A 176775-nucleotide genomic window follows, 5' to 3' on the forward strand; every position below is an offset into this window, starting at 1 on the left:
GTCTCCGGCCGAAGCCGTGAGCGCGCTGTCATGCCTAGCCGGTCAACTCAGAAGCGGCGGCAGGGGGGGTGGGCGCGCCCGGCGGAACTCCGACCGGCTGAAGCCGCTGAGGCGATGAATCTGCGGGAACTGCTCAACATCCCTGTGGTACGGGCCAAGACAGGGCTTCGTCAAAGTTCTACCTTGCCCTTTGTGTCCGCAGGTCGCTATCGCGACACCTCGCTCGTGCTGTTCAGCCCCGGGGTGTCCAATCGTTCGAGAGGAGCCCAAGGACGGCTTCGTCTGCGTATGTGCCGTACACCCATGCGGAGCGCCGCAGTGTTCCCTCCCGCGTGAACCCGACCCTGGTTGCCGCCGCGAGCATAGGGCTGTTGTCCGTGAGGGTCTCGATCTGCAGCCGCTGTAGTCCGCGTACGGCGAATCCGTACTCGCACAGTGTGTGCAGGACATCCACGCTGAGCCCGCGGCCGCGGAATGTGGGGCGCAGGGCGATGCCGATGTGAGCCGTCCGGTTGTGCGTGTCGATGCCCCAGAGGAGGGCCTCGCCGGCCAGCTCATGCGACTCCAGCTCGACGACGGAGAAGCACGCTGCCTCGTCCGATGGCTCGGTCACGGCGAAGGGCGAGTGGCCCAAACCTGGTGAGATGGGTCGCCACGGGCGAGAGTCGGCGCGTGACCGTGTGGGCACATCGTCGTACAGCTCGGAGTGGAGAACTGGGACGTCGCTCTCGTGCCGGGCACGCAGCCCGATCTTTTCGCCACGTATCACAGGGCATTCCTATACGAGTGGCCCCAGCCGATCAACCAAGCTTCCCCGCCTGATCCACAGGTGGCAGTCAGGAGAGCCCGAGGAGTGCGAACGGTCGCCGGGGGTCGCGAGCGTTGCGGCGGAGGCCAGCAGCGATGTTGGTGACGCCGGCGAGCTTCAGGACGCCGATGGCCAAGTTTCGCCAGGTGGCCATGGCGCGTGGTGCGTTGCCGCTTCGCAGCTGGGAGGCGTCCTCGGCGAAGGTTGTGTCGCGGACGTGGTGCGGGGCTTCGATCTTCCAGTGGTCGCGGATGCGCTTCGAGCTGGGCGGACGTGGTTTCCTCGGCGGTCAGGCTGGTGACGGCGTAGACGGTCTTGACGGTGGTCCTGCTGGTTTTGCGGTCGGTGCGGCGTCGCTTGATCTGGATCGCCTGGCGGGCTCCGGGGAAGAGCAAGTTCTTGACGGTGGCGGCCTTAATGCTGCGGATTTCAGCGCGTCCGATGCCCCGGGTGCGGCACTGGAGCGGGATGTCCCTCCAGGGCATGGACTTGAGCTGCTTGCGCAGGTTCTTCTGGTTACCCTTAACGATCACGATGCAGTGGGCTTGGCGCCGCAGGAGATACTCGGCGTGCTCGCGCTGGGTGCGCAGTGCGTCGCTGGTGACGACTGCTCCGGTCAGTTCAGCGATGCTGTCCAGCAGCGGCTGGAAGCAGGTGATTTCGTTGGTCTTCTCGCCAACGTCCAGCTGGGCCAGGACCAGGCCGGAGGTGTGCTCGACCGCGGCGAGCAAGTGAATCTTTCGGCCCTGTGCCTTGCCTGCGCCGCGCAGGCTCTTGCCGTCGACCGCCAGGCCGCGCGGTGCGGCGGTGTCGGCTGGGCGGCGGTCCGCCAGCCAACGGCCGACAGCCCGGTCCAACGCGTCGCCGTCGATGCGGGCCAGCAGCCGACGGACTGTCGACTCTGTGGGCAGGCACCTGCCTGGAAGGACAGGATCGCAACGTGTGCCGAGCTGTTCCAGCAGGTGGGGCGGTACACCGGAGATCCACTCTCCGACCGCCAGGAGTGATGTTGCCCCGGACAGCACGGCGCACGCGGTCAGTGCCAGTACGACGGTCAGAGCGTGCCGCACTCCGCGGCGATCACGCGGATCGGGCACCTGGGTCAACCGCTCCAACAGGCTCGGGACCTCGTCAGGAGCGACGTCGGGTTGCGCGCGCGGTTGGTCAAAGGCAGGCGGTATCGGGGATGATGCGTCGGCAGGCACGGTCTTCCAGTCGGATCATGGGGCGTCGAGAACTCCATGATCTTGGAAACCCGTGCCTGTTGCGTCCCGGGCCAGTCGAGCAGGCAGATCGTCCCGAACCGGACGCCTCCCGACTATGCCGATGCCCTGCGGGCCAAGAGGCCCGCATCCGTCGGTGATGTCGCCTCCGCGTGTGGCCTGGCGCGAACGTATGCGGCGACGATCGGTGAGGCCGACGGTAAAGGCACCGCTTCTCAAGCCGGATACAGCGGCCGTAGTTCTCGCAACCGCAAGGAATCGGCTACGACTTGGTGACGCGGAAGCGCAACGCGACTTCGGGCTTGCCGCCGCAGTAGGGAAAGCCGGACGTCGCCCCTCGGCTTGCCCGCGGGAAATCCAGCGCTACGGGACGACCTTGGCAGCGTGTGGTGTGTAAAGCGGTAATCCCTGATCTGGCCAGTCAGGGGACAACCGATATAGCGCTCCACCGTAGGGCAGGGCGGGAAGAAGGATGTTGTGCGATCCCGGCCCTGCTCCGGAGGATTTCGCCCCTGCTGCGCTGCCGCAGGGAAAGCTGGGGCGAAGTCCGGTGCAGGGCCGGGAACGACGACCGTCGACCGGTCAGCCGACGCCGCTGTCTGCGCTAGCGGGGCTTCTTGAAGCCCAGGGTCGTGGCGTCCTTCTGCGTGTAGATGGTTCCATCCGTGTCCTTGGTGAAGTGGCCGACCTTGGCGACGGTGGGAGGCGTGTAGCGCGCGGGCAACTGCTTGTTCCTGGTCATGGCCTTCTCCCTTGTGTCTCGGTTGAACCTGGAATGACGTCAAATCATGTAACCGCCCTCGAACCAGAGGTGTCCACTTGGGCATTACAACTTCCGCCATCCTGAGCTGACTTCACTGCCACGTGCGTGGATCGGCTATGCGCACGCGCCGACCGCTTCACGTGGCTGTCGAGCATGGCTGGAGAAGGTCCAAGCCAGGTCCCACGAGGCGCATGGTGCACTGCGAACGCTGTCCGCAACAACCAGGAGCCTCGTGCGTCACTCCGCCCTCTCAATTGCTACTTCACCTGGCGGGGGAGGGGTGGAGGAGATTCGGTGGCCGCCATGGAACTTGACTTATTGTATGTATGCCGTGATTCGCGGACTCGGTCTGATCGGTTATCGGAACGGATCCTTTTGCTCTTTTGTCGTCACGGTAATTGGCGCGATGTCAACTTCGGCCAGTTGCCAGACCTTCCCCCGGTGGGGCACGGTTTTGCGGCGGCGCGGGACAGTGCGGGACCCGCCCCTTGCCCGCGTGCGGCGTGGGTGTCGCCCCCTACGGTCCGGCGCTGACAGGGCAGCCGTATGGCCGAGTGGGATCGGTGGCCGGGCGGGTGGACGCGATGCCGACGGGCGGATGTCGCCATTGATACCGGGTGGGTGAGGCATGTGCAATCGCTGAACGACAACCTTGTGGTCTTCCCGGACTCCCCAGGCGGCGTTTGGGCTCACCGTCAGGTCGATGCGGAGGCACCGCAGATGGTGCCCCATGCTTCCGGGCGGCCGTGGCTGGTCGGTTCGTGGGCACCGGAGGATCTGGTGGTGGCCGACGCGGGCCCGGTGCGGGTGGCCGTGTACGGTCCGGAATCGATCACGCCGAATCGGCTCTCCGAGCTGGTCTCCCCGATGCGCGGCCTGCCGGACCTGGACCGGCTGGCCCGCCGGCTTCCCGGCAGTGCACATGTGATGGCGTCCGCCCATGGTCAGGTGCGGGTCCAGGGCACCGTCACCGGGACCCGCTGCGTGTTCACCGCCTGTCTGGGTGATGTTCCGGTCGCCAGTGACCGAGCCGACGTGCTGGCCGGGATGGTCGGCGCGGAGCCGGACGAGGACCTGCTCGCGGCGGGTGTGACGTACGGGATGCTCTTCACGCCACTGAGCGAGCGCAGTTGGTGGCGCGGCGTACGCCAAGTGGCCGCGGACTCCTGTCTGTTGCTCCCCGGCAACGGCCCCGCGCGCACGGCGCGTTGGTGGCATCCGCCGGAGCCGAACGTTCCGTTGGCGCGGGGAGCGGCCCGGGTGCGCGAGAGTCTGCGGGAGGCCGTGGCCCTGCGACAACCCCGCCGGGGCAGGCTGTCGGCGGACCTGTCGGGCGGCATGGATTCCACCTCGCTGTGCTTCCTCGCGGCTGAGCACCGCCCCGACCTGCTGACCTTTCGTTGGATCGGCGGCAGTGCGATCAACGACGACCCGCTCTACGCCGCCCAGGCCGCGCGCTCGCTGGAGCACGCCGAGCACCTGACCATGCTGGAAACCGACGCTCCGCCGGTGTTCTCCCCGCCGTACTGGCTGCCGGACACGGAAGCCCCGCGGGCTGCCACCCGCGGGATGAACGCGATCCGCACGGGGATCCGACTGCTGGTCGAGAACGGCTCCACCCGACACCTGGCCGGGCACGGGGCCGATGAGCTGTTCACCGGCAGCGCCGCCTACCTGCACACGCTCTTTCGCCGCCGACCGGTGACCGCCCTGCGGCAGCTGCGCGCCCATCGGGCGCTGAGCCGCGGGCCGTTGGCGTCCAGCCTGGCCGGTCTGCTGCGGGGAGAAGACCTCGGCGCGTGGTGGCGGCGGTGCGCCGACGACCTCCGCCGCCCCACGCCGCTACGCCCGGCTCCTGCGCTCGGCTGGGGAGAGCGGCTCCCGGCGACGCCGTGGGCCACCGGGGACGCAGTGAGGACCACGCGGACGCTCTTCTACGACGTGGCGGATCAGGTCGCCCCGCTGGCACCGGACCGAGGGCAACACGAGGCCCTGACAGCCCTGCGTAGCGCAGGGCCTGTGCTCCGGCTGGTCTGCCGTGAGTACGCGGCCGAGGGGCTGCGCTTGGAACTGCCCTACCTGGATGACCGGGTGGTCGAGGCTGTGCTGTCCATCCGTCCCCATGAGCGCTACACCCCCTGGCAGTACAAGCCGGTGCTGGCCGCGGCGATGCGCGGCCTCGTGCCCGACGTGATCCTGGACCGCACCACCAAGGGTGACTGTGAGGAATCCGTCGACCGAGCGTTGCAGCAGCATGTTCCCGACCTGCTGGAACTGTTCGCGGACTCGCTCCTGGCGCGCCGCGGCCTTATCGACGTGGCCGGTATGCGCACCACCTTGCTCACACCGCCCCGGACCGGAGACGTCTGGTCCGCCCAACTGGAGGCGACGCTCGGCGCCGAACTGTGGCTGCGGGAGATCGCGGTCCGCCCCACGGCGGCACTCGCCGGCTCCACACGCGGCGGCGCCCGCCACCTCCACCGAGTGACCGAACCCGAGGAGACGCCGTGACCAGTCCCCCCTGCGCGCTGCCGCCCCGTATCCGCCTGCCCCTGCACCGGCGTGTGCTGCCGCTGACCGCCGTGTCCATCGCCTGGCCCCTGGCCAAACTGCCCCCCAAGTACCTGCGCGTCACACTCGAAACGCTGCGCGTCGGCGCACGTCCGGGCACCGCCGCACAGGCGTCGGCGGCCCGCACCGCGGTCGTCGCGGTCAGCCTGCACTGCGCCGTCCACAACTGCCTGCAGCGGTCGATCGCGGCGGCCGTGCTGTGCCGCTTCAAGGGAGTGTGGCCCACCTGGCAGGCCGGCGTGCGCACCACGCCCTTCGCCGCCCACGCCTGGATCGAAGCCGACGGCCAGATGATCGACGAACCGTACCCCGACGGCTACTACCGGCCGCTGCTCACCGTCGCCCCCAACGCGCCCAGGCGAGCGGCCCGTTGGCCGCTGCCGCGCCGAGACCGTGCTCGGAGGACCCCATGACGCTACGCCTGACCGCCCATACGGTCACCACCGAAACCGATGACGGCGCGGTGCTGTTGAGCCAGCGCACCGGAGACTACTGGCAGGTCAACCACACCGGCGCCTACGCGCTCCAGCGCCTGCTGGCCGGCCGCACCGTGGAACAAGTGGCCGAGGAGTTCGCGGCACGCTACGACATCGCACCGGCCCAGGCGCGCGAAGACCTCACCGCGCTGACCGACCAACTCCGGTCGTCCGGGCTGGTGGAGGCCGACTGACAACCGGCCCCGGCCTGCGGTGCCCTGCGCGGTGCCGGCCGTCCCGCCTCGAACTCGCTCGTCGTGACGGCCCGGGCGCCGGGCTGGAGAAGGAGCCGCGCACGCGATGCTTCGACACCTTTGGGCCCTGACCCAGGGGCAGCGGCGGCCCCTGGCCACCGCCCTCCTCCTCACCCTGGCCGCGGCAGCCGTGGGCGTCGCGCAGCCCCTGGCCGCCAAGGCAGTGGTCGACGCGCTCACCGCACACCGGCCGCTCCTCCTCCCTGTCACCGTCCTCGTCCTGCTGCTGCTGGCCCAGGCGCTGGTCGGCGCCTTCGCCGCCTTCCTGCTGGAGCGCACGGGTGAGCGGTTCGTCCTCGGCATGCGCACCAGGGTGTTCTCGCACCTGCTGCGGGTCCGGATGCATGCCTTCGACCGCTTGCGTGTGGGCGACCTCATGGCGCGCGCCTCGACGGACGTGGCCGTCCTGCGCGACGCGCTCACGCACCTCTCCGTCCAGCTCGCCACGAACCTGTGCGTCGCCCTCGGCAGCGTCGGCGCCATGTTCGTGATGGATCCCGTCCTGATGCTGCTCATCCTGTGCGTGATGCTGGTCGGCAGCCTTGTGATCAATGGGCTTTCGGCGAGGATCGGCCGCGCGTCCACGACGCTGCAGAACGCCGTCGGAGAGATCTCCGCCGGACTGGAACGTGCGCTGTCCGCCCTCCGCACCGTCCGCGCCAACCGCGCCGAACAGCGCGAGATCGACCGTCTCACCACCCTCGCCCACCGGGCCTACGACGCCGCGGTGCACAGCGCCCGGCTCACGGCGACGATCGCCCCCACGGCCCAGATGGCCATCAACGCCGCCTTCGTCCTGGTCCTGCTGATCGGCGCGGTCCGTGTGGACGAAGGGGCGCTCTCGCTCGGCGCCCTCGTGGCGATGCTGCTGTACGCCACCCAACTCGGCGGCCCCATCACCGAGTTGATGGAAGGGGTCGCCTCGGTGCACCGGGCGAAAGGCGCCACCGACCGCATCCAGGAGGTGTACGCGCTCCCCACCGAGGACAGCGGCAACGCGGCGACCAGCCGCGGCCCACTGTGGCGGCACCCACCCCAGCGCCCGACTTCGAGTGCGTCGCTGGAGATTCGCGATCTGCGATTCGGCTACAGTCCCGACGCTCCGGTGCTCCGGGGACTGTCGCTCTCCGTCCCGCACCACGCGCTCGTCGCCCTGGTCGGACCGTCCGGAGCCGGCAAGTCCACCACCTTCGCACTGATCAACCGGTTCTACGAGCCGTGGAGCGGCAGCATCCGCATCGACGGGCAGCCCGCCACGGATGTCGATCTCCAGGAGTGGCGCTCGCACATCGGCTGGGTCGAACAGGACTGCCCCCTCCTGCACGGCACCTTGCGGGACAACCTGTGCTACGCCGCTCCCGACGCCACCGACGACAGGCTGTGGCGGGCGCTCGACCTCGTCAATCTGACCCAGAAGATCCACCGGCTACCGGCAGGGCTGGACACCGACGTCGGCGAGCGCGGGGCGCGTCTGTCCAGTGGCGAACGCCAGAGAATCGCCATCGCCCGAGCGGTACTGGGCCGCCCCCGGCTGCTGTTGATGGACGAACCCACCGCGCACCTCGACCCTGCCAACGAGGCCGCGTTGACGGTCAACATGCACAACCTGCGGCAGGAGTGCGCCCTTCTCGTCATCGCCCACCGAATGTCCACCATCGAAGCTGCTGACACTGTCGTCATGCTCTCGAACGGCGCGGCTCAGGCCACAGGCACGTACGCCGAGCTCCTGCGCACCCACCGCGGATTCCAGCGGCTCGTCGATCGCTCTGCCGACGTCGACGGCTCATGTCGCCCTTGGCAGCCAGGCGTACGCTGAAGGGCTCGGCGAGTACGCGATCAGTCATCGGGCACGCCCGGCAAGGCGGTGCTGCCGTCGGTGCGGATGCCGTCCAGTCTCTGATCGGCGCCGGACGATCCTGTGGGCGACCAAGCCTCCTGTGCTGCCCCACTCCCGTGGTGTCCGGCAGGGAGCCGTCGTCGGAGGTGGCGACGTTGTCGTGGCGAGCGGGAACATCGTTCGGGTGCCGGGGGCGACGCGCGGCGGTCCCGGCGCCGAAACGGGCCTCAGAGCTTGGTCAGCTTGCCGTACGGACTCGCTATCCGTACCTGTGGTGAACCGAAGTCGACAAGTACCGCGACCTCGTCCTCGACACCGATCACCCGGCCGAGGCCGAACTGGTCGTGTGTGACCCGGTCTCCTACCGCGAAATGCTTGGGAGGCGACGTGACCGGGGGCTTGAAGGGGCTTGACGGCAGGTGGCGCCGGGCTACGGCTGGCTTTGTCATTGGTCTCAGTATGCGCCCGATGAGCGAGCTGCCGCTCCGCGCGGGCGAACGAAACCAAGTCGAGACCTCCTCCGGGCAACCACTGCTCGTCCGGTTTCGCCTTCCCGAGCCGGCGAAGCCGCGGACCCGCCCCCAGCTCGACGGGCTCGTACCGCTCGGCCCGCTGCCACCCCGGCATCGCCGCCTCCTGAGGGCGGCAGGCCGGGTACTGGTTCTCGCCGGGGTCCCTGCCTTCGACAGAATCGGGGTCATGACTGAGATCCTCACCCCCCGCCTGCTCCTTCGCCGCTGGCATGACGACGACATTGCCTTCATGGCGGAGATCAACGCGGACCCGCAGGTCATGCGCTGGATCGGCGACGGTTCGGTCCGTGATTTCGACAGCACTGCGGAGGCCGTCGAGCGGTGGGAGGAGGAGTGGGACGAGGAGGGCTTCGGCCTCTTCGCCGTCGAGCTACTGGCCTCAGGCGAGCTGGCCGGATTCGTGGGCCTGTCCGTACCGGAGTTCCTGCCGGAGGTACTGCCCGCCGTGGAGATCGGCTGGCGGTTGGGCCGCCAGTTCTGGGGTCAGGGGTACGCCTCCGAAGCCGCCTGCGCCGTGCTGGAGTTCGCGCTCCGAGACCGTGGCCTCGACCGTGTCATCAGCATCGCCCGCGTGGGCAACGACGCCTCCGAGAACGTGATGCGCAAGCTCGGCATGCTGCCGGAGCGTGAAACGACGCACCCGGTGTACGGCTTTCCGCTGCGCGTCCACGCCATCGACCTCACGGAGTTCTCGTAACCCGGCCAGACAACGGCAGCCATCGTCCCCTCATCTCGCGCCGACCCGCACACGGCTCCTGGGCCACCCGCGCTGGGCCCCCCGCGCGGCCCGTGCTCGCGGACGCGAATACCTATTGCCGAGGGTGCAGAAAACAGTGCGATGGCCGGTGAGGTTTTATGGCCCAGAGAGTGAGGCGTGGAAACCTGCCGTGCTCAGCGGCTCGCTCCGTGCTACTGTCGATCGCAGTTGCAGTTGTGGTTCCCAAAGTCTTCAAGTGCTCCTGTCGGCTCTCCATGCCGGTGGGTGCGCTTTTGTACCTCCGGTGTTCATTCCGGACGGGGCAATCATCGCGGCGACGCGGAGCTCGCAAGGTGCGGGCTCCGGGCACTGCCCCCGAAGGAGATTCAATATGGCATCTGGCACCGTGAAGTGGTTCAACGCGGAAAAGGGCTTCGGCTTTATCGAGCAGGACGGCGGCGGCGCTGACGTCTTCGCCCACTACTCGAACATCGCCACCCAGGGCTTCCGTGAGCTTCAGGAAGGCCAGAAGGTGACCTTCGACGTCACCCAGGGCCAGAAGGGCCCGCAGGCGGAGAACATCGTTCCCGCCTGACGCTGACGCGTACAACGTGGCTGGGGCCCGCACCTTTGGGTGCGGGCCCCAGCCACGTTGCTTTTGTTGACGTCGAAGTCCCAGAAGGAAGTTCTTGAAGCCGCCGGTGCTGATCAGCAGTTCGTAGCCGGACTCGCTGTCCGCCCGTTCTCCGCCAGCAGGTTGACTGGTCGTCAGTTCGCCGCGCCGTGCCTCGCGCAGACCTTCAAGGTCGACGACCGTCGCGCGGGTGATCCCGGCGTCGGTGAAGTCGGCTGTCGGCCTTCGCCGACGTGCACGCGGCACTTCTGAACTGCTTTCGGGGCCGAGGGCGGTGAGACACGCCACCCGCCAACTCCCGGTCACATCACGGGAACTGGAGAAGCTTTACCGGTCACCGCCTTGACTGGTCCAGACCAGCGCGAGTTGAGTGGTGCGCGCTTGTCGAGCCAGCATCCCCCCACGCCGCAAAGGAGTGATCACGTGCTGAAACGGCGCGTCACAGGTTTACTCGCCGCCCTCGCCGTGGCCGCCACCATGGCAGTCGCCCTCCCCGCGTCCGCGACCACCGCTTCGGCGGCCCCGCGCCAGGCGCTGAGCTGCGGCAACTACCCCGACTGGGTCGCCGGCAGGCCATACGTCACCGGGGACATCGTCAGATACACCAATGGCCAGTACTACCGGGCCAGCCACGACAACCCGGGCTACGACCCCACGATCAGCACCTGGTACTGGGACCCCTACAGTTGCGATTCCGGGCCAGGTTCTTCGGGATTCGTGGTGAGCGAGGCCCAGTTCAACCAGATGTTCCCCAACCGGAACCCCTTCTATACCTACAGTGGACTGACCGCCGCCCTCAGCGCGTACCCCGGCTTCGCCACCACTGGCGGCGACACCGTCCGGAAGCAGGAGGCGGCGGCCTTCCTCGCCAACGTCGCCCACGAGACCGGTGGTCTGCAGTACGTGGTGGAGCAGAACACATCGAACTACTCCCACTACTGCGACTACAGTCAGCCCTACGGCTGTCCGGCCGGGCAGTCCGCCTACTACGGTCGCGGTCCGCTCCAACTGAGCTGGAACTTCAACTACAAGGCGGCCGGGGACGCCCTCGGCATCGACCTGCTCGACAACCCGTACCTGGTACAGAACGACTCCGCGGTGGCGTGGAAGACCGCCCTGTGGTTCTGGGACACCCAGAACGGCGCGGGCAGCATGACCGCCCACAACGCCATGGTCAACGGTGCCGGCTTCGGGGAGACCATCCGTAGCATCAACGGCAGCGTGGAGTGCAACGGCGGCAACCCCGCCGAGGTCCAGGACCGCATCAACTACTACCAGAGCTTCACCCAGATCCTCGGCACCCCCACCGGCGGCAACCTGGGTTGCTGACCTGGTCTCAGGCGCCCCAAGCCGAGCGTGGCCGCTGCCGCACCCCGGGTGCGGCAGCGGCCATGCCCGCACCAAAGGCCGACGGACAGAGGCAAGACCCAGCGCCGGTTCCGGTGATCAACCACGAAGGCCGGAAGGGATCCCGGACGTCGTGTCCGCGTGGCGCGAGGCGGGGCTGGTTCCAGTGCGCCGTCTCGCGCGACTGCCCGTCAGAGCCTGCGGCCGAAGAGGTCGAGCAGCGCCGTCCAATGGCGTTCGGCGGCATCAGGGTTGTAGGCGGCGGTGTCGGCTTGTGTGAAGCCGTGCTGGGCGCCGGTGTAAACCTCGCAAACGTGGCGCACGCCCGCCTCGGTGAGCGCCTTCTCGAAACGGTCGATCTGCTCGGGCGGCAACGCGTGGTCCTGGTCGGCATGGCCGAAGTACAACTCGGCTTTGACGCGGTCGGCGAGAAGATGCGGGCTGTCAGGTCCGGTGGTGGCCAGATTCCCGCCATGGAAACCAGCTGCCGCGGCGACCTGGTCCGGGTAGCTGGCGGCGGTGCGCAGGGCCAGGGCCGCGCCCATGCAGTAGCCGGTGATGCCGACCGGCCCACTCGTGGTCGTGGGGGAGTCGGCCAGCCAGCGCAAGTAGGCCTGGGCATCGCGCATCGCCAGTTCCGGAGTCAGCGACTGCACGACCGGCATGATCTGTTGGAAGATCTCCGGGCGCTGGGTCACGTCGATGAAATCGGGCAGGTCGAACAGTGGAGCCCGCCCGTGGCGGTAGAAGACATTGGGAACCAGGACGGTGTAGCCGGCGGCGGCAAGTCGGTCGGCCATCTGCTTGAGGTTCGGGCGCAGCCCGAAGGCGTCCATGTAGAGCAGGACTGCGGGGTGCGGGCCGGTGCCGTCGGGATGTGCCAGGTAGGCGTCGGCAGTGCCGTCCGGGGTGGGAACGTCCACGGATGTTCCACGCACAGCGGTCATCTGTGAAATCCTCTGCTTTCTTCGGAGTGAGTTGGCCGAGATGTCAGAGAAAAGGCTTGGCGATTGTTGTCAGGGCCGAGTTGTGTCCGGTGGTCGATATTAGCGCACCACGTAAGCCGGGTGGTGCGGGGTGAGTGGTAACTCTTCGCCCTGGAAACGGTATTGACGAAACATTGGGGATCTGATCAGCGCGATGGCCGCCTTGACGAACGGAAAGGAATCTGCTCCGCGCGGTAATTGTGGTCACCGGCGGTTGGCGGCGGTATGGCCACGGCCTCCGGCGAACGAGTTGCCCAGTGGGTTTCGGCCGCGCGCCGACGGGCGTAGTAGCGGGCCGTTCGTATGCTGTCCGGCCGCAGCGGTAGCCGCGTCACCGGCCTCTGGTATGGCCGCGAAGCGGTGGTCGGACGCAAGTCCATCAACCTGGGGCAGCTTGGAGCGCAATTCCGCGGGTGTGTGCTGAAACGCCGTCGGCTATCCGTTGTGGCACAAGGTGGCGCTGTTCAGGGCTCCGGATCCTCCCGGGCAATTCACCGAGGGGTGCTGACGCGGGCGAGGAGGATGGCGATGTCGTCCTGCGCGGGGCTTGGGGCGAGGCGGTCGATGAGGGTGTCGGCGAGTTGGTCGAGGGACGGATGGGTACCGCTGAGGAGGTCGAGGAGCTCCTCCAGGCGCTCGTCGAGGTCGTATCCGCGGGCTTCGATGAGCCCGTCGGTGTACAGGACGAGCACGCTCCCGGGAGTGAGGGGGACCTCGGTGGTCGTGTAGGAGATGCCGCCGATGCCGAGCGGTGCGCCAGGTGGCAGGTCGATGAGGCGGGCGGTGCCGTCGGGGGTGATCAGGGCAGGCGGGGGATGTCCGGCCCGCGCGAGCCAGCAGCGGTTGGCCACGGCGTCACATACGCCGTACAGGCATGTGGCCAGAATGGGGCTGTCGAGGTCCTGCATGGTCTCATCGAGGTGCTGCAGGAGCTGGTCGGGCGGCAGGTCCAGGCGGACGAGGGCACGCAGGGTGGTGCGCATCCGCCCCATGACGGCGGCGGCCGGGATGCCGTGCCCCATGACGTCACCGATGGCGAGCGCGGCCTTGCCGGGGGTCATGGCGGCCACGTCGTACCAGTCGCCGCCGACCTCGGCGGCCTCGGAAGCGGGCGTGTAGCGGTGGGCGATCTCGATGCCGCTTGGCGGCTTGAAGCTGCGGGGCAGCATGCTTCGCTGCAGGGTCAGGGCGATGTCGTGTTCGCGGGCGTAGCGCAGGGCGTTGTCGATCGCGATGGCGGCCTTGGCCGCGATCTCCTCGGCATCGGACAGCTCGTCCTCCTCGAACGGGCTGGGGTTCTCCGATCGCCAGAAGCCGACCGCACCCACAAGCGTGCGCCGTGAGTACAGCGGGGCGGTGATCTGCGAGTGCATGCCGTAGTCCAGCAGCGTGCGGGCCTGGTGGCCGTGACGGACCTGCCACGCGGAGGCGGTACGAAGGTCCGGCACGAAGGTGGCGCTCGCGCCGGCTATGTCACGGATTTGCGGCGTGAAGGAGGCGAGAGCGATCTGTGAGCCCACGGGGTCGAGCGGGGGGTCGTCGTGGACCCCGCCCAGGGCGACGCGGCGAGCATAGGCGCCGTGGTCCTCCGGCGGTTCGTCGGCGAGCAGGACGGGCAAGGTCAGGTCGACGGTGACGAAGTCGGCGAAGCGGGGGACCGCCACCCGCACGATTTCCTGTGCGGTCTGCTCGGCATCGAGTGTCGTGCCGATGGCGATGCTGGCTTCGTACAGCAGTCTGAGGCGCTCGTGAGCGTGGCGTGCCTGCTCACGGCTCTCCTCAAGTGAGCTGGCCATGGTGTTGAACGCCGTCCCGAGCTGCTCGATCTCGCCCCTGCCGGTTTCACGCATTCGTACGGCCAGGTCGCCGCCGGCGAGCCGGGACGCCGCGTCGGCTGCCTTGCGGACCGGCCAGACAACGGCCCGGATCACGTACCCGGCGAACGCCGCGATGAGGAGTATTGAGCCGGTGAAGCCGATCGACGCCGCGACGACCGCGCCCCGGGCGTCATCGTTGGCCGCGCGTTCACGCGCCGCGATCAGCGCTTCCTGCACCGAGTCGTACTGGCCGAACTGCTTCCTGAGCGCGTCGACGCGCCGCTTCCCTTCCAGCGTCGCCGCCACGCCGCGCGCACGGGGATCTCCCCGGCGTGCCGCCGCGACCAGCGGAATCGAGTAGTCACGGATCAGGGACTGGCCAGCCTGGCTGATCTGCTGGGCCAGTCTCTTCTGGCCGGGGGTGGTGCTGAGGCGTACGAGTTGCTGTGCCTGGTCGGTGAACGTCGTCCGGGCGGTCTGCCACGGCTCAAGAAACTGGTTCTGCCCGGTGATGACGAAGCCGCGCTGGCCTGTCTCCAGGTCGACGATGAGCCCCTCGACCGTCCTCGCCTGAGTGAGTGCGGTATGGGTATGGCGTTCGCTGGCCGTCGACTCGCCGAGGTCGATGATCGACAACAGGAGCAGCATGAAGGCAAGCCCGATCAGCGCGGCGAGCAACCCACCAGAGACGGCGGTGAGGGGCACCAGCCCCACACGTGCGCGCCTTTTTGGTGGACCTGCCATGTGTGTCCCCTACCGCGCACCAACCGGCGGTCGCGTCATCAGCAGGGCGGTCCCTCGGTGAGGTCCGTCTCCTTGAGTCTATGGTGGGTTCGCCGTACCTGCCTGGGAACGCGGCCCCACTGTCGCCGCCAGCCGCGAGCGTCCCTGATCAGGTAGGACGTCGCCGCCCGGGGTGCGGTGGGCCAGCGGCGGCAGGTGTCGTCCGGGCTCGGGCACGTCCCGGCCGCGCCTGCTCGGTCCAAGTGGTCCTGCCACCGGTCACGGCCGCCAACGGCCCGGCGGATCACACCGCCTCTCGCTGCGGCCCGGAGCTGGCCGCCCTGCTCGTCGTAGCGCTGCGCAGCGTGCATCGGCCCTGGTGACGGAGATCTGGAACCCGGTGATCGGGTCCTGACTGGGACCCCTTACGCGGATCCAACCTACGTTGCCGTAACCTACGGCGCCGTAAGTACTGCTGTCGCCCGTCTGGAGCCGTTGTGACCACTGCCGCCGCCCGTCCTCGTACTTCGCAGAGGTGGAGTGACGTCCAACTGCTGCACGCCCTGGAGGAAGTGGTGGAGACAGAACTCAACCGCCATCTCAGGGTCGCCAAGGAGTGGATGCCCCACGAGTACGTGCCCTGGAGTGACGGCCGGAACTTCGACGGTGTCTTCGGCGGCGAGGCATGGTCCCCCGAGCAGTCCAGGGTCTCCGACATCAGCCGCATCTCTCTGGTGGTCAATCTACTGACCGAGGACAACCTCCCCAGTTACCACCACGAGATCGCCACCCTCTTCGGTCGGGACGGCGCCTGGGGGACGTGGGTGCACCGGTGGACCGCCGAGGAGGGGCGGCACGCCATCGTGATGCGCGACTACCTGCTCACTTCGCGGGCTGTCGACCCTGTCGAGCTTGAACGTCTGCGCATGAAGCACATGTCGGCGGGCTTCGAGTCGGACAACAGCCACAGCGTGCTTCACTCGGTGACGTACGTGGCCTTCCAGGAGTTGGCCACCCGCATCTCGCACCGCAACACCGGGCTCCACGCCGGTGACCCGGCGTGCGACAGGATGCTCGCCCGGATCGCCGCCGACGAGAACCTGCACATGGTCTTCTATCGCAATCTGCTGGCGGCGGCCCTGCTGCTCGCTCCCGACCAGGCGATGCGGGCCATCGCGGACGTGGTCACCGGTTTCAGGATGCCTGGTCACGGGATGCCGGGCTTCGAGCGGGCAGCGGCCCGGATCGCCATCGGCGGGATATACAACCTGCGCATCCACCACGACGACGTACTGCTGCCGGTGCTGCGCCATCTGAAGGTGCTGGAGGTCTCCGGGCTCGGCGCGGAGGGATTGCAGGCACAGGACGAGATCGGTCGGTTCATGGGCGGCCTCGATGACCAGGCCAAGCGGTTCGACGAGCGGCGGGCCGCTCTGCTGGCCCGCCGCCGTAACGCCTGAGCCGCTCGACGGGTGCGGGAGCACCACGGGTTCCCACGGCCTTGAGGCCGTGGGAGCTTGAGAACGCGTGATCGGACCACGCGGCCGGGTTTCCGCCCGCCACCACCGGGCGCAGGTCCGCAATGCCCGTACTACGCTTCGCCCGCGACAACAGTCGCTGGAGGCACCGACGAACCCGGGCCGCACCGGCGCGACTTGGGCACCCGATCGCCGCCTCCACCGTCTGGGAGATTCCGCACGCGGGTGGATCCGAACCTGCCCCTCGGCAGTTCGGCCCGACTTGGCGCGAGTTCGTGCCCGCGCACGCCATCGGCACGTTCGCCTGCGGCTTGCCGGACATCGACACCATCGGCCTGCAACGCCTGTGCGCCCTGGCCCTCCTCGAACACGGCATCCGCCGCCCGCACCCAGTCGGCAGTACGGGTGCGCCCAACCCGCGATCTGCTCCGACTCCGTTCGCCGCCGACGAGGTGGACGTGGCGCGCTGCGGCGGTCGTGATGCGGGCGGTGGCTCGGCGTCGGCTTGGCCTGATCGGGCGTTCGGCGATCGCGTTCGTCCGAGGAACGCCTTGGGTGTCCCCGCTGGGCTGTCAGGCTCGGGCGGCACCGTCCGCCTGGGGCGCCGGGGTTGCGAGGGCGGTCGGGGCGGCCTTGGTCGCCGGGCGGCTGGTGGCCAGGAGGAGCACTGTGACGGTCGCCTGGATTCCGATGATCATGGCTTGTGTCACAGGGGCGTTGACACCCAGCAGGACCATCGTCGTGTTGACCGCGAAGTGCACCGCCATCGACGCGACGACTCCCGCGTTCGTAGGCGTAGGCGGTCAGCATGGCCATCGGGACGGTGCCGACGGCAAAGAGCACGCCGCTCGGGTTAGGCGGTGTCCCACTGGAGACGCCAAGCAGCTCGGCGATCGAGGCGATCGAGCGAGCGGCACGGCGGCCTCGGCGCCGTTCCGCGAGCACGGCATGATCGGCGGACCCGATCCGACGGCTTCCGGCGGCCTCGGGAGCGGGAGTGTCAGACCCTGGCTCTACCGTTCCTTCATGACTCCTGAGATGCGGGACAGGCTAAGTCCCTTCCGTGCCAAGGCGATTGCACAGGGCATCCCCGCAGACGACGTGGAGCGGTGGTTGGACACCGCTCGCCCCTGCGCGACACTGGCGCAGGAAGGGGACGGACCGGTCGTCGGCCGGTTCGGCGGCCCCCTGATGCTTCCCGCCGACACCCCCGCTCCCTTCTACCCCTTCGTCGCCTCCATCGATCTCGCGGCCCTGCCCGACGACGCGACGGACCTCCCCCTGCCTCCGGACGGCCACCTGCTGCTGTTCGCCTTTCCCCAGGACGACGGCGACTTCGCCACCATGGGCGAAGCGGTGTACGTCCCTGCCGGTGTTGCCGTGGAGGAGCGGGACAAGGATTCCTGGGCCTGGTTCGAGATCGAGGAGTACCGGGAGATAGTCGAGGCGTTTCCGCGGGGGCAACTGCGGGCGACGCCCAACGTCTCCCTGCCCTACCACTACGCCGTCGAGATCCCCGAGCACCCCTACAGCGAGCCGCTCCCCGGGCACCCCCGCTCCGAGGAACTGGCCCAGGTGTGGGAGGACACACGGGATGACATCGCCACCTGGGGGCCTCTCCAGATCGGCGGATACGCTTCGGAAGAGGCCGTCCATCTTGACCCGGTCGAAGGCGTCGTGTGGTGCGCGGTGAAGGCGGCGGAGGCAGGCCATTGGGGTGGGGGCGCAGTGGTGTCAGGTGCCGTCGAGGACTGGGTGCTGCTCGCCGACTGGGACCCCTGCATCGAGGGCAGGGAGGGCGCCACCGTCCACTGGGTGATCCAACGCGAGGACCTGGCCGCGCGACGCTTCGACCGTACGTTCGCCACCGTCTTCTGGAACCCCTGACAGCGGCTCCGCCTGAGCCCGAACACAACGGTTCTCGGCTTGTGGCGGCCCGTGGTAGGCGGTGGTCATCGGCCTCACCCCAATGGCCCTGCCGGTGCGCGGCTTGCACACACGGTCGCGTAAGCCCGTTGGCCTGCGTTTCCGTCCGTTTCGTCAGGAATCCGTTGAGGTGACTGGTCGGGATGGCGCCCCGCTTGTCCTGTAGCCGGATGGCTGCGGTGCGTGTAGCGTCGAGGTCAGTAGTCGTGGTTCCGAAGTCCCGTTCGCCCGTGACACGCTCGCGGGCGTTCTTGCTGTTCAGCGCATCTCCGGGCCAAGGCGATCACCTCCGGAACCCGCACAGTGCGGGTTCCGATACGAGTCCCTTGAGGAGACAAGCATGGCCAGCGGCACCGTGAAGTGGTTCAACGCGGAAAAGGGCTTCGGTTTCATCGAGCAGGACGGTGGCGGCGCCGACGTGTTCGCGCACTACTCGAACATCGACGCTCAAGGATTCCGTTCGCTTGAGGAGGGCCAGAAGGTGACGTTCGACGTCGCCCAGGGCCAGAAGGGCCCCCAGGCGGAGCGCATCCGCCTGGCGTAACAACGCGAATGGCCCCGGTCGGACGGTCTCCGGCCGGGGCCTCGCACTGTCTGGTGCCCTGCTCCGCAGCGCCTGGACGGTACTGGCCCAGTAGGCGCGGCAACGCAGGGGTGCTGGTTGCCGCGAGACAGGCCCGGGGCAGCGGCGTGACCGCTCACCATGCCGCTTCACCGCCGCCCGGTTCGTCGCCCTGCCATGAGGTGGAATTTCCGTGTCGGGCGGTCGGGTGAGGCGAACACCGTGGTGGGCTGGGGCGGTGCGCCGTCACGGTAACGCGTGACAGGAGTCGGAACAGCCTCGGTGTGACGGGTCACCCGGGTGCGGCGCAAGTCGGCTGGGGCAGGCGAGCGGCTACAGCTGAGGACGGCGATGAGTGGGAAGGAGGCGCGCACGGTGGATGACACGTCGCGGCTCGCGCCGGGTGCCGACCGGTCCAAGCGGGGCTGGTGGTACGAGTTGCTGGGCTGCGCTGGCCACGGGCACGAATTGGTGGCCAGGGACGCCTCTCGGATCCGGCCGCAGGACGCCTGGCTGGTCCGCGAGCACCAAGGTCTGCGCTGGCACCGCTGCCTGCGCTGTGACGCCTGGCTGGCCCTGCCTCCCCCCAGCACGCCAGGCCGGGAGTACGCCCCGGGGCGTGAGGAGATCCAACTCCCCTTGCGGGGCCGGGCACTTCGCGATCGGTACGTGCTGCGCCTGATCGCGCTCGACCGTCTGCTGCACTTCCTGGTCCTGGCCGTGCTGGCTGCGGCAGTGCTGGGTTTCGCCGGTGAGCGCAGTCGTCTGCGTGCTCCGTTCTACCGCGTCGTAGATGCCTTGCAGAACGGTGTCGGCGGCGTGGGGGGCCGCTCGGCGCATGGACTGCTGGGCGAGTTGGACCGGGCTTTCGGGGCGCGCTCGGCGACCTTGTGGGCCATCGGCGCGGTCCTGGCGGCTTACGCCGTGCTGGAGGGCGTCGAGGCGGTCGGATTGTGGACAGGGCGGCGGTGGGCCGAGTACCTGACGTTCGTGGCGACTTCCGTGCTGCTTGTTCCCGAGGTCTACGAGCTGACGGGAACGGTGACCGCAGGCAAGGTCATCACGCTTGTCATCAACTGCGCCGTGGTGGCCTATCTGCTGTTCGCCAAGCGGCTGTTCGGCGTGCGGGGCGGGGGGCGAGCGCAGCGGGCCGAGGTGGCACGGGACAGCGGCTGGGCGGCGGTCGACCGGGTGTACCCGGGCGCCGGGCTTTCCGGCGAGTCGGGCTGATGGCCGTGCGGTCGGCCGGCGCAGGCGCGTTGACGGCAGGTGACTTCGGGGCACGTCCGTAGCCCGGTGGGGGAGAGGTCCTGCCGCTGTCGACGGCGACGCCCATCATGGTTGCGGCGACGGTGCCGTGGGAGGTGATGACGCCCTGGAAGCCGGGCTGGCTTCATGGGCGACCTGTTGACGGTCCGGGCTTGGCTGGCGCTGTCACCTGTGGCGCGGCGTTGCCGGGGCTGTCACGCCTCCCACCAGGACGTCGTGCACCGTGAACCGCTCGAGTTCGGTTGCGACAGCGTCGGCGACCGCACGATCGAGAGCGGTCAGCGACTTCTGGACGCCGCGCCCGATGGCACACGCCGGATCGGGGCCGTGTAGGCCGAGTACCGGGTCGTCGCCTTGGAGGAGCCGCCAGATCCGGGCGAGCGTGACGTCCCGGGCGTCGGTCGCAAGCTCCCAGCCACCATGCACGCCCGGACGTGACCGCACCAAGCCGCCGTCACGCAGTGGGCCGAGCACCCGGCGCACGTAGACGGGGTTGACGTTGGTGCTCTCGGACAGTTCCTCCGAGCTCGCGGGGCGGCCTTCGGTCACGCCGGCGAGGTAGGTCAACACGTGCACGGCGACCGCGAACTGGGTGTTGGTCGACCGGGCCATGCGCCCATCTTGCCATATCGCAACCGTTGTGGCTACGGTTAGTAAATCCGCAATCATGATGACTACGAATTGGGGAGAGATGACGATCGCCATCACCGGGGCTTCCGGTCCTCTGGGGCGCGCCAGCACCGGCTTTCTGCTGCAGGCCGTCGACCCGCGAGAGGTCGTGCTCACCACTCGGCATCCGGACTCACTGGCCGAACTCGCCGCGCGCGGTGCCGACGTGCGACGGGCCGACTTCGCCGATCCGCGCACGCTTGCCACCGCGTTCAAGGGCGTTGACCGGCTGCTGCTCATCTCCACCGACGCGATCGGTTCGCGTCTCGACCAGCAGCGCGCAGCCATCTCTGCCGCTGCCGACGCGGGTGTCCGGCACGTCGTGTACACCTCCGTTCCCGAACCGGTACCGGCCAACCCGGCACTGGTGGTCGCCGACCACGCGGGCACCGAGCAGGCGCTGCGCGACAGCGGTCTGCGGTGGACGGTCCTGCGCAACAACCTGTATGCGCACATGCAGGTGCCGGTCATCGAGCAGGCTGTCGCCTCGGGCCGGCTCGTGACCAACGGCGGCACCGGCGCCACCGCCTACGTGACCCGCGAAGACTGCGCGGCGGCGGCCGCCGCGGTCCTGACCCAGGAAGGGCACGAGGGCCAGGCGTACGACATCACCGGCCCAGAGGCGTTGAGCGCCGTCGACCTCGTGGCCCTCGCACGCGAGATCGGCGGTCGCGACGTCGAACTCGTAAGCGTCGACGACGCCGCGTCCACAGCCGGCCTGCGGGCGGCCGGGCTTCCGGACGAGACCGCGGAGCTGGTGACGTCGTTCGGCGCGGCGACTCGCGGCGGCTTCCTCGCGAACGTCAGCTCAGCGGTCGCCGACCTGACCGGCCACACGCCCAAGGCGCTGGCGGATGTCGTCCGGGAAGCGCTGAAGTCCTGACCGCGCAGCGCCGGGCGACGGCTCGGCGAAGCGGTCACCCGGGAGCGCGCCGAGCCGTCGTGCGCAGCGCGCGAACCGAATCGCCGCCCCCTCTGGAACTCGACATCCCTCCACACAGCGACTCCCCTGCAATGCCCACGGACGGTTTCCGGCCAGTCCGATCCGTCGGTGACGTCTTCGTCATCGGAGATGCCGCCTGACGCTCTTCCAGCCCGAATGCCGGATGCCCGGCTGTCACTCGCATTTCGCCCGCGGTGCCGGAGCATTCACCCTCACGGCAACGCGAATCATCGTCCGACCAGCGGCGACCGGCCGCACCAGGAGGTTCAACGTGACCGGCGAAGACCAAACCGACACTCTCCACCTGCGTCGCCTGGCGTGGGCGGGCGTCGAGGTCCGCCTCGGCGACACCCGTCTGCTGATCGACCCCCTTGAGCACGCCGAGCCGCTCGCCCCCGCCCTCGGGGCGCCGCGGCGGCCCCTGCCACCCGTCGACACGGCGCCTGGGACACACGCCTTGATCACGCATCTGCACCCGGACCACTACGACCATGAACTGCTCGCGCGGCTCACGGTCTCCGGAACCGTCGGCTGCCACGCGCCCATCGCACCAACGCTGACGGAAGCCGGCATCGACGCGATCCCGCAGGAACTTGAACAGCCGCGCGCCATCGGCCCGTTGACCGTAACGCCTGTCACCGCGCTGGACTGGCGAGGCGGCGACGCCGACCAGGTCGCCTGGGTCGTGGCCGGCGCCGGACGGCGGATCATCCACTGCGGCGACACCATGTGGCACGGCAACTGGTGGCAGATCGCCCGCGACCACGGCCCGTTCGACGTCGCCTTCCTGCCGGTCAACGGCGTCATAGCCCGCTTCGAAGGCTACGAGGCCAACGTGCCCGTCACCATGACACCCGAGCAGGCGATAGAGGCCGCCGCCGTACTCGGTGCCACTTCCGCCTGCGCGATCCACTACGGGCTCTTCCACAACCCGCCTACCTACGTCGAACAACCGGACATCGAGCAGCGCTTCCGTCAAGCCGCCGAGGCACGCGGCATCACGGCAGTACTCGTGGACGACGGGGAAGTCGTTCCCGTTCCGTCCACCCGCGCATGACCGCTGTGCGGCACTGCGCTTGCCCGAGACCCCATCCGCGCCTCCTGTGAGGACTACCGCGCCGCGGCGAGCACTGATCTGGTCCACGACGACGAGACGCCCTCGCAGGCCGCCTTGCCCTCGCGGGCCTTCCCGGGGTCGGGCGACGCCGGAAGGCCGTCCGAGGCCGTGACTCCGTATCACCTGTACAACACAGGAGCGAAAGTGTGATTGTTGTGTAATCGTCTGCGGCTAAAGTGTGGGCTGCTCAAACATTCGGGCGCTAGGCGCCAGTCGTGAGAGGAAGGCCCGCCCTGCCTACGGTCTCCCGGGCGCCCCGTCGGCACCGTACGCGCCGCCGCGCCGACATGCCGCTGCTCGGCGGAGTCCGCCCACCCATCGCCTCGTTCATCGTGCTGCTGCTGGTGGTCGCCGCCCTCACCGTCGCCGGTCTCGGCAGCGTCCACGGCGAGCAGGTGCCGCAAGCCGTGCTGGGCGGCGAGCAGCAGACCGCCGCCGACATCGCCGTCTCCGTGCGGACGGCGATCGACGCCGAGGCGACCACCGTACGCCGCACCGGGGACTCGTACACGGTGACGGGCAGGACCACTCCGGCGCAGGTGCTCAAGTCACTGGCCGCCGCGCGGAAAGCGGTGCTCGGCGGCGCGCTGCTGGACACGCAGTCCGGCCGCGTACTGGCGACCGGCGGCGAGCGGGTGCCGCTGACCGGGGTGGACGCCAAGGCGCTGACCGGCGACCACGGCACGGCCCCGCCGCGGCTGGTGACCGCGGGTACCGGGCAGCGGATGCTGTACTTCGCCAACGTCACCCTGCCCGCGCAGAGCGTGGACGCTAACCAGGACCAGAACCCGGACGCCGCCCTGCCCCAGCGCAAGCAGTGGCTGCTGGTGGTCTCCGAGGCGCTGCCCGCGCTCACCTCGTACGGCGACGGGCGCACCGCCCAAGTGCTGGACGCCAAGGGGAACATGCTCGCCACCGCCGCCAGCGGTATGGCGCAGCCGCTGGACGCGGCCGACCTCGGGATCCCCTCGGCGGCGGTCGACGCGGCGGTGTCAGCCCACGGCGCCGGAGCCTCTGGAAGCCTGCTGGGAGCCACTTCGGGTGGCCGGCAGACGGTGGCCGGATGGGCGTCGGTCGCCTCGTCGTCCGGCACCGGCGACGCCGACCGTCTCGGGCTGGTCGTGCTGACCTTCCGCCCGGTTCCCGTCATGGGGCCCTCGGTCGACTATTCGCGGTTCGCGCTGGTCGCCGCCGGGGTGCTGGCAGGGATCGCGCTGCTGGTCGGCCTGCTCCTCCAACTCACCGTGCAGCGGCCCCTGCTGCGGCTGTACCTGTCGGCCGACCGGCTGGCCAGAGGTGCGGGGGAGAGCGGTCCGCGGACCGCCGAGGATCTGGCCCGGCCGGTTCCGGTGCACGGGCTCGGCGAACCGGCCCGGATCGGACGGGCGTTGGAGTCGCTGCGCCGCCAACTGCTGGGCGAGAGCGGTCCGGAGGAGATACCGGTACGGCGCGGCCCGGGCTGCAGGGCGCTCGCCGTCATCGCGATGCTGCTGGTGGCCGCTTGGGCGGCGCCGCTCATCTTCCTGCTGAACCGGGCGGATACCGCGACCGCGGTGCCGGCGCCCGTCGTCGCCGACCAGCAGGCGCGCACCGAGATCGCGGCGAACCGGATCAGGCAGTCCCTCGGCGAGTCGTACACCGACCTGTCGGACGTGGCGAAAAGCCTGTCCGGCACGACGAAGGCCGCCCAGACCACGGTCCTGGGACGCACCCTCGCCGACCACCACCACTTCCGCTCGCTGTACCTGATCGGCCGCACCGGCGCCATCGTGCTACGGGTCGGCAAGACGCCGCTGCGCACCATCGTCCACGTGCCCGGCGGCAGCGGGATCACCACCGTGAACACCTCGGGCCGGATCCCGGCGATCGCGGCCTACGCCCAGATACCGGTCGGCAAGGGCGGGGCCCTCGCGGGTGGTGGGGTGGTGCTCTTCGGTGAGATAGATGTGAACGCGCTCAACTCCGAGCTGCCCAGACCGAAGCTGGGCGGTGTCTGGGTGACCGACGCGAACTACAAGGTGCTGGCGGCGAGCATCGGCTACCGGGCCTTCGAGGCGCTGCCCGGCTCGGGCCTGACCCGGCTCGCCACCTCGACCCAGAGCGCCCCGGGTACCGCGGGCACCGCCACCTCGGCGGTCCTCCACTCCTCCTCCGGCCCGTCCGTCGCCGCCGCCGCGCCGCTCGCCCAGAGCGGCCCCACCGTCGGGCTCGGCTGGCGGGTGGTGACCGCCGAACCGGCGGCGGCGCTCCAACTACCCGCGTTCCAGGCCGAGCAGCGCACCATGCTCGCCGGCGTGCTCGGCCTCACGGTCGGCGTGGCCTGCCTGGGCTGGCTGCACATCGTGGTGATCCGGCCGCTGCGCACCATGGCCGTGCTCGCCGAGCGGCTCGCCGGTGGAGACCGGCGCACTGTGCTGTACCCGGTCAACCACGACGAGGCGGGCTCGGTCACCCGCAGCCTGGAGCTGATCCGGCAGGCGCTGGCGGAACGGGGCCGGGGGAGCAGATCCGGTCACGCCTCCGCCGCCCAACCCGGCCCACCCGCCCAGTCCCGGCACACGAGCGCACCCCAGCGGTAGAAGGACGGAATCGACGTGCTCTTTCTCTATCTCGTCCTGCTGCTGTGCTGCACCGCGCTGCTGGTCGCCGGAGTCCTGGAGCAGAAGCGGCACTTCGCCTCGCTGGAGCAGATCCCGACACGGGTGCTGGTCAACGGCATCCGCGGCAAGAGCTCGATCACTCGGCTGTGCGCGGGCGCGCTGCGCGGCGGCGGTCTGGCCACCGTCGCCAAGACCACCGGTACGGCCGCCCGGTTCATCCACCCGGACGCCACCGAGGAGCCGGTCTACCGCAAGTTCGGGCTGTCCAACATCGTCGAGCAGATCGGCATCGTGCGGCGTGCGGCGGCGTACCGGCCGGACGCGCTGGTGATCGAGTGCATGGCGGTGATGCCCGCGTTGCAGGAGATCAACCAGGAGAAGCTGATCCGTTCCACCATCGGCGTGCTGTGCAACGTCCGAGAGGACCACCTTGAGGAGATGGGGCCGACCCTCGACGACGTCGCCCGCTCGCTCTCCCGCTCGATGCCGGTCGGCGGGGTCTGCGTCACCGCGGAGAAGGAGCGGCTGCACATCCTCAAGGAGGAGGCCGACAAGCGGAACTGCCGACTGGTCGCGGTCGATCCGGAGACGGTGACCGACGCCGAACTGCGCGGCTTCAGCTGGTTCACCTTCAAGGAGAACGTGGCGATCGCGCTCGCGGTGGCCGAACTCCTCGGTGTGGAACGGCAGACCGCCCTTCAGGGCATGTGGGACGCCCCGCCGGACCCGGGCGTGCTGTCGGTGGAGCGCTACGCCACGCCGGAGGGCAAGCGGCTGCGGTTCGCCAATGTCTTCGCCGCCAACGACCCCGAGTCCACGCTGATGAACGTCAAGCAGCTGGAGGATCTCGGCGCCATCCGGCGGCCGCTGAACGTGGTCATCAACTGCCGCCCGGACCGGGTGGAGCGCAACGGCCAGATGGGCGCGATCGTCTCCGACCTCGGCGCCGAGGTGGTCTTCCTGATCGGGCACCCGACCAAGAGCGCCCGCGACGCGATTCCCGCGGGCTTCACCGGCCGGGTGGTCGACCTCGGCGGCGACAGGCGCGACCCGGAGGAGCTGACCGCCGCGATCCTCGCCGAACTCGCCCCGAACTCCTCGCTGGTGGCGATCGGCAACATCCACGGCCAGGGCGAGCTGTTCCTGGAGTGCCTCGCCGAGCTGCCGCTCGACGACTCCGATGAGCCGCTCGCCGTCGCCCCCGACGGCCTGGACCAGGACACCGTGCAGATCGCGGTCTCCCGGCCGCCCGAGCCGGAGCCGTACAGCTGGGTGGCACCCCTGGAGACCCCGGCGTACGGCCTGCACGTCCCCGGACAGCGCGAGCTGGCCCGCCGGTTCGCCGCCCGCCACGGCCGCCCGGCCGAGGGGGGCGGCGAGACCGACCCGCACCAGTCCTACGATCCGTACCAGCCGACGAGGAACCCGTAAGTGATCCCCGCCAACCTCACCGCACAGACCGCCGCGCTCGGGATCGCCCTCGGGCTGGTCTTCTCGCTGGTCTGCTACCTGACCACCAACCTCTCGCCCGGCGGGATGATCACCCCGGGCTGGGTGGCCCTCACACTCGTCACCGACGTGCAGATGGCCGCGATGATGGTGGGCGTCGCGGCGCTGACCTTCTTCGCGACGAAGCTGCTGCAACGCAACGTGATCCTGTACGGCAAGCGGCTGTTCGCCGCCGTGGTGCTGTGCGCGGTGCTGATGCAGACCACGGTGATGCTCGCGCTCAACCACGAGTTCCCGCTGCTGTACACATCGCAGACGCTCGGCTTCATCGTGCCGGGTCTCATCTCCTACCAACTGGTCCGTCAGCCGCTGGCGCCCACTCTCATCTCCACGACGGCGGTGACGCTGGCCACCTACGTGGTGCTGGTCGCCGGACTGCTGCTCGGCGCCTTGCCGACCGGCTGACCCGCCCCCGCCCGCTCGCCCCCGTACCACCAGGAGGACGTGCCATGCACCACGACCCCGGACACCCCCCACGGCGCGTCAGCCGCCGTACGGTTCTCGGGGCCATCGCAGGCGTGGCGGCCGCTGGGGCGGCGGGCGGTTACGCCTGGGACCGCTTCGGCGGCGGCCACAGTGAGGCGAGCAGGGGCGCGCCGACCGCGGGCGGGGGCCCCGGCGCGCACTCCACCGGCGGCTACGGCTTCGAGCGGCTGTCCTCCCCGAACCGCACCGTGGTGCGGGCCGCCGACGGCGCCACGCTCGCCACCTTCACCGACGGCGCCCGTACCGCCGTGCTCACCGGCCCCTCCCGCCGGTTCACCGAGCCGCGGACCACCGCGGCCGCGGTGACCACCGACGCCTGGGTACGGGTGCTGCCCCACGAGTGGCGGCAGGACATGGAGAAGTCCTCCTGGTTCAAGGGCTGGTTCACCAAGGCGCTCGGCGACACCAGCCCCGACGTCTTCGCCGTGGCGTTCCAGTACAGCAGCGCCGGGGCCCCCGACAAGTACAACGCCTCCGGCGTGCGCTACGCGGGAACCGCGCACTTCGGCCCGCGCAACAACGCCGTCAGCAACCCGCTGGACTTCGCCTACCACGACGAGAAGTCAGACTTCTACGACTACCTGGGCATTCCCTGGACCTTTCCCGACGGCACACGGGTCGACCCGCGGAAGGCCCGCTACGGCGACATCGACTGCTCCGGCTTCCAACGCCTGGTGTGGGGCTACCGCATGGGCATTCCGCTGCACAACACCAACACCGCGGGCGCGGGCCTGCCTCGGCGCGCCTTCGCCATCGCCGCCTACGGCCCCGGCCGCCTGCTGATCCCCGACACCGGGCAGCAGCCCACCGACATCAGCGTCCTGCAACCCGGGGACCTGGTCTTCTTCGCCATCATCAAGTCCGATCCGAAGCTGATCGACCACTGCGGCATGTATCTGGGACTCGACGACCAGGGCCGCCACCGCTTCTACTCCAGCCGCTCCGCCGCCAACGGCCCGACCATGGGCGACATGTCCGGCCACGCGCTCCTGGACGGCACCGACTTCTACGCCCGCGGCTTCCGGACGGCCCGCCGACTGTGACGTCCCTTCATATCCGCAACCGCTGACCCGATACGTACCCCCGAGGGACCCGCCATGGCCACCATCCCCGCAGATCAGCCCACCGGCGCGCGCCGCCGCCACCGGGCGGCGCCCCGCCGCCACTGGTCGGCGGGGCGCCGCTCCGGTCGGCCGGAAGCCACCCTGCGCTGGGAGCGCCCGGCCCTCGCGGCGGTGCTCGCCCTCGCCACGGTGCTGTACGCGTGGGGCATCGGGCATGCCGCGATCCACCCCTTCTACAGCGCGGCGGTACGGTCGATGGCCACCAGCTGGCGCGCCTTCCTCTTCGGCGGGCTCGACCCCAGCGGTTCGATCACCATCGACAAGCTTCCCGGCGCCTTCTGGCCCGACGCCGTCGCCGTCTGGGTCTTCGGCCCGCACAGCTGGGCCGCCGCGCTCCCGCAGGTCATCGAGGGCGTGCTCACCGTCTACCTGCTCCACCGCATCGTGCGCGCCTGGGCGGGGCCGCTCGCCGCGCTGATCGCCGCACTGGCGCTCACCCTCACCCCGGTCACCGTGGTCCTCAACCGGGCCACGATCCCGGACACCGCGCTCACTCTGCTGCTGGTGGCGGCGGCCGGCGCGCTGCAGAAGGCCGTGCGCACCGGGCGGCTGCTGCCGTTGATCACCTGCGGGGTCTGGGTGGGACTCGCCTTCCAGACGAAGATGCTGCAGGCCTGGCTGGTGTTGCCGGTCTTCGCCGCGGTCTACCAACTCGCCGCGCCCGGCTCACCGTTGAAGCGGGCCGTGCGTGTCCTGCTGGGCGGCACGACGGCCCTGGCCGTCTCCTGCTTCTGGGTGCTGATCGCCTGGGCGACGCCCGCCGCCGCCCGCCCCTACCTCGACGGAACGTCCAACAACAATCCGTTCAGTCTCGTCTTCGGCTACAACGGCCTGAGCCGCTTCGGCAGCAATCCCACCGCGTTCGGAGCCGTCCCTGGCACCGCCGCCAGCCGCACCACCGGCAACACCGGCTGGGACATGCTCGTCAACCACACCATCGGCCCGCAGATCGCCTGGTTCCTGCCGCTCGCCGTGCTTTCCCTGGTGCTGGGCCTGATGTGGCGGGCGCGCCTGCCGCGCACCGACCTGCCCCGCGCGGGATTCGTGCTGTGGGGTGGCTGGCTGACAGTCCACGCCGTGGTGTTCAGCGCCTCCAACGGCAACCACGCCTACTACACCGCTGTCATCGCGCCGGCGCTCGCCGCGCTCGCCGGCGGCGGACTCGCCGTCTTCTGGACCGAGTTCGACAGCGGCGGCCCCCGGCGGGCGGCGCTGCCCGGCGCGATCGTGCTGACGGTGGTGTGGGCCCTGGTGGTCGACTGGCCGACCCGGTTCGTCTCCTGGCTGCTGCCGGTCGCCGTGATGCTCGCGCTCTGTAGCGCGTTGGGCCTGTGGACCAGGGGCCCGCGCACCACCCGGCGGCTGGTGCACGGTGCGCTGGCGTCCGGGGTGGCGGCCACGCTGGTCGTACCGGCCGGGTGGGCCGCCTCCAGCCTCGACCCGCGCTACGCGGGTGCCTCGACCTCGCCGGTGGCCGGTCCGGTCGGCACCGCCTACGCCGACCTTGTCCACCACCGCGCCAAGGTCAGCAGCATCGGTCTCGACCAGCCGTCCGCCCGCGACAGCGCGGTGCTCAGCTACCTCACAGCGCACCGCCACGGCGAGAAGTACCTGCTCGCCACACAGGCGGCGTACACCGCTGAGCCGCTGCTGCGCGCCACGGCCCAACCCATGCTCGTCATGGGCGGCTTCACCGGGCGCACCCCGTTCCCCACCGCCCAGCAGCTCGGCGATCTGGTCGCCGCGCACCAGCTCCGCTACGCGATGCTCACCACCCAGCGCCCCACCACCCCGGCCACCACCTGGGTCAAGAACCACTGCAGCCGGGTTCCTCCCTCCGCCTACGGCCGTACCACCAACGGCAGCTTCACCCTCTACGACTGCCAGCCCTGGGGGTGACCGGCGCCCCGGCTGCCACCGCACCGCGCAGACGGCGCCGCCCTCGGCGCTGGTGCCGCGTCACGAGGACGCGAGCGGGGTGAACCGCCGGAACGCCTTTTCCGTACAAGGTGGTTGGACCCGCGACATCGCAGTGGGTGGCGCAGGCGCCGCGTTACAGGGCTGACGAACATGTGTGGGCGGTGTGGCGGTACGGTGTGCGGCAGTCGATCGCCGGTCGCGCGATCGCGGACCACCAAGGGGGTTTCTCCATGCCACACCGCCGACCGCCCCGCCGCAGCAGGCTGCTCTCCAGAGCTGTCGGCACGGCGGGTGCGCTGGCCGTCGTCCTGGGCGCGGGGATAGCGCCCGCGTCGGCCGCCGCTAAAGCACCCGGCGCGCCCGCCACCGGATTCTCACCCGACGAGGACGTCCCCTGGGCGCCCACCAAGGATGAGGCACCGTTGCAGCACAAGTCCGTCCACCCGGCGACCACCCGCGGCCGCACGGACGGCGATGCGCTCCAGCTCAACCTCCCGGCGCCGACCGGGCGTTACTCGGTCGGGACGGTCAGCCTCCACCTCGTCGACACGTCCCGTACGGATCCGTACGTGCCCGGCAACGCGCGCGAACTGATGGTCTCCGTCTGGTACCCGGCCGCCTCCACCTCGGGGCACGCGCAGGCGCCGTGGATGCCGTCGGTCTCCGGAGCCAGCTTCCTCGCCTCGCGCGGCCTGTCTCCCGATGAGGTCTCCCTGCCCGAGACGGCTGGCCACGTACTCGCCCCGGTCGACACCAAGCTCGGCAAGCTGCCCGTCCTGCTCTACTCCACAGGGCTGCACTCCGACCGTGCGATGGGTACCGCCCTCGTCGAGGACCTCGCCAGTCGCGGGTACATCGTCGTCACCGTCGACCACACCCACGACGCGAACGAAGTCGAGTTCCCCGGCGGGCGACTTGAGACCGACGCCATGCCGTCCAACGCGCACTCCTCCCACACGGTCGCCGTGCGCGCGGCGGACATCCACTTCGTCATCAACCAGCTCGCCAAGATCGCCAAGGGTGGTAACCCCGACGTCGACCACGCCAAGCTCCCCTCGGGCCTGGCCAGCGCCGTCGACATGTCGCGCATCGGGATGTTCGGTTGGTCGCTGGGCGGCGCCGCGGTGCCGACCTCCATGCAACTCGACTCGCGCATCGCCGCAGGGGCCGACCTCGACGGCCAGTTCTTCGGCCCCGCGACCAGCGAGAACCTCAACCGGCCCTTCATGCTTTTCAGTTCGGGCACCCACAACCGCAACAACGACTCCTCGTGGCGCACGTTCTGGTCCCATCTGACCGGCTACCGGCTCGACATCCAACTCAAGGGCTCGGCCCACCTGTCGTTCAGCGACAACGAGGCGATGGTCCCCCAGGAGGCGGATCTCCTGGGGCTCTCCCAGTCCGACCTCCAGCAGCAGTTCGGCACCATCGACCCCAACCGCGCCATCGACGTCGAGCGCGTCTACCTCGCCGCGTTCTTCGACCAGCAGCTTCGCAACAAGCACAGCACTCTCCTCAACGGCCCCAACAAGCAGTACCCAGAAATCAACTTCGTCCGCTGACCGCCACACCGACTCCGGCCTCGTGATCCGGCCCGAGCACACGAAGGCCCAGGCCAGCCGGTTGATCACCGGCTGGCCTGGGCCTTCGTGTGCTCGGACCGGCCAGCGGCCGGCACCCAGCCACGACCGACTGGGGCGACTGGCGAAGGACGACTCACCGCGGATCACTCAGGAGGCCCGCCAGGGCCTTGAGCGCGCTTTGGACCTCGCCTTGTGGATGGATCTGTACTCCCCGACTGTCAGCCGCTCGTGACCTGGCCGAGGGCGGATGACGCGCAGGCGGCGACGGCAGTCAGCGAGACCCCGCGGTGGCGTCCCCGGCGATCCGGGGAGGGCGTTCAAGCCCGTTGCGGCGGCGGCGCACCTTTGTCTTCGGGCCGATGTGCACGGCATCGACGCCGAGCAGCCCCTCGAACGGCACATACGCCTCGCGCTGCCCGGGGGCCACCATCAGGTCGGTCTCGCGGATGTGGCTGAGCAGCAGTTCGGCGAGTGGCATGACCATGTGGCGGCCCCAGCAGCGTTCGGAGGCGTGGCCGAAGGGCATGTAGCCGGGGGTGTCGTCGGGGTCGAGCGCATCCCAGCGTTCCGGGCGGAACTCGTGCGGGTGGTCCCACAGGGCGGGGTCGCGGTGGGTGAGCAGCGGCAGCATCAGCACATCGTCCGCGGCGCCGATGCGCGGGTCGATGGCCGGGTACTCGGGGGAAGCGTCGCGGAGCATGTTCCACGACGGCGGCAAGAGCCGCATCGCCTCCCAGATGATGTTCCGCGTGGGAACGCCGTCGTCGAACGGGGCGCCGAGCCACAGGGCGTTGGCGACGAGAGTGGAGACGGTGAAGCAGACCGGGGCGGCCAGACGCCGGTAGATGCCCATCGCCCAGCGGCGGTCCTGATACCCCTCGGCTTCGGCGAAGAGGTTCCCGGTGTGCGTCAGTTGCGGCCCCGGTGTCGGCCGCCCGGGCAGGGCGGCGCCGGCGACGATGGTGATCCAGGTCAGCTTGGGCGTCAGCTCCAGCGTGCGGGACATGAGGATCTTCAGGCGGTAGGGGTCGTCCCGCAGGACGAGGTCCCGCAGGAACATGTGCCCGGTGATCGGCCATGGCCCCGACAGATCCGTTGTCTTCGGCAGCGGGTCGGGCTGCTCCAGTGCGGTGCGCACATCCTTGCCGATGGTGCGAATGCCCGCCGACGCCTCTGCCTTCGAGATCGACCGGCCGTGCAGCGGCTTGAAAGTGGGCCGCTCCGTCTCGGTCGCCTTCCTCCCCGCGAGGATCTTGTCGGACAGTTCGGCCCCGGCGATGCCGATGGTGTCCGGTTCCAGGCGGATGAGGTCCTTGCCCAGGTGGTCATCGAGCAGAGCTCGAAGACGCGGATGGAAGACCGTGGTCCGGCGCACGGCAGGGTGGGGTGTGGAAGCAGGCAACAGGACGCTCCGTGGCGTGGATGCGGACCAGGGCCCGCAACCGGCGGAACCCAGCAGCTCGGGGAACGAGGAGCCGGTGCCGGTGTGCGGGCCCGGTGCTGGAATCGCTGGCGGTTTAGTACCAGTGGTACCAGGCGACGCGCTTGAAGCTGCGCGCGCCGAAGATCGCCTCGCGGATCTTCTTGGCCATGGTGTCCCCCCTCCCTCGACGTCGCACATCACATGGGCGGTGGGACACGCCAGTTTCACGTCCCCCGAGGTGGGAGACCTGTCGGTCCAACCGATGAGACGCAGTGAACTGGCGTGCGTCAGGAGATGTCAACGGGTCTGACGAGGGCAAGTAGGCAGTTTGATGCTCAAGTTGACTGTGAGTTGTGCATCAGGCACTCATGTGTGACGCAAGGTTAGGCACTGTGCGACACCAGATGAGCAGCAGGTGAACAAAGCGCCACCCGTCACGACCGGCGGCGGCTGAGAACTGCCAACAAGGCCTTGCCGAACCGGCGTTGGCCGTTGAGGGTTTCGGCCAGTAGGCCGCACCGGCTCCGGCGCGCTACGGCGCGCTAGGCGCAGGACGGGCACAACCCCCGGTAGGTGACCACGACTTCCGACACCGTGAAGCCGAACCGTTCCCCGGCGGGGAGGTCGGCCAGCGGATCGCCGGTCGGGTGGACGTCGCGGATGGTGCCGCAGTTGGAGCACACGAGGTGCTGGTGCGGGCGGTGCGCGTTGGGGTCGTAACGCTTCGCGCGGCCGTCGGTGGAGACCTCCACGACCTCCCCGAGGGACACCAGCTCGCCCAAGGTGTTGTAGACGGTCGCCCGGGAGATCTCGGGCAGCCGCTCGGCCGCGCGGGTGTGCACCTCGTCGGCCGTGAGGTGCACGTGCTCGCCGTCGAGGACCTCCGCAACGGCACGCCGCTGGGAGGTCATCCGCCAGCCGCGTCCTCGCAGTCGCTCCAGCAGGTCACTCATATCGGTTCACCTATCAGGTTCGGTGGGTGCCCGAAGTTCACCGGGATCCGATTGGGTACGGGTTTCGCATGCTTCTTGACTTGGACTCTGTCCATCGTAGGATCGCTTCCGGTGATAACCAAGGGACAGGAAGACTCCAGTACGGCAGGAGACAGAGACTTGACGGGACCCCCGCCGAGGAACTGCGCGGTGCCAGCCTGCGGGTGACGGCCGCCCGCGTCGCGCTGCCCGACGACCGCCCGGGACGGAGACCACCTCCGTGTCGAGGCGATCGTCTCCAGGGCGCGCGATCGCATGGGCCATGTCTGCCTGTACCCCGACTGTTCCACCGCCCGCAGTTCCGGAACACCGTGATCCGCCTAGTCCGGAAGGATTCCCATGTCTGAGAACCATGAGGCAATCGTCGTAGACGCGAAGACGGAGGGCGGAGGTGGCTGCCCGGTCGCGCACGGGCGTGCCCCGCACCCGACTCAGGGCGGCGGAAACCGCCAGTGGTGGCCGGACCGGCTCAACCTGAAGATCCTCGCCAAGAACCCCGCGGTGGCCAACCCGTTCGGCGAGGAGTTCGACTACGCCGAGGCGTTCAAGACCCTCGACCTCCCGACCGTGAAGCGGGACATCGCCGAGGCGCTGACCACCTCACAGGACTGGTGGCCCGCCGACTTCGGCCACTACGGCCCGTTCATCATCCGGATGGCGTGGCACAGCGCGGGCACCTACCGGATCAGCGACGGCCGTGGCGGTGCCGGGGCCGGACAGCAGCGGTTCGCCCCCCTCAACAGCTGGCCCGACAACGCGAACCTCGACAAGGCCCGCCGCCTGCTGTGGCCGGTCAAGAAGAAGTACGGCCGGAACCTCTCGTGGGCCGACCTCATGGTCCTCGCCGGCAACGTCGCCCTGGAGTCGATGGGTTTCAAGACCTTCGGCTTCGGCGGCGGCCGTGAGGACGTGTGGGAGCCCGAGGAGGACGTCTACTGGGGGCCGGAGTCCACCTGGCTCGGCGACGAGCGGTACACCGGCGACCGCGAGTTGGAGAACCCCCTCGGCGCGGTCCAGATGGGACTGATCTACGTCAACCCGGAGGGCCCGAACGGCAATCCGGACCCGCTCGCCGCGGCCCGCGACATCCGTGAGACGTTCCGCCGGATGGCGATGAACGACGAGGAGACGGTCGCCCTCGTCGCGGGCGGTCACACCTTCGGCAAGACCCACGGTGCGGGCCCGGCGGACAACGTCGGCCCCGACCCCGAGGCCGCCCCGCTCGAGCAGCAGGGCTTCGGCTGGCGGAACTCCTTCGGCACCGGCAAGGGCGGTGACGCGATCACCAGCGGCCTCGAGGGTACGTGGACGAACACCCCGACGGCGTGGGACAACAGCTTCTTCGAGATCCTCTTCGGCTACGAGTGGGAGCTGTTCAAGAGCCCCGCCGGTGCGCACCAGTGGCGGCCGAAGGACGGCGCCGGGGCGGGCACCGTGCCCGACGCCCACGACCCGTCGAAGAGCCACGCCCCGACGATGCTGACCACCGACCTCGCGCTGCGAGTGGACCCGGTCTACGAGCCGATCTCGCGGCGCTTCCTGGAGAACCCCCAGGAGTTCGCGGACGCCTTCGCCCGTGCCTGGTTCAAGCTGACCCACCGTGACATGGGCCCGGTCGTGCGCTACCTCGGGCCGGAGGTTCCGACCGAGATGCTGCTGTGGCAGGACCCGATCCCCGCGGTGACGCACGAGCTCGTCGACGCCGGGGACGTCGCCATCCTGAAGGAGCAGATCCTCGCCTCGGGCCTGTCGGTGTCCCAACTCGTCTCCACCGCCTGGGCGTCGGCCTCGTCCTTCCGGGGCAGCGACAAGCGCGGCGGCGCCAACGGTGCGCGCATCCGCCTTGAACCGCAGCGCGGTTGGGAGGTCAACGACCCCGACCAGCTGGCGTCGGTGCTGCGCACCCTTGAGGGGATCCAGCAGTCCTTCAACGCCGCCCAGAGCGGCGGCAAGCAGATCTCGCTCGCCGACCTGATCGTGCTCGCGGGCGGCGCGGCCGTCGAGAAGGCCGCCAGGGACGCCGGCTTCGCCGTCGAGGTGCCCTTCACGCCCGGCCGCGCGGACGCGTCGCAGGAGCAGACCGACGTCGAGTCGTTCGCCGCGCTTGAGCCGACCGCCGACGGGTTCCGCAACTACCTCGGCAAGGGCAACCGCCTGCCGGCCGAGTACCTGCTGCTGGACCGGGCGAACCTGCTGACCCTGAGCGCCCCCGAGTTGACGGTCCTCGTCGGTGGCCTTCGTGTCCTGGGCGCCAACCACCAGCAGTCGCCGCTCGGCGTCTTCACCACGACCCCCGGTGCTTTGACCAACGACTTCTTCGTCAACCTGCTCGACATGGGGACGACGTGGAAGGCGACGTCCGAGGACGCGAACACCTTCGAGGGTCGCGACACCGCCACCGGCGAGGTCAAGTGGACCGGCAGCCGCGCCGACCTGGTGTTCGGGTCCAACTCCGAGCTGCGCGCGCTGGCGGAGGTCTACGCGAGTGATGACGCGAAGGAGAAGTTCGTGCACGACTTCGTCGCTGCGTGGGACAAGGTGATGAACCTCGACCGGTTCGACCTCGTCTGATGACGACGTCCAGGTCGGCCCGCACGGGCCGACCTGGACGTCCGGCAAGCCCGCCGTCCGCCATCAGGCGCCCCTGACCTGGTTCCCTTGGCTCAGCCGAGGGTCGTGAGCAGGGTGTCGAGGCGCTCGTACCCCTCGGTGACACCCTGGCCCATGCCGCTGGCCAGGATCGCGTCACGGGCGGCGAGGGAGTCGACCACCGACAGGATGGTGACGCGAGTGCGGTCGTCGCCGAGATCCTCGAATGCGGCGGTGTCCAGGCTGACACCGTCGGGCACACCCTCGAAGGTGAAGGTCTGCACGAGCCTTTCGTGGGGGCGCACCTCGTGGAAGGAGCCGTAGAAGGCGGCGACTTCCTGGCCCTCCCGGATCGCGCGGTAGCGATAACTGCCGCCGGTCCGCATGTCCCAGCTGTCGATCTTCGTGGTGACGCTCTTGGGGCCGAGCCACTGCGCCACGAGGTCCGGATCCGTCCATGCGCGGAAGACCTTGGCGGGGGGCGCGGCGAACTCGCGGGTGATGCGGATGGTGGGGAGCTGGGGGTCGGCCTCGACGCGGGTCTCGTGAGCGGGTCGGCTCGTCATGATGCTTCCTCCTCTTCCTCGTCAAGTGACGCCAGGACGGCGTCCAGGCGCTGGAAGCGCTCCTCGGCGCGGCGCCGATAGCGATCAATCCAGGCGGTCATGAGGTCGAGCACCTCGGCTTCGAGGTGGCACGGGCGGCGCTGGGCATCGCGGCTGCGGCTGATCAGCCCGGCGTCCTCCAGCACCTTCAGGTGCTTGGACACCGCCTGGAGCGAGACGTCGAACGGTTCGGCCAGCTGTCCCGGAGTGGCGTCACCGAGCGAGAGCCGGGCGATGATGTCCCGCCTGGTCGGATCCGCGAGCGCGGTGAACGCTCGGGAGAGCCGTTCGTCCGTCACTGGGTGCCTCCGGATGCCTCGTTCTCAACCGACTGGTTGAGAACAAAGCTACACCTCCGGTCCGCGTAAGTACGAGCCCTCTTGCCTGTTCCGCCGTGGCGGATGTCACCCGGTGGTGGCCAGTCGCTCGCGCCACCAGGCGACCGTCGCCCTGATCTGCTCGTCGACGGGGGTGGCCCGTACCGCGAATGCGGCTTCGTAAGCGCTGGAGTCGGCTATGAACGGGCGGTCGAACTGGTAACGGATCTCCTTCAGTTCACGGATCAGCGGGGAGAAGACCGACACGACGCCCAGCGCGGCTGGCGACAGCCTGCGCACCGCGACCGGCCCCGTTCCCGCCTCGGCGGCAAGGCGGTCGACCATCTCCCGGGTGGACAGCGCGGGCTGCGTCGGCACGTGCCAGGCCCGTCCCCAGGCCCGTTCCTCACAAGCCACCTCGGCCAGGGCCCTGGCCACGTCGGGGAGATAGCTCCAGCTGTGCGGGGCCTGCGGATCGCCGAGCGCGGAGACCGGCTTGCCGCGCAGCAGTCGTGGCATGACCCGTGCGGCCAGATGCCCGCCGTCGGTCACGCCGGGCCCGAAGAAGTCCGAGGCCCGCACCTCGACCGCCCTGATACGGCCCTGCTCGTGCAGTTCGCGCGTCTGCTCCCAAACGGTGGCGCGCGCCCGCCCCTTGGGGCCGGTCGCCGCCAGCGGCAGTTCCTCGGTCATGGGGCCGTCCACCGGACCGTAGCCGTAGAGATTGCCCAGCATGACCAGGACGGCACCCGTCGCCTCGGCCGCCGCGCGGACCGACGAGGCCAGTGGCGGCCATGCGCTCGCCCAGCGATGGTAGGGCGGTGCGGCACAGCAGTAGATGGCGTCCGCGCCCCGCGCCGCCTCGATCAGTCGGGTGCTGTCCGTCGCGTCCGACGCGATGTGCTCGATGCCGGGCTCCGCGCTTCGGCCCGACTTGGTGACGACCCTTACCGAATGGCCCTTCTCGGCAAGAAGTCGAGCAGTGGCCGCCCCGGCGGGCCCGAACCCCAAAACCACATGAAGACTCACGCCCGCACACTAGCGCGACCGTGGGTGGTGTCGCCCTCGCGCCGGTGAGCCAGGGGATTGCCACGCTGAGGCCGCCGCGGTGCCACCCCCGGCCGAGTCCGGTCGTGGGAGGGCCCGGCCCCGGCGCGGGTCCCGTCGCCGGACGGGTAGTAGCCTCGAAGGCGCCCGCCACGCCGTCGTGAAGAGGACCCACGTTGTCGAAGCACCGGATTCCCGTTGTCATCCTCGCGGGGTTCCTGGGGTCGGGTAAGACCACGTTGCTCAACCACCTCCTGCGGAACCGGGCCGGGGTGCGCATCGGAGTGGTCGTCAATGACTTCGGCAGCATCAACGTGGACGCCCTCAGCGTGGCCGGTCAGGTCGATTCGATGATCTCGCTGGGGAACGGCTGTCTGTGCTGCGCGGTCGACACCAGCGACATGGACGAGATGCTCCACCGGCTCACCCGGCCGAGCGCCGGCATCGACGTCATCGTCATCGAGGCGAGCGGACTCGCCGAACCCCAGGAGGTGATCCGCATGGTCCTGGCCAGCGACAACCAGCGGATCGCCTACGGGGGCCTGGTGGAGGTGGTCGACGGTGTGGAGTTCGAAGAGACCCGCACCCGGCATCCACATATCGAACTCCACCTGAAGTGCGCTGACTTGATCGTGCTCAACAAGAGCGACCGCCTCAGCGAGTCGCGGCGCGAAGAACTGCTGGCTGCCGTGTCCCGGATCACCCCGCGGACTCCGGTCGTAGCGACGGCACACGGACGAATCGACCCGGAGCTGCTGTTCGACCGGAGAGGGAAGGCATCACGGGAGCCGGCGGTGAGGCAGTTGTCCTTCGACGACCTGCGCACCGACGATCACGACCACACCCATGACCACGCCGACGGTTGCGATCACCTGCATTCCGCCTATGAGACGGTCAGCTTCGTCTCCGAGCGGCCGATGAACCCGCGCAAGATGATGGACTTCCTGGACGGCGGTCCCACGGGGATCTACCGCATCAAGGGCTTCGTCGACTTCGGTGAAACCGGAGCCAGGCAGAAGTACGCCCTGCACACCGTCGGCAAGTACCTGCGTTTCCGCCTGGGGCGCTGGGGCGAGGGCGAGCCGCGCAGCACCCGGCTCGTCTTCATCGGCGCCGGTCTGAACGCGCGCTCCCTCACCGAGGAACTCAACCGCTGTGTCGAGACCGGTGAGCCGTCCACCACGGACGAGCTGCGGATGATGCCGGTGCTGCGGTACGTCGAGACCTGACGACCTGTCGAGATGGGCGGCTCGCTCTCACCGCGCACAGCTCGACGACGACGGACCCGCCGTCCCGCCAGCTTGCTATGCGCTCAGAGCCCCGACCCGGGTCGCGAATTCCACCAGACCGTCCGCCGACGCGCCCGCCCAGCCCACATAGCCGTCCGGGCGGATGAGGAAGACGCCGGTGCCGTACGCCTCGTACGGCGGGATGCGGACCGCCGGGAACGGGACCGTTGGCAGCTCCACGTCGGTGCCGACCGTCAGCAGCGTCCAGTGTGTGCCCCGGAACGCGTCGAAGAGGCGTACGCCGCCCCGGCGGCCGTCCGGGGCACGGTCACCCGCGTGCAGCGTGTCCTCGGGAAGGCACGGACGGGTCTCCACGGCCAACGACGACTTACGGTAGCCGAGGCCCAACTGCTGGGTCGCTCGGCCCCGGCGGACCTCACCGTGGTGCACACGGGTCGACAGGATCAGCATGTCGGCGGCGTTCGGCAGCCGCTCCTCCTCGTACGTGTCGAGCAAGGCCTCCGGCGCCCCGCAGGACAGCATCGCGCCGAGCTTCCAGCCCAGGTTGTACGCGTCCTGGACGCTGGTGTTCAGGCCCTGACCGCCCGCGGGCGAGTGCACGTGCGCGGCGTCGCCCGCGAGGAACACCCGGCCCACCCGGAACCGGTCCGCCAGCGCCGCCCGCAGCCGGAACTCGGACGCCCAACGCACCTCGGGCACTTGACGTTTAGTCAGGTGGGAGCGCGCGGCGACCACCCTGCGAATGCCGTCCAGGGACGTGTCGATGGCCGAACCGTGGGGAAACTGCGCGATGAGCTGGAAGTCGTCCGTGCCGACCAGCGGACACAGGCCCAGCAGGCCCTCGCCGGTCTCCTGGGCGGGCGGGAAGATGTGCCAGTTGTCGCGGTCCAGTCCGCTGACCCGGACGTCCGCCACCAGCATCGGGTTCGGGTCCACGGTCTCGCCCGTCATCCCGACGCCGAGCAGTCGGCGCACCGCCGAGCGTCCCCCGTCGGCGGCGACCGCGTACCGCGCCCGCACCGTGGTGCCGGTCGCCAACTCGGCGGTCACCCCGTCCGCGTCCTGGGCCAGGCCCACCACCTCCTGCCCGAAGGCGACCCGACCGCCCAACTCGCGCAGCCGCTCGTACAGCACCTCCTGGGTGCGCCACTGCGGCAGCATCCATGATCCGGCGTACGGCTCGGCCTCCGACGGCTCGGTGGCGTCGAACAGGGTTTGCTCGCCCTGCCGTTCGCCGTCCTTCCAGATCATGTTCGCCGGGTAGGGGCCGCCCGCCGCGCGGACCTGGGCCACGACGCCGAGGTCGTCGAGGACTTCCAGCGTGCGCGGCTGGAGCCCCTTGCCGCGCGAGCCGGGGAACAGGGCCGGGCCGCGTTCGACGACCAGCGCGTCCACGCCGCGCCGGGCGAGGTCGACGGCGAGCGTGAGGCCGGTGGGGCCGGCGCCGACGATCAGCACGTCGACGTGCGTGCTTGTCTCCAGGAGAGCCATGAGATCTCCTTAACTTTGTTAAGTTGACGATTCGAAGTCTGCCCTTAACGGCGTTAAGCTGTCAACCGTGACCCCTCAGAGAACTCCGAAGCTCGACCGGAAGCTGGTCGCCGAGACGGCGCTGACACTCCTCAACGAGGTGGGCCTCGAAGGCCTCACTCTTCGTGCGATCGCCAGGGAACTGGACGTCAAGGCCCCTGCTTTGTACTGGCACTTCAAGGACAAGCAGGCGCTGCTCGACGAGATGGCGACAGAGATGATGCGGCGGATGCGGCTAGGCACGGTGCGGCCGGAGGGGGACTGGCGGGAAGCGTTCCGCGCGACGATGCGCGCCCTGCGCGAGCACCTGCTGCGGTACCGCGACGGCGCCAAGGTCTACAGCGGCACGCGGTTCACCGACACCTCGTACGCGGAGGGACTGGAAGCCAGTCTTCGCATGCTGACGGAGGCGGGCTTCACACAGGCGGCGGCGGCCCGCGCCTGGTTCACGGCATGCAGCTACACGATCGGCTTTGTCATCGAGGAACAGGCCGTGGGACCCAACCCGTTCGAGGGCACCGAAGGCTACGACGTCGACGCCCGCGCGGAGCGCCTGGCGGCCTATCCGCTCGCCGCGCAGGCCGGCCGTGAGATGTTCCAGGACTTCGACCGTGGCTTCGAGAAGGGCCTGGACGCGGTCCTGGCAGGCATCGAAGCGACACTGTCCAGTTAGCCCGCCGCGGCGGATACGAGTTCACCCGCCCGACTGCATGCGCCACGCCCCAGCGTCAGCGCGCCGTCGGGCCCGTTGCGCACCCTGCCCCAGCTTCGCCCGTGCCACCCCGAGGACACCTCACTCCCAGCCGCGAGCCACCGCCGCCAAGGCGTCGGCGACCCGTTGGCGGGACGCCGGATCGGCTCGTACGGTGAAGCTGTTCTCGACGTGCAGGAACGGGACCCCGTTGTCCGCCGCCTTGTTGCCCTGCGCGTTCGTGGTGCCTTCGAGGCCGCTGCAGCGTTCCCGCCAGACGCGGCAGACCCGGAACCCCTTGTCCGACAGGAGGCGGGCCGCCTCGCGCACCGGGCGGCTGGGCTCGGCGGGGCCGGGGGAGACGATGACGTCGTGGTCGGGGGAACTGGCGTCGGCGAAGCCGTGCACCTGGATCGCGGGCAGGCCGCGTGCCACCAGCATGTCGCACACCGCGCCGAAGACGGAGTCCTCCCGATGCGCCACATCGGCGGCGTTCCCCTCGCCCGCGTTGCGCGGTGCGCCCGCCAGGACCAGAACTCCGCCCGGCGCCCTGGTGAACAGGTCGCCGGCGAGCAGTTCCGTGTACAGGTCGGAGCGCGGATGCGGGGCCTGCACGTTCCAGCGCACCGGGTGCGCCAGGTCGACGTACACCCAGCCCCAGCCCCGGTGCGTCGCGGGTGATTCGGCGACCTCGGCGACCTCGCGGTCCGTGCCGGACACGCGAAGGGTGCGCACCGTGTAGCCGACGGTGGCGAGTCGTTGGCGCGCGGCGTCGAGGCGTCTGTCCAGGACCAGCGCGACACCGGTCGCGATCGCCCTCCGCTCCCCGCGGTCAGGTATCCGGTAGCCCCCTTCCTTGGGAAGGCCGGAGATGTGCTCGCCTATGCGCCGGGTCAGATCGATGGTTTGGGACGGGGGCACGGACTTCCCTTCCTGAGCGCTGCGCGACTGCCAGATGACGACGGTGCCCACCGCCGCCACGGCAAGGGCGGTGATGAGTGTGACGGCGCGCCAGCGCGGGCGCCAGAGGGAAGGAGAACGCACGGAGAAAGACCCTACACACCAATAGCGACGGCGTGATGTGTGCCACAAACCGACCGTGTTCACACGGGCTTTATGCCCGTCAACTGTGCGGCGGAAATAGGAGGGTTGGGGAATCCGCCGTGCTGTGCATTGTGCGTTGGGAGGCCGCGGCGCGTGACTGCCAACTGATCGCGGTCGAGTTCCCGATGCTGTTCGGCCACCAGGCCCTCGGCTACATCGTCCTCGGGCTGATCGCCTACCAACTGGTGCGCCAACCGCCCCGCGCGACCCTGCTGTCCACCACCGCGGTCACCCTCGGCGCATATGTCGTCCTCGCGGCTGGGCTGCTGATGGGCGCCCTGCCGGCGGTGTGACCACAGCTACCGAGAGAGAGCCCGACAGACATGGCCACATCCCCGCGCAAGGGCGGCAACCGGCTGTCCATCGCCCTGGTCTCGACGCTCGCCGTCACGGGAGCGGTCCTCGGCTACGAACTGCATCGGCATCTATCTCGGCCTGGACACCGACGGCCATCCGCGGTTCATCTCCAGCCGGGAGGAGAACAACGGCCCCACCTTCGGCGACATCGGCCGCACGGCCCGGCTCGACGGCAACGGCTTCTACGCCTCGGGCCTGCGCAACGCCAAGCGCCTGTAGGCGGGTTCGGCGGTCAGCGGTGCGCTGACCGCCTGGCGCACCGCTACGGGTTGATGCCGTCGTACTGCACGACCCGGTACGGCGACTGCCCCTGCTGTCCGTTCCACTGCGACACGATCAGGGTCAGTGACGTCGCGCCGGCGCTGCCCGGATGGATGTATCCGCCGTAGAGGTAAGGGAGTTGGGGCTTGCCCCAGTGGCTCACCGGCCAGGTGTTGTTGCCCACGATCTGCACCTTGGGAGCGGTCCACACGGCGTCCGGGCGGGGTGCGGTGCGGGTGCAGATCGAGTAGTCGGTCACGTCGAAGTAGCTCATGCAGTAGGTGTTGCCGACGCGTTTGACGGAGAACTCACCGATGTTGTTTCCCGTCAGGATCGGCGACGGCGCGGCCGAGGTGGTCCACTGCCACGACGCGCCCACGTAGGCCCAGTTCTGCTGGGCGCCGAAGTTGCCGTTCCGGAAGTCGCCCGGCTGGATGCGGAACAGCTGGATCGCTCCGCCGTCGGCGGTGTTCCTGTGGGTTCCGTTCCACCGCTTCGAGAAGATGTACAGCCAGCCGTCGGGATCGATGCCGGCGAACGACCACATGCCGTACATGGACTGGTTCACCCCCTGGGTGTCACCGGCCCAGTGGTAGGGGTAGTCGTTCCACGTCACGCCGTAGTCGTCGGAGTAGGCCACGCCGGACATCAGCGAGCCGTCGTAACCCGCGGGCGGACCCCAGACGGCAACGGACGTGTACTGGATGTACGTACGGCCGCCGAACTCGATGCAGTCGTTCGGAATCCGGCTGACCTCGAAGCCGTACCCGTTGTCGGCGTTGTGCTGGTAGTCGAACAACTGGCGGGCACCGCCCCCGGTGGGCATGGCCCAGGTGAACGAGATCGGTGCCGCGCCGGAGGAGTCGAACCTGTCCTGGCACAGCATCACCGGCGACCCGAGATAGCCGCCGCTCTGCCCGGCTCCGGACCAGGAGTCACCGAAGACGTAGCCCCAGCTGTTGTCGTGCTCCCGGTGGTACGGGATGGCGAGATCCCCGGATCCCAGCCCCTGACCGCTCGCGGAGTCACCGGGCTGGTCGCACAACGGCGCGCCGCTTTGGGCCATCGGCCGCATCCGGGCGCGGGAGTCCGCGGCGGCGGGCACGGCGCCCAGCGCGCTGGTGCCCAGGGCAAGGCCCACGCCGGCCCTGAGTACGGATCGGCGGCTGGCCGGGCGCTGGTCCGGCCGCGAGGTGTTGGACATCGGTCAATCCTCCAGGTGTGCGGTGCCCGACGCGGCGGGCCGTCTGCCGTCGGGGGTCAGCTGGTCGTGGTGAACGCGCCGCGCAGGTGGCTCATGTAGTCGGCGACGGCGGGGGCCCAGCATCCGTAGTTGTGCCCGCCGTCGCAGGTGGAGGCCAGGGCCGAACCGTTGCCGTAGTCGACGAGGCGGCTGGGGTAGCCGAGCTTGTCCAGACCTGACTTGACGTTCTGGGCGGCGATCTCGGTGAAGTTGTCGATGGGACCCTGGTTGCCGGTGTAGAGCGTCACGTCGACTCCGGCGAGCTTGGCCAGGTTGGCCGGGGCGGCGGGGTTGACCTCGTTCCAGATGTGATCGGCGTTCAGGACCGGGTACGGGGAGCCGAAGATCGCGTCGCTGTCGACGTAGGGGCCGTAACCGGTGCACTGGCCGGTGCCCGAGGAGCTGGATGTGCTGACGGCACACCACGCGCCGGTGAGGTTGAGCTCGGTGGCCAGGACGGCCCCGCGCACCGCCGGCATGCCGAAGTCGATGCCGCCTGACAGGGAGGCGACATGGCCGAACACGTCGGAGTGGGACTCGGCGTAGTGCAGTGCGCCGTAACCGCCCATCGACACGCCGGTGACAGCCCGGTGGCCCTTGTCGGCGATGGTGCGCAGATTGGCGTCGATGAAGGGGACGACCTGGTCGATGTGGAAGGTCTCCCAGTTCGCCGCGCCCGCGGCGGTGTTCTGCATGAGCCAGTCGGCGTACCAGCCCTTCAGGCCGCCGTCCGGGACCACGGTGATCGCCGAGTCGGAACGCAGCGCCGGGGCGGCCGCGGCGTCGTCCACCGTTCCGCCGCCACCGTGCAGGAAGTAGACCACCGGCCACCGCTTGCTGGGATCGGCCGCGTAGTCACGGGGAAGGAAGACGCGGATCTTGTGCTGGCCGGACAGCTGTTGGCTGGTCACGGTGATGGTGAAGTCGGTGGCGGAGCGCACCTCGGTGGCGCCGGAGACCTGGGTCAGGCCGTAGCCGTTGGTGAAGCTCGGGATCGAGGGGGCGTCGGCGTGTGCGACCGGCCCGGCGAACACGGTCAGCGCCGCCAGCGCGGTCGCGGCGGCGGCCGTTTTGGCGCGCAACGGGAAACGGCTCCGTGCGCCGGTCAGCAGCGGTCTCATGAGACGTTCTCCTTCCAACAGGGGTGGTCAGTGGGTGCGATGCGGGCGTCGTGGGAGGGGCGGGGCGGTCTACGGGTTGTCGGTGACGTGGAAGCCCGCACCGTAGACGCCGGGGTGGGCGGCGTCCCGGGCGCGCAGGTCGGCGAGGATGTTCGCCGAACTGGTGTAGACGAACGGCGGGACGCCCGCGACGACGGCTTTGGTGATGCCGGCCCAGGGTCCTGCCGCCTGGAAGTTGTTCTGGGCCGAGGGGTAGGCGCTGCCGGGCACGTGCCAGATCGCCGGGCCTCCCGAGTCGCCGTCCTTGTGCGCGGCCCAGGACTGGTAGACGCCCTTGGAGTTGTCGGTGATGCGCCCGTAGTAGACGCCGAGTTGACCGGAGACCACCAGCTCGTTGTCGTCCAACAAGCCGGCGCCGAGCAGGCGTTCGTCGTCCAGCGGCGGGGTGAGGGCATTGGGGCTGGGCTGCCCGCCGGCGGCCTCCACCTCGCCCGTCTCCTTCAGGTACGGCCCCTGCGAGGAGGGCGTAACGGCGGGCACCAGCTCGATGATCATGTAGTCCTTGGTGGGATGCCCCACCGTCGAGCCCTCGGGGTCCTTGAAGTACCGCACGTACCCGATGGGGCCGAACGCGACGTCGCCGCGGTCGTAGACGGGCTGGATGTTCTCGGGGATGTCACGGTCGGAGTACCTCTTGTCGGGACGCAGGCAGTGACCCGCCGAGATGGCGATCTCGCGCCCGTACTTGTCGGTGCCGACCGCCCCGATCGTGCAGAAGGCATTGGGCATGTCCGGGCTGAAGATGATCTGCATGGCGTTGAAGACACGCTTCCCGGATCCGGCCTGGGCGGCTGACGCGCCCGTGACGCCGGTCATGGCCAGCAGCACCCCGAGGGCTCCGGCCAGGACGCCGGCAACTCGTCTTTTGCGCACGCGCTTTCCTTTCAACGGCTTTGAGCGGTGGGCGGGCAGGCGGTGTCTGCCTCCTCGCGCGGAGGGGCTTCCCGCCTGTGGGCCGGGCCCATTCAAACCGGCCTCGCGTACTCCGTCCCGGCCGGGCGACCTCGTCGGATAAATTCCTGACAATCGCTGGACATCGCACTCCCCCCGCGACCAGACCGTTGCAGGGGGGAATGAAAAAGGAATGAAAGTTGGGACGTCAGGAAAGGCCACTTGATCCCCTGCGCGGGCCGCTGGCCAGATTCGCCCACGACCTGCGGGAGTTACGCCGCCAAGCCGGCAGCCCGCCCTACCGCCTGCTCGCCGCGCGTACCCACTACTCGGCTTCCACCCTGGCCGCTGCCGCCGCCGGACACCGCCTGCCGAGTGCCGCCGTGCTGGCCGCCTTCGTGAACGCCTGTGGCGGCGACCCGGAGTACTGGGAACAGCGCCGCCTCGACACCCACAACCTCATAACCCGCCCACCCGCATCGCTCCCCGAGGGGGATGCGCACGCGGCTCCACCGGACGTCGCGGCCGCGAGCGACCACCGACCTGCCGGGCCGTCCGCCGAGGCGGAGCCGCGCCGCGTCCTCGGCTGGCGGCACCGGCTGCCGCCGCGGCGATGTGCCGGTCTCATCGCCGTGGTGACGTTCGGCGCGCTTGTGCTCGGTGACACGGCCCCACCAGGGGACACCCGGCCGAACACGGCAACGGCCGCCACCCGGCTGCGGGACGACGCGCGGTGGTTGCGCACCGACGCCGGCATCCCACCGCGCTACCGGCAACTGATCGTCCAGGCCGGCACCATGTGCGACGACCCGCAGGTCACTCCCGCACTGGTGGCGGCCATCCTCAAGGTGGAAAGCGGATTCGACCCCGACCTCAGCGACCCGGCCAGGGACGAGTACGGCATCGCCCGTTGGACACCGCGCGTCCTGCGGTACTACCTGCCGCCGAACAGGCAGGGAGCCGTCCCGAGACCACCGCTCACCCCTGAGGAGTCCATCCCCGCGCTGGGCAGGATGCTGTGCGCCATCGCCCCCGAACTCGAAGGTGTCCCGGGCGATCCCGCGCTCAACCTCGCCGCCGCCTACCGCACCGCCACCTGGGTCGTGCAACAGCAGGGCCCCGCGCTGAAGCGCATTCAGCCGTACGTCGACAGCGTCCACACCAACCTGCTCCGCTACCGGCCCGCGGCGAATCCCGCGTGATGCGGTCCGCCGTCCGTGTCGCTCCGCGCATCCCCTATCACGTCGGGGCCGTTACACCACAGCCCGCTTGACGGCGATGATCACTGATCGTGAGACTCGTCACACCGACGATCTTGGGGAGTGATCACCATGCGGACGATCCGTGATGTCGCCTTGACCGCCTCCGTCGCCGCCCTCGTGCTGGCGGGCATGTCCGCCACGAGCGCGAACGCGCGGCCCGCGCAGGGCGGCGGCAGTCAAGGCGCCTGTGCGGCGGGCCAGTTGTGCCTGTGGCCCAAAACGGGATACCGGGGGCAGCGGCAGACCGTCGAACTGGCCCAGATCGGCATCGAGCACTGTACGTCCCTGCCTGAAGGGGTGACGGAGGCCTCCCTGGCCAACCGGTTGGGACGGCCCGTCACGACGTACCAGAGCGAAACATGCGCGGAGACTGGGGAGTTCACCACGTACCCGTCGGGGACGTGGGTGCCCGAATCGCCGTTCGTCGTGCGGGCGTACAAGGTGTGGGAGAACTGACGGCCGTCGGCCTCGCGCCCACCACGCGGGTTTCGTTCGGGTCCCCGGCCGGTCCGTCGGCCGGGGACCCGGACAGGTGAGGACCACATGAGCGGCGGTGTGGCCCTGGCCTGTTCGCTGCGGTCCGTCCGCGGTTGAACCGCCAGGCGGCTCGGGAACCGCGAGGGACTCCTGCCCGGTCAGCCGGTGGTGCCCGTGCCGTCGGCGGTGCCCGCGGTGCTGCGACCGAAGAACTCCAGCTCCGCGATGGCGACTTCGGTCTTCGCCGAGGCGCCATAGGCGGATTCCAGGGTCAGCCGCAGCATCTGCACGTCCGAGCCCCGGACGGAGAACACCTGGAAGCCGGGGCGGTCGTCGAGGGTGATGCGCTGGACCGTGGTGGTGTTGTCGGCGTGGTAGAGGGTGACCTCCATCTCCAGGGGGCGGGCCTGCTGGAAGTAGACGTCCTGCTGGGTACTGGTTCCCGGAGTGATACCGAGGTCCAGCAGGTGCACCGGGCGGCCGAAGTCGGCGGTGATGTACTGACCGCCGCCGTTGCCGGCCACCCCGTCACCCCACCAGGTGTTGTTGTACCCGTCGTCCAGGTTGGACGCCTTGTGGCCGGGGTCGGAGTGGGAGGCCGTGATGGTCTGGGCGTGGATCGGGACCGGGTGGGTGAAGTGGTCCTCGATCGCGTTGACCGCCTGCCCGGTGTAGAGCACCAGACAGACGACCACGGCCACCGCGATCGCCGCGCGGACCGCCCAGACCGGCCAGCGGGCCCGCAGGCCGCGCAGGCGCGGCCGTTCACCGGCCATCGGGATGCGCTCGGGCCCCTTGGCACCGCGCCGGAAGATGCGGCGCCACCACGGCGGCGTCTCGGTGTGGCCGGTGACCGTGAGCAGAGCCGCGCAGCGGCGGCAGTAGTGCCGTGACTCGGGGTTCACGGTGCCGCAGACGGGGCAGGCCACCCCGTCGTACGGCTCCTCCTCCGGGGCGAGCCGGCGCACCCGGCGCGGTCGCTGCTGGTCGGCGCGACCGGGCAGCACCGGGCCCGCCGGGGTCTCCGGCTCGGACTGCCCGGCAGTGGGCTCCTGGACGGGGACGATGAGGGCGCGGGCGCGCTCGGTGCGGTCGATGATCTCGCCGTAGGGGGGCACCTCCTCGGTGGGTGGCTCCTCCTGCCGTTCCAGATGGTGGAGGTCGGGCCCGGTCGCGCCCGCTACGGGGGCCGGGGACGTGGTCCGGTACGGGTTGTCCGCCACCGGTTCGCCGACGGGAGGGATCGTCGGGAGCCCGTGGGCGAGCCGCGGGTCCACGGCGGGGGGCGCACTGGATGCGGGCGTGGTGGACGGCGTGCCCTTGGACTTGGGCGGTTGGTCGCCGCGTTGCCAGCGCAGGAACTCTCCGCACTCGGTGCAGAACGACTCGGTCTGTCCGGTCGCCCCGCACTCCGGACAGGTCATCGCCGTGTTTCCAGTCGCGTCGGTCATCACTGTTCTTTCGGTTGTCCGTTGTCCACGAGGGCCTGCGTACGGGGGTCTGCGGTGGGCGGCGGATCGGCCTCCCGCGGGGGCGCGGGCTCGGCGGGCGGCGGACCGAAGCCGGGTGGGGGAGGCGGACCGAAGCCGCCGGAGGGCGGCGACGGCAGGATCTCCACGCGGTACGGCACGTGCACCGGGCGGGCGGCGGCGACCAGTTCCTCCAGCAGGCGGCGGTCTATCGCCGAAGGATCGGGCACCCGCAGCCGCACCACGACACCGGGTACCGGCCCGCCGGGAAAGGCCCCCAGCGGGCGCGCCGACCAACTCGCGCCGCCGCTCTCCTCGATCTCCGGCCGCACCCCGAACGCCAGTCTGACCGCCTCCGCGAGCCCCGCCGCCGTACCGCGCACCCGGTGCAGCGCGGCCGCCGCGGCGACCGCCGCCCGCAGGCGCGCGCCGTTCGCTTCGGGACCGCTCTCCGCGCCGAGCCAACTGCCCAGCCAGAGCACGAAGTCCTCCGGGGCGAGGTCGGTGCGCAGGTAGGCGTCGAAGCAGTCGAGGGTGACCAGCAGTGGCGCCAGCAGATCGTCAAGTCCGGCCACCCAGCGCTGCATCAGATCGTCCTGGGCGAAGACCGCCGGGAGGCGTTCGCCCAGAGGATGGGGGCTGGGCAGGCCGTCGACGCCGCCGCGCGACGCACCCTCGGCAGAAGCGTTCACACAATCACCCGGACCCGGTGGTCGAAGGGGAAGACGAGCGCGCCCGCGGCGATCGTGATCCGGTCGGCCGCCTCGCCGCGCAACCCGGTCAGCGGATCGGCCGGGTGCAGCAGCACCTCGTCAACGAGTTCCACACCCGGCACCCGCTGTAGGACCGCGTACACCTCACCGGCGTGCACCGGGCGGCCGAACGGCCAGCCGGTCCCGTTCGGCCCGCCGGTGAGCGGGTCGAGGTAGCGGTACAGCGCCTCGTTCGCCGCCGCCCGGACCCTGTCGCCCGCGCTTCCGGCGAAGGCGTGCATCGTGGCGACCACGGTCACGCCCTGGTAGTACGGTGGACCGACGGCGAGCCGGGTGCCGATCGGGCGGCGATCGTCCAGGTACTCGGTGATCGTCGCCAACAGCTCGTCGTCCGGCACGAGTTGCTCGAAGCGCAGCCTGCCGCCGGGATCGGGCACCGCTCGCGGGACGACGAGGACCCGCACCGCGCCCGGCTCCTCGGGATCGGAGAGACAGCGCAGCCGGGCCACGCCGGGGGCGGCACGGCGGGCCAGCTCCTCGTAGTCGCGCTGGGTGACGGCGCGTTCCTGGGTGCGCAGGGTGATGGGGGCACGAAGCTTCGCCTCGTCGACGGTCTCGCCGTCCACCCCGCCGGTGGCGGACTCGCGGTTGATCACGCCCGCGATGTACGGGATGGAGCTGCGCAGCACGCAGATGGCGCCGCGTGCGACGTTGCCCCGGCGTCCGCCGCCGACCCGGTAGCTGGCCGCGCGGACCACGGCACCGCGCTGGGGTACGGCGCCGTACTGCCGCATGGTGCCGTCCGGTTGACGCACCGCCGGACCGAAGACCACCTCGCCCGTGGCCAGGTCGAGCCGGATGTGCCGATCGGTGGGGCTGGAGGCCGAGAAGTCGTCCACGACCTGCCAGGACCGCCAGCCCCCGTCCTCGTCGGAGGCACCAGTGCCTGGCGCGGCGGTCTGGATGAGCACCGGCGGATCGTCGGCGACGACCGGTGCGTGGGCGAGGACGTAGCGCTGCCCGGGCACGCCGGTGGACTCGCCCAGGATCTCCCCGCGCACCGTCTCGGCGTGTGTCACCGCGGTGGTGCCGCCGATGGTGAAGGCGCTCGCCGCGCGCACGGTCGGGCTCACCGAGTAGAACGGCTGGCCGGGTTCGGCGGCCACCACCCGACAGCGCAGCCAACCCGCCTCGCGGCGGCCGATACGGGTGCGCTCGTGTCCGCCGGGCACGTGCAACAGCACCTCGCCGGGGCGGTTGAGGCCACCGGTGCTGTCCTCCTCGACCTCGCAGAGCGCCCAGCCGTCCGCCGTCCACGCCTCCCAGCGCAACGGCGGCTGACGCGGGTCGACGCCGACGCCGTCCACCCGGCTGTCCAGGCGCAGCGCAACCAGGCAGTGCGGCACCGGGCCGGACAGGCCGAACAGGGCGGCGTCGCCGACCTGCGGCTCCTCCTGGAAGACGGCGAGGTCCCGCCCGGCGTCCAGCAGCTCGTTGGTGCGGTCCGCGGGCGCGCCGCCCGAGCCGTGCTGGACCAGCAGGGCGTCCAACGAGCAGGGCTCGACGCGCAGTTCGCCGGTGGTCGCGAAGACCACCGCCTCCTCGACCTCGGTGCGCCGGGTGGCCACCTCGGTGCCGGGCGGCAGCACGATCGGCTGCTCCTGCGGGGCGGACAGCCGGAACGTGACATCGGCGCGGGCGGCGGCGGGCGGAAAGAGGGTGAAGCCCAGCAGGTCCAGGAAGGCCAGGTAGTTCCGGTCGGGCACCCGGTTCAGCCGGTAGCTGACCTGGTCCACCATGTGCGCCACGGCCTCGATGAGGGTGACACCGGGGTCGGAGACGTTGTGGTCCGTCCACTCCGGACAGCGCCGCTGCACATAGCGCTTGGCGTCGTCCACGAACTGCTGGAAGCGACGGTCGTCGAGGTTGGGAGAGGGCAGCGCCATGCGCGGTTCACTACTTTCCGGCGGTTGCGGCCGGGAGCGCGGCAGCGGCGTCGGACGGATCGGTGCCGTCGGCCGCGCCAGGCTCCTCGTGCGAGGGGATGACGTAGAAGGGGAAGACCAGGCTGCGCGGGTTGTTGGTGCCGCGGATGGTGTAGCGGACGTCGATGTACAGCACGACCGCGCGTTCCGGGTCGGCGGAGACCTCCACGTCCAGCACCTCGATCCGCGGCTCCCAGCGGTCCAGGCAGGCGCGCACGTCGTGCGCGATCCGGCCCGCGGTGGAGCCGTTGACCGGAGCGAACACCAACTCGTGGATGGCGCAGCCGAACTCGGGCCGGGTGGGGCGCTCGCCCGGGGCGGTGGACAGGACGAGGCGGATCGCCTCCTCGACCTCCTGCTCGCCGGAGACCAGCGCGATGGCCCCGGAGGCGTCGGTACGCATCGGGAAGGCCCAGCCCGAGCCGACGAACTGGCCGCTCATGGGTGCGCTCCTCGCATAGTGCTGTGTTCCATCAGACGACTGGTGCTCCGTTCGCGGTGACCACGCCCTCCATGGAGACGGTCGTCGCCTCCGTGGAGACGGACGCCGCGGTGGTGTTGACCTCGGTGGCCTCCGTGGTGACCGCGGTCGCCGCGGTGTTCACCTCCACGGCGCTGAAGGAGAGTTCGGACTCCGAGCTGATGCTGACCACGGCCCCGCGCAGGGTGAGTGGGCCCTGGCTGGTGACCGAGACCGCCCTGGTGCCGGTGATGCTCACTTCGCCGTCGCTGCGGATGGTGATGGCGGTACCGGTCTGGTCCAGGTGCACCGTCATCGACTCGTCCCCGGTGCGCAGTCGTACGCCGCGCGGGGAGACCGGAGCGTCCAGCAACTCCAGCCGGTTGCCGCTGCGCGAGACCAGGCTGCGCCGGTTGACCCGGCCACTGGTGCCGTCGGTCAGCGGGACATCGTGCGGCGAGGGCTTGTCCCGCCCGTTGTAGAGCCCGCCCAGCACATAGGGGTGGTCGAGAGCGCCCCGGTCGAAGGCGACCAGCACCTCGTCGCCCACTTCGGGGCTGATCACGCCCCCGCCGCGGACGCCGCCGAACTGCACGGTGCGCGCCCAGTCGGAGACGTAGTCATCCGAGAGCCAGGGGAAGTTGAGCTTCACCCGGCCCTGCTCCAGCGGGTCCTTGACGTCGGTGACGGTGCCGATCACCACCCCGGACAGCCGCTGCTCCAGCGCCGCCCCGGACCCGGAACCGGAGGCCAGCCCGTACAGGGTGCGGTGCTGGCGGCCGCTGACGGTAAGCCAGGTGCGGTAGCCGGTTCCGGCGCTGAAGTGATGGCGTACGGCGGTCGCGGTGTAGCGGCCCTCGAACGGCACGCCCATGCCGTTGAGCGCGACGGGGACGCCCGGGCGCAGCCACGGGTCACCGCGCAACTCCGCCTCCAACTCGGCGAAGGCGGCGGCGGTGTCGGCGGCCAGCGCGTCGGCGGCGTGCTCCACCTCGGACTGGGTGTCGTAGGGAACGTCCGTGCCGAGGAGTTCGGCGGTGCCGAAGGGAGCCGCGGCGCTGCCGGGGGTGAGCCCGATCTTCAGCTCGTCGCTGTCCGCGGCGCTGACCCGGGCGGTGAGCGGACGCTTGGCGTGCACGTCCCAACCCCGTACCTGGACGTTCGTCACCTGGTCCGACGCGGTGACGCCGACCCGGCAGCGGATCAGGTTGCGGCCCTTCTCGACCACGTACGGGCTGGACTTGGCGGGCGTGCTGGGCGCGGGCGCGCCCGAGGCGGGCTTGGGCTGCACGAACTGGAACTCGCCCTGGTCGGTGAAGACCACCTCGGCGTCGTTCTCGTCGGCCAGCCGGTTGAGGAACTCCCAGTCCGACACGCCAGGTTGGGTGACCAACTGGTAGACGGTCGCCGTGGAATCGACACGGCCGACGGTGAGGCCGTGTTGCGCCGCGATCCGGCGGGCGATGTCGGAGGCGGTCATCTCCCGGTATCCGGCCACCCGGCGGCCGCGCAGCAGACGGTGGCCGAAGTCCAGCCCACGGACCACGGTGAACGCCCCGGCCCCGTCGAAGTCCGTTTCCAGCGCGGTGACTTCGCCGGTGAGGAGCGGCTTTCCGGAGTCCTTGCCGTCGGCCAGCCCGCGCAGTACGGCGCGTGAACCGATCCTGACGCCCAGCGCGGCCAGCACCTGGTGGTGCGGGTCCTGGAAGGTCAGCTGGAAGGCCGCCGGGACATTGACGCTGGCGTCCACCCAGCCCTCTACCAGCAGGGATGCCAGGGCCGAGGTCAGCGGGCGGCCGTCCAGGGTGACCTGGAGAACCTCGGTGTACGGAGTCTCACTCATGGCTCGGCGCCAACTCCTCGGCCGCGGGCAGCAGTAGTTCGCTGCCGGGGGAGAGGACCATGGGGTCGTCGATGCCGTTGGCCTCGGCGATGGCCCGCCAGGCACCGGGATCGCCGTACTCGCGCCACGCGAGGGACTGCAGCGAGTCCCCGGCGACGGTGCGGTGCACACGGCGGGCGGTGAGCGCGCCCGAGGTCGGGTTCTGGCCGGGGGTCTGGCCGGGCACCTCCTGCAACGTCAACGAGCATGTGGCACGCAGCGGTTCGCCGCCCGGCGAGAAGACCGTGTAGCTGACGTCGACCGAGGTGACACAGGCGTCGAAGCCGATGGAGGAGAAGGTTCCCCACTCCATGCGCACCCACGGTGGTGAAGGCGCCTTGCGGGACAGGCTGGCCTCGGTCGGCTCGCAGCAGGCGAGCAGGGTCTCCACCCGGCTGCGGACACCGCTGCTCCCTGGCTGGTCCGAGGCGTCCAGCAGGACCTGGACGGAGAGCACCCGCGGGTCCGCGTTGAGGAACTGCGGCGGTGAGGTGCGCTGGAACCCGATCGCCCGGCCCGGCTCCCAGCTCGCGCTCTTGCGCAGGTCGATGGTGGACGGGTTGTACTGCAGGGGCAGTTCGGCGAGGAGCCCGCCGGGCCCCGCGGTCACATCGGTGGGCGGCTCGTACACCCGGAGCGAGGCGCGCCGCATGCCGCCGCCGGTGGTGCTGGATGAACTGGGGGACATCAGGCCGCTCCGGCGTCGGTGAAGCCGTGGTGGGTGATCTCAAGGGTCTCGGTGGCCACCGCGGGGGAGGCCGGGTCCAGTGACGGTCCCTGCCAGCGCACCGGCAGCACCTCCAGCAGTCCCCACTGGGCGACCTGGCTGCCGTCCGCGCGCAGGGCGACGATCTGCGCGGTGGGACGGCGGATTCCGGTGGCGATGGAGGAGATCCAGCTGGTCACCTTGGCGGTCTCGTGGGTCAGCGGCCGGGAGAGGCGGATGGTGGAGTGACGTACCCGCGTGGGGAGTTGCCAGACGTGGCCGTTGTTCCCGCCTTCCTCCCACTGCTGCACCTCGACCTCCGCGGCGAGGCCCTCGCAGCTGTTGAAGAGACCGAGGTCCAGCCCGTCGATGGTGAGCCGGAAGAAGATGGAGGACCCGGGGTCCTGCTGGGCGGTGGTCACGTCGTGCTCCTGGTGGGGATGGTGGGGTTGCTGGTTCGCCTACTTACCGGCGTGGATCGCGGAGCCGCCCCAACCGCTCCCTGTCCAGCCGCAGCTCGGCCCGCAGCAGTCGGGCCAACGGTCCGACGAGGCGGCGTGCCAGCACGTCCAACTCGGGGTCGCTCAGGGCCCGCGGGCCCGTCGGGGTCGGCCCCGCGTCGGGCTTCGGCGCGGACTGCCGAGGCGCTTGCGGCTTCGGGGCCGCTTGTGGCGGCGCGGGTTGCGCGGCGGGGCGTGGCCTGGTGGAGGCCTGCGGGGCGATCGGCGGTGGAGCGGTGGCCGTACGCGTGGGGCGTGTTGGGGCGGCGGTCTCCGCCGCGGCGTACCGGGACGGTGCGGGTACGGCGCGCGCCACGGGGAGGTGGGCGGCGGTGCGGCCGGACATGCTGGCCGTCTGCGCAGGGGCCGGGGGAGCCGCCTGGCCCGGCCAAGCGGCGGGCGGCCGTACGGCTGCGGGGTGCGGGGCCGGTGTGGGCGCGGCCGCTGCGGGGGCGGCTGCCAGGCGTGCGACCGGAATCGGGGCGTTGCGCCCGGCAGTCGCACTGCGCGCGGGGGCGGCAGGGTACGGCGCTACGGGCGAGGGGTGCGGGTTGTTGACGGGTGCGGGCACGGTCGTCCGGGGGGTGGCGGCAAGTCGCGCGATCGGGACCGGGGTACTGGCCGCACCGGGGTTGCTTGCCCCAGCGGGCGGCCGTACGGCCGAGGGGTGCGCGTTGAGGGCGGGGGTGGCGGCCAGGCGTGCGACCGGAGCCGGAGCGCTGGGTGCGGCGAGGGCACCGGCGGGGGACTGCAGTACGGCTGAGGGGTGCGCGTTGAGGGCGGGAGCGGGTGTGGTCGTCCCCGGGACGGTGGCGGCCAGACGCGCGATCGGGATCGCGGCGCCGGGTGCGGAAGGGGCGCTTGCCGAGGAAGCGGGTGTGGCCGGGGAGTGCGCGTTGAGGGCAGGCGTGGTCTCGGTCGTCCCGGGGGCGGCGGCAAGTCGCGCGACGGGAATCGCGCGATGGCCCGCGCCGGTGTTGCCTGCCGCGGGGGTTCGTGCGGCCGAGGGGTGCGGGGTGAGGGCGGGCGCGGGTGCGGTCGTTCCGGGGCCGCTGGCCCGACGTGCGACCGGAACCGGAGCGTTGGGCACGGCGGGGGCGGGCCCGCCGTTGGGTCCGGGCAGCGCGGACGGCGAGGCGGCTGAGGGGTGCGCGGCCGGTGTCCGGGCGGTCAGCCCGGGCGCAGTCACCCCGCTCACGTCTACGGGACCCGCGGCGGGCGGCAGGGTGCCTGCGGCCGATGGTGCGGTGGGCATGCCGGAGTGCTGGGGGACCGCCACGGGTGCGGCCGGGCTTCCACCAGCAGGGGGCAGCCCCCGTGGGGGAGCGCCGGACGTCGGCGCGCTGCGGATCTCCGTACGCGTGGGTGCGGCTGGGGCGGCGGCGTCGGGGGAGCGTCGCGGCGAAGCCGGTACCGGGACGGTCTGCACCGGGATGACCGGGCGGGCGGCGGCACCCGGAACCGCATTGGACCGTCCGGGAGTTGTCGGAGTCGCGGTCTGCAGCCACCTGCGAACAGGGGCGGTTGAGGCCGACCTCGGGGCCTCGACCGACCGCTGGACCTCCGGAGCCGGACGCTGCGAGCCGGCGCGCCGTGGCCGATCCGCGCGCACCGCGGGTGTGATGCCCACTGCCGGACTGGCACTTCCCCGCTTCGCCACCGAACCGCTCGGCGGATTCGGCACGTTGGAGAGGCCTGACTGTACGGTCCGCTCCGCCGCCGAGGACAACGGCACAGATTGGGACATCGGCGCCCTTCGCGCGTCCGCTGACGACGCGCCACCGTGCTGCGCGTCGCGTGTGCGCAGAACCGTGGTCGCCGTCGGAGACGCGGACACGGCTCCGACTTCCGCTTCCGCTTCGGGCGTGGCGGCGGCGCTCACGTGCGGTGCGGACGGCACAGGCCGACTGCTCGTTGCCGCAGGGGCCTCTTGGACACGCGCCGGAGCAGTCCCCGACTGCCCACCACGGTGGTCACGTTGAGCAGACGCGCCCACAGGAGCGGCACTCCCGGAGAATGGCTCAGGCTCATCAGGTGGGGTGGGCCCGGAGGCCGCCGCATCCGCCCTTTTCGCGACCGAGGGCCGTCCGCCCTCCGGTGCGGTCGTGGGCGGCAGTGTGTCAACTCGGCGCTGCACGGGCGCGCCCAGCCCGACCTTCTGGTTCGGACGCGGTCGCGCAGGGCGGGAAGGCGAAGCGGGCGCGGGCGCCGCCGAAGCGCCCCCCGAAAGCCGACGCGCCCCCGGAGGGACCGCACCCAGCGGCGCACCCAGAGCGGCACGCGTCGCAACCCCCGGCGCCTGAGCCGAAGCAGGACCGGTCGGGACCTCCGCTCCCGCCTTGGACGCGGGCGTCTTGATGCGCACCGGGGCCGACCGCTCGGAAACCGCCTCAGCGACGGGGGCCGCCTCGGCGACGGGAGCCGCCGGAGCGGAAGCCCTCCCGCCGGGCGGGGTTGGCATGGCGGGCGTCGGGGGAGTGGGCACCGTCCTTTCAGAGGCGGGCGGCGCGGCGGGCGCCACCGGAGTGGGCACCGCCCCTTCAGGAGTGGGCACCGCCGGAGTGGGCACCGCCGCTTCAGCAGCGGACGCCGCCTTACCGGACGTCGACCCGGCGGGCGCGGGCGCCGCCTGCACGGGCGCCGTCCCTTCGGGCGTGGGCCGCGCACCGGGCGCCGCCGGACCGGGAACCGTCTCTTCCGGCGCGGTTGGCGCGGCGGGTGCCCCCAGGCCGGAGGCGGCCGTGCCGGGGACCGGGAGAACGGTGGACGCCCGAGGGCGGGACACCGCCCGCACCCGTACCGCGGGCGTCGACCGCGTGGCGGTTGCCGCGGACTCCGCCCACCCGTCCGCCCCCGGCGGCTCCCGCCGGGCTACCGGTAGCAGTGGGACCGCCGGGCTGTGGCCCGGGAGCCGTTCACCGGACTGCGGAACAGCACGCAGCAGCCCGTGCACCACCCCGGCTGGCGCCACGGGTGAGACGAGGTGCGTCAACCCGCTTGAGAACGACGGGTTTTGCCAGGCGGTCAACGAGTCGCCGAAATCGGCGCGCGCGCCGACCGCCGTCAGTCCGGCACGCGGCGCGGGCGGTGGCACCTGCCGCCACTCCGCACGGGCAGACGCGGCGGGCGGCGCCGGTTCGGGGGTCACCGCCCCGCGCGCCACCGCCCCGCGCGCACGCCGAAGTCCGGGGAACCGCATCTCATGCCCCCCGTTCAGCACGGTCCACGAGCGCGGCGATCTCGCTCACCCAGCGCTGCCGGTCGCGGTGCTCCATGTCCAGGATGGTGTCCAGACCCCAGTGGAAGTGGTAGGCGATGTACGCGGCCTCCTCGTGCAGTTGGTCGGCCGCGTACGTCACGATTCCCCCAGGCGGCTCCCGCCGATCTCCACTTCGAAGGTGTCCTTGCAGTTCGGGCAGCTGACCGCCGCCCTGGTGTGGCCCTCGGAGTTGATCTGCCGGTAGAAGTCCTGCAGGAAGGCCAGGTCCGAGGCGAACATCTCCTCCACCACGCCGTCGTGCACCACGGGGAGCGTGCCCAGCCGGGTGATCACCCGGCCGAGCAGGACCACCGACAGATACGCCGAGTTCTCCTGCACGCGCACGTCGCGCAGGGGGACGAGTTCGTCCCGCGCGGTCGCGAGCCGCATGGTGCCGTGCCTGTGTACGGTGCCGGACTCGTCGACGTAGCCGCGCGGGAGCTCGAAGTCGAACTCGGTGCGCAGCGCTCGCGGTTCCGACTCCCGTGCAGGCACCGAGGCCTCGGGTTCCGGCGCGGGCGCCGGAACCTTGGCCTCAGCGCGCCCGGCGATCTGACGGCGCATTACTCAATGACCAGTTCTTCGAAGGTGATGGTCACGGTCTCGGTCAGCGCCGACGCCTCGCCCGCCTTCGCCGAGCTGGCGTCCACCTTCGAACACCAGGCGTTCCGCAGGTGGTACCGCTTGACCGGGTTGTTCATGTAGTCCATGAAGATGATGCTGGCGTTCTTGCGGGCGGCGCCCATGTTCCCCGCGATGGACTGGTTGATCCACTGCGAGAAGGACGCGCTCTGCGTGGCGCCGCGCACGACCGTGCACTGCCCGGCCTTCTTCACGCCCGGCAGCTTCTTGACGACCGGCTTTCCGGCCGCCGAGACCTGCTGGTACTCGATGACGTCCTGCTCGATCGACAGGCCTTCGACCGACTGCAGGTACTCGACCATCACGCCGTCGATCTGCAGTCCGAAATTGTGCGAGGTGAGGGCATCACCAGGCTGGAGAGACATGCTCCGTGGTCCTCGTTTCTAGTTTCCGGAAGGGATGGCCCGACGCGCCGGGCTACTCGTCCAACTCGCCCGCGCCGCTGGAGTGCTGGGCCATCCGGAAGACGACGAACTCGGCGGGCTTGACCGGTGCGATTCCGATCTCGCACACCACCCGTCCCAGGTCCACCGACTCCGGCGGGTTGGTCTCCGCGTCGCACTTGACGTAGAAGGCGTCCTCGGCGGTGGAGCCGAACAGGGCGCCGTTCCGCCACTCGTTGACCAGGAACGCCGAGATGTTACGCCGGATGCGCGACCACAGCGCCTCGTCGTTCGGTTCGAAGACCACCCACTGGGTGCCCAGGAGGATCGACTCCTCCAGGTAGTTGAAGTACCGCCGGACGTTGAGGTACCGCCAGGCCGGATCGGACGCGAGGGTGCGCGCGCCCCACACCCGGACGCCCCGCCCGGGGAAGGCGCGGATGCAGTTGACGCCGATCGGGTTCAGCAGGTCCTGCTCGCCGCGGGTGATCTGCAGCTCCAGGTCGACGGCGCCGCGCACCACCTCGTTGGCGGGTGCCTTGTGCACCCCGCGCTCGGAGTCGTTGCGGGACCAGATGCCCGCCATGTGCCCGCTCGGCGGGACCATTACGGCGCGGCCCACGGACGGGTCGAAGACCTTGACCCACGGGTAGTAGAGGGCGGCGAACTTGGAGTCGTAACCAGCGGTGTCCTGCCGCCACACCCGCACCTGACGGGCGTTGAGCCCGGGCAGCGGGTCGAGGATCGCCATCCGGTCGCCCATCTGCTCGCAGTGCGCGATCAGACCCAACTGAACGGCCTTGACGGCCTCGTGGTCCAGCGCGCCCGCCTGGTGGGCGGCCATCAGGTCGGGGACCGCGACCATGGTGATCTCGTCCACGGCCTCCAACCCGCCGAAGCCGGTGCGGTCCGCGGAGTCGCCCAGGTACTGCTGGGGGGTGAGCCGACCGTCGGCCGGTGCTTTGCCCCGGGACGGTGCCGGCGCGGCGGGGGCGGGCAGCGGCAGGGCCACGGCCTGGTTCTCCGGGCGGGCCAACTGCCCGGCCGGTACGGCCTCTTCGACGGTGATGAGCCGGGACTTCTCCTTGACCTGGGTGACCACGTAGGCGCGCGAGCCGCGCTTGGCGGTGACGTCCAGCGTCTCCTTGACCTGGTCCCCGGTCTTCACCAGCAGCCGGAACCGGTCGGCGGGGCCGTCGCCCTCGGCGTCGGTGACCTCGACGGTGACCGGACCGTCGGCCTCCGCCGCGGCGGGCAGCGCCGCCACCCGGAATCCGCCGAGCGCCTGCGGCTCACCGGCGGTCAGCGCGGCCGGGGCGCCGGTCGCACCGTCCGAGGCGGCCCCGGTGTCCGGCGAGGCGCCGAAGGTGCCCTCGACGTTGCCTCCGACGCGCACCACGTAGCAGGCCGTGCCGCCGTTGTTGAAGAAGCCGTACACGGCATGCGCGAGGTAGTAGCCGGCGGTGAAGTCGCCGAACGCGGCTGTGTACTGGCTCCAGTTGGTGACCAGGGTCGGCTCGTTGAGCGGCCCTTCCGGGGCCAGCCCGACGAAGGCGCCGACTGCGGTGCCCACTCCCTCTATCGGGCGCGAGCCGCTGGCCACCTCCTCCACATAGACCCCGGGCGACAGGTACGACGGCATTGGCTGGGTACTCCTCGCAGTACAGGAACGACTGGCAGCGTCCGCCATGTTGCCGCCGCGCGCGCGGCCGCGGCATGTCCGCCCGGCCCGTCCTGTGGGCACCCCGCAGGGCCTCCCCGGGCAGCGCGCGACGAACCCGAACGCTCATCGCGGCCCGAGGCGGGGGGAGAACCCAGGCCACCTGTCCACCATGCCGTTGCCACGCGCCCGCCAGCAGCCGCGCTAGGGCAGCCGCGAGGGCAGCGGATGCTGCCCGAACGGCCGCCATGGAGCCAACCGGGCAGCTCACACTGCCCGTAAGGCTTCCCCCGCGCCCGCTGTGCACCTTCCGGGACCGCCCTAGGCTGTGCCGGTGAGCACCTGGGCGAGCCTTGAACCCGCGGCGACCACCGTCGATCCCGGCAGCAGCACCACCGTGCGGCTGCGCATCCGCAACACCAGCGACGTGGTCGAGGAGTACCGCGTCAACCCCGTCGGCGACCTCGCCCCCCACATCCGGGTCGAACCCTCTGTGCTGCGGCTGTATCCGGGCACCACCGGAACCGCCGAGGTGACCCTCAGCCCGCCGCGCACCCCCGACGTGCCCGCCGGGCCCAATCCGTTCGCCCTGGAGATCACCCCGGCCGAGCACCCGGACCAAGTCGCCGTCCCCGAGGGCAACCTGACGGTCACCCCCTTCCACGAGGTGCGCGCCGAACTGGTGCCCGGCAGTGTCCGAGGGCGGTGGCGCGGGCGTCCCCAGCTGGCCGTCGACAACCTGGGCAACACCGAGGTCACGGCCTCGCTGCGCGGCCACGACCAGGCTTCGGACCTGCGCTACGACATGCGCCCCAACACCGTGCAGATCCCGCCGGGCCGGGCCCGGTTCGTGCGGCTGGGGCTGCGCCCCTCCCGCTTCCTGTGGGCCGGGCGCGAGCAGAAGCACGACTACACGGTGGACGTCCAGCGCGCCGGTGCCAAGCCCGTCGCCGCGCAGGGCCAGTACGTCCAGCCCGCACTGTTCGCCGGGTGGTTGTCGCGGCTGCTGATGCTCCTGGTGATGCTGCTGGTCGCCTTCATCGTGCTCTGGTTCACCTTCCGGCCCTCGATCAGCACGGCGGCCTCCCCGCAGCCGAACAACTCCCCGGCGGGCGCGGTGGTCGCCCCGAGCAATTCCGTACCGCCCCCGCCCTCCCCGACCCCGCAGAAGTCGCCGGACGGCAACCAGAACGGTGCCGCGCCCTCGCCCCGCGTGCCGAGCAACCCCAACGCCGCCAGGGGGCAGCACGCGGACGAGCGTCAGGTGACCCTGGAGAGCGGCCAGAACCTGTATCTGGTGACCGGCCGGGAGCCGATGGGCGACGGTTCGGCCTTCCTGACCGCGCCCTGGGACTCCCAGTCCTGGAGCAACACCTACTACAGCGTCTTCCGCTATCCCGACAACTCCGTCGGCATCGAGGTGCTGCGCCGCCCCGGCAGCGTCATGGAGGAGCAGCCCAACCCGAACATGCAGCCACTCCACGACATCCAGCTCTCCAACGGGGTGCAGGACCTCAAGAACGGAAACATCAACAGCGCACAGCGCTGGAACCTGGTTCCGGTGGGCGGCGGCTACTTCCAGATCGTCAACCAGAAGACCGGCGACTGCCTCACCGACGACACCTCGCTGCCGGTCAACCCCGACGCCGCCGGTTTCGCCGCCGGGCGTCCCTGCGCGAACGGCGTCACCGACCAGCAGAGGTGGAAGTTCACCCCGGCGGGCAACTGAGCCACGCGCTCACCAGAACCTGGTGAGCGTGCCGGTCCCGATCCCGGCCGCCTCCGCCTCGTTCGAGGGCACCAGCCGTCCCGACTTGGCGTACTCCCGGCGGGCGCCCTCCAGCAGGTCGGCTGCCCCGACCGGACGGCCCGCCGCCGCGGCCAGATACGCGGCGGTCACCGCCGCCGACCGGATGGCGCCGCCCGCCAGCTCGAACTCCCGGGCCAGGAATCCGACTTGAACGTCTTCGGCGACCGGCAGCGGCGGGCGCAGACAGTGCTCCCACAGGGCGCGCCGCTGTTCCTCGTCCGGGAACGGGAAGTCCACCACGACGTCGAACCGCCGGGTGAACGCCTCGTCGATGTTGCCGCGCAGGTTGGTGGTCAGCACCGCGACCCCGTCGAAGGCCTCCAACCGCTGGAGCAGGTAGGCGCTCTCCAGGTTTGCGTACCGGTCGTGGCTGTCCTTGACCTCCGAGCGTTTGCCGAACACCGCGTCCGCCTCGTCGAAGAGGAGGACCGCGTTGACCGCGTCCGCCTGCGCGAAGATCCGTTCCAGGTTCTTCTCCGTCTCACCGACGTACTTGTCCACCACCGCGGACAGCTCCACCACGTACAGATCGAGGCCGAGCGCCCCGGCGACCACCTCGGCGGCGAGGGTCTTGCCGGTGCCGGACTCTCCGGCGAAGACCGCGATCACCCCGCTGCCCCGGCCCCCGCCGCGCCGCATGCCCCAGCCGCGCAGCACCTGTTCCCGGTGGCGGGCGCGGTGCACCAACTCCTCGATGCGGCGCAGCGGTTCGGCGGGCAGCACCAGGTCCGGCAGGCCGACCGCGGGCCGCACCCGCCGGGCGTGCCGCTCCAGACCGACGGCGTTCTGCGAGCGGGCGGCCTGGTGCAGGTGCTCCGGTCTCAGCGGCTCGGCGCGAACGGCGGCGAGGTCGAGCGCGGTGCGCGCGGCCCGGTCGATCTGGTCGGGCGACAGCCGGTAGGCGCCCGCCTCCTCGGCGGGGTCGAAACCGGCGGCGGGCAGCGCCTTCTGCCACAACTCGGCAGACGGCACAGCCGAGTTCTCCGCTTCCTCCGCCGCGTCGAGCGCAAGCAGGTGGGCGCGGGTCCACACGGGGTCGAGCGGCGCCGCCGCGAACAGCACCTGCGGTACGGCCACCGCCCCTGACACGGGCGGCAGTTCGGCCACCGCCCGTACCCAGTCGGCCTCCGCGCCGGTGGGCAGCGGTCCGACGAGCAGTACGGCGTCCCACAGCCGCGCCTCCCGCACCGCGTCCGCCACCGCCTCGCCGTGGGCGTGCGGTGCGGGGTCCACCCTTGCCGGATCGAGGTGCAGCAGCGGTTGGCCGAGACCGGCGCAGGCTCGGGCGGCGCTCGCGGGATGGTCCTGGCCGCGCGGGCAGCGCAGATACACCGGCCGGGCCGGTTCGCGGCGCAGCGCGGCGCCGACCACGGTCGGCGCCGCGCCCTCCGTTGACTGCATCGTGGAGACCGCCCCACCCGCAACGGTTCGAAGGGCACCGTCCCCGTCGAGCAGGTACGCGGTCACTCGGTCCGGAACTCGCAACTCCCGTTCGAGGAAAGGCCGTTCCGGCTGCTCCAGCAACAGGAGCCGGCCGTCGGCAAGTGGCGCTCCGGGCAGCAGCCGGGCCCGGGCGGTTCCGCAGAGCGTGGAGCGTCCACACAGGTCGAGGGCGAGCCCCACGGTCGCCCGGCGCTTGCCGACGTCGTCGTTGAGGTACCCGTACAGCGGGGCGAAGCGGCGGTCCAGGTCGGGGGCCAGGGCCACGAGCAGCAGCGCGCGGTCCAGGGCGTCCAGCCCGAAGCGCGTGCACAGCAGGTCCCATCGCGGATGGCTGTTGGTCTCGGCGATCGACGCCGCGTGGTCCCGGGGTGCCGCTTCGGCCGGCCCAGGTCGGGCCAGGAGCTGATCGGCGGCCTCGGGGGAGAGGTAGAGACCGCGCAACGGGTCGTGCGCGGTCGGGTCGTCCGCGGAGAGTTCGGCCACCCGGGAGGCGACCGCCTGCCGCAGCTCCTCCAGCAGCCCGGCCAGCACCTGCGTATCGCTCACCTGCCCTCCACCGGCAGCTCGTGCGCGGCCCGCGGCGCCCGACGCGGCGCGTCGACCACGGCGCCGTCCGTCGAACGCGCCCGGACCTCAAGCTCTGTGACGGCGGGCGGGACGTCGTACTCCGGCCCGACCGCGAAGGGTGCGGTCACCACCACGTCGAGCGAGGGTTTGAGCTGGCCGCCGAGCGCGGTCCACAACTCGGAGAGCGGCCGGTCCCGATCACCGCGCATGGCCACCGCCAGCGGCACGGCCAACCCCGTTCCCCGCAGGTGCTGCCCGAGGAGGTCCTCGGGCAGCACCTCGGTCCGGATGAGGCAGGCCAACACCGCGGACAGCAGCCGGTGTTCGTCCTCGGCCCGTGCGGTCCACGCGGTCACCAGGTAGCAGAGCCGGTACCAGCGCGGCGGCTGCCGACGCCGTGTCACCGCGCCGCGCTCGTCACGCAACGCCACGGCCCCGCGCTCCCGCCGGGCCAGGTCCTCGTGCACGTCGTAGAGGTAGGCGTTGACGGTGGGGGCGGTGTGCCTGGCCGCCCATTCCCTGGTCGGCGCCTCCAGGGCCACCTCGACGCCGCTGTCCCGTAGCGCGCCTTCGGAGATGACTGCGCGCAAAGCGGCGTCCACCTCGTGGATCACTCGTACTCCTCCCGATGCCTTCCCTGGTGGCCCGTCAGCCGTCAGATGAATCCCTCGCGCAGCGCGTACGCCACGGCGTGCGCCCGGTTGCGCAGCTGCAGACGGCCCATCAGGCCCTGCAGGATGTTCTTGATGGTGCGTTCCGAGTAGGAGAGCTTCGCCGCGATCTCCCCGGTGTCCAGACCGTCGGCGATCAGGCGCAGCACGTCCAACTCGCGCTCAGACACCCCGCCGTAGCCGAGCCCCTGCGGCTGGAGCAGGCCACGCTGCATCCGGCCGACCTGCACCAGCAGCCTCCCCAGCAGGTCCGAAGGTATGGCACCGTCGCCACGGTGCGCGCCCTGGACCGCGGCCAGCAGCGCGGAGGAGGTCGCCTCCCGGCGCCACAGCACGGTGCTGACTCCGCATTCGATGACGCGCAGCAGTTCCGCCTCGCGCATCCGGGAGACCACCAGTACCAGTCGCGCGTCGTGTCCGCGCATCAGCTTCCTGCACCGCCCGGTCAGCGCCTCGTCGACTTCCTCGGTGACAAGGATCACGACGGTCCCCGGAGCCACTAACTCGACGAGTTCGAGTTCGGGCTGCTCGCGGACCTTGGCGGCCGTACCTGCCGCCGATATGGGATCGTCCGCTTCCACCACTACGGGCACACGCTGCACCCGGCACCTCCAACCCGTGGCTTCAAGTGCAGCAATGGTAGGTAACTTTGTTTTTCGATCAATTGCGGTGGGTGTCTTTCGTTCCTAACCTGTGAAAGTACGGTCTCACTTCAGCCGCTCCGTCAATTCGGACATTCCCAAGCTGTCGGACAGCTTCTCCCACCCTCGGTGATCGGCGGCCACTCTGTGTATACGGCAACTGGTCCAAAGGGGAAGCGTTCGTTGCCCGTTAGTGCCCGTCGCGCCCGTACCCGCGGGGGCGAGCGGCCCGAACGGTCGTGCCCCGCGGTCACCCGCAACCAGGGCGAGGACGGGATGCCCCGGCCAACGACCGGCCCGAGCTTGACGTTTCGGGTTTGGTTGTCAACCTCCGCGTATCCGCTCTGGGCGTCGACGCAGGGGCAGGCGGCGTCCTGTGAACGAGATCGGCCAGATCCCTACCTTGCGGTGCGACCGGGTCAGCCGTGCTCGTACTCCTGGTTCTCGCTCTCCTCGGTGAGCCAGGAGATGCCCCGGTGGAGGCTGGACGCTCCATCGGGCTGGAGGTGGGCGAGATCCTCCTGCTTGAGGTCGGCCAGGCCGGTCCTGGTCCGCGCGTACTCCTGAAGCACGTTCCACAGGGCGTAGGGCCCGGTGAGCATGGCGGCCCCGTCCTTCAGGGCGTCCTCGTCGGCGTCCGCGGTACGGCGGGCTGTGTGGTCGAGCATGCGGTCCATGACGGCCGAGCCCCGCTGCGCGGCGAAGAACTGGTTGCCGTACGCGCCGATGCCGTAGAGGTGCTCGGCCGCAGCGGCGGTGCGGTCGCCCTCCGTACGGTCCGGCCCGTCCACGAAGCCCGCGTCCCCCAGGGCGGCGGACCGGTTCTTCCGGTCCCGCAGATGCGGGCCGAGAACGGGCACGTCCGCCGCGCTCAGCCGCGGAACGTCATGGCCCAGGCGGACTCTGCCGACGCCGAGGTCGACGTCCGCGTAGACGCCGCCGTACCGGTGCAGGATGCTGTAGCGGGCCAGATCGGACGCCGTCGGGTACGCCCCCGCCTGTACTGCCCGCCGGTAGGCGCCCGCGACGCGCTGGTCCAGGGCGGTGGTGACGTCCTTCTTCTCGATCTCCCCGCGGTCCCACGGCTTCTTGCCGAACCAACCGCCCCAGTCGGTGGCGCCGTCGGTCCAAATCCAGATCTTCCAGCCGGAGTTGGCCGCGCAGTCGGCCCATTGGTGAATGTTGGCCAGGGCGGTCCGCCCCATCTTCCTGCCGATCCAGAAGAAGTGCACCAGCGGCGGGATGGGCTGCTTCTCCTGCGGGCCCAGGGAGGTGCTGGCCGCCTCCTCGATGGTCCGCCGAAAGCGCAGGGCGCGTTCGCGCCCGTGTTCCGGGTCGAGTTCGGGCAGCCGCCCGACGATCACCTTGGCCTGGTCGACCCGGCCCCTGGCGACCGCGTCGAGGAGGTAGGAGGTGATCACGCCGTCTTCCGCGAGGGCGCCGATGGGCTCGTTCGTGAAGGGGTGCGCGACGCCGAGTGCGGGCCCCTGCTCCTGACCGGCCGACCGGTCCCGCACGGCCGTGGCGCTCTCAGTGCGCTGGAGGGGGAGGGCGAGGGCGGCGGAGCCGCGGCGCAGCGAGCGGGTCACCGCCGCGTTGCCCGCGGCGCGTTGCAACAGGGCGAGGTGGGATGAGGCGGAGGCCACGGCGCCGCCTCGCCCGGACGCCTGGCGAGGCGGTACCGGGGAACGCCCGGCCCGCTCGTCGTGTCGTGCGTGCACGCCGGGCCGCCTCCCACAGAAGTCATCGCTGTGGGCAGCGTCCCGCACGCCCACGAGCGGTGGAATGCCGGCGCGGACACACACCGGGTCCGCCCTCAGTGCCCTTTCGTCCCACCGGGACGCGACCCGATTTGCCCGGCGCGCCGCTAACCGCCGTGAAGAGGGGCGAAGACAGGATCCGCAAGGTGCATGCCGGGTACACCTGGTACTGATTCCGCGGACCTGCCGCCCCAACGACCCGCATGGAAAACGCCGTTATCGCTTTTCATCTCCGGAGTGACACGGTCCCTGCGTCAAATCCTCGCCTGATCTTCACGGAATTCACAATCAAGCCGGAAGGTGGGCCGCGCCGCCGACACGTACGGCGTCCACCACGGCTCGGTGGACCGCGGCAAGCCCGCCCGCGGTGATGCGGGCCGGGCTGCCTTCCAGCTCGTACCACTCGTCGGCCCCGGTGTACTGGATGCGGACGCGGGCCGTGCCGTCTCCCTGGTCCGCGGTGGCGACGGTGAGATCGCCTGTGATGACGCCGACCTCATCGGTCATCGCTCCGCCCGGCCCTGCGGTGACCTCGCTGCGAAGTTCCGGTGGCATGGACGGCTCAGTCACAGGTGTTCAGCATCGCGATCAGCTTGTCCTTCTCGGGCTGGGTGACATCCAGCCCGTACAGGCTTTTGACGTGTGCCCAGGCCCGGGAGTAGGTGCACCAGTAGTCCTGGTTCGGCGGCGCCCACTGATCGGGGGACTGGTCGCCCTTGGACCGGTTCGAGCCCGCGGAGACGGCGATCAACTGCGGGTCGTCCAGGTCGTTGGCGAACGCCTTGCGCCGCTCGGTGGACCATGTGTCCGCACCGGAGCGCCATGCGTTGGCCAGCGGAACCATGTGGTCGATGTCGACCGTCGACGCCGAGTCCAGGGTCTTGTCGTCGTACGGGCTGTACCAGGTCCCGCTGACCGCCCGGCACTTCGCATCCTGGGTGACGCCCTGGCCGTCCCTCGACAGGACCACCTCGCGGGTGTCGCACTCCCCGTACTGCTTGATCCAGTGGGGGAACTTCGCCCGCGAGTACCCGGCCATCGAGCGCGGCGCCTTCACCTTGAGTGCGTCCAGCTCAGTACGGACGGTGTCCGCCGGCGGAGGCTCGGGCAGCACCAGGCGATGTGCGGCGGGCGGTGCGTAGGCCGCCGCCGGCGTTGCGGCGGCGGGGAGGAGAACGGCGGTCAGCCCCAAAGCGGCGGCCCATCGCCGCCATGTGCGAGATGTCAACATGCACCAAGGCATAACGGCGTACAAGCAGGCAAACTGCTTATTGGCCCATACGAGGGCGAGCCCGCGACCGCACGCCACCGACGATGACCGCCTCAGCACCGCCCACCGACCGCCGGCACGCCCAGGCCCGCGAGGGCGTCAGCGTCGGCGGCGTTCGAAGACGGCCAGTCGCAGCACGGTGAAGCGCACCACGGTCACCAGCGCGAACGCGGGAACCAGCACCAGGGCCTCCTGCGCGGGCGAGGCGCTGGGGCGGTAGTGACGGAAGAGCAGTACCGCACCAGAGGTGAACAGATAGGCCAGGACGAACAGGCCACCCGCCGCCAGATGCGCCCGGAGGGCACGGACCGCGGACCCGCGGAACGTCAGTCGGCGGTTGGCCTCCGTGTTGAGGGCGGTGATGACAAGAAGGGAGGCGAGATTGGCCAGCACCGGCGGCGACCAGTGCCGCAGCGCCCAGTACAGCAGCGCCTGCGCCACGGTGGAGGCGGCGCCGATCACGGCGAACCAGCCGACCTCCCTGGTCAGCCCGGCGCGCCGGAGCCGACCGGAGGTCGTGTGCCGTGTACCGGGGCGTCCCACCTGCCCATCATGAGCCCACCGCGTGAGGGTTCGCCGAGTCACACCGACCACCGGGTCGACCGTTCGGCGGCCGATATGCACCCGCACGCACGGCGGATGCGAACGGTCGACCGGCATCATGACCCCGCGAGTGACGGACCGGGGTGGAAGTCGGCCGCAACGCGCTCACCTGGACGGTGAATCAATGAGCGCCGTGCCGCCCGTTCACCTACGGCGCGATGCGGACCCTGGCGCCCAAGTGATGTGGGATACCCCGGGTGGCCCTACCGGCGGTGGTTTTGACACACTCTCGGTAGCAGTGTCAACACACATCAATCACGCCGCTTGGGAGGTCGCTGCCGTGGATGGCTTCGGCGAACGTCCGAACAGGCCGTCTGAGGTGACGCACACACACGCCCCGGGGCGTGGCCCGATCGGCGAGAGCCGAGGCGAACCGTCGTGAAGCGCTGGGACACCACGCGGCGCGACAGCCGCCGCTTCGTACGGGAGCTGGACCTGCCGCCGGCCGACAACATCCGGGAGCTGCTGCCCGCGGTGCAGGAACGGACGGGCTACTCGATCCGCATCGCGCCCGCCCCCGAGCTGGGCACCAGGTTCGGCCTGTGCGGCATGTGGATACGCACGACGGACGGCATTGACTACGTGTTCGTGCACGAGAAGACAAGCCGGGCCCACCAAGACCACATCATCGCGCACGAGTTGGCGCACATCCTGCGCGACCACCAGGACACCTCGGCGTTCCCGGCGGGGAAGCCCGTGGGCAGCCGACTGATCTCCAGCCTCGAACCAGCGGCCATCAAGATGATGCTGGGCCGCAGCGACTACGAGTACCAGGACGAGCGGGAGGCCGAGCTGATCGGCTCCTACCTCCAGCGCCACGTTCACCGCCCTCACCGTCCCGTCAGGGAGGGCGATCGCGTGGCCGAGACGTTGCTGAGGACCCGGAGGTAGGCGGTTCGTGCAGCAGTTCCTTCATCCTCTGTGCCTGACGCTGGCCATCGCGGGATTCCTCCTGCTGCTCTGGCCGCCGCGGTACCTGCGCCAGGACCTCGCACTGGCCGCGCTCGTCGGCGTCTACGGATTCTCCGCGCTCTCGTTCCTGGTGTCCCTGGAGCCGGTGTGGAGAGTTCTCGACGAAGTCACGGGTCGCCCCTCCACCGGCATTCTGGTGGCGTTCAGCTCCGTGGTCGCCCTGCTGGCCCTGCAACCGGTCGTCCTCGCGTACTGGGCACTGCCGCCGGACAAGGCCCGCAACCGGGCTCGCCTGTGCACCGGCGCGGGGGCAGTGGTCATCCTCGCCCTGACGGTGCTGTTCTTCCAGCTCACTCCTGCCGGCCGGACCACGCCACAGGGCTTCACCGCCAACTACATCCACACGGCCGTCTACCGGACGTACCTCACGCTCTATGTCGTCGTCTACGCCATCGGTGAGACCGTGCTCGCGGTGGGTTGCTGGCAGGCCGCCCGGCGTACGGGCCAGGTGTGGATCGCTCGTGGGCTGCGCATAGTCGGGGTCGGGGCGCTGCTGACCCTGGGCTACAGCGCTGTCCGACTCGCCGACGTCGGCGCCGCCCTGGCCCATGTGAGCCCGCCGCCCGCGGCGATCGAGAACTTCGCGTGGCTGTGTGCCGACGGTGGCACCACACTCACGTTGGTGGGATTCTTCGTACCGATCATGGCCGTGCACGTCGTCCCGCACGTTCGGACCTGGGCCCGTGCGAACAGCGACTACCAGTGCCTCGCGCCACTGTGGGAGGCACTGCACCACGCCGTGCCGACCGTCGCCCTCCAGCCCGCCCGCACTGCCGTCACGGCCCGCGTCCGCCTCTGGAACACCAGTTGGCATCTGTACCGTCGCGCCGTGGAGATCCGCGACGCGCAGTGCGCCCTGGAAAACCACCTTGAGGAGTCGGTACGCGACGAGGCCGAGCGGCGCCACCGCGCCGCCGGTCTCACCGGCACCGAACTGACCTCGGCCGTCACCGCCGACCAACTCCGTGCGGCGTTGGTGGCCTACCGCAGCGAGAAGTCCCCAAAGGCCCCGACCGAGTACGCCGACGCCGGTACCCGCGAGGACGTGTGCACCCCGCAGGACGACGTCCGCGCGCTTCTCCGTATCGCCGCACACTTCGAAACCCCCTTTACGGAACAGGAATCCGCAACGCATGGATCTGACGCGTCTGTCCGCCCGTGAGCAACTGCGCGCCCTGGAACGAGGAGAAGTCTCCAGTCGTGAACTGACCACCGCGCACCTGGAACGCATCGCCCGTCATCCGGAACACAACGCGGTCGTCACCGTCGACGCCGACGGCGCGCTGGCCGCGGCGGAGGCCTCGGACCAGCGACGCGCCAGCGGCGAGGCCGACGCGGCACTGCTCGGACTGCCCGTCACCGTCAAGGACTCCCTGGAGACCGAAGGGCTGCGCACCACCTGCGGAGCGGCGGAGCTGGCCGAGCACGTACCAGGCCGGGACGCTGACGCCGTGGCGCGGTTGCGCGCCGCGGGCGCGGTCATCCTCGGCAAGACCAACACACCACCGATGTGCCAGGACCTGCAGACCAGTAACCCGCTGTTCGGCACCACACCCAACCCACACGATCCGCGGCGCACGGCCGGGGGCTCCTCAGGCGGCCCGGCCGCGGCGGTGGCAACCCACCTCAGCCCCCTGGACGTCGGCAGCGACCTCGCGGGATCCCTGCGGTTGCCCGCACACTACTGCGGCGTGCACAGCCTGCGGCCCAGCTACGGAATCGTTCCCACCCGCGGCCACATCCCCCGCCCGCCCGGCTGGCTTTCCACGTCGGACATGCTCACCCTCGGCCCGCTCGCCCGCAGCGCGGCCGACCTCGACCTCGCCCTCGGCGTCCTGGCCGGCCCCTCACCCGACGACAGCCCCGCGTGGCGGCTGGAGTTGCCTGCCCCGCGCCACGAGCGGCTGCACCAATACCGCGTCGGCATCTGGGCCGACGACCCGTACTGCGCCGTGGACAGCGAGACCGGCGCCCTTCTTGAGCAGGTGGCCAAGGACCTGCACGACGCGGGCGCCCACGTCGACAACACCACGCGGCCCGTCACCATGGCCGACTCCGACCGCCTCTTCCAGACACTGATGTTCGCCAACTCGTCCGCCAGCGCTTCCCCGGAGGCGTTCGCGGCCGAAGTCGAGCTGGCCGACAAACTGGATCCAGAGGACCGGTCCCCCCAGACGATCTACCCACGAGCCCGCACCATGCGGTACCGGGACTGGCTGCACGCCAACGAGGAACGCCAGCGGCTGCGAAGGCGGTGGGCGGCCTACTTCGGCGACATCGACGTCCTGGTCACACCCGCGGCTCCGACGGCGGCGGTGCCCGACCAGACCGGCGTACCCGTACCCGAGCGCCACATCACCGTGGACGGCGAGCGCCGGAGCTACTGGCAGCAGACCACCTGGCTCAACATCGTCAGCCTGGTACACCTGCCCGCCGCCACCGTCCCGGTGGGGCGTACGGCTGAAGGCCTGCCGCTCTGCGTGCAACTCATCGGCCCCTACCTGGCAGACCGCACCGTCCTGCACCTCGCCGACCTGCTGACGGCGGAGCGTTCCTGACTTCCACCGCGGGACAGTGACCGACCCGACCTCCTGTGAGGTTGATCACCGGCATGCCACGTAGATGTGGGCAACCGCCCGGGTTTGCTGACGTCCGCCCGGGCGGCCGTGTGTGGTGCGCGAAAAAAACACGTCACACAACCTTCACTTGGCCCTACGATCTTGGCTTGCCGCACCGCGAGCCTCCCCCCACCACCGCGACGGCCTCTCATTCTGCATTTCTGACCCAGAAAGAGGTCTCCATGAAGTTCCGCCGCGCCTTGGTCACGGTCGCAACGACCGCGGCCATCGCCCCTGCCGCGCTGATGACGGCGCCGTCGGCCTTCGCCGCCAGCGCCGTGCCCTCGGCCAACGCCGACGTCGTGCCGTCGGCCGCGTCCGCCGGGCACCCGGCCACCACGTCGTCCGCGTCCGGTCTGTGCATGACCGGGAACCCGAAGTACCGGCCTGTTCTGCGCACCGCGCTCACGGGCCTTCCCAACAAGATCGCCGCAGGCAGCGGTTGGCACAATTTCACGCTGACCATCGACAACCCGTCGCAGTCCAGGTTCACCAACATCCACCTGTTCGCGGGCGTCAGCTCGACCTACGTCGGGTTCAAGGCGTTCCCGACCAGCCAGGTGTCGTTGCAGGCGTACTTCCCGAAGATCAAGCGGTGGGAGGACGTCACGGACACCGCGGGCCACACCGACGGCTACTTCGGTTGGGGCTGGCTCAGCGGGCACACCCACATCAACGTGCCGATGCGCATCAACGTCAAGAAGAACGCCCCGATCGGCAAGGCGTTGGCCCTCGGCGCCGGCCTCTACCAGGACGCGGCGCACAAGTGCACGGCGATCACCGCCGTCAACCACAAGATGCAGATAGTGGCCCCGGCACGGCACACCCGCTGACCGGGCACATCGGAGTAGGGTCCGCTCCCCGCCGGGGCGCGGACCCTACCGTGTCCCGGACGCCTATGGGCAACTGGCCTGGCCTGCCCGGGAATTGACGCCGCTTCGTGGCGCTTTCTGATCGATCGGCTTTTCCCAGATCGAGATGTGTGCGGTGCTCTCGCTGGTGAAGGGCGCGCGGACCCAGTTCTCCCAGCGGTGGCGTAGGCGTAGACCGGCCAGCTGGGCCATCAGGTCCAGTTCTGACGGCCACACGTAGCGGAACGGGATGGAGCGGTGTTCGGCCGGGCCGTTGGCGATGGTGAAGTAGTGCGAACTCATCGCCTGGGTGACGACGTCATAGGTGTCGAACGCCCACCGGGTCGGGCTGACGTGGAACGGTACGGCCTGCTGACCCGGCGGCAGCCGACGCAGGTCCGGGACCCCCACCTCGACGACGAAGCAGCCACCGGGGCGCATATGGGCGGCGGCGTTGCGGAAGCAGGCGACCTGGGCTTCCTGGGTCGTCAGGTTGTTGATGGTGTTGAACACCAGGTAGACGACCGCGAACGTGCCCGCCACCCGTGTCGTCGCGAAGTCGCCGATCGTCACGCCGATGGTGTCGCCGCCCGGCTTGTCGCGCAGTCGGGCCACCATGGCCCGGGACATGTCGATGCCGTGCACCTGGATGCCGCGGCGGGCCAGCGGCAGCGCGATCCGGCCGGTGCCGACGCCGAGTTCGAGGGCCCGGCCGTCGCCGGCCAGCTCGGCCAGCACCTCGACCGCCGGGTCCACCGCGTCCGGGTGGAACATGTCCGCGGCCGACGCGTCGTAGGTGGCCGCGACGCGCTCACCGAAGTAGCCGTCCTCATCATGCATCCCGGGACCGTACCGCTCGTGGCACGGGCGGCGCGCGTGGTTTTCCAGCAGGACGAAACTCGCCGACTTCCGTGAGTTCAGGCCGGGTTCGTGAGCAGCGCGCGCTCCCAGTTCTGCGTGTCGGAGTACTCCCGCATGCTGACGAGCTTTCCGTCCCGGACGGTGAAGACACCGCTGTTCTTCTGGTTGTACGGCCTGCCGGTCCGGCCGGTGGCCCAGGAGTCCCACTCCACGAACACCTGCTCGCCTTCGCCGAAGAGGTTGGTGATGCGCAACCCGACCTCCTTCTCGGGGTCGAGATGGGCGAAGGCGGTTGCCAGGAATCCGTTGATGACCTGGTCCCGGCCCTGCCAGGTGCCCGAGATCGGCAGGTCGCCGCCGTACCAGCAACTGCCGTCCTGGGCCCAGGAGTTCCAGATCGCCTCCTGGTCGCCCGCGGCCAGCGCGTCGAAGTAGCGCCGCACGGCGGTCTTGGGCTCGATGCCGGTCATGGTGTGTTCCTGCCTTCCGCTGGCTTCGAGCGGCCGTTCCGCTCGACCTCAAGTCAAGCTGCGGGCGAAGCACCGGCCAAGAAGCGATCGGGGAAGGCAGCCATCACGAGATGTGATCGCTCGCGGTTGTCGGGCGACCGTCGCCTGGCAGGCGGGGAGGGAAAGGGGCCGCTCCGGCATCGAGCCTGCTGGTGTTGACTGCGGAGCGTGTGCGCGTCACCGCACTCTGTCGTTGGAGGGTCAGCCCTCCATGGCGTCCTCGTTGACCCCCTCGGCGAACTCCCACCACGCGAGTGGCAGCCAGTCGCCGTGTACGAAGGCGTCGACCGACGCTCCACGGCCGCGGATGGCGACCTTGGTGCCGGGCGGGTAGGTGGTGCCGGACAGGCCGGGGACCGGGACGATCAGGGTCCCGAAGCGTTGTGGCACTGCCAGAGCCTCCTTTGTGGCGCTACGCGGGAATCGGACATTTCACCTCAGAGTAGTTGAGTTGTCCGGTGCTGCGGCCCGGTGGAGCATGAGATGTAGGTCACGTGAGGCGAAGCGGCGCCGCCGCTGGGTGCCGCCCGGCAGCGCAGGGCGACGTCGACCGACGGCGTCGTTCGCCTCCGGGCAGTGCGCGGTACCTCGCTGATCGGAGGTGGGCAATGAGGGCTGTCGTCTACAAGGGGCCGTTCGAAGTGGCGGTGGAGCAGGCCCCGGATCCCCGGATCCAGCATCCGAACGATGTGATCGTGAAGGTGACGTCCACCGCGATCTGCGGCTCGGACCTGCACATGTACGAGGGCCGCACGGCCGCGGAGCCCGGCATCGTCTTCGGCCACGAGAACCTCGGCATCGTCGAAGAGGTCGGCGAGGGCGTCACGTCGCTGAAGCAGGGCGACCGGGTGGTCATGCCGTTCAACGTTGCCTGCGGCTTCTGCAAGAACTGCGTGTCCGGCTACACGGCCTTCTGCCTGACCGTGAACCCCGGCTTCGCCGGTGGTGCGTACGGCTATGTCGCGATGGGACCGTGGCCGGGCGGACAGGCCGAGTACCTGCGGGTTCCGTATGCCGACTTCAACTGCCTGAAGCTCCCGGCGGGAACCGAGCACGAAACAGACTTCATCCTGCTCGCGGACATCTTCCCGACCGGATACCACGGCAACGAGCTGGCCCAGGTCTCCCCGGGCGACAGCGTCGCGGTGTACGGCGGTGGCCCGGTCGGCCTGATGGCCGCCTACTCCGCCATCCTTCGCGGCGCGAAGAAGGTCTTCGTGGTGGACCGGGTGCGGGAGCGCCTGCAGAAGGCAGAGGAGATCGGCGCGATTCCCGTCAACTTCGCCGAAGGCAACCCCGTGGAGCAGATCAAGAACCAGACCGACGGCGAAGGCACGGACAAGGGCATCGACGCGGTCGGCTACCAGGCCCACGCGCGCACCGAGGACCGGGAGGAGCCGGCGACCGTACTGAACTCGCTGGTCGAGACGGTACGGGCGACCGGCGCGCTCGGCGTGCCGGGCCTGTATGTGCCGTCCGACCCCGGTGGTCCGGATGAGCAGGCGAAGCGCGGAATGCTGCTGGTGTCGATCGGCAGACTGTTTGAGAAGGGCCTTCGCATGGGCACCGGGCAGTGCAATGTGAAGCGCTACAACAGGCAGCTGCGCGACCTGATCATCGAGGGCCGCGCCAAGCCGGGCTTCGTCGTCTCGCACGAGCTGCCCCTGGACCAGGCGCCATCGGCGTACGAGAAGTTCGACAAGCGCGTGGAGGGCTACACCAAGGTCGTCCTGCATCCGCAACGGTGACTTCCCAGGACCATCGCCGGGCGGCCGTGCGCATGGCGCGCGTGACGGCCGGCGATGTCCGCCGTGATGTCGACGGCGTGGGCGTCGTCCTTGAGGTCCCGCTTGTCGTGGATGCCTACGCGTGGGCCGTCCCGGCTTCCAACTCCCCGATGGTGCGTTCCAGCCAGGCCCGGTCTGCCTTGCTGGTGGCGCTGGCGAGTTGGAGCATGCCGCGGCGGAAGCGGTCGGTCATGTCGCGGGCGCGCAGCGGTCGGCCCTCGTCGTAGAAGAAGCTGCCGGGCTCGTCCATGAAGGCGAGTCGGCGGCGCAGTACCCGCACCTGGTCGGCCGGGTCCGGGAGTTGGCCGAGGAAGGCGAGCAGGACGAAGAAGGAGTTGCGGTCGGTGATCTCGACGTCGGACGGCTCGCGCAGGCGGCGCAGCAGCTCGGCGCGGCCGGACTCGGTGAGGGTGAGCACCTGGCGCGGCGCGGCGCGTTCGCCGGGCTCGGTGTGGCGGGTGAGGTGGCCCGCGGCTTCCAGTCGCTTGATGGCGGGGTAGAGGGCGCCGTCGCTGACCGGGCGGACATGGCCGCTCAGACCGGAGATACGGGCACGCAGGTCATACGCATGCAGGGGCTCCTCGTAGAGGAATCCGAGGATGCAGAGCGTCAGCACCGGGCCTCCGGGGTCTGGTTCTTCGTGGCGGTCGGGGTGTCCAGGGTAGCCAGGTGAAATTGTGCCTCGAATCGAGTTACCTCTGTTAGAGTCATTGTCCATGACGACGGCAACCACGCGGTACTTCCGCACCCCTGATGGCATCCGGCTCGGCTACCTCGACCTCGGTGGCGCCGGGCACCCCGTCCTCGCGCTGCACGGCGCTTACGGGCGTGGGCGCTCGTTGCTCGGACTGGCCGAACACCTCGGTCCCGGATACCGGCTGATCGCGCTCGACCAGCGGGGCCACGGCCACTCCGACCATCCGGACGACTACGGGCGGGACGGCTACGTCGCCGACGCGGCAGCGCTCGTCGAACACCTCGGGCTCGGCCCCACCGCCGTCGTCGGGCACTCGCTGGGCGGCATCACCGGATACCAACTGGCCGCGCGGCGGCCCGAGTTGGTGTCGGCCGTGGTGGTCGTCGACTTCGCCGCGGAGTACCACAGCCAGATCGCCGACGACCGGCTGCGCGCGCTACCGACGCACTTCCCCAGCATGCGGGCGCTGCTGGACGCGCTTGCGTTCGTTGACGAGCCCCGGCACTTCACCGAGAGCGCGGTGGAGGAACCGGAAGGCTGGCGGTTCCTGTGGCGGGCGGACGAGGTGCACGCGGCCAAGGCCGCCATCCGCGGCGACTGGTGGGATGACTTCACCGCCGTCAAGCAGCCAATGATGGTGGTGAGGGGCGACCGCAGTCCCGCCGTCCCGGCCGAGCACGCGGCGCAGATGGTGCGCCGCCGACCGGGCACAGAGGTGGTGACGATCGACGGCCACCATGACTTCTACATCACTCACACCGCGGAACTGGGCGCGGTGGTACGGGAGTTCCTGGACCGTGCGGTGCGGTTCCTCCCGGACGCCGTTCGGGGCGCGTGACCGGGTGCGGCCCCCGCTACGAGCGGCGGCGGGGCTTGCCGCCCTTGACGCCGCCCGAACCCCTGCGCGGGTTCTTGCCGGCCGCGGGCTTGTGCCGCGTGCCGGTGCCGGTTTCGGGGCGCTTCTTCTTCTGCGGTTCCGGGGCCGCCGGGCGGCGCCCCCGCGTGCTGTTGACCGTGCGGCCGCGGACGATCCCGATGAAGTCCTCCACCATGTCGGTGGTCGCGTCCTCGCGCCACGACAGCGCGACCCGTGACTGCGGAGCGTCCGTCACCGGGCGGTAGGTCAGGTCCTTGCGGTGGTGCAGCCGGGCGAGGGACTGCGGGACGACGAGCAGTCCCACCCCCGCCGCCACCAGCTCGACGGCGTCCGCAGTCGTCGCCGGGCGCTCGATCGCGGGCCGTCCCGGCCGGACATCCCACTCCAGGATCTCGTCCAGCGGATGGAACACGACGTCGTCGGCCAGGTCCGCGGGGGACACCTCGTCCGCCGCGGACACGATGTGGTCCTTCGGGATCACGACCACCGTCGTCTCGGTGTAGAGCGGGATGGCACTCAGGTCCGTCCGGTCGAACGGCAACCGTACGAAGCCCGCGTCGGCGTCACGGCGGCGCAGCATGTCGGGTGCCTCGGCGGCGGTCGCCTGGATGAGGTCAAGTGGGATGTCGGGCAGCCGCTCGTGCCAGATCCGGACCCACTTGCCGGGGATCACGCCCGGTACGTACGCCAGCCGGAACGAGGGGGGTACTTCCGAGCCTGTCACATGGCCAGGTTACCGGGCGTGGTCGGAGCCGGTGCACGCGCTCGATATCCTTGGGGGCATGACGTCGCGCAACAGCACCCAGACCATGAAGCCCGCCACGGCGGCGAAGAAGCTGGGTGTGTACCTCGAAGCCACCCCCGCGGAGTTCCGGGAGGGTGCCGTCTCGCGCGACGAACTCAACGCCCTGCAGGCCGACCCGCCCGAGTGGCTGCGGGAGCTGCGCCGCAACGGCCCGCACCCCCGGCCGGAGGTCGCGGCCAGGCTCGGCGTCTCCATCTCGGGCCTGGCCCGCGGTGGCATCACCGAGCCGCTCACCACGGAGCAGATCGACGCGCTGAAACGGGACCTGCCCGAGTGGCTGCGCAAGGAGCGCGCCACCCAGGCCGAGGTCCGCAAGGAAGCGGCGCGGATCAAGGACAAGCAGCAGGCGAAGGACGCGGAGCGGGGCGAACAGCCCCGGCGGCCGGGTTCCTGACCGCGACGGGGCGTGGTTCGTCCCGGGGCCCACGGCGCCGAAGCAGTCGTCCGCCGAGGCTCATGGCGTCCGCAGCCTGTCGGCCCGTCAACTTCCTTGCCGGGCCGCTGACTTCGGGGTTGCCCGTCGACGGTCATGGGACGTCGTACACGGCAACCGCGCACCTCGGTCCCACCGAACACGTCGAGGAGGAAGCCCAGCCACGTGGCCGCCGTATCCCACCGCCGTCCCACCGCCCCCGAGTGGCTTCGCCACCCGCTGAACGTCCCACGCGGGCCCGTTCCGTACGGTGCCGTCGTACGTGGTGCGCTCACCACCGGACCCCTGCTGGCGGTCGGAGTCGCCACCCAGCATGTCGCATGGGGTGTGCTGGCCGCGCTGGGTGCGCTGTTCGCCACGGTCAACGACCGTCCTGGTACCCGCCGTACCAGGATGGTGCGCATCGGCGTCCCTGCCTGCGCGGGCGCGCTGGGGACCCTGCTCGGTGTACTGATCGCCGTCCTGGTTCCGGCCGGGGGAGTCGCGGATGCCGTGTGGCTGGTGCCGGTGCTGGCGGTCGCGGGGTATCTGTCCGGGGCGGCCAGTGCCGTCGGCCCGATCACATCCGCCGCCAGCCTGCAGTTCCTGGTCACGCTGCTGATCGGTGTCGGCCTGCCGCACCACGGTCCCGTGTGGCTCGGTCCCGTACTCGTCGCCGTCGGCGCGTTGTGGCAACTGCTGGTGGTCTGCGTCACCCTGCCCGAGCCGCACGCCGAGGAGCGGGAGGCCGTCGCCTCGGTGTACGACGCGCTCGGCGCCGTACTGACCGCGGCCGGTACCGGCCGCGGTCAGGTCGCACGCCGTAGGCTCACCGCCGCCTTCGACACCGCCCACGCGGCGCTGGACCACCACCGCGGCATCCGGCGCATCGGCCAGGTCTCCGCCGCCGAGCGGCGCCTGCGGGCGCAGCTGTCCGTGGCGACCACCCTGGGCGAGGCGGCCGTCACCCTGCTGTGGGAGGGCAGGCCGCTGCCCGCCGCGACCCTCGACGCCCCCGCGCGGCTGGCCCGTGCCGTACGCGAGGCGGCTCCCTGCGGGCCGATCGCCACGCCGCACGCCGACACTCCGGGCCGCCGCGCACTCCACCGGGCGCTGCTGAGCGCCGCCGAGGCGTTCGACGCACCCGCCTGGCCGGTACCGGGGCCGCGCGACCGCTCCGCGCTGCGGCGGGCGTTCGGCCCGCTCGGCCGTGAGTACGGGCTCAGGGTGGCGTTGTGCGTGGGTGCCTGCGCCGCCGTCGCCGAAGTCCTGCGGCCCGCCCAGTGGTACTGGCTGCCGGTCACCGCTGCCTTTCTGGCCAAGCCGGACCTGGGGCCGCTGTTCTCCCGCGCGGTCAGCCGGGTGCTGGGAACCGTCCTCGGTGTCGTGGTCTTCACCGTGCTGGAGGCGGTCCTGCCGGGAAGCGCCGGTGCGGTGGCCGCCGCGGCGCTGGGTGGGGCGCTGATCCCCGTCGCCGCCCGGCACTTCGCCTTCCAGACCGCCGCGCTGACCAGCATCGTGCTGGCGCTCGCCGTGGTCAGCGGCACACACGGGGCGTCGGGCACCCGGCTGGTGGACACCGTGCTCGCCTGCGCGATCGCGCTGATCGTGGGACACCTGCCGCGGATCGGCGGTCGCCGTGAGACGGTCCACGAACACTGGGCGGCGGCACTGCGCGCCGCCGAGGCGTACTTCGCACACGTCGTCGGCGCTCCGGGCGAGGAGCACGACGAACGGGCACGGTTGCGTCGAGCCGCGTACCGGGCGCTGGCCGAAGCCCGTAGGACCGTCGTGCAGGCAGCGGCCGAGCTGCCACCCGCTGGCGTGGCGAGCGCCCAGTGGGCTCCCGCGCTGGCGGCCGTCGAGCGGCTGGTCGACGCCACCACCGCCTGCGCGGTACGGCTGGAGCACGGGCGGCGTCCACTGCCCGCCGACGACACCCGCCGCCTCGCGGACGCCCTGGCCCGGCTGGCCGCGGACGCGTCGGCCCGCCGCCCCACCCGCCGGGTCGCCCTGCCCACCGCGGCCGAACTGGGCACGCGCTGCGCCAGCCTCGCGGACGTCGCGGAACAGCTGCACGTGCTGCGGAACGTGTCCGTCGCGGCGTGAGGCCGGGCGCGTGAGCGCACGGAGAGTGTGCGCACGGACACGCGAAGCCGCTGGCGATTTGACAGCAGAAGGTACCTTTGTCCACGGACCGGCGCGCCTGCCAGGAACTGCCCTGTACCGCGCTCCCGGGGATCACCGCAACACCGTTCAGCTGAGCATAGGGACTTTTCCTTGCCCAAGAAGATCACCCTCGACCGCGCCGACGGACCCGACCGCCACATAGCCCGGGGCGCTGACGCGACCGGCAACCGGACCGTTCGCGTGGGCGTCCTCGTCACCGCGCTGCTCACGGCGTGCGTCGCCTTCCAGCTCAACGCGAGCATGCTCAGCCCCGCGCTCAGGAGCATCCAGAGCAGTCTGCACGCCACCGCCGCCGAGGTCGGGCTCACCCAGACCGCGTTCTTCACCTCGGCCGCGCTGTTCTCGCTGTTCCTGCCGCGGCTCGGTGATGTGATCGGCCGCCGCAAGGTGCTGGTCGGGATGCTGGCGCTGATGGCGGTCGGATGTGTTGTGGCGGCGCTGGCGACGAGCGTCCCGATGCTGTTCGCCGGCCGGATCCTGCAAGGCGCGTCCGGGCCCGCGGTGCCGCTGTGCCTGATCATGCTGCGGGTCGAGGTCACCGAGCCGAAGCGGTACGGCACCCTGCTCGGTGTGCTCACCGCGGTCAACGGAGGTGTCGCCGGTGTCGACTCCCTCGCTGGTGGGTTCCTCGCGGACAAGCACGGCTTCCAGGCGGTCTTCTGGGCGATGGCCGCGGTGGCGGCGATCGCCACCGTCATGGCGGCCACCATGACGCCGGAGAGCAAGGTCGCCAACGCGAAGCGGATGGACTGGCCGGGCGTCGGCCTGCTGGTGGTGTCCGTCGGCTCGCTGCTCATCGCGCTGAACGAGGCCGGAAAGCTGGCGGCGGCCAACTGGTCCCTCGTCGCCGGGCTCACGGTCATCGCCGCGATCTCCTTCGGCCTGTTCTGGCGGACCGAGGCGCGCGGTTCGCACCCGCTGGTCGCCACCCGGCACCTGAAGGTGCGTTCCACCTGGGCGATCCTGCTGACCACCGTGCTCACCATGACCGGTGTGTTCGCCGTCATGAACGGGCTGATCCCCGCCTTCGCGCAGGACGCGAAGGCAGGTCTCGGTATGACCGCCGAGCAGTCGGCGTGGTGGACGCTCACCCCGTACGCGCTGGCCGGTCTGGCCATGGGACCGCTCGCCGGTCGGCTCGCCGCGACCTTCGGCTACGGGCGGGTACTGCGGCTGGGCCTGGTCGGCGCCGTGGCGTCGATCGTCCTGATGATCGTCACGCTCCCCGCCCACTCGCACGTGATGCTGCTGGCGGGCTCGCTGCTGGTGGGCATCACCTACGCCGGTGTGGCCAACATCGTGCTCAACGGACTCGGCATCGTGCTCTCCCCGAGCGAGAACCCCGGCTTCCTGCCCGGCCTCAACGCGGGCGCGTTCAACCTCGGCGCGGGCCTCAGCTTCGCGGTGCTGTACGCGGTGAACACGGCCGTCATGCCCAGTGACCCGACATCGTCCGCCGGTTACACCGCCAGCATGATCGCCGGCGTCGTCATCCTCGCCGCGGCCATCGCCACGTCGTTCCTGATCCCGAAGCCGACCGCCGCGGAGGCGGACAGCTGAGGGACGTAGCACCCGAGCGAGCAGGGCCCCGGTCTGATGACCGGGGCCCTGCCGCGTGTTCCAGGGGGAGTTGGAGGCCCGAAGGCAACCAGAGCCTCAAGGCGGTCAGTTGACGGCGTGGTCCGCGTGATGGAACGCGAGGCCGACGGCTGACGGGATGCGGTGTCACGGCGTGACTTCCTGGCCGAACTCGCCGAGTTCTTCGCTCGTCGGCTTCCCCCGCAGAAGCGGCGCTGGTACCGCCCCTTCTCCTGACCGGCGAAGAGGCGAAGGCGCGGCGCCGCCGCTTCCCCAACGTGTCGTCCCGACAGGCGACGCCGGACTGATCGTCGGGCACGCGACAGCCGCGCTGGCCGGAGGGGTTTCGTGGTGGCCAGCGCCGCTGTCGTCGGGTCACTGGTTCTTCAACGTCTCCGCCATGTACGGTGCGCAGGCAGGCGTCTGAAGGCCGTCGGCCGACACCCACCAACCGTTCGGGACGGGGGAGTTGGCACAGGTGGTGATGCCGTTGTAGGGCAGGTTCAGCCGCCCACCGAGGTACATGCCGCAGCTGTTGACCTGGCTGTTGGCGGTGATGACATAGCCGGGTGGTACCGGCGAGTTGCCGCAGAAGGCGATGCCGTCGTAGACGGTGTTGATCCGTTCGCCCTGGTAGATTCCGCAACCGCTGTTCTGGAAGTTCGCGGTGATCACATAGCCCGAGGGAATGGGGCTGTTGCCGCACATCTGGATCCCGTTGTAGGCGGCGTTGATCGTCTCGCCGTACCACTGGGCGCAGGTGCCGTCCGGGCCTTCGTTGGTGATCACATAACCGTTGGGGATGGACCCGTTGTAGTTGCCGCACATGCGGATGCCGTTGCGGACCGTGTTGAGCCGCCCGGTCTGGTAGGGCCCGCAACTGTTGGTGGTGTACAGCGAGGTGAAGACATAGCCGGTCGGGACCGGCGAGTTGCCGCAGACCTGGATCCCGTCGTACGGCGGTTGGACCGTCTCGGTGAGGTAGCCGCCGGTACAACTGGCCGTCAGCGTCTCGGAAGTGATGACCTGCCCCGGCGGCACCGGTCTGTCACCGCAGACCGTGGCCGCCTGTGCGCCGCCCGCGCAGAACACCACGCCACCGGCGACCAGTGCCAGCGCCGACAGCAGGCGGGCCAGCCACATGCCCATTGACTTCATGTGCTCCCCCTTTCTCGGACGTACGAGTGCCGCCGAACGACGCTAGCGGGGGCAGGCCGCCTGGCGGCGCCACCAGTTCGGGGGGCTTGCGCGGTCAGCAACCGTCCAGTCCGTCCTCGCGCACCCGCCGCGCCAGGTCGGTCTTGGTGTACGTGGGCCGACCCGCCTGCTGGTACTTGGCCTTGACCCGGTCCAGGTAGTCCTTCGCCGTGTTCACGGTGATACCGGCGCGCCGCGCCGCCGACTTGAGCGTCATGCCCGAGGCGTAGTCGAGCAGGACCTGGAGTTCCCTGGGCGAAAGCCGGGGCCGGGCCGGGTCGTCGTCGTGCGCGCAGGCGAAGGCCATTTCGGGGGAGTGCGCGGTACCGCCCGCCGCGATCTCCTCGATCGCCGCGACCAGCGTCGGCAGGTCGTTGTCCTTGGTCAGATAGCCGTCGGCGCCCGCCGCGACGGCGGACACGATCCGGGAGCGGTCCGGCACCGTACTGATCACCAACACCCGGCTTCCGGCCGCCCGCAGTCGGCGGATGTTCTGCGCCGGTACCGAGCCGTCCCGTAGCACCAGGTCGAGCAGCACAACGTCCACGGCCCCGCATGTGGTCGCCAGGAACTCGGCCACCGTGGCGGTCGAAGCCACCAGCCGCAGCCCCGGCACGTCGCGCAGCCAGGACCGCATGCCGTCGAGCAGCATGCGGTCGTCGTCCACCACACCGACCGTGATCACTCGGGCCACCGCAGTTCCACGACGGCGCCCTCGCCGGGACGGCTGTCCACCACCGCCCGGCCGCCGACCTCGGCCAGCCGGGCGTGCACCGAGCGGCGCAGGCCGAGCCCCCGGGTCACCCGGTCGGGCACGAACCCGCGGCCCCGGTCCACGACCGTGACCACCAGCCGGTCGCCGACCCCGGTGGCGGTCAGATAGGCGCGTCCGGTGCCCGCGTGTATTCGGACGTTGTTGAGCGCCTCGGTGACGGCGTCGGCGACGGCCGCGGCGACCTCGGCGGGCGCCTCGGGCAGGTTGTGGTACTGCGTGATGACGCGCAGGCCGAGGCTCTCGGCGGAGCGGACGGCGCGCTCAAGGGCCGCGCCGAGCTCCGGGCGGTACTCCTCGTCGGCTGTGCGCTGGATCAGGCGGCGCAGATACGCGGCTTCGCGCCCACAACGCTCCCTGACCTGCGGGGAGTTGGCGTCCACACCACCGGCGATAGCGGTCAGCGTGGCCAGCACGGTGTCGTGCAGCGCCCGGTAGTGGTCGATGCGCTCGGCGTACCGGGCCTTCTGCGCCTCGGCGGCGAGCGCCCGGGCGCTGGCGGCGTCCAGCAGTCGGCCCTGGCGGTTGAGATACCACCAGAACACCCAGGCCATGATCGCCGACGAGGCGAGCGAGATGAGATGGCCGTCGAGGGCCACGGCGCTCGCACCGACCGTCCGGCACACCGCGACATGAGTCGCCGTCAGGACCACCACGGCTCCGGCCAACGCGATCCGCCCGAAGGCGACCGCCGCCGCCGATGCCGCCGACGTACCCAGCAACATCACCCACCCGTCCGCCGCGGGCACCAGCGGTCCACCCCACTCCAAGGCCACGAAGGGCAGCACGCACCCGCTGACCACGACATCCGCCCACACCGCCCAACCGGAGAACACCCCCCGAGCCAGCGCCCCACCCCACACCCACACACTGCACCCCACCGCCGCCAACAACACCAACCACGCCACCGGTAGCCCAGGTCGATGCTGGACGACGGCGAACAGGCCGATCACCAGATGGCTCGCCCGATAGAGCATCGTGGCCAGGATCATGAACGATCTCGCCCGTTGCAGGCCCGAGCCCACGTTCACTGCGCTTCCCCCTTGTACGGCTCGTAAGGAGCGGCTTCCCCCAATCCGTAGCGTCGGCCTCGACGTTGCGGAACTCCCCGCGGACTGCCGCTTCAGGCCCGTCGGCGTCGGGCCCGCCGGTCCTGATGTTGACCATGAAGCCGATCCGACGGTTGTACGGCTGCGGGGACGGAGCCGTGGAGCAGGGCTCCGTCCCGCCATCCTTACGAGCCCATTCGTAACGAACTTGTTCGTAGCGAACATGTTCGTTACGGTGGGCTCAGACCTTCACATCCTGATCGACGTCGCACCGCGGCCCCCGAGACCCGCCACCCCCGAAACCCGCAGAGGTGACCCATGCCCACTCACCACCCGATAGCCATCGTCGGCGCCGGACTCGGCGGCCTGACGCTCGCCCGTGTACTGCACGTCAACGGGATCGAGGCCGTCGTCTACGACCTGGACGCCTCACCCACCGCCCGTACCCAGGGCGGGATGCTCGACATCCACGAGGACTCCGGCCAGATCGCACTGCGCGCCGCCGGACTGTACGAGCAGTTCCGCGCGCTCATCCACCCCGGCGGGGAGGCCGTCCGCGTCCTCGACCGGCATGCCACCGTCCACATGGCACAGGACGAGGAGCACGGGCGGCCCGAGGTCGACCGCGGTCAGTTGCGGGACCTGCTGCTCGGTGCGCTGCCCGACGGCACCGTGCGCTGGGGCGCGAAGGTCACCGGCGCGCGCCCGCTCGGCGCCGGGCGGCACGAGGTGACGCTCGCCGACGGCGCCACCTTCACCACCGGTCTGCTGGTCGGCGCGGACGGCGCCTGGTCGCGGATCCGCCCGCTGGTCTCCGACGCCACTCCCGCCTACACCGGTGTGACCATGGTCGAGGTGGACCTGCTGGACGCCGACGCCCGCCATCCGCAGAGCGCGGCGGTGGTCGGCGGTGGCATGCTGTTCGCGCTCGGCACGGGCAGGGGCTTCCTCGGGCACCGCGAGGCTGACGGCAGCCTGCACATCTACGCCGTGATCAAGGTCGCGGAGGACTGGGCGTCCGGCGTCGACTTCACCGACACCGCCGCCGCCAAGGCCGCCGTGCTGGAGCACTTCGCCGACTGGCACGACAGCCTGCGGGCGCTCGTCGTCGACGCGGACGGCTCGCTGGTGCCACGGCCCATCCACGCCCTGCCGGTCGGCCACCGCTGGAACCGGGTGCCCGGTGTGACCCTGCTCGGCGACGCCGCCCATGTGATGTCGCCGTTCGCCGGGGAGGGCGCCAACCTGGCCATGCTCGACGGAGCCGAACTCGGGCGGGCCCTCGCCGCCCATCCCGCCGACGTCGAAGCCGCGCTCGCCGTCTACGAGTCGGCCCTCTTCCCGCGCGCCGAGGTCTCCGCTAAGGCCTCCGCCGACAATCTCGTCACCTGCTTCAGGGACGACGCGCCCCAGGGCCTGTTGGACCAGTTCGCGGAGCACGCCAACTGAACGGCCCGCGAGTACTCCGGTGATCGTCTCACCCCGGCCCGTCGGTCGGGGTGACCGCGTCCAGGAAGCGGGCGCGGGCCTGCCGCCAGGGGGTCGGGGTGACGATCAGGGAGCGCAGGTCACGTAGCTGCCGGGGCGGGAGATTGACGGCCAGCACTCCCGTGGCCAGGCCCGCGCGGCCGTGCAGGGCGGCCAGTCGGGGAAACTCGTCGCCCTGCACGGCCAGTTCGACGCTGTCGGTGTCGGCGAGCAGCCCGTAGCCCTGGATCCTCAGGTCGTACTGGTCGGACCAGAAGTAGGGGACGGGGGAGAAGGGCTGACGCGGCTGGCCGCGCAGTTCGGCCAGCAGGTTGCGGGCGGCGGCCAGCGCCTGCTCCGTGGCGTTCGTGCGGTGCTCGACGCGTATCGCGCGCCCGTACACCGGATGGTGCCAGCGCGCCACATCGCCCGCGGCGTAGATCCCCGGAGCCGCCGCGCAGTACTCGTCGCAGAGCAGCCCTTCCGAGGTGTCCCAGGAGCCCGGCAGCCACTCGGTGTTGGGCCTCGCCCCCACCGCGAGCAGCACGCAGTCGGCGGCCAACCGGTTGCCGTCGTCCAGCCGGAGCCCGGTGAGCCGGCCACGTGCCGAATCGAACTCGACGGACTTCGAGGCGAGTTGGCGGACACCGTGCGTACGGTGGTAACGGGCGAGCAGGGCGGCGGCCTCGTCGCCGAGCAGCCGTGACATCGGTAGCGGTGTACGGCCGATCAACGTCACCTCTACGCCCAGTTCACGGGCGACGGCCGCGGCCTCGGTACCCAGTACGCCGTTCCCGACGATCCCCAGGTGCTCCGCCGCGCGCAGCAGGGTGCGCAGGGCGTGGGCGTCGTCCAGGGTGCGCAGGGTGTGTACGCCGGTAAGGCCCTCGGCGCCGGGCAGGGTTCTGGCGCGGCCACCGGTGGCCACGATCACTCCCGCGCAGCGCAGCCGTTCACCGGTGTGCAGCGTGAGGGTGCGGTCCGTCGGGTCCAGTGCGGTGGCCAGGGTGGCCAGGCGCAGATCGAGGCCGAGCCGGTCCAACTGCTCGGCGTCGCGCAGCCGTAGCCGCTCCTGCGTCCAGGCGCCGCTGAGGAACCGCTTGGACAACGGCGGCCGGTCGTACGGCACATGGGATTCCGCGCCGATCAGGGTCAGTTCGCCGTCCCACCCGAACCGGCGCAGGGCCTCGGCGGCGGCCACTCCCGCCGCCGACGCCCCCACAACGGCGATCCTCATGCGTGCTCCTCTCGCAGTGGTCACCATGTGACCGGGAGTTCGTTGACGCCCTGGATCGTCGTGCCCGGGCGCAACGTCAGCCGGTCCACCGGAACCGCGAGGCGCAGCGTCGGAACACGCTTGATCAACGCGCCCAGGACGACCTCCAGTTCCAGGCGGGCCAGGTTCTGCCCGAGGCACTGGTGGAGGCCGTAGCCGAAAGCGAGATGATGACGGGCCGAGCGGTGTACGTCGAAGGCGTCCGGGTCCTCGAAGGCGGCGGCGTCGCGGTTGGCGATGGAGGTGCCGATGATGGCGCCCTCGCCCGCTTGGATCAGCTGTCCGTCGACGTCGATGTCGGCGGTGGCGACACGGCTGGTGGCGATGTCGACGTTGGTCAGGTAGCGCAGCAACTCCTCGACGGCGCCGGGCAGCAGGCCCGGGTCGGCGCGCAGCGCCGCGAGCTGCTCGGGGTGTTCCAGCAGGGTGATCACGCTGAGCGTGGTCATCGAGGCGGTCGTCTCATGCCCCGCGACGAGCAGCAGACGCGCGGTGTTGACCAGTCCCGCCCGGTCGATCCGACCGTTGGCCAGCGGCCCGGCAACCAGCTTGCCGAGCAGACCTGGCGCCGGTTCGCGCTCCAGCTCGGTGATCAGCCCGTCCAGGTACCGTGTCAGTTCCTCGCGGGCGGCGTTGGCCACCTCGGGGTCGGTGGACTGCACCTGCCGCCTGCTGGCGTCCTCGAAGAAGTCATGGTCGGCGTACGGCACACCGAGCAGCCGGCAGATCACCAGCGACGGAACCGGCAGGGACAACCGGCTGACCAGGTCGGCGGGCGGGCCTGCCGCCAGCATGGCGTCGATGCGGTCGTGCACGATCCGTTCGATGTCCTCGCGCATGCCCTTGGTCCGCCGCACGGTGAACTCGCTGAGCAGCATCCGCCGCTTGGTGTCGTGCTCGGGCGGGTCGGTGACGATGAACGACCGCTGGGACTCATGGAGTTCACGGCTGCGCTCGCGTACCACCGTGGCGCGTGGGGAGAGGGCGGGGAAGTTCGGGCGGGTGCGGTCGGAGGACATCCGCGGATCGGCCAGCAGCCTGCGCGCGGTCTCGTGCCTGGTGACCAGCCACGCCTGACGGCCGTCGTAGAGCGTCACCCTGTGCAGGGGCTCCTTCTCGGTACGTAACCGGAGGTATTCGGCGGGCGGTTGGTAGGGGCAGGTGCGGTCGCGCGGGTAGTCGGGGGCGTGCTCCGGCATGGTGGTCATCGCTCTCCTCGAACTCGGACGGTGCTCGTGAAGGATCGGGTCCGTTCTGTGACGCGCGGGCTGCCGGCTCCGGTGGGGGCCGGCAGTCGACGGGCGGTGGTGGGTCAGGGACGGGTCTTGGCCAGCAGTTCGACGATCTCCGCCGTGCTGCCGGTCTCGCCGAGCCTGGGGAAGATGTGCTCGACGCTGTTGCGGTGTGCTTCTTCGCTGCGGTCCGCCATGGCGTCGATGGCCAACGTGACGTGGTAGCCGTGCTCATGGGCGGCGCGGGCGGTGGACTCCACACCGATGCTGGTGGCGATACCGGCCAGCACGATCTGGGTGACGCCGCGGCGGCGCAGCTGCAGGTCGAGGTCGGTGCCGTGGAAGGCGCCCCAGTTGCGCTTGGTCACCGTGATGTCCTCGGGGTGGCCGGCCAGTTCGTCGACGATCACGTCCCAGCCCTCGGGCCAGCGGCCGGAGTGGCGCGGGGTCTCGGTGCGGCCGGGGACGGCGTCGGAGCCGTCGGCCGCGAAGGTGACCCGTACCAGCACGACCGGCAGGCCGTGCGAGTGGAAGGCGTCGGCCAACTCGACGCCGCGGGCCACTACTTCGGGGCCGGTGTGGGGGGCGGTGGCCGAGGCGGCGATGCCCTTCTGGAGGTCGATCAGTACGAGCGCGGTGCGCTCGTCGAGGGTACTCAGTGCCATGGGTGGGTCTTTCCCTTGCGTTGTTTCGGGGGTCAGCGGCGGCCGGTGCCCGGCGCCGTCTTCGGTAGTGCGTGAGCCAGCGGGGTCGCGGTCGCGAGCGGGACCGTGCCGCCCGCCATGGACAGCGCCGGGTGGTGCGGTCCGTCGGTGTGGGCGCCGTGTTCGAAGAAGGCGGCGCAGGCCGAGGAGGTGGCCATCGCGCTCAGGTAGGCGCAGGTGCGCAGCGGCCCGGCGGCGGAGCCCAAACGCTCGGCGTCGCCTGGTGGTAGAGCGCGTTCCGGTTGGCCAGGCCGTTGCCGCCGATCGGCGGCAACGCCACAGCGATCATCTGGCCGGGTTGAGGATCGGCCCCGGGGTCGTCCGGGTGATCAGCTCGGGGTCGAAGCCATCCTCCGGGCGTGAGTCGGGCGGCGACGCGCGCAGCCGCGTGAGTATCGCGCTCACAGCTCGGTGAGCCGTTCCAGCAGGGCCATCGCCTCGACGACGGTCTGCCGTTCCTGCTCGGTGTAGTGGTTCTGGAGGGCTCGGGTCAGCCACTCCTCGCGGGCCTGCCGGTCGCCGGCGGCGCGTTCCCGTCCGGCGCCGGTCAGCGTGACCAGTTGTCGGCGGCCGTCGTCGGGGTCGGGCTCGCGTTGGATCAGCCCCTGCTTGTCGAGTGCCGCCAGCGTGGTGGCCATCGACTGCGGGCGAACCCCCTCGGCGGCGGCGAGGCCGCTGGCCGACGCCGGTCCCCGCTTGTAGAGCAGGGTGAGCGCGGACACCTGGGAAGGCGTGAGGTCCTGGGTACTGGCGATCTCGCGCAGTCGGCGCCGCAGGCGGCTGAACACCACCCACACATCGCGCGCGGCGCGGGAGGCCGTCCCGGAGACACCGTCGGTGGTCTCGTCCATGCCCCCACGGTAAATCCTTCAGTTCAGGCTGTCCAGTTCTATCTGGTCAGCCTGAACTGATGAATCGTGGGTGGTTCCTTCGATGGGTGGTTCCGTTATGAGACGGTCTGCGCCCACTTCTCGGCGACGGTCTTCTTGGCGGTCGCCAGCTGGTCCTCGGTGGGGAAGGCGGGGGAGCCGGAGACCGCGGGGAGCTTGCCCGCGGCCACGGCGTCCAGGCTGCCGTTGACCTCCATGGCGTCCATCAGTACCGGGCGTGCGTACCCCTTGAGGAAGAGGTTCTGGCCGTCGTTGCTGTAGAGGTACTCCTCCCACAGCCGGGCGGCGGCCGGGTGCGGGGCGTTGGCGTTGATCGCCTGCGAGTAGTACTGGGCGTAGAGGCCGTCGGTGGGGACGTTCACCTGCCAGTCGACGCCCTTGTTCTTGAAGGCGTCCGAGTAGCCGACGTTGAGGTAGTCCCAGTCGATGGTGATCGGCGTCTGGCCCTTCTCGATCGACGTCGGAGTGGCGAACGCCGGGTTGAAGTTGCCGATCCGCTTGAGCTTGGCGAAGAAGTCAAGGCCCGGCTGGATCTCCACGTACGATCCGCCGTTCGCCATCGACGCCGCGTACACCGCGCCGAACGCGGCACCGGACTTGGTCGGGTCGCCGTTGAGCGAGACCTGGCCGCGGTACTCGGGCTTGGTCAGGTCGGCGAAGGTCTTCGGGCACTCCCGCACCCGCCTGGCGTCGCAGCCGATCGAGATGTAGCCGCCGTAGTCGTTGTACCAGTCGGCGTTGCTGTCCTTCTGGGCAGCGGGTATCTGGTCGTAGGAGGCCACCTTGTACGGGGCGAACAGGCCCTGCTGGGCGCCGCTGAGCGCGAACTGCGAGCCGAGGTCCAGCACGTCGGGCGCGTTCGACTGGCCCTTGCGGGACGTGACGGCGGTGATCTCGTCCTGGCTGGCACCGGTCGGGTTCTCGTCCTGCACCTTGATGCCGTACTTCTTGGTGAACCCGTCGATGACCGCGCCGTAGTTGGCCCAGTCGCGGGGCAGCGCGATCGCGTTGAGCGTGCCCTCCTTCTTGGCGGCGGCGACCAGGGCGTCCATACCGCCGAGGTCGGCCGCCGAGGTGGCGGTGGCAGCGCTCTTGTCGTTCGCCGTGGTGCTCGCGGCGGGCGTGGAGCCGCAGGCGCTCAAGGTGAGCGCCGCCGCGGCCAGGACGCCGGTAGCGCCGATCGCCCGGTTACGGGGCACGTTCACGGGTTCTCCTTGCGGGGGTCTGAAAAGGCCACGCTGCGGTGCAACATGACGGGCTCAGTACGTAGCAGTTCGGTGGCCGAAAAGTGAACAAGTGGCCGAGAAGCGATGACGGTAACCGGAACGAAGCGGGTCGTCCAGGGGGTGCAGGCCCTGTGTGGAGGATCTTTGCCGGATTGCGGTGTGTTTGATACCCGGTCGCGTGTTCGGAGCGTCGCGGCGGTGGCCACGGAGGGTGTGCCCAGCGGGCGAACACCCCCGATAGAAGCAAAAGCGACTTCTCGCGGCGAGTTGGGGTGAAGGGGCGGATCCGGGTGGATCGGTGGCGCGAGCTGGGGTGGTGCTCGCGGTGATGCGGAGCGGCCGCGCGGGCTGGGGGTGGGTGCGCGGCCGATCGGTGGTGCGGCTTGGCGCGCGCTCGTGGCGCGCGGTCGGTCGGCTACTCGGCCGCCTGCTCGTGAACGACGGCGAACAGGCCGCGGGCCTGGGATCCGTCCGATAGCCGCCAGTTCGCCGCGACATGTCCCAATGCGGCCTGGGTCTCGCCTCGTTCGGCGCTGAGAGCCCGATTCACCCGGATGCGGAGTTCCCGGGCGCCGGTCCGTACCAGGAGGTCGGTGCCGTGCGGCCCGTCGGCCACGGCCGAGGACTCGACCTCCGCCGTGTGGCCGCTCTCCGCGAAGTGGCCGACGACGGTCGGGTCCGGGGTGTCGTTCACGCTCTGCGACTGCGGCTCGGCCCGGCCCATGACGAGGGCGAGGAGTTGGGCGACGAGCACCGGGTCGTGGACGCCGTCGTAGACCCACCGCCGCCCCAGCACCCCGTGCTCCATGGTGCCGATCAGGGCGTGCTCGGCGCCGTCGAGCGGCGCCCCACGGTAGGTGAGCGGCGCGTGGTAGGTGACCGGCGCGTCCCCGGACCCGTCGGTGGCCGCCATGAACTCGATCCCGACCTCGCCCTTCGGGTCATCGAGCCGGAAACCGCCCGCCCTGCCCAGCTGCGGAGTACGACCAGCGGCGCCGAGGTACCAGGGCCGCGCGGGAAGCCATCCGGTGAGCAGTTCCAGCTTGGTCGGCGACAACGTGGTGCGGTAGATGACGGCCATACCTCGGACAACCCCTCCCGTTGGTTACGCCCATCCTGCCACTCCCCTTGGCGGGTAGGGGAGTTGCTGCCGCCGTGGCGTCGGTGACACGACACAGCGGTGGGGGCGATACGGCGTGGCCACCTCGGAGCCTGCTTCCATAGGGGGCGCCGTTGCCGTCAGCTGCGAGGAGCCGACCCTGAACACGTCGTTCGCGGAAGTACTGTCCGTGGGACTGCTGGTCGTGGTGCTGGTCTGCGCGGTGGTACGGCCATGGGGCTGGCCCGAAGCGGTGGTCGCGGTTCCGGCGGCGGGCGCGGTGATCGGCACCGGAGCGATCTCGCTGGACCACGCCAGGGTGGAGGCCGCCCGGCTCGGCCCGGTGATCGGGTTCCTCGCGGCGGTGCTGGTGCTGGCCCAACTCTGCGATGACGACGGGATGTTCCAGGCCTGCGGGGCATGGATGGCCCGTACGGCGGTGGGGCGACCGCGCCGACTGCTGGTCCAGGTGTTCGTGATCGCGTCGCTCACCACCGCGGTGCTGAGCCTGGACGCGACGGTGGTGCTGCTCACCCCGGTGGTGTTCGCCACCGCGGCCCGGCTGGGGGCACGGCCCAAACCGCATGTCTACGCCTGCACCCACCTGTCCAACACCGCCTCCCTGCTGCTGCCGGTCTCCAACCTCACCAACCTGCTGGCATTCGCCGCCAGCGGCCTGAGCTTCACCCGCTTCGCCGCCCTGATGGCGCTGCCGTGGCTGGTCGCCATCGCCGTCGAGTACGTGGTGCTGCGCCGGTTCTTCGCCACGGACCTGGCCGCCGGCGCGCAGGCACCGCCTCCCGCCGAAGCGCCGGAACCGCCGCTGTTCGCCCTGGTCACCGTCGCCTGCACACTGGGCGGCTTCGTGCTCACCTCCGCCCTCGGGGTGAATCCGGCCTGGGCCGCGCTGGGTGGCGCGCTCGTGCTCGCGGTACGGGCGCTGGCCCGGCGGCGCACCACGCCCGCCGCGATCGTCCGCTCCGCCGCGCTGCCGTTCCTCGCGTTCGTTCTGGCCCTCGGCATCGTGGTGCGCGCCGTGGTCGACAACGGGCTCGCCTCCGGGCTCGCCCATCTGGTGCCGGGCGGCACCTCACTGCCCGCGCTGCTCGGCATCGCCGCGCTGGCGGCCCTGTTGGCAAACGTCATCAACAACCTGCCCGCCGTCCTGGTGCTGCTGCCGCTGACCGCCCCAACCGGCCCCGGCGCCGTCCTCGCGGTGCTGCTGGGTGTCAACATCGGCCCCAACCTCACCTACGCCGGGTCCCTGGCCACCCTGCTGTGGCGGCGCATCGTGCACGAACACGACGCCGAGGTGGACCTCGGCGAGTTCACCCGCCTCGGCCTGCTCGTCGTACCCGCGGCACTGGTGCTCGCCGTGGTAGCACTGTGGACGTCCCTGCGCGTCGTCGGAGGCTGAGCACGTGACCGTCATCGTCTGGATCGTCGAGGGCACCTGGTACGCGTGCGTCGACGCCGCCCGCACCCACGCACCGCCGGACGCGCGGATCGTGCTGCTGCACGTCACCGGGCACGACGTCCCGGGCGCGGCGCACGGCGTCTACGCGGGGCTGCTGGGCCGCGGCCACCCCAAGGGGCACCACCCGGCCGAAGGCTGGGGGAGGGATCCCGGGGCGCGGATGGAGGACCTGGCCGCGGCCAGCGCGCAGGAGCTACTGGACGCCGCCGCCGAGCGGCTGGCCCGACCGTGCACCCGGCTCGCCCGGGTCGGTCGCGTCGAACGGGAGGTGGTCGCCGCCGCCGAGGGCGCCGACCTGCTCATCGTCGCCCGCGACGGTGACCGCAGCCGCCTCGGGCCGCGCAGCCTGGGGCCCGCCAGCCGCTTCGTCGTCGACCACGCCCCGTGCCCCGTCCTGCTCGTCTGGCCGGAACCGGCGCCGGGCATCGCCACGATCCCGCCGCCACCGCGTCACGGGTAGTGGGGCTCGGCCCGGCTGGAGCTGCCGACTCGCGGCAGGTCCAGCTCCGCCCGGGCGAAGGCGTCGGCCTCCGCGTCGGTGGTGAACAGCCGCCCGGTCGTGCGTAGTTCGTCCAGGACACCGAGTGCGTCCATGGGTGGCAGATGCTGGTCGCGGATGCCGCACACCAGGACCAGGGTTCCGCGTTTGGCCAACGCGGCGACGGTGTCCCGTAGCGCCAGGATCCCGGTGGCGTCGACGGCGGTGACCCGCGCCATACGCAGTACGACCACGCCCGTCTGGCACCGCATGAGCGGGCGCAGCAGCCGCGCGGCCGAGGCGAACAGCAGCGGCCCCTCGACGCGGTAGACGGCGAACGACCGTCCGTCGGGCTCTCGTCGTACACAAGCGGAACGCACCACCGCACGCAGCGCCAAGCCAGCGGCCAGCACCAGCCCGGCGGTAACTGCGGCGACCAGGCCAAAGGCCAGCGTGACCACGGCGGTTACCGCGACGACCGCGGCCTGCCCCCGATCCGCACGAGCCAGCGCCCGCAACGACCGGACGTCCACCATCCGCGTCGCGGTGGCGATCAGCACCCCGGCCAACGCGCACACCGGCACCGTCGCCACCAGCGGCGCGGCCGTGAAGGCGAGCACCCCCAGGGCCACGGCATGCACGAGCGCGGCCAGCCGAGAACACGCCCCCTGGCGCACGTTGCTGGCGGTACGAACCACGGTTCCGGTCGCCGCCAGCCCGCCGAACAGCGGCGCGGCCAGGTTTGCCACCCCCTGCCCGAACAACTCCCGGTCGCCGTCATGTGGTTCCCCATCGCTCATCGCGTCCGCCGCCGCTGCCGTGATCAGCGCCTCCAGCGCCACCACGGCGGCGACGGTCACCGCCGACGGCAGCAGCACCGGCATCGAGCGGAAGTCCAGGAAGCCCAGCGACGGATGCGGAAGGCTGGAGGGCACATGCCCGATGCGCGGCAAGGAAAGCCCCAGCACCCGTACCAGCACGGTGCCTCCGACCACCGCCACCAGGGCGGACGGCACGTTCGGCAGCAGTCGGCCACCGACCAGCCGGGCCACCACCACTGCCGAACAGAGCGCGATGGCCACCCAGTTGGGGTGCGCCATGGATCTGACCGCGGCCTCGATGACCGTGCCGCGCGGACGCACGGCGATACCCAGCCCGGGAGGGATCTGCTGAAGGATGATCACCGCCGCGCTGCCGATGGTGAATCCCTTGACGATCGGCGCGGGCAGATAGCGTAGACATCCGCTCACCCGGGACAGCGCCAGTGCGATGACCAGCAGCCCGGCCATCAGCCCCACGGTCAGCGCACCGCGGGCACCGAAGCGGTGTACGACGGGTGCGATCACCACCGTCAACACCCCTGTGGGGCCGGAGACCTGGAGGTTGGAACCGCCCAACAGGGCGGCCAACCCACCGGCCACCACCGCACTGGCCAGCCCGGCCTGGGGGCCGAGGCCCGAGGCGGCACCCAGACCGAGGGCGAGCGGAAGCGCGGTGATCGCCACCATGAGCCCGGCCAGCACGTCCTTGCGCGGGCAGCGCCCCATGTCAACGAGGTCGAGACGACTGGGCAGTACACCCCGTAACCGAGCCCATGCGCTCCCTGGACCGCCATAGGTGATCACTGGAACCCATTCCCTCCTTACTGGCTTTACGTTGCGTCAAGAAGGCATTGAGGAAAGGGGGAGAAGGGAATTCGTGCGACGGTGTCGGGGGCAACCGCCGGTCCACAAAGCCGTGTTCGAAGTTGAACGGCTTGATGCCATCGACAATGGCACGGACTACATGGCTGCTGCAATAAAGTCCGGATTACTCGGATTTTCCGGTGATTCGGCAGGGCTGGTCAGCGACATGGGATCAGGTGTCCAGCCCGGCGGCCGATGGCCGAGCGGCGGTTGCCGGTGTACTCGGCCAACGGCCCTGCGGAACCTATCCGTTGGTCAGCCGGTCGAAGGCGACCGGTAGGTGTTCCGGGCCGCGGAGCGTGGCGTTCTCGCGGTAGGGGGGTGGGTCGGCGACCAGTCGTGGGGCTTCCAGGCGCCGGGCCAGGGCGGTGAGGGCCAGCTGGGCTTCCGCGCGGGCCAGGGTGGCGCCCACGCAGTAGTGGATACCGCCGCCGAAACCCAGGTGGGTGTTGTCCCGGCGGTCGGGGACGAAGCGGTCGGGATCGGGGAAGCGGCGGTGGTCGCGGTTGCCCGCGGCGAGCATGATGCGGATCCTCGACCCCTTGGGGATGGTGGTGCCCGCGATGTCGATGTCGGCGAGTGCGCTGCGGCCCGACATCTGCACCGGAGGGTCGTACCGCAGTACCTCCTCCACCAGCGGGGTGGCCAGGCCGGGGTCGGTGCGCAGCCGGGCGAGGACGTCCGGGGCGCGCAGCAGGGCGAGTGTGCCGTTCGCGATCAGGTTGACGGTGGTCTCATGACCGGCGATGAGCAGCAGTACGAGGGTGACGCGCAGGTCCACCGGGCCCATCGGGCCCTCGTCGTCCCCACTGGACATCAGGGCGGACAGCAGGTCGTCGCCCGGCTCGGCCCGGCGCCGCTGGATGAGGGCCTCCAGGTACTCCAGCAGTTGGTCGCGGGCCTGCTGGGCGTCGCGGATCTGCTCCTCCGTCGGCGAGTCGACGGGATCCAGGGCGAGGGTGAGCCGACGGGAGAGGGAGCCGAAGACCGGCTCGTCCTCGCGTGGCACGCCGAGCAGTTCGCAGATCACGGTGACCGGCAGCGGGTAGGCCAGGTCGGCGACCACGTCGAGCTGCCCCGGCCCCGAGCTGGTGTGGGCGTCGAGGAGTTGGTCGACCAGTTCGGCTATGTGGTCGCGCATGCCGGTGATCCGCGGGACGAACTCCTGGGTGACCAGACGGCGTAGCCGGTCGTGCCGCGGCGGGTCCTGGACCAGCAGGCTGCGTTGGGGTGGTTTGGGGGCCTGCGGGTTGAGCCGGTCGGCACTGATCCGCGGATCGTGGAGCAGCTGCGCGATCTCGTGGTAACCGCTGACCAGCCAGGTCCCGTTGTCCATCCGGACCACCGGCCGCTCGCGCATCAGCGCGTAGTACGGGTAGGGGTCGGGCCGGTTCTCGTACCGCATGACCTGGGCGAACAGGTCGGTCGGCGAAAGCCGCGCGGTCGTGGTCATCAGCGTGCTCCCTTACGTGTGTGCGGTCGGAACGAGTTGGCCGGTGGTGCGGCCTTCGGCGTGCGCCCGGTGGGGGAACCCGGCGTCCACTGGGGTGGGTTGGGCCGGGCCGTCGGGGGCGTTGAGTACGGGCGGGAACGGTGCCCCGGCCTCGATGAGGGCGGCGTAACCGTCCAGCACGCGGGGGGAGTTGACGGCGACGGCGGCCACCAATCGTCCGGCGTGGCCGTAGGCGGCCACGAAACGGCGCCGGTCGAGTGAGCCCTGGGTGACCACGACCTGGTCGGCGATGGCGGGCAGGCCCACGGACTTGCAGTTGACCCCGAACTGGTTTGACCAGAAGGCTGGCAGCGGCTGGTGGAGCCGGTGGTCCAGGGGGTCATGGGTCATGTTGTGCGCGGCGGTGCGCGCCTGGGAGACGGCGTTGTCCCAGTGGTCCAGCCGCAGCAGTTGCCCGGGGTAGCGCGGATGCGGCCAGCGGGCGACGTCGCCCGCGGCGAAGACGTCCGGCACGACGGTGCCGTCAGCGGCCCGTACCCGGCAGGTGGCGTCGCAGGTCACGCCGCGGTCGTCGGTGGCCAGCCCGGAGTGGGCCAGCCACTCGGTGTTGGCGACGGCGCCCGTGGCGACGACGGCCACCTCCGCGTCCACCGTGCTGCCGTCGGACAGCACCGCGCGGCGCAACCGGCGGCGGGAGTCGCCCTCCAGCACCTGGACCGTGGTGTTCAGCCGTAGGTCCACCCCGGCGTCCCGGTACCAGCCGGCGGCGGCGTGGCCGACCACCCCGCCCAGCGCGCTCGCCAGGGGGGCCGCGCCGCGCTGGGTCACGGTCACCGCCAGCCCCAGGTCCCGGCAGGACGAGGCGACCTCGCCGCCGGTGAAGCCCGCGCCGACGACCAGCACCCGGTGGGGACCGGCGAGCAGTTCCGTCCGCAGCCGGTCGGCGTCGTCCCGCCCGCGCAGTAGGTGCACGCCGTGCAGGCCGCCCCCGGACGACTCGGGCCACGGGCGGGCGCGGGTCCCGGTGGCGATCAGCAGCCGGTCGTACGGCACCCGGCGCCCGTCGGCCAGCGTCACCTCGCGGCCGGGCACGTCCAGCCCGGTCGCGGCGGTGCCCAGCAGCCAGCGCGCGTCGATGTCGCGGAGCCGGGGCAGCACGGTGTGGTCGCCGGGCAGCCAGCCGGTCAGCACCGCCTTCGACAGCGGCGGCCGGTCGTAGGGCTCATGGGGTTCGTCGCCGATCAGGGTCAGCTCGCCGGTGAATCCCTCGTCCCGCAGCGCCTCCGCGGCGCGCAGCCCGGCCAGCGAGGCGCCGACGATCACGATCCGCCCGGCGCTCACCGGTCACGCTCCTCGGCCAGCGGCGACGGCTCGGTGGCCGCGCCCAGCGTGATCGCCTGTACCGGGCACGCGGCAGCGGCCCGCTCGACATCGCGTCGTGTGTCCTCGCCGGGGGCGTAGTCGTACTCCAGTGACTCCTCACCGTGGAACCGGAAGACCGTCGGGGCGGCGTAGACGCACTGTCCGTAGCTCTGGCAACGGTTCAGGTCCACCACAAGCCGCAGCGTGTCCGGTGGGGGCTGCGTGGTCATCGTTCTCCCTTTCCGCAGGGCGGCGTCTGCCCGCTGAACAGGGCCTGCGGCCCGGGCACGGCCGGGCTCGGCATCGCGGGCGCAACTCAGATAGTGACCGCTATTCGAACTGTACACGCTATTCGAGCTTTGACGTAGTGGTCACTATCTGAATAGCCTCCATGACATGGATGCACAGCCTGAGGAACCGGTGCGGCGGCGGCTGACCAGGGCCGAGACCAAGGCCCGAACCCGCGCCCTGCTGCTGGACGCGGCGGCGCGCACCTTCGCCCGCAAGGGCTTCACCGGTGCCTCGGTGGAGGAGATCGCCGAGGCGGCGGGCTTCTCCACGGGCGCGCTGTACTCGAACTTCAGCAGCAAGGAGGCGCTCTTCCTCGAACTGCTGTCGGACCGCAGGAGGGACCGCCTGGCGGCGGCCGCCCAGGCGCTGGACTCCCATGGGGCGGGCACCGCGGAGGCGGTCACCGAACTGGGGCGGCTGCTGGTCAACGTCGCCGACAAGGACATCGAATTCGCCGCGCTGCAGGCCGAGTTCTGGCTGTACGCCATCCGCAACCCCCAGGTGATGGGCGCGCTGGCGGACTCGGCACGCGAATCGCACCAGGCTCTGGAAGGCCTGGTCGCCGCGGCAATGGCCCGGCGCGGCGCGCCCGAAGGGGTCTCCGCGCAGGCCGTGGCGACGGTGGTGGCGGCTCTGTTCATCGGTCTGGTCCGCCAGCGACGCGTCGACCCCGACTGCGTTTCGGAGGAACTCTTCGGCCAGGCCCTCAACTGGCTGTTCACCGGCATCAACGCGGAGGACGCGGCATCCGACGGCGACTGAGCGCCGGTGGAACCCTTGTGGGCCGCCCGGCCGCGGCGAGTGCCTGACGAGCCGCGAACAGCGTGCGCGGCAACCCCTGTGACAGGTAAGGATGTTGGCGGCGGGACTGGCCGAACCGCGCCGCTCGGCAGCGGATCGGGCCAGCCCACCTGACGCAACCGCCCGCAGAAGGAGCCCCGACCGGTGACCGCCATTCCCAACTGTCTGATGATCCCGTGCCCCAGGCCCACTGCCACGCGTCGACTGGTGGTCTTCCCGCATGCGGGCGGGGGAGCGAACTTCTACCGTGCGTGGGGCGAGCGGTTCGGGCCGGACGTCGAGGTGTGGATCGTCCAGTACCCGGGGCGGGAGTCGCGGATGGCCGAGCCGTTCGTCAGTGACCTGGACGAGTTGGTGGGGGAGATATCCGCCGGTCTGCGGGCCACCGGCAACGAGCCGGGGAACACCGCCCTGTTCGGGCACAGCATGGGGGCGACCATCGCGTACGAGACCGCTCTGGCGCTGGCGGGCGGTCTCCCTCTCGACGCGCTGTTCGTCTCCGCGCGACGGGCACCCGGGAGCGGCCCGGTGTCCGAGGCGCGGGCGCGCCCCCGTACGGACGAGGAGATCCTGGCGGTGCTGCGGCAGCACGGTGGCACGCCGATGGAGATCTTCGATCAGCCGCTGGCACGGGAGCTGTTCCTGCCGGTGCTGCGCAACGACTACCTGCTGCTCGACTCCTACCGCCCGGAAGCGGGGCGGCCACTGCTGGACATACCGATCACCGCGCTAAGCGGACGCCAAGATTCCTCGGTCGAGGCGGAATCGGTCATGGGGTGGGGGCGGTTCACCACGGCCGAGTTCCACAGCCATGCCCTGGACGGCGGTCACTTCTACCTGGTGCCGCAGGTGGACCGCGTTGTGGAACTGGTTCGGGCACATCTGCGCGATTACCCCCTTGTCGGGAAGTCATCGATGCGCTGGAATGCGTGAGCTTGTCGGGACGGGTGTTCCAGCAGCATGCACGCGTCCGACAGCGGAACGCGTGGCCCTGGCATGCCCCCTGACGTCTTACCAGACGAAAGGATGTCGATGTTCGGCTGGCGGAAACCGCAGCTGGCAGGCGTCACACTGGCCGCCGCGTCCATGGTCCTGACCTTCGGGACCACCGCGAACGGCGCTGAGTTGACTTCTGCACCGAACGCGCAGGCGCTCTCGGACAACAGAGCGCCAACACCTGTGATCGTTGTCCTGAAGGACCAGCTATCCAACGCCCCGGCCGACGCCGGGCACTTGAAGGACCGGGCGCGTGAGGCCGCCGCCGCGCAGGCACCGCTGCTGGCGAAGGTCAGGGCGAACGGCGGCAGCCGTATCAAGAGCTTCGTCGTCGGCAACGCCTTCTCCGCGACGGTCAGTCCGGCGCTGCGCGACGCACTGGCGGCCGACCCCGCCGTCGCCTCGGTCGTCCCGGACGAGACGGTGAGGGTGACTCCGCCGAGCGCCACCGCCCCGGGCACCCAGGGCGGCGGCGCCAAGGGACCCCAGGCCGTCACGCCCAACGCCCGGGGCAACGGCAACGGGAAGAACCCGTACGCCATCTGCCCCAGCGACCCGTCCAAGCCGCTGCTGGAGCCCGAGGCGCTCTACTCGACGCACGTCGAGGGCACCCCCGGCTCGCCCGGCGCCCATCAGATCGCCACCGGCAAGGGGGTCAAGGTCGCCTACATCGCGGACGGCCTGGACCCCAACGACCCGGACTTCATACGCCCTGACGGCACGCACGCGGTCGTCGACCACCAGGACTTCTCGGGCGACGGCTGGGACGCGCCGAGCGGCGCCGCGGAGGCGTTCGGCGACGCCTCGGCGATGATCGCGCAGGGGAGGGAGAGCTACGACCTGTCGAAGTTCGTCAACCCCACCCACCCGCTGCCCGCCGGGTGCAACATCCGCATCGAGGGCTTCGCGCCCGACGCCTCGCTGGTGGCCCTCAAGGCCGGTGGCACCACGTTCCCCAACTCGGCGATCCTGCAGTCCATCGACTACGCCGTGTCGGTCGCCCATGTCGACGTGCTCAACGAGTCGTTCGGCAGCAACGTCACCCCGGACAGCGGTGCGCACGACACCATCTCGCTGTTCAACGACGAGGCGGTGGCCGCCGGTGTGACGGTGACGGTGTCCAGCGGTGACGCCGGTATCAACAGCACCATCGGCACCCCGTCCACCGACCCGCACGTGATCTCCACGGGCGCCTCGACGGACAACCAGACCTATCTGCAAACCGGTTACGCCGCCGCCCAGTTCTCCAACGGCACCTGGGCCAACGACCGCATCTCGGCGCTGTCGTCGGGCGGTTTCACCCAGGCCGGACGCACCGTCGACCTGGTCGCGCCCGGTGAGGCGGACTGGGCACTGTGCTCGCCCAAGATCAGCGAGTACACCGAGTGCACGAACTTCAACGGGACGGGCAGCGCGATCCAGCCGTTCGGCGGGACCAGTCAGTCCGCGCCGCTGACCGCCGGCGCGGCGGCCCTGGTGATCCAGGCCTACCGGGACAGCCACCACGGCCAGTCGCCAACTCCCGCGCTGGTCAAGCAGTTCCTCACCGGTACCGCCCAGGACCTCGGCCTGCCCGCGCAGGAGCAGGGCGCCGGTCTGCTGAACGTGCGCGGTGCGGTGGAGGCCGCCCGCGGCTACCACAGCCCCGCGGGCGCCAAGCAGAGCGGCACCGTTGCCGTGACCACCGGCCAGCAGGACATCTCCGGCACGCCGGGCTCCGGCCACACCGCTGACGTCACCGTGGTCAACACCGGCCACACCACCCAGACGGTCACCGGTGCCACCCGTACCTTCGCGCCGCTGGCGAACTCCCGGCAGACCGTGCCGCTGAACTCCTCCACCGACCCCAAGTTCGCGTACGCGACCAACGGTGCCACCTGGGTGCACCACGAGGTGAAGTTCACCGTGCCGCCGGGGGCCGACCGGCTCGCCGCGTCGATCGCCTGGCAGGGCAAGGCGCAGAAGTCGGGCGCCAACACCGTGACCCCGGTGGTCCGGCTCACCCTGCTGGATCCGTCCGGCCGGCTGGAGACCAACACCCGTCCGCAGGGCGGCCCGGTCTCGGCCAACTTCGGCATCGCCGACGTACCGCACCCGGTCGCGGGCAAGTGGACCGCGATTCTGTACACCCCCGCCGGTAGCGACGGGTTCACCGGTCCGGTGCTGCTGGACACCGCCACCCAGCGTGCGGTGCAGGCCGGTTCGGTCAGCCCGCAGGTGACCAGGCTGGCGCCGGGGCAGAGCACCACCCTGCACGTCCACCTCACCACTTCGAAGACCAGCGGTGACAGCGCCGAGTCGATCACCGTGGCCAGCTCCAACGGCCACACCACCAGCGTTCCGGTGATCCTGCGCAGCCTGGTCCGGCTCTCCGGCAAGGGCGGTGACTTCACCGGCACGGTCACCGGCGGCAACGCCCGTGACGCCTCGCCCGCGCAGTCCTTCACCTACGCCTTCGACGTCCCGTCCGGCCACCGCGACATCCGCGCCGGTGTGACGCTCAGCGACCCGAACGTACTCGTGCAGGGCGCGCTGATCACCCCCAACGGCACGCCGGTGGACATCGAGAGCAACGCGCTGCTGAACACCTCCGGTGCGTTGACCGGCACCACGCGGGGCGTGTCGGCCACCGCCGTCAACCCGGCGGCCGGTCGCTGGCGGTTCGTCCTGAACGTCCTCAACCCGGTCAGCGGCGCTGAGCTGAACGAGCCGTTCCACGGCACCGTCGGCCTGGACCAGGACCAGGCGACCGCCACCGGTCTGCCGAACAGCACCAGCGCCAAGTTGGTGGCGGACAAGCCCACCACCGTGCGTGTGACCTACACCAACAACACCGCGGCCACCCAACTCGTGCAGGCCGACGGCCGGCTCACCAAGATGGTGGACGTCCCGCTGGTGCCGCAGGGCACCTCGGCCACCGTCGCGCTGCCGCTGCACCCGACCTCGACCACCCCGGGTTTCCTGGTGCCCCCGGGCACCGACAGGTTGACCTCGGTCGCGGCCTCCTCGACGCCAGCGCAGCTGGAGTTGAGCGCCACCGCCGGTTCGCCGGACTCGTTCGGTGACCTCAAGCAGGCGCAGGACGGTTCCACCGTCTCGGTCGTCAAGGGCCAGGGCAGCGCCGCGCAGCCGGTGGTTCCGGGCTTCTGGAGCAGCTACGTGCAGCAGATCGGCCCGTTCCCGGCGGCCGGTGCTCCGGCCGGTACGTCGACCATCACCGCCAGTGCCCACACCCAGGCGTTCGACCCGGCGCTGACCTCCAGCACCAACGACCCGTTCGCGGTCGCGGTGAACGCCTCGGCCCCGACCCTCAGCCCGGTCACCGTCAAGCCGGGTGCCACCGGCTCGCTCCAGGTCACCATCACTCCGCGCGGCCCCAAGGGCAGCACCGTGCACGGCGTGCTGTACCTGGTGACCGCCCCGGGCGGTGTGGCCACCGCCAACAACCAGATCGGCACCACCGGTTCGGTCCTGGCGGCGATCCCGTACACCTACACCGTCAGCTGACGCGGATCAGCCAAATCCCGGCCGGGGCCGCTCCATTGCCGGAGCGGCCTCGGCTGCTTTCGTCAGCGCCTCGCGGCGGCGCGCTCCACGGCCGCCGCCGAAGCGGCGTGCCATCCCGGCGGATCACTGGATCTGGCGGCGCACCAACTCGTGGAACAACCCGCCGGTGTCGGCCAGCAACCGCGCGGGTGGGCCCTGCTGGACGATCCGGCCGTCCGACATCACGATCACCCGGTCCGCGTCCAGCACGGTGGACAGCCGGTGCGCGATCACGATACGTGTGGCGTTCAGCTCGCGGGTGCTCTCGATGACCACCCGCTGTGTCTCGTTGTCCAGCGCGCTGGTCGCCTCGTCGAGGAACAGCACACGCGGGTGGCGGATCAACGCCTGGGCGATCATCAGGCGTTGCCGCTGACCACCGGAGACGCTGCCGCCGCCGTCGGAGAGCATGGTGTGCAGGCCCATCGGCATCCGCCTGATGTCCTCGGCCACCCCCGCCATCTCGGCGGCCTGCCAGACCTCTTCGAGGGAGTACGACTCGGCGCCGCGCACGCAGTCCAGGATCGTTCCGGTGAACGGCTGGGCGTTCTGCAGCACCACCCCGCACTGGCGGCGCACCGCCGCCTGGTCGAGCGCCGCCAGGTCCTGGCCGTCGTACAGCACGCTGCCGGTCAGCGGCCGGTCGAAGCCGATCAGCAGGCGCAGCAGAGTCGACTTGCCGCAGCCGCTCGCCCCCACGACGGCCACGAACTCGCCCGGCGCCACCCGGAACGAGACGTCGTCCAGCACCAGCGGTCCGTCCTCGGTGTACCGGAACGACAGACTCCTGGCCTCGATGGCACCGGACAGCGTGCCGGGCGCGGTGCTGCCTCCGCGTACCTCGGGCCGCTCGTCCAGTACCGGCTTGATCTGCTCGTACAACGGCAGTACGGATGCCGCCGAGATCAGCGCGCCCGTCAGCTGGGTGACCGAGGTCAGCAGCATCGTCACGGCGGTGTTGAAGGTGAGGAAGCCGCTCGCCGACAGCGAGCCGCGGGCCGGACCGGCGAGCAGAGCGAACATGATGAGCGTGCACAGCGGCAGGTAGACCGCGTTGCACACGGTGATCAGGTTCTTGATCCGGCCCACCCGCCGCTGGAGTTCCCGGCTGCGGGCGAACTCGCCGGCCCAGGCCGCGTAGGCGAAGCCCTCGGCGGCGGCGACGCGTAGTTTGGGCAGTCCGCGCAGCGTCTGGAACGCCTGGTTGTTGAGCTTGTTGTTGAGCACCGTCAACCGCCGCTGCCAGCGCACCTGCCACAGCCCGAGGGCCAGGAACACCGCGCCGATGACCACCAGCATCGCCAGCGCCGTCAACGCCAGCGGAAGGCTGTACCACAGCAGCAGCACGAGGTTCACCGCACCGACCGTGCCGGCCTGCACGGCCACCGAGCTGATGCCGGACAGCACCCTGCGTATCGCGCTGACCCCCAGCGCCGCGGTGGCCAGTTCGCCGGTGGAGCGACCGGCGAAGAACCTGGTGGGCAGCCGCAACAGCCGGTCCCACACGGCCGGTTGCAAGCTGGCCTCGATCCGGCCCTCCAGTCGCAGGAGCGCGATGTTCTCCAGCAGGGAGAAGGCGGCCGACACGATGGTGGTGGCCACGATGGCCAGCGATGTCTGGACGATCAGGCTGGTCTCGGCATTGGGCACGTAGGAGCCCAGCACCTGTCCGGTGGCGATCGGCACCATCGCCCCGAGGACGACCGCGACCAGCCCGCCAAGCGCCAGGTTGCGCAGGTCGGGCAGGGTCCCGCGCAGCCCGAAGCGCAGCAACCGCCAGGCGGGCAGGGGCCGTTCCGGCAGCGGCCGGTAGAACATCACCGCCTCGGACGCGAGCCGCCCGGCGTTCGCCGCGCCGATCCTGGTCCGGGTGCCGGCGACCGGATCCACCGCCTCGTACCGGCCGCGCCGCCACAGCAGTGCGACCGGAGCGTCGGTGGCGGCCCAACGGCCCACCAGCGGACCGGAGTTCTCCCGCCACCAGCGTCCGGCGAGCCGGACCGTACGGGTACGGAACCGGGAGTTCAGCGCGATCCGCTCGACGGGATCCAGCCGGTCGTTCACCGCGCCGCCCGGTGTGGGCGCGGTGACCGCGATCCCCGCCGCGGCGGCGACCGCGCGGCAGACGGCGAGCGCGGCGTCGTCGGACGCCGCGGCCGGGCCGGTCGCGGCGCGGCGCGGCTTGTCGATGGACGCCAGCAGTGCCTGGTCGGCCTGGGCACGCACCGCCTCACCGGCCTTGATCCCGGCCGTCGCCCGGTCCTCGTGGGTTCTCTCCAGCCCTTCGATCCAGCGGTCGAGGGCGAACAGCAGCCGGGCCTGCTGGTTGACCAGGCGCTGCCACATCGCGCCGTCGATCAGCAGGTCCTGGGCCGCCTGCGCGCTGTACTCGGCGCCGTACCGCAGGCTGCCGGGGTCCACGGACATCCACAGGATGCCGTCGTCATCAGGCGCCAACCGGCCGTGCTCGTCCGGCGTTTCGAACAGCATCCGCAGCCCGCGGCCGATGCCGAGCGCGAACGCGTCCTCCAGCGGGCTCAGCGGTGTGTCGGGGCTCTGGTAGTACGTGTTGTCGTACAGCTCCCTGAGCTGGATGCGGCGCAGTACGCAGCCGGTCAACGGCCGCCCGAGAAGGGTGTGCCGCGGGCCCTCGACCGGGCCGAGCAGCAGGGTTCCGGCCTCCAACCGACCCAGGAAGTGCCAGCGGCCCTGGCCAGTCGCGTCCACCGCGAACAGGTCCATCGCGCCGTCCACGAGCAGCCACAGCACATGCGGGCCGTCGAGCGGCAGATTGCGTACGCCCGTTGTGCCGACCGGTTCGCCCAGCCCTCCGAGGGCGCCCACGACCACATCGCCGCTCGCTGCGACAGACGTCATCTCAATGCTCCCTGACCAGTTGGGCGTACGGCCCTCCGGCGGCGAGCAGTTGCTCGTGCCGTCCGCGTTCCACCACCGCCCCGTGCTCCAGCACCACGATCTCGTCGCTGTCCCGCACCGTGCTCAGCCGGTGCGCGATCACCACACAGGCGCAGCCGCGCCGCCGCAGGTTGTCGATGATCACCTGCTCGGTCTCCGCGTCCAGCGCGCTGGTCACCTCGTCCAGCACCAGCACACTGGGCTGCCGCACCAACGCCCGTGCGATCTCCAGTCGTTGCCGCTGCCCGCCGGAGAAGTTACGGCCGTCCTGGTCCACCCGGCTGTGGACGCCGCCCGGCCGCCTGGCCACCACGTCGTACACGGCGGCGTCCTTGAGGGCGGCGACCACCGCCTCGTCGGGGATCGACGGGTCCCACAGCGCCACGTTGTCGCGTACGGTGCCCTCGAAGAGGAAGACGTCCTGGTCGACGAAGGAGACCGAGGCGGACAGCGCACCGCGCGGGATGTCCGCCAGCCGCCGCCCGTCGACGAGGATCTCGCCCTCCCACGGCTGGTACAGCCCGGAGATCAGCCGGGAGACGGTGGACTTGCCGCTGCCCGAACCGCCGACCAGGGCGACCTGCTGGCCCGGTCCCACCGTCAGCGAGAAGCCGGTGAGCAGCGGCTTGTCGAGCGGGCTGTAGCCGAAGGTGATGTTCTCCAGCGCCACATGGCCGCTCAACCTGCGGACGCTGTCCTCCGGTTCGCGCCGTGCGTACCGCGGGTCCGCCGGGAAGCGCTCCACGTCGCCGAGCCGGGCCACGTCGGCCGCGAAGTCCTGCACCCGGCCCGCCACCCCGTTCAACCGGGTGACCGGCGCGGTGAAGCTGGTGACCAGCGCCTGGAAGGCCACCAGCAGACCGATGGAGATGTGGCCCTGCACCGCGCGCGTCCCGCCGATCAGCAGGATCAGCGCGCTGTTGAACGCCGCTAGGGCGGGCGCCACCACGGCCAGCGCCGCGCTCGGCACGCCGAGCCGCTGCTGGCCGTCCAGCGTGCTGGCGTGCTGCCCGGCCCAGCGGCGGAAGTACGCGTTCTCACCGCCGGTGGCCTTCATCGTCTCGATCAGCCGCAGCCCGCTGTACGAGGTGTTGATCAGCCGGGCGCTGTCCGCGCGGGACTTCTGCACACCGTTCGCCCGGATCCGTACCACCAGCCGTAGCGCCACCACGTTGAGCAGCGCGATCAGCACCCCGATGACGGTCAGTTGCGGGTCGTACGTCCACAGCAGGACCGCGTAGAGGACCACGACCACCGCGTCCACCCCGGCCGCCGCCAGGTCCCTGGCCAGGGTCTCGGCGACCGCGTCGTTGGACTGCAGGCGCTGGACGAGGTCGGCGGGGTCGCGCTGGGCGAAGAAGGTGACCGGCAGGGTGAGCAGATGCCGCAGGAAGCGGGCGCTGCTCAGGGTGGAGGAGATGATCCGCCCGCGCAGCAGGTTGGCCTGCTGCAACGCTGTGAGCACGGCGGTCAGCACGACGGTGGCGGCCAACGAGGCGAACAGCACCGGCAGCAGCGAACTCTGGTCGCCGAGCAGGAACATGTCGATGTACGTACGGCTCAGTGCCGGTACCGCGGCGCCCACCAGCACCAGCAGGAAGCTGGCGAGCACCGCCGCCAGCATCGTGCCCGACGTGCCGCGCAGCCGGGCCGGCAGCGCGTCGGTGATGCCCGGCCTGCGACCGCCGCGACGGAAGCCCTCGCCGGGCTCGAAGGTCAGCACCACACCGGTGAAGCTGGTGTCGAAGTCCTCCAGCGACACGAAACGGCGGCCCCGGCCCGGGTCGTTGATGCGCACTCCGTACCGGCCGAGGCGCCGTGCCATGCCGTCGTAGACGACGAAGTGGTTGAACTCCCAGAACAGGATGGCCGGTGCCCGCACTTCGGCCAGGGCGGCCGGTTCCATCTGCATGCCCTTGGCCGTCAGCCCGTAACCGCGGGCCGCCTTGAGCACGTTGCTGGCCTTGGAGCCGTCCCGGGAGACACCGCAGGCGATGCGCAGTTCCTCCAGCGGTACGTGGCGTCCGTAGTGGGCGAGGACCATGGCGAGGGACGCGGCGCCGCACTCCACCGCTTCCATCTGGAGCACGGTGGGGGTGCGCACCGCTTTGCGCCGCTTGCCGCGCGGCGGGGGCTTGAGCTCGGCGCGCTGCGGGCGGTGCCGGCCGCTCATGGCAGCAGCCAGTCGATCGGGCGCTGGGCGGGCAGCCGGACGGCGGCGCTCACCAGCGTCATGGAGTCGATCGGGTACGGCGGGCCGCTCGCGGACGACCACGCGTATCCGGACTTCGTGGCGTCCGACCGGTCCAACTGGACCAGCACGGCCACCGGTTGACCCTGTGCGGAGAACTGCTCGGCCAACTGGCTGTCGCCGAGGAAGCCGGTGATCTGCTGCCGGGACTGCGGCACCCGGCCGACCGCCTGGACGTGCCCGCGCAGCACACCGAACCGCTGCGTCGGGACGGACTGGACGGTCAGGTCCACGGGGGAGCCCACCGGGACCGTGGCCGCGCCGCTGGCGGACGCGTAGACCACCGCCACCAGGGGGTCGTTGGCGCTGTTGACGCGCTCCATCGTCGCCAGGTCCGCACCGGTGCTGACCACGGCGCCGATCCTGGCGTCCAGGGTGGTCACCCGGCCCGCGGCCACCGTGCGTACGGTCTGCGCCCGTTGGCCGGTGCGGACGCTCAACAGCCGTGCGCCGCTGGGCAGTGTGTCGCCTTCGTTCGCGAACACGGCGGTGACCTGACCGGCGACCGGGCTCTGCAGTACGTAACTGCCTTCCGCGTGGGTCAGAATGCCCGGCGCGTTCAGTTTGGCGGAAACCGAGCCGGTGACCGCCCAGAAACATGCGGCGGCCATCACGACCACTGTCACGGTGAGCACGAGCCAGCCCTGCGGCCGGGCGAAGCGCACCGGTACGTCCAGTTCCTCGGGGGATTGCAGCTTCGCAAGCGCCTTTTGTCGGAACTGCACGTACTATTCCTTCAACTGCTTTCAGAATCGGCCTGCCGAAGGCCACGGGGATTCGGTTGGCCGACGGCATGAACGGACCCCGGAACGCTGGTTCCGGGGTCCGGCGCCGTCAGATGCCGGCGAGACCGGTGACGCCCGGGGCGACGCCGGTGACCGACGCGACGGTCGGCGCGGCGATCGGCGCCACGGTGTCGACGGTGCCGACCACGGAGCCGACCACGCCCGAGACGTTCAGGCCGAGGACGCCGAGGCCGCCGGACACGTTGTCCAGGTCGGCGTCGTCGATCTCACGGGTCTCGACCTGGGGCGTGAAGTCGTTACGCATGACGTGCGTTTCCCTTCGTAGCTCTGGTGTTTCCTAGCCGGCTTTTCTGAACGGGGACGGTAAGCCGGGGACCGGTTTTCACAACGCCCGTATGTCGATGAATGCAATCACGTCGGCGGGGCGCCGGGCCACCGGAGTTTCGGGTCTTTCCGTGAACGTTTCGGCACGTCAGCGGGGTGATGTGCGGCATCGGGCACCGAACGGTGACGACTTCTTCACAAGATCGTTTGTCCAGTTCTCCCGCATTGGCGAGGTAGTTGCATTCGGCTGTGCCCGGATTTGACGGAATCTGTCGCTCCGGTTCGGTGCTCGGGATGTGAGCCTTGTGTGTGCGTGGCGTGGGGTGCCGGGCACGCTGCGGAGTGAGCCGTGTCTCACCGCGGCCGACCGCCCTTGTCTATGCAACGAGTTGCATAGCAGGATGCCGCGCATGGCACTTGAGCACGCCATCCTCGTCTCCCTGCTGGAGCAGCCGGGGTCCGGCTATGAGCTGGCCCGGCGGTTCGACCGTTCCATCGGGTACTTCTGGACCGCCACCCACCAGCAGATCTACCGCGTGCTGCGGTGCATGGAGCGGGACGGATGGGTCGAGGTCCGCGACGTACCGCAGGACGGGCGGCCGGACAAGAAGGTGTACTCCGTGGCCCCGCCCGGCCGCACCGCGCTGTCCGACTGGCTGGCCGAGCCGGTGGAACCGGAAAGCGTCCGGCACAGCCTCGCGGTGAAGATCCGCGGCGCCGCCTTCGGCGACCCCGCAGGGCTGATCGCCGAGACCGAACGCCACCGCGAGGTGCACGCCGAGCGGCTGGCCCGCTATCTCGCCGGAGAGCAAAGGGACTTCCCGGAGTCCGCCGAACTGGACGCCGGACAGCGGCTCCAGCACGTGGTGCTGCGCGGCGGCATCGCCTACGAGCGGATGACCCTCGACTGGCTGGACGACGTGCTCGCCACCCTGCGCCGCCTCGGCGGCGCCCCCGAACCGCACTGAGGACCGCCCCCGGCACAGAAAGGCGCCCCGCACATGGCCGACGCCCTGCTGTTCAACCCGCACACCTACGACCCCGCCCACTTCGACCCCGAGACGCGCAGACTGCTGCGCGCCACCGTCGACTGGTTCGAGGAGCGCGGCAAGCGCAGGCTCATCGAGGACTACCGCAGCCGCGCCTGGCTGGAGGACTTCCTGCGGTTCTCCGCCAAGGAAGGGCTGTTCGCCGCCTTCCTCACCCCGGCCGCCGAGGCGGCGGGCCACCAGGACAAGCGCTGGGACACCGCGCGCATCGCCGCCCTCAACGAGATCTTCGGCTTCTACGGCCTCGACTACTGGTACGCGTGGCAGGTCACCATCCTGGGCCTCGGCCCGGTCTGGCAGAGCGACAACGCCGCCGCCCGCGCCCGCGCCGCCGAACTCCTCGACCAGGGCGAGGTGTTCGCGTTCGGCCTCTCCGAGAAGGCGCACGGCGCGGACATCTACTCCACCGACATGGTGCTCACTCCTGACGCCGACGGCGGCTTCCACGCCACGGGATCCAAGTACTACATCGGCAACGGCAACGCCGCCGGGCTGGTCTCCGTGTTCGGCCGCCGCAGCGACATCGAGGGCCCGGACGGCTACGTCTTCTTCGCCGCGGACCCGCGCAACCCGGCGTACCACCTGGTCAAGAACGTGGTGGACTCCTCCAAGTACGTCAGCGAGTTCCGGCTGGAGCGCTACCCGGTACGCCCCGAGGACGTGCTGCACACCGGCAGTGCCGCCTTCGACGCGGCGCTGAACACCGTAAACGTCGGCAAGTTCAACCTGTGCACCGCCTCCATAGGCATCTGCGAGCACGCGATGTACGAGGCCGTCACCCACGCCCACAACCGGATCCTCTACGGCCGCCGGGTCACCGAGTTCCCGCACGTCCGCCGGGAGTTGACCGACGCGTACGTCCGGCTCGTCGGCATGAAGCTGTTCAGCGACCGCGCCGTCGACTACTTCCGCACCGCGGGACCCGACGACCGCAGGTACCTGCTGTTCAACCCCATGACCAAGATGAAGGTCACCACCGAGGGCGAGAAGGTCATCGACCTCATGTGGGACGTGATCGCCGCCAAGGGCTTCGAGAAGGACACCTACTTCGCCCAGGCCGCCACCGAGATCCGCGGCCTGCCGAAGCTGGAGGGCACGGTCCACGTCAACCTCGCCCTGATCCTGAAGTTCATGGGCAACTACCTGCTCGCACCCGCCGGGTACGCCCCCGTGCCCAGCCGTCTGGACGCGGCCGACGACGCCTTCCTGTTCCGCCAGGGACCGGCCCGCGGCCTCGGCGCCATCCGCTTCCACGACTGGCGCGCCGCCTACGACGCGTACGCGGACCTGCCCAACGTGGCGCGCCTGCGTGAACAGGCCGACGCCCTGTGCGAGTTCGTCACCACCGCCGCGCCCGACGAGGCACAGCGCAAGGACCTCGACCTGCTGCTCGCCGTCGGCCAGCTGTTCGCCCTGGTGGTGCACGGCCAGTTGATCCTGGAGCAGGCCCGGCTGACCGACCTGGACCGGGACGTGCTGGACGAGTTGTTCGGCGTGCTGGTGCGCGACTTCTCCGGGTACGCGGTCGAGCTGCACGGCAAGGAGTCCGCCACCGAGGCCCAGCAGCGGTGGGCGCTGGGCGCGGTCCGCCGCCCGGTCACCGACCAGGAGCGCACCGCCCGCGTCTGGTCGCGGGTCGAGGCGCTGTCCGGCACGTACGAGATGCGGCCGTAGCGCGCCGCCTCGGGGTCCGGTGCCCTCCGGTGAACCGGGCGGCACCGGATCCCGTACCACTGTTCGCAAGGTCGCACCTCTGACGCAGCACGCCCCGTACCGGCCGGACACCGCGGAGGACCACCGATGAGCGAGCAGCACAGCCTTCCGATCTCGACCCACCCTGATGGCGGCGCCGAACTCCATGTCGTCCTGCACCTGCGCTGGGAGGACGTCGCCGCCCTCGGCCGCGAAGCGGCCCGGCTGGCCGCCCAGCTCCAGCGGCCGGTCAGCCTGGACGAGGCGGCCAGCCAGCGGCTGAGCGCCCGGCGCACCGCCACCACGACGGCGACGAAGGACCGCACCGACACCACCACGGCGTCCTCCCGGATGTCCCTGGCGTCCAGCGCGTCCACGGAACCCGCAGGCCAGTGGTCCTCCGGTTCCGCCACCTCGGCGGTGGGTACGACCGCCAGCACCACCCGTGGGCCGTTCGACCCGCCCGCCAAGATCGCCTCGCTGCCCGGTGCGACCGTCGACCCGGGTCGCGCCACCGGTTGAGCCCGCGGGTGGACACCGTCGGTTGTCGCGGGCGATGCGAACTGACACCATGATGCCCGGCCGCCACCGGGCAACCGGTGGTGGTGACAGGCAGTGATCCCGATGCGTAACGCTAGGTAACGACATGCGCTTGTTGGCCCCCGTAAGGCCACGCGCCCTGGCGAGCTGTGCCTGGAGCCGCTACTCGCGGTGTTGGCGTTACCACAAGTCGTTCTCCGGTGGTCGCGGTCGCGAACTCCCCCCACGCAGAAGATCGATTGGTTTCGCCATGTTTCTCGCTCGCTCGGATCGGCAGGTGCGGCAGTGATCGCGGTGATGACGCGGCCCAGCCCCGCCGACCAGTCCGCACAGCGCGTTCCAGAGCCCCGGAAGTCCACCCTGCCGTCCCTCACCGGCATGCGGTGGATGGCCGCGCTGCTCGTCTTCGGCCTGCACGTACACAATTTCGGATACTTCGGCGGCGAGGGCCAGGGCTTCGTGTCCTGGGGATTCGACGCGGGCGACACGGGGGTCTCCTTCTTCTTCGTGCTCTCCGGCTTCGTACTGATGTGGTCGTCCCGTCCCCGGGACAAGGCCGTCGGCTTCTGGCGGCGGCGTTTCGCCCGCATCTACCCGGTGCACCTGGTGACCGTGCTGATCGCGCTGCTGATGGCGTACACCATGGCGCCGAAGATGCGGCCGACCGGCGAGGAGGCCGCCGCCAACCTGCTGCTGGTGCACTCCTGGACGTACGCGTGGTGGCAGACCCTCGACCCGGTCAGCTGGTCGCTGGCCTGCGAGGCCTTCTTCTACCTGCTGTTCCCCGCGCTGGCGTGGCTGCTGCGGCGGTTGCCGGTGCGCGCCCTGACGGTGCTCGCGGTCGCCAGCGTGATCACGGTGATGGCGCTGCCCTGGGCGAACACCCAATTCCAACTCGGCTGGCACATCTACTCGTTCCCGCTCGCCCGGGTGCCGGAGTTCATCCTGGGCGCGGCCAGCGCCCGGCTGGTGCTGCTCGGCCGGTGGCGCGGACCCGGGCTTGAGGCGTCGCTGGCTGTCACGCTGATCGGGTACTTCCTGGCGCCCCGGCTCGGCGGTGCCACCGAGCACATGGCCGGGACCATCATCGGCTTCGCGCTGCTGATGCCCGCCGCGGCGCGCGCCGACATGAACGGCGAGCCCTCGATGTGGCGGCACCGCGTCCTGGTGCGGCTGGGTGAGCTCTCGTTCGCCTTCTACATGATCCATCTGCTGGTGCTGTACGCCGGCGCACGACTGTTCGCCGCGTCACCGCACCTCCCGGCGGTGGAGGCGGTGGCCGCCGCGGGCGTCGCGTTCACGGTGTCGCTGGCGCTCGCGTGGGTACTGTACGAGGGCGTGGAGCGCCCATGTCGGCGGTTGCTGCTCAAGCCGCTGACCCCGGCGCCCGCCGCCCCTGCTGGAGCCGCGGAGGTCTGATGGGTAGAGCGGGAGTGCGGGTCGGCGCCGTCACTGCGGCGATCGTCGCCCTGGCGTTGCCGTTGGCCAGCAGCGGCGCGGCGGAGCCCGCCGCAGCCGGTGACTTCGCCGTCGCCTCCGTCCACTGCCCGGCCGTGCCGCCTCCGCCGCGGGTTCCGGCCGGGGGCAGCACGGTGGTGGTCGGTGCCTCGATCGCGGCCGGATACCGCAGCTCACAGGGCGAGCGGACCGCCTGGCCGCATCTGCTCGCCGCGCGCCTGCGGCACGACCGCGTTCCGGTGGCGATCGTCAACGACAGTGTCAGCGCCGCCCGCCTGCTCACCGACACCCCCGGTCACCCCTGCACCAGTGCCCTGCACCGCGAGGGACCGGCACTGGCCGTCCCCGGCGTGCGCACCCTGGTGCTGGCCGACCTGATCAACGACATCCAGCAGACCCCGCACGTCTACGACCCGCGGGCGATCGAGGCCGGCCTCCGCCAGTTCGTGGCCAGGGCGCACGCCCACCATGTGCGCGTCGTGGCGGGCACGATCGCGCCGTACGGAGGCTTTCCCGCCTACCAGCCGGCGGGGGAGCGGACCCGGCGACAGGTGAACGCGTTCATCACGCACAGCCGTCTGTTCGACGCCGTGCTCGACTTCGACGCCGTGGTGAGGGACCCGCACCAGCCCGTCCGGATGCGCCCCGCGTACGACTCGGGCGACCATCTGCACCCCAGCGACGCGGGCCAACGCGCGATGGCCCGCGCCGTCCCGCTGCGCGTGCTCTGGCCGCCTGCGGGGAGGTAACTCCCGGAAACCGCCTGGGCTTCGGGCCCGGACCGAAGGTCACGCGCGGGCCGGGGTGAAGGTGATACGGCGGTCGACGGGGGAGTAGCCGCTGACCGTGACGGTGGGTCCGTGGGTGGGCAGCGACGGGTCGGGGAACCCGGCGTCGACCGGTTCCAGGCCCTCGACGCGGCGGTCCACAGTGCGGAACGGCGGCGGAAACGGCGCCGCCGACTCGATCAACCGCTCATAGAACTCAAGCCACTTGGTCTGGTCGAAGGTCACCGCGGCGATCACCCGGCCCTGGTACCCGTACACCCCGGTGAACCGCCGCTCGGCCAGCGAGCCTTGGGCGACCAGGACCTGCTCACCCATGCTCGGCACGCCGACGGACTTGATGTTGACGCCGAACTGGGCGGACCAGAACGCCGGTACCCACAGGTGCGGACGGCGCTCCGCGCTGGAGCTGACCATGTTGTGCGCGGCGGTCCGCGCCTGCGCCACCGCGTTGCCCCAGTGCTCCAGGGACAGGAACTGGTAGCCGAACAGCGGGTGCGGGGAGCGGGCCACGTCGCCCGCCACGAAGACGTCGTCGGTGACGATGCCCCGTACGTCGAAGGCCCGGCAGCCCGCGTCACAGGCGATGCCCCGCGGCCCGGCGGCCAGCCCGGAACCGGTCAGCCACTCGGTGTTGCGGGTCGCCCCGAGGCAGATCACCGCCAGGTCGGTGTCGACCGTGCTCCCGTCGGACAGATGGGCGTACCGCAGCCGACCGGCGGGGTCGCCCTCCAGGCCGGTGACCATGACCCCGCAGCGCAGGTCCACGCCGTGCGCCCGCTGGAGCGCCGCGGCCACCTCGCCCACCACCTTGCCCAGCGCGCCCACCAGCGGCGCCGCCCCGCGCTCCACGACGGTGACCGGTAGCTCGCGGGCCCGGCAGGCGGAGGCGATCTCGGAGCCGGTGAAGCCCGCGCCGATCACCAGCACCCGGCGCGGTCCCGTCGCCAGCCGCCGGTGCAGCGCCGCCGCGTCATCGCGGGTGCGCAGCACGCAGACCCCGTCGAGCTCGGCCTCCTGCGGATGGAACCAGGGCCGGGCACGCACCCCGGTGGCGATCAGCAGCCTGTCGTACTCCACCTCGTCGCCGTCCGCCAGTCGCACCCGCTTGGCGGACATGTCCAGACCGGTGGCCGCGACGCCCAGCCGCCACTGGGCGTCCAGCGCCTCGTACCGGGGCAGCGCGGTGTGCTCGGCGGTGGTACGGCCGAGCAGGACCTGCTTGGACAGCGGAGGGCGGTCGTACGGTTCGTACGGCTCGTCGCCGATCAGCGTGAGCGAACCGGTGAAGCCCTCCTCCCGAAGCGTCTCCGCGGCGCGCAGACCGGCCAGCGAGGCGCCCACGATGACGATCCGGCCCTCACGTCGGAGCGCCGCCAGATACCCGTCAACCGCCATGCCGGGCACCTTCCTCCTCGACCCGCTCGTCCACCGCGATGGCCTGGACCGGGCAGGCCCTGGCGGCGCGCAGTACGTGCTCCCGCTGCGCCTCGTCCGCGTGCGGGTCGTACAGCAGCGCCTCGTCGCCGTACAGGGTGAACACATCCGGCGCGAGGAAGGCGCACTGCGCGTATCCCTGGCATCGGTTGAGGTCGACCACAAGCCTCATGGGATCTCCGCTCCCGCTTCGCCGGTTACACCGGGTCCCCTCGGTCCAGCTTGGAAGGTCCACCGCCGCCGCGCCCGTGCGAGTGGGCCGAACGGAGTCCGGCAGCGGCCGGGCCTGCCCTTTCGGCATTGGGCTAGGGTGATGTGGTGCCAGTTCTTGGGAGTCGGGAGACGGAAATGGCGCAGCAGGCGCGGGCGATCCGGACCAGACGGACGATTCTTCAGGCCGCGGCGGAGGTTTTCGACGAGTTTGGCTACGAAGGCGCCAGCACGACCGAGATCATCGCCCGCGGCGGGTTCACCAGGGGCGCGCTGTATTTCCACTTCCCTTCCAAGGAAGCGCTCGCCGACGCGGTCATGGCCGTCCAGTCCGAGGCGCTCGTGCCACCGGTGCGGAAAATCAGGCTGCAGGCCGTCATCGACCTCACCCTGCTTTTCGCCGAACGGCTGCGTACCGATGTGGTGCTACGGGCGGCGGTTCGGCTCGGCGTCGACCAGGCGTCCAACAAGAACCCGAACCGGGCGCCCTACCAGGAGCCGATCAACCTCATCGAGGAACTCCTGAAGGAAGCCGGGGACCGCGGCGAACTGCTGCCCGGCGCGGATCCGCAGGAGGTCGCCAGAACACTGGTCGGCGCGTTCACCGGAATCCAGATCATGTCCCAGGTGTACGAGCGGCGGCAGGCGCTGCCGAGCCGGATATCGGTGCTGTGGAAGTATCTGCTGCCTTCTTTGGCGGTCCCGGAACTGATGGCCTACCTCAGCACCGACCCGGAACGCGGCAAGGGTGACGCCCCGGACACGGCACCACCGGAGGGCATGGTCGGCAGCGCCTACGGCAGCCTGCCGACGCGCGCGTAGTCGGCGTTCAACCGCGACCCCGACCATGCCGTCGGCCCAAGGGCCGCTGGATCAAAGGCCCTTGACCGCTCCGCCGTCGATCACGTAGTCGGCGCCCGTGATGCTGCGGGCGCGGTCACTGGACAGGAAGACGATGACGTCGGCGACTTCCTCCGGGGTGATGAAGCGGCCCGTGGTCATCTTCAGCCTGTTCGGCGTCATCTCCACGTACTCATGGTGGCCGTACCCCCGTACGGCCGCCATCGTCGCGCCGAAGCCGTTCGGGTCCTCCCATACCGAGGTGAGGGTCGGACCGGGGGTGACGGTGTTGACGCGGACGCCCTTCGGTCCGAACTCCTCGGCGACGCCCTTGCTCACCGCGGCCAACGCGGCTTTCGCGGCGCTGTAGTTGATGGGCCCGGCGGAGGGGACGTGCGCGGCGATGGACGAGACGTTGATGACCGACCAGGGGCCGCCGAACTCGGCCAGGCCCGCGAGTGCGGCCCGGGTCACGCGTACCGCGCTGAAGAAGTTCACGTCGAAGGTCCGTCGCCAGATGTCGTCGTCCGCGGAGAGGAATCCCTCCCGCGCGTAGGCGTCGCCGCCGCCGAGGTTGTTCACCAGTACGTCGATGGCGCCGAGTTCGTCCCTGGCCCGCTCGATGAGCAGTTCGGCTCCCTCGGGTGTACTGAGGTCCACCGCCATCGCAATGACCTCGCCCCGCGCGTACTCGGCCGCGGCGTCCTTGAGGTCGGCGGTGATCGTCCGTGCGGCGCCGACCACCCGGGCGCCCTCGGCCACCAGGGCGCGCACCACGGCCAGGCCGATTCCTCGGCTGGCGCCGGTGACAACGGCGGTCTTTCCTAACAGCTGACAGTCCATCCCCACTCCTTCGGCACGGTCAGAACGCAGGTCGATCATGCCCTAATCGCCCCTGCCGGATGTGTTCGGGAGCCTGATCGGCCGTATTCGTCCGGCCGTTGAATGGAAAACCGGACGGCCGGTCGTCAAAAGATGAATGATGGCTTCCTGGTACCCATGTCCACCTATGCCGCAGCGCAGTTGGCGGCGGCACTGAGTCAACTCACCTATGCCTACGACCTGTTGGCCGCCATTGCGGTCCACTGGCCGGAACCGCGGCGCCGTCGAATCCCGCTGACGGTCCCGTGTGAGGTGGCGGTCTTCGGCGTACGGCGGTGCACTGCCGCCGAGTTGGAGGCGCATGTCGCCGTGCGGCTCGGCGAATACCGGGAATCCGTCGAATTCGACGCTCCCACGGCGCCCGTCGCGTGTGTGAGGTGTGCGGCGGGGGCGATCGGGCAAGGGCCGGTCCGGTCGCGCGGGAACCCGGAGGAAATGGTTTTCCTTTGCGATTGCCGCTCATCATGGGTGGGCACCGCCTCACCCCGTTAGCGGGGCCGCGAAATTCGAACATCCCTCTTCTGTGGGCGACATGGGCGTGCCATCATGCGAGTGGTTCTGACGTGTACACGGCAGCAAGGTGTCGTTGTCCACGCGCAACCCCTCCCCCCACGGAAGGCCATCGCATGTCCCGGAAACGCCTGGCGGGCATAGCCGCCGGAGCGGTGGTCGCGGTCGCCGCGGCCACGCTCCCGCAGGCATCGTTAGCCGTCGCCCGCAGCAACCCCCCGCAGACCACGAACGAAGCGACCCAGGACACGGTCGTCGTCTACCGCGTCCCCACCCACCGTCCACAGGACCCCCAGACGCTGATGCGCGCCGGGTACGACCTGATGGAACGCCGCCAGGGCAACGACCTGTTCGTGCTGGGCGACCGTACGACCGGCGGACAGCTCAGACACCTCGGCTTCGCCCCCACGGTCGTCAAGACGGCGAAGCGCCCGGCCGCCCGCCAGCTGCCCGGCGACTCCAGCGGCACCTATGACGGCGGCTACCACACCGTGGACGCCAACTACGCGCACATGGACCAGGTCGCCTCGCAGCACCCGGACCTGGCCGCGGTGGTGACATACGGCCAGTCCTGGCTCAAGCAGAACGGCATGGGCGGCCATGACCTCAAGGCGATCTGCGTCACCAAGAAGCAGCAGGGCGACTGCCAGCTCAACCCCAACTCAACCAAGCCGCGGTTCTTCCTGATGAGCCAGATCCACGCCCGCGAGATCACCACCGGAGAGGTCTCCTGGCGCTGGATCGACGAGCTGACCAACGACTACGGCAAGGACCCGGACATCACCAAGCTGATGGACACCACCGAGATGTGGGTGGTCCCGATCGCCAACCCGGACGGCGTCGACATGGTCGCCCAGGGCGGCGACAACCCCGTCCTGCAGCGTAAGAACGCCGATGACTCCAACGGCTCGTCGTGCGGTCAGGGCGGCGGCCAGATCGGTGTCGACCTCAACCGCAACGCGGGCACCCACTGGGGCGGCGCGGGCACCTCGGACCAGCCGTGCGACGAGGTCTACCTCGGCCCGGCCGCCGACTCCGAGGTGGAGAACACCGCCCTGGAAGGGCTGTTCCGCCAGCTCTACCCGGCGGTTCGCACCGGCACCGGTGACTCCGACCCGGCGCCCGCCGACGCCCGGGGCATGATGATCACCCTGCACAGCGACGCCAGCATGGTGCTGTTCCCCTGGGAGTTCGACAGCACCGTACACACCGGCAACGACGCCGCGCTGCGCGCGCTCGCGGGCCAGATGGGGTCGATCACCGGCTACCAGTCAGGGCAGGCCGGTGAGATCCTCTACAACGCCTCCGGCGGCACCGACGACTGGACGTACGACAAGCTCGGTCTGGCCAGCTTCACCATCGAGATCGGCGACGTCGACAACCGCGGCTGCGACGGGTTCACCCCGCCGTACTCCTGCCAGGACAGCTACTTCTGGCCCAAGATGAAGCCCGCCCTGGTGTACGCCGCGCAGCACGCTGCGGCGCCGTACCAGACCACGGCGAGCACGGCACCGCGCAAGCGGTAGCGCCTCCCGCGCGGGGTTGGGGGATCCCTCCGGGGCTTCGCCCCGGGCCCCCACCGCGCGGGTTGCCGCTCCTTGTGGTTTCTCGCCGGGAACCCGTCGCGCGGGTTGTGGATCCTCCTGCCTGCGCGCCGGGCCCCCCACCGCGCGGGTTCGCGGATCCTCCTGGCTTCTCGCCGGGGCCCCGTCGCGCTGCGGGGCCGTTAGACGTTGGTCGGGTTGCCCTGGCCGCAGAGCCTGCGTTCGTCGTGGAGTGCGAACGGGGTGGTGCGCAGGTCCACCAGTTCGATGCCGAAAATCCGTAGCCGCAGCGTGAGTTGGGTGCTCAGGTCGTAACCGGCGTACAGCGCCCAGGCTGGCCTGGCGTCGCCGGACCCGGACGCCCGGCCCTTGAGGTAGACGGACAGGTCGCCGCCCACACCCGCCGCGCCGTACAGGAACACGCTGGCCTGCGCCCCGATCCGGGCCGTCGCGGTGGCGGCACCGGCGATCCGCGGCTGCCCGCCATCGGTGCGCTGGTCCACCTCGTGCAGCGGCTGCCAGCCCTGCGTACGGTCGTAGCGCGCTCCCACGGTGAACGACCCGGTGGTGCGCCGTTCGGCGTCGAGGACGATGCGGCCGTCGGCCGTGAACCGGTACGAGAACGTCACCTCGGCGCTGACCACGACCGGCACCGGTCCCACCCAGAAGGTGTACTGGCCGGTCACCGCGGCGAGCGGCACCGAGACGGTGCCGGTGTCCACGTGCCCCGGCGCCGTGCCGTGCAGGCTCCAGCCGTACCCGTACGTGCCACCGAGTCCGACCGCGGCCCGCTCGGGCCGTATGTCCCGGGCGCCGCGCCGCTCGTACTGGAAGATCAGCTCGGGGCTGAAGTCGACCTCTCCGGCCAGCCGTGCCGGGGAGCGGTCGGTCGCCGCGACGTCCTTGGGCAGCGGTACGTTCACCGCCAGCCGCAGCGTGGGCCGTTGCGGGGCGGCCGGGGCGGACGGTGAGGGTGTCGGGGTGGCCGGGGCCTGTACCGGACCGCCCTTCGTGGTGACACCCGCCGACAGCGGCCTGACCCGCAGCTGGCGGGGGGCAAGCAGCGTTCGCCTGTCCACCCGCTGGTCGCCGAGGAGTTCCGAGATGCTCGCGGGGGCGGTGGCCACCTCCGTCCGGCCCTTGGCCGACCTGACGACCTTCGCCACCTTGAACAGCGCGCCGGACGGCGCCTTCCGGTTGGGCGCGGACGCGATCACATCGCCGGTGCGCACCGAAGCGGTCTTCGGCGTGTCGAGCACCGCCCGATGCCCCTGCGCGTCGTACGAGGCCAGCCGGATCGGGGCGGAAACTCCCTCGGCGGAAGGCGAGTTGCCGGGCGTCTCTGCGACCCCCGCGCCGGTGTCGGCGCTGTCCACCGGCGCGTCCAGGGGGGCGTCCGGCGTGGCGGGCGCCGAGGGGCCGGCGTCAGCCGCCACGGCGCTGTGGCCCGAGTCGTCCAACGACGGCAGCAGCGCGTGGGCGCCGAGTGAGGCGGGTACCAGCACGCCGAGCGCTGCGGCGGGCACCGCTACGCGGCGCCAGGAAACGGCCATGAACAGGTCCCTCCGGAGGGGCGACGGACTCCCATAGCATGACGGTTTGTGATCTTGGGGAGCCATGGAGAAGGACAGCGAGTTGAGCCAGGACGGCGTGGAGGTTTCCACAACGGTGCAGGAGGCCGTCGCGGCGCTTCATGCCGATCTCGACCAGTTGGTCGAGCTGGTGACGGAACGCCTCAGGGCGCGGCTGCCCTCGTACGCGGCGATACCCCCCGGGCTGCTGAGGCTCCGGGTGCGGCGGGCACTGGTCGGCGGCATATCGGCGGTGCGCCGGCTGGCCCAACTCCCCGGTAGCGAACTGGACTTCTGTCAGCGCAGCGCCTGGCCCTCGGACCACGCACCCAAGGTGGAGGACGTCATCTCGGCCTACCGGATCGGTGTGGACACCGTGTGGTCCCGCTTCCAGGCGGAGATGGCGAAGCGGCAGGCGCCCGCCGAGGAACTGCTGGCGATCGGGGAGAGCGTGTGGGCCTGGGCCGGTGCGGTCACCGTGCACCTGGTTCGCCGCGCCAACGCCGACGGCCAGCCGGCCGCGGACCGGCGGCGCGAGGCATATGTGCGCACCCTGCTGCTTGACCCGGCCGCCGCCTCGGCCGACGGCGACGGACTCGACCAGGCGGCCATCCGGCTGCCGTTCCGGGCCCGTGCGGTCTCCGGCGGCACCGTACCGGTCGAGGTGGTCGAACTGCTGCGGCCCTGGCTCGCGGTGGACTCGGCGGGCGGGCCGCTGGTCACGGCGGTGGACGGGGACGTCGCGGGGCTGCTGGTGGCCCGGCCCCGCGGGCTGCGCCGCCACCTGGTCGTCGGACTGGGCGCGGCGGTGCCGCCGTACCGGCTCGCTGCGGAGTTCACCCAGGCCACACAGGCGCTCACAACCGCCGTGTGCTTCGGGCTGGTCGGCGCTTTCACCCGCGAGGAACTGGGGCTACGGGCGGCGGTGGTCAGCGCGCCCGCGCTGGGCCAGCAGTTGGTGGAGCAACGGCTGGCTCCGCTGCACGAGCGCGGAGAGGAGGGCGTTCAGCTTGAGGAGGCGGTCGCGGCGTATCTGCGGTACGGGATGCGGATCGAGGCGGCGGCGCGGACCCTGTTCGTGCACCCGAACACCCTGCGCAACCGGCTGCGCCGGTTCGAGGAGGCGACGGGCACCAGTCTGCGCGAACCGGCCGACCTGGCCGAGATCTGGTGGGCGTTGGCCCACCGCCGCATCCACGGTTAGCGCTGGACGACCGACCGGCTGAGCTGCATCGTCTCCCCGCAGGCGCGGAACTTGGCCCTCCGGTGGCGTGCGTCCGTGATCGGCACATCCGTCCGCACCGCGTCGTGCGGTGCCCGTACCACCGCCTCGCTCTCGCTGACGCACAGGTCGCTGGCGCCCTTCGCGCCCCGGGGCGTGTAGCGCAGGTCGAACGTCACGCCCGCGCCCTTGGACAGGGTGACGGCCGCGGGGCGTCCGCGGCCGACACCGTTGACCGCGTTCGCCTTGCCGTTGTGCACGGCCACCACCGGAAACCCACCGAACAGACAACGGCCCTTGCTCCGGTTGACCGCCGACAGCTGGGCGTCGGAGAGCTGGAGCAGGGTGAAGCTCCACTTCAGGGCGTGCGTACGGCAGTTGGGCAGGGACTCGTGCGCCACCGCCGGGGTGGCCGGGAGGCTGGACAGGCTGACGCGGGGCCCGGCCGGGGGCCGCCCCGGCGGGCTGCCGTGCGCGGCCGTGGGGCCGCAGGCAGCCACCCCCAGACCGGCGGTCAACGCCGCCACGGCCCCGATCAGGCGATGCTTCGCTCGCATGGATTACCCCCAGCTATCCGGCTCTGCGCGTTGCGGATGGTAGTCCGGCCATCCGCCCTTGGAGGATCATCCCAGACCACCCTCCGGCCGACGAGGTGCCCGGTCCCCTAGGCCGTGCGTTGCGAGGCGGCGGCCTCGGGACGCAGGTCGGCCATGGTGAGCCGGCGCGCGGGCGGCTGCGGCAGCACGTGCCGGGAGACGGTCCGCGGACCGGGACCGACGTGCAGGAGTTCACCGGAGCGCAGGTTCCGCCAGCCCGGGTCGTCGTCCAGCCGTTCGCTGGCGATCACCACGGCCGGGGCGTCGGCCAGGTCGTGGGACCGTACCCGCAGCCGGCCGCCGCTGCCGGCGTGTTCCATACGACGGCCGGTGCCGCGCTCCAGAACGTACAGATCGTGGGTGTCGGGATAGCGCAGGGCCCACAAGTCGTCGGCGGTGATCAGCACCAGGTTGAGCGCGAACACCGGCAGGTTCTCGGCGATCCAGCGGGCCGCGTGCGCGATGCCCGCGCCCACGTCGCCGCCGCGCGCCGCGGTCTCCCGGGTGATCAGCGCGAAGAAGCGCTCCGAGTCGGTGTCACCGCGTACCAGATCGAGGTCGTCGCCGAGGTGCCGGTCCAACGCGTCGAGTCCCTCGATGACGCCGTTGTGCGCGAGCAGCCGCCCCTGCTGGAGGAACGGATGGGTGTTGCTTTGCAGCAGCGCGCCGGTGGACGCGTAGCGCACATGCGCGACGAAGGTGGCCGACTCCACCCGCCTGGCCTCCTCGGCGAAGGCGCGGTCCCGGAAGGCGGCGATCGGCGCCTTGTGCACCTGGGGCGTTCCCGACGCGTCGTAGAACCCCAGACCGGTGCCGTCCGGGTCCCGGTGGCTCTGCGCGCTGAGGCTGTCCGGGGCCTGGAGCAACCAGAAGACCGCGCCCACCCGTTGCGGCGCGCTGCTCATGCCGAAGAGTCGGCACATGTCGCTTTTCCTCCTTCTCTCTGCCGCCGGGGGCCTGGGGTACGAGGATGACAGCACTCACAGCCGACGGCGGTAACGTCTTGTGTTCCGGGCGAGTTGGGCCGCAACCGAAACACGTGGTCCGGATGTCCTGGGTGTTGTCGGGTTGTGCAGGGTGACGAGGGGCAGGGTGTTGAAGCGCACAGTTGGGAGATCGAAGGTCGGGGGAGCGAAGGGAGCCGCGGCGTACCGCAGGCGTGCCGCTGCCGCCGCGGTGGGACTGTCGGCGCTGGCGCTGGGGGTGAGCGCCTGCTCGACTCCGGCCCACGGCCAGGGAGCCGGGAGCGCTGCCGCCGCCGTGGACCCGGCGAAGATCACAGTGACCATGGACAAGGACTCCTCCGGGGACGTGGTGCCGGACAAGCCGGTGAAGATCGGCGTGCAGGACGGCAAGCTCGCCTCGGTCACCGTGGCCGACTCCAAGGGCGACGCGATACCCGGCACCCTTGACGCGGCCACCGGCACCTGGACCCCCAGCTCGCCGTTCGGCGTCGGCTTGAACTACACGCTGCGGGCCAGCGCCACCACTCCCGGCCACAACGGCAGGCCCGCCACGCAGCAGGTCAACTTCACGGTGGAGACGCCGGGCAAGGCGCTGGAGCTGGACTCGATCACCCCGGCCAAGGGCGCCGTGGTCGGGGTCGCCATGCCGATCTCGATCGTCTTCTCCCACCCGGTGGCCGACTCCGCCAAGGCCTCGGTGGAGAAGCAGCTGAAGGTCACCACCAGCCCGGCGGTGACCGGCTCCTGGCACTGGTTCGGGGACGAGCGGGTGGACTGGCGCCCGCAGCAGTTCTGGAAGTCCGGTACGCATGTGACCGTCGACGCCAACCTCAACGGCGTCAACGACGGCAACGGCCGCTACGGGACGCACAACTACGAGCACAGCTTCACCATCGGCAGCGATGTCGAGGCCGTCTCCGACACCGCCAGCCACAAGCTGAACGTCTACCAGGACGGCAAGCTGGTCCGCTCGCTGGCCGCGGACAGCGGCAAGGCCGGCTTCTCCACCTGGGGCGGCACCATGGCGGTGATCGACAAGCAGCCGGTGGTGGAGATGACCTCGTGCAGCGTCGGCATCCAGTGCGACAAGAACGGGCCGAACTACTACGACCTGAAGCTGCCCTGGGACGTGCACCTGACGGACTCCGGCACCTACGTCCACTACTCCACCGGCGACACCGATCCCGGCCTGGACAACAACTCCCACGGCTGCATCCACCTGTCGCTCGACGACGCGAAGTGGTTCTACAACTTCGTGAAGCAGGGTGACCCGGTGACCGTCAAGGGCGAGCCGAAGAACGCCGCGCCGGACAACGGCTACGCCGACTACAACCTCGACTGGTCGCAGTGGGTCGCGGGGAGCGCGCTGCACTCCTGACGGTCAGCCGTCCTCCTCTTCGAGGACCCGGATGACGCTGTTCGGGCAGAGTTGTTCGGCCAGCCGGGCCTTGTCGCGCAGTTCGGGCGGCGGCTGGTCGTCGAGCACGACGACCATGCCGTCCTCGTCGGACTGGTCGAACAACTCCGGGGCGTGCAGGGCGCATTGACCGGCGCCCTGGCAGCGGCCGCGGTCGATCCGTATGCGCATGGCGATCACTCCTGCCAGGTGACGGGCAGCTGGTGGACGCCGTAGATGAACATGTCGTCGCGCAGCGGCACCTGGTCCGCGGGCACCGCCAACCGAAGCGTGGGGAAACGCCGGAGGAGCGCCGGATAGCCGATGCGCATCTCCATGCGCGCCAGTTGCTGGCCCAGGCACTGGTGGACGCCATGGCCGAAGGCGATGTGGTGCGCGGCGCTACGGGTGACGTCCAGGTCGTCGGGTTCGGGGAACCGCTCGGGGTCCCGGTTGGCCGCGGCGACCGAGGCGACCACCGTCTCGCCCTCGCGCACCTTGACCCCGGCGAACTCGACGTCCTCCCGGGCCACCCGGACGACGCCGAACTGCACGATGGTCAGGTACCGCAGCAGCTCCTCGACCGCGTTGTCCACCACGTCGGGGCGCTCGCGCAGGGCGCGGGCCTGCTCTGGGTGGCACAACAGGGCGAAGGTGCCCAGTGCCAGCATGTTGGCGGTCGTCTCGTGTCCCGCGATGAGCAGCAGTTGGCCGAGCCCGGTCAGCTCCTGGTCGGTCAACCCCGCGGACGGGTCCTCGCCGCGGATCAGCTGCGACAGCAGCGCGTCATCCGGAAGCTGGCGCTTGATCGCCACGAGGGACCGCATGTAGTCCCACAGCGCGTCCCGTGCCGCGTACACCGACTCCTTCGGCTCGTCCAGCCGGAACAGGGTGGCCGTCCACCGCTGGAAGTCGGCCCGCTCGGCGTACGGCACGCCGAGCAGTTCGCAGATCACCAGTGACGGGATCGGCCGGGCGAAGGTCTCCACCAGGTCGACCGGCGGGCCGGCGCGCTCCATCGCGTCCAGGTGGTCGGCGACGATCCGCTCGATGCGCGGCGCCAGCTCGCGCATCCGCCGCACCGTGAACCAGCGCGTCACCAAGCGGCGGTAGCGGGTGTGCTCTGGCGGGTCCATGCCGATCAGCGAGCCCGGCACCCGTGGATCGCCGTCGCGGATCGGGAACGCCCGTACCGGCGAGGAGGCCCGGCGGCGGTCGGAACTGAACCGTAGGTCCTCCAGCAGGGCACGGACGTCCTCGTACCGGGTCAGCAGCCAGCCGACCTTCCCGTCCGGGAAGGCGAGTCTGCTGATCGGCCGACTGCGCCGCAGCTCGCCGTACTCCTCGGGCGGATCGAACGGGCAGCCTCGGTGCGTGGGCAGCGGGACCGGGGACGGCGTGGGCGATATGACAGACACGGGCGGCGCTCCTTTCCACCGGCGAGTCGGCCGCACGACCGTCCCTCGAGCGGCCGACCCACGAGCAAGCCCTCTCACCTACCAGGGTAGTCCGTTGCCAGGGGCAACATATCGTTCACTTGTTCACTTTCCGCTGGATCCGCGGCCGCCGGGGCACCGGCGCGGAGCTGCCAACGGTGGCGGTGACCCGGCGCGGAAGCGCCCTCACCTCGTGAGGCTCAGGGTGACCAGGAAGGTGACGGCGCGCCGGATCGTCAGAAGGAAAACGAACGGCTTGAATCGCCCGGTCGGCATGACTTCCCCTGTGTGGTACGGCTTTTCCTGTGCGTGGCGCCCGGCAGCATAGCCCCGGGCGCCCCACCCGACGTTTTACGCGCAGCGGCACCGCACCCGCACAACCTCCTATGGCGTAACGGCATTCAGCCCGGCCCGACCCCGTCCAGATAGCGCTGCGTGCCGCGCCGCCTCAAGTGGCGCTCCGCGCCGCCGAGTCCGCCGACGTAGCTGAGCAGCGCGATCGCGGCCACCAGTATCGAGTCGTACGGCGCCGCGATCACCCCGGCGCCGTGGAAGCTGCCCAGCTTCGACATCGCCGTCATCGCCGCCAGATAGCCGACCAGCCACAGGCCGTGCAGCAGATCCCGCCAGTCGAAGCCGTCCCGCCGGTGCTCCCAGGCGTGCCATGAGTACCCGACGGCGGTGGCCACGGCCAGCGCCAGCAGCACGTAGTGCAGCCGGTCCCAGCCCGACCAGTAGAAGATCAGCGCCGTCACGGTGAAACTGACCGGGGCGAGCAACGCCACCCCCGGTACCAGCCGGGCCATCTGCCGCCCGGAGCGGCGGATCGCCTGCGCGGAGACCAGGCTCATCGAGTAGCCGAGCAGCGTGAGGATGCTGGTGACCGCGATGATGTGCGGCCAGTCCCGCAGGAACACCAGGAAGCACGCGCTCAGCACGAAGTTCACGGCCAGGGCGTTGCGGGGAATGCCGGATCTGGTGTGCACCGCGCCGATGCGCTGCGGCAGCAGCCCGTAGTGCGGCAGCCCCATCGCGTACGCGGCGCGGCTGCCCTCCGCCGTGTAGACCAGTGCGGAACCGGCCGGGGATCCCACGGCGTCCACCGAGAGCAGCATAGACAGCCAGAACAGGTTGAGCGCCTTGGCCAGATACAGGTACGTGGACTGCTGGTTGACGCCCGAGGACCAGCCGTGCGCCAGGTTGGCGTGCGGTATCGCCCCGAGGAAGGCCAGTTGCAGTACCACGTACAGCGCCAGCGACCCCAGCAGCGCGGTCGCCACCGCGCGCGGGATGTCACGGCGCTGCCCGGTCGCCTCGCCGGCGAAGTCCAACGGCGCCTGGAAACCGGTGAACGCGAAGACCGCCCCCGCCGTGGTGATCGCGGTCAGCGCCACCGGATAGCCGTTCGGGGCAAGGCCGCCGTGCCCGGTGAGGTTGTGCCGGTCGAAGTGCGCGGCGAGCAGCGCCAGCGCGGTCACGGTGGGCACCGCGATCTTCCCGATGGTGATCAGCAGGTTGAACCGGGCGAACAGCCGCACCCCGAACCAGTTCAGCAGAACGAAGGCGCCCATCAGCCCCAGGCCGAGCAGATAGCCCCACGGCGCCAGACTCGATCCGGAGTACAACCACGGCCAGTGCGGGCGCAGATAGGCGATCGCCGCGGTCGCCTCACCCGGCGGATTGGTGGCGTAGGCCAGCCAGATGCACCAGCTGGCGAACGTGCCCACCAGCCGCCCCGAACTGTGGAACGGCCAGCGCACCAGCCCGCCCGACATCGGATAGGAGGCCCCCAGCTCGACCAGCACCAGAGCCATCGGCACCAGCGCGAGGCCCGCGATCACCCAGGTCAACAGCGCGGCGGGACCGGCCTCCTGGGCCGCGTACATCGGGGTCAGCAGCCATCCGGAACCCAGGATGCCGCCGAGTGCGATACCGGTGAGGTGCCAGAACCCCAGCGCTCTGCGTAGACCGGGGTCGCTCGCCGCGTTGCTGACGCCTCTGCTGGTCGTCGTCGCCATCCGATCTCCCCCGTGAGTCAGTGGGCGGTGCTGCGCCTTCGGCGAGGGTGACCACTGCTCTCCGCCCCGTTGTCCGACGGAGCGTCAACCCCTCCTTCCAGGTTCCCACTTCTTAGCACGCGCACCGTAAGTACGCTGGTTCTGTTCCGAACTTCACCGGACCTGCGGAGCCACTCTTGGACATCGCCATCACGTGCGCGGGCACGAACCCGGCCCAGGAACTGCGTCTGCTACGCCAGTGGTTGCCCAAGGCCGACCCCGAACTCGCCCTTGACTTCGACAGGCAGGAGAGCTCCAGCGAGCATCTGGGCGGCGAGCTGGTGACCGAGGTGCTCACCGGGATCAGCGCCGCCGCCGACATGGTGGCACTGTGCGCGGCCGTGGCCGGATGGGTGCACAACCGGTTCGGACGCAATGTCGACACCAGGCCCAGGGTCCAGCGGAGTCCGGCGCCGGACGGCGCCGCCACGGTCACCACGGTGGTGGTCGGGCCGGTGACCGTCACCGTGGTCACCGCGCCCGGCGAGCCCCTGCCCGTGGTCTCCCGCGATGACGGCTGACCCACTGGATGTCGCCCATCTGCTCAGCATCGGTGTGTCCGAGTACCCCGACCCCCACTACGGCGACCGGCGCTCGCTCGCCAGCAGCGCCAGGGCGCTGGAGAAGGCGCTGAGCGGGGGTAACAGCATCTGGGCGATCCCCGAGGGCGGCAGCACCGTGCTGACCGGTTTCGTCACCCTCCGCCAGTGCCTGTACGCCCTCAAGGAGGCCGCCGCCGTCCCCACCGACCTGCTCATCGTCTACCTCGGCTGTCATGGCAGCCGCTTCATGAGCAATCCCGACGAACTGCAACTCGCCCTGTCCGACTCCGACTTCGACTACTTCAACCTCCATCTGTCGTTCCGCCAGGTGAAGGAGATCCTGCGCAACGCGGTGGCGCGCCGGAAGCTGCTGCTCCTGGACTGCTGCTACGCGGACGACTCCTTCCTCGGCGCCCGCCGCGACAACACGGCGCTGGAGGTGGTCGGGGTGTGCACCCTGGCGGCGACCGAGTACCGGGTGGAGGCCAGCTCGGTGTGGAAGGAGACCGGGTACACCGGCTTCGCCGGGGCCCTTGTGGAGGTACTGGAGCAGGGCATCGCGGAGGGGCCCGCCGAGCTGACCATCAGCGACGTCTTCGAGGCGGTCAAGTCCCGCATGGTGGCGGCGGGACTGCCGCAGCCGGGCATGCGGGGCGACGCGGACCGGCTGGTACTGGTGCGCAACCCGGAGTTCCGGCCGGGACCCGACGACATCGACCCGCCCACCGCCGAGCTGTCCCCGCTGCTCGACCTGCCGCCCGCCGAGTTCGCCGGACATGTGACGGGACCGCCCGACGGTGCCCCGGCGCCGGAGGCCGAACGGCTGCTGGCGGGCTTCGTCGACCACCGTACGCTCGCCGACATCGCGCTGCTGATCGGCGAGTTCACCGGGGCCGGTCGACCGGACCACGTCGCCGCCACCGCGGAGCGGGTGCTCGCCCAGCGGGACAGCGCCGACTTCGCCGCCCTGATCCATCTGTCGCACGGCGACGATGCCATCCTGGACACGCTGACCAGCCGCTCCGTCGACACCTTCGCCGTGGTGCTCGGCGGACTGCTGCTCAGGGAGTGCGAGCTGTGCGCGCGGGTGGCCGACGAGTTGTGCGCCCGGCCGCCGGTCGCCGACTGGACATCGCACCAACTCGTCGAACTACTGGCCCGGATGCGGCACGGAACCGGAACCGACGCGCCACGCGACCGTGTGCTCGGCGCGCTGTCGGTCGACCGGCTCAGCGCACTGGCCACGCACCTGTGGGAGGCCGACGACCACCGGGGCATGCCGCCCGAGCGCCGCCGGGACGCGGTGGACGCGGTGGAACGGATCGCCGCGCTGGCCCCGCCCGGGAAACTGTACGAACTGGCGTCGGTGATGGCCGCGTCCGGCCAACGGGAGCTGGGCAACGCCCTGTTGGAGGCCGCGGCAGACGGCCGGTCCGCGGCCGATCTGGCCGAGCTGCTGCATCTCGCCGGGGCGGATCCGGACTTCGCCGAGCTGCTGCGGTTCACCGCGTTGCGACGGCACCCACCGCGGTTCCTGCTGCCGGTGCTGGACGCGCTGCCGGACGGGCCGCGGGCCGCTGTGCTGGACTGCGCCGCACAGCAGCCGCACGGGCTGTCGGTGCGTGATCTGTCCCGGCTGCTGTTGCTGCTCCACCACGAGGGGCGTGCCGACACCCTGGAGTCGGCGCTGGACGCGGCGATCCGGCACCGGCCGCCCGACCAACTGGCCGCCATGGCCGTCCAGTTGTACCGGTACGGCGGCCGACGGATGGCCGGGCTGGTGACCGGACGGCTGGTGCTGGCCGGGGCGCCCACCGTGGAGAAGACCATCGAGGTGATGCGCCTGCTCCAGGAGGCGAAGCAGGACCTGATGGTCGCCGCGATGCTCAACCGGGCGGCGTGGGGCCTGCGCGCGGACAGCGCGCTCCACGTCGCCTGCCGACTGGCCGATCTTGGGTTCCAGCAACTGGCACGCGCACTGGTCCGCCGGGTGGTCCGCACGCTGTCGGACCGTACGGCCTGCGGCGTGGACGATGCGTTGGTCGGGGCACTGGACGGGTTCACGACCCTGCCGGGCGCGACACACGACCAACTGCCCTGGCTGCTGGGGGCACTCACCGAGTTCTGCACCGCCCAGCAGGTGTGGACCCTGATCACCTGGGTCCGGCCGCGCTGCCACGCCGGTGAGGAGATAGTGCTCAACTGGGTCTGCCGGATCTGGCCGGTGGCGCGGATCGAAGACCTGGCCGACATCATGGACCACGAAAGCTACGGGGCGCTGGCCCGGCAGCTCATGGCCGAGGCGATCGAGGTCTTCACCGAACGGCGCCCCCAGGGCGCCGAGACCGCGGAACTCATCCTGGTGCTACACCGGCGCCTGGAGCGCCGGCCGTTCAGGAAGGCGTCGCAGAAGCTGGTGGTGAGCCTGGCGGGCAAGCGCGATCCGGAACAGGTGATGCGGCTGGTCGACCGCCTTGTCGGCGCCGACGAGTACCATCCGCTGCACGACGTACTGTGCGACGCGGTGGTACGGCACTTCGACGTGGACGCGCTGATCGCGTTGCCGGGCGTGCTGAAGACCAAGCAGCTCACCATCGTCCAGGAGATGGCGATGGCGGCGCTGGTCAGCCCGGCCCGGGTGCCGCCCGAGCGAGTCCCCGACGTGCTCCAGGCACTGCACGACGCGGGCAGCCCCCAGGAGGACCTGGCGGACATCTGCCGCTACATCGGCGCCCGCCGCAGGGTCGACCACACGGACGTGATCCGCTGCCTGCGCGCGGCAAGCCTTTACCCCGAGGCAGCCGCCTACGCCAAGGGCACCGATTCCGGCCGCCGCCGCTTCTACGTACCGTAGGCACCGGGCATCTGGCCCTGGTTGCCCACCAAGGGGTCGGGGGTCCGCCCCCGGGCGAACCCTCAGTACAGGTGCCGGTAGTCAGCCGGCGGCCACGCCAGCACCGCGTAGATCTGCACCATCGCCGCCTGCTGCAACGTCTCCGTCTGCGCGCTGCCCTCGAACCGGAACAAGCCCGTCGAGGAGTCGCGGAACCGGTTCCACACCGTGTCCCCGTACTCGGCCATCGCATCGCGATAGGTGTGCCCCCCGGCCACCGACTCCAGCAGCAACAGGTTCTTGAAGTAGATCGAGTTGAAGTACGGCGGCTGTCCCAGCAGCCTGCCGCCGGTGACGAAGTAGGAGTGTGCCGCGCCGGCGATCCGCTGCGCGCGGGCGAGGTACTCCCGGTCGCCCGTGATCTGGTACAGCAGCGTGTTGACACCCACCGGAACGCCCTGGTTGTACGTCCAGAACGTGGTCTCCACCGTGCCGGTCAGGTTGACGTGGTCCCAGTACAGCGCGTCGGGGCTGAGCAGATAGCGGTTGGTCCAGTCGTACATCCGGCGGGCCCAGTCGAGGTACGTGGCCTGCCCGGTGATCTGGTGCAGCCGCAGGCCGAGTTCGGCGCCGGGCATGTTGGAGACGGTGTTGCGGTCCTGGCTCCAGGTCGCCTGGGTCCAGAACACCCCACCGGGGTCGGCGTGCGAGGTGTCGGAGTCCCAACCGGAGACCACGAGTTGGAAGACCTGCTCGGCTCGGGCCAGCGCCTCGCGGTCACCGTGCATCAGATACCGCTGGACGTCGAGCAGCCCCACCCATTCGTTGTCATCGTAGAAGAAGTCACCCCCGCCGCCGTACGGCGGCACCGGGTAGGAGGCGTACCCGGGCTTGCCGGTGGTGCCGCCGGACGCCTTCCAGTACCGCTGCTGGCCGACCGCCCGCGCCGCGAGGTCCGGCAGATAGCCCTCGCCCTGTTGACCGGGCATGCCGGTCAGGTCCAACGTGGCGGTGTGCGCCTGGGAGAACGGCCACTCGTAGGAGTAGGCGTTGTCACCGGAGACGACGGGATACCGCTCGTGGTAAAGACCGGAGCCGTCGCCCACGGCGAGGTACTTCTGCAACGCCTGGTAGGAGGCGGCGGCACGGGCTGCTGCGCTCATCGGGGCGTCCTCCCTGGGGACGGGTGCGGATGCCGGAGCAGCCGCACGCCTTCTGTGAGGCCGCGTCAAGGCTAGCGGAAGCGCGCCCCGGCGGCCCTGGTTCCGCCGCCGATTGCGCGGCCACCGGGCGCGCCGCAGGCTGGGAGCGGGAGTGACACGGAGGGCGGAGACGATGGAGCGGACCGCGTGTTGTGTGGTCGGTGGCGGCCCCGCGGGCATGGTGCTCGGCCTGCTGCTGGCCAGGTCCGGGGTGGATGTCACGGTGCTGGAGAAGCACGGGGACTTCCTGCGCGACTTCCGCGGTGACACCGTGCACCCGTCCACCCTGTCGCTGCTGGACGACCTGGGCCTGGCCGAGCGGTTCGCCGAGCTGCCGCAGCGGCGGGTGAGCACCGTGCAGTTGCCGATCGGACCGGGGGGCGAGCTGTTCACCGTCGGGGACATCAGCTCGCTGCGCGGGAAGTACAACTACGTGGCGATGGTGCCGCAGTGGGACCTGCTGAACCTGCTGGCCGACGAGGCCCGGCGCGAGCCGACGTTCCGGCTGCGCATGGACACCGCGGCCACCGGGTTCCGGTACGAGCGCGGCCGGGTCGCCGGGGTGCGCTACCGCACCACGGACGGCCGCACCGGCGAGCTGGCGGCCACCCTCACGGTGGCCTGCGACGGCCGTGGCTCGCTGGCCAGGGACCTGCCCGAGCTGGGGCTGCGGCGGTTCCGCTGCCCGATGGACGCCTGGTGGTTCCGGCTGCCCCGCCGGGCGGGCGACCCGCGCGGGCTGGTCGGCACCTTGGGGGAGCGGTTCCTGGTCGCCATGATCGACCGTGGCGAGTACTGGCAGTGCGCGACGCTGATCCCCAAGGGCACCGACGTCCAGCGGCGGGCCGCCGGTCTTGAGACGTTCCGCTCCCAGTTCGCCGCGGCCGCGCCGTGGATGGCCGACCGGGTGGCGGCGCTGGGTTCGTGGGACGAGGTGAAGCTGCTGGACGTGCGGCTCGACCGGCTGCGGCACTGGTACCGGCCGGGGCTGTTGTGCATCGGCGACGCCGCGCACGCGATGTCGCCGGTTTTCGGGATCGGCATCAACCTCGCCGTGCAGGACGCCGTCGCCGCCGCCCGCCATCTGGCCGGGCCGCTGCGCGCGGGCACCGTCGGGCCGGGGGACGTACGGCGGGTGCAGCGCCGCCGGTGGCCGACGGCGGCGGCGACCCAGGCGTTGCAGCGGATCGCCCACGCCAGGGTCATCGGACCGCTGCTCGCCGGTCGTTCGCCAGGTGCCGACCGGGACCGGCCGCCGCGACTGGTCCAAGTGCTCACCGCCGCCCCGTGGTTGAAGCGGGCCCCCGCGTACTTCTTCGCCTACGGCGCGCTGCGTGAGCGGCCCCCCGCGGCCGCGTCGGACCGGTCGCCGGTCAGTCGCTGACGACGCCGTCCAGGTACACCCAGTCACCGCCGTGCCGGACGAAGCGGCTGTTCTCGTGCAGCTCGCCCGCCCGGCCGCGGTCGGTGTAGTGGGCGCGGAACTCCACCGTGGCCTCGGTGTGGAACGCGCTGCCCCCGGTGCCGCCGAGGACCTCCAGCCGCTCCCAGCGCAGCCCAGGGTCGAAGTCCACCCGGGGCGGCCTGGTGTCGGGGTGCCAGCTGCGCAGCAGATACGCCTCGTCCCGCACGGCGAAGGCGCTGTACCGGGATCGCATCAGCTGCTCCGCGGTCCCCGCCCGGGCCGTGCCGCGGTGCAGTCGCCCGCAGCAGTCCTGGTAGGCCGAGGGCAGTCCGCACGGGCAAGGTGCTCCGGCCGGGCGGCCGGATGGCGGCGTGTGTCGGGACATGGCTCCACGGTGACTGTGCGTACGGTCTGGTGCGTGCCCAAGCGTAGGGCACCCCGGTCAGCCGTTGACCGCCCGCAGGGCGCGCGCGGTGGCCCGGGCCGCCGCACGCTCGTGGCGCCGCGCCAGGAAGCGGCGGATGCGGGAGACCGCGAACGCCACCAGCACCAGCCCGCCCACCAGTAGCGCCGCCGCGATCAAGGCCGCCGCCCAGGGATGGAAGATCGCCAGCGTGACCAGCCCGGCGACCGCGAGGTCCTCCAGCAGACTGATCGCGATGTTGCTGGCCGGCTCCGGAGAGGTGTTCACCGCCATCCGCAGCGACGCCTTGATCGCGTGGCTGGCCAGCGCGCTCACCCCACCCAGCGCACCGGCCGCCACCTCGCCGAGCGATCCGGGGTGATGGCCGGCGAGCAGCGCGGCGACCGTGGCCCCGGCGATGGGCCGGATGAACGTGTGGATGCCGTCCCAGACGGTGTCCACGTAAGGGATCTTGTCGAAGACCGCCTCGCACACGAACAGCACACTCGCCGCGATCATCACATCGGTGCGCTCCAGCACCGGCGGAACGGCGGTCGCGCCGCCGAACCGCCCGAACAGCCCGAGCAGCATGACCACACCGTAGGCATTGATCCCACTGGCCCAGCCGCTGGTGAAGACCAACGGAACTATCGTCATCTCGCCTTCCCGAGGAGGTCCACGGGCCGCGACCACCGCGCGTCCCGGGTCCAAATATCTCAGGACGGTGGTTCGGCGTACTCCACGGCCGCGTCCAGCAGCCATTCGGCCAGGTATCCGGCGAACGAGGAGCGCACCAACAGCCAGAACCCGGGCCGCCGTTCGTCGCGCGCGGCCAGCACGACCTGGGCGCGGGCCAGCAGGGTCTGGGCGCAGCGGCCGGGCCCGAAGGACCTGGGGTGCAGATCGAGCGACGTGCCGTGTGCCAGCAGGTCGCGGCTGCGCGGACCCGCGACCAGCAGTGCGGTGCGCTGCGCCGACACGTCGGTGACCGCCGCGTGCGTCCCGCCGACCGCACCCCGCAGCCGCGCCTCCAGCCCGCTCGCGGTGCCGGGCGGACCCACCACCAGCCATTCGTCGGGCCCCAGCCACAGCGCGGCCAGCCCGCCGCCGCGCACCATGGTGTTGGGGGCCACCGGCAGCGGGATGCCCAGCGCGAGCCGCACCGCGTCCGCCGCCGGGCCCTTGGCGTCCAGCCGTACGTTCACCTGGGTCAGGAACGGCAGCTCGGCCAGCCGCACCGCCCCGCCCGAAGCACGGGTGGCGGCCGCGAGACGGGCGGCGAAACCGCCCAACGGGCTGTGCTTCTCGACGTGTTCAACCATCCCGGCGGGTCCCCTCCGGATCGTAGAGGACGGGGTCGGCGACCGTGACCGGGACCAACTCGCCGCCCACCGGTGCGTACAGCCGCTCGCCGATCCGCCGGCGGCCGGAGCGCACCAGGGCCAGCGCGAAGGTCCGGCCGAGGGCGGCGCTGCGGTAACTGGAGGTGACATGGCCCTCCATGGGCACCGGGGGCCTCGCAAGCCGATCGGTGGCGATGAGCTGGGTGCCTTCGGGCAGCAGCACGTCGGGTGGCGGCAGCAGGGCCACCAGCTGCTTGCGGTCGGGCCGGCTGGTGTCGGCGCGGGAGTGCGAGCGCTTGCCGACGAAGTCCCGCTTCTTCTTCGACACCACCCATCCCATGCCCAGGTCCTGCGGGGTCACCGTGCCGTCGGTGTCCTGCCCGACGATCGGATACCCCTTCTCGGCGCGCAGCACATGCATGGTCTCGGTTCCGTACGGGGTGATGCCCAGTGGTCTGCCCGCCGTGTGCAGCGCCTCCCACAGCGCGGTGGCGTACCAGGACGCCACGTTGATCTCGTAGGCCAGCTCGCCGGAGAAGCTGATCCGGCACACCCTGGCCGGTATCCCGGCCACGGTCGCGTCCCGCCAGGCCATGAACGGGAAGTCCGGAGCGCCCACGGCGAGTTGCGGCGCGATCGCGGCCAGTACCTCGCGGGAACGCGGGCCGACCAGCGCCACGGTGGCCCACTGGTCGGTCACCGAAGTGCAGTGCACCCGCAGCTCGGGCCACTCCGTCTGCGACCACTCCTCCAGCCAGTCCAGTACGGCGGCGGCGTTGCCGGTCGTGGTGGTGAGCAGGAAGCGGTCCTCGGCCAGCCGCGCGACGGTGCCGTCGTCGAAGACCATTCCGTCGGCCCGGCACATCACCCCGTACCGGATCATGCCGACCCTCAGCGTGCTCATCATGTTGGTGTAGAGCCTGTCGAGGAACACGCCCGCGTCCGGGCCCTGGACGTCGATCTTGCCGAGCGTGCCGGCGTCCATCATCGCCACGCCCTCGCGGGCGGCCCGGCATTCACGGGCCACCGCGGCCGCCATGTCCTCGCCGTCCCGCGGGTAGTACCAGGGGCGCTTCCACTGGCCCACGTTCTCGAACCGGGCGCCGTGCGCGAGATGCCGGTCGTGCAGCGCGGTCACCCGCACCGGATCGTGCAGCACCCCCCGGTTCCGCCCGGCCAGCGCGGCGAAGGCGACCGGGGTGTACGGCGGGCGGAACGTCGTGGTGCCCAGCTCGGCCGGATCGACTCCCAGCAGTCGCGCCGCCACGCCGCTGGTCAGCACGCCGGAGGTCTTGCCCTGGTCATGCGCGGTGCCAGCGGTGGTGTACCGCTTGAGGTGCTCCACCGAGCGCAGCCCGGCACCGCTGGCCCGGGCCAGGTCGGCGACGGTGACATCGCGTTGCAGGTCCACGAAGGCGCGGTCCAGATTGTCCTGGCCCGGCACCACCCACAACGGCACTGAGGGCGCGCCGGGTTCGGGCGCCGCGGACGCCTCTGGTGGCGGCAGCGGACGGGCGGCCGTGAACCCCTCGTCCTGCGCCGCCCGGCGTCCCGCCTCGGCGCCGTCGGCCAGACAGCCCGGCAGCTCGCCCACCCCCCGGGCGGCCCCCGCCACCCGTACCGCCTGACGGCACCCGTCGGGCAGGAACGCGCCGAGCCCCGGGTCGTACCGCAGTTGACCGCCCGCCTGGCCGAACAGATGGAGTGCGGGATTCCAACCGCCCGACACCAGCAGCAGATCGGCTGCGATCGGCGCCGCTGGCCCGGTCGGCTCCCCGTCGTGCAGCGGCCGTACGGTCACCCCGGTGAGCTGCCGGTCGCCGGTCGTGCCGATCACCGCGTGCCCGGCCAGCACCTCGATCCCCGCCCGTGCGGCCCGCTCGGCGGCGGCTCCCGGCCGGGGCCGGGCGTCGGCGACAGCGGCCACGTCCACGCCCGCGGCCGCCAGGTCGAGCGCCGCGTCGTACGCGCTGTCCCCGGTGGTGAACACCACCGCGCGCCGGCCCGCGACCACCGCGTACCGGTGGAGGTACGCGCGTGCCGCCGCGGCCAGCATGATGCCGGGGCGGTCGTTGTCCGCGAAGGCGATGGGGCGTTCGTGCGCACCGGTCGCGAGCACCACCCGCCGGGCCCGGATGCGCCAGATCCGCTCCCGCGACAGATGCGAAGGGGCCTGTGCGCCAAGGTGGTTGGTGCGCCGCTCCACCGCCAGCAGATGGTTGTCGTCGTAGTGGCCGAAGACGGTGGTACGGCTCAGCACCCGGGTCTCCGCCGCCGCGGCGAGTTCGGCGGTGGTCCGGGCCACCCAGTCGGGCAGCTCGCCGGTGTCCAACAGGCTGCCGCCGGGCTCCGGTTGCTCATCGGCGAGGATCACCCGTGCCCCTGTCCTGGCTGCGGCCGCCGCCGCGGCCAGCCCGGCCGGGCCGCCGCCGACCACCAGCACGTCGCAGTGCGCGTGCACCGCGTCATAGCGCGCCGGGTCGGGCTCGTCGGCGAGCCGCCCCTGCCCCGGCAGTCCGCTCGCCACCAGGCCGTCGTACAGCTCGACGGTGGTCGCCGTGAGCATCGGCTCGGGGAAGGGCGCCTCGATCTGCACGATCGCGTTCGGTTCCGCACTGCCCGCCGTGAACACCCCGCGCGGACGGCCCAGTTTGACGCTGCGCGCGGTCCGCCGCACCCCGGCGGCCAGCAGCGCGGAGGCCAGGGTGTCGCCGCGGTAGCCCTGGTACTCGATGCCGTCGAACCGGAAGGACAGCGGCTCGTCGCGGCGGATCCGGCCGCCGGCGGGCAACCGGAACGGCTGCGCGGTCATCCGGTCACCGGCCTCGGCTCACCGACCCGGTAGACGGCGAGGACCTCGTTGGTCGCCGTGTTCCGGACCGCGTTGAACCAGCGGCGGCAGCCCGCGGAATGGCACCACCGCTCGGCGTGCGGTCCCTTGGGGTTGTCGCGGAAGAACAGATAGCGCGCCCACTCCCGGTCGGACAGCGCCGCCGGATCCTGCGGGTACGGGACGTGCGCCTGGCCGCCGTAGCCGAACTCGGCCTCGTCGCGCGGCCCGCACCAGGGGCAGGGGATGAGCAGCATCGTCGGGCTCCTCTTGTTGTCCTTCGCTCGCCTGCGGGCGGGGCCGTCGGCGCGCTCAGTGGGCGACCGCCGCCGCGCCGTGCTCGTCCACGAGCGCGCCGGTGGTGAAGCGGTCAAGGTGGAACGGCCTGGCCAGCGGATGGGGTTCGTCGTACGCGATGGTGTGCGCGAGGACCGAGCCGACCCCGGGCGTGGCCTTGAAACCACCCGTCCCCCAACCGCAGTTGAGGTACAGCCGGTCCACCGGCGTGCGCCCGATGATCGGTGAGGCGTCCGGGGTCACATCCACGATCCCGCCCCAGGTGCGCAGCACATGGGCGCGCGCGAACACCGGGAACAGCTCCAGGGCGGCGGCCATCTGGTCCGCGATGATGTGGAACGCGCCGCGCTGGGTGTAGGCGGGGTAGGCGTCGATCCCGGCGCCCATCACCAACTCGCCCTTGTGCGCCTGGCTGACGTACACGTGCACCGCGTTGGACATCACCACCGTGGGATGGACGGGTTCCAGGAGTTCGGAGACGAGCGCCTGCAACGGGTGGCTTTGCAGCGGCAGTTCGACACCGGCCATGGCGGCCAGCACCGAGGAGTGGCCGGCCGCGCACAGCGCGACCCTGTCCGCCGCGATCGGGCCCAGCGAGGTGCGCACCCCGGTCGCCCGGCCGCCGCGCACCTCGATGCCGGTGACCTCGCAGTTCTGGATGAGGTCGATCCCGGCCGCGTCGGCGGAGCGGGCCAGTCCCCAGGCGACGTGGTCGTGCTTGGCGATGCCCGCGCGTGGCTGGTACGTGGCGCCCAGCACCGGATGGCGGGTGTCCGGCGCGGTGTTGATGATCGGGCAGACCTCCCTGACCTGGTCCGGGTCGAGCCACTGCGCGTCCACGCCGTTCAGCCGGTTGGCCTCGACCCGGCGCATCCCGTCCCGGACGTCCTGGAGGCTGTGCGCCAGGTTGAGCACACCGCGCTGGGAGAACAGCAGCGGATAGTCCAGTTCCTCCTCCAGCCCCTCCCACAGTTTCAGCGCGTGCTCGTAGATCCCGGCGCTGGCGTCCCACAGGTAGTTGGAGCGGATGATGGTGGTGTTGCGTGCCATGTTGCCCCCGGCCAGCCAGCCGCGTTCCAGCACCGCCACATCGGTGATGCCGTGGTCGCGGGCGAGGTAGTGCGCGGTGGCCAGGCCGTGGCCGCCGCCGCCCACGATCACCACCTCGTAGCGCCGCTTGGGGTCGGGGTTGCGCCAGAGCCGGTCGGGGTGTTCGGGCAGCCCAGCGCCCGGGGGGCGCGGGCTCATCGGGCGGCTCCCCGGTCCAGGTCGCGCAGTCGTCGCATCGCCGGGTCGAACAGGGGCTCCTCGGCGACGACCGCGGGCACCCGGCGCTCGAAGTAGCCGATCTCCAACGGGCGCCCGGAGCTGGCCAGTTCGGCGGGCAGCCATGCGTAGGCGATGCCCTTGCCGATCGTGTACCCGTAGGCGGCGCTGGTCACATGGCCGACGCACGCCCCGCCGTCGTACACCGGCTCCTTGCCCATCACCACCGACGCCGGATCCTCGACGGTCAGACAGGTCAGCCGGCGGCGCAGCCGGGCGGCGCGCCGTTCCAGCGCGGCCCGGCCGATGAAGTCCCCCTTGTCGGGTCTGACGGCGAAGGCCAGTCCGGCCTCGTACGGGTCGTGCTCGAAGGTCATGTCGGTGCCGAAGGACCGGTAGCCCTTCTCAAGACGCAGGCTGTTGAACGCCCCGCGCCCCGCCGCGATGCCGCCGTACGGCTGGGCGGCCCGCCACAGCGTGTCCCACAGTTTCAGCCCGAGGTCGGCGGTGGTGTACAGCTCCCAGCCGAGCTCGCCGACATAGCTCAGCCGCATCGCGGTGACCGGCACCGTGCCGATGTGCGCGCACTGGGCGCGGAAGTAGCGCAGCGCCTCGTTGGAGAAGTCCCGGTCGGCCAGCGGTTGCAGCACCTCGCGGGCGCGCGGCCCCCACAGGCCGACACAGCAGGTGCCCGCCGTGATGTCCCGCAGTCCCACGGAACCGTCGTCGGGCAGATGCCTGCGCAGCCAGTCGAGCTCCAGGTTCGAGTTCGCGCCGATCTGGAAGTGCTCCGGGCCCAACCGGGCGACCGTCACGTCCGCGCGGATGCCGCCGTCGTGGTCCAGCAGCAGGGTGTACGTCACCGAGCCGACCGACCGGTCCATGGCGCCGGTGGTCAGCCGCTCCAGGTACGCCAGTGCGCCGCGGCCGGTGACCTCCAGCCGTTTGAGCGCCGTCATGTCGTACAGCGCGACGGCCTCCCGGGTGGCCAGCGCCTCGGCGCCGACGACGGGCGACCAGTAGCGGGCCGCCCAGTCGTTGGGGGCGGGTATCTCCCGGCCCCGGGTGAGCGGTTCGTTGGCGGCGTACCACTGCGGGCGCTCCCAGCCCGCGGTCTCCAGGAAGACCGCGCCGAGTTCCCGCTGGCGGGGATGGAACGGACTGGTGCGCAAGGGCCGTGGCGCGCCCGGCGGTTGCAGCGGGTGGATGATGTCGTAGACCTCCACGAAGTTCTGGCAGCCCCGGGTGAGCACGTACTCGGGCGCCAACTGGTGCGGCTCGAACCGGTTGACGTCGCACTCGTGCAGGTCGAACGACGAGCAGTGGCCGTCGACCAGCCATTCGGCCAGTGCCCGGCCAACGCCCGCGGAGTGGGTGACCCAGACCGCCTCGGCCACCCAGAAGCCGCGCACCCGCGGCGACTCGCCCAGCAGCGGCATCCCGTCGGTGGTGAACGAGAACAGTCCGTTGATGCCCTCCTCCACCTTCGCGTCCCGGGTCGCCGGCAGCAGTGCGCGGGTCTCGGCCCACGCTTCGGCGAAGTCCTCCTCGGTGAACGCCCGTACCGACGGCATGGAGTCGCCGGCGCCGACGGGCGCGATGTCGTCCACGGCCACCGGCATCGGGCGGTGCCGGTAGCTGCCGATGCCCAACCGGTCGTGCCGGTCGCGGTAGTACAGGGCCGCGTCCTGGTGGCGCAGGATGGGCCGGACCGCCTCCGCGGTCTGCCCGGCCAGCGGGGGCACCGGACCGGTCCACGCCAACTGGTGGGCGAGCGGTACCAGCGGCAGCTCCATCCCGGCCATCCGGGCCACCTTCGGCCCCCAGATACCCGCACAGCACACCACCACGTCCGCCGGAAGCTCGCCCCGGTCCGTCATGACCGCGCTGACCCGGTCGCCCACCGTCCGGATGTCCAGCACCTCGTGCCGGTCGAGGAAGCGCACCCCCCGGCCGCGTGCCGCCCGCGTCTGCGCCTCGACCGCGAGTACCGCCTTGGCCAGACCGTCACTGGGCACCAGCAGCCCGCCCAGCACCCGCTCCCGGTTCAGCAGCGGATGCAGCGCCACGCACTCGTCCGGGCCGATCACCCGCGCCGGTACGCCCCACGCGGTGGCCCAGCCGTGCCGTCGGTGCAGTTCGGCCAGCCGCTCGGGGGTGGTGGCCACCTCAAGTCCGCCGACCTGGAGGAAGCAGGGCTGCCCGGCCACGTCGAGGGCGGAGAACTTCTGCACGGTGTAACGGGCGAAGCCGGTCATGGTCTTGGACGGGTTGGTCTGGAACACCAGGCCGGGGGCGTGCGAGGAGGACCCTCCGGTGGCGGGCAGCGGCCCCTGGTCGACGACGGTCACCTCGGTCCAGCCCCGTAGCGACAACTCGTCGGCCAGCGCGGCTCCCACGACGCCCGCCCCGATGATCAGCACACGCGGTCCGGCCATCACGAACCTCCTGCTCGTAGCGGTGCCAGTGGTCACGCCCGGTGGTCCCGGGTGGTGTGCCGGTGCCGGTGGAACTCCTCCCTGACCGGCGGCAGCGGCTCATTGCCCAGGACGAGGTCGGCGGCCTTCTCGGCGGTCATCATCACCGGGGCGTAGATGTTGCCGTTGGTGATGTACGGCATCACCGAGGCGTCCACCACGCGCAGCCCGTCGACTCCCCGTACCCGCATGCTGGTTGGGTCGACCACCGCCATGGTGTCGGTGCCCATCTTGCAGGTGCATGACGGATGCAGCGCGGTCTCGCCCTCCCGGCGCACCCAGTCCAGGATCTCCTCGTCGGTGCGGACACCGGGTCCCGGCGCGATCTCTCCGCCGTCGTAGGGGGCGAGGGCGGGTTGGCCGAGGATGCCGCGGGCGGTGCGGACCGCCTCGACCCACTCCCGGCGGTCCTGGTCGGTGGACAGGTAGTTGAAGCGCAGCGCGGGCTTGGACCGTGGGTCGCGGCTGCGGATCTTCACCGAGCCCCGGGCGTCGGAGTACATCGGCCCGATGTGCACCTGGTAGCCGTGGCCGCCCACGGGCGCCGAGCCGTCGTAGCGCACCGCGACGGGCAGGAAGTGGAACATCAGGTTCGGGTAGGCCACGTCCTCGTTGCTCCGGGCGAAGCCACCGGCCTCGAAGTGGTTGGTGGCGCCCGGACCATCGCGCGACAGCAGCCACCGCAGGCCGACCCACGGCCGGTGCCGCCACTTCAGATACGGCTGTACCGACACCGGCCGCCTGCAGGCGTGCTGCACATAGACCTCCAGGTGGTCCTGGAGGTTCTCGCCCACCCCGGGTACGTCCTGTACGACGGGTACGCCCAAGGCGCGCAGCTCGTCCGCGTTGCCGACACCGGAAAGCTGCAGCAGCTGGGGCGAGTTGACGGCGCCGCCGCACAGGATCACCTCGCCTGCCCGAACCCGCCGTGTGGCGCCGCGGCCGTGCCGGTACTCCACGCCGACGGCGCGCTTCCCGTGGAACAGCACCCGGGTCACCATGGTCCGGGTGCGCACCGTCAGGTTGCGCCTGCCCATCGCCGGACGCAGATAGGCGCCGGCCGCGGACAGCCGCCGCCCGCGGTGGATCGTGCGGTCGAACGCGGCGAAGCCCTCCTGCCGGTAGCCGTTGACGTCGTCGGTGAGTGGGAACCCCGCCTGCTGCGCGGCCTCCAGAAAGGCTCCGAACAGCGGGTTGGACGCCGGGCCGCGCTCCAGCACCAGCGGTCCCGACCGGCCGCGCAGGGCGTCGTCGGCCGCCGCGGCCAGGCAGTTCTCCATCCGCTTGAAGTACGGCAGGCAGTGCGCGTAGTCCCAGCTCTCCATGCCGGGATCGGCGGCCCAGCGCTCGTAGTCCAGGGGGTTGCCGCGCTGGAAGATCATCCCGTTGATGCTGCTGGATCCGCCGAGCACCTTGCCCCGGGCGTGGTAGATGCGGCGACCGCCCATGTGCGGCTCCGGCTCAGACTCGTACATCCAGTCGTAGAAGCGGTTGCCGATGGGGTAGGTGAGCGCCGCGGGCATGTGGATGAACACGTCCCACGGGTAGTCGGAGCGACCGGCCTCCAGCACCAGCACTCGGTTGCCCGGGTCCGCGGAGAGTCGGTTGGCCAGCGCGCTACCGGCCGAACCGCCGCCGACGATGACGAAGTCGTAGCTGGGGAGAGCCATGGCTGCCTCGTCTCCTTCGAACCGTCTCCTGAGAGCCGTCGATTGGCGGGCATGCTAGTACGGGTATCGCGATGCGCACCAGGTTGCGTTCAGCGCAACCTGGCGGGCAAGGGTCTTGTTGTCGAGGGCACTTATAGTTTCGCCATGAGCAACCTCAGTGGAGCCGCGGAGCCCTCGTCCGCCGGTGGTGTGCAGTCCGTCGACCGTGCCGTCAGCGTCCTGGAGATCCTCGCCGAGCGCGGCGAGGCGGGGGTCAGCGAAGTGGCGGCGGAAATCGACGTGCACAAGTCCACCGCGTTCCGGCTGCTCGGCGCGCTGGAGGCGCGTGGTCTGGTGGAGCAGGCGGGGGAGCGCGGCAAGTACCGGCTCGGTTTCGGGATCGTACGGCTCGCCGGTGCCGTGACCGACCGCATCGACGTCACCCAGCAGAGCCGCCCGGTATGTGAGCGGCTGGCCGAGGAACTGGGCGAGACCGTCAACATCGCGGTGCTGGAGGAGACTTACGCGATCAACCTCTACCAGGTGCGCGGCCCCGGTGCGGTCGCCGCGCACAACTGGGTCGGCCAGCTCACCCCGTTGCACGCCACGTCCAGCGGCAAGGTACTGCTCGCCCAGCTCACCGCCAAGCGCCGTGCCGAACTGCTGGCCGCGGCGGGCCTGAAGAAGCTGACGTCCCACACCATCACGTCCAAGGCGCGGTTGGAGAAGAACCTCGCCGAGGTCCGCGAGCGCGGATACTCCACCACACACGAGGAGTTCGAGATCGGGCTGAACGCCATGGCCGCCCCGATCCACGCCCGGGGCGGCGAGGTCGTGGCGGCCGTGAGCGCGTCCGGTCCCGGTTACCGGTTCACCGACGAGCGGATGAGGGAGCTCGCCCCGCTGCTGGTCAAGGGTGCCGAGGAGATCAGCCACCGCCTGGGGTACCTGGGCTGACACCGCGGCTAGCGGGTGCCAAGCGGTCCAGTACGAAGGCGTGGAACGCGCCGATGTGGTGCTCGCTGGGCACCAGCACCCCGCCGTTCGCGTACAGCCGGGAGGACATCCCCGGCTGGCAGCGCTCACAGGCCGCGAAGTCCTGCCGGTTGACCCTGTCGAACAGCTCCACCGAGCGGCTCAGGTCGGTGCCCGCCGCGACGACCTCCGGCAGGTAGAGCCAGTCGCACTCCACCAGGGTGCGGTCGGGGGCGAGCGGATACATCCGGTGCCAGATCACATGGTCGGGAACCAGGTTGACGAACACCTGCGGCTTGATGGTGATCGCGAAGTACCGGCGGTCCTGCTCCGCCGTGACCGTGGGGATGCGGGCCACCCCCTCGGAGCCGTCCACGGTGAACCCCTTGATGTCCGCCCCGAACTCGGCGCCGTGGCCCACGAAGTACTGGGCGGCGTAGCCCTCGGCGAACTCCGGCAGCACCTCGGTGAGTTCCGGATGGATCGTGGCGCAGTGGTAGCACTCCATGAAGTTCTCCACGATCAGCTTCCAGTTCGCCCGCACGTCGTAGCTGATCCGGCGGCCCACCACCAGTTCCGCCACCCCGTACGGTTCGACGGCCCCGGCATCGCCGAGCCGGGCGACCACCTCGCCGATCACCTGCTCTTCGAACGACGGCGGCTCCCGCGCCAGACAGACCCAGACATAGCCCAGCCACTCCCGCACCGCCACGCCGGCCAGGCCGTACGTGGTGCGGTCGACGTCCGGCATGCGCGTCAGGTTGGGCGCCGCGAGCAACGTGCCGTCCAGGCCGTACGTCCACGCGTGGTACGGGCACCGGAAGGCCCGCCTGACCTCGCCGGACTCCTCGGCGCACAGCCGCGCCCCGCGGTGCCTGCACACGTTGAGGAAGGCACGCACCGCGTCGTCGTGGCCACGGACCAGCAGCACGCTCTCCCGCCCCACGGTGACCGTGCGGTACGCGCCCGGGCCGTCGAGGTCGGAGCGGCGGACGGCGCAGAACCACATCGACTCGAAGATCAGCCGCTGCTCGGCGGCGAAGATCTCCTGCCCGGTGTAGTGCTCACCGGGCAGGGTCGGAATCAGGCTTTCCGGCAAGCTGTTCGCTGTCACGTCCTTGCCTCCGGCGTGGTTTCCCTGTGGGCTGGGGTCGATTGGGCGCACCGCCGGGGATTCGCCACCGTGGTTGCTCGCCGTCGCGGCGGATCCTCGTTCGGGGCTAGCCCCCGAACTCCCGGTCGCGGGGCCCTACTCGGACGCTTTGACGGGGTACGCCACCGTGCCACGCGGCAGCGGCGGCGTGTCGCACAGCAGCACGTACACCATGCCGTGCTCCACCAGCACCTGGTGGGTGCGCACCGGAAGCCGGGCCGGTAGCCCGTCGGCGAGGCCGGTGCGCAGGTCGAACTTCGAGGCGTGCAGCGGGCATTCGATCGCGCACCCCTCCAGCCAGCCGTCGGAGAGCGCGGCGTCCTGGTGGGTGCAGGTGTCGTCGATGGCGAACAGCTCGCCATCGTCGGTGTGGAAGACCGCGACGGGAGGGACCGTTTCGAGCCGGAAGGCCTCGCCCCGCGGAAGGTCCACGAGGCGGCACACGGGAATCATCATGACACCTCGGTGCGTATAGTGAAACGAATTGCGGGACCCGCAACGCCCAGCAGTTTGAGGGCGGCTCGGAACCAGTGTCAAGGCAACGACGGGGCGCCCGCGAGAGGCAGTTCAAGCCGGGCCCTTCGTTGCGGATCATGGCGCACGTCTCGTCTCACGCAACCTGTGTCGTGCGTCTCAACGGGTTTGCCGGTCGGTAGCTGGGTACCAGCCAGGAAATTACGGGCCGCCCCCGACTTGCCGTCCTGGAGTGTCACATGCCTGATTCCGGACAAATTAGACAAACCGCTGCGACCGTCACCGCTCCCCCCGCGCCGCCGGGAGATGACACCGGCGACCTCGCGCGCTTCGGGTACCGCCAGGAACTGGAGCGCTCGCTGGGATCCTTCTCCAGCTTCGCCGCGGGCTTCAGCTACATCTCCATCATGACCGGTGTCTTCCAGCTGTTCGGCTTCGGATTCGCCTCCGGCGGGCCCGCGTTCATCTGGAGCTGGCCGCTGGTCTTCATCGGCCAGGGCGCGGTGGCGCTGTGCTTCGCCGAGGTGGCGGGGCAGTTCCCACTGGCGGGCGGTGTCTACCAGTGGTCCAAGCAGGTCGCGCGACCCGCCACCGCCTGGATGTCCGGCTGGATCATGACCATCGGCGCCGTGGTCACCGCGGCCGCCGTGGCCGTGGCGTACCAGGTGATCCTGCCCCAGGTCTCGCTCGCCTTCCAGATCGTCGGCGGGGCCGCCGACGCCGGGCAGACCGCCACCCCCGAAGGCGCCAAGAACGCCATCCTGCTCGCCCTCGGCCTGGTGGTCTTCACCACCGTCGTCAACATCGTCGGGGTGCGGCTGATGGCGAAGATCAACAACCTTGGTGTGGCGGTGGAGTTGGTCGGCGTCACCCTGCTGATCGTCATGCTGGCGGTGCACATCAGGCGTGGTCCGCAGGTCATCACCCACACCCAGGGCACCGGCGCCGGGCAGTCCCTGGGGTACTTCGGCGCCTTCCTCGTCGCCTCGATCATGAGCGCCTACGTCTTCTACGGCTTCGACACCGCGGGCTCGCTCGCCGAGGAGACCAGGGAGCCGCGACGCCACGCGCCGCGCGCCATCCTGCGCGCGCTCACCGCAGCCTTCCTCGCGGGCGGGCTGCTGATGCTGGTCGGGATGATGGCGGTCGGCGACATCAACGCCAAGGAACTGGGCACCCTCGGCATGCCGTACCTGATCAAGTCCACCCTCGGTACCGGACTCGGCAACGTCTTCCTGGTCTGCTCCGCCATCGCCATCACCGTGTGCTGCCTGGCCGTGCAGACCGCGGCGATCCGCCTGCTGTTCGCCATGGCGCGGGACGGGCGGCTGCCGTTCGGCGCCGCGATCGCGAAGGTCTCGCCGCGCTCGAAGACGCCGATCGTGCCGGCGGTGCTCACCGGTGTGCTGACCATCGCGCTGCTGCTGGTCAACATCGGCAACCAGCGGGCCTTCTACATCCTCACGTCGGTCGCCATCATCCTGTTCTACATCCCCTATCTGATGGTCACCGGCCCGATGCTGCTGCGCCGGGTGCGCGGCCAGTGGCCGCGCCCGGACCACGGCCCGTACTTCAACCTGGGCCGCTGGGGCACCCCGGTGAACGCCTTCGCGGTGCTGTACGGGGCGGCCATGACCGTCAACCTCGCATGGCCCCGGGCGGCCGTCTACGGCCATGACCACTGGTACTTCCAGTGGGGTGCCGTCGTGTTCACCGCAGTCATCGTGGCGGTCGGCGCGGGCCTGTACCTGGTCCGCCGCGGACAGCGCAGCGCTCCGATCAGCGACTGACTCCCCGGTTCATGGCCAGCCCTTTGCGTGCTGTTTGATTTCGGTTGACGCACAACAGCACGTGATCTTCAGCGGGGGTCGGAACGCGTGACGGCCCGATCGGCACGGGGAATGGCCGCGCATCGGCCATGGCGGGCCTACTGGCGGCGGGCGCGGCGGCACGCCCTGCGCCCGCCGACGGCTCGGCCGGTCCTCCACGACCGCGGCGCTGGTCGCGGCAGCCGAGGCGTACCGGCGGGAAGGCGGCTCCGGACCGCTCGCGGTGGGCCATGACCGCCACTGGAGCGCTGGCGCGACCGCCCCGTGCACCGGGCAGTTGGCCGGATCACGTCGTTCGACCGTGGCCGCCGCCGCAGGGCGCGGATAAGCTTTCGGACCGACGGACCCGTCGCGGCAAGGAGAACGGAACCGGTGAACCACTCCTCGCACTTCGGGTCGAAGCCCAGCAAAGGAGACATCAGGCGACTGCGTCGGCTGTCCGAATCACTGCTGAACCGGCTCAACCTGCCGGACAAGTGTGATATCCCCACGCTCTGCGAACTGCTCAGCCAAGAGCGCGGCCGTCCCCTGCACCTCGTGCCGTTGGCCATGGGTGCGGCCCACCCGTGCGGCATGTGGCTCGCATTGGACGTGGCCGACCTCGTGGTGTTCGAGGCCGACACCAGCCGACTGCACCGGGACCACATCATCGCCCACGAACTGGCCCACATGATCTGCGGCCACCGCGATGTGAACCAGCCCGAGAAGGCCGGGCTCGAACAGCTCTTCCCCGACCTGGACCCGCGCCGGGTGCACGAGATGCTGGGCCGCACCAGTTACTCCTCCCAGGAGGAGCAGGAGGCGGAGATCCTTGCGTCACTGATCCTGGAGCGCGTCACCCGGCCGCCGAAGGAACCGGTGTGGAAGGTCCCGCCCGCCGAGGCGCAGACCGTGGCCCGTATCGACCGTACGCTGCAACACCCGGAGTGAACCCGCTGGAGGGTACGTGGGAGATCTGAAGGGTGTTGTCTTCCCGCCGTGCGCGGCGCTGTGCGCCCTGGCGTTCCTGTACAAGCTTCGCGACCTGCGGCAGCACCGGAGGGACCCCGCGCTGCTCGCGCTGATCACCGCCTTCCTGCTCAAGGGCGTCTCCTTCGCGCTGTCCGTTCCCGCGGTCTCCGCCAGCGTGGACGCGCACTCCGGAGTGCCGAACCTGGGTGCGCTGGGCATCCATCTGCTGGGTGGAGTGTCGTCCAGTGCCGCGTTGCTGGTGGCCATCACGTACTGGGTGCACCCGGCCCAGCAGGCCCGGCCGAGGGCACGGGCCTGGCTGACCGCCTTCGGCGCCTGCGCGGTGGCGATGTTCGCGCTGTGGCTGGCCGCGGAGCCGCACGGGCACGTCAGGTCGGCCGACTACATCCTGCAGAACGTGAAGAACCCGGTGGTCGCCGGATACACCCTGCTGTACGCCACCGCGTTCGGCGCCGGAATGATCCAGATCGCCCTGCTGTGCCGACGCTACGCCAAGGCCGCCGGACGGCAGTGGCTGCGGTGGGGAATGGCCACCACCCAACTCGGCGCGCTGTGCTGCATCGTCTACTGCGCCAACCGGGCCTGGGCGGTGATCGCGATCCGGTTCGGGCTCAACCCCCTGCAGTGGGAGGCGTTGACACCGGTCGCCAACGGCATCGGCATCCTCTGCCTGGCGAGCGGGCTCACCATGCCGTCCTGGGGGCCGCAGCTGTCCGAACTACGGCGCAGGACCGGCAACTTCGTGGCCTACCAGCGGCTCCACCCGCTGTGGCGCGACCTGTACGCCGCGATCCCGGACATCGCGCTCAGCCCACCGGCGTCCGCGCGGTTGGACCGGTTCACCCCGCGGGACATCAACTACCGTCTGTACCGGCTGGTCATCGAGATCCAGGACGGCCTGCTCGTACTGCGCCCCTACATGGACCCGGAGGCCGCCGAGGCCGCCGCCCGGTCCGCCAGGAGCGCCGGTCTGGCCGGTGGGCGGCTGGACGCGGCGGTGCGCGCCGCCCAGGTGCGGGCGGCACTACGCGCCAGACGGGACAACCTGCCGACCACCGGCGGCGCCGTCTCCCCAGCCCCCGCCGCGGAACCCGGGACGGTCTCGGAAGAGGATGAGGATGGGGACTACCTGGGCGAGGTCTCCCGACTGGTCGGTGTCGCCCAGGCCTACGCGGCCCTGGGACGGACGAAGAGGAGTACCACATGAAGCAGCGCAGGCTGGGCAACAGCGGGTTGGCGGTCTCCGCGCTCGGGCTCGGATGCATGGGCATGTCGATCGCGTACGGCCCCGCCGACGAGACCGAGGCCAGACGGGTCCTCGACCGCGCCGGTGAACTGGGCATCACCCTGCTGGACACCGCGGACGCCTACGGGCGTGGCGCCAACGAGGAGTTGCTGGCGGGCTGGCTGCGCGGGCGGGACCGGGACCGCGTGGTGCTGGCCACCAAGTTCGGGCTGCGGCACGACGCGGCGAGCGGCCGGGTCGGCGACGTCGACACCTCCGCGGAGTACGTGCCGGTGGCCTGCGACGCCTCACTGCGCCGGTTGGGCGTCGAGCACATCGACCTGTACTACGCGCACCGCCGGGATCCGCAGGTGCCGGTGGAGGAGACCGTCGGGGCCATGGCCGCGCTGGTCGAGGCGGGCAAGGTGCGGTACCTCGGACTGTCCGAGGTGAGCGCCGAGACCCTGCGCAGGGCGCACGCCGTACACCCCATCGCCGCCGTGCAGTTGGAGTACTCGCTGTTCACCCGGGACGTGGTGGAGGGCGAGATGCTGGCCACCTGCCGCGAACTGGACATCGCCGTGGTCGCCTACTCGCCGCTCGGCCGCGGCATGCTCACCGGCGCCGTCTCCTCGCGCGAGGATCTGACGCGGGACGACAACCGGCTGCGCTGGCCGCGCTTCTCCGCCGAGAACATCGGACCCAACCTGGAACTCGTCCACGCGGTGGGTGAGTTGGCGGCCGAGATCGGCTGCACCGCCGGGCAGGCGGCGCTCGCCTGGCTGCTCGCCCAGGGCGACGACGTCATCCCCATCCCCGGCACCAAGCGCGTGCGCTACCTGGAGGAGAACGTCGCGGCGGCCGAACTGCGGCTCACCCCCGAGCAGATCGACCGGCTGGGCAAGGCTGTGCCGTCCACCGCGGTCGTGGGTGAACGCTACCCGGAACAGGCGCTGCGCCGCGTCGGCCACTGAGCACCGCCGGGACCCTACGGCCGCTCGGCCGTGGGGTCCCGTGGCAGTCCCTCCAACTCGCGCACCCGCTCGATGACCTCGGCGATCGAGCTGAGGCTCTGCGCGGACAGGCCCGCGCTGCGCAGCGCGACCCGCTGGACCTGGGAGTCCCGTAGCGCCACGAGCAGGCGGAGTTCGGCGTTCACCTCGTCCGCCACCCGGTCGTCGAAGAAGTAGGCGGGCGGTACGCCGAAGAACCTCGCCAGACCCTCGACATGGCGAAGGGTCGGGTTGTCCCGCTGTCCCCTGCGCAGCAGCCATATGTAGCTTCCGGAGATGGGCACGCCGCCCTCGGTGATGGCGCGCGCCACCTCCTCGCTGCTGTACGGACCGCGACCTGCCGGAATCACGGTCTCGAACAGGTGGTTCAACTTCTCGGCCAGTGTACGAACCGGCGTACTGCTGGAGTTGGTCAAGGTCACACCTCATTCCTCCCCGGGAATGTATCGCTGACTCCTGTGAGGGGCGATGGGCGTGTGCCCAAACATGAGTTGACACTACTGGGTTGGCTGCTTAGGTTCTTGATCGTAATGGCCTTCGACTCATGTTGGATGCCAAGCGAAGCTGGATGCTCGCCAGTTGATGGGGGATCCGGACTGGCACCACGTGTTACGGGGGCACGAGCCACTACCGGCCGACGGGGGAAAACCAGCCATGACAGATGTGTTGACCAGACACGTCCCGCGACGTGGAGCCATGCAGACCCGCCCGATGTCAGGTCCCGCCGGGACCTGACGCCGCGACCGCGGCCGCTTCGGCCTCACCGGCCAGCGGCAGCGCCGCCGACCGTCTGACTCATCCGACCGCCGAGCGCGGTGGCCGGGTGGTCCGGTCGGCCCTCACGTGTACCCACGCCAGCAAGTTCCACCGAGGTCATGGACTCTTACGCGAAGAACGACACATCCGTGCTCACCACGTGCCTGGCCCGTCTGGGCTGGTCACCAGAGCGCCTGGCCCGCGAGATCAACAGGGTGTGCGGCCCGGGCACCATCAGCGTCAAGGCGCCCTACAACTGGTTGAAGGGCGCACGCCCCCGTGGACAACTGCCCGATGTCGTGGCCAGGATCCTGTCCAAGGAGTTAGGCGAGCCGCTCACCGCCGAGGCGATCTGGGCGGCCAGGCCCGCGTCGCACCAGCCCACCGGCACCGAGCCGGGCGGCCAGGCAGCGCAGAGACCCGAGCCAAGCCCCCTCGCGGAGCGGGAAGTCATCACCGCGACCGTCGACTGGCTGGTCGGCACCGACCCCAGGCCGGTCACCGAGGAACCGGCCGAGGAACTCCACCCGGCCGTGCTCGGCGTCCTCACCGCCCGCATCGCCCATCTGCGGCAGCTGGACGACTCCCACGGCGGCGAACTGGTCCTGGACTGGGCGCTGCACGAACTGCGCTGGGCCGAATCGCTGTTGGTCCAGCTCTCCTCCGGCCGGCCGATCGACCCCCGGCTGCACCGGGCCATCGCCGAACTGCGCCAGTTGGTCGGCTGGGTAGCCGCCGACCTCGGCCGGGAACGGCTGGGCCAGAGCTATCTGCTGAGCGCCCTGGACGCCGCCCGCACCGCGGGGGACCGGGGTCTGGCCGCGCACATCATCTCCTGCATGAGCGACCAGGCCAGATGGCAGGGGCGCGGTGAGGAGGCGTTACGGCTGGCCCGGATCGCCAGAAAGGGATCGGTGGGCGAGCCCATCGGCATCGCCCATGCGCTGCTGGCCACCCGCCAGGCGCTGGCGCACGCCACCATCGGCGACGAGGAGGGGTGCCGACTGGCGTTGGACGAGGCCAGGGAACTGGCCGGATCGGTGCAGCCCGGACACAACCCGTCATGGACGTACTGGGTCAACTCCGCGGTGCTGACCGCCGACGCAGGCCGGGCCTGGCTGGAGCTCGGGCGGTACGAGCAGGCCGAGCACTGCCTGGAGTACGGGCTCGAACTCTTCGACGAGGCACAGCCGCGCACCAGGGTGCTGCACTACATCTCGCTGGCCGAGGCCCGGTTGGCGCTGCGCGATGTCGACGGCGCCGCGCTGGCCGCGAGCGCCGCGGTGGACCTGGCCGGCCCGATCACCTCGATGCGGGTCCGCCAGCGGCTCACCGAGCTGAGCGGGCGGTTCGGCGACATCGACGATGCGGCGGCCCGCCGGATCGTCCGCCGCACCGAACGGGCGCTGGGCGCCGCCGTCCCGGCCCCGGCGGGCCCGCCCGAGGCGGCCGACCGGCCGCTCGCGCTGTGCCCGTACCCCAGCCCGGCCGCGCCCTGACACACGGCGGGCCGGGGCGACACCCCGGCCCGCCAAGGCAGTTGTGGGATCAGCCCACGTCCAGGCGCCAGTCCAGGGCGCGCCGGAAGTACACCAGCGGCTCCCCGGGCGCCGTACCGCAGGACGCCACCTCACCGATCAGCACGGCATGGTCGCCGTGCTCCACGATCCTGCTGGTGGCACACCGCAGATACACCAGGGATCCGGCGAGCCGGGGCACCGCCCCGTCCCATTCCCACCGTCGGCCGCCGAACTTGTCGTCACTGCGGCTGGCGAAGACCCGGGCCAGCTCCTGCTGGTCCGCGCCGAGCAGATGCACCCCGAACTCCGGCGCGCGCAACAGCGCGTCGTAGGAGCGGGCCGAGCGGTCCACCGCCACCAGGACGGACGGCGGAGCCGCGCTGTAGGAACAGATGGAGGACACCAGCAGACCGCATGGATCCCCGGACGCGGTACGGGCGGTCACCGCGGCCACGCCCGAGACCAGGCTGGACATCGCCTCGGCGAAGACCTCTGCCGGTGTGGAAACCGTTTCGGATATCAGTGTGTTCACGAGCTTGACCAGACTCCTACGGCCGACGGCCGACGGCCGATGTACGTGGCGGCCAGGGCCTTCTTGTCGATCTTCCCCACCGCGGTCAGCGGCATCTGCGCGACGATCTCCACCCGGTCCGGCGCCTTGTAGGGCGCGAGACCGCGTCCCCGCAGGAAGGCTCCGATCGTCTTCACACTCGGCTGCTCCCCGGAGACGACGAGGAACGCCACCGAGCGCTCGCCCAGCTTCCCGTCCGCTTCGGGCACCAGCGCCGCGGACACGATCTCCGGGTGGGCCAGCAGATGGCCCTCGACCTCGGTGGCGTCGATCTTCACACCACCGCGGTTGATCTGGTCCTTAACCCGGCCGATCACCGTCAGATGGCCGCTGGGCAGCCTGCGGACCTGGTCCCCGGTGCGGTAGAAGCCGTCCTCGGTGAAGCTGGTCCTGTTCTGTTCGGGGGCGCGGTAGTAGCCGCGCAGCGTGTACGGACCGCGGGTCAGCAACTCGCCGACCTGGCCGTCCGGCACCGGCCGGCCGCCGTCGTCCACGATCAGGATCTCGTCGTCATCGGATACCGGCACCCCCTGAGTGGTGCGCAGCAGCTCGACCGGATCGTCCAGCCGGGTCAGGCAGATCAGCCCCTCGGACATCCCGAACACCTGCTGCAACGTGCAGTCCAGCCGCTCCACCACGGTGGCCGCCACGTCGTCGGCCAGCCGCGCGCTGCCCACCTGGAGTACCCGCAGGCTGGACAGGTCGGCCGGACCGCGGTCCAACTCGGCCAGCCAGTGCGGCACCAGGGTCGGGTTGAGCGAGGTGATGGTCACCCGCTCCCGCTCGATCAGCCGGAACGCGGTACGCGGATAGGGGTTCGACGCCATCACCACGGTGCCGCCGACCTGGAGGGTGCCGAGCAACCCCGGGCAGCTCATGGTGTAGTTGAACGCGATCGGCAGCACCGCCAGATACACCGAGTCGGCGTCCATCCGGGCCACCGCGGCGCACTGCCGCGCGTTGTACGCGTAGTCGTCGTGGGTACGCGGAATCAGTTTCGGCGTACCCGTGGTGCCGCCGGACAGCAGCAGCAGCGCGATGTCATCGGCGGCCGGCGGGTCGGCGCGGTTGCCGTCAGGGTCGGCGGGCGTGGCCATCAGGCCGTTCAACGAGGTCAATCCGGCGCGGTCCTGCGGATCGCCCAGCACCACCAGGTGCTTGAGCCCGGGGCAGGCGGTCGCGACCTCCTCGGCCAGCTCGCGGTAGTCGAACCGGTCGTGCTGGTCAGGGAAGAAGTAGGCGGTCGCCTCGGCGAGGGTGGCCAGATGCGTGATCTCGTTGCGCCGGTGGCCGGGCAGCGCGTGCACCGGCACCACCCCCAGGCGCAGCAGGGCGAACCAGACGATCACGAACTCGGCGCAGTTCGGCAACTGCACCACGACCCGCTGCCCGCGACGCAGGCCGAGTTCCCGCAGGCCGGTGGCCAACCGCTCGACTCCGGCGTTCAGTTCGGCGTAGCTCCACCGGCTGCCCCCGTCCACAAGGGCCGTCCGTCTGCCGAACTGCGCCGCCCAACGGTCGAGTTGGTCGCCGAAGGTCTCACCGCGCCAGTAACCGGCCTGCCGGTACCGTGCGGCCTCCTCCGCCGGCCACCGCACCCAGAAGTCGGCCGGTACCCCTTCGGACGCGTGAGGGTTTTCCAGGGGCATCGAGTTGCCTCCTTGTGTCGCAGAACCTGAATACGAACGGTTGGCGGCGTGCGCGGTGCGGCTCAGGAGTCGCTCCGCCGCGCCTTGTCCAGCAACTGCTGGATCTCGTCGAGGGTGTCCGCCGCGCTGATGTCGTCGTCCGTCAGGCTGACGCCGAAGGCCGACTCGATCTGGGTGGCGATCTCCAGGAGCGCGAGCGAGTCGACTCCGAGGTCGTCGCGGAACCCGGCGTCGTCGGTGACCTCCTCGGTGCCGAGTTCCAGGACGCGCGCCACGATCGCGCGCAGCTCGTCCTTGTCCGCGGTGGTCTGCTGGGAGTTGGCCATGGTTGAAGTCACGTTCCCTTCGAGGAAGTCGTCTCGTTACGAGGTCGGGGCCGCGCACAGCAACGCCGCCGCGGTGCCGCCGGGCAGTCGGCAGGACGCCGCGAGCACCGCGCCGTCCGCGCCCCGGTCGAAGTGGGCGACGGCCGCGGCGGCTTGCAGCACACCCAGCGCACCGGACTGCCGCCCGGCCCACCGGGACAGATCCGTCACCGCCGGCGCCGTGGCCGCGCCGGGCAGCGCGTCCAGTGCCGAGTGCTCGGCGGCCAGCAGCCCGAGCGGTCCGCCGCCCTCGGCCGCGGCCGTCATCGCCGCGCCCACGTCCGCCGCCCTGGCGTAGCCGTGCAGCACCGAACGCGCCCGTGCGCCACGGGAGTCGGCATGCTCGGCGGCCTCCACCACCACCGACGCCGCGCTGTCCGGCCAGCGTCGCTCGCCCTCGTCGGCGAGCAGCCGCGCGGTGTACTCGTTGTCCGGCTCCACACCCGTGACCAGCACCAGGTCGGCGCGGCCGGTGACGAGCAGGATCCGCGCCCAGTGCAGGGCGTCCAGGCCGCTGCTGGGGCCGTTGCACAGCGTCAGGTTGGGACCCGTGAGGCCGTAGCCGATGGCCACCCAACCGGCGATGGAGTTGCTTGAGGTGTGCGGCAACCCGGTGGCCTTCAGGCCCTTGGAGGTCTCCTGGTCGATGGTGTCCAGGAAGGAGCAGACCGTGTCGAGGTTGCCCAGGTTGCTGCTGACCACCACCGCGGTGCGCCGCGCCGGTCCGTGGTAGCCGCCGTCGTCGGACAGCAGCCCGGCGTCGCGCAGTGCGGCGCCCGCCGAGCGCAGGGCCAGCCGGGAGGCGCGGTCGCGGTGCCTCATCTCCCTGCCGGTCAGGGCGGTTCGCGGATCGAAGCCGTCCGGGTGGCGGGTGTACTCCGCCAGCAGGTCGGCGGCGCCGCGCAGTCCGTCAACGGCCAGCCCGACACCGGTGATCCACGCGGTCCGCCCTCCGCCACCGCCCTCGAACGGGGAGCTTCGCTCCGCTGTTGTCATGCCCGCCCGTCGCCCGCCACCGCCCTCAAACGAGGAGCGTCGCTCCACTGTCATGATGTGACCCCTTCGACGATCGCGATCGCGTTGAGCCCGCCCATGCCGATCGAGTGGACCTGGGCCAGCGCCACGTCGGCCGCCCTGGCCTCGCCGTACACCAGGTCCAGGCCCTCGGCCTCCGGCATCAGCTCGTCGAGTCCGGCGGTGGGCGGCACCAGGCCGTGGCGCATCGACTGCGCGGCCACGATCAGGCTGAGCAGCCCGGAGCCGCCCAGGGTGTGGCCGGTCATCGACTTGATCCCGGTCACCATCGGCTGCCTCGCCACCCGGCCGAAGACCGAGTGCAGCACGGCTGCCTCGGCCTGGTCGTTCAGCACGGTCCCGGTGCCGTGCAGCATCACCAGGCCGACCTCGTCAGCGGTGATCCCGGCACGCTGGTGGGCCTGTTGGACGGCGGCCTCGACACTGGCGGCGTCCGGGGCGGTGGCATGGGCGGCGTCGCAGTTGACGCCGACGCCGCGCAGCCTGGCACGTGCCCGGTCGCGATCCCCGCCCGGGCGCTCCAGCACCACCGCGACGGCGCCCTCGCCCATCATCATTCCCCTGCGGGAACCGTCGAAGGGCCGGACCTGGTCGGGGACGTTCTGGATCCGGTCGAAGGCACCGAAGGTGCTCTCCGTCATCACATCCGTTCCCGCCACGACGACGGTGTCCGCCAGCCCGTGCTCGATGAGGTCCTGTGCCATCCCGAGCATCGTCAGCGAGGCCGAGCACGCGTTGGCGAAGGTGTGGGTGTCGGTGAACCCGAACTCCGCGCGCAGCCCGGCGTCGAAGTTGAGGTCAGGGAAGCGCACCGGGTGCCTCCCCCGCCACCACAGCTCAACCGAGCGCTGTTCACGGTGGGTTGTGCCCACCAGCACCGGGCAGGTCGCGGCACGGTCGGCGATCCCCGCGTCGGTCAGCGCCTGGCGCACGGCGGCGTGCAGGAATCCGCTGGCCCGCATGGGCACGTCGGAGCCCGGCGGCTGGTCGGTGATCGGATACGCGTGCTTCTGCCGGAAGCCGCTGGTGTCGAACGCCGTCACCTCGGCCAGCCCCAACCGGCCCTGGCACAACCGTTGGTGGATCTCCTCCGGGGTGGACCCGACGGCGGCGACCGCCCCCATACCGGTGATGTCGAGTGTCACCGGCCCCTCCCTTCACAAGTAGCGCTTGACATCGGTGAAGGACAGGTCGACCCGCGGCGACGCGCCCACCGCCAGGTCGGCCAGCGCCTCACCAAGACCGGTGGCGTGCTTGAAACCGTGCGCGTTGTCACCGCCCGCCACGATCACGTTGGGTGCGTGCGGCAGCGCGCCGACCACGAACTGGCCGTCGGGGGAGAGGGTGAGCATGCACACCGCGACCCGCGACGGTGCTGCCTCAAGCCCCGGCAGGAAGGTAGGCAGGTACCCGCACAGCTCGTTCCAGTCCGCCGAGTCGACCGAGCGGTCGCTGCTGTCCGGATCAAGGGCGACCGCCGTGCCGCCGAACTGCTCAAGCCCCAGCTTGATGTCGTAGGGCCCCTCGGAACCGCAGCCCCACAGCACGGTGTTCTCCCCGATCTGCCGCATGAACACCGGGAACTGCTCCAGGGCGTACGGCAGCGCGCCGGGCAGCGGCCGGAACCACGTCACCGGCATACGCGCCACCCGCAGCGCGGGCACAGGCACCAGGGACGGCAGCCATGATCCGACGGTGACGACCACCCGCCCCACCCGCAGACTGCGGGTGGGAGTGTGCAGCCACACACCCTCGGGGTCCGGCTCGATTCCGGTGACCCGGGTGTCGGTGAACACCGTGGCGCCCGCGGCCTCGGCGAGGTCCAGCGCCGCGCGGACCGCCGCCTCCGGGCGGACCAGCTTGGCCGACGGCTCCCACACCCCGATGTCCCCCGGTGCCAGACCGGCGTGCTGCGGATACCGGCGGACCAGCTCGTCCCGGCCCAGCACGGCCACCTCGATGGCGTGCTGCCGGGCGGCGGCCAGCGTTCCGGCCACCACCTGGCTGTCCGGGGCGCCGATCAGCAGCCCGCCGCAGTCCAGCAACAGCCGCTGCCCCGACTCGCGTTCCAGCTGCCGCCACAGGTCGAGGGACCGGCGGGCGAGCGGAACCAGACCGCTGTGTTCCAGGCAGGTGACCCGGAACATCCGGCTGCCGCCGTGCGACGCGCCGAGCGAGTGCCCGCGGCCGTAGCGCTCGATGCCGAGGACCCGCACCCCGCGCCTGGCCAGCTGCCACAGCGTGGAGGACCCCCAGGCGCCGAGGCCGACGACCGCGACGTCCGCCGCCAGCTCAGACATCCGCGTTCCCGAAGTGCGGCGCCACCTGGTCGGCGAACAGCTCCAGCGCGCGCCTGCTGTCCTCGTACGGCATGTAGCCCGGGTTCAGTTGCAGGCTGACGGTGATGTCGTCACCGAACCAGCCCCTGATGGCGGTCAGTTGCTCGGTGACCTCCGCCGGGGTTCCGGCCAGCACCTTGTGGTCGTTCAGCGACTTGGTGAAGTCATAGGTGCGGACCTTGTCGATCAGCTTCTCGTAGCCCTTGTAGTCCGCCGAGGTGGTGGCCGCCCAGGAGGCGATCGCGCCTGTCATCAGGTCGATGTAGTTGTTCTCGAACCGCTCGCCCCACTCCAGCGCCTGCGCCCGGTCCTCCGACAGGTAGCAGGTGTACTTGACCTGGACCCGCCCGGCGCCCGCCGGCCGTCCCGCCGCGGCCCAGGACCGGCGGTAGGAGTCCAGCATCTCCAGCATGACCTCGTGGCTGACGATCGATGGCACGATCTGCAGGTGGTATCCGTCGGTCCCGGCCTGGGCGCAGGACTCCGGGCTGGACGCGGAGGCCACGAAGATCGGCGGGTGCGGGTTCTGCACCGGGCGCGGCAGCAGGGTGATCGGGCCGAAGCGGTAGAACTCCCCTTCCCAGGTGACGTTCTCCTCCGACCACAGCCGACGGCAGGCCTCCACGCCCTCGGTGAACCGCCTGCGGCTCTCGTCCATCGGAATGCCGAACCAGTCGAACTCGTCGGGCAGGAAGCCGCGGCCGAAGCCGACGTCGAGCCGCCCGCCGCACAGGTTGTCCAGCATCGCCAGCTTGCCCGCGAGCTTCAGCGGGTGCGTGAACGCCGGGATCACCGCACCGGTGGTGATGCGGATCCGCTCGGTCCGCGCGGCGATGGCGGTCAGCAGCGTCACCGGGTCGGGGCTGTAGCCGCCGTACGGGGAGCCGTAGTGCTCCACGGTCTGCACGTGCTCGAAGCCGTGCCGCTCGGCGAGCACCGACAGGTCCAGTACCTCCCGGTAGTACTCGGCCGCGGTCTTGCGCTCCGGAGCGAAGACCGGAAAGAAGTTGAGCCCGAATTCCACGATTTCCCTTTCTCATGGACCTGCGGTGGCGTCACGTTGGTCGCGGGCGCGACTACGCGGGGTCGTTCGGCGGTTGCCCGACCGGTTTTCCGGCGATTCCCCACCGGTGTTCCGGAGTTGGCTCCAGCGTGATCCACACATGCTCGCGGACCTCTGCGCCGAAGGTCTCCACCACCGCGTCGGTGAGGTTGGCGATCAGCTTCTGCTCGGATTCCGGATTGAGGCGCTTCTCAAGAATGCGCACGGAGATGAACGGCATCGGTTTCCCATCGAAGGGGAGGGGCGGGATGGCGGCCCGGCTAATCACCGCTGGAATGCGGGCGGTTGGTGGCCGCGGTCCGCTGCGGTTGAAATGCTGCCCGGCCGAGCGGGCGGCCCGGAAGGTGTTTTGCCGGTTAGCTTGGTCAGGTTGGTCCGGTCAGCTTGGTCAGCGCCGGTCAGCCCGGTCACGCCACGCTGAACCGGGGCGACGGGGAGCCGTTCAGCTCGGCCAGTGAGTGGTCCAACGCGTCGGCCAGGTAGTCCACCTGGGAGCCGGTCAGCCCAGGGTGGCAGGGCAGGTTCAGGTGCTGCTCGAACCAGAGTCGTTCGGCCACCGGGCACTCACCGGGACCGTGCCCCTGGTGCCGCCATTCGGGCAGCAGGTGCTGCGGAAAGTAGCGCAGCTCGATCTGCACCCCGCGCCTGTCCAGCGACAGCAGCAACTGGTCGCGCAGCTCCTGGGTCTGCGCGAAGCAGGTGTACAGGTGGTACGAGTGCTCGCTGTGCGCGGGGGCGGACTGCGGGGTCACGAACGAGTAGCGGCCGAGCACCTCGTCGATCCGCGCGGCGATCGACCGGCGCGCCCGCTCCACCTCCTCAAGCCGGTCGAGCTGCACCAGTCCGACGGCGGCGGCCGCCTCGGACATGGTGGCGTTGGTGCCGGCGCGGCGCAGCCGGCGCACCCTGTCGGTGTAGACGGAGGCGGAGTACTTCATCCAGGGCAGCACCACCGGCTCGTCCACCCCGGTCCAGTACTGCTGGTCGATCTCCGCGTCCACCTCGTTGGAGCGCAGCCGGTCAAGGCGCTCCGCCCAGTCGTCGCGGTCGAAGGTGATCATCCCGCCCTCGCCGAGGGTGGTGATGTTCTTGGCGTTCTGGAAGCTGAACGTCGCGATGTCGGCCAGCGAACCGGGCCTGCGGCCACGGTACTTGGCGCCCTGCGCGTGCGCGCAGTCCTCCAGCACGGTGATGCCGTGCCGCCGGGCGACGGACATGATCTGGTCCATCTCGGCCGGGCAGCCGCCGTAGTGCACCAGCAGCACCGCCCTGGTGCGGGCGGTGATCAGCGATTCCAGCACCGCCGGATCCAGGTTGAGCGTGCCCGGCTCGATGTCGCAGAACCGCACCCGCACCCCGTAGTCCAACAGCGGCTGCACGGTGGCCTGGTAGGTCTGCGGGGTGGCGATCACCTCGTCGCCCGCCTGGAGGTCCAGCATTTCGATCGCCAATTCCAGTGCGACGGTTCCACTGGTGACCGAGATGGCGTGCCGACTGCCCACCAGATCGGCGAAGGCGCGCTCGAAACGGTCCCGCCATGTTCCCATCGACAACGGCTGCCCGCCCTCGACGAGTTCAGTCAGTACGGATATCTCCGGGGCGGCCAGCACACTGCCCCGCTTGCCCCAGGGCACCACGTAGTTCTTGTTCATTTTCTGATCCCTCTGATTCACGCCCGCCCGGCAGAAAAGGGCCGGTGCCGGAAATCGGCAGGGGCGGGCTCACGGCGATTCCGGTCGCACGGCGACCCGGAGGAGTGCAGACACGGTGGTGAACCGGTGTGCGCTCCATGGAACGCGGCGGAACGTCGGGAACTGAAGAGTCAGCGGGGGTCAGCACGGTCAGCTTGGTCAGCCGAGGTCAGCGCGCGGTACGCATTCGACGTATGTGTTCGGCGAACCGGCGGGCTCCCGGGCTGGCCGCGTGCCCCTTGGGAAGCACCAGGTCAACACGGCGTTCCAGGTGCACCCCGGTGACCGGGATCAGCCGTAGTCCGCCGTCCGCGGAACCGGGACCGACGCCGGGGTCAACTCCCTTGGGCACGAAGGCGATTCCGAGGCCCGCGGACACCAGGTCGAGGACCATGGCCCACTCGGTGACCTCACAGGTGATCCGGCGGGTGAGCCCGGCGGCGGTGAACGCGGCGTCCACCTGGACCCGGTTGGCCCACTCCGGGCGGGTCTCCACGAACCGTTCGCCGTCCAGCATGTCCAGGGTGAGCGACTCGGCGTCGGCGAGCGGATGGTCGGACCGGCAGGCCAGCAGCAGCGGTTCGGCGGCCAGTGGGATGACCCGCAGGTCGGCGGTGCGGCCGGGCACCGCGGACACCAGGGCGCAGTCGAGTTCGCCCTCGGCGACCATCTGGAGCATGGGCAACGCCGCCAGTTGCTGGAGGGTGATGTCCAACCCCGGGTGCGCGCGGGCGAATTCGGCCAGCCAGCGGGCCAGCGGCACCAGATGCTGACTGGTCTGCAACGCGCCGATACGCAGCTGACCGGTCAGCACGCCCTTGACGTCGTGCACCACCTGGCGGGCCGCCTCTGCGGCCTCCAGCGCGTGCCGGGCGGCGGGCAGCAGCGCCTCGCCCTCCGCGGTGAGCCGTACCGGACGGGTGCCGCGGACGAACAGCACCGTGCCCAGGGCCTTCTCCAACGCGCGTACGGAGGAGGAGAGTCCGGACTGGACGATGAGTTCGCGGGCGGCGGCCCGGGTGAAGTTGCGTTCTTCCGCGAGGGCCACGAAGTGGCGCAGATGCCGGAGCTCCATCACGCCATTATCTCTGGCAGAGATGGAAAATATGCGATCCCCATCCCCCTGAGTTGAAACAGGTAGTGGGAACCGGCCTGTTGACTCGTATGTACGGCCCGAACAGCACGACGGCCGTCACGGAGAACGGGAGACGACAGAAGTGACCACGACCGAACCAGTGGCCTACCAGTACGAGCCAGCCACCGAGGACCGCGGTGCTCCGGCCATGAAGCCTCCGCGAGCCTCCCGGGCTTCGCACGGCACCGGGTTCTGGTTCGTGGCGATGGCGTTCATGGTGCTGATGGCCTTCGGCACCCTGCCGACTCCGCTGTGGCCGCTGTACCAGGCGCGCGACCACTTCGGTCCGACCGTCGTCACGGTGGCGTTCGCGGTGATGGTGGTCGGTGCGGCGGCGAGCTTCCTGACCCTGGGGCATCTGTCGGATCGTTTCGGCAGACGCCGCATCGTGGTGCCCGCCCTGCTGGTGGCCACCCTCGCGTCGGTGATCCTGCTCGCCTGGCCCGCGCTGCCCGGCCTGATCGTCGGCCGCACGCTGACCGGTGTGGCGGTGGGCCTGATGGCCTCCACCGCCACCACATATCTGGCCGACCTGTACCACGAGGCCCATCCGGACCGCGAGGGTTCACCGGTGCCCGGCCTGGTGGCCGCCGCCGCGAACCTCGGCGGCCTGGCGCTCGGACCGCTGATAGCCGGGCTGCTGGCGGAGTGGGCCCCGGCACCGCTGATCACCCCGTACGCGCTGTGGGCGGTCGCCATGCTGGTCTTCCTGGTCCTGGTGCTGAGCACCCCGGAGACCGTCGACCTGGAACTGCCCGCACAGCAGCAGCCGGTCCGCTTCGCGCTACGGCCCGGTGCCGGTCCGGCGTTCACCGCCGCCTCCGTGGTGGGGTTCTTCGCCTTCGCGGCGCTGGGCCTGTTCTCCTCGCTCGGCGCGATCATCATCCGCGGCCAGCTGCACATCACCTCGCACGCCATCGCGGGCGTCGCGCCGTTCACCATGTTCGCCGCCTCCGCGATCGCCCAACTCGCGCTGGGCACACTGCCGTTGGTCCGGCTGATGAAGATCGGCGTGGTGCTCTTCCCGGGCGGTATGGCACTGACCGCGGTCTCCCTCTACCACCCGACGCTGACGCTGTTCCTGGTGGCGGCCGGGATCGCGGGCGCGGGCGCGGGGCTGCTGTTCAAGGGCGCGGTCAGCCAGGTCGCCATGGCCGCCGCCCCCACGTCCCGCGCCGGTGTGCTGGCGATGTTCTTCGTCATCTCCTACATCGGCATGGGCGCGCCCTCGATCGCGTTCAGCATGGTCATCCAGCACGTCAGGTTGCAGCCCGCGATGATCGGCTTCTCCATCATGCTGTCGGTCGGCGCCATGGCGGCCGCCGCGGCCACCAGCCGCAGCGCCACCCGTCGCCGGGTGCGCGGCCGGCACCGCAGGCAGCGCGGCGCCAGCGGCCAGCACCGGGCCACCCGCCGCCGCGGCGCCACCGCCCACGCGGGCGGTGCGCACCGCCCGTCCTGACGGCGCGGGGCACCCTCGCCCCGCTCGGTACCACGCGTGCGCAGGCACGTACCTCGGGAGGAGGGGGCGCCCCTTCGTTCACGGGCGCGACGCACTTGGCGGGTGGCGTGGGGAAGCGGGCTACGGCGCAAAGGACGATGCCCGGGTGGGCTTCAGGCATCACCATGACGCCCTTCGGCGCGTTGGGGGCACCCGGCTGTGCCATTTTCTGCACGAGACCGCGGTGTTCAGGTGCGGCGTGCGGCCCATACCGTGCGCTCGGTGCGTACCGTCAGGTCGTCGCGGCGCAGGATGCTGTGAGGGCTGTCGGTGTCGAGTAGTTGGTCGAGAGCGGTGAGGTCTTCGGCTGCCAGCGCCTGGGCGAGGCTGCCGCGCATGCGGGTCAGGCTGCTGAGTGCGTAGCGGCCGACGGCCTCGGTGGGGGGGCGGCCCCAGGTTGACGGTGATGATGCGTTCGCCCTCGACGGTGAAGCCGGCGGCGGTCAGCTTGGGTCCCCAGTCGGCGCCGCGATGGGGCACGTGCTCGGCATGGTGGCGGTCCAGTGCGGCGTGGCAGCGTTCTTCGAGTCCGGGACGGTTTGCTGGGGCGTCCTCGGGCAGGAAGCGCGGGAAGCCTGCCAGTTCCACGACGGCGAACAGTCCGTTGGGAGCCAGCGTGTCGTGGACTTGGCGCAGGGTGTGGTCGGGGTCGGCCATGTGGTGCATGGAGGCTGATGCCCATACCAGTTCGGGCGTGCCGAGCTCTGGCCAGGCCCCGTCGAGGTCAGCCTGAACGGTGCGCACCCGATCGGCGATACCGTCTGCCTCGGCCTTGCGTCGCAGGCGGTGCAGGTGGCTGGCCGAGGTGTCGACGGCGGTCACCTCAGTCCTGGGGAAGCGCTTGAGCAGTGCGAGGGTGCCTGCACCGGTGCCGCAGCCCAGATCCACGATGTGGCGGGGGCTGCCTTTGACGGGCAGCCACGCGGTGATGGAGGCGATGTGTTCGGCGAGCACCTCGGCGTCCAGATCAAGGATCTCCGTCTGGCCGTCGGCGTCGTGCTGTGGTTCGTGGGCCGGGTGGGCGCCGGGGCCGTGCGCCGCGTGTGGGGACGTCATGGCGCCCACGCTAAGAGGGGTCATGAGCATGCGAACAGGTCGTTTTCCGGAAGAGCAAGATGGTGGGCGCTTGGCCTGCCGACCGCGCAAGCACCTGGTGGATTTCGCAAGGAGGAGCCATACGGCGGGGCTGGGGTCAACGCGACAGGCTGTTTGCGTCCCCGGTGCTGTCGTCGTTGCGTTGGTGGCCGCGGCGGGCGTCGCGGTCGAAGATGCCCAGGATTTCGCATGGCCCGCCTTCGGTGCCGATGGCGTGCGGGAGCATCGTGGGGAACTCAGCCGCTTGGTTGGTCTCCACGCGGAAGCGCCGGTTGCCCAGTAGCAGGACGGCGGTTCCGGAGAGGACGACGAGCCATTCGCGGCCCGGGTGGGCGCGCATGCGTGAGGGGCTGTCGGGCGGTGGGTTCGTCATACGCTGGCGCACGACGGTCATGCCCGGGTCCGCCCGGATGGGCCAGCGCATCAGCTGGTGGGCGGCGTCGATCATCGGGCTGGAGATGACGTCGTCCGTGGCCGTCTCGACCAGTTGGTCGAGCGTGGTGTCCAGGGCGCGGGCGAGGGCGACGAGCTGGTCCAGAGCGAGGCGGCGCTGACCGGTCTCGATCCGGCTGAGCGTGGACGGGCTGAGCCGGGCGCGGGTGGCCAGCTCGTCCAGGGACCATCCCTGCGCCACGCGCAGAGCACGGATCCGTTTGCGTACCAGGCTGTCGAGACCTCCAGGGTCTTGCGTCATGGGCAAAACCTTATGCCGCACACGCAAAGGTGCGTGCTACGGGGTGCCGTGGCCGTCGAGGAAGCGATGTAGCACAGCGGCCTCTGCACGGAGCTGCGCGACTCGGTCAGCGTGAGCGGGTGCGGTCAACTGCGCTGCGGCTTCGAGTCGTTCGGTGGCCTCGGCTCGCACGATATCCGCCACGTTGCACTCGCTCAGCTCACGTCGCGCTGCCTCGGTGGCGCCGACACCGACCGGTGACTGTTCGAGGGCCAGGCCCCGCGTCTCGGCTTCGTCCACCGGCACCGCCTCCGCGTTGTCCAGTGCGGCGAGCGTTGAGCGCAGTGCGCTCACGGCGGCCTTGTCGCGGGCGCGCATCGCTTCCGGGAGGGCTTGACGCATACGAACACGTAGGGACATGCCGGGACCTTATGGTCGTGGTCTTGGTCCCCACAACGGGATATCCAAGCTGATCTCGGCCGTTCGCGAGGACGCGGACCGTGGGGGTGAATACGACGCCGACCAGCCCTGTCGATGCCTGATGTCGCGTCAGAGGAGTCGGCATTGGGTCAGCATGAGTCCGGTAGAACCCGGGGAACGCTGCCCGACCACGCGACTGGCTGTAAGATGTGGAAACGGCCCTTGACCTGCAAAAAGGCAGGCAGGGAGCCTGCCTGTAGGAGTGCACCGATGTTGCGTACCATGTTCAAGTCCAAGATCCACCGTGCCACGGTGACCGAAGCCGACCTGCACTACGTGGGATCGGTGACGGTCGACGCCGAGCTGATGGAGGCCGCCGACCTGCTGCCGGGCGAGCTGGTCCACATTGTCGACATCACCAACGGTTCCCGGCTTGAGACCTACGTCATCGAGGGCGAGCGGGGCTCCGGCGTCATCGGCATCAACGGTGCGGCGGCGCATCTGGTGAACCCCGGCGACCTGGTCATCCTGATCAGCTACGCGCAGGTGGACGACGCCGAGGCCAGGACGCTGCGGCCGCGCGTGGTGCACGTGGACGAGCGCAACCGCATCGTGGAACTGGGCGCCGACCCCTCTGCCCCGGTGCCGGGCGGCGACACCGCACGCAGCCCCCGGGCCCTGGCACGCTGAGCGGGGTTCAGGGGTTCCGGGGACTTGTCCCAGGAACGTCATCCCGCCGCGAGGGCAGGCAACCCGCACGGCGGATGCATGCGGTGCCGAACCAACCTCAGCCAGGCTCCGACGGTGCCGCCACGATCACCAACGCCGGGCTCAGCAGCTGATCGCCCAGCCGGTACCCAGGCCGCACCACCTGCGCGCAGGTCGGACGGTCGACGTCGGCAGAGCGGGACTGCGACAGCGCCTCATGCACGGTGGGATCGAACGCCTCCCCGGGCTCGCCGAACGACCGCAGGCCGAGCGCGGCCAGATGCGTCTCCAACGCGTCGCTGACCGCGACGAACCCGTCGGTCATGTCGCCGTGACGCCGCACCTGCGTCACGGTGTCCAGCACCGGCAGCAACTCGCGCACCACGTTGGCGACCGCGATCTCGCGCACCGCCAGCCGGTCGCGCCGCACCCGCTTGCGGTAGTTGTCGTACTCCGCCTTCACCCGCTGCAAGTCCGCGGTGCGCTCGGCCAGTTGGGCGCCGAGCTGGCCGGGTCCGGTCTCCGTCGCCGTGCTGGACGGGGGCCGCAGGCGCAGCACCGGGTCGGTCGGGTGGGCGCGCGGGTCGTACGGGGCGGACACCGGTACCGGTAGCCGCGTCCCGGGCGGGGAGCCGGTGGGGTGGGTCATCCGGTGCCTCCCTTGGGCTTGTCCTCGTCGACGATCTCGGCGTCCACTACCTCGTCCTCCGGTTTGCCGCCGGATTCGCCCGAGGTGGCGGAGGCGCCGGTGTCGCCGCCGGTGGTGGCTCCGGTGCCCTCGCCCGCCGCGGCGTACATCGCCTGGCCCAGCTTCTGGCTGGTGGTGGCCAGCTTCTCGGTGGCGGTGCGGATCTCGGCGATGTCCTCGCCCTTGAGCTTCTCCTTCAGCTCGCCGACGGCGGTCTCGACCTCGGTCTTGACCTCGCCCGGGACCTTGTCCTCGTTGTCCTTGAGGAACTTCTCGGTCTGGTAGACGAGCTGCTCGGCCTGGTTGCGGGTCTCGGCCGCCTCGCGGCGCTTGTGGTCCTCCTCCGCGTACTGCTCGGCCTCGCGCATCATGCGGTCGATGTCGTCCTTCGGCAGCGCGGAGCCACCGGTGACCGTCATCCGCTGTTCGCGCCCCGTCCCCAGGTCCTTGGCGGAGACGTGCATGATGCCGTTGGCGTCGATGTCGAAGGTCACCTCGATCTGCGGTACGCCGCGCGGCGCCGGGGGCAGACCGGTCAGCTCGAACATGCCGAGCTTCTTGTTATACGCGGCGATCTCGCGCTCACCCTGGAAT

At 70.7% G+C, this 176775-nt stretch carries 155 protein-coding genes and 4 pseudogenes; 64 read left to right on the top strand and 95 right to left on the bottom strand.

From position 1 onward, the window contains the following. Positions 1 to 232: 232 nt before the first annotated feature. From O5O46_RS22545 to O5O46_RS22555, 3 genes are all read right to left on the bottom strand, one after another. The gene (locus O5O46_RS22545; RefSeq protein ID WP_269857356.1) at positions 233 to 769 is read right to left on the bottom strand and encodes a GNAT family N-acetyltransferase; all 537 of its coding nucleotides are present in this window, start codon (positions 767 to 769) and stop codon (positions 233 to 235) included. Continuing rightward, positions 766 to 2013 carry an ISAs1 family transposase gene (locus O5O46_RS22550; RefSeq protein ID WP_333482419.1) on the bottom strand — a complete coding sequence of 416 codons (1248 nt, stop codon included), beginning with the start codon at positions 2011 to 2013 and terminating at the stop codon, positions 766 to 768. Before O5O46_RS22550 ends, O5O46_RS22545 begins: the two co-directional genes overlap by 4 nt. 622 nt (positions 2014 to 2635) lie before the next feature. After that, positions 2636 to 2773: a lasso RiPP family leader peptide-containing protein gene (locus tag O5O46_RS22555; RefSeq protein ID WP_269857357.1), complete on the bottom strand. Its 138-nt coding sequence runs from the start codon at positions 2771 to 2773 to the stop codon at positions 2636 to 2638. Positions 2774 to 3514: 741 nt separating this feature from the next. Between O5O46_RS22555 and O5O46_RS22560 the strand changes: the two genes are divergently transcribed. The 4 genes from O5O46_RS22560 (at position 3515) to O5O46_RS22575 (ending at position 7911) form a co-directional block, all read left to right on the top strand. Further along, on the top strand, positions 3515 to 5305 hold the full coding sequence (locus O5O46_RS22560; protein WP_269857358.1) for an asparagine synthase-related protein: 1791 nt from the start codon (positions 3515 to 3517) through the stop codon (positions 5303 to 5305). Then, positions 5302 to 5778 (top strand): lasso peptide biosynthesis B2 protein, encoded by a 477-nt coding sequence (locus tag O5O46_RS22565; RefSeq protein ID WP_269857359.1) that lies wholly within the window; start codon positions 5302 to 5304, stop codon positions 5776 to 5778. Before O5O46_RS22560 ends, O5O46_RS22565 begins: the two co-directional genes overlap by 4 nt. Then, positions 5775 to 6035, top strand: a complete 261-nt coding sequence (locus O5O46_RS22570) for a lasso peptide biosynthesis PqqD family chaperone (RefSeq protein WP_269857360.1) — start codon at positions 5775 to 5777, stop codon at positions 6033 to 6035. Before O5O46_RS22565 ends, O5O46_RS22570 begins: the two co-directional genes overlap by 4 nt. Positions 6036 to 6141: 106 nt before the next feature. Then, on the top strand, positions 6142 to 7911 hold the full coding sequence (locus O5O46_RS22575; RefSeq protein ID WP_269857361.1) for an ABC transporter ATP-binding protein: 1770 nt from the start codon (positions 6142 to 6144) through the stop codon (positions 7909 to 7911). Positions 7912 to 8159: 248 nt separating this feature from the next. On the opposite strand, the gene O5O46_RS22580 is transcribed toward O5O46_RS22575, so the two are convergent. Beyond that, the gene (locus tag O5O46_RS22580; RefSeq protein WP_269857362.1) at positions 8160 to 8381 is read right to left on the bottom strand and encodes a hypothetical protein; all 222 of its coding nucleotides are present in this window, start codon (positions 8379 to 8381) and stop codon (positions 8160 to 8162) included. Between the two features lie 250 nt (positions 8382 to 8631). On the opposite strand from O5O46_RS22580, the gene O5O46_RS22585 reads away from it, so the two are divergent. The 4 genes from O5O46_RS22585 (at position 8632) to O5O46_RS22600 (ending at position 11125) form a co-directional block, all read left to right on the top strand. After that, positions 8632 to 9162: a GNAT family N-acetyltransferase gene (locus tag O5O46_RS22585; protein ID WP_269857363.1), complete on the top strand. Its 531-nt coding sequence runs from the start codon at positions 8632 to 8634 to the stop codon at positions 9160 to 9162. A gap of 391 nt (positions 9163 to 9553) precedes the next feature. Further along, a complete protein-coding gene (locus O5O46_RS22590) occupies positions 9554 to 9757 on the top strand; it encodes a cold-shock protein (protein ID WP_069779708.1) in 204 nt (67 codons plus the stop codon). Between the two features lie 66 nt (positions 9758 to 9823). Beyond that, positions 9824 to 10048: a hypothetical protein gene (locus O5O46_RS22595; protein WP_269857364.1), complete on the top strand. Its 225-nt coding sequence runs from the start codon at positions 9824 to 9826 to the stop codon at positions 10046 to 10048. A gap of 225 nt (positions 10049 to 10273) precedes the next feature. Continuing rightward, entirely contained in the window at positions 10274 to 11125 is an 852-nt protein-coding gene (locus O5O46_RS22600) for a glycoside hydrolase family 19 protein (protein WP_443072603.1), read from the top strand. Between the two features lie 209 nt (positions 11126 to 11334). On the opposite strand, the gene O5O46_RS22605 is transcribed toward O5O46_RS22600, so the two are convergent. Beyond that, complete coding sequence (locus O5O46_RS22605) at positions 11335 to 12090, bottom strand: dienelactone hydrolase family protein (protein WP_269857366.1); 756 nt, start codon at positions 12088 to 12090, stop codon at positions 11335 to 11337. A gap of 530 nt (positions 12091 to 12620) precedes the next feature. Then, positions 12621 to 14660: a SpoIIE family protein phosphatase gene (locus O5O46_RS22610; RefSeq protein ID WP_269857367.1), complete on the bottom strand. Its 2040-nt coding sequence runs from the start codon at positions 14658 to 14660 to the stop codon at positions 12621 to 12623. A gap of 506 nt (positions 14661 to 15166) precedes the next feature. Between O5O46_RS22610 and O5O46_RS22615 the strand changes: the two genes are divergently transcribed. Beyond that, positions 15167 to 16129, top strand: a complete 963-nt coding sequence (locus O5O46_RS22615; RefSeq protein ID WP_269857368.1) for an acyl-ACP desaturase — start codon at positions 15167 to 15169, stop codon at positions 16127 to 16129. Between the two features lie 590 nt (positions 16130 to 16719). On the opposite strand, the gene O5O46_RS22620 is transcribed toward O5O46_RS22615, so the two are convergent. Then, positions 16720 to 16914 (bottom strand): hypothetical protein, encoded by a 195-nt coding sequence (locus tag O5O46_RS22620; RefSeq protein WP_269857369.1) that lies wholly within the window; start codon positions 16912 to 16914, stop codon positions 16720 to 16722. A gap of 259 nt (positions 16915 to 17173) precedes the next feature. Between O5O46_RS22620 and O5O46_RS22625 the strand changes: the two genes are divergently transcribed. The 3 genes from O5O46_RS22625 (at position 17174) to O5O46_RS22635 (ending at position 19865) form a co-directional block, all read left to right on the top strand. After that, on the top strand, positions 17174 to 18034 hold the full coding sequence (locus O5O46_RS22625; protein WP_269857370.1) for a DUF1963 domain-containing protein: 861 nt from the start codon (positions 17174 to 17176) through the stop codon (positions 18032 to 18034). Between the two features lie 379 nt (positions 18035 to 18413). Next, positions 18414 to 18617 (top strand): cold-shock protein, encoded by a 204-nt coding sequence (locus O5O46_RS22630; RefSeq protein ID WP_269857371.1) that lies wholly within the window; start codon positions 18414 to 18416, stop codon positions 18615 to 18617. A gap of 393 nt (positions 18618 to 19010) precedes the next feature. Further along, positions 19011 to 19865 carry a DUF2127 domain-containing protein gene (locus tag O5O46_RS22635; protein WP_269857372.1) on the top strand — a complete coding sequence of 285 codons (855 nt, stop codon included), beginning with the start codon at positions 19011 to 19013 and terminating at the stop codon, positions 19863 to 19865. Between the two features lie 204 nt (positions 19866 to 20069). Here O5O46_RS22635 and O5O46_RS22640 read toward each other — a convergent pair whose 3' ends face one another. Beyond that, positions 20070 to 20609, bottom strand: a complete 540-nt coding sequence (locus tag O5O46_RS22640) for an Rrf2 family transcriptional regulator (RefSeq protein WP_269857373.1) — start codon at positions 20607 to 20609, stop codon at positions 20070 to 20072. Between O5O46_RS22640 and O5O46_RS22645 the strand changes: the two genes are divergently transcribed. From O5O46_RS22645 to O5O46_RS22680, 8 genes are all read left to right on the top strand, one after another. Continuing rightward, on the top strand, positions 20596 to 21456 hold the full coding sequence (locus O5O46_RS22645) for an NAD(P)H-binding protein (protein WP_269857374.1): 861 nt from the start codon (positions 20596 to 20598) through the stop codon (positions 21454 to 21456). The two genes, O5O46_RS22640 and O5O46_RS22645, sit on opposite strands and share 14 nt — an antisense overlap. A 331-nt stretch (positions 21457 to 21787) precedes the next feature. Further along, entirely contained in the window at positions 21788 to 22573 is a 786-nt protein-coding gene (locus O5O46_RS22650; RefSeq protein WP_269857375.1) for an MBL fold metallo-hydrolase, read from the top strand. A gap of 275 nt (positions 22574 to 22848) precedes the next feature. Continuing rightward, a complete protein-coding gene (locus tag O5O46_RS22655; RefSeq protein ID WP_269857376.1) occupies positions 22849 to 25212 on the top strand; it encodes a HAMP domain-containing protein in 2364 nt (787 codons plus the stop codon). Between the two features lie 15 nt (positions 25213 to 25227). Beyond that, positions 25228 to 26664 carry a poly-gamma-glutamate synthase PgsB gene (pgsB, locus tag O5O46_RS22660; protein WP_269857377.1) on the top strand — a complete coding sequence of 479 codons (1437 nt, stop codon included), beginning with the start codon at positions 25228 to 25230 and terminating at the stop codon, positions 26662 to 26664. After that, positions 26665 to 27147, top strand: a complete 483-nt coding sequence (locus tag O5O46_RS22665) for a poly-gamma-glutamate biosynthesis protein PgsC/CapC (protein WP_269857378.1) — start codon at positions 26665 to 26667, stop codon at positions 27145 to 27147. 44 nt (positions 27148 to 27191) lie between these two features. After that, the gene (locus O5O46_RS22670) at positions 27192 to 28271 is read left to right on the top strand and encodes an NlpC/P60 family protein (RefSeq protein WP_269857379.1); all 1080 of its coding nucleotides are present in this window, start codon (positions 27192 to 27194) and stop codon (positions 28269 to 28271) included. 54 nt (positions 28272 to 28325) lie between these two features. Beyond that, positions 28326 to 30251: an ArnT family glycosyltransferase gene (locus O5O46_RS22675; RefSeq protein WP_269857380.1), complete on the top strand. Its 1926-nt coding sequence runs from the start codon at positions 28326 to 28328 to the stop codon at positions 30249 to 30251. Positions 30252 to 30502: 251 nt separating this feature from the next. Continuing rightward, the gene (locus tag O5O46_RS22680; RefSeq protein ID WP_269857381.1) at positions 30503 to 31834 is read left to right on the top strand and encodes an alpha/beta hydrolase family protein; all 1332 of its coding nucleotides are present in this window, start codon (positions 30503 to 30505) and stop codon (positions 31832 to 31834) included. Between the two features lie 292 nt (positions 31835 to 32126). Here the strand turns inward: O5O46_RS22680 and O5O46_RS22685 are convergent, their stop codons facing one another. Together O5O46_RS22685 and O5O46_RS22690 are read right to left on the bottom strand one after the other, a co-directional pair. Then, positions 32127 to 33257 carry a cytochrome P450 gene (locus O5O46_RS22685; protein ID WP_269857382.1) on the bottom strand — a complete coding sequence of 377 codons (1131 nt, stop codon included), beginning with the start codon at positions 33255 to 33257 and terminating at the stop codon, positions 32127 to 32129. 563 nt (positions 33258 to 33820) lie between these two features. Then, positions 33821 to 34231: a Fur family transcriptional regulator gene (locus O5O46_RS22690; protein WP_269857383.1), complete on the bottom strand. Its 411-nt coding sequence runs from the start codon at positions 34229 to 34231 to the stop codon at positions 33821 to 33823. 182 nt (positions 34232 to 34413) lie between these two features. On the opposite strand from O5O46_RS22690, the pseudogene O5O46_RS35635 reads away from it, so the two are divergent. Next, a pseudogene (locus tag O5O46_RS35635) lies at positions 34414 to 34543 on the top strand (transcriptional repressor); the annotation flags it as partial. 66 nt (positions 34544 to 34609) lie between these two features. Next, complete coding sequence (katG, locus tag O5O46_RS22695; protein ID WP_269857384.1) at positions 34610 to 36841, top strand: catalase/peroxidase HPI; 2232 nt, start codon at positions 34610 to 34612, stop codon at positions 36839 to 36841. Positions 36842 to 36933: 92 nt separating this feature from the next. Here the strand turns inward: katG and O5O46_RS22700 are convergent, their stop codons facing one another. The 3 genes from O5O46_RS22700 to O5O46_RS22710 form a co-directional block, all read right to left on the bottom strand. Further along, positions 36934 to 37425 carry an SRPBCC family protein gene (locus O5O46_RS22700; RefSeq protein ID WP_269857385.1) on the bottom strand — a complete coding sequence of 164 codons (492 nt, stop codon included), beginning with the start codon at positions 37423 to 37425 and terminating at the stop codon, positions 36934 to 36936. Next, positions 37422 to 37763: an ArsR/SmtB family transcription factor gene (locus O5O46_RS22705; protein WP_269857386.1), complete on the bottom strand. Its 342-nt coding sequence runs from the start codon at positions 37761 to 37763 to the stop codon at positions 37422 to 37424. Before O5O46_RS22705 ends, O5O46_RS22700 begins: the two co-directional genes overlap by 4 nt. 105 nt (positions 37764 to 37868) lie before the next feature. Continuing rightward, positions 37869 to 38810, bottom strand: coding sequence for an NAD-dependent epimerase/dehydratase family protein (locus tag O5O46_RS22710; RefSeq protein WP_269857387.1), 942 nt, complete (start codon positions 38808 to 38810; stop codon positions 37869 to 37871). A gap of 194 nt (positions 38811 to 39004) precedes the next feature. On the opposite strand from O5O46_RS22710, the gene O5O46_RS22715 reads away from it, so the two are divergent. Next, complete coding sequence (locus O5O46_RS22715) at positions 39005 to 40057, top strand: CobW family GTP-binding protein (protein WP_269857388.1); 1053 nt, start codon at positions 39005 to 39007, stop codon at positions 40055 to 40057. Between the two features lie 75 nt (positions 40058 to 40132). On the opposite strand, the gene O5O46_RS22720 is transcribed toward O5O46_RS22715, so the two are convergent. Continuing rightward, positions 40133 to 41569 (bottom strand): FAD-dependent oxidoreductase, encoded by a 1437-nt coding sequence (locus tag O5O46_RS22720; RefSeq protein ID WP_269857389.1) that lies wholly within the window; start codon positions 41567 to 41569, stop codon positions 40133 to 40135. Positions 41570 to 41636: 67 nt separating this feature from the next. Between O5O46_RS22720 and O5O46_RS22725 the strand changes: the two genes are divergently transcribed. After that, entirely contained in the window at positions 41637 to 42281 is a 645-nt protein-coding gene (locus O5O46_RS22725) for a TetR/AcrR family transcriptional regulator C-terminal domain-containing protein (protein ID WP_269857390.1), read from the top strand. A gap of 120 nt (positions 42282 to 42401) precedes the next feature. Here O5O46_RS22725 and O5O46_RS22730 read toward each other — a convergent pair whose 3' ends face one another. Further along, on the bottom strand, positions 42402 to 43343 hold the full coding sequence (locus tag O5O46_RS22730; RefSeq protein WP_269857391.1) for a hypothetical protein: 942 nt from the start codon (positions 43341 to 43343) through the stop codon (positions 42402 to 42404). 119 nt (positions 43344 to 43462) lie between these two features. Between O5O46_RS22730 and O5O46_RS22735 the strand changes: the two genes are divergently transcribed. Then, on the top strand, positions 43463 to 43696 hold the full coding sequence (locus tag O5O46_RS22735) for a hypothetical protein (RefSeq protein ID WP_443072600.1): 234 nt from the start codon (positions 43463 to 43465) through the stop codon (positions 43694 to 43696). Between the two features lie 326 nt (positions 43697 to 44022). Here the strand turns inward: O5O46_RS22735 and O5O46_RS22740 are convergent, their stop codons facing one another. From O5O46_RS22740 to O5O46_RS22750, 3 genes are all read right to left on the bottom strand, one after another. Continuing rightward, a complete protein-coding gene (locus O5O46_RS22740; protein ID WP_269857392.1) occupies positions 44023 to 45225 on the bottom strand; it encodes a DUF4185 domain-containing protein in 1203 nt (400 codons plus the stop codon). A gap of 56 nt (positions 45226 to 45281) precedes the next feature. Continuing rightward, the gene (locus tag O5O46_RS22745) at positions 45282 to 46385 is read right to left on the bottom strand and encodes an alpha/beta hydrolase (RefSeq protein WP_269857393.1); all 1104 of its coding nucleotides are present in this window, start codon (positions 46383 to 46385) and stop codon (positions 45282 to 45284) included. 69 nt (positions 46386 to 46454) lie between these two features. Further along, on the bottom strand, positions 46455 to 47318 hold the full coding sequence (locus tag O5O46_RS22750; protein WP_269857394.1) for a hypothetical protein: 864 nt from the start codon (positions 47316 to 47318) through the stop codon (positions 46455 to 46457). 218 nt (positions 47319 to 47536) lie between these two features. On the opposite strand from O5O46_RS22750, the gene O5O46_RS35380 reads away from it, so the two are divergent. After that, positions 47537 to 48538, top strand: coding sequence for a helix-turn-helix domain-containing protein (locus O5O46_RS35380; RefSeq protein WP_333482420.1), 1002 nt, complete (start codon positions 47537 to 47539; stop codon positions 48536 to 48538). A 129-nt stretch (positions 48539 to 48667) separates the two neighbouring features. Next, entirely contained in the window at positions 48668 to 49054 is a 387-nt protein-coding gene (locus O5O46_RS22760) for a peptidase inhibitor family I36 protein (protein ID WP_443072601.1), read from the top strand. 179 nt (positions 49055 to 49233) lie between these two features. Here O5O46_RS22760 and O5O46_RS22765 read toward each other — a convergent pair whose 3' ends face one another. From O5O46_RS22765 to O5O46_RS22820, 12 genes and pseudogenes are all read right to left on the bottom strand, one after another. Continuing rightward, positions 49234 to 50526, bottom strand: a complete 1293-nt coding sequence (locus tag O5O46_RS22765; RefSeq protein WP_269857395.1) for an NADase-type glycan-binding domain-containing protein — start codon at positions 50524 to 50526, stop codon at positions 49234 to 49236. A 158-nt stretch (positions 50527 to 50684) separates the two neighbouring features. Further along, a pseudogene (locus O5O46_RS22770) lies at positions 50685 to 51236 on the bottom strand (phage tail protein); the annotation flags it as partial. Continuing rightward, positions 51233 to 53203 (bottom strand): putative baseplate assembly protein, encoded by a 1971-nt coding sequence (locus O5O46_RS22775; RefSeq protein WP_269857396.1) that lies wholly within the window; start codon positions 53201 to 53203, stop codon positions 51233 to 51235. The pseudogene O5O46_RS22770 and the gene O5O46_RS22775, both read right to left, overlap by 4 nt. A 10-nt stretch (positions 53204 to 53213) precedes the next feature. Beyond that, a complete protein-coding gene (locus O5O46_RS22780; RefSeq protein WP_269857397.1) occupies positions 53214 to 53684 on the bottom strand; it encodes a GPW/gp25 family protein in 471 nt (156 codons plus the stop codon). Positions 53685 to 53715: 31 nt separating this feature from the next. Continuing rightward, positions 53716 to 55545: a VgrG-related protein gene (locus O5O46_RS22785; RefSeq protein WP_269857398.1), complete on the bottom strand. Its 1830-nt coding sequence runs from the start codon at positions 55543 to 55545 to the stop codon at positions 53716 to 53718. After that, on the bottom strand, positions 55538 to 56272 hold the full coding sequence (locus tag O5O46_RS22790; protein WP_269857399.1) for a CIS tube protein: 735 nt from the start codon (positions 56270 to 56272) through the stop codon (positions 55538 to 55540). Before O5O46_RS22790 ends, O5O46_RS22785 begins: the two co-directional genes overlap by 8 nt. Continuing rightward, positions 56272 to 56712, bottom strand: coding sequence for a phage tail protein (locus tag O5O46_RS22795; RefSeq protein WP_269857400.1), 441 nt, complete (start codon positions 56710 to 56712; stop codon positions 56272 to 56274). The genes O5O46_RS22790 and O5O46_RS22795 overlap by 1 nt, the downstream gene beginning before the upstream one ends. A gap of 43 nt (positions 56713 to 56755) precedes the next feature. Further along, positions 56756 to 58045: a hypothetical protein gene (locus O5O46_RS22800; protein WP_269857401.1), complete on the bottom strand. Its 1290-nt coding sequence runs from the start codon at positions 58043 to 58045 to the stop codon at positions 56756 to 56758. Between the two features lie 1945 nt (positions 58046 to 59990). After that, entirely contained in the window at positions 59991 to 60149 is a 159-nt protein-coding gene (locus O5O46_RS22805; protein WP_269857402.1) for a DUF6760 family protein, read from the bottom strand. Next, on the bottom strand, positions 60146 to 60613 hold the full coding sequence (locus O5O46_RS22810; RefSeq protein ID WP_269857403.1) for a hypothetical protein: 468 nt from the start codon (positions 60611 to 60613) through the stop codon (positions 60146 to 60148). The genes O5O46_RS22805 and O5O46_RS22810 overlap by 4 nt, the downstream gene beginning before the upstream one ends. Next, positions 60613 to 61056, bottom strand: a complete 444-nt coding sequence (locus O5O46_RS22815) for a phage tail protein (RefSeq protein WP_269857404.1) — start codon at positions 61054 to 61056, stop codon at positions 60613 to 60615. The genes O5O46_RS22810 and O5O46_RS22815 overlap by 1 nt, the downstream gene beginning before the upstream one ends. A 52-nt stretch (positions 61057 to 61108) precedes the next feature. Then, positions 61109 to 62716 carry a phage tail sheath family protein gene (locus tag O5O46_RS22820; RefSeq protein WP_269857405.1) on the bottom strand — a complete coding sequence of 536 codons (1608 nt, stop codon included), beginning with the start codon at positions 62714 to 62716 and terminating at the stop codon, positions 61109 to 61111. A 352-nt stretch (positions 62717 to 63068) separates the two neighbouring features. On the opposite strand from O5O46_RS22820, the gene O5O46_RS22825 reads away from it, so the two are divergent. Continuing rightward, a complete protein-coding gene (locus O5O46_RS22825; RefSeq protein WP_269857406.1) occupies positions 63069 to 64463 on the top strand; it encodes an RICIN domain-containing protein in 1395 nt (464 codons plus the stop codon). A 9-nt stretch (positions 64464 to 64472) separates the two neighbouring features. Here O5O46_RS22825 and O5O46_RS22830 read toward each other — a convergent pair whose 3' ends face one another. The 7 genes from O5O46_RS22830 to O5O46_RS22860 all read right to left on the bottom strand — a co-directional run bounded on the left by O5O46_RS22830 (position 64473) and on the right by O5O46_RS22860 (position 71439). Beyond that, positions 64473 to 66533 (bottom strand): ATP-binding protein, encoded by a 2061-nt coding sequence (locus O5O46_RS22830; protein WP_269857407.1) that lies wholly within the window; start codon positions 66531 to 66533, stop codon positions 64473 to 64475. Beyond that, the gene (locus O5O46_RS22835; RefSeq protein ID WP_269857408.1) at positions 66530 to 67168 is read right to left on the bottom strand and encodes a DUF4255 domain-containing protein; all 639 of its coding nucleotides are present in this window, start codon (positions 67166 to 67168) and stop codon (positions 66530 to 66532) included. The genes O5O46_RS22830 and O5O46_RS22835 overlap by 4 nt, the downstream gene beginning before the upstream one ends. Before the next feature lie 41 nt (positions 67169 to 67209). Next, positions 67210 to 67827: a helix-turn-helix transcriptional regulator gene (locus O5O46_RS22840; RefSeq protein ID WP_333482421.1), complete on the bottom strand. Its 618-nt coding sequence runs from the start codon at positions 67825 to 67827 to the stop codon at positions 67210 to 67212. Positions 67828 to 68285: 458 nt separating this feature from the next. Then, positions 68286 to 69512: a glycosyltransferase gene (locus tag O5O46_RS22845; RefSeq protein ID WP_269857409.1), complete on the bottom strand. Its 1227-nt coding sequence runs from the start codon at positions 69510 to 69512 to the stop codon at positions 68286 to 68288. 402 nt (positions 69513 to 69914) lie between these two features. Then, positions 69915 to 70181 carry a hypothetical protein gene (locus tag O5O46_RS22850; RefSeq protein WP_269857410.1) on the bottom strand — a complete coding sequence of 89 codons (267 nt, stop codon included), beginning with the start codon at positions 70179 to 70181 and terminating at the stop codon, positions 69915 to 69917. A gap of 7 nt (positions 70182 to 70188) precedes the next feature. Further along, positions 70189 to 70857 (bottom strand): HNH endonuclease family protein, encoded by a 669-nt coding sequence (locus O5O46_RS22855; RefSeq protein ID WP_269857411.1) that lies wholly within the window; start codon positions 70855 to 70857, stop codon positions 70189 to 70191. A 138-nt stretch (positions 70858 to 70995) separates the two neighbouring features. Further along, complete coding sequence (locus tag O5O46_RS22860) at positions 70996 to 71439, bottom strand: GtrA family protein (RefSeq protein ID WP_269857412.1); 444 nt, start codon at positions 71437 to 71439, stop codon at positions 70996 to 70998. Positions 71440 to 71877: 438 nt separating this feature from the next. Between O5O46_RS22860 and O5O46_RS22865 the strand changes: the two genes are divergently transcribed. From O5O46_RS22865 to O5O46_RS22880, 4 genes are all read left to right on the top strand, one after another. Continuing rightward, positions 71878 to 72390, top strand: coding sequence for a hypothetical protein (locus O5O46_RS22865; RefSeq protein WP_269857413.1), 513 nt, complete (start codon positions 71878 to 71880; stop codon positions 72388 to 72390). Positions 72391 to 72397: 7 nt separating this feature from the next. Beyond that, a complete protein-coding gene (locus O5O46_RS22870) occupies positions 72398 to 73633 on the top strand; it encodes an MAB_1171c family putative transporter (RefSeq protein WP_269857414.1) in 1236 nt (411 codons plus the stop codon). Continuing rightward, on the top strand, positions 73605 to 75029 hold the full coding sequence (locus O5O46_RS22875; RefSeq protein ID WP_269857415.1) for an amidase: 1425 nt from the start codon (positions 73605 to 73607) through the stop codon (positions 75027 to 75029). The genes O5O46_RS22870 and O5O46_RS22875 overlap by 29 nt, the downstream gene beginning before the upstream one ends. Positions 75030 to 75271: 242 nt before the next feature. Continuing rightward, the gene (locus O5O46_RS22880; RefSeq protein ID WP_269857416.1) at positions 75272 to 75922 is read left to right on the top strand and encodes a hypothetical protein; all 651 of its coding nucleotides are present in this window, start codon (positions 75272 to 75274) and stop codon (positions 75920 to 75922) included. Between the two features lie 63 nt (positions 75923 to 75985). Here the strand turns inward: O5O46_RS22880 and O5O46_RS22885 are convergent, their stop codons facing one another. The 3 genes from O5O46_RS22885 to O5O46_RS22895 all read right to left on the bottom strand — a co-directional run bounded on the left by O5O46_RS22885 (position 75986) and on the right by O5O46_RS22895 (position 77700). Next, a complete protein-coding gene (locus O5O46_RS22885) occupies positions 75986 to 76780 on the bottom strand; it encodes a class I SAM-dependent DNA methyltransferase (protein ID WP_269857417.1) in 795 nt (264 codons plus the stop codon). A 77-nt stretch (positions 76781 to 76857) separates the two neighbouring features. Continuing rightward, the gene (locus tag O5O46_RS22890) at positions 76858 to 77271 is read right to left on the bottom strand and encodes a nuclear transport factor 2 family protein (RefSeq protein ID WP_269857418.1); all 414 of its coding nucleotides are present in this window, start codon (positions 77269 to 77271) and stop codon (positions 76858 to 76860) included. 240 nt (positions 77272 to 77511) lie between these two features. Then, entirely contained in the window at positions 77512 to 77700 is a 189-nt protein-coding gene (locus O5O46_RS22895) for a hypothetical protein (RefSeq protein WP_269857419.1), read from the bottom strand. A gap of 218 nt (positions 77701 to 77918) precedes the next feature. Between O5O46_RS22895 and O5O46_RS22900 the strand changes: the two genes are divergently transcribed. Then, on the top strand, positions 77919 to 79058 hold the full coding sequence (locus tag O5O46_RS22900; protein ID WP_269857420.1) for a glutathione-independent formaldehyde dehydrogenase: 1140 nt from the start codon (positions 77919 to 77921) through the stop codon (positions 79056 to 79058). Positions 79059 to 79173: 115 nt separating this feature from the next. Here O5O46_RS22900 and O5O46_RS22905 read toward each other — a convergent pair whose 3' ends face one another. After that, the gene (locus O5O46_RS22905) at positions 79174 to 79713 is read right to left on the bottom strand and encodes a PadR family transcriptional regulator (RefSeq protein WP_269857421.1); all 540 of its coding nucleotides are present in this window, start codon (positions 79711 to 79713) and stop codon (positions 79174 to 79176) included. Between the two features lie 100 nt (positions 79714 to 79813). Here O5O46_RS22905 and O5O46_RS22910 point away from each other — a divergent pair, with 100 nt between their 5' ends. Beyond that, positions 79814 to 80632 (top strand): alpha/beta fold hydrolase, encoded by an 819-nt coding sequence (locus O5O46_RS22910; RefSeq protein WP_269857422.1) that lies wholly within the window; start codon positions 79814 to 79816, stop codon positions 80630 to 80632. Between the two features lie 16 nt (positions 80633 to 80648). On the opposite strand, the gene O5O46_RS22915 is transcribed toward O5O46_RS22910, so the two are convergent. After that, complete coding sequence (locus tag O5O46_RS22915; RefSeq protein ID WP_269857423.1) at positions 80649 to 81395, bottom strand: LysR family substrate-binding domain-containing protein; 747 nt, start codon at positions 81393 to 81395, stop codon at positions 80649 to 80651. Between the two features lie 58 nt (positions 81396 to 81453). On the opposite strand from O5O46_RS22915, the gene O5O46_RS22920 reads away from it, so the two are divergent. From O5O46_RS22920 to uriT, 3 genes are all read left to right on the top strand, one after another. Next, positions 81454 to 81870 carry a DUF5997 family protein gene (locus tag O5O46_RS22920; protein ID WP_269857424.1) on the top strand — a complete coding sequence of 139 codons (417 nt, stop codon included), beginning with the start codon at positions 81454 to 81456 and terminating at the stop codon, positions 81868 to 81870. A 204-nt stretch (positions 81871 to 82074) separates the two neighbouring features. Continuing rightward, complete coding sequence (locus O5O46_RS22925) at positions 82075 to 83997, top strand: FUSC family protein (protein ID WP_269857425.1); 1923 nt, start codon at positions 82075 to 82077, stop codon at positions 83995 to 83997. Positions 83998 to 84216: 219 nt separating this feature from the next. Next, positions 84217 to 85638 carry a uridine transporter UriT gene (gene uriT / locus O5O46_RS22930; RefSeq protein WP_269857503.1) on the top strand — a complete coding sequence of 474 codons (1422 nt, stop codon included), beginning with the start codon at positions 84217 to 84219 and terminating at the stop codon, positions 85636 to 85638. A gap of 393 nt (positions 85639 to 86031) precedes the next feature. Here uriT and O5O46_RS22935 read toward each other — a convergent pair whose 3' ends face one another. The 3 genes from O5O46_RS22935 to O5O46_RS22945 all read right to left on the bottom strand — a co-directional run bounded on the left by O5O46_RS22935 (position 86032) and on the right by O5O46_RS22945 (position 88656). After that, entirely contained in the window at positions 86032 to 86814 is a 783-nt protein-coding gene (locus O5O46_RS22935; protein ID WP_269857426.1) for a hypothetical protein, read from the bottom strand. A 94-nt stretch (positions 86815 to 86908) separates the two neighbouring features. Continuing rightward, positions 86909 to 87547, bottom strand: coding sequence for a response regulator (locus O5O46_RS22940; RefSeq protein ID WP_269857427.1), 639 nt, complete (start codon positions 87545 to 87547; stop codon positions 86909 to 86911). Next, positions 87535 to 88656, bottom strand: coding sequence for a sensor histidine kinase (locus O5O46_RS22945; protein ID WP_269857428.1), 1122 nt, complete (start codon positions 88654 to 88656; stop codon positions 87535 to 87537). Before O5O46_RS22945 ends, O5O46_RS22940 begins: the two co-directional genes overlap by 13 nt. A 336-nt stretch (positions 88657 to 88992) precedes the next feature. Here O5O46_RS22945 and O5O46_RS22950 point away from each other — a divergent pair, with 336 nt between their 5' ends. Then, positions 88993 to 90123, top strand: coding sequence for an FAD-dependent oxidoreductase (locus tag O5O46_RS22950; RefSeq protein WP_269857429.1), 1131 nt, complete (start codon positions 88993 to 88995; stop codon positions 90121 to 90123). 28 nt (positions 90124 to 90151) lie between these two features. Here O5O46_RS22950 and O5O46_RS22955 read toward each other — a convergent pair whose 3' ends face one another. The 7 genes from O5O46_RS22955 to O5O46_RS22985 form a co-directional block, all read right to left on the bottom strand. Beyond that, positions 90152 to 91378: an NAD(P)/FAD-dependent oxidoreductase gene (locus O5O46_RS22955; protein WP_269857430.1), complete on the bottom strand. Its 1227-nt coding sequence runs from the start codon at positions 91376 to 91378 to the stop codon at positions 90152 to 90154. 20 nt (positions 91379 to 91398) lie between these two features. Next, positions 91399 to 92625, bottom strand: a complete 1227-nt coding sequence (locus O5O46_RS22960; protein ID WP_269857431.1) for a cytochrome P450 — start codon at positions 92623 to 92625, stop codon at positions 91399 to 91401. Positions 92626 to 92729: 104 nt separating this feature from the next. Further along, positions 92730 to 93314 carry a hydrolase gene (locus O5O46_RS22965; protein ID WP_269857432.1) on the bottom strand — a complete coding sequence of 195 codons (585 nt, stop codon included), beginning with the start codon at positions 93312 to 93314 and terminating at the stop codon, positions 92730 to 92732. 32 nt (positions 93315 to 93346) lie between these two features. Continuing rightward, positions 93347 to 93559, bottom strand: a complete 213-nt coding sequence (locus tag O5O46_RS22970; RefSeq protein ID WP_269857433.1) for a hypothetical protein — start codon at positions 93557 to 93559, stop codon at positions 93347 to 93349. Between the two features lie 195 nt (positions 93560 to 93754). Then, complete coding sequence (locus O5O46_RS22975) at positions 93755 to 94204, bottom strand: MarR family winged helix-turn-helix transcriptional regulator (RefSeq protein ID WP_269857434.1); 450 nt, start codon at positions 94202 to 94204, stop codon at positions 93755 to 93757. Between the two features lie 95 nt (positions 94205 to 94299). Further along, positions 94300 to 95448 (bottom strand): ABC transporter substrate-binding protein, encoded by a 1149-nt coding sequence (locus tag O5O46_RS22980; RefSeq protein ID WP_269857435.1) that lies wholly within the window; start codon positions 95446 to 95448, stop codon positions 94300 to 94302. Positions 95449 to 95884: 436 nt separating this feature from the next. Then, positions 95885 to 96550 (bottom strand): maltokinase N-terminal cap-like domain-containing protein, encoded by a 666-nt coding sequence (locus tag O5O46_RS22985; protein WP_269857436.1) that lies wholly within the window; start codon positions 96548 to 96550, stop codon positions 95885 to 95887. Between the two features lie 178 nt (positions 96551 to 96728). Here O5O46_RS22985 and O5O46_RS22990 point away from each other — a divergent pair, with 178 nt between their 5' ends. Together O5O46_RS22990 and O5O46_RS22995 are read left to right on the top strand one after the other, a co-directional pair. Continuing rightward, entirely contained in the window at positions 96729 to 97985 is a 1257-nt protein-coding gene (locus O5O46_RS22990) for an SLC13 family permease (RefSeq protein ID WP_269857504.1), read from the top strand. Between the two features lie 4 nt (positions 97986 to 97989). After that, the gene (locus tag O5O46_RS22995) at positions 97990 to 98505 is read left to right on the top strand and encodes a universal stress protein (RefSeq protein WP_269857437.1); all 516 of its coding nucleotides are present in this window, start codon (positions 97990 to 97992) and stop codon (positions 98503 to 98505) included. Here O5O46_RS22995 and O5O46_RS23000 read toward each other — a convergent pair. From O5O46_RS23000 to O5O46_RS23015, 4 genes are all read right to left on the bottom strand, one after another. Continuing rightward, positions 98496 to 100070 carry a SulP family inorganic anion transporter gene (locus tag O5O46_RS23000; RefSeq protein ID WP_269857438.1) on the bottom strand — a complete coding sequence of 525 codons (1575 nt, stop codon included), beginning with the start codon at positions 100068 to 100070 and terminating at the stop codon, positions 98496 to 98498. The two genes, O5O46_RS22995 and O5O46_RS23000, sit on opposite strands and share 10 nt — an antisense overlap. Before the next feature lie 382 nt (positions 100071 to 100452). Continuing rightward, entirely contained in the window at positions 100453 to 101661 is a 1209-nt protein-coding gene (locus tag O5O46_RS23005) for a cytochrome P450 (protein ID WP_269857439.1), read from the bottom strand. A gap of 12 nt (positions 101662 to 101673) precedes the next feature. Continuing rightward, positions 101674 to 103002: an NAD(P)/FAD-dependent oxidoreductase gene (locus O5O46_RS23010; protein WP_269857440.1), complete on the bottom strand. Its 1329-nt coding sequence runs from the start codon at positions 103000 to 103002 to the stop codon at positions 101674 to 101676. Further along, positions 102999 to 103226, bottom strand: coding sequence for a ferredoxin (locus O5O46_RS23015; protein WP_269857505.1), 228 nt, complete (start codon positions 103224 to 103226; stop codon positions 102999 to 103001). The genes O5O46_RS23010 and O5O46_RS23015 overlap by 4 nt, the downstream gene beginning before the upstream one ends. 193 nt (positions 103227 to 103419) lie before the next feature. Between O5O46_RS23015 and O5O46_RS23020 the strand changes: the two genes are divergently transcribed. From O5O46_RS23020 to O5O46_RS23030, 3 genes are all read left to right on the top strand, one after another. After that, entirely contained in the window at positions 103420 to 104076 is a 657-nt protein-coding gene (locus tag O5O46_RS23020) for a TetR/AcrR family transcriptional regulator (protein ID WP_269857441.1), read from the top strand. A gap of 183 nt (positions 104077 to 104259) precedes the next feature. Next, a complete protein-coding gene (locus tag O5O46_RS23025; protein WP_269857442.1) occupies positions 104260 to 105048 on the top strand; it encodes a thioesterase II family protein in 789 nt (262 codons plus the stop codon). A gap of 99 nt (positions 105049 to 105147) precedes the next feature. Continuing rightward, positions 105148 to 108618: a S8 family serine peptidase gene (locus O5O46_RS23030; RefSeq protein WP_269857443.1), complete on the top strand. Its 3471-nt coding sequence runs from the start codon at positions 105148 to 105150 to the stop codon at positions 108616 to 108618. A gap of 123 nt (positions 108619 to 108741) precedes the next feature. Here the strand turns inward: O5O46_RS23030 and O5O46_RS23035 are convergent, their stop codons facing one another. From O5O46_RS23035 to O5O46_RS23050, 4 genes are all read right to left on the bottom strand, one after another. Further along, positions 108742 to 111534: an NHLP bacteriocin export ABC transporter permease/ATPase subunit gene (locus O5O46_RS23035; protein ID WP_269857444.1), complete on the bottom strand. Its 2793-nt coding sequence runs from the start codon at positions 111532 to 111534 to the stop codon at positions 108742 to 108744. Between the two features lies 1 nt (position 111535). After that, entirely contained in the window at positions 111536 to 113746 is a 2211-nt protein-coding gene (locus O5O46_RS23040) for an NHLP family bacteriocin export ABC transporter peptidase/permease/ATPase subunit (RefSeq protein WP_269857445.1), read from the bottom strand. After that, the gene (locus O5O46_RS23045; RefSeq protein WP_269857446.1) at positions 113743 to 114549 is read right to left on the bottom strand and encodes an HlyD family efflux transporter periplasmic adaptor subunit; all 807 of its coding nucleotides are present in this window, start codon (positions 114547 to 114549) and stop codon (positions 113743 to 113745) included. The genes O5O46_RS23040 and O5O46_RS23045 overlap by 4 nt, the downstream gene beginning before the upstream one ends. A gap of 109 nt (positions 114550 to 114658) precedes the next feature. Next, positions 114659 to 114874, bottom strand: a complete 216-nt coding sequence (locus O5O46_RS23050) for a type A2 lantipeptide (protein ID WP_269857447.1) — start codon at positions 114872 to 114874, stop codon at positions 114659 to 114661. A gap of 430 nt (positions 114875 to 115304) precedes the next feature. Here O5O46_RS23050 and O5O46_RS23055 point away from each other — a divergent pair, with 430 nt between their 5' ends. From O5O46_RS23055 to O5O46_RS23075, 5 genes are all read left to right on the top strand, one after another. Then, on the top strand, positions 115305 to 115862 hold the full coding sequence (locus tag O5O46_RS23055) for a PadR family transcriptional regulator (RefSeq protein ID WP_269857448.1): 558 nt from the start codon (positions 115305 to 115307) through the stop codon (positions 115860 to 115862). 33 nt (positions 115863 to 115895) lie between these two features. After that, positions 115896 to 117617 (top strand): acyl-CoA dehydrogenase family protein, encoded by a 1722-nt coding sequence (locus O5O46_RS23060; RefSeq protein ID WP_269857449.1) that lies wholly within the window; start codon positions 115896 to 115898, stop codon positions 117615 to 117617. A gap of 126 nt (positions 117618 to 117743) precedes the next feature. Then, entirely contained in the window at positions 117744 to 118157 is a 414-nt protein-coding gene (locus O5O46_RS23065; RefSeq protein ID WP_269857450.1) for a hypothetical protein, read from the top strand. Between the two features lie 315 nt (positions 118158 to 118472). Further along, a complete protein-coding gene (locus O5O46_RS23070) occupies positions 118473 to 119594 on the top strand; it encodes an acyltransferase family protein (RefSeq protein ID WP_269857451.1) in 1122 nt (373 codons plus the stop codon). Then, positions 119594 to 120382 carry a GDSL-type esterase/lipase family protein gene (locus O5O46_RS23075; RefSeq protein ID WP_269857452.1) on the top strand — a complete coding sequence of 263 codons (789 nt, stop codon included), beginning with the start codon at positions 119594 to 119596 and terminating at the stop codon, positions 120380 to 120382. Before O5O46_RS23070 ends, O5O46_RS23075 begins: the two co-directional genes overlap by 1 nt. 39 nt (positions 120383 to 120421) lie before the next feature. Here the strand turns inward: O5O46_RS23075 and O5O46_RS23080 are convergent, their stop codons facing one another. Together O5O46_RS23080 and O5O46_RS23085 are read right to left on the bottom strand one after the other, a co-directional pair. Further along, positions 120422 to 121816 (bottom strand): NAD(P)/FAD-dependent oxidoreductase, encoded by a 1395-nt coding sequence (locus O5O46_RS23080; protein WP_269857453.1) that lies wholly within the window; start codon positions 121814 to 121816, stop codon positions 120422 to 120424. Continuing rightward, the gene (locus O5O46_RS23085; RefSeq protein WP_269857454.1) at positions 121806 to 122027 is read right to left on the bottom strand and encodes a ferredoxin; all 222 of its coding nucleotides are present in this window, start codon (positions 122025 to 122027) and stop codon (positions 121806 to 121808) included. Before O5O46_RS23085 ends, O5O46_RS23080 begins: the two co-directional genes overlap by 11 nt. A gap of 176 nt (positions 122028 to 122203) precedes the next feature. Here O5O46_RS23085 and O5O46_RS23090 point away from each other — a divergent pair, with 176 nt between their 5' ends. Beyond that, on the top strand, positions 122204 to 122887 hold the full coding sequence (locus tag O5O46_RS23090) for a ScbR family autoregulator-binding transcription factor (protein ID WP_269857455.1): 684 nt from the start codon (positions 122204 to 122206) through the stop codon (positions 122885 to 122887). A gap of 51 nt (positions 122888 to 122938) precedes the next feature. On the opposite strand, the gene O5O46_RS23095 is transcribed toward O5O46_RS23090, so the two are convergent. Further along, complete coding sequence (locus O5O46_RS23095) at positions 122939 to 123748, bottom strand: SDR family NAD(P)-dependent oxidoreductase (RefSeq protein ID WP_269857456.1); 810 nt, start codon at positions 123746 to 123748, stop codon at positions 122939 to 122941. A 156-nt stretch (positions 123749 to 123904) separates the two neighbouring features. Between O5O46_RS23095 and O5O46_RS23100 the strand changes: the two genes are divergently transcribed. Together O5O46_RS23100 and O5O46_RS23105 are read left to right on the top strand one after the other, a co-directional pair. After that, on the top strand, positions 123905 to 124279 hold the full coding sequence (locus O5O46_RS23100) for a hypothetical protein (protein WP_269857457.1): 375 nt from the start codon (positions 123905 to 123907) through the stop codon (positions 124277 to 124279). Positions 124280 to 124413: 134 nt separating this feature from the next. Beyond that, on the top strand, positions 124414 to 125823 hold the full coding sequence (locus tag O5O46_RS23105) for a M14 family zinc carboxypeptidase (RefSeq protein WP_269857458.1): 1410 nt from the start codon (positions 124414 to 124416) through the stop codon (positions 125821 to 125823). Between the two features lie 200 nt (positions 125824 to 126023). On the opposite strand, the gene O5O46_RS23110 is transcribed toward O5O46_RS23105, so the two are convergent. Continuing rightward, the gene (locus O5O46_RS23110; RefSeq protein ID WP_269857459.1) at positions 126024 to 127394 is read right to left on the bottom strand and encodes a hypothetical protein; all 1371 of its coding nucleotides are present in this window, start codon (positions 127392 to 127394) and stop codon (positions 126024 to 126026) included. Between the two features lie 64 nt (positions 127395 to 127458). Between O5O46_RS23110 and O5O46_RS23115 the strand changes: the two genes are divergently transcribed. Beyond that, positions 127459 to 128616, top strand: a complete 1158-nt coding sequence (locus O5O46_RS23115) for a PucR family transcriptional regulator (protein WP_269857460.1) — start codon at positions 127459 to 127461, stop codon at positions 128614 to 128616. Here the strand turns inward: O5O46_RS23115 and O5O46_RS23120 are convergent. Continuing rightward, a complete protein-coding gene (locus O5O46_RS23120; RefSeq protein WP_269857461.1) occupies positions 128613 to 129191 on the bottom strand; it encodes a DUF4232 domain-containing protein in 579 nt (192 codons plus the stop codon). The two genes, O5O46_RS23115 and O5O46_RS23120, sit on opposite strands and share 4 nt — an antisense overlap. Positions 129192 to 129298: 107 nt before the next feature. Continuing rightward, the gene (locus O5O46_RS23125; RefSeq protein ID WP_269857462.1) at positions 129299 to 130153 is read right to left on the bottom strand and encodes a class II glutamine amidotransferase; all 855 of its coding nucleotides are present in this window, start codon (positions 130151 to 130153) and stop codon (positions 129299 to 129301) included. A gap of 172 nt (positions 130154 to 130325) precedes the next feature. Here O5O46_RS23125 and O5O46_RS23130 point away from each other — a divergent pair, with 172 nt between their 5' ends. Then, positions 130326 to 131573 (top strand): L,D-transpeptidase, encoded by a 1248-nt coding sequence (locus tag O5O46_RS23130; RefSeq protein WP_333482422.1) that lies wholly within the window; start codon positions 130326 to 130328, stop codon positions 131571 to 131573. A 3-nt stretch (positions 131574 to 131576) separates the two neighbouring features. Here the strand turns inward: O5O46_RS23130 and O5O46_RS23135 are convergent, their stop codons facing one another. The 3 genes from O5O46_RS23135 to O5O46_RS23145 all read right to left on the bottom strand — a co-directional run bounded on the left by O5O46_RS23135 (position 131577) and on the right by O5O46_RS23145 (position 135045). Beyond that, positions 131577 to 131783 carry a ferredoxin gene (locus O5O46_RS23135; protein WP_269857463.1) on the bottom strand — a complete coding sequence of 69 codons (207 nt, stop codon included), beginning with the start codon at positions 131781 to 131783 and terminating at the stop codon, positions 131577 to 131579. Positions 131784 to 131788: 5 nt separating this feature from the next. Next, a complete protein-coding gene (locus O5O46_RS23140; RefSeq protein ID WP_269857464.1) occupies positions 131789 to 133009 on the bottom strand; it encodes a cytochrome P450 in 1221 nt (406 codons plus the stop codon). A 419-nt stretch (positions 133010 to 133428) separates the two neighbouring features. Further along, complete coding sequence (locus O5O46_RS23145; protein WP_269857465.1) at positions 133429 to 135045, bottom strand: APC family permease; 1617 nt, start codon at positions 135043 to 135045, stop codon at positions 133429 to 133431. A gap of 176 nt (positions 135046 to 135221) precedes the next feature. On the opposite strand from O5O46_RS23145, the gene O5O46_RS23150 reads away from it, so the two are divergent. Together O5O46_RS23150 and O5O46_RS23155 are read left to right on the top strand one after the other, a co-directional pair. Beyond that, a complete protein-coding gene (locus O5O46_RS23150; RefSeq protein ID WP_269857466.1) occupies positions 135222 to 135605 on the top strand; it encodes a hypothetical protein in 384 nt (127 codons plus the stop codon). Beyond that, the gene (locus O5O46_RS23155) at positions 135595 to 138480 is read left to right on the top strand and encodes a caspase family protein (RefSeq protein ID WP_269857467.1); all 2886 of its coding nucleotides are present in this window, start codon (positions 135595 to 135597) and stop codon (positions 138478 to 138480) included. The genes O5O46_RS23150 and O5O46_RS23155 overlap by 11 nt, the downstream gene beginning before the upstream one ends. A 62-nt stretch (positions 138481 to 138542) precedes the next feature. Here the strand turns inward: O5O46_RS23155 and O5O46_RS23160 are convergent, their stop codons facing one another. After that, positions 138543 to 139622 (bottom strand): glycoside hydrolase family 76 protein, encoded by a 1080-nt coding sequence (locus tag O5O46_RS23160; RefSeq protein ID WP_269857468.1) that lies wholly within the window; start codon positions 139620 to 139622, stop codon positions 138543 to 138545. Positions 139623 to 139794: 172 nt separating this feature from the next. Between O5O46_RS23160 and O5O46_RS23165 the strand changes: the two genes are divergently transcribed. Beyond that, a complete protein-coding gene (locus O5O46_RS23165; RefSeq protein ID WP_269857469.1) occupies positions 139795 to 141045 on the top strand; it encodes an FAD-dependent oxidoreductase in 1251 nt (416 codons plus the stop codon). Here the strand turns inward: O5O46_RS23165 and O5O46_RS23170 are convergent. The 7 genes and pseudogenes from O5O46_RS23170 to betA all read right to left on the bottom strand — a co-directional run bounded on the left by O5O46_RS23170 (position 141035) and on the right by betA (position 151352). After that, positions 141035 to 141451 (bottom strand): YchJ family protein, encoded by a 417-nt coding sequence (locus tag O5O46_RS23170; protein ID WP_269857470.1) that lies wholly within the window; start codon positions 141449 to 141451, stop codon positions 141035 to 141037. The two genes, O5O46_RS23165 and O5O46_RS23170, sit on opposite strands and share 11 nt — an antisense overlap. Positions 141452 to 141508: 57 nt before the next feature. Next, positions 141509 to 142126, bottom strand: a complete 618-nt coding sequence (locus tag O5O46_RS23175; protein ID WP_269857471.1) for a DUF4126 domain-containing protein — start codon at positions 142124 to 142126, stop codon at positions 141509 to 141511. A 59-nt stretch (positions 142127 to 142185) separates the two neighbouring features. After that, positions 142186 to 142791: a sarcosine oxidase subunit gamma gene (locus tag O5O46_RS23180; protein WP_269857472.1), complete on the bottom strand. Its 606-nt coding sequence runs from the start codon at positions 142789 to 142791 to the stop codon at positions 142186 to 142188. Then, positions 142784 to 145899 (bottom strand): annotated as a pseudogene (locus tag O5O46_RS23185) (sarcosine oxidase subunit delta family protein). The gene O5O46_RS23180 and the pseudogene O5O46_RS23185 overlap by 8 nt, the downstream one beginning before the upstream one ends. Positions 145900 to 145954: 55 nt before the next feature. Then, positions 145955 to 147187, bottom strand: a complete 1233-nt coding sequence (locus O5O46_RS23190; RefSeq protein ID WP_269857473.1) for a sarcosine oxidase subunit beta family protein — start codon at positions 147185 to 147187, stop codon at positions 145955 to 145957. Then, positions 147184 to 149643 (bottom strand): GcvT family protein, encoded by a 2460-nt coding sequence (locus O5O46_RS23195; protein WP_269857474.1) that lies wholly within the window; start codon positions 149641 to 149643, stop codon positions 147184 to 147186. Before O5O46_RS23195 ends, O5O46_RS23190 begins: the two co-directional genes overlap by 4 nt. 32 nt (positions 149644 to 149675) lie before the next feature. After that, positions 149676 to 151352, bottom strand: a complete 1677-nt coding sequence (gene betA, locus O5O46_RS23200; RefSeq protein ID WP_269857475.1) for a choline dehydrogenase — start codon at positions 151350 to 151352, stop codon at positions 149676 to 149678. A 144-nt stretch (positions 151353 to 151496) separates the two neighbouring features. On the opposite strand from betA, the gene O5O46_RS23205 reads away from it, so the two are divergent. Continuing rightward, complete coding sequence (locus O5O46_RS23205) at positions 151497 to 152288, top strand: IclR family transcriptional regulator (protein ID WP_443072602.1); 792 nt, start codon at positions 151497 to 151499, stop codon at positions 152286 to 152288. Here the strand turns inward: O5O46_RS23205 and O5O46_RS23210 are convergent. Together O5O46_RS23210 and O5O46_RS23215 are read right to left on the bottom strand one after the other, a co-directional pair. Then, positions 152260 to 153420 carry an aromatic ring-hydroxylating oxygenase subunit alpha gene (locus tag O5O46_RS23210; protein WP_269857476.1) on the bottom strand — a complete coding sequence of 387 codons (1161 nt, stop codon included), beginning with the start codon at positions 153418 to 153420 and terminating at the stop codon, positions 152260 to 152262. The genes O5O46_RS23205 and O5O46_RS23210 overlap by 29 nt on opposite strands. A 135-nt stretch (positions 153421 to 153555) precedes the next feature. Next, positions 153556 to 153915, bottom strand: coding sequence for a bifunctional 3-phenylpropionate/cinnamic acid dioxygenase ferredoxin subunit (locus O5O46_RS23215; protein ID WP_269857477.1), 360 nt, complete (start codon positions 153913 to 153915; stop codon positions 153556 to 153558). A 257-nt stretch (positions 153916 to 154172) separates the two neighbouring features. Here O5O46_RS23215 and O5O46_RS23220 point away from each other — a divergent pair, with 257 nt between their 5' ends. The 4 genes from O5O46_RS23220 to O5O46_RS23240 all read left to right on the top strand — a co-directional run bounded on the left by O5O46_RS23220 (position 154173) and on the right by O5O46_RS23240 (position 158933). Next, a complete protein-coding gene (locus tag O5O46_RS23220) occupies positions 154173 to 155723 on the top strand; it encodes an APC family permease (protein ID WP_269857478.1) in 1551 nt (516 codons plus the stop codon). A 411-nt stretch (positions 155724 to 156134) separates the two neighbouring features. Continuing rightward, positions 156135 to 156692, top strand: a complete 558-nt coding sequence (locus O5O46_RS23230; protein WP_269857479.1) for a toxin — start codon at positions 156135 to 156137, stop codon at positions 156690 to 156692. 16 nt (positions 156693 to 156708) lie between these two features. Beyond that, positions 156709 to 157941: an MAB_1171c family putative transporter gene (locus tag O5O46_RS23235; RefSeq protein WP_269857480.1), complete on the top strand. Its 1233-nt coding sequence runs from the start codon at positions 156709 to 156711 to the stop codon at positions 157939 to 157941. Continuing rightward, the gene (locus O5O46_RS23240) at positions 157938 to 158933 is read left to right on the top strand and encodes an aldo/keto reductase (protein WP_269857481.1); all 996 of its coding nucleotides are present in this window, start codon (positions 157938 to 157940) and stop codon (positions 158931 to 158933) included. The genes O5O46_RS23235 and O5O46_RS23240 overlap by 4 nt, the downstream gene beginning before the upstream one ends. Before the next feature lie 14 nt (positions 158934 to 158947). On the opposite strand, the gene O5O46_RS23245 is transcribed toward O5O46_RS23240, so the two are convergent. Beyond that, on the bottom strand, positions 158948 to 159394 hold the full coding sequence (locus O5O46_RS23245; protein WP_269857482.1) for a helix-turn-helix domain-containing protein: 447 nt from the start codon (positions 159392 to 159394) through the stop codon (positions 158948 to 158950). A gap of 453 nt (positions 159395 to 159847) precedes the next feature. Between O5O46_RS23245 and O5O46_RS23250 the strand changes: the two genes are divergently transcribed. Next, positions 159848 to 161227 (top strand): hypothetical protein, encoded by a 1380-nt coding sequence (locus O5O46_RS23250; RefSeq protein ID WP_269857483.1) that lies wholly within the window; start codon positions 159848 to 159850, stop codon positions 161225 to 161227. 49 nt (positions 161228 to 161276) lie between these two features. On the opposite strand, the gene O5O46_RS23255 is transcribed toward O5O46_RS23250, so the two are convergent. The 10 genes from O5O46_RS23255 to O5O46_RS23300 all read right to left on the bottom strand — a co-directional run bounded on the left by O5O46_RS23255 (position 161277) and on the right by O5O46_RS23300 (position 171036). Next, positions 161277 to 161780 (bottom strand): flavin reductase family protein, encoded by a 504-nt coding sequence (locus O5O46_RS23255; protein ID WP_269857484.1) that lies wholly within the window; start codon positions 161778 to 161780, stop codon positions 161277 to 161279. Further along, on the bottom strand, positions 161777 to 163468 hold the full coding sequence (locus O5O46_RS23260; RefSeq protein WP_269857485.1) for a (2,3-dihydroxybenzoyl)adenylate synthase: 1692 nt from the start codon (positions 163466 to 163468) through the stop codon (positions 161777 to 161779). The genes O5O46_RS23255 and O5O46_RS23260 overlap by 4 nt, the downstream gene beginning before the upstream one ends. A 62-nt stretch (positions 163469 to 163530) precedes the next feature. Next, positions 163531 to 163806 (bottom strand): acyl carrier protein, encoded by a 276-nt coding sequence (locus O5O46_RS23265; protein WP_269857486.1) that lies wholly within the window; start codon positions 163804 to 163806, stop codon positions 163531 to 163533. Between the two features lie 24 nt (positions 163807 to 163830). Then, positions 163831 to 164883 (bottom strand): beta-ketoacyl synthase N-terminal-like domain-containing protein, encoded by a 1053-nt coding sequence (locus O5O46_RS23270; RefSeq protein ID WP_269857487.1) that lies wholly within the window; start codon positions 164881 to 164883, stop codon positions 163831 to 163833. Then, entirely contained in the window at positions 164880 to 166013 is a 1134-nt protein-coding gene (locus tag O5O46_RS23275; RefSeq protein WP_269857488.1) for a beta-ketoacyl-[acyl-carrier-protein] synthase family protein, read from the bottom strand. The genes O5O46_RS23270 and O5O46_RS23275 overlap by 4 nt, the downstream gene beginning before the upstream one ends. A 12-nt stretch (positions 166014 to 166025) precedes the next feature. Next, a complete protein-coding gene (gene solA, locus O5O46_RS23280; RefSeq protein WP_269857489.1) occupies positions 166026 to 167168 on the bottom strand; it encodes an N-methyl-L-tryptophan oxidase in 1143 nt (380 codons plus the stop codon). Beyond that, entirely contained in the window at positions 167161 to 168231 is a 1071-nt protein-coding gene (locus O5O46_RS23285; protein ID WP_269857490.1) for an LLM class flavin-dependent oxidoreductase, read from the bottom strand. The genes solA and O5O46_RS23285 overlap by 8 nt, the downstream gene beginning before the upstream one ends. 52 nt (positions 168232 to 168283) lie before the next feature. Beyond that, positions 168284 to 168490 carry a tautomerase family protein gene (locus tag O5O46_RS23290; RefSeq protein WP_269857491.1) on the bottom strand — a complete coding sequence of 69 codons (207 nt, stop codon included), beginning with the start codon at positions 168488 to 168490 and terminating at the stop codon, positions 168284 to 168286. Positions 168491 to 168677: 187 nt separating this feature from the next. Next, positions 168678 to 169922: a DegT/DnrJ/EryC1/StrS family aminotransferase gene (locus O5O46_RS23295; protein WP_269857492.1), complete on the bottom strand. Its 1245-nt coding sequence runs from the start codon at positions 169920 to 169922 to the stop codon at positions 168678 to 168680. A gap of 208 nt (positions 169923 to 170130) precedes the next feature. After that, positions 170131 to 171036, bottom strand: a complete 906-nt coding sequence (locus O5O46_RS23300) for a LysR family transcriptional regulator (protein ID WP_269857493.1) — start codon at positions 171034 to 171036, stop codon at positions 170131 to 170133. Positions 171037 to 171178: 142 nt separating this feature from the next. Here O5O46_RS23300 and O5O46_RS23305 point away from each other — a divergent pair, with 142 nt between their 5' ends. Next, complete coding sequence (locus O5O46_RS23305; protein ID WP_269857494.1) at positions 171179 to 172558, top strand: MFS transporter; 1380 nt, start codon at positions 171179 to 171181, stop codon at positions 172556 to 172558. A 227-nt stretch (positions 172559 to 172785) separates the two neighbouring features. On the opposite strand, the pseudogene O5O46_RS23310 reads toward O5O46_RS23305, so the two are convergent. The 3 genes and pseudogenes from O5O46_RS23310 to O5O46_RS23320 form a co-directional block, all read right to left on the bottom strand. Continuing rightward, positions 172786 to 173653: pseudogene (locus O5O46_RS23310) on the bottom strand (class I SAM-dependent methyltransferase). A gap of 136 nt (positions 173654 to 173789) precedes the next feature. Continuing rightward, positions 173790 to 174386: a helix-turn-helix domain-containing protein gene (locus O5O46_RS23315; protein WP_269857495.1), complete on the bottom strand. Its 597-nt coding sequence runs from the start codon at positions 174384 to 174386 to the stop codon at positions 173790 to 173792. A gap of 36 nt (positions 174387 to 174422) precedes the next feature. Beyond that, on the bottom strand, positions 174423 to 174743 hold the full coding sequence (locus tag O5O46_RS23320; protein ID WP_276094097.1) for a hypothetical protein: 321 nt from the start codon (positions 174741 to 174743) through the stop codon (positions 174423 to 174425). 312 nt (positions 174744 to 175055) lie between these two features. Here O5O46_RS23320 and panD point away from each other — a divergent pair, with 312 nt between their 5' ends. Continuing rightward, complete coding sequence (gene panD / locus O5O46_RS23325) at positions 175056 to 175475, top strand: aspartate 1-decarboxylase (RefSeq protein ID WP_269857497.1); 420 nt, start codon at positions 175056 to 175058, stop codon at positions 175473 to 175475. 97 nt (positions 175476 to 175572) lie between these two features. Here panD and grpE read toward each other — a convergent pair whose 3' ends face one another. After that, a complete protein-coding gene (grpE, locus tag O5O46_RS23330; protein ID WP_269857498.1) occupies positions 175573 to 176142 on the bottom strand; it encodes a nucleotide exchange factor GrpE in 570 nt (189 codons plus the stop codon). Beyond that, positions 176139 to 176775, bottom strand: a 637-nt coding sequence (locus O5O46_RS23335) for an Hsp70 family protein (RefSeq protein WP_269857499.1), incomplete at its 5' end; no start/stop codon positions are given. The genes O5O46_RS23335 and grpE, both read right to left, overlap by 4 nt.

Source organism: Streptomyces sp. RPT161 (genome assembly GCF_027533845.1).
GTDB classification, from domain to species: Bacteria; Actinomycetota; Actinomycetes; order Streptomycetales; family Streptomycetaceae; genus Streptantibioticus_A; species Streptantibioticus_A silvisoli_A.

Excerpts from the sequence above, each read along its gene's own strand:
- O5O46_RS22570 (WP_269857360.1), top strand. The coding sequence starts at position 5,775 with ATGACGCTACGCCTGACCGCCCATACGGTCACCACCGAAACCGATGAC.
- O5O46_RS23160 (WP_269857468.1), bottom strand. The coding sequence starts at position 139,622 with ATGAGCGCAGCAGCCCGTGCCGCCGCCTCCTACCAGGCGTTGCAGAAG.
- O5O46_RS22880 (WP_269857416.1), top strand. The coding sequence starts at position 75,272 with ATGAAGTTCCGCCGCGCCTTGGTCACGGTCGCAACGACCGCGGCCATC.
- O5O46_RS22760 (WP_443072601.1), top strand. The coding sequence starts at position 48,668 with ATGCGGACGATCCGTGATGTCGCCTTGACCGCCTCCGTCGCCGCCCTC.
- O5O46_RS22975 (WP_269857434.1), bottom strand. The coding sequence starts at position 94,204 with ATGGACGAGACCACCGACGGTGTCTCCGGGACGGCCTCCCGCGCCGCG.
- O5O46_RS22600 (WP_443072603.1), top strand. The coding sequence starts at position 10,274 with ATGGCAGTCGCCCTCCCCGCGTCCGCGACCACCGCTTCGGCGGCCCCG.
- O5O46_RS22745 (WP_269857393.1), bottom strand. The coding sequence starts at position 46,385 with ATGAGACCGCTGCTGACCGGCGCACGGAGCCGTTTCCCGTTGCGCGCC.
- katG (WP_269857384.1), top strand. The coding sequence starts at position 34,610 with ATGTCTGAGAACCATGAGGCAATCGTCGTAGACGCGAAGACGGAGGGC.
- O5O46_RS22965 (WP_269857432.1), bottom strand. The coding sequence starts at position 93,314 with ATGGCACTGAGTACCCTCGACGAGCGCACCGCGCTCGTACTGATCGAC.
- O5O46_RS23035 (WP_269857444.1), bottom strand. The coding sequence starts at position 111,534 with ATGACGTCTGTCGCAGCGAGCGGCGATGTGGTCGTGGGCGCCCTCGGA.
- O5O46_RS22960 (WP_269857431.1), bottom strand. The coding sequence starts at position 92,625 with ATGACCACCATGCCGGAGCACGCCCCCGACTACCCGCGCGACCGCACC.
- O5O46_RS22780 (WP_269857397.1), bottom strand. The coding sequence starts at position 53,684 with ATGAGCGGCCAGTTCGTCGGCTCGGGCTGGGCCTTCCCGATGCGTACC.
- O5O46_RS22815 (WP_269857404.1), bottom strand. The coding sequence starts at position 61,056 with ATGTCTCTCCAGCCTGGTGATGCCCTCACCTCGCACAATTTCGGACTG.
- O5O46_RS23240 (WP_269857481.1), top strand. The coding sequence starts at position 157,938 with ATGAAGCAGCGCAGGCTGGGCAACAGCGGGTTGGCGGTCTCCGCGCTC.
- O5O46_RS23250 (WP_269857483.1), top strand. The coding sequence starts at position 159,848 with ATGGACTCTTACGCGAAGAACGACACATCCGTGCTCACCACGTGCCTG.
- O5O46_RS23105 (WP_269857458.1), top strand. The coding sequence starts at position 124,414 with ATGTCCCGGAAACGCCTGGCGGGCATAGCCGCCGGAGCGGTGGTCGCG.
- betA (WP_269857475.1), bottom strand. The coding sequence starts at position 151,352 with ATGGCTCTCCCCAGCTACGACTTCGTCATCGTCGGCGGCGGTTCGGCC.
- O5O46_RS23020 (WP_269857441.1), top strand. The coding sequence starts at position 103,420 with ATGGATGCACAGCCTGAGGAACCGGTGCGGCGGCGGCTGACCAGGGCC.
- O5O46_RS22585 (WP_269857363.1), top strand. The coding sequence starts at position 8,632 with ATGACTGAGATCCTCACCCCCCGCCTGCTCCTTCGCCGCTGGCATGAC.
- O5O46_RS22670 (WP_269857379.1), top strand. The coding sequence starts at position 27,192 with ATGCACCACGACCCCGGACACCCCCCACGGCGCGTCAGCCGCCGTACG.
- O5O46_RS23110 (WP_269857459.1), bottom strand. The coding sequence starts at position 127,394 with ATGGCCGTTTCCTGGCGCCGCGTAGCGGTGCCCGCCGCAGCGCTCGGC.
- grpE (WP_269857498.1), bottom strand. The coding sequence starts at position 176,142 with ATGACCCACCCCACCGGCTCCCCGCCCGGGACGCGGCTACCGGTACCG.
- O5O46_RS23120 (WP_269857461.1), bottom strand. The coding sequence starts at position 129,191 with ATGCGAGCGAAGCATCGCCTGATCGGGGCCGTGGCGGCGTTGACCGCC.
- O5O46_RS23300 (WP_269857493.1), bottom strand. The coding sequence starts at position 171,036 with ATGGAGCTCCGGCATCTGCGCCACTTCGTGGCCCTCGCGGAAGAACGC.
- O5O46_RS23145 (WP_269857465.1), bottom strand. The coding sequence starts at position 135,045 with ATGGCGACGACGACCAGCAGAGGCGTCAGCAACGCGGCGAGCGACCCC.
- O5O46_RS23295 (WP_269857492.1), bottom strand. The coding sequence starts at position 169,922 with ATGAACAAGAACTACGTGGTGCCCTGGGGCAAGCGGGGCAGTGTGCTG.
- O5O46_RS23170 (WP_269857470.1), bottom strand. The coding sequence starts at position 141,451 with ATGTCCCGACACACGCCGCCATCCGGCCGCCCGGCCGGAGCACCTTGC.
- O5O46_RS22775 (WP_269857396.1), bottom strand. The coding sequence starts at position 53,203 with ATGGCGCTGCCCTCTCCCAACCTCGACGACCGTCGCTTCCAGCAGTTC.
- O5O46_RS22675 (WP_269857380.1), top strand. The coding sequence starts at position 28,326 with ATGGCCACCATCCCCGCAGATCAGCCCACCGGCGCGCGCCGCCGCCAC.
- O5O46_RS22850 (WP_269857410.1), bottom strand. The coding sequence starts at position 70,181 with ATGCCACCGGAACTTCGCAGCGAGGTCACCGCAGGGCCGGGCGGAGCG.
- O5O46_RS22855 (WP_269857411.1), bottom strand. The coding sequence starts at position 70,857 with ATGTTGACATCTCGCACATGGCGGCGATGGGCCGCCGCTTTGGGGCTG.
- O5O46_RS22920 (WP_269857424.1), top strand. The coding sequence starts at position 81,454 with ATGACGTCGCGCAACAGCACCCAGACCATGAAGCCCGCCACGGCGGCG.
- O5O46_RS23165 (WP_269857469.1), top strand. The coding sequence starts at position 139,795 with ATGGAGCGGACCGCGTGTTGTGTGGTCGGTGGCGGCCCCGCGGGCATG.
- O5O46_RS23095 (WP_269857456.1), bottom strand. The coding sequence starts at position 123,748 with ATGGACTGTCAGCTGTTAGGAAAGACCGCCGTTGTCACCGGCGCCAGC.
- O5O46_RS22790 (WP_269857399.1), bottom strand. The coding sequence starts at position 56,272 with ATGTCCCCCAGTTCATCCAGCACCACCGGCGGCGGCATGCGGCGCGCC.
- O5O46_RS23215 (WP_269857477.1), bottom strand. The coding sequence starts at position 153,915 with ATGATGATTCCCGTGTGCCGCCTCGTGGACCTTCCGCGGGGCGAGGCC.
- O5O46_RS23205 (WP_443072602.1), top strand. The coding sequence starts at position 151,497 with ATGAGCAACCTCAGTGGAGCCGCGGAGCCCTCGTCCGCCGGTGGTGTG.
- O5O46_RS22910 (WP_269857422.1), top strand. The coding sequence starts at position 79,814 with ATGACGACGGCAACCACGCGGTACTTCCGCACCCCTGATGGCATCCGG.
- O5O46_RS23085 (WP_269857454.1), bottom strand. The coding sequence starts at position 122,027 with ATGAGGCTTGTGGTCGACCTCAACCGATGCCAGGGATACGCGCAGTGC.
- O5O46_RS22555 (WP_269857357.1), bottom strand. The coding sequence starts at position 2,773 with ATGACCAGGAACAAGCAGTTGCCCGCGCGCTACACGCCTCCCACCGTC.
- O5O46_RS23100 (WP_269857457.1), top strand. The coding sequence starts at position 123,905 with ATGTCCACCTATGCCGCAGCGCAGTTGGCGGCGGCACTGAGTCAACTC.
- O5O46_RS23320 (WP_276094097.1), bottom strand. The coding sequence starts at position 174,743 with ATGCGCGCCCGCGACAAGGCCGCCGTGAGCGCACTGCGCTCAACGCTC.
- O5O46_RS22690 (WP_269857383.1), bottom strand. The coding sequence starts at position 34,231 with ATGAGTGACCTGCTGGAGCGACTGCGAGGACGCGGCTGGCGGATGACC.
- O5O46_RS22700 (WP_269857385.1), bottom strand. The coding sequence starts at position 37,425 with ATGACGAGCCGACCCGCTCACGAGACCCGCGTCGAGGCCGACCCCCAG.
- O5O46_RS22885 (WP_269857417.1), bottom strand. The coding sequence starts at position 76,780 with ATGCATGATGAGGACGGCTACTTCGGTGAGCGCGTCGCGGCCACCTAC.
- O5O46_RS22630 (WP_269857371.1), top strand. The coding sequence starts at position 18,414 with ATGGCCAGCGGCACCGTGAAGTGGTTCAACGCGGAAAAGGGCTTCGGT.
- O5O46_RS22890 (WP_269857418.1), bottom strand. The coding sequence starts at position 77,271 with ATGACCGGCATCGAGCCCAAGACCGCCGTGCGGCGCTACTTCGACGCG.
- O5O46_RS23005 (WP_269857439.1), bottom strand. The coding sequence starts at position 101,661 with ATGACCACGACCGCGCGGCTTTCGCCGACCGACCTGTTCGCCCAGGTC.
- O5O46_RS22620 (WP_269857369.1), bottom strand. The coding sequence starts at position 16,914 with ATGGCGGTGCACTTCGCGGTCAACACGACGATGGTCCTGCTGGGTGTC.
- O5O46_RS23080 (WP_269857453.1), bottom strand. The coding sequence starts at position 121,816 with ATGGCGGTTGACGGGTATCTGGCGGCGCTCCGACGTGAGGGCCGGATC.
- O5O46_RS22720 (WP_269857389.1), bottom strand. The coding sequence starts at position 41,569 with ATGGCTCTCCTGGAGACAAGCACGCACGTCGACGTGCTGATCGTCGGC.
- O5O46_RS22875 (WP_269857415.1), top strand. The coding sequence starts at position 73,605 with ATGGATCTGACGCGTCTGTCCGCCCGTGAGCAACTGCGCGCCCTGGAA.
- O5O46_RS23270 (WP_269857487.1), bottom strand. The coding sequence starts at position 164,883 with ATGACAGTGGAGCGACGCTCCTCGTTTGAGGGCGGTGGCGGGCGACGG.
- O5O46_RS22810 (WP_269857403.1), bottom strand. The coding sequence starts at position 60,613 with ATGCGCCGTCAGATCGCCGGGCGCGCTGAGGCCAAGGTTCCGGCGCCC.
- O5O46_RS23060 (WP_269857449.1), top strand. The coding sequence starts at position 115,896 with ATGGCCGACGCCCTGCTGTTCAACCCGCACACCTACGACCCCGCCCAC.
- O5O46_RS22985 (WP_269857436.1), bottom strand. The coding sequence starts at position 96,550 with ATGGCCGTCATCTACCGCACCACGTTGTCGCCGACCAAGCTGGAACTG.
- O5O46_RS22590 (WP_069779708.1), top strand. The coding sequence starts at position 9,554 with ATGGCATCTGGCACCGTGAAGTGGTTCAACGCGGAAAAGGGCTTCGGC.
- O5O46_RS23175 (WP_269857471.1), bottom strand. The coding sequence starts at position 142,126 with ATGACGATAGTTCCGTTGGTCTTCACCAGCGGCTGGGCCAGTGGGATC.
- O5O46_RS23195 (WP_269857474.1), bottom strand. The coding sequence starts at position 149,643 with ATGGCCGGACCGCGTGTGCTGATCATCGGGGCGGGCGTCGTGGGAGCC.
- O5O46_RS23125 (WP_269857462.1), bottom strand. The coding sequence starts at position 130,153 with ATGTGCCGACTCTTCGGCATGAGCAGCGCGCCGCAACGGGTGGGCGCG.
- O5O46_RS22560 (WP_269857358.1), top strand. The coding sequence starts at position 3,515 with ATGGTGCCCCATGCTTCCGGGCGGCCGTGGCTGGTCGGTTCGTGGGCA.
- O5O46_RS23065 (WP_269857450.1), top strand. The coding sequence starts at position 117,744 with ATGAGCGAGCAGCACAGCCTTCCGATCTCGACCCACCCTGATGGCGGC.
- O5O46_RS22955 (WP_269857430.1), bottom strand. The coding sequence starts at position 91,378 with ATGAGGATCGCCGTTGTGGGGGCGTCGGCGGCGGGAGTGGCCGCCGCC.
- O5O46_RS23220 (WP_269857478.1), top strand. The coding sequence starts at position 154,173 with ATGCCTGATTCCGGACAAATTAGACAAACCGCTGCGACCGTCACCGCT.
- O5O46_RS22785 (WP_269857398.1), bottom strand. The coding sequence starts at position 55,545 with ATGAGTGAGACTCCGTACACCGAGGTTCTCCAGGTCACCCTGGACGGC.
- O5O46_RS23315 (WP_269857495.1), bottom strand. The coding sequence starts at position 174,386 with ATGACGCAAGACCCTGGAGGTCTCGACAGCCTGGTACGCAAACGGATC.
- O5O46_RS23115 (WP_269857460.1), top strand. The coding sequence starts at position 127,459 with ATGGAGAAGGACAGCGAGTTGAGCCAGGACGGCGTGGAGGTTTCCACA.
- O5O46_RS23050 (WP_269857447.1), bottom strand. The coding sequence starts at position 114,874 with ATGCGTAACGACTTCACGCCCCAGGTCGAGACCCGTGAGATCGACGAC.
- O5O46_RS23075 (WP_269857452.1), top strand. The coding sequence starts at position 119,594 with ATGGGTAGAGCGGGAGTGCGGGTCGGCGCCGTCACTGCGGCGATCGTC.
- O5O46_RS22575 (WP_269857361.1), top strand. The coding sequence starts at position 6,142 with ATGCTTCGACACCTTTGGGCCCTGACCCAGGGGCAGCGGCGGCCCCTG.
- solA (WP_269857489.1), bottom strand. The coding sequence starts at position 167,168 with ATGTCTGAGCTGGCGGCGGACGTCGCGGTCGTCGGCCTCGGCGCCTGG.
- O5O46_RS23190 (WP_269857473.1), bottom strand. The coding sequence starts at position 147,187 with ATGAGCCCGCGCCCCCCGGGCGCTGGGCTGCCCGAACACCCCGACCGG.
- O5O46_RS23135 (WP_269857463.1), bottom strand. The coding sequence starts at position 131,783 with ATGCGCATACGGATCGACCGCGGCCGCTGCCAGGGCGCCGGTCAATGC.
- O5O46_RS23180 (WP_269857472.1), bottom strand. The coding sequence starts at position 142,791 with ATGGTTGAACACGTCGAGAAGCACAGCCCGTTGGGCGGTTTCGCCGCC.
- O5O46_RS22935 (WP_269857426.1), bottom strand. The coding sequence starts at position 86,814 with ATGAAGTCAATGGGCATGTGGCTGGCCCGCCTGCTGTCGGCGCTGGCA.
- O5O46_RS22625 (WP_269857370.1), top strand. The coding sequence starts at position 17,174 with ATGACTCCTGAGATGCGGGACAGGCTAAGTCCCTTCCGTGCCAAGGCG.
- O5O46_RS22800 (WP_269857401.1), bottom strand. The coding sequence starts at position 58,045 with ATGCCCACCGCACCATCGGCCGCAGGCACCCTGCCGCCCGCCGCGGGT.
- O5O46_RS22580 (WP_269857362.1), bottom strand. The coding sequence starts at position 8,381 with ATGACAAAGCCAGCCGTAGCCCGGCGCCACCTGCCGTCAAGCCCCTTC.
- O5O46_RS22680 (WP_269857381.1), top strand. The coding sequence starts at position 30,503 with ATGCCACACCGCCGACCGCCCCGCCGCAGCAGGCTGCTCTCCAGAGCT.
- O5O46_RS22740 (WP_269857392.1), bottom strand. The coding sequence starts at position 45,225 with ATGTCCAACACCTCGCGGCCGGACCAGCGCCCGGCCAGCCGCCGATCC.
- O5O46_RS23260 (WP_269857485.1), bottom strand. The coding sequence starts at position 163,468 with ATGCCCCTGGAAAACCCTCACGCGTCCGAAGGGGTACCGGCCGACTTC.
- O5O46_RS23290 (WP_269857491.1), bottom strand. The coding sequence starts at position 168,490 with ATGCCGTTCATCTCCGTGCGCATTCTTGAGAAGCGCCTCAATCCGGAA.
- O5O46_RS22605 (WP_269857366.1), bottom strand. The coding sequence starts at position 12,090 with ATGACCGCTGTGCGTGGAACATCCGTGGACGTTCCCACCCCGGACGGC.
- O5O46_RS23000 (WP_269857438.1), bottom strand. The coding sequence starts at position 100,070 with ATGGGGCGCTGCCCGCGCAAGGACGTGCTGGCCGGGCTCATGGTGGCG.
- O5O46_RS23030 (WP_269857443.1), top strand. The coding sequence starts at position 105,148 with ATGTTCGGCTGGCGGAAACCGCAGCTGGCAGGCGTCACACTGGCCGCC.
- O5O46_RS22900 (WP_269857420.1), top strand. The coding sequence starts at position 77,919 with ATGAGGGCTGTCGTCTACAAGGGGCCGTTCGAAGTGGCGGTGGAGCAG.
- O5O46_RS22640 (WP_269857373.1), bottom strand. The coding sequence starts at position 20,609 with ATGGCGATCGTCATCTCTCCCCAATTCGTAGTCATCATGATTGCGGAT.
- panD (WP_269857497.1), top strand. The coding sequence starts at position 175,056 with ATGTTGCGTACCATGTTCAAGTCCAAGATCCACCGTGCCACGGTGACC.
- O5O46_RS23070 (WP_269857451.1), top strand. The coding sequence starts at position 118,473 with ATGACGCGGCCCAGCCCCGCCGACCAGTCCGCACAGCGCGTTCCAGAG.
- O5O46_RS22950 (WP_269857429.1), top strand. The coding sequence starts at position 88,993 with ATGCCCACTCACCACCCGATAGCCATCGTCGGCGCCGGACTCGGCGGC.
- O5O46_RS22820 (WP_269857405.1), bottom strand. The coding sequence starts at position 62,716 with ATGCCGTCGTACCTGTCGCCCGGGGTCTATGTGGAGGAGGTGGCCAGC.
- O5O46_RS22765 (WP_269857395.1), bottom strand. The coding sequence starts at position 50,526 with ATGACCGACGCGACTGGAAACACGGCGATGACCTGTCCGGAGTGCGGG.
- O5O46_RS23155 (WP_269857467.1), top strand. The coding sequence starts at position 135,595 with ATGACGGCTGACCCACTGGATGTCGCCCATCTGCTCAGCATCGGTGTG.
- O5O46_RS22645 (WP_269857374.1), top strand. The coding sequence starts at position 20,596 with ATGACGATCGCCATCACCGGGGCTTCCGGTCCTCTGGGGCGCGCCAGC.
- O5O46_RS23090 (WP_269857455.1), top strand. The coding sequence starts at position 122,204 with ATGGCGCAGCAGGCGCGGGCGATCCGGACCAGACGGACGATTCTTCAG.
- O5O46_RS23055 (WP_269857448.1), top strand. The coding sequence starts at position 115,305 with ATGGCACTTGAGCACGCCATCCTCGTCTCCCTGCTGGAGCAGCCGGGG.
- O5O46_RS23040 (WP_269857445.1), bottom strand. The coding sequence starts at position 113,746 with ATGAGCGGCCGGCACCGCCCGCAGCGCGCCGAGCTCAAGCCCCCGCCG.